A 230,686-nucleotide genomic window follows, 5' to 3' on the forward strand; every position below is an offset into this window, starting at 1 on the left:
CCTGCGCCTACCGTTTGTTGGCGGAAGGTAAGCCCTTGCCGACGTGGCATCCGCTGCTGACTGGATCGAAAGCTGCTATGCATGGCGAGCGAATTTCTGTCCGTCATATCGCGGTTAAAGAATCTGAAGTACGGGACTGGCAGGATCATATTTTAAATAAACCGTCGTGGGCAGAATAAGTCTTCGGCAAAACGGCTGATTGTTTACAATTCTTTAATTTACGCTGGGCGGCCCCTGAAGCCAGGAATTGCGTGCAAATTCCGTCACCTGGCGTTATCACTGCCTTCTCTTCTTCCCTGACGCGCCTTGTCGCTGCGCTCGCGCACGTATGGCGGCGACTCTATACTTTCAAAGCAGTATATCGCTGCCTATCCTGAGGAGTTACCCCATGAATAACCAACCGTTGCGCGTTTCAAAGGATCAGCCCAGGAAGCCTGATAAGACACCCGAAGACGAAGGAAAAAATCCAAAGAAAAACCAAAAGTAGTGCTGTAGGGTATCTTTAATAACTATGGTTCGTTGGAGGCTTTATGTCTGAACGTCCTGATTTAGTCGATCCATTACCAGAGGATGAGCCGCTTCCTGGTGAAAATATTCCGGATACACCAGAGGGAGACGATCCTCTCGACCCGGATACCAAGAATGAGGTTGAAGATCCTCGTAGATAGCGTCTTGTGCTATTAACCAACCGCCTGATGCACCGTCTGTGCCAGGCGGTTTTTTACATCTTCTAAAGCGAAACATCCTGATAATCCTCAGAAAGATAGCCTATAATTTTTTGTACGTTAAAATAGTAGCGCGTCCATGACGACACTGTCTTATTGCGCTTAGCCGTTTGCGAGTTCAAAGGAGGAAATCAATGAACAGCGAAGAGTTGACACATAAAGCAGAAGAGGAAATCGCGGCACTCATTAGCAAAAAGGTCGCCGAACTACGGAAGAAAACCGGGCAAGAGGTTTCCGAAATAGAGTTCGCGCCGCGAGAAACGATGAAAGGGCTTGAGGGATACCACGTTAAAATTAAACTACTCTAGCGTTTAATTAGCGCCATTAATCACCTGGCTACTGGGCGGGACGCCGCCCAGTGGTGACTGGTTTACCGATGTCAGGCTTTTTTCTGTTGATACATTTCCTCGCCCTGATGGTCTTCCTCTACCCAAAAATGAATGTTGAACCGCGCATCATCGCTCAGCTCTACCCGATGCCAGTATTGCGGCGGACTGGTGGCGAATTGCCCGGCATTAATCACCACTTTCACTTCGGGTTCTGTCGCGGTTTCATTCGCAAAGCCATAGTAGGTCACGGTGCCTTCCATCACGCAGAGTTGTCCGAAAACGCCTGCCGCTGTGTTGTGATGAGAGAGCAGTGCCGCCGGAACATTCTCTTTGGTGAAAAAGGGGGTAGAGCGTTTAACTTTCCAGTTTGCCGGGATGCGTAAGTGGGACATAAGACATCTCCCTGATGTGGTGATTAAAAGATGTATTTAATATACACCTTTTAATTACTGGCAAACAACGCTTCGGGCAAAAAAAACGCTCCCGAAGGAGCGTGTGTATCAACGACCGAACAGGTCGCGTTTTTTAGGCTTAAATGCCTGGGCTATGACGACGGCTATCGCCACCACAAGGTAAGCGGCAAAGATCCCCAACAGCCATTGCGGCATCTCCAGCGTTAAAAACGACCACTGGCGTTCGGCGCAATCACCGGATGCCACAAACACCTGCGGCAGCCATTTACCCAACGGCAACCAGTCTGGAAAGCGCGCCATAAAGTCACAGGTCATGAACGGCGAGGGATGCAACTGAATCATCGTATGTTCATACGCCAGTTGTAGACCCCGCCATGCGCTGTAAATCCAGATAACCATGGCCACGTATCGCAGCGGTGTTTTCGGCGCTATAGCGCCGACCAGACCCGCGCCCATCACGCCAAACAGGGCGCAACGTTCGTAAATACATAGCACGCAAGGTTTAAGTAACATGACGTGCTGGAACCACAGCGCCACCATTTCCAGCGCCAGGGCGGTAAACGCCATCAGTAACCATGCGCCCCGACCCCGTGAGCACTGGTTTAAAAATCGCAACATAATAATTTCCCTGCAACATGCGTAGAGACCGCAGTGTAAACCAATTCAATTCGTGCGCCACTAGCGGGAAATGAAATAATGTGTAATTGGATAATTATCAGGCAAAAATCGGAGCCGGGCGGTGTATTGCCCGGCCAAACGTTACGAAAGCGTTGCTAACCATCCTGCCTGAGTCATCCATTCGGTGGCCGGCGCAAGAGTGAATTCGACGCACAGTAGCCCTATCAGGGTCAGTACGATAGTGTACGGTAACGCCATCCAGACCATACGGCCATAGGAGAGACGGATTAACGGCGCCAGCGCGGAGGTCAGCAGGAATAAGAATGCCGCCTGACCATTTGGCGTCGCTACCGATGGCAGGTTAGTACCGGTATTGATGGCCACGGCTAGCAGCTCAAACTGTTTTAAGCTGATTGCGCCGTTTTCCATTGCCGCCTTCGCTTCGTTGATATAAATGGTGCCGACAAAGACGTTATCTGAGATGGAAGACAACAGGCCGTTAAAGAGATAGAACAGCGTTAGCTGCGCGTGTTCAGAGGCTTGCAAGACGAACTGAATAATCGGCGCGAAAAGATGTTGATCGATAATAACCGCCACAATGGAGAAGAAAACGGTTAACAGCGCAGTAAACGGCAGCGACTCGGTAAACGCTTTGCCGATGGCGTGTTCATCGGTTACACCCGTTAACGCGGTGGCCAGAATAATGACCGACAGACCAATCAGTCCCACCTCCGCGAGATGGAGGGCGAGGGCGGTAACCAGCCAGACGCCAATAACCGCCTGGACTATTAGTTTAATTTTATCCTGGCGGGTGCGCTTCTTACGGCTTTGATCGTCGAATTGCTGTAAAACATCGCGGACTTTTTCGGGCAACGTTTCGCCATAGCCAAACCAGCGCATTTTCTCGACCAGCATACAGGTTAACAGTCCACATACCAGTACCGGGACGGTGACAGGCGACATCCGCAAAAAGAAGTCGCCGAAATGCCAGCCAGCCGCTTTAGCGATGATCAGGTTTTGCGGCTCCCCGACCATGGTCATGACGCCGCCCAGCGCCGTCCCCACGCCTGCATGCATCATCAGACTACGCAAGAATCCGCGGAATTGCTCCAGCACCGTTTTGTAATGCGGATCGATATGGCTGTCGTCCAGCATATCGTTCTCTTCGCCGCGCGATGAGGCCACACGATGGTAAATCCCGTAAAAACCGACGGCGACGCTGATCACCACCGCAACGACGGTAAGCGCGTCAAGGAAAGCCGACAAGAACGCGGCGGCGACGCAAAAGGCCAGCGACAGAACCATCTTCGAGCGGATACTGAGTAACAGACGGGTAAAAATAAACAGCAATAACTGCTTCATAAAGTAGATGCCTGCCACCATAAACATCAGCAGCAGCAAGACTTCCAGGTTGGCGGCAACCTCTTCACGTACATGGGCGGCGCTGGTCATACCGATGATAACGGCTTCAATGGCCAGTAACCCGCCGGGCAGCAGGGGGTAACACTTTAACGCCATCGCCAGAGTGAAGATAAACTCTGCCACCAGCAGCCAACCGGCAATAAAGGGATTAGCTAAGAAAATGAATGGGTTAACAATTAAAAAGACAAGTAGTGCCAGTTTGTACCAGTCGGGCGACTGGCCTAAAAAGTTGCGCCACATGGCGCGACCCCATGAGATCTCCATGAAATTTTTCCTTACCTAGAAAAATGAAATAGCGTTTTTATGTTTAAACACAGAGAGTAGCGAGCGCGACGAATGCAAGCAAGTCCTTAACGATATTGGCAGGCGATATCAGAAATGGTGCCTTGATCCCCTTTTTCTTCATTGCGTCCGCTATCAGGTGTTACGCCCGTCTGGTATGATGAGTGCAACTATGTTTTGCTGTGTAATGGAAATCTCACTATGGTCATTAAGGCGCAGAGCCCGGCGGGTTTCGCGGAAGAGTATATTATTGAAAGTATCTGGAATAACCGCTTTCCTCCTGGCACGATCTTACCGGCAGAACGAGAACTCTCCGAACTGATCGGCGTGACGCGCACGACATTACGCGAGGTGTTACAGCGGCTGGCGCGAGATGGCTGGCTGACCATTCAGCATGGCAAACCGACAAAGGTTAATAATTTTTGGGAAACGTCAGGGCTGAATATCCTTGAAACGCTGGCCCGCCTTGATCATGAAAGCGTTCCGCAACTGATCGACAATTTGTTGTCGGTGCGTACCAATATTTCTACTATCTTTATTCGTACCGCGTTGCGTCAACACCCGGATAAGGCGCAGGAAGTGCTGGCCACTGCCCACGAAGTGGCCGACCATGCCGATGCATTCGCCGATCTGGACTATAACATCTTTCGTGGTCTGGCATTCGCCTCCGGCAATCCTATTTACGGCTTGATCCTGAACGGCATGAAAGGGTTATACACCCGCATTGGTCGCCACTATTTCGCCAATCCGGAAGCGCGCAGTCTGGCACTGGGTTTCTATCATAAATTATCGTCGTTATGCGAGCAGGGCGCGCACGACCAGGTGTATGAAACGGTGCGACGTTACGGGCATGACAGCGGCGAGATTTGGCATCGGATGCAGAAAAATCTGCCCGGCGATTTAGCGATTCAGGGACGATAATCCCGCGATGCCCGGTAGGCGCAAACACTACCGGGCAGCATCTCGATTACAGCGTGTTCATGCGCGGCGGACAACGCTCCAGCAGTTCTACGCTGCCATCCTCATTTTGTTGCTCCAGCATCACATCAAAGCCCCATAACCGATGCACATGTTTCAGCACCTCTTTGCGGCCTTTATCCAGCGGTGCGCGGTTATGCGGGATATAACGCAACGTCAGCGATCTGTCGCCGCGTAAATCCACATTCCAGACCTGAATATTCGGCTCCAGGTTGCTCAGGTTATACTGTGACGACAGTTTTGATCGAATCTCCCGATAACCTTCTTCGTTATGAATGGCGGAGATCTCCAGATAATTATGCCTGTCATCATCAAGTACCGTGAAGAAACGGAAATCACGCATCACTTTTGGCGACAGGAACTGGCTGATAAAGCTTTCATCTTTAAAATCGCGCATGGCGAAGTGCAGCGTTTCCAGCCAGTCGGAACCGGCAATATCCGGAAACCAGTATTTATCTTCATCCGTGGGCGACTGACAAATACGTTTGATATCCTGGAACATGGCAAAGCCGAGCGCATAGGGGTTAATTCCGCTATACCAGGGGCTATTATAGGGCGGCTGAAATACGACATTGGTATGGCTGTGTAAAAACTCCAGCATAAAGCGTTCCGTCACTTTGCCTTCATCATACAGATGGTTCAGGATGGTGTAGTGCCAGAAGGTCGCCCAGCCCTCGTTCATGACCTGCGTCTGTTTCTGCGGATAAAAATACTGGCTGACTTTACGCACGATGCGCAGAATTTCGCGCTGCCACGGCTCGAGCAACGGGGCGTTTTTCTCCATAAAATAGAGCAGGTTTTCCTGCGGTTCAGCGGGAAAGCGGCGTGCTTCGGCGACAGTTTTTTCTTCCTCGCGTTTTGGCAGCGTGCGCCACAGCATATTCACCTGGCTTTGTAGATACTCTTCCCGGCTTTTTTGTCGCGCTTTCTCTTCCTGCAACGAGATTTTCTGCGGGCGCTTATAGCGATCGACGCCGTAATTCATCAGCGCGTGGCAGGAGTCGAGCAGTTTTTCTACTTCATCCACTCCGTAGCGTTCTTCACAGCGGGTAATGTAATTCCGGGCGAAAATCAGGTAGTCGACGATAGAGCTGGCATCCGTCCAGCTCCGGAAGAGATAATTATTTTTAAAAAAGGAGTTGTGGCCGTAACAGGCGTGCGCCATGACCAGCGCTTGCATGGTGATGGTGTTCTCTTCCATCAGGTAGGCAATGCAGGGATTAGAGTTGATCACAATTTCATAAGCCAGTCCTTGTTGACCATGCTTATACAGACGTTCCGTCTCAATGAACTTTTTGCCAAACGACCAGTGCGGATAGTTGATCGGCATCCCGACGCTGGAGTAGGCGTCCATCATCTGTTCGGAAGTGATGACTTCAATTTGGTGCGGGTAAGTATCCAGTTGGTAGAGCTTCGCCACGCGGTCTATCTCTGCCAGATAGACATCCAGCAGATCAAATGTCCAGTCGGGTCCATCGCTCAAACGTGTGGTGTCCTTGTTCATGGAATCAATCATTGCCATTCGCGCACCCTCATTGTTGGCGACGCTCTCTGTATGGAGCGCCTCCTTTCAAGCATAGAACACCATGTTAAAAAACGACTTGATCGTGAAAACTTTTCTTTGCGATTTCCTCCACATTGAACGGCAAAAAATCGGGTATTGGCATCATTTTATGCTGTATAGCCATGCCGCGTAGCAGGAGATCCCAAACCAGTGGGATCGCTTGTCTTTAGGGTATATGTGAAGCACGTCACCATAAAAAAGTCATGTGTTGAATAATATTTTCATCTGGGTTATCAAGATGTAATCAGAAGATTGTTCTTTTACTATTAACGGAGTGGCTATGCGAGTTGTCATCCTGGGGAGTGGCGTAGTTGGCGTGACCAGCGCCTGGTACTTGAGTCAGGCGGGGCATGATGTCACCGTCATCGATCGCGAATCCGGCCCGGCGCAAGAAACCAGCGCGGCGAATGCCGGACAAATTTCACCGGGATATGCGGCGCCCTGGGCGGCCCCTGGCGTACCGCTGAAGGCGATAAAATGGATGTTCCAGCGCCATGCGCCGCTGGCGGTGCGTCTGGATGGCACCCCATTTCAACTGAAGTGGATGTGGCAAATGCTGCGTAACTGCGATACCCGGCATTATATGGAAAATAAAGGCCGCATGGTGCGCCTGGCGGAATATAGTCGCGACTGTCTGAAAACGCTACGCGCCGCGACCGGTATCGAATATGAAGGCCGCCAGGGGGGAACGCTACAACTCTTCCGCACCGCGCAACAGTATGAGAACGCCACCCGTGATATCGCCGTGCTGGAAGATGCCGGGGTGCCGTATCAGCTCCTGGAATCCAGCCGACTGGCGGAGGTTGAACCCGCTCTGGCTGAGGTTGCGCATAAATTAACCGGCGGACTGCGCTTACCGAATGATGAAACCGGGGACTGTCAGCTCTTTACCCAGCGTCTGGCGCGCATGGCGGAGCAGGCGGGCGTAACCTTTCGCTTTAATACTCCCGTGGAAAAATTACTGTACGAAAATGATCAGATTTACGGCGTGAAATGCGCCGATGAGATCATTAAAGCAGATGCGTATGTTATGGCGTTTGGATCGTATTCGACGGCGATGCTTAAAGGCATTGTTGATATCCCGGTGTATCCGCTGAAAGGCTATTCATTAACCATCCCAATCGTCGAGCCAGACGGCGCGCCGGTATCGACGATTCTTGATGAAACCTACAAAATCGCTATTACGCGTTTTGATAAGCGTATTCGCGTGGGGGGAATGGCGGAAATCGTGGGCTTTAATACCGACTTACTGCAACCGCGCCGCGAGACGCTGGAGATGGTTGTGCGCGATCTCTTTCCGCGCGGCGGTCATATTGAGCAGGCCACATTCTGGACCGGCCTGCGCCCCATGACGCCGGACGGCACGCCGGTAGTAGGACGCACCCGTTATAAAAATCTGTGGCTTAATACTGGACACGGCACCTTAGGCTGGACGATGGCCTGCGGTTCAGGCCAGTTGTTAAGCGATATCTTGTCGGGTCGCACGCCAGCGATACCCTACGACGATCTGAGCGTGGCGCGATACCGTTCCGATTTTACGCCCACCCCCCCGCAACGTTTGCATAGCGCGCATAACTGATAAAGGAAGTGAAATGACCCGCCCTATACAGGCCAGCCTTGATTTACAGGTAATGAAACAAAATTTGGCTATTGTGCGCCGGGCGGCCCCAGAGGCGCGCGTCTGGTCGGTAGTGAAAGCCAACGCCTACGGCCACGGTATTGAACGCGTCTGGAGCGCGCTGGGCGCCACAGATGGTTTCGCTATGCTCAACCTTGAAGAGGCGATTACCCTGCGTGAGCGCGGGTGGAAAGGGCCGATATTGATGCTGGAGGGGTTTTTCCATGCGCAAGACCTGGAGGCGTATGACACTTATCGGCTGACCACCTGCATCCACAGTAACTGGCAGTTGAAAGCGCTGCAAAATGCGCGGCTTAACGCGCCGCTGGATATCTATGTCAAAGTCAACAGCGGCATGAACCGACTCGGTTTTCAGCCTGAGCGGGCGCAGACCGTCTGGCAGCAATTGCGGGTAATGCGCAATGTCGGTGAAATGACCCTGATGTCACATTTTGCTCAGGCCGATCATCCGGAAGGTATCGGGGAGGCGATGAGGCGTATTGCGCTGGCGACAGAAGGCCTTCAATGTTCATACTCGTTATCAAATTCGGCAGCGACGCTGTGGCATCCCCAGGCGCATTATGACTGGGTCAGGCCGGGCATTATTTTGTACGGCGCGTCGCCGTCAGGACAGTGGCGGGATATTGCCGATACCGGACTAAAACCCGTGATGACGCTGAGTAGCGAAATTATTGGCGTGCAGACGCTGAACTCGGGTGAAAGGGTAGGCTATGGCGGAGGGTATTCTGTGACTCAGGAACAACGCATTGGCATCGTCGCGGCGGGTTATGCCGATGGCTATCCACGCCATGCGCCGACCGGGACGCCTGTGCTGGTGGACGGTATCCGTACCAGAACAGTAGGCACCGTTTCAATGGATATGCTGGCGGTGGATTTGACGCCGTGTCCGCAGGCGGGAATCGGCACGCCGGTTGAATTATGGGGCAAAGAAATTAAGGTCGATGATGTCGCCTCTGCGGCAGGCACGCTGGGCTATGAGCTACTGTGCGCCGTAGCGCCGCGCGTGCCATTTGTGACAACGTAACCTAACTCAGACTAAGGCGTCGACCGGTCCACCTGGGGGCGGGTCGACGTTGCCAGGCGACCTTATTCTGCTTCGTCTTCGGCGACGCGTACCCCAATCTTGCGTACCACGTTATCTTCTTTTTCAGCTACCGTCCAAATCATGCCGCCAAACTCCACCTGATCGCCGACGACCGGCGCAGCGCCCAGCAGCTGCTGTATGATTTCACCCAGAGTTTGTTGTTTATCCCGGTATTCCGTTCCTTCTTCCAGCCCGTAGATAAGCGCCACGTCGGCGAATTTCGCATTCGCTTCGAGGATAAAATCGCCAAAGAAACGCTGATCTAACGAAACCGGCGGCGACTGGCTAAACAATTTGCCCAGCGCTGGCAGATCGCGCTCCCGGCCAATCACGCAGAGTACGTCGCCTTCCTGCAGGCGAGTGCTACCCGTGGGGTGAAACAGTTCATTATTGCGAAATAGCGCGGCAATGCGGGTTTCGTTCGGCATATGCAGGTCGCGCAACGCCGCGCCGACGCACCATTTGTCGGCGCTCAACTGATAAATGAATTGCTCCCACGGATTATCAGGATGGATGTCAAGCCCCACGCGCGATACTGGCCAGCCAACCGGAGGCACAACCACTTTAGCTCTCTTCGCCGCCCATGACAGCGATGTTCCCTGCAGGAGCAGCGACACCAGTACCACAAAGAAAGCGACATTAAAGAACAGGCGAGCGTTTTCAAGCCCGGCCATCATCGGGAAAACGGCGAGAATAATCGGCACCGCGCCGCGCAGTCCGACCCAACTGATGAAAATGCGCTCCCGAAGATTGAAGCCGCGAAATGGCAGCAGGCCGGTAAACACCGACAGTGGGCGGGCGAAGAAAATCATCCAGATGGAGAGAATAAGCGCAGGGACGGCAATCGGCCACAGATCGGAAGGCGTCACCAACAGCCCCAGGACCAGGAACATCGCGATCTGCGCCAGCCAGGCCAGTCCGTCAAAGTTTTGCAGGATGCCGTAACGGTTGCGAATCGGGCGGTTTCCTAACAGGAATCCGCACAAATAGACCGCGAGAATGCCGCTGCCTTCAAGCGCGGTCGTCAAAGCAAAAATCAGAATACCGCCGCTGAGCGCCAGCATCGGATACAAGCCGCTGGGCAGAGAAATACGGTTGATCATCTGCTGTAGCAGGTAACCGCCGCCCAGGCCAAAAACAATACCGAGACCGAACTGTTGGATAATATGGACGGCAAACATCCAGTCCAGGCCGGTTTCATGCTTCTGGATCATCTCAATTAATGTAATGGTCAGAAAAACGGCCATCGGGTCGTTACTTCCCGATTCGATCTCCAGCGTGGAGCCTACACGTTCGTTTAGCCCTTTGCCGCCAAGCAGAGAAAAGACCGCTGCGGCGTCAGTGGAACCGACTATCGCGCCGATAAGCAGACCTTCGATAAGATCCAGATGAAACAGCCAGGCGGCCATCATACCTGTTAACCCCGACGTGATTAGTACGCCGAGCGTCGCCAGCGACAGCGCGGGGCCCAGCGCTACCCGGAAAGAGCTGGCCTGGGTGCGCATGCCGCCATCGAGTAAAATAATCGCCAGCGCCAGGTTACTGACCATATAAGCGAAAGGATAATTATCGAAAGGAATACCGCCAATGCCATCCACACCCGCTAACATCCCAATGGCGAGAAAAATGACCAGAATCGGGATACCCAGTCGCGATGAGAATGAACTTAACAGGATACTGCTGGTTACAAGGATGGAACCTAAAATAAATAGACTAATAATTGTTGCAGCATCCAACGTTTTATATCTCCTGACTCACACGACTTCGTATTATTTAACATTAACATAATAACGGCCAGGGCAGCGTTTTACTTAGCCTGTCGGGGACTTTTTTTACAATTGCAGCGTAGGATGACCAGATAAAGTGAGTTGAGTCCCCTGGCGCGTATTTTTAAGCGTCGCGTTTGCCCCGATAGGGAGCGTTACCGTACGCTGTTCATGCCCGAAGTCGAGACCGGTAATCAGCGGAACGGACAGACGGGAACGTAAAAACGCGTAGACGCTCTCCAGAGAATAGCCGGCGTCATACTCGTTGGGCGCCGCGCCGCTAAAGCTGCCGAGAACGATGGCGCTCTGGCGGTTTAAAATTCCGGCGTACTCCAGTTGCAAAAGCATACGCTCCACCCGGAAAGGATGCTCATTGACATCTTCCAGCACTAAAATTCCTTTATCGATAGTCGGCATCCAGGGCGTACCGATAAGGGAAATCAACATCGCCAGATTTCCGCCCCATAAGGTGCCCTGTACGTCGCACTGAGGGCCGTCGCCTTGCCACTCTACGGTAAATTGCGCCTTGCGTAGCGCCAGCCAGAAATGTTGCTCGGTGAACGTATTCAGCGTTTCGGCGCCAAAATTTGCCGCCAGCATAGGACCGCTAAAGGTGATGACATTGGCCTGCGCCAGGAGTCCAGCCTGAATCGCCGTAAAATCGCTATGACCGCAAATCAGTAAGGGATCGCGCTGTTGCCGGGAGGCGAGCGCCTGCCAGTCGATACGATCCAACAAGCGGCTGGCGCCATAGCCGCCGCGAACCGGCATGACGATTGTATCCGGCGACGTTAGCGAGGCCAGCGAATTAACATCGGCCAGCCGTTCCGCGTCCGTACCGGCAAAACGCTGAAAGCGGCGACGAATCACCTCGTCATTCTCCACCTGATGACCCGCGTCAGTCAGGCGCTGAACGCCGCGTAACGCGGCCTGTTGGTTAATACAGTAGCCCGACGGGGCGATTAAATGAAACAGAGACATGGTAATTCCTTGCTGACAATAGAATGCAAATGTATATCATGCCGCATATATTAGGCGATGTCCCTCGTTGTGCGACGTTTCTGGATGCGCACCAGGGAGGCAACCTAAGTGCCTGGCCGGGGCGGTATGACCTCTTCGGCAGATAAGTTACGGCTATAAGGATAGATGACGTGAAATTAAGATGGTTTGCTTTTTTGGTAGTAATACTCGCTGGCTGTAGCTCAAAACAGGATTACAGGAATCCGCCGTGGAATGCCGAAGTGCCTGTAAAGCGTGCGATGCAGTGGATGCCCATCAGTGAAAAAGCCGGGGCGGCATGGGGGGTTGATCCGCATTTAATCACCGCGATTATCGCCATTGAATCCGGCGGCAACCCTAGCGCGGTTAGTAAGTCCAATGCGATTGGCCTGATGCAGTTAAAGGCGTCGACCTCCGGGCGCGACGTTTACCGTCGTATGGGCTGGCGTGGCGAACCGACCACCAGCGAGCTGAAAAACCCTGAGCGTAACATCTCAATGGGCGCGGCGTATCTGAGCATTCTGGAAAATGGGCCGCTGGCCGGCATCAAAGATCCGCAGGTGATGCAATATGCGCTGGTCGTCTCTTATGCTAACGGCGCAGGCGCGTTATTGCGTACTTTTTCATCCGACAGGAAGAAGGCGATAGAAAAAATTAACGATCTGGATGCGGACGAGTTTTTTGAACATGTTGTTGATAATCATCCCGCGCCGCAGGCGCCGCGCTATATCTGGAAGCTTCAGCAGGCGCTGGACGCCATGTAGTTTAGCGTGAAGATTATTCTCGCACTTTATTCGCTCTTTCTCGGGCCTCGCGCTCAAGCGAAAAAATAATCCGCTGCAACTCCCGCTCTACCGCCGGGCTGACGTTAAGGAAACGAAAGCTCAGGCGGGGAGTGGTGATCGTTTCATTTTTCCCATCAATCACCTTACGCTCGCTGATGGCGATAAGCTGGGCGTCAACGTGAAAAATACCCCATGGCCCCATGTTCAGTTCAACCTGCGAAAAGCGCGCGCCTTCGATTAGTCCGTCGGGGATGGCGGATTCCAGTAGCGCGCCCATGCCGCCCAGGGAAAGATCAAACAGGCGAAAACGTAACGTACGGGTGTCCGGTAGCGTGGTGACGCCGTAATAAGGCGGATACAGCGGCGCGCCAATACGAAAATACTCCCGGCGCTGGACAAACCACAGTGACGACGGCAGGGGCGTGATAAAGGCCGGCAGCCGCTGATATTCGCCTGTAACGAGTTGCGGCAACGTGAACTCGACTTTTGCGCCCTGTGTTTCTGCGATAATGGCTACCTGCCCGGCACGTAATACGGCGCTATTTTCATATTCCTGGCTGCCGTAATCCACGATGAGTTTTTCCGGGTCTACCGCCAAAATTTTACTAATGAATTGACCATGCGCCCATGAAATACGCAGTGGAACCTGATTTTTATTTAAATCCCGTAGCACGCCTAATATCGCTAATGGATTTTTTTTCAGGAACTGCTCATTGTAACCACTCACACGAAATAACCCCTGATACGCAGACTATCGTTGGGTTATCGGCATCGGTAGAAAGAACTTAATAGCGATAAATAAATTTTTATGTCCGCGAGATAAATCAGTGTTCAGAAATGCGACGCTCGACTTTGCCTATACTTAAAACGTTTTTACTGGAAAGAGGGTTCGCAAATGGGAATTATCGCCTGGATTGTTTTTGGTTTGATTGCCGGCGTTATCGCCAAATTGCTTATGCCGGGGCGCGATGGCGGGGGATTTATCCTGACCTGTATTCTCGGTATTGTCGGGGCGGTCGTTGGCGGATGGCTGGCGACGATGTTTGGTATTGGCGGCAGTATCAGCGGCTTTAATCTGCACAGTTTCCTGGTCGCCGTGGTGGGCGCGATTATGGTGCTGGTGATTTTCCGCCTTCTGCGACGCGGCTAACCGCTGCAGAACGTGTAAGCGTTGACCCGGTCAGCGCCGGGTCAACCTACTATAAACACGCGTTACTGCGTCGCTGCAGACGGCGTTTTTGTCGGCGTTGCGCTTAACGATGCCGGACGAGTAGACGGTACGCTATCGCACGGTTTTTCCTGCGGACAAATCAGATCGAGCATTTTCAGCGTCACGCCGTTGGCCCAGCCAAAGCCGTCCTGAAGTGGATATTCGCCGCCGCCACCGCCGGTTCCGGTGCTGCTGACGTCATATTTTTCGACCAGTTTTTTCTCGCGATCGTAGGTGTGCTGCACATTGGTTAAAAAGCGCCAGGTGACTTCCATTGCCACGTCATCCTGCCCATAATTTTGCAATCCTTCGGCAGCGACCCATTGTAACGGCGCCCAGCCGTTTGGCGCATCCCATTGCTGTCCGCTTTTAACCGAGGTGGTAGCCAGCCCGCCAGGCTGTAGCAGATGCGCCTGGGCCGCCGCCGCCACTTTCGCGGCGCGATCTTTCGCGGCGGCGTTTACATAGAGCGGGAACAGCGCGGCAGCGGTGAGTTGGTCACGGATTTTATTGTTCTTCAGATCGTAGTCGGCATACCAACCCTCTTTGTTATTCCACAGATGCATTTCAATGGCTTTTTGCCGCGCGTTGGCCAGCGCGTCATAGTGCGAGGCTTTGGCCCGATCGCCCGCCGCAGCGCTGGCGCGGGCGAGGGTTTTCTCCAGCTGATACAGCAGAGCGTTAAGATCGACAGGGACAATAGTGGTGGTACGAATGGTACTGAGCTGCTGCGGATTATCCATCCAGCGGGAGCTGAAATCCCAGCCGGAGGCGGCAGCAGAACGGAGGTCCCGATAGATCTCCGTTGCCGGGCGGTTGGGGTTGCTTTTGACGGTAGCGATATCTTCAACCCAGGATTCAGGGCGGGGCGTATCCCGATCGTCCCAGTAGCGGTTGAGAACGCTACCGTCTTCCAGTTTGACGACGCGTTGGTTTTGTTGCCCTGGCTGCAATGTCTCAACGCCCTCCATCCAGTAGGCGTACTCTTTTTGCAGTTGCGGCAGGTATTCTTTCAGCGCATCGTCACCTTCATGTTGCGCCAGTAACTCAACCATAAACGCAAAGAAAGGCGGCTGCGAACGACTCAGGTAGTAGGTACGGTTGCCGTTAGGAATATGCCCCCAGGCGTCAATTTCGTAACCAAAGTTCGCTACCATATCCGCCACCTTATCCCAGTGCCCGCTTTCCGCCAGCCCCAGCATCGTAAAATAGCTGTCCCAGTAGTAAATCTCTCTGAATCGCCCACCCGGTACGACATAGGATTCAGGCAACGGCAAGAGCGAGTCCCACTTTTCGACGTTTTTAGTTGAACGGGTCAGCACCGGCCACAGGCCATCAATATGTTCACGCAATGACTGCCCGGCAGGCGGGACATATTTTTCACCCGCTTTCGGCAGGGTGAAGTTAACATCAACAAAATGACGCAAATCGAAGCCGGACTGGTTCCGCTGCATACGATAATCCGCAAGAATCATGAGCGGATCGCTATTAGGTATGGCGTCAGCAAAGGTTTTCTGATCGGGGAAGAGTTTTGCATTCTGGACATCATTAAAGAGCGGGCCAAGCAAAATATCCGGCGGCTGCGGAGTTTCAGTGTCGGAAGACGGGTCTGCGGCAGTCGCCGAAAACGATGCAAACGTCAGCAGCGTCCCTGCCAGCGCCAGTTTTATGGCTTTCTGTAGTAGAACAGAACGGCGAATCTCTGGGGGTATCATCAAGTTATCTCCTTAGCGGTGAGCCAAAGCCAACGGCATTTACCATGACAAAACCTTAGTCTACGATGACCAGATACGCGTGATTGAACCGCTATTTTGCGAACAAACAGACATTTTATTGAGACAGAATTTATCGGCGCGCGCGTGGAAAACGGGGGATACAGACAAAAAATCCACGCCGGGACGTGGATTTTAGCGCAATAACTTGTAGCCTTAACCCGGATAGATACCGCGATCTTTACGGGCCAACAGAATGCGCTCACAGGCGACAATATAGGCTGCGGTGCGCAGAGAACAGGATTTCTCAGCCGCTTTCTCCCAGACATGGACGATCGCGTCGGTCATGATTTTGTCCATGCGCGCGTTGATCTCTTCTTCGCTCCAGAAGAAGCTGGCCATATCTTGTACCCATTCGAAGTAGCTGACGGTTACGCCGCCTGCGTTACAGACCACGTCAGGCACCACAAGGATACCACGGCTGGCCAGAACATCATCAGCATCCGGATAGGTCGGGCCGTTAGCCCCTTCCAGCACCAGCTTACACGTCAGGGCTTCCGCGCGCTGACGAGTTATCTGACCTTCAAGCGCCGCCGGGATCAGAATATCCATCTCCAGACGCCAGAACGCATCGCTGGCGATAGTTTCCGCGCCCGGGAAACCGGCTATCTGTTTGTGTTCTGTCTGCCATGCCGTGAGCGCCTTCATGTCAATACCGGTGGCGTTAAACAGGGTCGCGGTATGATCCTGAATCGCCACGACACGGGCGCCAGCGCCTGCAAACAGACGCGCGGCTTCGCTGCCGACGTTACCAAAACCCTGAACCGCAACGCGAGCGCCTTCAACAGCAATATTCGCCCGACGTGCTGCTTCCAGCCCGCTGACAAAAACGCCGCGCCCCGTCGCTTTTTCACGGCCCAGCGAACCGCCAAGATGGATAGGCTTACCGGTGACGACGCCAGTGACCGTCGTGCCATGATTCATGGAATACGTATCCATCATCCAGGCCATCACTTTACCGTTGGTGCCGACATCCGGCGCAGGAATATCTTTCTGCGGCCCGATGATAATGCCGATCTCGCTGGTATAGCGGCGGGTCAAACGCTCCAGTTCACCTTCCGACAGCGAGAACGGATCGACGCGGATACCGCCTTTAGCGCCGCCGTATGGCAGGTTCAGCGCGGCACATTTGATGGTCATCCATGCTGACAGGGCCATCACTTCATTGAGATCAACGTCAGGATGGTAGCGAACACCGCCTTTACCCGGACCTCGGGAGAGGTTGTGCTGCACGCGATATCCTTCGAAATGACGAATAGTGCCATCATCCATTTGTACCGGAATATCGACGATCAGAGCGCGTTTTGGGTGGCGCAGAGTATCCACCCAGGGGGATAACTCGCCCAGATAAGGGGCCACACGCTCGATTTGTTGCAGGTAGGTATTCCAGGCAGATGTGCTGCTATCTGAAGCGTAAGATAACTTATCCATGATAAACCTTAGTGATAAAAGTAATATGTTCTTTAATTGACCGTGGTACATAGTAGATCACACCATGTAGCGATAAATTTAACACTTTTTTAAACAATTAACTCAGATCAAAAATGGCAGGCAGTTGGATTTTCGTTATGATTTTGGATGGGAAGTGGTTAACTATCCGCTATAAGAGGTGATATATTGCTAATTATGCAATTAATTGCTTAAATATGCGAAATGTGTGCAAGGTGGCTATTTGTCATAATTATGACGCACCTCTAAAAGTAAACATTATGATAACGACATGTATCAATGTTATGTCGTTCTGTCGGCGGGGAAACGTCTTCGCCAGGCGCGTATAAAGATAAAAATAACCGGAGTCAGACGGCGCTGGCCCCGGTTTACCTCTTTATTGTTGACGCGACTCAAGCCATACCAGCGCCAGTGTCGACAGTGAGCACATCAGCAGAATGCCGACAAACCACAGTAAATACCACATCGCTCCCGCTCCCTAATAAAGTTCATGATCGTTGCGGCGGAGGGTCTCCAGGTTGATACGCCCCAACATTTTGTAATAGCTCCACAGCGTATAGAGCAGTACGATTGGCAGAAAAATCAGCACAATCACCAGCATGATTTCGAGCGTCATCTGGCTGGAGGTGCTGTCCCACACCGTCAGGCTGGAGAGAGGACTAACACTCGACGGCATCACAAAAGGAAATAGCGTTATGCCGGCGGTAAAGATGACGCAGGCCTGGGTCAGGGAAGCGAACAGAAATCCACGAATAGTCTGACCGCGAAGGCAGGCATAGAAAGCCAGAATCGGCAGGATCATACCGAGCAACGGGATGATGAGCAGTAGCGGCGAGCGTATAAAGTGGTTCATCCATGCGCCAGGGAGTATCGCCACGCCTTTTAAGAGCGGATTGGAAGGGCCGTTGGCATCCTGCGTGAGCAAGACAAAGCCATCAACGCCGGCCCACAGCCAGTAACCGGCCAGCAGGAAGCAGATCACGATCAGCAGCGCGCTGTGGCGGGTGGCCGACAGAGCCCGTTGACGAATAACGCCCTCCGTTTTCAACTGTAACCAGACGCCTCCTTGCATAATCACCAACGACAGGCTCAATAATCCACACAGTAGGGCAAAGGGCGAGAGTAACTGCCAGAAGGTGCCAAAATAGTCAACATGAAGCTGCGGCGTGAAGGCAAACGGCACGCCTAAAAACAGGTTGCCGAACGCGATGCCGAATACGACTGGGGGAACCAGGCTGCCGATAACCAGACCGGTATCCCACAGCGCGCGCCAGCGGGCATTGGCGATTTTACCCCGATAATCAAAGGCCAGCGGGCGAAAGAAGAGGGCACACAGCACCAGGATCATCGCCACATAAAAACCGGAAAACGCGGCGGCATAGACCCGTGGCCAGGCGGCGAATAATGCCCCGCCCGCGAGAATCAACCATACCTGGTTTCCTTCCCAGTGGGCGCCCACGCTATTGATCAATACCCGGCGTTCGTCATCGTTGCGCGCTATCAGCGGGAGCAGGCAACCGACACCCATATCAAACCCGTCAGTTACCATAAATGCCACCAGGATGACGCCGATCAGCAGCCACCAAATGAACCGCAACGTTTCATAATCCAACATGATTGTCTCCTTTATCCCTGTTGTTGCGCTTGTTGTTGATGTTGCATGGCGCTCGGCCCAAGACGCGCGTACTTCTGCATCAGATAGACTTCCGCGATTAAAAACAGGGTGTAAAGTCCGAGGATAAGCCCCATTGAGAAGGCCAACTGGCCCGGCGTCAGCGCGGAGTGAGCGTACCAGGTCGGCAGAATGTCCTGAATCGCCCAGGGCTGACGGCCAAACTCCGTCATAAACCAACCGGCTTCAATGGCAATCCACGGTAACGGCAGGCTCCACAGCGTCATACGCAATACCCAGCGATGCTGGTCGATACGCATTCGCAGCGTCTGTATCAACGCAATCAACATCACCACTAACAGCAGCGAACCGCAGCCGACCATAATACGGAAACTCCAGAACACCGGCGCCACCTGAGGAATAGCGCCACGCTGGGCCGCACGATACTGCTCCGGCGTCACATGGTTCATATCCGGGGCATATTTCGCCAGCAGAATGCCGTACCCCAGATCGCCCTCAACGGCGTGAAACGCATTCAGTACCTGTGGCGAGCGATTGCCTTGCGCTATCTCCTGCATGAGCAGCCAGGCCTCCCGGCCACGCTTCAGGCGCGGCAGAGCGTCGTCCATCAGGTTTTTTAACCCCGGAACTGGCGTATCCAGCGAATGGGTGGCCAGAATACCCAGCAGAGCAGGGATCTTCACGGCAAATGCATTACGCTCCTGTTCCTGCTGCGGCCAGGCAATCAGATGAAACGGCGCGGGCGCGGGTTCGGTTTGCCATTCGCCTTCCATCGCCGCCAGTTTCACCGGCTGAATTTGGGCGACCTCGTAGGCCGAACTGTCGCCCAGTTGCAGGGTTCCCAGAATGGCCAGGGTGCCGAATACTGAGCCGATAGCAAACGAGCGCAAGGCCACCTCACGCTCGCGGCCACGTAGCAGATACCAGGCGCTGATAGACATAATAAACATGGCGCCGGTGACATAACCGGACATGACGGTATGGACGAATTTCACCTGGCTCACCGGGTTAAAGACCAGATCGCTGAAGCTGCTCATTTCCATCCGTAACGTATCGATGTTGAAATGAGCGCCGGTAGGATACTGCATCCAGCCATTGGCATTCAGAATCCATAATGCTGAAATATTGGAGCCGAAGGCCACCAGCCAGGTGACCAGCAGGTGTTGGTATTTATTCAGCCGCTGCCAGCCGAAAAAGAACAGGCCGACAAAAGTGGATTCGAGAAAGAAGGCCAGTAACGCTTCCATCGCCAGCGGCGCGCCGAAAATATCGCCCACATAGTTCGAATAGAGCGACCAGTTAGTCCCGAACTGAAACTCCATGGTCAGGCCGGTAGCCACACCGAGAGCAAAATTGATCCCGAAGAGCTTGCCCCAGAAACGCGTCATATCGCGGTAGACGGTTTTCCCCGTCACCACATAGATCGTCTCCATGACGGCCAGCAAAAAAATCAGCCCAAGCGTAAGAGGAACAAATAAAAAGTGATACAGCGCGGTCAGCGCAAACTGCCAGCGCGATAAGTCAATGACATCCCACATGCTAACTCCTGTAGGCAGAAAGAGAGTAAAAAGCTAATCAGTACCGGACACCGGTGACGTTCCTGTTGAGAGCGTTAGCGCGTCTCCAGCCATCGGCAGACTTCATCCAGGCGCTGGCGCGAATCGGCCAGATCTTCCGGGGCCGCCAGTACCAGCTCCGGCAAAAGACAAATCTCATAGCTATCGAGCAATGGCCCTTTAAGGGCGTCCAGACAGCGCACATGCCAGAGATGGCGCAATGCTGTGGCGTTGATTTGGCTTTCGCCATACCCGGAGATGCGAATCTGGATGTTCCCGTGTCCGCATAAACGCGCCAGAAAAAGGCGATCGGCCTCGCTGAGCGGCAGTTGGGTCAAATTGATGCTGTGAGGTTGCAACGCCGGATCGCGTACGTGCGCCAATAATTCATGGGCCAGCGGCAGTCCATTCATCAGGCCAGCGACAGGCGGAGGCAGTAGAGAGTCGTCAGGCAGCGTATCGGCGGTAGCCGCTTGCCATAATGTCAGGGGCGCGCTACCCGCTTCCAGACGATCCGTCAGCAGACGTCGGTTATGCAGATGGCGTACCCGCCACAGGCCGCAGAAGATGGTCTCCTGGATCTCGCTTTCACTCCCGTCCGGATGCTGAATGCGTACCGAGACTTCGCCTTCGCCCAATAGCGTATTGAGGAATGAGAGATCATCGGCATTCAGGGGAGATAACTCCCATCCCAGCACGTCGCCGACTTCCGGGATGCGCCGGGCAAGCTGACCTCGCAGATCGGTCAACAATGCCATCACCGCCGGGCTGTGAGCGCAGCGCTCCAGCGCCGCCATACTTGGGTCGCCATTGACCTGACAGGTGAGCGGTAAGGGATTCATCGAGAAACTAGCGTCATCAGGCTGCGTACCTGGCCCCAGCAGATGAAAAAAGGCGTTGCTCATTGTACTGTCTCCTGCGCTGCGGGAGTGTCAACCATCGAACGCATCAGCGTGAGCAGTTCAGCCCAGGGATGAATGCCGCTGAGCGCGCCGCGTAGCTCGCCGTCTGTAAAAACCAACGTCGCCGGAAACCGACGTACATTAAAGCGATCGCCGATAGCTTCGCTTTGTTCAAGGTCGGCCACCGCCACCTGCCAGTCAAACTGCGGGAACTCACGCAGGAGTTCGGCAATCATCACCGGGTTATCGCTGACTTCCGGCGTACGCCGCGGATCGCTACTTAACAGGATGACGCCATCTCCAACCCGTTTGATCCAGTCGTCTACCGTAGAAGCCTCTACCGGTTGCCATCCACGGGTTAACAGGCGTTGCCATAGCGCAGAGAACGGGGTGTCATTCGCCACTTCTTTTGCCCTCCAGACGTGTCTGATACTGACGTATGCGCACTCCCTCATAATTTTCCATCGACAGGCATTTATTGTTCAGGCAGCGTGCGACCTCGTTTGCCTGCGGTACGATCCCCCAGGCGGCCAGTTGCGCCAGGGCGGCCTGTTCCGCCGCCGGTAGCTGGCCGCGAGCTATTTCGCTCAGGCTACCGCCGTAGTCGTCCAGGTGCGCCGGTTGCAGACCGACCAGCGCAATGTGACAGGGCAGATGCCCGCGGATGTCGGCCAGCGCCAGAACTTCGGAAAAACTGTTTTGATGCAGGCTCATTTTTTTGGCGCTGAGATACGCGGGGATTTTCTCGCCGGCATAGGTTCGCAGGCTGCCCGGCGCCAGGCCGTAATCGATCGCGTCAAGGAGCAGGAGATGGCTGGCTTGCTCAACATAACCTAACAGGTTTAGCCCTTGCGTACCGCCGTCCACAATTTCTACCTCTTCAGGCCAGTGATATCGGGCATACAAACGCTCCGCGACCCGGATACCGAATCCTTCATCGGCCCACAGCAGGTTTCCTAACCCCATCACCACTACGCGTTGCGCATTCATGAGGGCTCCTTGTCGTGCGGTTTGGGGAATTTGTGGCTGCGATAGCCATTGATCATGGTGGAGATCACCGTATCGTCGGACATAATGTCTTCCCGGATAGCGAGGTAAACGTGCCCGACGATGAAGGCGGCGATCAGCCACATACCCAGTCGGTGCCAGCTGTGAATATCGATGGAGTTGCCGCCGGTCCAGTAGAAAAATTCAACCACATAGCGGAACGGCGCAAAGATGGCGTACTGGCTATGCTCGCCAAACAGAGCGAAACCGGTGAGGATCATAAATACCGACAACAGGAAATAGCCGAACATCGCGGCCTGCGCGACAGGGTTATGTCCGATGTCGCTCCCCGGTTTTTTCTCCAGAAACAGATACCAGCGGACCACGGAGAAAGCGCCTTGCCACCAACTGCGACGCCAGACCGGGACGATAAACAGCTCTCGCGAATAGCGGTTGCCGACACAGGCCCAATAAATTCGCCCCAGCAGTAACACGGTAAAGATCATCGCGGCGGCAAAGTGGATCAGCCGGATATAGCCCATGTAAAACAGATAGGTCGCCTCGCCACTCACCGACGGCAAGGGCCGGCCAATGAAGTAGCCTGTTACCATCAGTACCAACATGCAGGCCACCGTTAGCCAGTGCCACAGGCGTACCGGCGCTTCAAACACATAGTGGTTGACGGCAGTATCACGCGCCTCCCCGACGCGTGGAGATAGCTTTCCAGTCATCGTTCTTTTCCTTAACGCTTAGCGTACCTGGACGGCAATCAGTTCGCTGCCGTCGTCGCCGAGCACGTGGGTTGAACAGGCGAGGCAGGGGTCGAAGCTGTGCAGCGTCCTCAGGATTTCTAACGGTTGGTCGGGAATCGCCATTTGCGTTCCCATCAATGCCGCTTCATAGGCGCCGATCTGTTTTTTAGGATCGCGCGGGCTGGCGTTCCAGGTGGTGGGGACCACGCACTGATAGAGTTCAATCTTCTGATCGCGTATTGACGCCCAGTGTCCCAACGCTCCACGAGGCGCTTCGGTAAAACCGATGCCGCGGCAGTGCTGCGGCCAACTGGCCGGTTCCCATTTCTCGGTATTGGCGGTGGCCAGGTCGCCGTTTTTCAGGTTGGTCATAAGCCTGTCGAAAAAATACTGCAGCTTACCGACGGCCCATTGCGCTTCGTGCGCGCGGCATAAAATACGGCCAAGCGTAGACTGGATACCGGAGAGCGGCAGTTTAAGGGCAGACATCATGCGATCTACCGACTCTATGGTGGCGGCATCCCCTTTGTGGTACGCGATAAGCGTTCGGGCAAGCGGGCCGACTTCCATGGCATGACCCCGCCAGCGCGGCGCTTTAATCCAGGAGTAACGTTCCTGCTCGTTGAGCTGCTGGATATGCGTATCGCTGCCTTTGACATCACCCGGGTTGTACCAGGGATCGGTAATGCCGTCAAAAGGATGACGCCCCAGCCGATCGTCCGGATAGCGGTACCAGGCGTGATCCACAAACTCCTGTATCTGCTGCGGATCGGCCAAATCTACCGGCATGACATTTTTAAAATCGCCATTGACCACCGCGCCGCCCGGCATTAACAGGCTTTGCTGGCTGAAGTCGTTGGCAATGTCCGGAAATGCGCCGTAGCTCAGCACGCATTTATCCGACAGACCGGTGCCAATTTGACTCCATGCTTTATTGAACTGGCCGATAGCCAGCGCGTCCGGAACCATCACGTTGTTAATGAAGTCGGCGGTGCGGGTGATGATCGACTGCACCAGGTTGAGGCGCTCCATATTGATAGCCCCGACCGCGCCGCTTTGATCGAGATTGATCGCGCACGGCATTCCGCCGACGATCCAGTTAGGATGGGGGTTCTTACCGCCAAATATGGTATGGATTTTGACGATCTCGCGCTGGAAGTCGAGGGCTTCAAGATAGTGGGCAAAGCCCATCAGATTAGCCTCTGGCGACAGTTTGTACTGTGGATGTCCCCAATAGCCGTTACGGAATATCCCAAGCTGGCCGCCATCGACAAATTTCTTTAATCGATTTTGTACGTCAAAGAAGTAGCCCGGCGATGACATCGGCCAGGCGGAAAGGCTTTGCGCCAACTGCGAGGTGGCGCGCGGATCGGCTTTCAGCGCATTCAGAACATCAATCCAGTCCATACCGGCTAACTGATAAAAATGGACCAGATGATCGTGACACCACAACGTAGCCAGCATGATGTTACGTATAATATTGGCGTTATCCGGCACCTGGATACCAATCGCATCTTCGATAGCGTACACCGATGCCAGAGCATGTACCCCGGTACATACACCACAAATACGTTCAACAAACGCCCAGGCGTCACGCGGGTCACGGCCTTGCAGAATGATCTCCAGCCCGCGGAACATTGTGCCGCAGGAAACGGCATTGGTAATGACGTTTTGCTCATCAATGTTCACTTCGCAGCGCATATGCCCTTCGATGCGGGTAATCGGGTCCACGATCAGACGACGGCCGGCGTCGTTAACGATATAACCCTGGGTTTGATACTGGTTACTCATGCCTGTTTATCCTCATTGTCCGGCTGTTGTTCGGCTTGCGCTAACTGTTGTTTGTGGCGTTTACGTTGGTTGAGCGCGCTGGCGACAGCGTGACCGCCAACGCCCGCCGCGACCACGCCCAGCGCGGTCAGCCCCACCGTATCGGCGGTTGAATGGGTACCCATCTGGGGAATATCCACCACGCGGCTATAAAACGAGCCGCGATCCCAGAAACCATTTTCTGAACATCCCAGACATCCGTGACCGGACTGGATAGGAAAGGAGACGCCGTCATTCCAGCGTGTGGAGGAGCAGGCGTTATAGGTGGTTGGCCCTTTACAGCCCATCTTGTACAGACAGTATCCCTTGCGGGCGGCGTCATCATCCCAGCTCTCGACAAATTCACCGGCGTCAAAATGGGCGCGGCGGTAGCATTTATCGTGGATACGCTGACCGTAGAACATCAGTGGACGGCCCATGCGATCGAGTTCCGGCAGACGATCAAACGTCACCATATAGGTGATAATGGCGCTCATGACATCCGGGATTGGCGGACATCCAGGGACTTTCACGATCGGCTTGTCGGTGATCACTTTATCGATAGGCGTTGCCTGGGTCGGATTGGGGCGGGCGGCCTGGACGCAACCCCAGGAGGCGCAGTTTCCCCAGGCGATAATAGCGCTGGCGCCCGCGGCGGCTTTCTTCAGTTTTTCAATAAACGGGCGGCCGCCGCTGATACAGAACATTCCTTGCTCTCCTAACGGCGGATTGCCTTCCACCGCCAGAATGTATTTCCCGGCGTAGCGAGTGGTAATATCGTCAAAGACTTCTTCGGCCTGTGCGCCGGCGGCGGCCATCAGGGTGTCGTCATAATCGAGGGAAATCAGCGAGAGGATCACATCTTTGGCTAGCGGGTGCGAGGAACGGATAAAGGATTCGGTACAGCAGGTGCATTCCAGTCCATGAATCCAGACCACCGGAATCCGCGGTTTATTCTCCAGCGCCCAGGCGATCTTTGGCGTCATTCCGGCGCCCAGCCCCAGCGATGTGGCAGCAAGGCTACAGAATTTGAGAAAGCTGCGTCGGGTCACTCCCTTACGACGCATGGCTTGATACAAGGTCTCCTCGTTATTCATAACGCGTATTTTTTCTCCTTTTTGCACCACGCTCCGCCAGGGGCATAAGGCGCTTTTGCGGGTCCGTTGACGTTCCGCCAGCAAGGTAAATCATTGGGTTACGCGCGAGCGCGGAAACGAGCCCGATTCACTTTGCACCGGCGTATATCGCCAGAAATAATGTAAAAAAAGCGTATCGGATTAACGATAAGAAACAATGTGAAGTGTGTGGGTATAGCTTATAGCGGTATATTTATACCCATTATCGGTTTTTCGGCGAAAGGGCCGCGGCGGGGAAGGACGGTTGAGCTTGTTCCGGGATGAGGTTTTTAGCGAGTGACCCTGGCCTAATATCAGAGCCAGGCTTAAGAGTTTGCGGGTATGTTGCGTGATCACGATGCAGTCACGCATCCCCCGGATCTTGACGGGCGTAAAGTGAATAAACCTGGCCTGTTGTCAGTTTTACGTTCTTCGTGGTGTGCTCTGACGATAATGTAGTCCACCGACCATATAAATTCTCCTCGCTCACCGCCTGGCCCGATCTCTGACGAAAACTCTGAATCTTCGATGTTTCCAATTATGAATTTCTACACCAGTCTTTAAGCATCAATGCATTGTACCTGGTGCGCTGCTATAACTGTGTAAGAGGGATTGACGCTTAGAGCCTATCCCATTAGGGCTATTTTACTTGCCATTTTGGTCCTGGGCAGTGCTCGCCAAAACGCGTTAGCGTTTTGAACGCCGCTTGCGGCGGCCCGAAGGGCGAGCGTAGCGAGTCAAACCTCACGTACAACGTGTACGCTCCGGTTTTTGCGCGCTGTCCGTGTCCAAACAGGCTGCGCCAATAACGCCTGGTGGGATAGGCTCTTAGTGTTAATGTACACCAAAGGTCGATGTGTTTACCGCACTTGTGGCTTGGTATGCAGTATGTATAATTATTGCGTGAATGTTTTCATAAATTGATTTGTCTCTTCTTTGGCCTTTTCTATTGATTTATGTTTATATATTTTTGATTGGTATGTGTATTTTTCTAACGCAGGTAAGTACTTAGAGACGTCGTTACCTTTTTTGAAATCTATAGGCATATGAATACTCGCATATAATATATTTATCCTCTGCGATGGCGTTAGCTCAGAATAATTTATACCTTGTTCATAATAAGAAAGCATCACATCATTGCAGATCCTGTCTTTATACGACTGCCCTATGTATGCGATGATAAGTCCATATATAAGTAGCAATCCAAAAGCGACACCTGCTTTGTGGCTATGAAGAAAATTATATTGTAGCCCAACAAAAAACACTTTTCTAATTAAAACAAGAATAAATGGTAAGAAAAATAAAAAACAACCGAAGTACATAATCACTTCGCCTGAATTCTGAAACATTTTATACCTTCCTGATAAATACTGGGTTAATTATCTGGTTAATATTCGTTGTCTATTATTTCTTTTATAAAAATAGACGATTCATTGAAATTTTTTTTGAAACTGGAGTAATTGCTAAGTGTTTTCGGTATGCAAAAGATGACTCGCCCATTTTTTACTATGGCATAATATCTTGGATACATTAGTGCTTCTTCTTTTGTGTTTGGAACACCGTCATAGTCTATTTTTTCATCAATAGAGTCAAGTTGGCTAAATAAAAAGACTCTTTTCCTTAGCAAAGTATTATGAACAATAGCATTTTCATATATATCAAGTGACATTGTAAGACTCAATGCAGCAAATGAAAGTAATGCTATGATGGAAATTGTTAATATTGCTAATGACAAGCCTTCCTGGCAATATAAAACAAGAAAAAAGAGTGGGATTGCAGGGAGGTAAGTGACCAACGGGTAAAAACGATCGATTTTTAAATGTGATATGATATTCTGAGGAGATGTGACATGGTCCTGAACGCCCTTGTTAAAGATAATGCTGTAAAGCGTCAAACTATTGTCAATTTTATCTATTGCTTTAGCTTTTATCCTTTGTGTGAATATAAAAAACGTTATCAAAAAGGCAATAAATAAGAAAATGATTAAATTATAAATAAAACTATCCACGGCATCATCCTGTATATTTACCGAAATTTCTATGGTCACTATTCTACTATTATTAATGAATGTCAATCTAAAATTGATGATGGTGCGTCCAGCCGGTTGGATTTGATCTAAAATAAAACTTTCGGTATTTCTCTATAGTCACAGAGCAAACAGGGTTGATTCTTTGTTAAAAAAACATCTCAATATTTTAATATGAATTCCTTCACGCGATTCTGGAGTATTACAGTCTACGATTTTAATGATTTTTTATTCATTCATTATGCGTATTAAATTAATGGCAGTGCAATCGCAAATTATAATTAGTTTCAGAATTGCAAAATGATTATAATTTTGTAGTTCATGCCGTTGCCCTAAGAGCCCCGGTGGTGAGTGTAGGGGGGAACACCTGAACAAGATCTGAGGCTATGTACGATACTGTGATATGAGTTAACCCAAACAGGCTATACGGTATCTATACCTTTCTAAAAAGCTTTTCGCTGGTATAGAGTCAAAACCTTAGACGAAACAACATTCACACTATGGCCCTGGCAGTGCGGCATTGCGTATCGGTGAGCATAACGGGGCCTTGTTTATTTATTATACCGTTCTTGTACTTACTTAAAATGAAGATGGAAGAATGTTGTACTCATTTTTGACAGCATTGTTACGAGATGAGTTGAGACATTATGAAATGAAAAATCCACGCCATTGCGTGGATTTTATAGAGTTTTACCGCTGTCATGAGGTTCAATGAAACCTCATAAGACAACAAATGTTATTTAGACGTTGAACAGGAAGTTCATTATATCGCCATCTTTAACGATGTAATCTTTGCCTTCCGCTCGCATCTTACCGGCTTCTTTCGCGCCTTGTTCACCTTTATAGGTAATAAAGTCGTCAAAGGCGATAGTTTGGGCGCGGATAAAGCCTTTTTCGAAGTCGGTATGGATTTTACCTGCTGCCTGCGGCGCGGTTGCGCCAACCGGAATGGTCCATGCGCGAACTTCTTTCACTCCGGCGGTAAAGTAGGTCTGGAGGTTCAGCAGGCGATAACCTGCGCGAATAACGCGGTTCAGCCCCGGCTCTTCCAGACCCAGTTCAGCCATAAATTCGTCGCGCTCGTCATCATCCAGCTCAGCAATATCAGCTTCGACGGCGGCACACACCGGAACCACGACCGAACCTTCTTTCGCGGCGATTTCGCGAACCTGGTCCAGATACGGGTTATTTTCAAAACCGTCTTCATTGACGTTAGCGATATACATTGTCGGCTTCAGCGTCAGGAAGCTTAAATAACGGATAGCCGCTTTATCTTCGTCCGTCAGGTCCAGCGAACGCAGCATCCCCGCTTCGGCCAGGTGCGGCAGGCATTTTTCCAGCGCGGCCAGTTCCGCTTTGGCGTCTTTATCGCCGCCTTTGGCTTTCTTCTGTACGCGATGGATAGCGCGCTCGCAGGTATCGAGGTCAGCCAGCGCCAGTTCGGTATTGATAACATCAATATCTTCTGCCGGGTTTACTTTACCCGCCACATGGATGATATTGTCGTTCTCAAAGCAGCGAACCACGTGACCGATAGCTTCAGTTTCACGGATATTGGTCAGGAACTGGTTACCCAACCCTTCGCCTTTGGACGCGCCTTTTACCAGACCGGCGATATCCACGAACTCCATCGTGGTTGGTAGAATGCGTTGCGGTTTAACAATCTCAGCCAACTGGTCCAGACGCGGATCGGGCATCGGCACGACACCGGTATTCGGTTCGATAGTGCAGAACGGAAAGTTTGCCGCTTCAATACCGGCTTTTGTCAGCGCGTTGAACAGGGTGGATTTCCCGACGTTGGGCAGACCGACGATACCGCATTTGAATCCCATGATTTAACTCACCTTAATATCTTAATAATCAACCTGTTATAGAAAACAGATTGCAGAAATGGAAATAACTTCGCCTATTATACACGGCGTGCGGCAAAAATGCCGCACATCACTGGTTATTGCGCCTTAAAGGTATGCAAACGGCTTGTTGCTTTGGCCAGACCCTCTTTGAACCACAATTCCGTACAGCGTGCCGCTTCGTCAATGGCCTCATCAATTAATTTTTGTTCAGAAACAGGGGGTTTACCCAGCACGAAACCAACAACTTTATTTTTATCGCCTGGATGACCAATTCCAACGCGTAAGCGGTGAAAGTTGGGATTATTGCCCAGCTTGCTGATGATGTCTTTCAGACCATTGTGGCCGCCGTGGCCGCCGCCAAGTTTAAATTTCGCGACGCCCGGCGGGAGATCCAGCTCGTCGTGAGCGACCAGAATTTCGTCCGGCTGAATACGGTAAAAACTGGCCATTGTGCCAACTGCTTTACCACTGAGGTTCATGAACGTGGTGGGTACCAGCAGGCGAACATCTTCCCCTTCCAGCGTGATGCGTGAGGTATAGCCAAAGAATTTAGGCTCTTCACGCAACGGCGCGCGCAGGCGCTCCGCCAGTAAATCGACGTACCATGCGCCTGCATTGTGTCGCGTCGCGGCATATTCCGCGCCGGGATTCGCCAGACCAACAATCAATTTAATTGCCACGTTTTTTGTCCTGAGTAGATCCATAACTGGCGCGTAGTTTACTGTCTGTCTGCCCGCTTGACAAAACACAGCGGCACTCTGAAGTAAATTAAATAATTGCCAGCATTGATTATTAAAAATGTAAACTGTTCAGAGTGTTATTTGTAAAGTTTTGTTAAATGAAACTTTACATTTGTGATCGCACCCGCACTTACAAACGAAAGTGTTGTCTATACTTTACACATAAAGTTTAGGGGGATTTCCTAAAAACAACCCAAAAGTTCCGGAGGTGACATATGAAACGCAAAAACGCTTCGTTATTCGGTAACGTGCTGATGGGGTTGGGGCTGGTCGTGATGGTTGTCGGCGTGGGTTACTCTATTTTAAACCAACTGCCGCAGTTTAATTTGCCGCAATTTTTTGCGCATGGCGCAATACTGAGTATTTTTGTCGGGGCGGTTCTTTGGCTGGCAGGGGCTCGTGTAGGGGGGCATGAGCAGGTGAGCGACAAATATTGGTGGGTACGTCACTATGACAAACGTTGCCGCCGTAACGACAATCGTCGTCATAGCTAACCGGTTCAGGCCCGGTAAGCGTTATCGCCACCGGGCATTGTCCATTAACTTAGTAAATCCGCTAACGCCTCCGTCCTGTTTGGGAAGAAGGTCAGACGCCCAGGAATAGGTTTGATACCGGCACGCGCCATTGTGCGCAGCGGTTGGAACTCCAGATTACTGATACGCAATTCGCAACCCTCCGGCAGACGCTTCACAAAACGCTGAAAAGCATCAAGCCCGCCTGCATCCAGCACTGGTACTGCGTCCCATTTCAGAACGACGATACGTTTGCCCTTAATACGTGACTCAAGGTCGGTAAACAGCCCTTCCGCCGCGGCGAAAAAGAGCGGACCGATAACACGCAGCACCAGCACATCTTCAGGTACATCAACATTGACCGGCGCAAGTCGAGTCATTCGCGCAATACGGCGCATAAACAGCAGGGAAGCAAGGACAATCCCCACGCTGATGGCGATGACCATATCAAACAGAACCGTTAATGACATGCACAGCAGCATAACGATAATGTCGTCTTTCGGCGCATGGCGTAACAGATCCACCACTTTATGGGCTTCACTCATATTCCATGCCACCATCAGCAGTAGCGCCGCCATCGCGGAAAGCGGCAGCCAGGAGAGTAGCGGGGCCAAGACCAGTAGCGCCAGAATGACCAGGATAGCGTGAATTACCGCCGAGATGGGAGAGGTCGCGCCAGCGCGGACGTTGGCGGCAGAGCGGGCAATCGCGGCGGTGGCGGTGATGCCGCCAAAGAACGGCGCGACCATATTCCCCAGCCCCTGGCCGATAAGTTCGCTGTTAGCTTTATGTTTGGTGCCGGTCATGCCGTCCAGCACGACGGCGCAGAGCAATGATTCGATTGCCCCCAGCATTGCAATCGAGAAGGCCGCTGGCAGCAGCGCGCGCAGTGAATCCCAGCTTAGCGTGAAATCGGAGCTAGGAAGACTCCACGGCAGCATCAGTTGCGGCAGGAGCTGCGGGATGCCGTTGCCCTGAGTGCCGTCAGCCAGAACGTAATGGAACTGTGAGCCGATAGTCGCCACATTGCCGCCCAGCAGATTAACAATCCCCATTACGGCGCAACCGGCCAGCAGCGCGGGAAGATGTCCTGGCAGACGAATACCGAGACGCGGCCAGAAAATCAACGTTCCCAGCGTTACCACGCCAATGGCGGCATCGCCAATATTGACGGTGGGCAACGCCATAAACAGCGCGCCGACTTTCTGCAAATAGTGCTCTGGCACATGGGCCATCTGCAGACCAAGAAAATCTTTAATCTGCATGGTACCGATGGTAATACCAATCCCTGAGGTAAAACCCAACGTGACCGACACCGGGATATATTCAATCAATCGCCCCAGTCTCGCCAGGCCGAAAAGGATCAGGAAGAAGCCCGACATCAGCGTGGCGACCAGTAGGCCCGCCAGACCAAACTGTTGCGATACCGGATACAAAATCACCACAAACGCGGCGGTAGGGCCGGAAACGCTAAAGCGCGAGCCGCCGGTTAGCGCGATCACGATCCCGGCGACAGCGGAGGTATAGAGGCCATACTGCGGCGCAACGCCACTGCCAATTGCCAGCGCCATCGCCAGCGGGATAGCAATAATCCCGACGGTGATCCCGGCTATCACATCGCGGGTGAACCGGGAGGCGGTATATTTTTCTTTCCAGCAAGCATCGATGAGAGCGCGGAAAGGCATCACATGTGAGGAAAATAATTTGTTCACAATAATGTTTCATCCATGAGCGCATCATCTGTCAACTAAATGGCAGGTGAAGGAGGCATAAGTCATACAAAAGGGTGTTACAGACAAAAAAACCCGCCGCAGCGGGTTTCAGATCCGGGTTCGATCAATGCTCGAACATGGCGGAAATCGATTCTTCGTTGCTGATACGGCGAATCGCTTCGGCCAGCATACCTGACAGGGTCAAGGTACGCACGTTCGGCAGCGCTTTGATTTCGTCGGTCAGCGGAATGGTGTCGCAGACAACGACTTCATCAATGACGGAGTTGCGCAGGTTGTTTGCCGCATTGCCTGAGAAGATCGGGTGCGTCGCGTAGGCAAACACGCGTTTAGCGCCACGTTCTTTCAATGCTTCTGCTGCTTTGCACAGAGTACCGCCGGTATCGATCATATCATCAACCAGCACGCAGTCACGGCCAGCGACGTCGCCGATGATGTGCATCACCTGAGAAACGTTCGCGCGCGGACGACGTTTATCAATGATAGCCATATCGGTATCGTTCAGCAGCTTAGCGATAGCGCGGGCACGAACCACGCCGCCAATATCCGGGGAAACCACGATCGGGTTATCCAGATTCAGTTGCAGCATATCTTCGAGCAGGATTGGGCTACCGAACACGTTATCAACCGGAACGTCAAAGAAGCCCTGGATCTGTTCAGCATGCAGATCTACGGTGAGAACGCGGTCAACGCCGACGCTGGACAGGAAGTCAGCGACAACTTTTGCGGTAATCGGCACACGGGCGGAACGTACGCGACGGTCCTGACGTGCATAGCCAAAGTAGGGGATAACGGCGGTGATACGACCTGCGGAAGCACGACGCAGGGCATCAACCATAACGACCAATTCCATCAGGTTGTCGTTGGTTGGGGCACAAGTGGACTGGATGATGAAAATATCACCACCGCGTACATTTTCGTTGATTTGTACGCTGACTTCGCCGTCGCTAAAGCGACCTACGGCGGCGTCGCCGAGAGAAGTGTACAGGCGGTTGGCAATACGTTGTGCTAGTTCCGGGGTGGCGTTACCAGCAAAAAGCTTCATATCAGGCACGAGAAGAACCTCAGGCATGCGTCCATTGGTGGAAAGAATCTGCCGAAAACTGTGCGGGCCAGGCAAAATCCTATCCAGGCGGTGTATTAAAGAGCGCGATGCAACGTCTGGAACAAGGTGACGTTGTCACCGAAGCTCAGCTTGCCCGGCTTACTCGTCTTCATTCACGTTTCATGTGCGCTGGTATCAATGCCTCACACCGGTCAAATACGGCATATATGACCGGCGACTCGTCATTTCGCCATCTTCCTGAAACCCGAATGCGTTAGAGTAACTCTCGATGCAATGGGGAAAGGTTGACACCCTTCGCCACAAAAGCATTGAGCCATTCCGGGGCTTGCTCAAGCACCTGGCGAGCACAAGACTCTGTATCGAATTCAGCAAAGACACAGGCCCCTGTCCCAGTCAGGCGCGACGGCGCGTATTCTAACAGCCAGGAAAGCGCCGCATCAACCTCGCGAAAACGTTTTCTTGCGATAACCTCGCAATCATTGCTGAATTCACATTTTAGTAACGTATCTATTGACCTTTTTGGCGTATTACGCGGCAATTGAGGATCTTTAAAGATAACCGGCGTCGGAATGCTTACGCCAGGGTGCGCGACCAGATACCATTTTTCCGGCGGATTCACCGGCGTTAATATTTCGCCTACGCCTTCGGCAAACGCGGCGTGGCCACGAACAAAGACCGGGACGTCGGCGCCGAGCGTCAGGCCGAGCGTCGCCAGTTCATCAATGGAAAGCCCGCATTGCCAAAGATGATTGAGCGCCACCAGAACGGTCGCGGCGTTAGACGAGCCGCCGCCCAGACCGCCGCCCATGGGAAGGCGCTTCTCAATGCTGATATCCGCGCCGCTTCCGGCGGGCAGGCGTCCACTCTCCGAGGCGACTTTCATCAACAGCCGCGCGGCGCGGACGATCAGGTTGTCTTCATTTTCAACGCCGGTTACCGGCGTTAATAAATGGATTTCGCCATCGCGACGCGGTTCGATGTGGAGTGTGTCGCCATAATCCAGAAACTGAAACAGCGTCTGCAGCGTGTGGTAGCCGTCTGCACGCTGTCCGGTGATATATAAAAACAGATTTAATTTTGCCGGAGAAGGCCAATGGGTCATCATTTCACAATCCAGTTATCCATTTTCAGCTTAATGCGCTGACTGCCGTCGGAAAGCTCCATATTGGCAGGCATGGCAGGCTGCGTTTTGCTGTCATAGCCACCGTAAACCACTTTCCAGTTTTTACCATCCTGGCGATAGTTCACTTCGCTCAGGCGGTACTGGTCGTCCAGTTTGTAGTCAGTGGCATCGCCAGGCAGACCGAGGATCCACTGCCGCAGGCTGTTTAACGGAATCGGCATCCCGGTGAGTTTGCCGATCATCTCTTCGGCGTCATCGGCGGTATAACGCTGGCCTTTGTTATCCACCAACTGGACGTTGCCCGGCTGGGCGTTAAGCTCCAGCTCGGTGCTGCCCAGCGGGTTGGTAAGCAGCAGGCGGTAGCGATCCTGTCCGGTCTGTTGCCAGAAGAAGCGCGCATAGACTTTCTGATCATCTGAGATGTAAGCAAAGGCGCCGCGCGTCTGGTATTGATTCAGATGACGCACCTCTTGCTGATGCTGGCGCCACTGAGGGGAATCCGGGCTCTTGCCCGGGCCTTTATGCCCAGGAAGCGTACAGGCGGTGAGAACCAGGCTTGCTAACGGCAGTAGACGAATCAGGCGAAAATCGGGCAGGGTCATAGTGATGACGAATCCTTGTGATACGGTGCAATAATTGCCTGATGGCGTTACGCTTATCAGGCCTGAAAACTGAACCTGCAGGCTGTAAAAACGTTCGCGCCGCGATTCGGCAAATTTTTGCTATCGGTTACAGTTATAGCCTTTAATGCTAGCGCCGCCTGGTGACATCGTCTACTTTCAAGTTGTCTTAAATCATCAAATTAGCGAGCGCTGCCAATTACTCCAAAAGGGGGCTCTCTCTTTTATTGACCACGCGCATCCTGTATGATGCAAGCAGACTAACCATATCAACGCTGGTACTACTCCCGCAGACATGACCCTTTTAGCGCTCGGTATTAACCATAAAACGGCACCTGTATCGCTGCGAGAACGCGTAACGTTTTCGCCGGACACGCTTGATCAGGCGCTGGACAGCCTGCTTGCGCAGCCAATGGTGCAGGGCGGGGTCGTGCTGTCAACCTGTAACCGTACAGAGCTGTATCTGAGCGTGGAAGAGCAGGATAACCTGCAAGAAGCGCTGATCCGCTGGTTATGCGATTACCATAACCTGAACGAGGACGATCTGCGCAACAGTCTGTACTGGCATCAGGACAATGACGCCGTCAGCCACCTGATGCGCGTCGCCAGCGGTCTGGATTCACTGGTGCTGGGCGAACCGCAAATCCTCGGTCAGGTGAAAAAAGCGTTTGCGGATTCGCAAAAAGGCCACCTTAACGCCAGCGCGCTGGAGCGAATGTTTCAGAAGTCTTTTTCCGTCGCCAAGCGAGTGCGGACTGAAACCGATATCGGCGCCAGCGCCGTCTCCGTCGCGTTTGCCGCCTGTACGCTCGCCCGCCAAATCTTTGAATCGCTGTCGACGGTCACCGTACTGTTAGTTGGCGCGGGCGAAACCATTGAACTGGTGGCGCGTCACCTGCGCGAGCATAAAGTACAAAAGATGATTATCGCCAACCGAACCCGCGAGCGCGCGCAAGCCCTGGCGGATGAGGTAGGCGCTGAGGTTATCTCGCTCAGCGATATCGACGCCCGCTTGCAGGATGCCGATATTATCATCAGTTCGACCGCCAGCCCGCTGCCGATTATCGGTAAAGGCATGGTGGAGCGCGCATTAAAAAGCCGTCGCAACCAGCCGATGCTGCTGGTGGATATCGCCGTACCGCGCGACGTTGAGCCGGAAGTCGGCAAACTGGCGAACGCTTATCTTTATAGCGTCGATGATTTACAGAGCATCATTTCGCATAATCTGGCGCAGCGTCAGGCTGCGGCGGTGGAAGCGGAAACGATTGTTGAGCAGGAAGCCAGCGAGTTTATGGCCTGGCTACGCGCCCAAGGGGCCAGCGAGACCATTCGGGAATACCGTAGTCAGTCGGAGCAGATTCGTGACGAACTGACTACCAAAGCGCTGTCGGCCCTTCAACAGGGCGGTGATGCGCAAGCCATCTTGCAGGATCTGGCATGGAAACTGACCAACCGCCTGATTCATGCGCCAACGAAATCACTTCAACAGGCTGCCCGTGACGGGGATGACGAACGCCTGAATATTCTGCGCGACAGCCTCGGGCTGGAGTAGCAGCACACACCACACTTTTTTACAGGGTGAATTTACGCCTATGAAGCCTTCTATCGTTGCCAAACTGGAAGCCCTGCACGAACGCCATGAGGAAGTTCAGGCGTTGCTGGGCGATGCGGGAATTATTGCCGACCAGGACCGCTTTCGCGCATTGTCGCGCGAATATGCGCAATTAAGCGACGTTTCTCGCTGTTTTACGGACTGGCAACAGGTTCAGGACGATATCGAGACGGCTCAGATGATGCTCGACGATCCTGAAATGCGAGAAATGGCGCAGGAAGAACTGCGCGAAGCGAAAGAAAAAAGCGAACAACTGGAGCAACAGTTACAGGTACTGCTGCTGCCGAAAGATCCGGACGATGAACGAAACGCGTTCCTTGAGGTTCGCGCCGGTACCGGCGGCGACGAAGCCGCGCTGTTTGCCGGCGATCTGTTCCGCATGTACAGCCGTTATGCCGAAGCGCGCCGCTGGCGCGTGGAGATCATGAGCATGAGCGAAGGCGAGCATGGCGGTTATAAAGAGATCATCGCCAAAATCAGCGGCGACGGGGTGTATGGCCGACTGAAGTTTGAGTCCGGCGGACACCGCGTACAGCGTGTTCCGGCGACCGAGTCGCAGGGGCGTATCCATACCTCCGCCTGTACCGTCGCCGTGATGCCGGAGCTGCCGGAAGCCGAGCTGCCGGATATTAACCCGGCGGATCTGCGCATTGATACGTTTCGTTCTTCCGGCGCGGGCGGTCAGCACGTTAACACCACCGACTCCGCTATCCGTATTACCCACTTGCCGACCGGCATCGTGGTGGAATGCCAGGACGAGCGTTCGCAGCATAAAAACAAAGCGAAAGCGCTCTCGGTGCTCGGGGCGCGCATTCACGCCGCCGAAACGGCAAAACGCCAGCAGGCCGAGGCGTCAACGCGCCGCAACCTGCTTGGCAGCGGCGATCGCAGCGATCGTAACCGGACCTATAATTTCCCGCAGGGGCGCGTGACCGATCATCGTATTAATCTGACGTTATATCGCCTTGATGAAACGATGGAAGGTAAGCTGGATATGCTGATTGAGCCGATTGTTCAGGAACACCAGGCTGACCTGTTAGCCGCCTTATCCGAGCAGGAATAATGGATTTTCAGCACTGGCTGCATGAGGCGGTAAACCAGCTCCGGGACAGCGACAGCCCCCGGCGCGACGCCGAGATCCTGCTAGAGTACGTTACGGGCAAGGGGCGGACGTATATCATGGCCTTTGGCGAAACGCCGCTTACCGACGTCCAGCAACAACAGCTCGCGGACCTGCTGCAGCGGCGTAAACAGGGCGAACCTATTGCGTACCTGACGGGCTTACGCGAATTCTGGTCGCTGCCGCTCTTCGTTTCTCCCGCCACGCTAATCCCGCGCCCGGATACCGAATGTCTGGTTGAACAGGCGTTGGCGCGATTGCCGGTAAAAACCTGTCGTATTCTGGATTTAGGCACCGGAACCGGCGCGATTGCGCTGGCGCTGGCCTGCGAGCGACCGGATTGCGAGGTGACTGCGGTCGATCGTATGCCTGATGCGGTTGCGCTGGCGATACGCAACGCGGAACATTTGGCTATCCGGAATGTGCGTATACTGCAAAGTTGTTGGTTCAGCGCGCTATCGGGGCAGCAGTTCGACATGATTGTCAGCAATCCGCCCTACATTGACGCGCAGGACCCGCACCTTAGCGAAGGCGATGTACGCTTTGAACCGCGCTCGGCGTTGGTGGCGGACGAAAACGGTATGGCGGATCTTACGCATATTATCGATAACGCCCGCCAGATGTTAACGCCCGGCGGCTTCCTGCTGCTGGAACACGGTTGGCAGCAGGGCGAAGCGGTAAGAGCGGTTTTCAGGCGGTCTGGTTACTCGGATGTAGAAACGTGTCGTGATTATGGCGGTAATGAACGCGTGACCTGCGGACGTTTTACGCCATGACAATTGCAATGTTGCTCACGCTTCATCTTATCTGTGTTGCGCTCTCCGTCAGTTTGTTTGTCGCTCGTTACTGGTGGCGCTATTGCGGCCATGCGTTGGCCGCCGCGCGCTGGACACGAATCGTGCCTCCCGTCATAGATACCCTGTTACTGCTTAGCGGTATTGGGTTAATCGTTAAAACGCACATCCTGCCATTCACGGAGTCGGGCTCATGGCTGACTGAAAAACTGTTTGGCGTTATCATCTACATCGTTTTGGGTTTTATTGCGCTTGATTATCGTCAGGCGCGCAGCCAGCAGGCGCGTTTTATCGCTTTCCCGCTGGCGCTGGTGGTGCTGTACATCATCATTAAACTCGCCACCACAAAAATACCGTTACTGGGGTAAGTCATGAGGTCGTTAGCTGATTTCGAATTTAACAATGCGCCGCTGTGTGATGGCATGATCCTGGCATCAGAGATGATTCGCCTGGATTTTCCCACGCAGTTTGTCTACGACGAACTGGAACGTCTGGTCAGTCTGGCGCAGGAAGAAATTAGCCAGCTCCTGTCTCAGGATGAGCAACTGGAAAAATTGCTGGCACTTTTTTACGGCGAGTGGGGGTTCACGGACTCCCGCGGCGTCTACCGTCTTTCTGATGCTTTATGGCTCGATAAAGTCCTGAAAAAACGCCAGGGTAGCGCGGTATCGTTGGGCGCTATTTTATTATGGATAGCAAACCGTCTTGATTTGCCGTTGGTGCCCGTTATCTTCCCAACGCAGTTGATTTTGCGTATTGAATCGCTGGAAGGGGAAATGTGGCTGATTAACCCGTTCAACGGTGAAACGCTTGATGAACATACCCTCGAAGTCTGGTTAAAAGGCAATATTAGTCCGGTCGCCGAGTTGTTTAACGAAGATTTGGACGAGGCGGATAACGCCGAAGTGATTCGTAAGCTACTGGATACGCTGAAATCCTCGCTGATGGAGGAACGGCAAATGGAGCTGGCGCTACGCGTTAGCGAAGCATTGTTGCAATTTAACCCGGAAGATCCTTACGAAATCCGTGACCGCGGGTTGATCTACGCGCAGCTTGAGTGTGAACACGTTGCGCTGACTGATTTAAGCTACTTCGTTGAACAGTGTCCGGAAGACCCGATCAGCGAAATGATTCGTGCGCAGATCAACACCATTGCGCACAAGCAAATTGTTCTACATTAATTAACCGACATTTTACCTATAAGTGTAAGGCGATCCTATGAAACAAAAAGTGGTTAACATTGGTGACATTAAGGTGGCAAATGACCTGCCGTTTGTGCTGTTTGGCGGTATGAACGTGCTGGAGTCACGCGATCTGGCAATGCGCATTTGTGAGCACTACGTAACCGTTACCCAGAAGCTGGGTATTCCTTACGTGTTCAAGGCCTCTTTTGATAAAGCCAACCGTTCCTCTATTCACTCTTACCGTGGGCCGGGCCTGGAAGAAGGGATGAAAATCTTCCAGGAACTCAAACAGACATTTGGCGTAAAAGTGATCACTGACGTCCATGAAGCCAGCCAGGCGCAGCCTGTGGCTGATGTGGTTGACGTGATTCAGCTCCCGGCGTTTCTGGCGCGCCAGACCGACCTGGTGGAAGCGATGGCGAAAACCGGCGCTGTGATTAACGTGAAAAAGCCGCAGTTCGTAAGCCCGGGTCAGATGGGCAATATCGTGGATAAGTTCCATGAGGGCGGTAACGATAAGGTGATTCTGTGCGACCGCGGCGCGAACTTCGGTTATGACAACCTGGTGGTGGATATGCTGGGCTTTAGCGTGATGAAAAAGGTCTCCGGCAACTCGCCGGTGATTTTCGACGTTACCCATGCGCTGCAATGCCGCGACCCATTTGGCGCTGCCTCGGGCGGTCGTCGTGGTCAGGTGACCGAGCTGGCGCGCGCCGGTATGGCTGTCGGTCTGGCGGGCCTGTTCCTGGAGTCGCATCCGGACCCGGCTAACGCGAAGTGCGACGGTCCTTCCGCGCTGCCGCTGGCGAAACTGGAGCAGTTCCTGACCCAGATAAAAGCGATTGATGATTTGGTGAAAAGCTTCGACGAGCTGGATACCGAGAACTGATTGCGGTTTTTAGCTTGTGTAGGCCGGATAAGATACTATCCGGCTTTTTTATATCAGGCAAAAATCGTCATCAGATAGGCGGCAAATAAAGCCAGATGCGCCGCGCCGTTTAGCACGTTGGTGCGTCCGGTAGAGAACGAAATATGGCACAGCACTAACGAGGCCACCATCACTACCATTTCCGGCGCGCCTAAACCAAACACCAGATCATTACCTGTCGCCCAGGCGATGAGCGTGACGACCGGCACGGTTAATGAAATCGTCGCCAACACCGATCCGAAGAACAGATTCATTGCCCGCTGAACCTGATTATTCAGTACCGCCTTCAGCGCGCCCAGTCCTTCCGGCGAGAGAATTAACAGCGCGACCAGGAAACCGGTAAAGGCGACCGGGGCGTTCATGCTGGTCAGCAACGCCTCCAGCGGGCTGGCATTCATTTTGGTAACGGCAATGACCGCAATTAAATGAATGAGTAACCAGACCGTATGCCAGCCGCTACTGTGCGCGGAGGGTTTACCGTGGTGTGGATTGTCATCATCGCCTTCATCTTCATGTTCATAGATAAATAAGCTCTGGTGCGTTTTGGTTTGAATCAACAAAAATACGCCGTACATCGCGGCGGAAATTAACGCGACCAATAATGCCTGACTGGTAGAGAAATTGGCTTGCGGCAATGCCATGGGAAAAACCAGCACAATAATCGCCAGCGGAAATAGCGCAATAAGATACTGCTTAATCCCAAATAAATTCATATATTGCGTTGCGAATTTACGCCCGCCCAACAACAACGAGAAACCGACCAGTCCCCCGGTGACAATCATAATAATAGAGTAGAGCGTATCGCGCATAAGCGTTGGCGTAGCATCGCCGGTAGCCATCAGCGCGGAAATTAAACTCACCTCAAGAATAACGACGGACAAGCTTAAAATAAGCGATCCATAGGGTTCGCCGAGTCGGTGCGCTAATACATCGGCATGACGGACCACGCTAAATGCGCTGCTTAAAATACCAATAAGTGCAAGGATATTGATGCCAATAACCACTGGTAGTGACTGGCTGCTTCCCCAAAGGAACAGCACTACCAGCGCAAGAACCGGGAAAATAAGCGAAGTCTCCTTATGGCGGGTTTTCACCGCCTCACAGGCATGTGTCATGAGGGTCTCCCTTGTGCAGGTGTTAATATTTTGGAAAGAGTAAAGAAGGTAAAAATAGCAGAAATTTGTATTTTTTTAGTGGTTTTTTACGTAGTTTTACGGCGTAGACGATTTTTTTCTTTCAAGGTCAGTAAAACAACGATCTTGTTTTAACAGTGTTTAAATAACAAAAAGTTAATTTCCGTAAAAAGCAAAAATCCTCCTCGACTGGCGTAATAACGCATTGTTTACCACACTTAATGTTTTCCCTGAAGACGGAGGCGCTGATGCCGTATAAAGCCAAAAGTGATTTACCCGATAATGTGCGGAATGTTCTTCCAACCCATGCCCAGGACATTTACAAAGAAGCCTTTAATAGCGCCTGGGAGCAATATAAAGATAAAGCCGATCGTCGTGATGACGCCAGCCGCGAGGAAACCGCACACAAAGTCGCCTGGGCGGCGGTTAAAAACGATTATGAAAAAGGCGAGAATGATAAATGGCATAAGAAAAAATAAACGCGGTATTACTCACGTGTTAGCCTGATTTTCTTGCCGGAAGTCTATCCTGACGCGGGAGCTTTTCCCGCGTACAGATTCAAAATGTCAGCACTTTGTCCGCCGCCAGCGTCCATTGCGCCAGCTCGACCAGCGTTCCGATTTCCACACCGTCAATCAGCGGCAGGGGAGTGATACCACGTCCGTCCGCACAGGTTTTGCATAATTTTACCGGTACGTTTTGCGCGGTCAGAATTTCCAGCATTTGCTGAATATTGTAGCCTTCGGCTGGTTTTTGACCGCGTAACCCTGCGGTTACGGCATCTGACATCAAAAACAGGCGTAAATCGAGATGGCTTTCCTGCTCGCGCAGCGCAATGGCCAGACGCAGGCTATTAAATAATGATTCGCTGCCGTAGGCGGCGCCGTTAGCGATAATGACGATATTTTGCATGGATAACCCTTCTCCTTGAGAAATTTTGTCGGCAATGGCGTTATGTTACCTCGGGAACCGGGTACCGCCAAATGCGTGGATAAAATCCCGGGACGCTCTGCGGAAAAAATAAGGATATTCCTGGAAGCACGAGAAAAGGCTGCAAAACCTGTCCGGACACGTTATGGTTTACTCTGATGCCATTCCTCTTATCTTTTGTTGTAGAAGTTGCCGACACGTTGAGCCGTATTGTTTTTCGTTCATTCTCACTCTCGCTTCTCTTGCTGGCTGCCAGCGGTACGATCCGTGCGCAGGCGCAAGACCCTTTCACGCAAAACCGTCTGCCGGATTTAGGCATGATGCCGGAATCCCACGAAGGGGAAAAGCATTTTGCCGAGATGGCCAAAGCGTTTGGCGAAGCCAGCATGAAAAATAACGATCTGGATACTGGTGAACAGGCGCGGCAATTCGCTTTCGGACAGGTACGCGATGTGGTCAGCGAGCAGGTTAACCAGCAGCTTGAAAGCTGGCTATCAGCCTGGGGCAGCGCCAGCGTGGATATTAACGTCGATAACGAAGGTCATTTTAACGGCAGTCACGGAAGCTGGTTTATCCCTTTACAGGATAAACAGCGCTATCTGACCTGGAGCCAGCTTGGTCTTACGCAACAGACTGATGGACTGGTAAGCAACGTTGGCATAGGACAGCGCTGGGCGCAGGATGGCTGGCTTCTTGGCTATAATACCTTTTACGATAATCTGCTGGATGAAAATCTGCAGCGCGCCGGCTTTGGCGCGGAGGCGTGGGGAGAATATTTGCGTTTATCCGCCAACTATTATCAGCCTTTTGCCGACTGGCAGACGCATACGGCGACCTTAGAACAGCGAATGGCGCGCGGGTATGATATCAACGCGCAAATGCGGCTGCCGTTTTACCAGCATATCAATACCAGCGTTAGTCTGGAGCAGTACTTTGGCGATAGCGTGGATCTGTTTGACTCCGGAACGGGGTATCACAATCCTGTCGCGTTAAAACTGGGTCTCAACTATACGCCAGTACCTTTGCTTACCATGACCGCCCAGCACAAACAGGGCGAGAGCGGGGTCAGTCAAAATAACCTGGGGCTGACGCTTAACTACCGCTTCGGCGTGCCGCTCAAAAAGCAGCTTGCCGCCAGTGAAGTGGCGCAAAGCCAGTCATTACGCGGTAGCCGCTATGATACGCCGCAACGTAACTCGCTGCCGACAATGGAGTATCGGCAGCGTAAAACGTTAACGGTTTTTCTGGCGACGCCGCCCTGGGATCTTACGCCTGGTGAGACGGTTGCGTTAAAATTGCAGGTGCGCAGCGTGCACGGTATTCGTCATTTGAGCTGGCAGGGCGATACACAGGCATTAAGTTTGACGGCAGGAACGGACACCCGTAGTACCGAGGGCTGGACAATCATTATGCCGGCCTGGGATCACCGCGAAGGCGCGGCAAATCGCTGGCGTTTATCGGTGGTGGTTGAGGATGAAAAAGATCAGCGTGTCTCTTCCAATGAGATCACGCTCGCGCTGACTGAACCGTTTATCACGATGCCGGACGATAATCCGCATTGGCAACCGTTCCAGGAGCAATAATTAAAAGATGCGTTCCTGATGTACCCAGACGGCGGCCTCCACGCGCGATTTCAGCTTCATTTTCTTGAGCATATGTTTCACGTGCACTTTGACCGTACTTTCGGTGATATCCAGACGCCGGGCAATCATCTTATTCGGCAATCCCTGCGCGATGAGCTTCAGAATATCGCGCTCACGCGGGGTGAGTTGCGTTACATCGCGATCGGTGGTGGCGCGGTTGGCCCGCAGGCTGGCCGCCAGTACCGGCGTTAACGCTTCACTTAATACCATTTCGCCGGCGGCGGCCTGTTGTAACGCTTTGAGCAAGTCCTCCGGCTCCATGTCTTTCAACAGGTAACCGTCCGCGCCGCGCTTTAGCGCCGTGACGACATCTTCTTCATGGTTGGATACGCTGAAAACGACAATACGTCCTGACAGCGCTTTTTCGCGTAATTTATCCAGCGTTTCGAGGCCATTCATTCCCGGCATATTCAAATCAAGGAGGATCAGATCGGGATCGAGCGATTCCGCCAGGTCAATACCCTGCTCACCGTTGCTGGCTTCTCCGACCACGCTGATATCGGGCGCCATACTCACAAGCTGCTTTACACCCGTGCGTAGCATCGGATGGTCGTCGATTAACAGGATGGTTGCCGGTTCCTGATTATTCATGGGTATCTCCCTGGGTTTCTGTGAAGTTTGTTTCTGGAATAAAAGTAACAGTGACCTCTGTTCCGCCAGTCTCGCGTCGGCGTACCTGGCAATCGCCGCGCAAACTTTGCGCCCGATCGCGCATGATAATCATGCCGTAGTGATTACTGCGTTCGGCGTTTTCCGGGACGCCGCAGCCATTATCCTGTACTTTTAGTTTGACCTGTTTGCCACATTGCGTCACTGTCACCACCACATCGTCGGCATGAGAGTGTTTAAGGGCGTTGCTGAGGGCTTCCCTGGCAATTTGCAACAGGTGTATCGCCTGGTGTGAAGGCACCAGGCGGGGGGGAAGCTGATAATCCAGTTTTACCGTAAAGCCAAACCGGGCGCTGAACTCCTGGCAGCTTGCTTCCAGCGCCGGACGTAGCCCGGGTTCCGTCAACTGTAAGCGGAAAGTGGTTAACAGTTCGCGCAGTTGCGCCCAGGAGCAGTTCAGCTCATTGCGAATTTGGCTGAGTAACTCACGGCTGCTTTCCGGTAACACGTCGCCCTGCATTTGCAGGCAGCTCACCTGCATCTTCATACAAGAGAGCGACTGGGCAATAGAATCATGCAGTTCGCGGGCAATGGTGGCACGCTCTTCCATGACAATCAACTGCTGCTGGCGCTCCTGATGCCTGTCGAGCGCCAGAGTCGCGGTAAGCTGTTCAACCAGCGTGTCCACCAACTGTTGCTGATCGTGGCTGAGATGGCGTCCATAGGGCAGCGTCGCCAGCAAAATACCGTATTGGGTGTGAGAGTCGGTGAGCCGCCATTTTAAGGTGGTGCCGCCGTTAATCATCGGCAGGGCGCTACGTGGGCAAAGGTGGCAGCCTTTATCATCGCAACTGATGTCCGACTGACAGGTAAATTCCTGGTGATTATCTTCATCTTCCAGGTCATAGACTCGCAGCTCAATATCATGCAACTGGGTTAAATTTTGCAGGCCATTCAGTACCGGAGAAAGACGCTCACATAGCGGAGCCTGTGAATGCAGTCGGCGGTTGGCTTGCCACAAAAACGAGAGAATCTGGTTTTTATGTTCCAGACCGGCTGTTTTTTCCTGTACGCGCTGTTCCAGTACCGCATAACTTTCGGCCAGTTCTTCAGACATATTATTGAGCGCAGAACCCAACGCGGCCATCTCATTGCGTCCACTGATATTGGCACGTTGGGTAAAGTCGCGCTGACTGACGGCGCGCGCCATTGATAACAACTGTTTCCAGGGCTGCAAAAGGCGAACACGTAGCCAGATAATCGTAAATACCAGCAATAGCGCCATAAAGATCGCCATTACCCGGTGAACTAATACCACGCGTTCGATACGCAATTCAGTAGTATGGTCGAACGACGTCACCAGGCGATCCAGGCCCGCCACAAAGCGCGTGACATCTTCTGCGACCGCGTGCGCGTTTTGCGCGTGCTGTAGCCCTGGCGAGAGTTCGTTATGCCAGTAATCCTGCAACGCTTTAAGCTGCTTTTGCTGCCCGTCTCGCTCAGCGGCGCGGGTCAGTTCCGGGCTGAATGCCGTTTGCTCCATCTCATCCAGCAGCTTTTGATCTTTAGCATCCAGCGGGACAGCGGCCAGTAGTCGATAGCTTTGCATACGCAATGAGCCCGCTTTATTAATCGCATGAGCGCTACCCTGCACGCCCTGAACCAGCCAGCCGGAAACCGCCATCCCCGCCACGCCGATAGCGGTAGAGAGCATGACAATCAGCGCCAGTTGGTTAACCAGCGTAAGAGGAGAGAAGCACCGTTTAAACATGTTACCTTCTTTCTTCGGGGTAATGTCGCCGAAAAAACGTAGCAAAAAAGAGGGGCGTCAATCGGCTGTGCCGCTATTCTCAACGATACAGCGGAGTATACCCATACCTATAACGAGTTACTCCTTAATTGCCGCCGTAGAGAGGTATCTGCGACGGGAAGGAGTAGACAGACACAGCATGGTGAAAAACCACAGCTTTTTTACCAAAATAGCCTACTCATTAAGGGTAATAACGCTTTTTAGTCGCCGGTGATGACGACTTTTCCTTTGATTTATATCAACTTACCTTCGGCAGTAAACCCTAATGTGGCAGACATCAAATCAAGAATCAGAGGTGTCTATGAGTCACTCATCCGCCCCGGAAAGGGCAACTGGCGCTGTTATCACGGAATGGCGTCCGGAAGATCCGGCATTCTGGCAGCAGCACGGCCATCGTGTCGCCAGCCGTAATTTGTGGATTTCTGTCCCGTGTTTACTGCTGGCGTTTTGCGTCTGGATGCTATTCAGCGCAGTGGCGGTGAACCTGCCGAAAGTGGGATTTAATTTTACGACCGATCAGCTCTTTATGTTGACTGCGCTGCCATCTGTTTCCGGCGCGCTGCTACGGGTGCCTTACTCCTTTATGGTGCCGCTATTTGGCGGACGTCGCTGGACAGCGTTCAGTACCGGTATCCTCATCGTGCCCTGCGTATGGTTAGGCTTTGCCGTTCAGGATACCAGTACGCCATTTAGCACTTTCATTATTATTTCCTTGCTGTGTGGTTTTGCCGGCGCGAACTTTGCCTCCAGTATGGCGAACATCAGCTTTTTCTTTCCTAAACAAAAGCAGGGCGGCGCGCTGGGTCTGAACGGTGGTCTGGGCAATATGGGCGTGAGTGTGATGCAGCTGGTTGCGCCGCTGGTGGTTTCGCTCTCTATCTTTGCCGCCTTTGGCAGCCACGGTGTAGAGCAGCCGGACGGTTCTCAGCTCTATCTGGCGAACGCAGCCTGGATTTGGGTGCCTTTCCTGGCCATTTTTACGCTGGCGGCGTGGTTCGGCATGAACGAACTGGCGACGTCTAAGGCCTCGCTAAAAGAGCAACTGCCGGTGCTCAAACGTGGTCATCTGTGGATCATGAGTCTGCTGTATCTGGCGACCTTCGGATCGTTTATCGGTTTCTCCGCGGGGTTCGCTATGCTGTCTAAAACACAATTCCCGGATGTGCAGATCCTGCATTATGCGTTTTTCGGTCCGTTTATCGGCGCGCTGGCGCGTTCGGCAGGCGGCGCAATTTCTGACCGTCTGGGGGGGACTCGCGTCACGCTTATCAACTTTGTCCTGATGGCGATTTTCAGCGGTCTGCTGTTCCTGACATTACCTACTGGCGGCGTTGGAGGTAGCTTTATCGCGTTCTACGGGGTATTTCTGGCGCTATTTCTGACGGCGGGGTTGGGGAGTGGCTCTACCTTCCAGATGATCTCCGTTATCTTCCGTAAACTGACGATGGGCCGGGTTAAAGCGGAAGGCGGGTCGGACGAAAGAGCCATGCGTGAAGCGGCGACCGATACGGCGGCGGCGCTGGGCTTTATTTCCGCGATTGGCGCGATTGGCGGCTTTTTTATTCCGAAAGCGTTTGGTTCATCTTTAGCATTAACTGGTTCTCCAGTCGGCGCGATGAAAGTCTTTCTTATTTTCTATATCGCCTGCGTCGTTATTACCTGGGCGGTATATGGACGTCATTCTAAAAATAAAAAGTAATTTTTGATTATCCTTTGCGCGGCGTTAGACCGCGCTTTTTTTTACCTGTATTTAGTTACAACATACTTATAGTCAAGAAGAGAGGCGCGACAGGGCTGACCACGCACATTTTTATCGGTCATCCAGGGGGATACCCCTTAATACCCACTTGTTGAAAATTTAACATTCAATTTGTGCGTAAATTTAATTTTATGCAATTAAATCAGTAATATATATAAATAAAACTCCTCCTCCAAAAGGAGTATGCAGGAGGTTTGCGCGCCATTTGCATCCCTGTCCGCCTTGATCGTTATCAATTCTCACGCCCATTCAGCGCGTTACCTTCGCCCTTAGTTAAGCAATGTCGATTTATCAGAGAGCCGTAAGGTTCCACACAGGAGAAACCCGATGAGTAAATTCCTGGACCGGTTTCGCTACTTCAAGCAGAAGGGCGAAACCTTTGCCGATGGGCACGGCCAGCTTCTCGAAACAAACCGGGACTGGGAGGACGGATACCGCCAACGTTGGCAGCATGACAAAATTGTGCGCTCAACCCATGGGGTGAACTGCACCGGTTCTTGTAGCTGGAAAATTTATGTCAAAAATGGTCTGGTGACCTGGGAAACACAGCAAACCGATTACCCACGCACCCGTCCCGATATGCCAAACCATGAACCTCGCGGCTGCCCGCGCGGCGCAAGCTACTCCTGGTATCTCTACAGCGCTAACCGACTGAAATATCCGCTGATGCGCAAACGTCTGATGAAGATGTGGCGCGAGGCGAAAAAACTGCATCGCGATCCGGTAGAGGCATGGGCCTCCATCATTGAAGATGCCGATAAAGCCAAAAGCTTCAAACAGGCGCGTGGTCGTGGCGGCTTTGTTCGCTCCTCATGGCAGGAAGTGAACGAACTGATCGCCGCTTCCAACGTGTACACCGTGAAAACCTATGGCCCTGACCGCGTCGCGGGCTTCTCACCCATCCCGGCGATGTCGATGGTTTCCTACGCTTCCGGCGCACGTTATCTTTCACTGATTGGCGGTACCTGCCTGAGCTTCTACGACTGGTACTGCGATCTGCCGCCAGCCTCCCCGCAAACCTGGGGCGAGCAGACCGACGTGCCGGAATCCGCTGACTGGTACAACTCCAGCTATATTATCGCCTGGGGCTCTAACGTGCCGCAAACCCGTACGCCGGATGCCCACTTCTTTACCGAAGTACGTTACAAAGGCACTAAAACCGTCGCGGTGACGCCGGACTATGCTGAAATCGCCAAACTGTGCGATCTGTGGCTGGCGCCGAAGCAGGGGACCGATGCGGCGATGGCGCTGGCGATGGGCCACGTCATGCTGCGCGAGTTCCACCTCGACAACCCGCGCCAGTACTTCACCGATTATGTCCGTCGCTATACCGACATGCCAATGCTGGTGATGCTTGAAGAGCGTGATGGTTATTATGCCGCAGGTCGTATGCTGCGCGCTGCCGATCTCGTTGATTCGCTGGGGCAGGAAAATAACCCGGAATGGAAAACCGTCGCTATCAACAGCAACGGTGAAATGGTGGCGCCAAACGGTTCAATTGGTTTCCGCTGGGGCGAAAAAGGCAGATGGAACCTCGAACAGCGCGACGGGACTACCGGTGCAGAAACTGAATTGCAGCTCAGCTTGCTGGGCAGCCAGGATGAGATTGCTGACGTGGGCTTCCCGTATTTCGGCGGCGAGGGTTCAGAGTACTTTAATCATGTGGCGCTGGATAACGTCCTGCTGCATAAACTGCCGGCAAAACGTCTGCAACTGGCCGATGGTTCTTCAGCGTTAGTCACCACCGTGTATGACCTGACCATGGCGAACTATGGTCTGGAACGCGGCCTGAACGATGAAAATTGTGCCGCCAGTTATGATGATACCAAAGCGTATACGCCAGCATGGGCCGAGCAGATCACCGGCGTGCCGCGGGCGCAGATCATCCGTATCGCACGGGAGTTCGCCGATAACGCGGACAAAACGCACGGGCGTTCAATGATTATCGTTGGCGCCGGTCTGAACCACTGGTATCACCTCGATATGAACTATCGCGGGCTGATCAATATGTTGGTGTTCTGTGGTTGCGTTGGTCAGAGCGGCGGCGGTTGGGCGCACTACGTCGGCCAGGAAAAACTGCGTCCGCAGACCGGCTGGCAGCCGCTGGCGTTTGCCCTTGACTGGCAGCGTCCGGCGCGTCACATGAATAGCACCTCTTACTTCTATAACCACTCCAGCCAGTGGCGCTACGAGACGGTGACCGCCGAGGAATTACTGTCGCCGATGGCGGACAAATCCCGCTATAGCGGCCATCTGATTGACTTCAATGTGCGCGCCGAGCGTATGGGCTGGTTGCCGTCGGCACCGCAGTTAGGTACCAACCCGCTGTATATTGCGCGTGAAGCGGAAAAAGCCGGTATGACGCCGGTAGATTATACCGTCAAATCCCTGAAAGAGGGTTCGATTCGCTTTGCCGCCGAGCAGCCGGAAAACGGTAAAAACCACCCGCGTAACCTGTTCATCTGGCGTTCAAACCTGCTTGGGTCTTCCGGTAAAGGTCACGAGTATATGCTGAAATATCTGCTGGGTACTGAGCATGGTATTCAGGGGCTGGATCTGGGTAAACAGGGCGGTGTGAAGCCGGAAGAAGTGGAGTGGCGTGACAATGGCCTGGACGGCAAACTGGATCTGGTGGTGACGCTGGACTTCCGCCTGTCGAGCACCTGCCTGTACTCCGATATCGTACTGCCGACCGCCACCTGGTATGAAAAAGACGATATGAATACCTCGGATATGCATCCGTTTATTCATCCGCTGTCTGCCGCCGTAGATCCGGCCTGGGAATCGAAAAGCGACTGGGAAATCTACAAAGGCATTGCGAAGAAATTCTCCGAAGTCTGTGTAGGTCACCTGGGTAAAGAGACTGACGTCGTGACGCTGCCGATCCAGCACGATTCTGCCGCTGAACTGGCGCAGCCGCTGGACGTGAAAGACTGGAAAAAAGGCGAATGCGATCTGATTCCAGGGAAAACCGCGCCGCACATCATGACCGTTGAGCGCGATTACCCGGCGACTTACGAACGCTTTACCTCTATCGGCCCGCTGATGGAGAAAATCGGCAACGGCGGGAAAGGGATTGCCTGGAACACGCAGAGCGAAATGGACTTGCTGCGTAAGCTCAATTACACCAAAGCGGACGGTCCGGCGAAAGGCCAGCCGATGCTCAACACGGCGATTGACGCGGCAGAGATGATCCTGACGTTAGCGCCGGAAACCAACGGTCAGGTGGCGGTGAAAGCCTGGGCGGCGCTGAGCGAGTTTACCGGTCGCGACCATACGCATCTGGCAACCAATAAAGAAGAAGAGAAAATCCGCTTCCGCGATATTCAGGCCCAGCCGCGCAAAATTATCTCCAGCCCGACCTGGTCTGGTCTGGAAGATGAGCATGTTTCTTATAACGCCGGTTATACCAACGTTCACGAGCTGATCCCGTGGCGTACGCTGTCTGGTCGTCAACAGTTGTATCAGGATCACCAGTGGATGCGCGACTTCGGCGAAAGTCTGCTGGTGTATCGCCCACCGATCGACACCCGCTCGGTGAAAGCGGTGATGGGGCGTAAATCCAACGGTAATCCGGAGAAGGCGCTCAACTTCCTGACGCCGCACCAGAAATGGGGTATCCACTCGACCTACAGCGATAACCTGTTGATGCTGACCTTGTCGCGTGGCGGCCCGATTGTATGGATGAGCGAAACCGACGCCAAAGATCTGGGCATTGAAGATAACGACTGGATCGAAGTCTTCAACAGCAACGGCGCATTGACCGCACGCGCAGTGGTCAGCCAGCGTGTACCGACGGGCATGACCATGATGTACCACGCGCAGGAACGTATCGTAAACCTGCCGGGGTCGGAAATTACCCAGCAGCGCGGCGGTATTCATAACTCGGTGACGCGCATTACGCCGAAACCGACCCATATGATCGGCGGCTATGCGCAGTTAGCCTACGGCTTTAACTACTACGGTACCGTCGGCTCCAACCGCGATGAGTTTGTGGTGGTACGTAAGATGAAGAACATTAACTGGTTGGATGGCGAAGGCAATGACCAGGTACAGGAGAGCGTAAAATGAAAATTCGTTCACAAGTCGGCATGGTGCTGAATCTCGATAAGTGCATCGGCTGTCATACCTGTTCAGTCACCTGTAAAAACGTCTGGACCAGTCGCGAAGGTATGGAATACGCGTGGTTCAACAACGTAGAAAGTAAGCCTGGCGTTGGTTTTCCGAATGACTGGGAAAATCAGGAAAAATGGAAAGGCGGCTGGATCCGCAAAATCAACGGCAAACTACAGCCGCGCATGGGCAACCGGGCGCTGCTGCTGGGTAAAATCTTCGCTAACCCGCATCTGCCGGGCATCGACGACTACTACGAGCCGTTTGATTACGACTACCAGAACCTGCATACCGCGCCGGAAGGCAGCAAACATCAGCCGATCGCGCGTCCGCGCTCGCTGATTACCGGCCAGCGGATGGACAAAATTACCAGCGGGCCAAACTGGGAAGAGATTCTGGGCGGCGAGTTCGAAAAACGCGCCAAAGACCAGAACTTCGAAAACATGCAGAAGGCGATGTACGGCCAGTTCGAAAACACCTTCATGATGTACTTGCCGCGCCTGTGCGAGCACTGCCTCAATCCGGCGTGCGTGGCGACCTGCCCAAGCGGTGCCATCTACAAGCGTGAAGAAGACGGCATTGTGCTGATCGACCAGGACAAGTGCCGCGGCTGGCGGATGTGTATTACCGGCTGCCCGTACAAGAAGATCTACTTCAACTGGAAGAGCGGCAAATCTGAAAAATGCATCTTCTGCTATCCGCGTATTGAAGCGGGTCAGCCGACTGTTTGCTCGGAAACCTGCGTGGGCCGTATCCGTTATCTTGGCGTACTGCTGTATGACGCCGATGCCATTGAAAGCGCCGCCAGTACGGAAAACGAAAAAGATCTGTACCAGCGTCAACTGGACGTGTTCCTCGATCCGAACGATCCGGCTGTCATTGAGCAGGCGCTGAAGGACGGCGTGCCGCAGAGCGTGATCGATGCGGCGCAGCAATCGCCAGTATACAAAATGGCGATGGACTGGAAGCTGGCGCTGCCGCTGCATCCGGAATACCGCACGCTGCCGATGGTCTGGTACGTGCCGCCTTTGTCACCGATTCAGTCTGCCGCCGACGCGGGTGAACTGGGCAGCAACGGTATTCTGCCGGATGTAGACAGTCTGCGTATCCCGGTGCAGTACCTGGCGAATTTGTTGACCGCTGGCGACACTCAGCCGGTACTGTTGGCGCTGAAACGGATGCTGGCGATGCGTCACTACAAACGTGCGGAAACCGTAGACGGTAAAGTGGATACCCGCGCGCTGGAAGAGGTGGGTTTAAGCGAAGCCCAGGCGCAGGAAATGTATCGTTACCTGGCAATTGCTAATTATGAAGATCGCTTTGTGGTGCCGAGCAGCCATCGTGAACTGGCGCGTGACGCATTCCCGGAGAAAAGCGGTTGTGGCTTTACCTTCGGCGATGGTTGCCACGGGTCTGATACCAAATTCAATCTGTTCAACAGCCGCCGCATCGACGCTGTTGATGTGACCAGCAAAACGGAGCCGCACGCATGATTGAACTCGTCATTGTTTCGCGTCTGCTCGAGTACCCGGATGCTGCCCTGTGGCAGCATCAGCAGGAGTTGTTCGATGCGCTCGCGTCATCTGAGAACCTGGAGAAAGAGGATGCCCAGACTCTGGGCGTTTTCCTGCGCGATTTAACCGCGCAGGACCTGCTGGATGTACAGGCCGCTTATAGCGAACTGTTTGACCGTGGTCGCGCCACATCGCTGCTGCTGTTTGAACATGTACACGGGGAATCCCGCGATCGCGGTCAGGCGATGGTTGACCTGATGGCACAGTATGAGCAGCACGGTTTGCAGCTCGACAGTCGCGAACTTCCCGATCATCTGCCGCTGTATCTGGAATACCTTGCGCAATTGCCGAAAAGCGAAGCGTTAGGGGGTTTACAGGATATCGCGCCGATTCTGGCGCTGCTCAGCGCACGTTTGCAACAGCGTGACAGCCGTTATGCGGTGCTGTTCGATCTGCTGTTAAAACTGGCGAATACCGTTATCGACAGCGATAAAGTGGCTGAAAAAATTGCGAATGAAGCACGTGATGATACCCCGCAGGCGTTGGATGCGGTCTGGGAAGAAGAGCAGGTGAAATTCTTCGCCGATCAAGGGTGTGGTGAGTCGGAAATCTCCGCTCACCAGCGTCGTTTTGCCGGGGCCGTGGCACCGCAATATCTGAATATCACCACCGGAGGACAGCACTAATGCACTTCCTGAATATGTTCTTCTTTGATATCTACCCGTACATTGCCGGATCGGTATTTCTGATCGGTAGCTGGTTACGTTACGACTACGGCCAGTACACCTGGCGGGCGGCTTCCAGTCAGATGCTGGATCGCAAAGGAATGAACCTGGCGTCAAACCTGTTCCACATTGGGATTCTGGGTATTTTCGCCGGTCACTTCCTGGGCATGTTAACGCCGCACTGGATGTATGAAGCTTTTCTGCCGGTCGACGTGAAGCAGAAGATGGCGATGATTGCCGGCGGCGCCTGCGGCGTGCTGACACTGGTTGGCGGTATTTTACTGCTCAAGCGTCGTCTGTTTAGCCCACGTGTCCGCGCCACCACTACCGGCGCAGATATTTTGATTCTCTCGCTGCTGGTGATTCAGTGCGCGCTGGGCCTGCTGACCATTCCGTTTTCCGCCCAGCATATGGACGGGAGTGAAATGATGAAGCTGGTCGGGTGGGCGCAGTCAGTTGTGACCTTCCACGGTGGCGCATCCGCACATCTGGACGGTGTGGCCTTTATCTTCCGTATGCACCTGGTACTGGGGATGACGCTGTTCCTGTTATTCCCATTCTCGCGCCTGGTGCATATCTGGAGCGTGCCGGTCGAGTACCTGACCCGCAAATACCAGATTGTTCGTGCACGTCACTGATTTTCTCTCGATGCCCTAAACTCCGCTTCGGCGGAGTTTTTTTATGGCTGTTTGCCGGAGTGCGGCATAAATGCCTTATCGACCGCCGCCTTGTTTCGTTTACAGCGGATCTGCCATGTCTGGCATCTGAATCCGGACTCTTTGTTTCTGAGTTTATTCAGCATCTGTGCGAGTTTTTTGTAAGCAGAAAAAGGATGATGCAGCATATAATCACGCCATAAACGACAATAAGGATAGTTGTATGCGTTTTTCATCAATTTTCAAAATAATAATATTAAATATATTTATTTCAAAAATGGCTCACTCTGCTGTCTGCGAGGAGCGCTATCCCCCCGACTCAGAAGAATGCCAGTACGTTCAGGAATTAGAGCAAAAAGCGGAACAAGGAGATGAAAGCGCGCAGTTCGCGCTTGGAAGCTGGTATGCGGAGGGGCGATATGTTAAGCCTGATTATAAACTAGCCATAAAATGGCTGGAGAAAGCGGGTAAACAAGGTTCTGATTTTTCCTATTTCATCCTTGGCTATCATTACAACTATGGTGAAAATTTTCCACTTAGTCGACAAAAAGCGCTGGAGTGGTATCGCAAGGCGGCAGAGCTAGGGGATAGTAGTACGCAAGAAATCCTCGGTGACGCCTATATGTATGGCGATGGGTTTCCCCAAAATACCCAGCTAGCGCTGGAGTGGTATCGAAAAGCCGCCTCTCCAACCAATGATGCGGGCGTTGTCCGCGGCCAGGGTTCAGCTTCGTCAGCACAATTTAAGCTTGGAGTAATGTACGCCCACGGTCAGGGCGTCCCTCAGGATTATCAGCAAACGGCGATCTTGATGCGTAAAGCGGCGGAAAATATGTACTACCCCGCGCAACTTTATCTCGGTGTTGCCTATTTTTATGGTGAAGGCGTGCCTCAGGATTATCGTCAGGCAGTTTACTGGCTTAATGAAGGTATACCAAGCAGCTATACGCCAGGCCACATTCCGCTGAATGCGCTCTATGATAAAGCGCATCCCGCTGACCAGGTTCACTCTCAGACGTGGTATCGAAAAACAGCGCAACGCGTGATGGCAAAGGTACAGTACAATTTTGGCGTATGGTATTACAACGGTTATCACTTATTGAAAGATCACAACCTGGCGCTGGAGTGGTATCGCAGAGCCGCAGCGCAAGGATTGGCCGAGGCGCAGGATGCGATCGGCGTGATGTTTATGCAGGGTGAGGGCGTATCTCAGGACTACCAACAGGCGCTGGCGTGGTATCGCAAAGCCGCACGCCAGGGACTGCCTGCTGCGCAAACGCATCTGGGCATCATGTCTGCTTTTGGTCGCGGCGTCGCGCAAAGCGACAGACAGGCTATCGCATGGTATCGAAAAGCAGCAAAACAGGATTTTGCGAAAGCGCAATATCAGCTTGGCGTAGCATATAGCACGGGAAGAGGCGTGCCTGAAAATAGCCGGAATGCGCTGAAGTGGTACCTTAAAGCGGCAGAGCAGGGGTTTACTCCGGCACAATTAGCGCTTGGGGAAATTTATGCTCATGGGCGCCAGGGGGTGCCTAAAGATAATAAGCAGGCCTATATTTGGTATTACATGGCAAGTATATATACGGAAAAATCTAAGGATGATTGTTCAGCGCTCATTGCCGAAAGAAACCGACTCAAGGGAACGCTTACCCCAGATCAACTTAGCGAGACATATGCCGCCTTTGATCTCATCAGGCGAAAAATCAACCAGTCAAAGGAGGCGAAAAAGATTGCCAGGAAGAAGTATTGATAAGATAGCCAATAAGCTATGGCGCCATGGTGTGAAGTCTGCCTGTGGGGTAAGGATACGGGGCAGTGCTGATTGATTTGAAATTGGTGCCTTATGAAGTCATGGTGGTGGGGGAAGGATGACTCAGCGCTGCGCGTTTCGCCCTTCGGGTCGTTGCCTGCGGCAACGCTTTCTCGCTTTCGCTCGAATCGAACCTTAGTCGAAGCTTCTCATCCTTCCCGTACAGAGAGATATGAGACACTATGCTTAACGGGGATAAGATACGCGACGGGAGTGATGGTGGTGGGGGAAGGATGACTCAGCGCTGCGCGCTTCGCCCTTCGGGTCGTTGCCTGCGGCAACGCTTTCTCGCTGCGCTCGAATCGAACCTTAATCGAAGCTTCTCATCCTTCCCGTACGGAGAGATATGAGACACTGTGCTTAACGGGGATAAGATACGCGACGGAAGTGATGGTGGTGGGGGAAGGATGACTCAGCGCTGCGCGCTTCGCCCTTCGGGTCGTTGCCTGCGGCAACGCTTTCTCGCTGACGCTCGAATCGAACCTTAGTCGAAGCTTCTCATCCTTCCCGTACAGAGAGATATAAGGCACTGTGCTTAGCGGGGATAAGATACGCGACGGGAGTGATGGTGGTGGGGGAAGGATTCGAACCTTCGAAGTCGATGACGGCAGATTTACAGTCTGCTCCCTTTGGCCGCTCGGGAACCCCACCAGGGGTAATTCAAATTGTAGGTAAAGCTTGAAGATGGTGGTGGGGGAAGGATTATTCGTCGCTTCGCTCCTCACCCTACGGGCCTTTGCCGTTGGCAACGTTCTCTCGCTTTCGCTCGAGTCGAACCTTAATCGAGGGTTCTCACCCTTCCCCGACAAGTGCAGACTTCTGCATTGCTCATCGAGTTAACTACATCGCTGTAGTGAATAATGGTGGTGGGGGAAGGATTCGAACCTTCGAAGTCGATGACGGCAGATTTACAGTCTGCTCCCTTTGGCCGCTCGGGAACCCCACCACGGGATAAATTCATTATGCTGCTTGCATTCTATAGCGGGAAGGATTATTCGGAGCTAAAGCTCCTCACCCTTCGGGCCGTTGCCTGCGGCAACGTTCTCTCACTATTGCTCGAGTCGAACCTTGAAGTCGATGACGGCAGATTTGTAGTCAGCTCCCTTATGATCGCTCGGGAACCCCACCACGGGGTAATGCTTAATACTGGCCCGCTTCCTTTTGGGAAGCGGGGCGCATCATATCAAATGACACGCCGCTGTAAAGCATTCCTTTGCCTGAAATGAACTGTTTGCGTACTTTTCATCCGTAACGGATTAAAGCTAATCAATTCATATTACTGACGATTAAAGAATAATCGTCCGATTGCCGTAAACAAAGACTCGCTGTGCCAGAACCTGATACAGCGCGCGGCTTAATACGTTTTTCTCAACGTCGCGCCCGGCACGCATCATATCTTCTGCGGTGTAGGTGTGATCGACGTGAATCACGTCCTGCATAATGATTGGGCCTTCATCCAGATTATCATTCACATAGTGCGCGGTAGCGCCGATGATTTTCACGCCGCGCTCATAGGCCTGATGATAAGGACGCGCGCCGATAAACGCCGGCAGGAATGAGTGGTGGATATTGATAATTTTGTTCGGGAAGCGCGCCACAAAACCTGGCGTCAAAACACGCATATACTTGGCCAGCACTACATAGTCCGGTTGATGGGCATCAATGGCGTCCGCCATCTTCGTGTCATGCTCTTCACGCGTTAATCCCTCATGGCTGACCAGTTCGAAAGGGATCTCAAAACGTTCAACCAGCGAGCGTAACGTTTCATGGTTGCCAATGACCGCGGCGATTTCAACATCCAGCCCGCCATAGTTGGCTTTCATCAGCAGGTCGCCCAGACAATGCGCCTCTTTGGTAACCAGAATCACTACCCGACGGCGTCCGGCGGGATTGAGTTCACGAACAGAGCCTTCCGGTAAGGCGCTATCCAGATCGGCCAGGAGAGTGGAATCATTGAAGATGCCTTCCAGCTCGGTCCGCATAAAAAAGCGTCCGGTGCGATGGTCCACAAATTCATTGTTTTGCACAATATTAAGCTCGTGCTTATAGCAAATGTTGGTAATCCGCGCGATAAGGCCTTTTTGATCGGGACAAATAGTACGCAGAACTTTACGTTGTAGTGATTGCATTGCCGGAGAAATCCTGTTGAGAGTGTTTGCTGTATCGATACTGTCAGGCGTCACTGGCCGCAGCACTTTTTAAATTTTTTGCCTGAACCGCACGGGCAGGGATCATTTCGACCCAACTGCGGGCGGGTACCGTCAATATAATACCACTGACCGTTTTCTTTGATAAAACGAGAACGTTCGATAATCGCCCCGGTTTTCCCTTGTTCGGAAAAACGCGCGATAAAACTAACATACCCTGTATTTTCTGCTTCTGACCAGGTATGTTCAAAAATAGTCAGGCCGAGCCACCTGGTATTGGCAAATCCGGCGATGATATCATCACGAAACGCGGCCGCATTGCAGGTTGGATGCCAGCTCTTAATTAAGTAATCTGCGTCTTTCATCACAAAAGCGCAGTAACGAGAGCGCATGAGATGTGACGGATCGGGTGCTACTCGTTCTCCGGACACAATACGACCACAACATAGGCTATACTCGTCAGCGCTACCACAGGGACAAGGCTGAGACACAATAATCTCCCTGAATATAAAAAACGGCGTTGAACGCCAGGGTGGCATTATGTTAACTGAGCAGTGGCGATGTTGCTACGTCTTGAAGCCAGGGGAAGTCGTTAAGTACGATGAGAAAAATGAAAATAGGGCTGGCGCTGGGATCTGGCGCAGCGAGAGGATGGTCTCATATTGGGGTCATCAAAGCCCTCAAGCAAACAGGCATTGATATTGATATCGTTGCAGGATGCTCAATAGGTTCGCTGGTCGGCGCCGCGTATGCCTGTAATAAATTATCGGCGCTTGAACAGTGGGTATGTTCATTCCGCTACTGGGATGTTTTACGCCTGATGGATGTATCCTGGGGCAGAGGAGGGTTGCTTCGCGGCGAACGCGTATTTAATCACTATCGGGATATTATGCCCGTCACGGATTTTGACCACTGTTCAAGACGTTTTGGCGCGGTCGCGACGAATCTTAGCACGGGACGAGAGCTATGGTTTACTGAAGGCGATCTACACCTTGCTGTACGCGCGTCGTGCAGTATGCCAGGGCTGATGTCTCCGGTTGAGCATAACGGTTACTGGCTGGTAGATGGCGCAGTCGTTAATCCGGTACCTGTTTCGTTAACCAGGGCGCTGGGGGCTGATATCGTTATTGCGGTAGACCTGCAACATGATGCCCACCTCATGCAGCAAGATTTGCTCTCTGTAAATGTCGGGAATATCAATGAAGAGAGCGATGATGCGCTGCCCTGGCATAAGCGTTTAAAAGAACGTTTCAGTAGCCTGACTTCACGCCGTGGCGTGAGTTCGCCTGGGGCAATGGAAATCATGACAACCTCCATCCAGGTGTTGGAAAATCGTCTTAAACGTAACCGTATGGCTGGCGATCCGCCTGATATTCTCATTCAACCATTCTGTCCGCAAATCTCAACGCTGGATTTTCATCGCGCCCATGCCGCTATTGCGGCGGGTCAGTTAGCCGTAGAGAAAAAGATGGACGAACTTATACCCTTGGTGCGTACCGACGTTTAATGTACCTTTTACGATCACTTAAGCAAATTCTGACAGGCGCAAGCGGCAATACCATGCCACTATTGATTAAAGCCAGTCAGGGGAGAGAACATGACGCAGCCATTGGTCGGAAAACAGATTCTTATTGTTGAAGACGAGCCTGTATTTCGCTCGCTTCTGGATTCGTGGTTTTCCTCTTTGGGAGCGACAACGGCATTGGCAGGCGACGGGGTAGATGCCCTGGAGTTGATGGGGCGTTTTACCCCTGATCTCATGATATGTGATATCGCTATGCCGAGAATGAACGGTCTCAAACTGGTAGAAAACTTACGTAATCGCGGAGACCAGACGCCTATTCTGGTTATTTCCGCAACAGAAAATATGGCGGATATCGCCAAAGCGTTACGCCTTGGGGTTGAAGATGTCTTGCTGAAGCCGGTAAAAGATCTCAACCGCTTGCGGGAAAGCGTATTCGCTTGCTTGTACCCTAATATGTTTAACTCGCGGGTTGAAGAAGAAGAACGCCTGTTTCGTGACTGGGATGCAATGGTGAGTAATCCGACCGCCGCAGCGCAATTGTTGCAGGAATTGCAGCCCCCGGTACAGCAGGTGATTTCTCATTGCCGCATTAATTACCGGCAGCTCGTCTCCGCCGATCAGCCTGGACTGGTGCTGGATATTGCGCCGCTATCTGATAACGAACTGGCATTTTATTGCCTGGATGTCACCCGGGCGGGCGATAACGGCGTGTTAGCCGCATTGTTGCTGCGGGCGCTATTTAACGGCTTATTGCAGGATCAGCTCGGCCAACAAAAGCACCGTTTACCGGAGTTAGGCGCGCTATTAAAACAGGTAAATCATCTGCTCAGACAAGCCAATTTACCTGGGCAATTCCCGCTATTTGTCGGCTACTATCACAGTGAGCTCAAAAATTTGATTCTCGTCTCCGCCGGATTGAACGCCACCTTAAATACGGGCGCTCATCAGGTTCAAATTAGCAGCGGCGTGCCGCTAGGAACATTGGGTAACGCCTACCTTAACCAATTAAGCCAGCGTTGCGACTCGTGGCAGTGTCAAATATGGGGCGCAGGAGGGCGTCTGCGATTGATGTTGTCTGCGGAATGACCAAACGGAAGAGTGAGCGGAAATTGCTTTACCGGCCTTTCCCGACGAGTGTTACTATCTGCGGCAGATTTATAAGTATTTGTCTTAATTATACCAATATAAGTCCTTTTTGGACCTGAGGCTTGTTCTGGTACTGATATACTGGAACACGATACAGATTAATGAACACGTTCAATACATGAACAGTCCAGGAGAATTTTAAATGGCTGCCCTTAATTCGAAAGTCAAAAAAGCCGTTATCCCGGTCGCGGGATTGGGAACCAGGATGCTGCCAGCGACCAAAGCTATCCCGAAAGAGATGCTGCCGCTGGTTGATAAGCCATTAATTCAGTACGTCGTGAACGAATGTATCGCTGCTGGCATTACTGAAATCGTGCTTGTTACGCACTCGTCTAAAAACTCTATTGAAAACCACTTTGATACCAGTTTTGAGCTGGAAGCGATGCTGGAAAAACGCGTTAAGCGTCAGCTTCTGGAGGAGGTTCAGTCTATTTGCCCTCCGCATGTCACTATTATGCAGGTACGTCAAGGGCTGGCAAAAGGCCTGGGCCATGCCGTATTGTGCGCGCATCCCGTTGTCGGAAACGAACCTGTCGCTGTTATTCTGCCAGACGTTATTCTTGACGAATATGAGTCCGACCTGTCTCAGGATAACTTGGCTGAAATGATCCGCCGTTTCGATGAAACCGGCAATAGCCAGATTATGGTTGAGCCAGTAGAAGATGTGACTGCATACGGCGTGGTCGATTGTAAAGGCGTTGAGCTGGCACCGGGCGAAAGTGTGCCGATGGTTGGCGTGGTTGAAAAACCAAAAGCGGATGTCGCGCCGTCTAACCTTGCGATTGTCGGGCGTTATGTGTTGAGCGCGGATATCTGGGCGTTGCTGGCGAAAACCCCTCCGGGCGCCGGGGATGAAATTCAGTTGACCGATGCTATCGATATGCTGATCGAAAAAGAAACGGTTGAAGCCTACCACATGAAGGGTAAAAGCCATGACTGTGGTAATAAGTTAGGATATATGCAGGCATTCGTTGAATATGGCATCCGTCATAATTCGCTGGGTGCTGAATTTAAAGCCTGGCTTGAAGAAGAAATGGGTATTAAGAAGTAACGATACGTTATAAATTTTTTAACAGAAGCGCTGGTAAATCCGGCGCTTTTTTTATGCCTGGGGTCGTCAGCGGAGAACTCAGGCAAAAAAAATCCCGCCAGCGGCGGGATTTTAAGCATCCAGGAAGTAAATTATTCCTTGATCAGGAAATCTTCCAGTTGCTTACCTTGTTCTTCCATTGCTTTTTTGATTACAGCCGGTGTACGACCCTGGCCAGTCCAGGTTTTAGTTTCACCGTTTTCGTCAACATAGCTATATTTAGCCGGACGAGCTGCGCGTTTAGCTTTGGTACCGGATTTAGCGGCAGCCATGCTATTCAGCAGTTCATTCGGGTCAATGCCGTCGGCAATTAACATTTCACGATACTGTTGCAGTTTACGAGTGCGTTCTTCCACTTCAGCAGCAGCAGCGCTTTCTTCTTCACGACGCTCATTAACGACAACTTCTAATTTTTCCAGCATTTCTTCAAGCGTTTCCAGAGTACATTCTCTTGCCTGCGCACGAAGAGTACGGATGTTGTTCAGAATTTTAAGTGCTTCGCTCATTGTAGTAATCTCAAACTTATATTGGGGTGGTTTGTTGAGCTAATAATAGAGCGATAAATTCAGTTGTGCAATAGCCAGGAATGTAAGGAATTCAAAATTACGCTTTATTAAGCACACGTTTTAATTATCTCAACTTAAATTTTCCTTGAGGCGCCGCACAAAAAAGAGCTTATTGGCAGGGGGGATACTCACCGTCTGTCGCTAAAAATTTAGGAGTCAGGTCACATTTTATCATGATGAAATACGATCTCATTGCTGAGATATCAATCTCTTGTATTAGATTTCCTTACAAGAAAACCCTATTACTTTGCACCGGGTATGAGTAACGGTAACAATAAGTACAAGGTTTTCATATTGGCGGGTGATGATAAGCATTGTTGATGAATTTTAACGGCATAATTTGTGAAGGAATGTGTATATACCCTTCATACTTCAAGTTGCTTATGCGTTGGCTACGCTCGCTCACTCCAGTCACATAGTTATCTATGCTCCTAGGGACTCACTCCCTTGCCGCCTTTAAGCAACGCGAATTATTTTGGGTATAGTGAGCGATGTTTGTACAATTCTTAATACTCACCGGAGCGCGAGCCGCGCCGTCGCGTCGGTAAATTATGGTACAATCCCGCCAATCTTTATTTCACTCAGGTGAGGTCCTGCGACCAATGGCACAGCTATATTTCTACTATTCGGCAATGAATGCGGGTAAGTCGACTGCACTGCTGCAATCTTCATACAATTATCAGGAACGCGGGATGCGTACCGTCGTATATACGGCGGAAATCGACGATCGTTTCGGCGCAGGCAAAGTCAGCTCTCGTATCGGTTTGTCGTCGCCGGCAAAATTGTTTAACCAAAATACATCCTTGTTTGAAGAGATTCGTGCCGAGAGCGCGCGGCAGACAATACATTGCGTGTTAGTCGACGAAAGCCAGTTTTTGACTCGCCAGCAGGTTTATCAATTATCCGAGGTTGTCGACAAATTAGATATTCCAGTACTTTGCTATGGGCTACGAACAGACTTTCGTGGGGAGCTCTTTGTCGGCAGCCAATACTTGCTGGCATGGTCAGATAAGCTGGTGGAATTAAAAACTATCTGTTTCTGCGGTCGTAAAGCCAGTATGGTTCTGCGCCTTGATCAGGACGGCAGGCCTTATAACGAAGGCGAACAGGTGGTTATTGGCGGGAATGAACGCTACGTTTCAGTTTGCCGTAAGCATTATAAGGACGCGCTGGAGGAGGACTCACTGACGGCGATTCAGGAGCGTCATCGGCACATATGATACCTGAGGTAAAGATCGGCTTATAAAACGCCCTGTAGCGCTTTGGAGGTCATTATTCAGGCCTCCTGACGAAGGGCGTGCCGTGAGCACGTAGGCCAGATGATCAGCATAGCGCCTTCAGGCATCAGATAAACAGGTAAAACAAAAAAACGGCCTCAATTGAGGCCGTTATTGTCATGCTAAAACAGATAACGAATTAAGCGGATTTTTTCGCTTTTTTCTCTGCTTTCGGTGCGGCAACGACGTCTTTCTTCGCTGCAACTTCACCTTCGGTGAAATCACGACCGTAGTAGGTATCCAGCAGAATCTGTTTCAGTTCGGAGATCAGTGGATAACGCGGGTTAGCGCCGGTGCACTGGTCATCGAAGGCATCTTCAGACAGTTTGTCAACGTGTGCCAGGAAGTCAGCTTCCTGCACGCCTGCTTCACGGATAGACTTAGGAATACCCAGCTCAGCTTTAATGCTTTCCAGCCACGCCAGCAGTTTTTCAATCTTAGCGGCGGTACGGTCGCCCGGCGCGCTCAGGCCCAGGTGGTCAGCAATTTCAGCGTAACGACGGCGTGCCTGCGGACGATCGTACTGGCTGAAAGCGGTCTGCTTGGTCGGGTTGTCATTCGCGTTGTAGCGGATAACGTTACAAATCAGCAGGGCGTTCGCCAGACCGTGCGGAATGTGGAACTGAGAGCCCAGTTTGTGCGCCATGGAGTGACATACACCGAGGAAGGCGTTGGCAAACGCGATACCGGCGATAGTCGCTGCACTGTGAACACGTTCACGCGCAACCGGGTTTTTAGACCCTTCGTGGTAAGACGCCGGCAGGTTTTCTTTCAGCAGTTTCAGAGCCTGAAGAGCCTGACCGTCAGAGAACTCAGAAGCCAGTACGGAAACGTAAGCTTCCAGGGCGTGAGTTACCGCATCCAGACCACCGAACGCACACAGGGACTTCGGCATATCCATCACCAGGTTGGCGTCGACAATCGCCATATCCGGGGTCAGGGCGTAGTCAGCCAGCGGATATTTCTGACCGGTTGCATCGTCGGTCACAACCGCAAACGGTGTGACTTCAGAACCGGTACCGGAAGTGGTGGTGACGGCGATCATTTTCGCTTTCACGCCCATTTTCGGGAACTTGTAGATACGTTTACGGATGTCCATAAAGCGCAGCGCCAGCTCTTCGAAGTGAGTTTCCGGATGTTCGTACATGACCCACATGATTTTCGCGGCGTCCATCGGGGAACCGCCGCCCAGCGCGATGATCACGTCTGGTTTGAAGGAGTTCGCCAGCTCAGCGCCTTTGCGCACAACGCTCAGAGTCGGGTCGGCTTCAACTTCGAAGAAGACTTCGGTTTCAACGCCAGCCGCTTTCAGCACAGAGGTGATCTGGTCTGCATAGCCGTTGTTGAACAGGAAGCGGTCAGTCACGATGAGCGCACGTTTGTGGCCATCAGTAATCACTTCATCCAGCGCGATGGGCAGAGAGCCACGGCGGAAGTAGATAGATTTCGGAAGTTTGTGCCACAACATGTTTTCAGCTCGCTTAGCAACGGTTTTCTTGTTGATCAGGTGTTTCGGACCAACGTTTTCAGAGATGGAGTTACCACCCCAGGAACCACAACCCAACGTCAGGGAAGGTGCGAGTTTGAAGTTGTACAGGTCACCGATACCACCCTGAGAGGCCGGGGTGTTGATCAGGATACGCGCGGTTTTCATCATCTGACCGAAGTAAGCAACGCGTTCTGGCTGGTTATCCTGGTCAGTGTACAGGCAGGAGGTGTGACCGATACCGCCCATAGCGACCAGTTTTTCTGCTTTTTCTACCGCTTCTTCGAAATCTTTCGCACGGTACATCGCCAGAGTCGGAGACAGTTTTTCGTGTGCGAACGGTTCGCTTTCATCAACGACCGTAACTTCACCGATCAGAATCTTGGTGGTTTCTGGTACGGAGAAGCCTGCCAGTTCAGCAATTTTGTAGGCTGGCTGACCGACGATAGCGGCGTTCAGAGCGCCATTTTTCAGGATAACGTTTTGAACCGCTTTCAGCTCCTGGCCCTGCAGCATGTAGCCGCCGTGGCTGGCGAAACGTTCGCGAACGGCATCATAGACGGAATCAACAACGACAACAGACTGTTCAGAAGCACAGATTACGCCGTTATCAAAGGTTTTAGACATCAGAACAGACGCCACAGCGCGTTTGATATCCGCAGTTTCATCAATGACAACCGGAGTGTTGCCTGCGCCTACGCCGATAGCCGGTTTACCGGAGCTGTATGCAGCTTTAACCATGCCTGGACCGCCAGTGGCGAGGATCAGGTTAATATCCGGGTGGTGCATCAACGCGTTAGACAGTTCTACGGAAGGTTGATCGATCCAGCCAATCAGATCTTTCGGCGCGCCGGCAGCGATAGCCGCTTGCAGAACGATGTCTGCCGCTTTGTTGGTTGCTTCTTTAGCACGCGGATGCGGAGAAAAGATGATGGCGTTACGGGTCTTCAGGCTAATCAGCGATTTGAAGATCGCGGTAGAGGTCGGGTTAGTGGTTGGAACGATACCGCAAATAATGCCGATAGGTTCGGCAATGGTGATGGTCCCGAAGGTGTCGTCTTCAGACAGCACACCGCAGGTTTTTTCATCTTTATAAGCATTGTAAATATATTCAGAAGCGAAGTGGTTTTTAATCACTTTGTCTTCCACGATGCCCATACCGGATTCGGCGACGGCCATTTTGGCCAGCGGAATGCGGGCATCAGCGGCTGCCAGAGCGGCGGCGCGGAAGATTTTGTCGACCTGTTCTTGAGTGAAACTGGCATATTCACGCTGGGCTTTTTTTACACGCTCTACGAGTGCGTTAAGTTCAGCGACATTAGTAACAGCCATAATGCTCTCCTGATAATGTTAAACTTTTTTAGTAAATCATCTGCGCGATACGTGAGTATAGACAGATCGACGATACTTTGTATAAATGCCTGAAATTCAGGTGGTTACTTAACGTCCGTTTCGCTCTGATTTACTAAAAGAGCTTCTGCGTTAGTATCATTTAACTCTAACGCGTTACGTCCAGGTGGCGTAAGCAAGATTACTCACTTCTGAGTAGCGATTGTGTGATCTAAATCAAGATTACGCAAAGCTGACACCTTTCAGCAGGCCATTTTAGCCTTTTATGTAAATTGTTAAGAAATCGTTGTCATGAAGAGTAAGTGGATTAGCATAACGAGTACATATAAATAACAGCGATGAATGGATGAAATTAGGTGTAGATAAGAGGTGAACTATGCGAATAAAAGGCGTATCTTCTGCGCGTTTTGATCATTAACGAACATTGACTTCATCCGGCTAACGCTTCGGAGCTAACCGTGATTCAACCGCTTTTTGATTTTCCTGTTTACTTTAAGTTCTTTATCGGGCTCTTTGCGCTGGTTAACCCGGTGGGGATTATCCCCGTTTTCATCAGCATGACCAGCTACCAGACGGCCACGGCGCGTAATAAAACTAACCTCACCGCGAATCTGTCGGTTGCGATTATCTTGTGGAGTTCCTTATTCCTCGGCGATGGCATCCTGCAGCTGTTTGGTATTTCTATTGACTCGTTCAGAATTGCGGGCGGTATCCTGGTTGTCACCATTGCAATGTCGATGATCAGCGGGAAGCTGGGGGAAGATAAACAAAACAAGCAAGAAAAGTCAGAGACGGCCATACGCGAGAGCATTGGCGTTGTGCCGTTAGCGCTGCCGTTAATGGCGGGGCCAGGGGCGATCAGCTCCACTATCGTCTGGGGGACGCGTTATCACAGCATCGCGCATTTGCTTGGTTTTTCAGTTGCCATTGCGCTTTTTGCGCTTTGCTGCTGGGGCGTGTTCCGTATGGCGCCGTGGCTGGTTCGTTTGCTGGGGCAAACCGGTATCAACGTTATTACCCGAATCATGGGGTTGTTGTTAATGGCGCTCGGCATCGAATTTATTGTCACAGGAATAAAAGGCATTTTCCCCGGCTTGCTCAACTAAACTCCCACCTGCTGATTTACAGGCGGCGCCCTAAGGGGCCGCCTTGTGACATTCCCACGTAACACTTCTTACTTTGATAAGCATTCAGCGTTTAAATGATAAAAATACTAATATAATCTAACGCTATTTATTTTTATTAATCAAACTATTATCAACATTACTGAGACCGTGAGAAGCGGTAGGTCTGTTATTTTATTCACACCATACTCTGGGGCTTGATGAAGGATTATTGAAATGTTATTAGTTGTTTCAGCTCCATCGTAGATGAATGTGCTAAATAATGAGCATTTGTTAAATTTGTGTGTGTTTTCTGGCGCAGGCATAACCTACGATGCGATAGAGAGATATTTTTCTTTCAACTTATTGATTATAAAGAATAAATCAAAGATTTTTAACATTGTTTAACTATTTTTTTGGGCAGGGATTTTTCCATAAAAGAGAATTGGTTAACAAAATTGTAAAATGAATTGGCGGTTCAGAAACGCATTTGATACTTTTCGGCCAAACATTTTTGTAGAAGATTTCACATTGTTGATAACTATTTTCATTTAGATGGTTGTCAGAAATAACGTGCGACGTGGGCAGGTACGTCGTATACCGAATCGACGAAAGGCGATCGAACGAATCGTCAGAATAAATAAAGTCGGTGATAGCAAAAGCAGTGACAGACCTGGCAGTACACCACCAGTGCTGTACAGGAACCCTGACGGGATTAAACAGGCTGGTAAAAACCAGTAATTATAATGAGTGGAGTACAAACACAATGTCTAACATCACGAAAAAAAGTTTAATTGCAGTGGGAATACTCACTGCGCTCATCGCCGCCAGCGCCGCGACTGCGGCAGACGTGCCCGCCGGTGTTCAGTTAGCCGACAAGCAAACGTTGGTACGTAATAATGGATCAGAAGTGCAGTCTCTCGACCCGCATAAAATTGAAGGCGTGCCGGAATCGAACGTTAGCCGTGATCTCTTTGAAGGCTTATTAATTAGTGATGTCGAGGGGCATCCTTCACCGGGCGTCGCGGAAAAATGGGAGAATAAAGATTTTAAAGTCTGGACATTCCATCTACGTGAAAATGCGAAATGGTCAGATGGTACGCCCGTCACTGCCCATGATTTCGTTTATAGCTGGCAACGCCTGGCCGATCCTAATACGGCATCGCCGTACGCCAGCTATCTGCAATACGGTCATATCGCTAATATCGATGACATTATCGCCGGTAAAAAACCCGCCACCGATCTGGGGGTAAAAGCGCTTGATGATCACACCTTTGAAGTGACCTTAAGTGAGCCGGTGCCTTATTTCTACAAATTGTTGGTCCACCCTTCAGTGTCTCCTGTACCGAAATCAGCGGTCGAAAAATTTGGCGATAAGTGGACACAACCGGCCAATATTGTCACTAACGGCGCTTATAAGTTAAAAAACTGGGTGGTGAACGAACGTATCGTGCTGGAGCGTAACCCGCAATACTGGGATAACGACAAAACCATCATCAATCAGGTAACTTATTTGCCTATCTCTTCGGAGGTGACGGATGTCAACCGCTACCGCAGCGGCGAGATCGATATGACTTATAACAATATGCCGATCGAATTATTCCAGAAACTGAAAAAAGAGATCCCGAATGAAGTCCGCGTAGACCCTTATTTGTGTACCTATTATTACGAAATTAATAATCAAAAAGCGCCGTTTAACGATGTCCGCGTGCGTACCGCGCTGAAACTGGCGTTAGATCGCGACATTATTGTTAATAAGGTTAAAAATCAGGGCGATTTACCCGCTTATAGCTACACGCCGCCGTATACCGATGGCGCAAAACTGGTAGAGCCTGAGTGGTTCAAATGGTCCCAGCAAAAGCGTAATGAAGAAGCGAAGAAATTGTTGGCTGAAGCCGGCCTTACGGCGGATAAGCCCTTAACATTCGACCTGCTGTATAACACCTCCGATCTGCATAAAAAACTGGCCATTGCCGTGGCGTCTATCTGGAAGAAAAATCTGGGCGTCAATGTGAATCTGGAGAATCAGGAATGGAAAACCTTCCTGGATACCCGTCATCAGGGCACCTTTGATGTTGCCAGAGCCGGGTGGTGCGCAGATTATAATGAACCGACCTCATTCCTGAATACTATGTTGTCCGACAGTTCAAATAACACCGCGCATTATAATAGCCCGGCGTTTGATAAGCTGATTGCTGACACGCTGAAAGTGGCGGACGATACGCAGCGCAGCGAACTCTACGCTAAAGCGGAGCAGCAGTTAGATAAAGACTCGGCTATTGTGCCGGTGTATTACTACGTTAACGCGCGCCTGGTGAAACCTTGGGTGGGCGGGTATACCGGTAAAGACCCGCTGGATAATATTTATGTGAAAAACTTATATATTATCAAACATTAATGGCAAGACATGGGACAACTGCGGTTGTCCCATGGTGTCTTTTTTCATCGCACTATAACTTTCCCTGGCGGATCTTTTGTCACGTCCGGGAAGTAAAGGCACAGGCCAGAAGGTACGGGCAATGTTGAAATTTATTTTACGCCGCTGTCTGGAAGCGATTCCGACGCTGTTTATTCTTATTACCATCTCTTTCTTTATGATGCGCCTCGCGCCGGGTAGCCCTTTTACTGGCGAGCGCGCATTGCCGCCGGAAGTGCTGGCCAATATTGAAGCAAAATATCATCTGAACGATCCCATCATGACGCAGTACTTCAGCTACCTGAAGCAGCTGGCGCATGGCGATTTTGGACCATCGTTTAAATACAAAGATTACACGGTCAACGATCTGGTTGCCGCCAGCTTCCCCGTTTCGGCGAAACTTGGCGCTGCCGCTTTTTTGCTGGCGGTCATTATTGGTGTCAGTGCTGGCGTGATTGCCGCGCTAAAGCAAAATACGCGATGGGATTATACGGTGATGGGATTTGCCATGACCGGCGTCGTTATCCCCAGTTTTGTGGTAGCGCCGCTACTGGTGATGGTCTTTGCAATAACCTTGCAATGGCTGCCTGGCGGCGGCTGGAACGGCGGGGCGTTAAAATTTATGATCCTGCCGATGGTCGCGCTTTCACTGGCCTATATTGCCAGCATCGCTCGTATTACGCGCGGCTCAATGATTGAAGTTCTGCATTCGAACTTTATTCGTACCGCGCGGGCAAAAGGATTACCGATGCGCAGAATCATCTTCCGCCATGCGTTAAAACCTGCGCTGCTGCCGGTTTTATCCTATATGGGGCCAGCCTTTGTCGGCATTATTACCGGCTCAATGGTGATTGAAACTATTTATGGCTTACCGGGCATTGGGCAGCTTTTCGTTAATGGCGCGCTCAACCGCGATTACTCGCTGGTGTTAAGTTTGACCATTCTGGTCGGGGCGCTGACCATATTATTTAACGCCATTGTCGATGTGCTCTATGCCGTTATCGACCCGAAAATTCGCTATTGATACTGGAGCTCGCGATGATGTTAAGTAAGAAAAACAGCGAGACGCTGGAAAATTTCAGTGAAAAGCTGGAGGTGGAAGGTCGCAGCCTTTGGCAAGATGCCCGTCGGCGCTTTATGCATAACCGTGCGGCGGTGGCCAGTCTTATTGTCCTGTTTCTGATAGCCCTGTTCGTGACAGTGGCGCCTATGCTGTCGCAATTTACCTATTTCGATACCGACTGGGGCATGATGTCCAGTGCGCCGGATATGGCGTCCGGTCACTATTTCGGCACTGACTCTTCCGGGCGCGATCTGTTGGTGCGCGTTGCCATCGGCGGGCGTATCTCATTAATGGTCGGGATTGCCGCCGCGCTGGTGGCGGTCATTGTCGGAACGCTGTATGGCTCGCTGTCCGGCTATCTGGGCGGCAAAATTGATTCTGTGATGATGCGTTTGTTGGAGATCCTCAACTCGTTCCCGTTTATGTTCTTTGTGATTTTGCTGGTGACGTTTTTTGGGCAGAACATTCTGTTGATTTTCGTCGCCATCGGCATGGTCTCCTGGCTTGATATGGCGCGTATCGTGCGTGGCCAAACCCTAAGTCTTAAACGTAAAGAATTCATCGAAGCCGCGCAGGTGGGTGGTGTGTCGACTGCCAGCATTGTGATCCGCCATATTGTGCCTAACGTCCTGGGCGTAGTGGTAGTGTATGCATCGTTGCTGGTGCCCAGCATGATTCTGTTTGAGTCTTTCCTCAGTTTCCTGGGGCTTGGGACGCAGGAACCGTTAAGCAGTTGGGGAGCGTTATTGAGCGATGGCGCAAATTCAATGGAAGTCTCACCGTGGCTGCTGCTGTTTCCGGCTGGCTTTCTCGTGGTGACGTTATTCTGTTTTAACTTTATTGGCGATGGCCTGCGTGATGCCCTCGACCCGAAAGATCGTTAAGGAGTACAGCCATGAGCTTATCAGAAACCGCAACTCAGGCGCCGCAACCGGCGAATGTACTGCTGGAGGTAAACGATCTTCGTGTTACGTTCGCTACGCCTGATGGCGATGTGACGGCGGTCAACGATCTGAACTTTACGCTTCGCGCTGGAGAAACGTTAGGTATTGTTGGCGAGTCTGGATCGGGGAAATCGCAAACGGCGTTCGCATTAATGGGACTGCTGGCGACGAATGGTCGAATCGGCGGTTCTGCGACCTTCAACGGACGTGAAATTCTTAATCTACCTGAGCGCGAACTGAATACGCTGCGCGCAGAACAGATTTCGATGATTTTTCAGGACCCGATGACCTCGCTAAATCCTTATATGCGCGTTGGGGAGCAGTTAATGGAAGTCCTGATGCTGCATAAAGGGATGAGCAAAGCGGAAGCTTTTGAAGAGTCCGTCAGAATGCTGGATGCCGTAAAAATGCTGGAAGCGCGCAAACGGATGAAAATGTACCCGCACGAATTTTCCGGCGGAATGCGTCAACGTGTGATGATTGCGATGGCGCTGTTGTGCAGGCCGAAACTGCTTATTGCCGATGAGCCTACCACCGCGCTTGATGTTACCGTGCAGGCGCAGATTATGACCTTGCTTAATGAGCTAAAGCGCGAATTTAATACCGCCATTATCATGATTACCCACGATCTGGGCGTGGTCGCGGGTATTTGCGATAAGGTCCTGGTAATGTATGCCGGGCGTACCATGGAATACGGTAAGGCGCGCGATGTCTTTTATCAGCCCGTTCATCCGTATTCGATAGGCTTGCTTAATGCGGTGCCGCGTCTGGATAGCGAGGGGGCGGAAATGTTGACGATTCCGGGCAATCCTCCCAATTTATTGCGTTTGCCTAAAGGTTGTCCGTTCCAGCCGCGTTGTCCTCATGCGATGGAGATCTGCAATAATGCGCCGCCACTTGAAGCGTTTAGTCCTGGTCGCTTGCGCGCCTGTTTTAAACCGGTGGAGGAACTGCTATGAATGCTGTGATTGAACAACGTAAAGTTCTCCTCGAAATCGCCGATCTGAAAGTACATTTTGATATCAAAGAAGGGAAGCAGTGGTTCTGGCAACCGCCGAAAACTCTGAAAGCGGTGGACGGCGTTACGCTACGCCTGTATGAAGGCGAAACGCTTGGCGTGGTGGGTGAATCCGGCTGCGGCAAGTCGACGTTTGCGCGCGCCATTATTGGTCTGGTGAAGGCGACAGACGGTAAAGTCGCCTGGCTGGGAAAAGATCTGTTGGGCATGAAAGCGGATGAGTGGCGCGAAGTGCGCAGCGATATCCAGATGATTTTCCAGGACCCGCTGGCGTCACTCAACCCGCGAATGACGATTGGCGAAATTATCGCGGAACCGCTGCGCACTTATCATCCTAAACTTTCGCGCCAGGACGTGCGTGACCGCGTGAAAGCCATGATGCTGAAAGTGGGGCTGCTGCCGAATCTCATCAACCGTTATCCTCATGAATTTTCCGGGGGGCAGTGCCAGCGCATCGGTATCGCCCGGGCGTTGATCCTGGAACCTAAGCTCATTATTTGCGATGAGCCGGTGTCGGCGCTGGACGTTTCTATTCAGGCGCAGGTGGTGAATTTGCTCCAGCAGTTACAGCGAGAGATGGGGCTGTCGTTGATTTTTATTGCGCACGACCTGGCGGTCGTAAAGCACATATCCGATCGTGTCCTGGTGATGTATCTCGGTCATGCAGTAGAATTGGGCACCTATGATGAGGTGTACCATAATCCACTGCATCCTTATACCAAAGCGCTGATGTCGGCGGTACCGATTCCCGATCCCGATCTGGAGCGAAATAAGAAGATACAATTGCTGGAGGGCGAATTACCTTCGCCCATTAACCCGCCTTCCGGCTGCGTGTTCCGTACACGCTGTCCGCTAGCCGGGCCAGAATGCGCGCAAACGCGACCGGTGCTGGAAGGAAGTTTTCGCCATGCCGTTTCCTGCCTTAAAGTAGACCCGTTATAATCGCAAGGGCTGACAATTCGTCAGCCCTTCTTTTAGGTGAGGTTACCGTGTCACTTTCTTTGTCGTCGGTTCGCCGTCGTCTTTATCATAATCTGTTCGATTTGACTACGCGCTCAGGTCGCCGTTTTGAAGGGTTATGCGCGCTGTTTGCGCTGCTTAGCGTACTGGTCATTTTTGTTGAATCAGGCGTAGGAACGGAATATCACCTGACATTTGATGAATGGCATATTTTTGTCTGGCTGGAGCTCTGCGTTACCCTGATATTTACCGGTGAATACTTGCTCAGACTGTTTAGCTGGCCCGAACCGGCAAAATACGTTTTTAGTTTCTGGGGATTTATTGATCTGGTGACGATTTTGCCGCTGTACGTCATGTGGCTGTGGCCGGAAATTAGCCTGAACTATATGTTTGCCTGGCGTGCTATGCGAGCGATTCGCGTGCTGCGTATTCTTAAACTGCTACGCTTTATGCCATCCCTGCGCGTATTCTGGAGCGCCATTATTAGCGCGCGTCATCAGCTTATTCTGTTCTATTCATTTATTGCGATCGTGATGATTATTTTCGGTGCCCTGATGTATCTTATTGAAGGACCGAAATATGGCTTCACGACGCTTAATGCCTCGGTGTATTGGGCGATAGTGACAGTCACAACCGTGGGGTATGGTGATATTACGCCGCATACGCCGCTGGGACGTATTGTCGCGTCGGTGCTTATTTTGATTGGTTATTCGGTGATTGCGATTCCTACAGGACTGATTACCACGCACATGAGCAGCGCGTTTCAAAAACGTCACTGGCAGCGAAAATGTCCGCAGTGCCAGCAAAGCCAGCATGAACATAGCGCGCAATATTGTAACCGATGCGGCAGTAAGCTACCGGATTAAACAGGCTTGCCGGAGGGCGCAATCAGACGCCATCCGGCCTGAACCGCTTATTCGCGCCAGAGAATATGGCACAGCTTGTGGTCCTTTTCCCGGCACAGCAGAACGCGGGCGAAAATGTCGTTAATTTCGCCGTCTTCGGTATCCGCTAGGCCAATCACTACCTCGGCAAAAAAGTCTGGATTCAGGTCAAAATCGACGTGCTCTTGCCAGTCTTCAGCGGGATCAAACAACTCCGCGCCGCCGCGCTCCTCGAATTGCAAATTGAACAGAATGATATCAGCCGGATCAAGATTATCCGCCGCCAGCTCAAGAAAAATATCGTAAGCCTGCTCAAGCGTTTCGTCTTCAGTCAGGCGATTGTTCAGATCCATTTCCATAGTGACTACCTGTTTACTCATGTTGGTCACGTTTTACAGCAATGGACTAAAGAAGTAAAACAATCGCTCGGTAATACGCTGCCATAACGGACGTTTTACCCACAAACGCGCATCTAAGAGACGGGAGCGCGAAATATAATCGTCCTGTACCGCAGCCAGATCGGCGCCGAAACCCGTATCATCAATGACCAGCGTAATCTCGAAATTAAGCCACAGGCTACGCATGTCGAGATTCACGGTACCGACCAGGCTCAGTTCGCCATCGACCAGCACGCTTTTAGTATGCAACAGCCCGCCTTCGAACTGATAGATTTTCACGCCCGCCGCCAGTAACTCGCTGAAAAAGGCGCGACTGGCCCAGCCGACGAGCAGTGAATCATTTTTACGGGGCAGGATAATACTGACATCCACGCCGCGCTGCGCAGCGGTACAAATGGCGTGCAGCAGATCGTCGCTGGGGACGAAATATGGCGTGGTCATAATTAAATATTCGCGCGCAGCATAGGTGGCGGTTAATAGTGCCTGGTGAATGAGATCTTCCGGAAAACCAGGACCGGAAGCAATGGTATGAATGGTATGCCCGCTGGCCTGCTCAAACGGCATAATATTCACATCCGGCGGGGGAGGCAGAATGCGTTTACCCGTCTCGATTTCCCAATCGCAGGAGTAAACAATCCCCATTGCTGTCGCCACGGGGCCTTCCATCCGCGCCATCAAATCGACCCATTGTCCAACGCCGGCATCCTGTTTGAAAAAACGCGGGTCCACCATATTCATACTGCCGGTATAGGCGATGTAATTGTCAATCATCACCATTTTACGGTGCTGGCGAAGATCCATACGGCGTAAAAAGACGCGCATCAGATTCACCTTCAGCGCCTCTACGACTTCAATGCCAGCGTTACGCATCATGGCCGCCCAGGGGCTGCGGAAGAAAGCGACGCTACCCGCGGAATCCAGCATAAGCCGGCAATGGATGCCGCGGCGGGCGGCGGCCATTAGCGATTCAGCGACCTGATCCGCCATGCCGCCTGGCTGCCAGATGTAAAACACCATTTCGATATTATGCCGCGCCAGTTGGATATCGCGAATAAGCGCCTGCATGACATCATCGGAGTCGGTAAGTAATTGCAACTGGTTGCCTTTGACGCCCGCAATCCCCTGACGTCGTTCGCACAGCTTAAACAAGGACGATGCGACGCTACTGTTTTCTTGCGCGAAAATGTGTTTGCAGGCTTTGAGGTCATTCAACCATTTGGCGGTAGATGGCCACATGGCGCGGGCACGCTCGGCGCGACGTTTGCCTAAATGCAATTCGCCCACGGACAAATAGGCGATGATCCCGACCAGCGGAAGGATATAGATGATTAACAACCAGGCCATTGCGGAGGGAACTGCGCGCCGTTTCATTAGAATACGTAATGTGACGCCGGCAATGAGAACCCAGTATCCCAAAATGACCAGCCAACTCACCACGGTGTAGAAGGTTGTCATAACTTTAAAAATCCTTTAGAAAGCGTGTTGTTAAGAGTTTACGCGTCAGGATTCACATGGCAAATAAAAACACGGGAAAAGCGCTGGTCTGCATCCGGCGAGGGGGTATAATGGCGCTTCTGTTACAGTGAGAGTCGTAAACATGAAGCGTAGTAGAACGGAAGTGGGGCGCTGGCGAATGCTACGTCAGGCGAGCCGCCGTAAAGCGCGTTGGCTTGAAGGGCAATCACGCCGTAATATGCGTATCCATACTATCAGGAAATGCATCTTTAATCGTCAGCGTAATTCATTACTCTTTGCGATTCACGGTGTGTGAGCCAGAAAGGGCACCGTATGCGGTGCCCAACAGGCCATCCTTTTCAAAAGATCTTCTTATACGGTTTGACCGAAACCTGCGCATAGACGCCCGCTGCGACGTAGGGATCCGCATCAGCCCAGGATTGCGCTGCTTCTAAAGATTCAAATTCAGCAATCACCGTTGACCCGGTAAATCCGGCTACCCCAGGATCGTTACTGTCCACTGCGGGCATCGGCCCGGCAGTTAATAATCGCCCTTCATCATGCAGAAGTTGCAGGCGCGCCAGATGCGCGGGCCGTACCGAGAGGCGTTTTTCAAGCGAGTTGGCATTATCCTGAGCGTAAATAACATACAGCACGGGTAGAGCTCCTTAATCGGTAAAAGTTGCTGATTACGTTATTGGAAAGGGCATTTAACTGCAATGTAAAGATACCGACTTTGTTAAACATGCACATTTTGTGTGGTATTTTTGTGCAATATCATCTTTTAAATGCCGCTATCGGCAATGCCTTATTGAATATGATTGCTATTTGCATTTAAAATTCAGCTCTGGTTTTTCAACTGAAACGATTATGACTTCAATGACCCTTGATTTACCTCGTCGCTTTCCCTGGCCGACACTCCTTTCCGTAGGCATTCATGGTGCTGTAGTGGCAGGTTTGCTCTATACCTCGGTACATCAGGTTATTGAATTGCCTGCGCCAGCGCAGCCTATCACGGTGACAATGGTTTCACCCGCTGACCTGGAGCCGCCCCAGGCGGTTCAGCCGCCGCCGGAGCCGGTGGTTGAACCCGAACCGGAGCCAGAGCCGATCCCTGAACCGCCTAAAGAAGCGCCCGTGGTGATGGAGAAACCCAAACCTAAGCCAAAACCCAAGCCAAAACCGAAACCGGAACCGGTGAAAAAGGTTGAAGAGCAGCCGAAGCGCGAAGTCAAACCAGCCGCGCCGCGTCCTGCCTCACCGTTTGAAAATAGCGCCCCGATGCGGCCAACAAGCAGCACCGCATCGGCGACCAGCAAGCCGGCGGTGAGCGTGCCCACTGGACCTCGAGCTCTGAGCCGTAACCAGCCGCAGTATCCGGCGCGAGCACAGGCGTTACGTATTGAAGGCCGCGTAAAGGTGAAGTTTGATGTGACCTCTGCTGGGCGAGTGGAAAATGTACAGATTCTGTCCGCGCAGCCAGCCAATATGTTTGAGCGTGAAGTTAAGAATGCGATGCGCAAATGGCGCTATGAAGCAGGCAAGCCGGGTTCCGGGCTGGTGGTCAATATTATCTTCCGTCTGAACGGTACGGCGCAGATTGAGTAATCTCTGGCGCCGCCAGCCAGGAATATACCATCACCTGCTGGCGGCGTAAGCGGGAATACTTAACCCTGAACCGGGAGCGGGCGGGGTTTACCGTCTGGATCGACGGCAACATAAATAAACAGCGCCTCGGTGGCCTTGTAGCGCTGTCCAATCGGTTCTGATGCGACTTTTTTCACCCAGACTTCAATATTGATGCTAATAGACGTCGTACCGCGTTTAACGCAGCGCGCGTAGCAGCATACGACATCGCCAACCGCGACGGGGCGCAGAAATGTCATTCCTTCCACGCGTACGGTTACAACCCGACCGTGCGCGATCTCTTTGGCCAGTATCGCGCCGCCAATATCCATTTGCGACATCAGCCAGCCGCCAAAAATATCGCCGTTCGCATTGGTATCGGCAGGCATGGCCAATGTACGTAAAACCAGCTCGCCCTGAGGAGTATTATCCATTGTTGTCATTGTAAAACCGACTATCAGAAAAAATTACAGCCGCGATGCTACTATGAATTTTGTGTGGAGAATAGTGGGAATAAAGGTACTGACGGGAAAGCGCAGGGCGTAAAGGCGAAGAAAATATCGCCAGGCGTTCGCAGTCTGGCGATGATAAGTCACGGGAGGGTTATGATTTATCTTCCTGTGGCAGATGCCGGTAGATATAGACGCCGCTCAGCAGGGTAAAAATGAGCGTCAGCGCCGTGAGTCCGAAGACCTTAAAGTTGACCCAGATATTTTGCGGCAACCAGAAGGCGATATAAATGTTAGCCAGACCGCACACAATAAAAAACAGCGCCCACGCCAGGTTCAGCTTTGACCAGACCTGCTGCGGCAACGCCAGTTCTTTACCTAACATACGTTGGATTAACGGTTTTTTCATCACCCACTGGCTTATTAACAGCGCGCCGGCGAACAGCGCATAAATAACTGTCACCTTCCATTTAATAAATTCATCGTTATGGAAGAAGAGCGTCAGACCGCCGAAGACGGCAACCAGAACAAAGGTAATCAGCGCCATCTTCTCTATTTTCCGATAGCGCACCCAGCTATAAATCAGCACGATTGCCGTCGCGACAATCAGTGCGGAGGTCGCCGCATAGATGTCATAAAGTTTATAAAACGCAAAAAAGACAACCAGCGGTAAAAAATCCAGAAACTGCTTCATTCTTCGATTCCATCATCAACGAGCGTCGAATGCGCCGCGTAACGGCGCATTGCGGATTATTGGCGAATCAACATATACAGGCGGAATAAGTAGATAAGCAATACTGCGGAAATCAGATTGCTCAACGTATTCGCCAGTACAGCGCCTACATTTGGGGTCAGTACAGCGAAGCTGGGCGCGAACAGCAATAGCAATGTTTTAGCCAGTAACCAGCCTATCACCGCAGGCGCGACCAGTCTCATGTTAGCCCAGGCTAAACGCATACTGCTGCGCATTGCGGCAAACACGCCCATTTTCTCTTCAACCAACATCACTGGCGCAAGCGCCAGCACAATGGCCATAATAATCCCCGGAACGACAATCAGCATTATACCGATTTGCACTAACAGGGTAGTCAGAAAAATGAGAATAAACAGTTTAGGCAATGCAGGGGCGCTGGCGCCGATAGCGCGCAGCGCGCTAACCCGATGTCCCGCTGAAACTAACTGAATCATCAGGATGATACCGCCGGCCAGAATAGCGTTGCCGATAAGCCCGGAAAACGTCGAGGCGGCAGAGGCGCGCAACAGGATCTGCTGCTGCTCCGGCGTCATATTTTGTACCAGCTCAAACAGGCCAGCGCTGCCTGCCAGATGTTCTCCTTCACTGAGTTGCGCGATTTGCGCATCGCTGGGTGAAAAGGCATGACCTAAGACCACCGTGATAAATGCGCACAGCAACGAAACCAGCAAGATAGTAATAAATTGATTTCGGAAAAAATTTCCGGCGTCACGGTAAACGGACTTCGCCGTGATAGACATGCACTCTCCTTGAGTTTTGCAGGTGTTAATTTGCGGGCAATTGTACCCTGGATAACTCTACAGTGGCAGCATCAGCAGTTGTATGGAAAAGCATATCTTTGTAAAGCGGCGGTAATCCGTATCGCGCGCGGGCGCGATTACACGCCTCATTCACTTCGCCTCCTTCGCCCGATATCGAAAATTCGCGACAGGTTGAAGGGCGGTTTTCATAAATAGCGCAACTGACGTTTTCACCCGGCGTGCCAATTAGCGCTTTACAGTGCGGCTGTTTTTGGTTGGTACCGGCCATACAACGTAAAAAAGGGGTAACAGGCTCGGTTAATGACGCCGGAACGCGTCCGCTGGCATCGTCGCCTTCAGCCCAATAAAAGGAGACACGAAAATAGGCACAACAGGCACCGCATGTCATGCATGGGTTAAGAACGCTCATGATTCACCTGCAAAAAACTCACGTATCAATAGATTACAACGGAAATTAATCTGTCCCGCAGTGTTCGCGAATCTTACCGCCACGCGCCATTGCGGGACATTGATTACCTTAGCCAGCCTTTATCGCCAGGGCAACAGGAGCAGACAAATATTTGCATAGCGTGAATATGTCAAAATTGATCTGAACTCCTATAACCAGGATTTTCAATACAAGTTCTAAATTAATCTGGATCAATAAATGTTAAATTATAAGAACAAATGTGATCTGTGTTAGATCACTTATTACTTCATTGTGGGTATATTCATCACGCTTTTATAACCATAACGATGGAGCGGGTATGAAAAAATTTACAGTGGCGGCACTGGCGTTAACAACTCTTCTCTCAGGCAGCGCTTTCGCGCACGAAGCCGGAGAATTCTTTATGCGTGCAGGTCCGGCAACCGTCAGACCTACAGAAGGGGCGGGTGGTACGCTGGGGCATTTAAACGGGTTTGATGTGAGTAATAACACGCAACTCGGCCTGACATTCACTTACATGGCGACGGACAATATCGGGGTTGAATTGCTGGCGGCCACGCCGTTCCGCCATAAGGTGGGTACGGGCGCGACGGGAGATATCGCCACGGTTCACCTGTTACCGCCAACGTTAATGGCGCAGTGGTACTTCGGCGATTCCAGCAGCAAAGTGCGTCCTTATGTCGGCGTGGGGGTGAACTACACCACCTTCTTCGATAACGACTTTAACGATAATGGTAAAAATGCCGGGCTGTCCGATCTGAGCTTTAAGGATTCCTGGGGCGCGGCAGGGCAAGTTGGGGTAGATTACCTGATTAACCGCGACTGGTTAATTGGCGCCTCTGTCTGGTACATGGATATTGATACTACCGCCAATTATAAAATGGGCGGCGTTCAGCATCATGACAGCGTGCGTCTGGACCCATGGGTATTTATGTTCTCGGCAGGCTATCGTTTCTAATCGCGTGATGTTGTGACGAAAAAAGACCCCGCCAGGCGGGGTCAAAAAAGGACATGACACACGGATTTTACTTGTCGGAACTCACTTGTCTTCTTTCGGTTCGCCGCAGCCTAGTTCTGCGCCAGTGAGAGGATCAACGGTGGGGTCCGATTTCGTTCTTTCTGCCATCGCTTTGAGCAGCGCCATCTGCTCGCGCGGCAATTTCACTGTCGCCAGGCCATCGCCGCCATCAACAGCAGGCATCGGTTCTGCGACATAGTTGAAGTTCTCATCGCTATTCCAGCTACCTCGCGGATCGTCGCCTTGCGACATGTTGTAGTACACGTCGGTATACTGTTCTACCGGCGGTAATTTACCCGGCGGGAAGTTGTTACGAATCGAATACAGCGCCTTTTCAAAAGAGAGCTGGTGCGCGACTTCACGGGTCATTAAGAAACTGAGCGTGTCTTTTACGCCGGGATCGTCGGTCAGATTAATCAGGCGTTCATAAATGATCTTCGCTCGCGCCTCTGCCGCGATGTTTGAGCGTAGATCGGCTGTGACTTCGCCGATAGTATCAATATAAGCCGCGGTCCACGGTACGCCGCCGGAGTTCGTCAACGCCGGGCCGCCGCCATACAGCAGAGAGGTGATATGGCTGTCATTACCATTCTGCGTCAGCGAGCGATAAAGTTCCGCTTCGTTTTCGGTACCTTCCGCCAGCTCGCCTTTAGCGCCTTTATTAAGCATTCCTACCAGTGAGCCGATAATTTCCAGATGACTCAGCTCCTCGGTGGCGATGTCCATTAACATTTCTCTACGACCGGCATCATCATCGCTTAAACCTTGCGTGAAGTAGCGGCAGGCGGCCGCCAGTTCGCCCTGCGGGCCGCCAAACTGTTCCAGCAGCAGGTTCGCTAATCCAGGATTAGGTTCGCTCACTCGCACAGTATATTGAAGTTGTTTTACGTGTCGAAACATATTGCCTCCTGCTTATTATTTATTTTTTGGCTTCAACGCCATCTGCTTCAGATCGCAGTAAAAATTGTTCCGTTGTCTGCGGAATATGTTTGATCAGCCAGTCAGCCATTTGCATTTCTTCTTTCAGAATGGCTTCAATCGTCGGAATTGAGGCAGTGTCGCCAGCTTTTTTTGCCGCCGCCAGCAGGGAGGTATAACAAGCAATTTCGAACTGCTCGAAAACATAACCGCTAATTGAGCCTTTGACAATTTCATCGGAAGGGAACATGCCACCGATAGATTGCCCCATTGCTGCCATTTTACTCATGGAGTCTTTCAACACCGAACGAGAAATGCCATTACGGTCCAATACTTCTTCGAGCATGGTAATTTGATGTTTGGTTTCACTAATATGTTGTTCAATTCTGGCTTTTATATCAGGATAATTTTCAATACGGCTGGCCATAGATTCAAGCATCGATTCTGCCTGTTTTTCCATGGCATGGGCGTCACGAAGCCAGTCATGATAATGTTCAGTATAATTCATTTTACATTCCTCAATGCGTGATAATCTGCTCCGATAATAAAATCGGAATCATGCAAGCTGATAATTAAAAATATTATTTCGATTTGCGTTCAGCACTTTTATTAACATTGCTGACTGCTAAATCGGTAAGTTTTAAATCAGTTTGTTTTTCCTCGTCGAGGGTTTCTTTGAGCAGTTTTAATGCCTTGCTATAGCCGAGCTGCTCGGCCAGGGTGGCTAGCGTGCCGTAGCTGGCGATTTCGTAATGCTCGACTTTTTGCGCCGCGGCGATAAGCGCTGCATCGCGTACTTCGTTTTTCTCCGTACTTTCGATGACTTCATTGGCTTCTTCGATCAGCCCTTCCATAGCGACGCATTTCATTCTTTTCAGTTTAATGCCAGATTCAGATTCGACGATCTGATCAATACGTTCAATCTGACCCCGGGTTTCTTCAAGATGAGATTGAAAGGCCTGGCTTAATTTTTCATTGGACGTGGCTCTGGCTAGTTTAGAAAGAGCCTTGGTTAATTGTTTTTCTGCACTATAGGTATCTGAAAGTAGATGGATAAAAAGGTCTTCAACGGTTTTGATATTCATAAATCTAATTCTCCTGGGCAAAATATTGCGAGCCAGAAGACTCGCAGATTGCTTGATAAAAGCATGTGTTGTATTTACATTACAGTAAATCAGGAATTATCGGATTTACGTCCGCCGTGACTATTCTGACCACCTTTTTTACCGGCTTCAGAAGCTCGTTGCGGATCGTTTTTGAAATTCCCGCCGCTATGCTGACCGCCTTTGCGGCCCGCTTCAGATGCTTTTTCACGATTCTCGGCGAAATTTCCTGAACCACCACGATGTTCGGCCATATTATTTCTCCTGTCTCGTTGCTTGCTGAAAAAATCGGTTTTAACCGTGTCGACACCCTATTAAAATTAGTTGGTTAAACCGATTAGTCAAATTGACGGAAATAGTTGTGATTTACCGCGTAAATAACGCACAAAAAATGGTTTAGAGATAATATATTCTATATTTTCTTTTAGAATAAGCGATTTAACAGAAAATGCTTTGCATTGTTATTAATAACAAGCGTCACTATCTGCAGCCATAGAAACGTTAATGCATTGTTTGTTGACATTTCTTTACATAAAGGCGGGGGAAATTGACGTGAAAACGCTAAATTTTTCGGCGTGATTAGGAGTTTTCTTAGCAAAAATTGACTTCAGACTTTTTGAAAGCTGGACGGGGAATAACACCAAAAAGATTGATGATGTACATCTGAATCGTGATTCTGGTTCGGCGCCAGCCACTCATTAAGCCGCCAGCGTTATGCTGACGGCTTAACTCGTTATGCGCGGCTGGCGGCTTTCATGGCTGAGACAAAGGACCTGAGCTCCGCCAACATCTGTTCGGGAGACGCGAGGTTTTTCTCGATAATCTTGACAATGGCTGAGCCGGAGATAGCGCCAGCCGCCCCGGCACGCACGGCCGCAGACACCTGTTCCGGCGAGGAGATACCGAAGCCCTGTAACGCAGGCGCGGCATGGTACTCTTTAAGCTTCTCAATGAGATGATGCAACGGCAATGCGCCACGGTTTTCCGCGCCGGTGACGCCCGAACGCGAAAGCAGGTAGGTGTAACCGCGGCCGTAAGATGCGACCTGGCGCAGAAGATCGTCATCCGCATTTGGCGGGCAGATGAAGATCGGCGCGATATTATGCCGTAACGCCGCCTGGCGGAAGGGGGCCGACTCTTCAACCGGGACATCTGCGACCAGCACGGAATCTACGCCAACCTGTTCACAACGGGCATAGAACGCATCTATGCCGTTATTGAACACCAGATTCGCGTACATTAGCAGGCCAATCGGAATGGTCGGGTGTTTTTCACGAATCAGCGCCAGCATTTCAAAACACTGAGCCGGCGTGACGCCAGCGGCGAAGGCGCGTAAGTTCGCATTCTGGATGGTAGGGCCATCGGCCAGCGGATCGGAGAAGGGAACCCCCAGTTCCAGAGCGTCGGCGCCAGCGTCAATCAGTGTGTCGATAATTTTCAGTGACTGTTCAATGCCAGGGTCGCCCAGGGTCACGAAGGGGACAAAAGCGCCTTCCCGGCGATCGTTGAGCTGTGCAAATAAATTTTCGTAGCGTTCCATCAGATTTCCCCTCGCGCTTTCAGGATATCGTGTACGGTAAAGATGTCTTTATCTCCGCGGCCAGAGAGATTGACCACCAGCAGTTGCTCTTTTTCCGGCTGCTCGCGCATCATTTTCAGAGCGTGCGCCAACGCGTGGGAGGATTCCAGCGCCGGGATAATTCCCTCATGGCGGCACAACGTTTTGAAGGCTTCCAGCGCCTCATCATCGGTAATGGAGACATAATCCGCGCGTCCGATGCTGTTCAGGTACGCATGTTGCGGCCCAACGGATGGGAAATCGAGCCCGGCGGAAATGGAATAGGACTCTTCAATTTGCCCGTCCGCTGTTTGCATCATCGGCGCTTTCATCCCGAAATAGATGCCAACGCGACCATGTTTAAGCGGCGCGCCATGCTCGCCGGTTTCAATACCGTGACCGCCAGGTTCAACGCCTATTAGCCCGACGCTGGTATCATTAATAAAATCCGCAAACATCCCGATAGCGTTTGAGCCGCCGCCGACGCAAGCGATAACGGCATCTGGCAGACGGCCCTCTTTGTCGAGGATTTGCGCTTTCGTCTCTTCGCCAATCATGCGTTGGAACTCGCGAACGATGGTGGGATAGGGATGCGGTCCTGCCGCCGTGCCGAGCATATAGTGCGCGGTTTCGTAACTACCGGACCAGTCGCGCAGCGCCTCGTTACAGGCATCTTTTAGCGTAGCGGAGCCGCTATGAACCGGGATAACCTCAGCGCCCATCAGACGCATACGGAAGACGTTCGGCGACTGGCGCTCAACGTCTTTGGCACCCATATAGATACGGCATTTCAGACCCAGCAGGGCGCTGGCGAGCGCAGAGGCGACGCCGTGCTGACCGGCGCCGGTTTCAGCGATAATCTCGCTTTTACCCATCCGTTTGGCCAGCAGCGCCTGACCCAGTACCTGATTGGTTTTGTGTGCGCCGCCGTGCAGTAAATCTTCGCGCTTTAAATACAACGTGGTACGCGTACCGGCGGTAATGTTCTGGCATTTCGTCAGCGCGGTGGGGCGTCCCGCGTAGTTTTTTAGCAGATCGGCGAATTGCGCCTGAAATTCAGGATCTTTTTGCGCGCTGACGAAGGCCTCTTCAAGCTGGTTCAGCGCAGGCATCAGGATCTGCGGCACATACATGCCGCCGAATTCACCAAAGTAGGGGTTGAGAAGTGTTGTCATGTTTTTTCCTTAATATGCGCGCAGTGTCTGAAAAACCGAGGCCAGAAGACGAGCATCTTTGATGCCCGGCTGTGACTCCACACCTGAATTAAAATCGAGACCGGCACAGCCGACTTGCGCCGCCTGGACGCAGTTATCGGCCGCCAGCCCGCCCGCCAGTAACACATCATCCAGCGGTTGCCCCTGTAGCAGTGACCAGTCGAAGCGCTGCCCGCTGCCGCCTTGCCCATTGTCGAAAATGTATTTATCGACATGGTGATAATCGCGTGCGGGAAGGGCATTGCTAACGCTCAGCGCCTTCCAGATTTGCACATTGCGCGGCAACGCCTCGCGCAGCGCGTTGACATACGCCTGGTCTTCGCTGCCATGTAGCTGTACGGCAGAAAGCGACAGGACGGCGGCTTTCTGGCAAACATCGGCGATATCAGCGTTCTGGAAAACGCCGACATACTGCAATGGCGCGCCGCTTATCACTTCTCGCGCCTGCTCAACGCTCACCGCGCGTGGAGATGAGGGCACAAAAATCAACCCGCCATATATTGCGCCAGCGTCACAGGCCGCTTTAGCGTCCTGGGCGCGGGTCAGGCCGCAGACTTTATTTTCGCCAAGCAGCACGCGACGGACGGCGGCGTTAAGATCGTCATGCGCCATTAACGCCGAGCCAATTAAAAAACCGTTGGCGAAGTGGCTCAGTTCGCGTACCTGACCATAGGTGTTAATCCCGGACTCGCTGATGACAGTCACGCCGTGGCCCAGTTTTGGCGCCAGCTGGCGGGTGCGATTCAAATCAATCGACAGATCGCGCAGATCGCGATTGTTGATACCTACCACTTTTGCGCCTAACGCTATCGCGCGCTCCCGTTCTTCGTCATTACTGACTTCCGTGAGCACGCCCATTTTCAGACTGTGCGCGACGGCGGAGAGTTGGCGATACTGTTCGTCATCCAGAACCGAGAGCATCAGTAAACAGGCATCGGCCTGATAGTAACGGGCAAGGTAGATCTGATAGGGATCGATAATAAAATCCTTACACAGAATCGGCTGCGGTGCGCTTTGGCTAACGACCGGCAGAAAATCGAAGCTACCCTGAAAATATTTTTCGTCGGTGAGCACCGAGATTGCCGAGGCGTAATGTTGATAAATATTGGCAATACGCGCCGGATCGAAATCATCGCGAATCACGCCTTTTGATGGCGATGCTTTCTTACACTCCAGAATAAAGGCGGTACGCGCGCCCTGGAGCGCATCATAAAAATGGCGTGTACTTGGCTGGATCTCATTTTGAAAGCTGGCCAGCGGCTGTTGCTGTTTGCGGGCTTCTACCCAAATCGCCTTGTCTGCGACGATTTTCGCTAAAACGGTTTGCATTATTTACCCTCTTGCCGCCAGTGCGGTGACTCTGTCATATGCGGTGCCGTTGCGCAGAACATCAAGCACGGTTTGCGCGTTGGCTTTGAGATCTTCCTGACCATGCAGACGCATCAGCATCGCCACGTTGGCGGCGACGGCGGCCTCATGCGCGGCATCGCCTTTACCTTGTAATAACCGCGTCAGAATGTCACGGTTTTCTTCCGGCGTGCCGCCAGCCAACTGATCCTGATGGTAAGGCGTCAGGCCAAAATCCTCCGCCGTAAGTTGATAGCTTTTAATTTCGCCGTCATGCAGCTCCGCGACAATCGTCGGCGCATGGAGCGAAACCTCATCCATGCCGCCGCTATGTACCACCGCCGCGCGCTGATAGCCCAGTACCCGTAAGGTTTCCGCAATCGGCAGCACCAGTTCCGGGCTATAGACGCCAATCAATGCCAGCGGCGGATGCGCCGGGTTGATCAGCGGGCCGAGTACGTTGAACAGGGTTCGCGTTTTTAACTGTTGGCGAACCGGCATCGCGTGACGGAATCCGGCGTGATATTTCGGCGCGAACAGGAAACAGACGCCCAGTTCATCTAACGCCTGACGTGATTTATCGGCGTTCATATCCAGATTAATACCGAACGCCGCCAGCAGATCGGATGACCCCGATTTGCTGGACACGCTACGGTTGCCGTGTTTCGCCACTTTCAGTCCACAGGCCGCTGCGACAAAGGCGCTGGCGGTAGAGATATTGATACTGTTACTGCCATCGCCGCCGGTACCAACGATATCCGCAAACAGGTAGTCCGGGCGCGGGAACGGGGCGGCATTTTCCAGCAACGCAGTGGCGGCGCCGGCAATTTCATTGGGATGCTCGCCGCGAATTTTCATGCTCACCAGCGCGGCGGCGAGCTGTTCAGGTTTAAGTTCGCCGCGGACGACCGCCGAAAACAACTGATGGCTCTCTTGTTGCGTCAGAGTTTGCGCCTGATAGAGTTTCTCCAGAATTGGCTGTAGGGTGTTGGTCGGTTCCAGCTTTTGCTGCGCCCAGGCTAATGTTTGCTCCAGTAGACGCGCACCCTGTGTCGTCAGGATGGACTCAGGATGAAATTGAAAACCGCAAACGCGATCCGCATCATGACGTACCGCCATCACCATGCCGTTGAAATGGGCGTTAATGGTTAGCCCGGCAGGAACATTACTGCCGACCAGCGAATGATAACGCGCGACCGGTAGCGGATTCGCCAGCCCGGCGAACATCGCCTGACCGTCATGCTCAATGCTGGAGGCTTTGCCATGCAGGATTTCTCCCGCCTGACCGACATAACCGCCGTAAGCTTCGACAATCGCCTGATGCCCCAGACAAATGCCGATGATCGGTAACTTGCCGCGTAGTCGGGTCAGCAGCTCCGGCATACAGCCTGCCTCGCTGGGAACGCCCGGACCGGGGGAGAGCATTAGCACCGGATTTTTCATTGTTGCCAGGCGATCGATAAGCGTCTGCGCCGGAATATGGTTACGGTAAATCACCACGTTATGACCGTTGGTCCGTAGCTGATCTGCCAGGTTCCAGGTAAACGAGTCGATGTTATCGAGCAGCAGAATATCAGCCATCAGAAGGTCTCCTGTGCATGATGCGCGGTGGCGATAGCACGCAATACGGCGCGCGCTTTATTACGGGTTTCATCGGCTTCAGACTGCGGAACAGAGTCCAGCACGATTCCGGCGCCCGCCTGTACGGTGGCGATACCGTTCTCCACCAGCGCGGAGCGGATAACAATACAGGTGTCCAGATCGCCGTGGGCGGTGAAGTAACCGACCGCGCCGCCATAGCTGCCGCGGCGCTGTCCTTCCGCATCGGCAATCAACTGCATGGCGCGTACTTTCGGCGCGCCGCTCAGGGTGCCCATGTTCATGCAGGCGCGATAGGCGTGCAGCGCGTCGAGATCGTGACGCAGTTCGCCCACTACCCGGGAAACCAGATGCATCACGTACGAATAGCGGTCAACTTTGGTCAGATCGGCAACGTAGCGACTGCCCGGCGTACAGATGCGCGCCAGGTCATTGCGCGCCAGATCGACCAGCATCAGATGTTCGGAAAGCTCTTTATGGTCGGTACGCATGTCCAGCTCAATACGGCTGTCGAGATCTCTGTCCAGCGTACCATCGGCGCGGCGACCGCGTGGACGGGTACCCGCGATGGGGTAAATCTCAATCTGACGACTGGCGGCGTCATATTTCAGCGAGCTTTCCGGCGACGCGCCGAAAAGCGTGAAATCATTATCCTGCATAAAGAACATATACGGGCTGGGGTTGCTCTTTTTCAGCACGTAGTAGGCAGCCAACGGCGACGGGCAGGGCAGTGAAAAGCGGCGCGACGGCACCACCTGAAATATCTCCCCCGCGCGGATGGCTTTTTGCAACTGGCGTACCACCGCGCCGAACGCGTCATCGCTCTGATTGCATTCGCAGCGCATGTCCGGCACCGGCGTGACCGGCAACGGCGGCGCAGGCTGGGTTAACTGTTGGCTAAGGTAAGCCAGGCGGGCGTTCAGGCGCTGTTTTTCCCGGTCGCTTGCGGTGAACAGACTGGCCTGAATACGGGTGCTTTTTTTCTGATGATCTATGACCATCAGCGTTTCCGCTAAATAAAAGCAGTAGTCCGGGCAGTTATTGCCAGCCTCAAGGTGTGGCAGCGCTTCAAAGCCAGCGACCAGGTCGTAGGCAAACAGACCGCCGAAAAACATAGCCTCCCGCTCTTGCGTCGGTATGTTCACCACTCCCTGTAACAGACGGAACGCATCAAATACCGACAGAGAGCATAAACGGGCGTCTTCATCTAATAATGGGCTGACGGGCGGGAAGCGTAGAACGCGACCGGCAGGCAGGACTTCGTTCTCCACGCCAGCGGGCAGGGCGGTATCCAGTAGCGGCAATAACGAGGCGCCATTATCAGATAACGCCTGAATGGTGACAGTGTCACCTAAAGCGGTAATGCGCAGCGCGCTATCTACCAGCAGCAGGCTTTTTAAATCATCTTTACTGTCGATATCCGCGGATTCCAGCAGCAGCGTTGCCGGGCGATCGCCGCAGACCTGGTGAAAAAGCGCCGTTGGGTTTTCCCGATAGGCGGCATCGCAGGTCAACAGTTCGAGCGTGGGTTTTGGTGTTTGCATGGTTATTCTCATTATTTTGTTCAAAAAAAAGCCCGCTTAACAGGCGGGCCGGGTATCGTTTGGCTGATTACAGCTGTTCATACACCGCCCGCTATCAGGAAGTGCGCCACCAACCGTGTAATGCAAATGTCGCTGCCATTTTAGATACCCTCTTCATGTGAACTTTCGTACTAGTTAACTAGTTCGATGGAATAATGTCAACACCTATTTCAGTATATTTGCCGGAACCGTTATGATGTACATGACATAACTTTATCTCTATGGGAGCCGCCTTGAGCGACACGAATTACGCAGTGATTTACGATCTGCACAGTCATACCACGGCGTCCGATGGACTGTTGACGCCAGAAACATTAGTACACCGTGCGGTAGAGATGCGAGTCGGCACGCTGGCGATTACCGATCATGACACCACAGCCGCGATTCCTGCGGCAAGAGAAGAAATTTCACGTTCCGGGCTGGCCCTGAATCTTATTCCCGGCGTGGAGATTTCAACGGTCTGGGAGAATCATGAGATTCACATTGTGGGTCTGAATATTGATATTGCGCATCCGGCAATGCGCGATTTTCTGGCGCAGCAGACACAGCGGCGTCAGGCGCGTGGTCGGCTCATTGCGGAGCGTCTGGAAAAAGCCCATATTCCCGGCGCGTGGGAAGGGGCATTGAGACTGGCCAATGGCGGCGCGGTGACGCGCGGCCACTTCGCCCGCTTTCTGGTGGAGTGCGGCAAAGCCGCGACCATGGCGGATGTTTTTAAAAAATATCTCGCGCGTGGGAAAACCGGTTACGTTCCGCCGCAGTGGTGTACAATAGAACAAGCTATTGATGTCATTCATCATTCTGGCGGTAAGGCGGTGTTGGCCCACCCGGGACGCTACGACCTTAGCGCTAAGTGGCTGAAAAGATTAGTGGCGCATTTTGCCGACCATCACGGCGACGCGATGGAAGTGGCGCAGTGCCAACAATCACCCAATGAACGCACCCAACTGGCGACGCTTGCGTGTCAGCATCATTTATGGGCATCGCTTGGATCTGATTTCCATCAGCCCTGCCCGTGGATTGAGTTGGGGCGTAAACTCTGGCTGCCCGCTGGCGTTGAAGGCGTATGGCAGGCATGGGAACAGCCGCAAATATCACAGTGAGGGAAGTATGAGCCAGTTTTTTTATATCCATCCGGATAACCCACAGCAACGGCTGATTAATCAGGCCGTCGACATTGTGCGTAAAGGCGGTGTTATTGTTTATCCAACCGATTCCGGCTATGCCCTTGGTTGTAAAATTGAAGACAAAGGCGCAATGGAGCGCATTTGCCGCATCCGTCATCTGCCGGACGGCCACAACTTCACGCTGATGTGCCGCGATTTGTCCGAGTTGTCGACCTACTCCTACGTCGACAACGTGGCATTTCGTCTGATGAAAAACAATACGCCGGGTAATTACACCTTTATCCTGAAGGGGACAAAAGAGGTGCCGCGCCGTCTGTTGCAGGAAAAGCGTAAAACTATCGGCCTGCGCGTACCGTCAAACCCGATTGCGCTGGCGTTATTGGATACGCTGGGCGAACCGATGCTCTCGACGTCGTTGATGCTGCCTGGCAGCGATTTTACCGAGTCGGACCCGGAGGAGATTAAAGATCGGCTGGAGAAGCAGGTGGATCTGATCATCCACGGTGGTTACCTCGGTCAACAGCCTACCACGGTAATCGATTTGACCAATGACTCCCCGGTGGTGCTGCGCGAAGGCGTCGGCGACGTTACACCTTTCTTATAAGGGCGTAAGCCTGTATACTACGCGGCCTTAAAATGGCGCGGCAACGCGCCGTTCATTCTCCTGTTCGACGCCTGTGAAGGCGACACCTGAAGGAAGCTCTATGAGCGAAAAGTTACAAAAAGTGCTGGCGCGCGCTGGCCACGGCTCTCGCCGTGAAATCGAATCCATTATTGAAGCGGGACGTGTCAGCGTTGACGGTAAAATCGCCACGCTTGGCGATCGTGTTGAAGTCACTCCCGGTTTGAAAATCCGTATCGACGGTCACCTGATTTCGGTGAAAGAGTCGGCGGAACAAATTTGCCGCGTTCTGGCCTATTACAAACCAGAAGGTGAACTGTGTACCCGCAATGACCCTGAAGGGCGGCCAACCGTTTTTGATCGCTTACCGAAATTGCGCGGCGCGCGGTGGATTGCGGTAGGACGTCTGGATGTCAACACCTGCGGGCTATTGTTGTTTACCACCGACGGTGAACTGGCGAACCGCCTGATGCACCCTAGTCGTGAAGTTGAACGTGAATATGCCGTGCGCGTGTTCGGTCAGGTGGATGAATCGAAACTGCGTGATTTAAGCCGTGGCGTACAGTTGGAAGATGGTCCGGCGGCATTTAAGACCATTAAATTCAGCGGCGGCGAAGGCATTAACCAGTGGTACAACGTGACGCTGACGGAAGGGCGCAACCGCGAAGTTCGCCGACTGTGGGAAGCGGTAGGCGTTCAGGTCAGCCGTCTGATCCGCGTTCGTTACGGCGATATCCCGCTGCCGAAAGGCCTGCCGCGCGGCGGCTGGACTGAGCTCGACCTCGCGCAAACGAACTATCTGCGTGGTCTGGTAGAGCTCCCGCCGGAAACCTCGTCGAAGGTTGCCGTCGAAAAAGACCGCCGTCGTATGAAAGCGAACCAGATCCGTCGGGCGGTAAAACGCCACAGCCAGATCGCTGGCGGACGCCGCTCCGGTGGGCGTAATAACAACGGGTAATCTCTACCGCGGTCTATAGGCCGAGAATCATCAGACAAGAGGGTTTGTGCCGGATGGCGGCGCAAACGCCTTAATCCGGCCTACGGTTAATAATCAATTCCCATCTGGGCTTTTACGCCCGCGTCAAAAGCATGTTTAACCGGACGCAGTTCGCTGACGGTATCCGCAAGATCAAGAATATCCCGGTGACAGCCGCGACCTGTAATAATCACCGTCTGGTGACCAGGGCGCGCGTTTAGCGCGCTTATGACCTCTTCCAGCGGCAAATAGTCATACGCCACCATATAGGTCAGCTCATCCAGGACCACCATATCAAGCAGCGGATCGGCCAGCATCCGTTTCCCATGCTGCCAAACGGCCATACATGCTGCGGTGTCTGCCTCGCGATTTTGCGTCTCCCAGGTAAATCCCGTTGCCATCACCTGAAATTCGACGCCATGCGGTTCCAGCAGATTACGCTCGCCGTTGGGCCAGGTGCCTTTAATAAATTGCACCACGCCTACGTTTTTACCGTGTCCTACGGCGCGGGCGGCAGTTCCGAAAGCCGCCGTGGTTTTGCCCTTACCATTGCCAGTAAACACGATAATAATACCGCGCTCTTCCTGTGCCTGGGCGACACGGGCGTCAACCCGATCTTTTACCTTCTGCTGGCGCTGCTGATAACGTTCATCACTCATTGGGCGATTCCTGGTTTACGGCCCGGTTGGGCGTCAAAGGTCATACCGGTTTTACGGCGACTGTCGTCGCCCATAAGCCACAGGTAAAGCGGCATAATATCGGCAGGCGTTTTTAATTTCTGTGGATCTTCCGTCGGAAAGGCGCTGGCGCGCATACTGGTGCGCGTGCCGCCCGGGTTAATGCAGTTAACACGCAGAGAACGATTCTGGTATTCGTCCGCCAGCACCTGCATCATTCCTTCAGTAGCAAACTTCGAGGTGGCATAGGCGCCCCAGTTGGCGCGTCCCTGACGGCCAACGCTTGATGACGTAAAGACCAGCGAGCCGGCATCGGACTTCAGCAATAACGGTAACAGCGCCTGGGTGAGCATAAAGGTGGCGTTAACGTTTACCTGCATGACATCCTGCCAGATCTGCGGATCTTGTTCGCTCATTGGACCGATTTCCCCCAGTAACCCGGCATTGTGCAGGACGCCATCCAGGCGGGGATAGTGCGCGGCGATGCGGTCGGCCACTTGCCGGCACTCTTCAGCGGTGCAGGTCAGCAGATCGAGCGTAAACCACTGTGGTTGAACATGTTGCTCGTCAGCAATGTGCTGCGCGACCCGACGCAGTTTCTCTTCGTTGCGTCCCAGCAGAATCACCGTTGCGCCGTAACGCGCATACGTAAGCGCGGCTTCCCGCCCAATGCCATCGCTGGCGCCAGTGACCAGAATAATGCGGTTTTGCAATAGATCTTGTTTCGGTTGGTAATGCATGGCTACTCCTCAACGGTGTGGTGCACCGTCCTGCCAGGTTGTCTTATCTTCGCGTTAACTTTTCGGGTTTATGCCTGAAAGCGCCTTTTTTTTCAATCAGACAGGGGCGATAACGCCGTAAAATGAACGTCTTGTCATACTTTTTCTTCCTCAACAGGCATACGGATGAAGAGAGACTGACTTCGATGCCTGTTGTACACTGAGCGCAAGTCGCGTTATTTAATCAAGGTGGGAGTCGTGGAATTGTTGTCTGAATATGGCTTATTTTTGGCAAAAATCGTCACCGTTGTGGTGGCCATTGCCGTCATTGTGCTGCTGATCGTGAATGCTACGCAACGCAAACGTCAGCGCGGCGAGCTGCGCGTGACCAATTTGAGCGAGCAGTATCAGGAGATGAAGGATGACCTTGCTGCGGCGTTGATGGATGGCCATCAGCAAAAACTGTGGCATAAAGCGCAGAAAAAAAAGCATAAGCAGGAGGCGAAAGCCGCCAAAGCGAAAGCGAAGCTGGGGGACATTGCGACATCGGACAAACCGCGCGTATGGGTGATAGATTTCAAAGGCAGTATGGACGCTCACGAAGTTAATGCGTTACGCGAAGAGGTCACGGCGGTGCTGGCAGTGGCGAAACCCGGCGATCGGGCGGTTGTGCGTCTGGAAAGCCCCGGTGGCGTTGTGCACGGCTATGGCCTGGCGGCATCGCAATTGCAGCGCCTGCGCGATAAAAATATTCCGCTGACCGTGACGGTGGATAAAGTCGCGGCAAGCGGAGGCTACATGATGGCCTGCGTGGCGGAAAAAATTATCGCGGCGCCGTTCGCTATTGTGGGGTCAATTGGTGTTGTCGCGCAAATCCCGAACTTTAACCGCTTTCTCAAAAGTAAAGACATTGATATTGAACTGCATACCGCAGGGCAGTACAAACGTACCCTGACTTTGTTAGGCGAGAATACGGAAGAAGGGCGGCAGAAGTTTCGTGAAGATCTCAACGAAACGCACCATCTGTTCAAAGAGTTTGTGCAGCGGATGCGTCCGGCTCTGGACATTGAACAGGTCGCCACGGGCGAACACTGGTACGGTCAGCAGGCGCTGGAGAAGGGACTGGTTGATGAGATTAACACCAGCGATGAGGTTATCCTCGGCCTGATGGAAGGGCGCGAGGTGCTGAATGTGCGCTATATGCAGCGTAAAAAACTGATCGATCGTGTTACCGGCAGCGCGGCGGAAAGCGCGGATCGGCTGCTGCTGCGCTGGTGGCAGCGTGGACAAAAGCCGTTGATGTAAACCGCTATTGCCGGATGGCATTCAGCGCCATCCGGCATGGATTAATCAACCAGGTGATACTTCTCAGACAGCACATGCGCCAGGTGTTTAAACATGTTAAACACCGCGGTGCTTTTAGGGGTCGGTAACCCTTGCTCGTCTAAAAAGTAATCGCCGCTGAAAACCAGCACGCCATTTCTCTGCGTTACGCCGGTGGCGACAATACCTGCCATCGTGTCTTCATGTTCCCGAATAATTTTGTTGGCTTCAAGCAACAGTGTTTCGCGATCGATAGGTTGCGTCTCTTTATGCATTTTTTACTCCTTAAACAAGGAGATTAGTCTACGCTGAGCACTTCTGATGGGCAAATATTCTCACAGGAAATTGATGGATTTGTCATGTTGCGTTCACTGGCAAGATTTGTTTTTGCATGCTAATAAAGTTGCGTATCGAATTTTATCAGGTACAGTGTGACGCTTTCGTCAATCTGGCAACAGAATTGCTTGACATTCGACCAAAATTCCGTCGTGCTATAGCGCGTGTGTGCAAAAAAGCCTGTTAACTCAGTCACCTGAGGGTTACATTTCGTACACAAAGCCAGTACAAGGGGTTGATATCCGCAGACGCAGAGACCATATATCGTTGTCTCGTCGCCAGTGGAAGGTGAATCAACGTGCGACGCATTCCTGGAAGAATCAACTTAGGTAAAGGTGAATATGGGTAAAGCTCTTGTCATCGTTGAGTCCCCGGCAAAAGCCAAAACGATCAACAAGTATCTGGGTAATGACTACGTGGTGAAATCCAGCGTGGGTCATATCCGTGATTTGCCGACCAGTGGCTCAGCAGCTAAAAAGAGCGCCGACTCTACCTCCACCAAAACGGCTAAAAAGCCCAAAAAGGATGAACGTGGCGCTCTCGTCAACCGTATGGGGGTTGACCCGTGGCACAACTGGGATGCGCACTATGAAGTGCTGCCCGGTAAAGAGAAGGTCGTCTCTGAACTGAAACAGTTGGCGGAAAAAGCCGACCACATCTATCTCGCAACCGACCTTGACCGCGAAGGGGAAGCCATTGCATGGCACCTGCGGGAAGTGATCGGCGGCGATGACGCGCGCTACAGTCGCGTAGTCTTTAACGAAATAACCAAAAATGCCATTCGCCAGGCGTTTGAACAGCCGGGCGAGCTGAACATTAACAGGGTCAACGCCCAGCAAGCGCGCCGCTTTATGGATCGCGTGGTAGGCTATATGGTCTCGCCGCTGCTGTGGAAAAAGATCGCCCGTGGTTTGTCGGCAGGTCGCGTTCAGTCTGTCGCGGTCCGTCTGGTCGTTGAACGCGAGCGCGAGATTAAAGCGTTTGTTCCGGAAGAGTTCTGGGAAATTGACGCTAATACGACGACGCCGTCTGGCGAGGCGCTACCGCTACAGGTCACGCATCAGAACGACAAGCCATTCCGGCCGGTAAATCGCGAGCAGACGCTTGCTGCGGTGAGCCTGCTGGAAAAAGCCAGCTATAGCGTGCTGGAGCGAGAAGACAAGCCGACCAGCAGCAAGCCAGGCGCGCCGTTTATCACCTCCACGCTACAACAGGCGGCCAGCACCCGGCTGGGCTTTGGCGTGAAGAAAACCATGATGATGGCGCAGCGTCTGTATGAGGCGGGCTACATCACCTATATGCGTACAGACTCCACCAACCTGAGTCAGGATGCGGTCAACATGGTGCGCGGCTATATTGGCGATAATTTCGGCAAGAAATACCTGCCGGATAACCCGAACCAGTACGCCAGCAAAGAAAACTCTCAGGAAGCGCACGAAGCGATCCGTCCTTCCGACGTTGCGGTCATGGCGGAGTCGCTGAAAGACATGGAGGCTGACGCGCAGAAGTTGTATCAGCTAATTTGGCGTCAGTTTGTCGCCTGTCAGATGACGCCAGCACAATATGACTCCACTACGCTTACCGTTGGTGCAGGCGAGTTCCGTCTGAAAGCGCGTGGGCGTATTTTGCGCTTTGACGGCTGGACAAAAGTGATGCCGGCGCTGCGTAAAGGCGATGAAGATCGCACATTGCCTGCCGTGAATAAGGGCGATGCGCTGACGCTACTTGAATTGACGCCTGCTCAGCACTTTACTAAACCGCCAGCCCGTTTCAGCGAGGCTTCTCTGGTTAAAGAGCTTGAGAAGCGCGGTATTGGTCGTCCGTCTACCTATGCGTCGATTATCTCGACCATTCAGGATCGCGGCTATGTTCGCGTTGAAAACCGTCGCTTCTATGCGGAAAAAATGGGTGAAATCGTCACCGATCGGCTGGAAGAAAACTTCCGCGAATTGATGAACTACGATTTTACTGCGCAGATGGAAGATAGTCTGGATCAGGTTGCGAATCACCAGGCCGAGTGGAAAGCGGTACTGGATAACTTCTTCAGCGATTTTACTCAGCAGCTCGATAAAGCCGAGAAAGATCCGGAAGAAGGGGGGATGCGTCCTAACCAGATGGTGCTGACCAGCATCGACTGTCCAACCTGTGGCCGTAAAATGGGAATTCGTACTGCCAGTACGGGCGTTTTCCTTGGATGTTCAGGTTATGCGCTTTCGCCGAAAGAGCGTTGTAAAACGACCATTAACCTGGTGCCGGAAAATGAAGTTCTGAACGTGCTGGAAGGCGACGACGCCGAAACCAACGCCCTGCGCGCCAAGCGTCGCTGCCAGAAGTGCGGTACGGCGATGGACAGCTATCTGATCGATCCGAAGCGTAAATTGCATGTGTGTGGTAATAACCCGACCTGTGACGGCTACGAGATTGAAGAAGGCGAGTTCCGCATCAAAGGGTATGACGGCCCGATCGTTGAGTGTGAGAAATGTGGTTCCGAAATGCACCTTAAAATGGGGCGTTTTGGTAAGTACATGGCCTGTACTAACGACGAATGTAAAAATACCCGTAAGATCTTGCGTAACGGCGAAGTTGCGCCGCCGAAGGAAGATCCTGTTCCATTACCGGAACTGCCGTGTGAAAAATCGGACGCGTACTTTGTGCTGCGCGATGGCGCCGCAGGGATATTCCTGGCGGCCAATACGTTCCCGAAATCACGCGAAACGCGCGCGCCATTAGTCGAGGAGCTTTACCGGTTCCGCGATCGCCTGCCGGAAAAACTGCGGTATCTGGCGGATGCGCCGCAGCAGGATCCGGAAGGTAATAAAACCGTTGTTCGCTTTAGCCGCAAAACAAAACAGCAGTACGTTGCGGCGGAAAAAGACGGGAAGGCGACGGGATGGTCAGCGTTCTTCGTCGACGGCAAGTGGGTTGAAGGTAAGAAATAACCCCGGCCTGTCGCCACTGTAGTCAAGCGGGCCGCGTAAGCGGCCCTTTTTTATATCCCCTTCATACTTCAAGTGGCTTATGTGTTGGCTACGGATTACTCGGCCCATCTATGGCCTCGCCCTGACGGGCCGTCGCACGCGACGTTCAAATCTGCTCCCGGCAGATTTGTCGCTCACCCCAGTCATATAGTTATCTATGCTCCTGGGAACTCACTCCCTTGCCGCCTTTAAGCAACTCGAATTATTTTAGGTATAGCGGTCTTATTATTTTATCGCGCTGGCTATACAGTTCAGATATAAATGATATAGTGGTTATAGTTAACACCTTTTTTATTATTAAATCGTATTAGCAGCCCGATTAAGTCTGCAGATAAACGATGGCCTGATGGCGCTAATCTGGATGATGTATTATGAAATTGCAGCAGCTTCGTTACATTGTTGAAGTGGTTAATCATAACCTTAACGTCTCCTCTACCGCTGAGGGGTTGTATACTTCCCAGCCGGGGATCAGCAAGCAGGTTAGGATGCTGGAAGATGAGCTTGGCATCCAGATTTTCGCCCGCAGTGGTAAGCATCTGACTCAGGTGACGCCCGCAGGTCAGGAGATTATTCGTATTGCGCGTGAGGTGCTTTTCAAAGTCGATGCCATTAAGTCGGTCGCCGGCGAGCACACCTGGCCGGATAAAGGCTCGCTCTATATTGCCACTACCCATACTCAGGCGCGTTACGCATTGCCAGGCGTGATTAAAGGCTTCATCGAGCGTTACCCGCGCGTTTCGCTGCATATGCACCAGGGGTCGCCAACGCAGATTGCGGAAGCGGTATCGAAAGGGAACGCCGATTTCGCGATTGCCACGGAAGCGCTGCATTTATATGACGATCTGGTGATGTTGCCATGCTATCACTGGAACCGTTCGATAGTGGTGACGCCGGATCATCCATTGGCGGCAACGTCTTCCGTAACGATCGAAGCGTTGGCGCAGTATCCGCTGGTGACGTATACCTTCGGCTTTACCGGGCGTTCCGAACTGGATACCGCTTTTAATCGCGCAGGATTAACGCCGCGGATCGTCTTTACTGCAACCGATGCGGATGTGATTAAAACGTATGTCAGGTTGGGACTGGGCGTTGGCGTCATTGCCAGCATGGCGGTCGATCCGCTTGCCGATCCTGATTTAGTGCGGATTGACGCGCACGATATTTTTAGCCACAGCACCACAAAAATTGGTTTTCGCCGTAGTACTTTTTTACGCAGCTATATGTATGATTTTATCCAGCGTTTTGCGCCACATCTGACGCGTGATGTGGTGGATACGGCGGTGGCGTTGCGTTCTAATGAAGAAATTGAAGCGATGTTTCAGGATATAAAGCTGCCTGAAAAGTAATATCACCGTCGGTTTGTGTCGTAGTGGCATGGCAGACAAAGCCGCCTTTTGCAATATCCCTCGAAGTATTACGGGTAATGATCAGCAAAATAGTGTTGAATTACCCGTCCCGCCAGTTTCTTTTTCCAAATAGTTATCTTGAGTCAAAAGATTGATTTATTCACTGGCAACGATTCGTAAATTGACTGGATTTTTGACTAAAGTTTATTTAGGATTTGTCTCATCTGATGATTAATTGTACCGATTGTTTGGTGCTGAAATGATAAGTGATACCGATAGCATGAGGTTAGTAATGCCTTCTGAAAACCAGGAACCGCGCCGCGACCCTGAGCTCAAACGTAAAGCATGGCTGGCGGTTTTTGTGGGTTCTGCGTTGTTCTGGGTAGTGGTAGCGCTTGTTATCTGGCATTGGTGGGGCTAAGTGAGCATTATGTCGGAACGCGAGCGCGTGGTCGCGCCCCCGATTCAATCTGGTGACGATGATAACACCCCGGATACGACCGTTTTTCGGTCTGTTCCGCAACACTGGACGCTCACACCGCAGCAGCGGGCATTTATTGATGCTTTTGCTGACGAGGTGTCACAAAAATAATATTCGTCTTTTTATTGGCGTTACTGTTTTATTAACGCTGTCTTATTACACCGCAGCAACCGTGTGCTGAGCGCTTCTCAGTATTGATTAAACACAGTTGGTGTCGCCTATGTTAACGTCAAATATAAAGTATTGGTCATGGACTGGCGCGTTTATATTATCGCTACTGTTCTGGGCCGAGTTAATCTGGATTGCCGTCTAATCTCGTCAAAGCCCGATAATGCGTTATTTATCGGGCTTTTTCATCTTCGTTCCTCGCCTGTTAGGTTTCTCCTCTTTTAGCAATTTGGGTTGTTATCAAAACGTTACATTTTGTTTGTGTTATCTTTAATACAACCCTGTGGAGAATCAGGGTAACGCAACCCTGTCATTTAAGGAGGAGCTATGTCGTCAACCCTACGAGAAGCCAGTAAGGATACATTGCAGGCCAAAGATAAAACGTATCATTACTACAGTCTGCCGCTGGCTGCCAAATCCCTGGGCGATATCGCCCGTTTGCCCAAATCACTTAAAGTGTTACTGGAAAACCTGTTGCGCTGGCAGGACGGCGAATCTGTGACTGATGAAGATATTCAGGCGCTGGCCGGTTGGCTTAAAAATGCCCATGCCGATCGTGAAATTGCCTGGCGGCCCGCCCGTGTCCTGATGCAGGACTTTACCGGCGTGCCTGCCGTTGTCGACCTGGCGGCGATGCGTGAAGCCGTTAAACGCCTCGGCGGCGATACGTCGAAAGTGAACCCGTTATCGCCGGTTGATCTGGTTATTGACCACTCTGTGACGGTCGATCATTTTGGCGATGACGATGCGTTTGAAGAAAACGTGCGGCTGGAAATGGAACGTAACCATGAGCGTTATATGTTCCTGAAATGGGGAAAGCAGGCATTCAGCCGTTTCAGCGTGGTGCCGCCCGGCACCGGCATTTGCCATCAGGTTAACCTGGAATACCTGGGTAAAGCCGTCTGGAGCGAATTACAGGACGGGGAGTGGATTGCTTACCCGGACTCGCTGGTGGGGACTGACTCCCATACGACCATGATTAATGGTCTGGGCGTATTGGGGTGGGGCGTGGGCGGTATCGAAGCGGAAGCGGCGATGCTTGGTCAGCCCGTGTCGATGCTTATCCCGGATGTTGTCGGCTTTAAGTTAACCGGTAAGCTTCGGGAGGGGATCACCGCTACTGACCTGGTGCTAACCGTCACGCAAATGCTGCGTAAGCATGGCGTCGTGGGTAAATTTGTTGAATTTTATGGTGATGGTCTGGATTCGCTGCCGTTGGCGGATCGCGCGACCATCGCTAATATGTCGCCGGAATATGGCGCCACCTGTGGTTTCTTCCCTATTGACGCCATCACCCTGGAATATATGCGATTAAGCGGACGTAGCGACGATCTGGTCGAGCTGGTTGAAGCCTACGCGAAGGCGCAGGGAATGTGGCGTAATCCCGGAGACGAACCGGTATTTACCAGTACGCTGGAACTGGATATGGGCGATGTCGAGGCCAGCCTGGCCGGGCCGAAACGCCCGCAGGATCGCGTGGCGTTAGGCGATGTGCCGAAAGCCTTTGCCGCCAGCGCCGAGCTGGAGCTGAATACCGCGCAAAGAGATCGCCAGCCGGTTGACTATACGATGAACGGACAGCCATATCAGCTTCCGGATGGCGCTGTCGTCATTGCCGCCATCACCTCCTGCACGAATACCTCGAATCCCAGCGTGCTGATGGCGGCGGGATTACTGGCGAAAAAAGCAGTAACGCTGGGGTTGAAGCGTCAACCGTGGGTCAAGGCTTCTCTGGCGCCGGGGTCAAAAGTGGTATCTGACTATCTGGCGCAGGCCAAACTTACGCCTTATCTGGATGAGCTCGGTTTTAACCTGGTCGGTTATGGCTGTACGACCTGTATCGGGAACTCTGGTCCGTTGCCGGAGCCTATTGAGACCGCGATTAAAAAAGGCGATCTGACGGTAGGGGCCGTGCTTTCCGGTAACCGAAATTTTGAAGGGCGTATCCATCCGCTGGTGAAAACGAACTGGCTGGCGTCGCCGCCGCTGGTGGTCGCGTATGCGTTGGCCGGAAACATGAATATTAACCTCGCGACAGACCCGCTGGGGTACGATCGTAAAGGCGATCCGGTATACCTGAAGGATATCTGGCCTTCGGCGCAGGAAATTGCCCGCGCCGTTGAACTGGTATCATCAGATATGTTCCGTAAAGAGTATGCGGAAGTGTTTGAGGGCACGGAAGAATGGAAATCGATTCAGGTTGAATCGTCCGATACCTACGGCTGGCAGTCGGATTCAACCTATATTCGCCTGTCGCCTTTCTTTGATGAAATGCAGGCCCAGCCTGCGCCAGTCAAAGATATCCACGGCGCGCGTATCCTGGCGATGCTGGGGGATTCGGTAACGACCGACCATATTTCTCCGGCCGGCAGTATCAAGCCGGACAGTCCCGCCGGACGCTATCTGCAAAACCACGGCGTTGAGCGGAAGGATTTTAACTCCTATGGATCACGGCGCGGCAACCATGAAGTGATGATGCGCGGTACGTTCGCCAATATTCGTATTCGCAACGAAATGCTGCCCGGCGTCGAAGGTGGGATGACGCGGCATTTGCCGGGTACGGAAGCGATGTCGATTTATGATGCTGCGATGCTCTACCAGCAGGAAAAAACGCCGCTGGCGGTAATTGCCGGGAAAGAGTATGGGTCGGGATCGAGCCGTGACTGGGCGGCAAAAGGTCCGCGGCTGTTAGGTATCCGCGTGGTGATCGCCGAGTCGTTCGAACGTATCCACCGCTCAAACCTGATTGGGATGGGGATCCTGCCGCTGGAGTTTCCACAGGGCGTAACGCGTAAAACGCTGGGACTGACCGGGGAAGAGGTGATTGATATCGCGGATCTGCAAAACCTGCGCCCTGGCGCGACCATTCCGGTGACGTTAACGAGATCGGACGGCAGCAAAGAAACGGTGCCTTGCCGCTGTCGCATTGATACCGCCACCGAGCTGACTTACTACCAGAATGACGGCATATTGCACTATGTCATTAGAAATATGCTGAACTAAAGCCGTTTATCGGGCCTGCCGTAAACAGGCAGGCCCGCGCTTTAATACCGGTGGCTTACTTGCTTAGTAGGTGGCCCATTTTGGCCGCTTTAGTATCGAGATAATGCTCATTATTTGGATTACGACCCACAATGAGCGGAACGCGTTCGACGATATTAATTCCCGCCTCGGTCAGTATTTCGACTTTCTTCGGATTATTGGTCAGCAGGCGAACTTCATCTACGCCCAGTAATTTGAACATATCCGCGCACAGGGTGAAATCACGCTCATCGGCGGCAAAGCCGAGCTGATGATTGGCCTCCACCGTGTCATAGCCTTGATCCTGTAACGCATAAGCGCGAATTTTATTAAGCAGGCCGATATTGCGGCCTTCCTGACGGTGGTAAATCAGAATACCGCGTCCTTCTTCCGCAATATGCGTCAGCGCGGCTTCCAGTTGAAAACCACAATCACAGCGCAGACTAAAAAGCGCGTCCCCGGTAAGACATTCGGAATGAACGCGAGCCAAGACCGGCGTTTTACCTGAAATATCGCCAAAAACCAGCGCGGCATGGTCGTGTCCGGTTGCCAGTTCTTCAAATCCCACCATCAGAAAGTCACCCAATGGGGTTGGCAGTTTGGCTTCTGCCACACGTTTAAGCTGCATGTATTTCTCCAGATTATGCTGACGCCTGCGGTGTCGTCGCCTGTTGGATTGTATCCCGCTATTTTGCCATAAGGCGGCGGTCATCACCTAATCACTACCACGTAATTGCTCAGGAATGGCACAAATTTGTCAATTTTCCAGTCCGGCGAGAATTTTCAGTTATGATTGTGATACTTACTTATAAAAGGAGCATCCATGCTTTCAATTGCGAGGCGCACCGCGGCAGGCGCCGCCCTGTTGCTTATCATGCCGCTTGCCGTATGGGTATCAGGCTGGCAGTGGCAGCCAGGACATCAGGTCTGGTGGCTAAAAACGCTATTCTGGATAACGGAAACCGTGACCAAACCCTGGGGCGTTATCACGCATGTGATTCTTTGTGGATGGTTCTTATGGTGCCTGCGATTTCGCCTGCGCGCCGCCATTATGCTGTTTGCGATCCTCGGCGGGGCGATTATCGTCGGGCAGGGTGTGAAGTCATGGGTAAAGGAGCGCGTACAGGAGCCGCGGCCATTTGTGGTCTGGCTTGAAAAAACGCACCATATTCCCATCGATGAGTTCTACACTTTAAAGCGTACAGAACGCGGACATTTAGTGAAAGAGCAGTTGGCCGGGCAACAGAACATCCCCGTTTTCCTGCGTCAGCACTGGCAAAAAGAGACGGGCTTTGCGTTTCCCTCCGGACACACCATGTTTGCAGCGAGCTGGGCGCTTTTGGCCGTGGGTCTGTTATGGCCGCGCAGACGGACTTTCACCATCGCGTTTTTGTTAGTCTGGGCGACCGGCGTAATGGGCAGCCGTTTGCTTCTGGGAATGCACTGGCCGCGAGATTTAGTGGTCGCCACGCTCATCTCCTGGCTATTAGTTACCCTGGCGACCTGGCTGGCGCAGCGAATTTGCGGGCCGCTTATGCCGCCTCGCGAAGAAGCGCAAGAAATTGCTGAACGCGAGCAGGAAAGCTGACAACGGTTGATTTTCTGACTATTGCCCTTAAATCATCTGATGGTGGGCGCATTTCCATTTCGCGCGAGGCGGGAAAATGGTAATTTAGAAGGCTGGATGCGGTAAGTTGGACACGATTTATTCGCGCAAACCACATAACGGGAAGTAATGTGAAATATTTACTCATTTTCTTACTGGTATTGGCGATTTTTGTTATTTCGGTGACGCTGGGCGCGCAGAATGATCAACAGGTGACGTTTAACTACCTGCTGGCGCAAGGGGAGTATCGTATCTCCACGTTGCTTGCTGTGTTGTTCGCCGTCGGTTTTGCGATTGGCTGGCTGATTTGCGGCCTGTTCTGGCTGCGGGTCCGCGTTTCCCTTGCCCGTGCTGAACGTAAAATTAAACGACTGGAAAACAAGCTCTCGCCAGCAACCGACGTTGCGGTCCCTGCCGACTCGTCGGTTGTAAAGGAATAATCATTTATGTTGGAGTTGTTATTTCTGCTGTTGCCTGTAGCCGCTGCCTATGGGTGGTATATGGGTCGCAGAAGTGCGCAACAAACAAAACAGGATGAAGCTAACCGCCTGTCGCGCGATTATGTCGCAGGGGTTAACTTCCTGCTGAGTAACCAACAAGATAAAGCGGTGGATCTGTTCCTCGATATGCTTAAAGAGGATACGGGCACCGTTGAGGCTCATCTCACTCTCGGTAATCTGTTTCGCTCTCGCGGCGAAGTCGATCGCGCCATTCGTATTCATCAAACGCTCATGGAAAGCGCTTCATTGACCTATGAACAGCGTTTACTGGCTGTTCAGCAACTGGGGCGCGACTATATGGCCGCCGGTTTATATGACCGCGCGGAAGATATGTTTAACCAACTTACCGACGAAACGGAATTTCGCGTAGGCGCGTTACAGCAGCTCTTGCAAATCTATCAGCTAACCAGCGACTGGCAAAAGGCGATCGAAGTAGCAGAACGGCTGGTGAAGCTGGGCAAAGATAAACAACGTATCGAAATCGCCCATTTTTACTGTGAGTTAGCGTTACAGCAGATGGGCAACGACGACATGGATCGCGCGATGGCGTTGCTGAAAAAAGGTGCCGCCGCAGATAAAAATAGCGCCCGGGTGTCTATCATGATGGGGCGCGTTTATATGGCGAGAGGGGATTACGCCAAAGCGGTCGAAAGCCTGCAACGTGTGATCGTTCAGGATAAAGAGCTGGTCAGCGAAACGCTGGAGGTGCTGCAAACCTGTTATCAACAGCTCGGTAAAAATGCCGAGTGGGCGGAGTTTTTACGTCGCGCCGTTGAGGAGAATACCGGTGCTGGCGCTGAGTTAATGCTTGCCGATATTCTGGAAGCGCGTGAAGGTAGTGACGCAGCTCAAGTCTATATCACGCGTCAGCTACAGCGACATCCTACCATGCGGGTGTTCCATAAGCTGATGGATTACCATCTCAACGAGGCGGAAGAAGGGCGAGCGAAAGAAAGCCTGATGGTACTGCGTGATATGGTTGGCGAGCAGGTGCGCAGTAAACCGCGGTATCGTTGTCAGAAATGCGGTTTTACCGCCTATACCTTGTACTGGCACTGTCCGTCCTGCCGGGCATGGTCGACCATTAAACCTATTCGCGGACTTGATGGGCAGTAGTATATAAAAAAAGCTTCAATTTAGTTACAACATACTTGATGACGTAAAGCTAGAAACGACGCTGGCATCGGCGGCCAGGGCTTATCAGGTTGTCAATCGAACCTGTTAATTTCCCTGCGCCGCAGGTAGAATGCACGCCGTTTATCCAATTTGCGCCACTTCCGGTGCCCATCATCAAGAAGGTCTGGTCATGACGTTTACTGCTTCATCTTCTTCCTGCGCTATTACTGAATCGCCTGTCGTTGTGGCGTTGGATTACCATGAACGCGATAAAGCCCTGGCGTTTGTCGACAAAATCGATCCTCGCGATTGTCGCTTAAAAGTGGGCAAAGAGATGTTCACGCTGTTTGGTCCACAACTCGTTCGGGATCTCCAGCAACGTGGGTTTGATGTCTTTCTTGATCTAAAATTTCATGATATTCCCAACACCACGGCCCGGGCAGTCGCCGCAGCGGCAGACCTGGGCGTCTGGATGGTAAACGTTCACGCGTCTGGTGGGGCGAGAATGATGGCCGCAGCGCGCGACGCGCTGGCGCCATTCGGTAAAGATGCGCCGTTGCTCATTGCCGTGACCGTGTTGACCAGTATGGAAACCAGCGATCTACACGATCTGGGCGTGACGTTGTCACCGGCGGAACATGCGGAGCGGCTGGCGCGCCTGACGCAGCAATGCGGGCTGGATGGCGTGGTCTGTTCCGCTCAGGAAGCTGTCAGATTTAAACAGGCCTTTGGCGCTGCATTTAAGCTGGTGACGCCGGGCATTCGGCCCGCAGGCAGCGAGGCAGGCGACCAGCGACGCATTATGACGCCCGAACAGGCATTATCCGCTGGCGTCGACTATATGGTGATTGGCCGCCCGGTTACGCAATCGGTAGATCCGGCGCAAACGCTGAAGGATATTAACGCGTCACTGAAACGGGAGGCATAATGAGCGATTCCAATAGTCGTCTGGTTTATTCAACACAGACGGGGCGCATTGAAGAACCTAAAACGGCGCCGGTTCGTCCCAAAGGGGATGGTATCGTTCGCATTCAGCGTCAAACCAGTGGCCGTAAGGGTAAAGGCGTATGTTTGATTACCGGTATCGAGATGAATGATGCGGAATTAACCAAACTGGCGGCTGAACTGAAGAAAAAATGCGGCTGTGGCGGGGCAGTAAAAGAAGGGATTATTGAAATTCAGGGTGATAAACGCGACTTGATAAAATCATTGCTGGAAGCTAAAGGAATGAAAGTAAAATTAGCTGGCGGCTAATGAAAACGCCACGGTTGTAAATTACCGTGGCGTAAAAGTCAACTTTGTCTATTTTTGTAATCCAGACCTGAAAAGAATAAACGTATTATTTTGAGCCGTTCAATATTTAAACGTCTGGATTATTTTCCAACCTGGTGACCAATCACGCCGCCGACCGCCGCGCCGCCCAGGGTGCCTAATGTACTGCCGTCCGTTAACACTGCGCCGCCTAACGCCCCCGCACCTGCGCCAATAGCCGTGTTGCGATCGCGCTTGGACCAGTTTGAGCAGGCGCTCAGAGACATTGCTACGGTGATTGCCAGCACAGCAGCGGCCATTTTTTTGCTCGTCATAAACATAATACTCTCTCCTGAATTAACGATTCACGGAATTAAGCTCACTATAACTATAGTTAAAATAAAACCTGTTAAGAGATTTTCCGTAAAACCTGATTGCGCAGGGGTATATCACGCAGGTGATAGTCACTTCCTGTTATTTCGCTAATATTAATTTTACGACGTTACGCTCGTTACAACAGGTAAATAGTCTTAATTGGGATGTCAGAAAAGTCTTAGAGAGAGGATGATTTGCCATAGGGCAAACCATCGGGAAATATTTTAAACGGATGAGCCAATAACATTGACTAGCAGCCCCGCATGTTCTAACTGCATTTGATCGCTGGCGGAAATTTTGGAATCCGTAATGACACGATGGAAGCGAGAGAGCGGGCCCAGGGGATAGGGATGCACACAGCCAAATTTGGAGCTGTCGGTGAGGACAATCGCTTCTGAGCCTTTTTCCAGAACAGCGTTAACCACATCCGATCGCATCATGTCGCGTCCGGTAAAACCGGTATCAGCCTGCCAGCCATCAATACCGATAAATGCTTTGCTGAAATGCACTTGATGGATAAACTGTCGCGTCAACGGCCCTACCATGCTTTCACTTTTTTTCTGATAGATTCCACCGAGGAGAATGACTTCGCAAGGGGTCTCTTTGAGCAGGTGCGCGATATAACTGCTCACGGTGATGATCGTGACATCTTTTTGTTCCGCCAGCGTCCGGGCCAATAGCGCATTGCTGCTGCCATTTTCAATAAAAACGGATTCCCCTGGACTGACCAGCGAGGCGGCGAACTCCGCCAGTCGGCGTTTTAGCGTGTAGTTCGTCATCATGCGAGTCTCTACGTCATCGCTCTCAAGCGAAACGGCGAAACCGTGCGCACGGCGTAAATAGCTCTGCTTTTCCAGGGTATTCAGATCCTGACGAATCGTGACTTCAGATACGCCGGTAATTTTCGCCAGTTCAGCAACGCTCATCTGGCCTTTATCAACCACCATTTGCAAAATTGATTGTTGTCGGGAGTTCATAGTATTAATTTTATTCGTTAAGAGGAGTCAACAGACAGTCAGAGAGCCGGGAAGGGCTAACGGCCATCCCGGACAAATAATCGCTATCAGATTTCCCAGGGCGACCCGGGAGCCTGGGATGGCGAGATACCGTCTTTAACCTGATCTAACAGCTCTGCTCTCAATATTTCAAGGTTATTGATGGCCGAGTGGTAATCGCCAGCAACAAGGATATCCAGCACGGTATCAATGCGTGCGGCAATTCGTTGTGCTTCGATATCAGACATGTTTGTCATCCTTAATGTCAGAAAAGGTTTCAATTCATGATGCAGAAATTAATCTGAAAAGAGAAGGGAAAAATAGGGCTATGCCTGTCTGCACAGGCTGTTCTCCCTATTATCGCCGCCATTAACGCATTTTTTTCGTCTGATAACGTTTGTACCAGCGTTCAAAAGAAACGGCGGGCATAGGTTTGGCGAATAAAAAGCCCTGTCGTTCATTGACGCCGTTTTTTGTCAGGAAGGCATCTTCTTTAGCATTTTCTACGCCTTCGGCAATCACTTGTAAATTTAGCGCCTGAGCCACCGCGACAATCGCCCGAACCAGAGATTGCGACAGCGGTTGCTTATGGATATCTCTGACGAAAGCCTGATCCAGTTTAACGGCATCAATAGGGAACCGGGCGAGTTGAGAAAGCGAAGAATACCCGGTGCCAAAATCATCCAGATGAATCTGGGCGCCGAGCTGACTAAATTGCTGGATAACCGATAGCGCCAGCGTGTCGTTTTCGATCAGGCAGCTTTCCGTTAGCTCGACATCGATCGGGCAATACTCAAAATTCAGATCGTACAAAGCCTGTTTAAGCGCAGTAAAAAGCGTCTGGTCGGCCAGTTGTCGCGCCGAAAAGTTAACGGCTACGCGCAAGTTAATCCCCTTATCGCGCCATCTCGCAATCTGGCGAACCACATCCAGAATCACCCAGCGGCCCAGCGGGACGATGAGTCCTGACTCTTCGGCGTATGAGATGAACTCCAGCGGCGGAATTAATCCGCGTTCCGGCGATTGCCAGCGTACCAGCGCTTCCAGGCTACGTACTTCGCCGCGCCAGGTAATTTTGGGCTGATAGTGAATAAGTAACTGGTCGTTTTCCAGCGCTTTTCGCAGGTTTGTATCCAGCCAGTGATAGTCAAATACGCGCTGATTCATTTCCGGCGAAAAAACGCAGAACTGACCGCGGCCGCCTTCTTTGGCGTTATACATTGCGGTGTCGGCAGTGCGAATGAGACTGTCGCTGTCCTGTCCGTGCCGGGGGGCCAACGAAATGCCAATGGCGCATCCCGTGTAAACTTCAATGAGTCCAATACGAAACGGTTGCCGCAGACGGGTAAGGATTCGTGAGGCTACTGCTTCCAGCGCGGCCTGAGACGTATGGGCAGCGAGGACAATGAATTCATCTCCCCCCAGTCTGGCCAGCAATTGATCTTCCTCCAGACAACTCAACAGCGCCAGCGAAACGGCCTGTAAGAGCTGATCGCCAAACATATGCCCATAGGCGTCATTAATTTTCTTGAAGTTATCCAGATCGAGATAAACGATACCCACTTGCGACTCGCCAGCCGAGGCAATAGCATGATTAATAAATTCATGGATAGCATTGCGATTGGGCAGGCCGGTGACGGTGTCTGTATTCGCCAGTATGCGTAAACGCTCCTGAGCCCGCCTTTCTTCGGTGATATCCGTGCCTGCGCAGATCAGGAAAATTTCGTTTTTTCCGCTACCGTTATGGACAAATTTATTACGAAATAAGAACAGGCGTTGGCCTTTACGGGTCTTTATCCAGCGTTCGATTTCATAGGCATTGCCATTGCGAAAAAAATTCTCAATGTAGTGCCGGGAGGCAACCGCCTCCCGGCGACTCATAAATAATTTAAAGACGCTTTGACCAATTACATCTCGCTCTTTTAAGCCCGTGTACTCTTCGCATAACCGATTAAATCGACAGATTTTTCCCCGACTATCCAGTATCGCAATGACTGAGTTGGCTTCTGATACGATTTGCTCGGCAAAAGAGAGCTCCTGCGCCTGCGTTGGCGCGACGGCAGGCGTATCAGGCCAGGTTGCCAGGCTGCCAGCCCATTCACGGTTATTAATCTTACGGCCTACCAGGTGCACAGCGGTAACCTGTTTTTCTATCAACAACGTTATCAGCAGACTGGACGTAATCGCCGTTATTTCCCGGATACGCCCGGCTTGCTCCGGCGATAGCTCGACCGTTTTTTCTGTATCCGTTTCACCTGTCGGGGAGAGATACAGCACGTTGCGGTCATCAGCCAGACGCCAGTGAGAGTGAAGGGGATTTAGCGCCGTTTGTTCCTGAATCTGTTTCATCATGCGTACCATCCCATTTAAGCGCCAGGTGCCCGAAAAGAAAGGTTAGCCATGTTATACATAAGGGTAATTATGGCTGAACGTATTGTTTTATCTATGTATTCATATGTAATCCAGATTCTGGAAAAAGCATAGTCGCCAGCTAAAAATAACAAGAAATGGGGCGCTTGAATAAGATTAAACTTAGAGCATGACGGAAGGGAGAAGAAGAAAAGAAACGGCCTTTGCCTTCTCAGCAAAGGCCGTTGAGCGAGCTAAGCATGGTTACGCTGCCGGTCGGGCAATAATGCTGCGGGTTTCCATGCGAACTTCCGCAATAGTGACATCAATGACATCCGTCACTTTATAAACCGTCTCACCTTTAATCTGTACCGTACCGTTTTCCTGGCTGCATACCAGTTCATCGCGAACGGCGTGCAGGAACGGGGCAGGGATAAAGGCGATAGCGCCGTTATCGACCAGTCGCACACGCATACCACCGCGGCTGACGTCAATAATTTCTGCCGCGAAACGGGTATTTGTCCCCGCCTTATCGTTAAGGAAGCGTGCATATAACCAGTCGCCGACATCGCGCTCCGCCATGCGGTTCAGGCGACGGCGTTCCGCCATTTGCTGGGTGATATCTTCCTGCGGACGCGCAATAGCCTCCCCCTTGATGACCGCTTTCAGCAGGCGATGGTTAATCATATCGCCATACTTACGGATAGGAGAGGTCCAGGTGGCGTAAGCCTCAAGACCAAGACCGAAATGCGGCCCCGGCTCGGTGCTGATTTCCGCAAAAGACTGGAAGCGACGAATGCGGCTGTCAAGGAAACCGGAGGGCTGCGCATCCAGTTCGCGACGCAGTTTACAGAAGCCTTCCAGCGTCAGCACCTCTTCGGCATCGACATGCAGACCATGCGTTTTCAGCAGCGCGGCCAGCGCGTCGGCATTCGCGGGATCGAAGCCCGTATGTACGTTGTAAATACCGAAACCGAGCTTATCGCGCAGTACGCGCGCGGCGCAAAGGTTAGCGGCGATCATCGACTCTTCTACGATACGGTTAGCGATACGGCGCGGTTCCGCCACAATATCCAGTACTTCGCCTTTTTCGCCAAGCACAAAGCGGTAATCCGGGCGGTCTTTAAAGACTAACGCATGATGATGACGCCACTCACTGCGGCTTAGGCAAATACGGTGCAACAGACGAATCTGCTGGGCAATGCCTTCGTTATCCGGCTGCCAGGTGCCGTTATTTTCCAGCCAGTCGGAGACATTGTCGTACGCCAGCTTGGCCTTCGATTCGATGGTGGCCGCAAAAAAGGCGATATCATCGTCAATGGTGCCGTCCGCGGAGATTATCATGCGACAGGCGAGCGCCGGACGCACTTCGTTGGCGCGCAGTGAGCACAGATCGTCAGACAGCTCACGTGGCAGCATAGGAATATTGAAGCCCGGCAGGTAGTTGGTGAAGGCGCGAATTTTCGCGGCGTTATCCAGCTTACTGCCTTCGGCAATCCAGGCGGTAGGATCGGCGATAGCCACCGTAAGCTGGAGTCTGCCGTCCGCTAATTCCTCAGCATATAGCGCGTCATCCATATCTTCAGTGCTGGCGCTATCGATAGTGACGAAATTCAGCGCGGTCAGATCCTGACGCTCCAGCCCTTCGTCCAGCATCTCCGTCGCTACGCCGTTCGGCGCTTCTTTTTCCAGGTTATGGCGGGCAAGCGTAACCCACCAGGGAACAAAGTGATCGTCGGCAAAGGTGATGTACTGCGTTAAATCGGCGTAAAACGAACGGTCGCCTTTAAGCGGATGGCGGCGCATTTCGGCAACCGCCCAGTCACCTTCTTTGAACTCATGCTGAACGCCGCGCGCGGCGCGGCAGGGAATCGCGTCTTTCAGCAACGGATGATCCGGCACGATGGACAGGCGGTCATTTTTACCCTGAACTTTTCCCACAAAACGCGTCAGGAACGGTTCGATCAGTTCTTCCGGCTCGGCAGACTCACGTTCTTTTTCCGTGTGGATGACCGCGACGATACGATCGCCATGCATCACTTTTTTCATCTGCGGCGGAGGAATGAAATAGCTTTTTTGCGCGTCAACCTCAAGGAAGCCAAAGCCTTTTTCCGTGGCTTTTACGACCCCTTCAGCGCGCGGCGTCTGGGAATGCAGTTGCTGTTTAAGCTGCGCTAGCAGCGGGTTGTCCTGAAACATATTCGTCTATTTTCGTAGCCAAAAGAGCGGCTGACAGTTTTACGCGATTCTGCCTGGCGCAGCAAGCGCTCTTTCAGTAATGGATGAGTTAATAGGTTTCGCCCAACGCGATTTTTAAACGATTTAACCATCCGCACACGCCGCACCAGCCTAACATATTAATGGCCTGCTCCGATGAAACTCCCCTGGTGAGTAGCGGGAAAAAATGCGCGGCGCTAAAGCGATCGGGCGCTCTGGTGAGCCATTGTATCGCCTGTGTCAGCGCAGGCTCAAGTTCCCAACGAGCGATGTCGTCGTCTTCCTGGCGTAACGTGATGACAGCGCGACGCCACGCGCCAGGTTGGGTTGCCTGTTCGTTAAAGCAGGCGGCGCTGCCGTTGATACGTGATGTGAGGAGCGTGATAAGTGGAAGTAAAGAAGGGGGCGATGCAGTGTGTAATGTGCTGGTCAGTATGCGTTCGAGTAACGCGAATGAAGACGGATCGCGCATGAGTACCGGCGCCATCATTTGGCATTGTGAAGACGAATATTGCCGCCGAACTTTGGTATGGGCTGGAGGATATTCTACCAGACTGGCGGCGGGCCGCCATATCGTCTGGGGGTTTTGAAACCGCGCGGCCCTGGCAAAGCGCTGCATCTCCTGGCCGGGCAGTTCGCGCACGGGCAGACGGCAAAACGCCTGAAATATCGCCGCTACCCGCGCCTGAAAACCGATAAACCCAATGATCTGATTGATGAGTACGGTATCCCGGGCGGTTAATCCCACCTCTGCAAGCTGTTCGCGGGCTCGCGTATTGATAACGGAGGGGGAGCCGGCAAGCTGACGAGCGTATTGCGTAATTTGCGCCAGCCGTTGATTGCTCTCTCTTGAGGCATCAGGGCCAGGTAGCGGCGCCAGACGCGCGGCATAATAGCGGCACAAACGCTGAACCCCAAATACCTGAGCGGCGGTCAGCGCGGTGCTCATACGTTCATAGGTGCTAAACGTATGAAGCCGGTCGTTGAGAACCGTGCGGGGAAATAAGACATCCGCCAACTGGTGAGCGGGCTTTAACCATGACTCAAAAGGCGTCAACGCGGTTTCTGATACCGTTAAATCCAGTAAAAAACGATCGTTAACATACGCGGCTTCCGGCATCAGCGAAAGCGGGGGTTGTGACGACATAGTGGATTGTGTTTCATGATACCAGTGGCTTTTACCCGCTTTTCGGCATTGTTCCATAGGGTTTCCCGAGGATGAAATGGCGATCGATAATGATTCGGCGTCGGATCGTTTATGCTGGATTATCCTGGCGTATGCGGGAAAGGGATGAAAGATTGTTAGGTGATAACAAATATCAGAACGCTATATAACGAGATGAGCGGTGAGTGAGGGGAATGGGGCAGCACAGCCGTGCCGCCCGCTAATAAACTTAATGCGCTTACTTCAGTTCCAGTTCATTCATTGCCGCAATGCTGAACCCGCCGTCAACATGGACGACTTCGCCAGAAATGCCTGCCGAGAGATCGGAACACAGAAACGCCGCTGAGTTACCCACATCTTCAATGGTCACGGTGCGACGAATTGGCGTAACGGCTTCACAATGCGCCAGCATTTTACGGAAGTCTTTAATACCGGACGCCGCCAGCGTGCGGATTGGACCCGCAGAGATGGCGTTGACGCGAACGCCTTCCGGCCCCATTGCATTTGCCATATAACGCACGTTGGCTTCCAGAGAGGCTTTCGCCAGACCCATGACATTGTAGTTCGGGATGGCGCGCTCCGCTCCCAGATAAGACAAGGTCAACAGCGCAGAACCCGGATTCAGCATGGTGCGGCAGGCTTTCGCCATGGCAACAAAGCTGTAAGAGCTAATATCGTGAGCGATTTTAAAGCCTTCGCGGGTAACCGCATTAACATAATCGCCGTCCAGCTGATCGCCAGGCGCGAAACCGATCGAGTGTACAAAACCGTCAAATTTCGGCCAAACGTTACCCAGCTCCGCAAACATAGCGTCAATGCTGGCATCTTCAGCGACATCACACGGTAAAACGATGCTGGAACCCAGCTGGGCAGCAAATTCTTCTACGCGGCCTTTCAGTTTGTCGTTCTGGTAGGTGAACGCCAGTTCAGCTCCTTCGCGGTGCATCGCCTGTGCGATACCGTAGGCGATGGACAGTTTACTGGCCACGCCAGTGACCAGAATGCGCTTACCGGAAAGAAAACCCATAGCTTTAATCCTTATAGTCATTGCTTATTTTTTGCTTTTACGAACAATGGTTAACAGCAACTTTTCAACATTATTCGAAATTAGTCTGAAATTATATCCCACTCCTGGCCCCGTGTGTCACGCTATTTTTCCGCCGCTATCTCCGGCAGGTGACGTTCTAAAACCACACGGTAACGAAGCCCCTGAGGATTTTGAGCACTCCCAGGGCCAAACTGGCAAATCAAAGAGTCTAATGGGACAGGCCCTAGGGTGCAGTATACCAGCTGGTGTAAGGTTCGCCTCATCCAACCAGAGACACCGGGACGGATAGCAAGTACGATAGCGATGCGCTTTCCACCAGACAAATAAAGGTTCTGTAGGAAGCCTGAATATTCATCCAAATGGTTTACCTCACCTATTAGCGATGTTATGGACATGTAATTTTAACCAGCAAATGCTTAACAAAAATAATTTCTTTTTTAAGCGCTGAAGGTTTTCTCTATTTATTGATGCAGAGTAATACTGAATATGAAAAATTTTGGAAATCAGGTGATTACAGTAGTTACAAACCAGGTTTTTATATGTCTGCATGTGTATTATAATAAATTTTCAGAGGATGAGACATATGCCGTTTACATTTCATATCGGAAATCATAGTTGCCAGATATCAGAAAGGTATTTAAGAGATATCATCGATAATAAAAGAGAACATGTTTTTTCAACGTGTGAGAAATTTATAGATTTTTTCAGGAATATATTTACCAGGCGAAGTTTAATTTCTGATTATAGAGAAATCTATAATCTACTGTGCCAAAAAAAAGAGCATCCCGATATTAAAGGGCCTTTCTCTCCAGGACCATTTTCGAAGCGAGATGAAGACTGTACACGATGGCGCCCCCTTCTTGGATATATTAAACTTATTGATGCCTCCAGACCTGAAACAATAGATAAATACACTGTAGAGGTATTAGCACATCAAGAAAATATGTTACTACTACAGATGTTTTACGATGGAGTATTAGTGACCGAGACGGAGTGTGCTGAACGTTGCGTCGATTTTTTAAAAGAAACGATGTTTAATTATAATAACGGGGAAATTACGCTTGCCGCTTTGGGTAATGATAATCTACCGCCGAGCGAGGCAGGTAGTAATGGAATCTATGAGGCTTTTGAGCAACGTTTGATAGACTTCCTGACCACGCCCGCCACGGCGTCTGGTGATGAGAGCGGCGCTATTGATCAGACGGATGCATCACAACCAGCGGCAATAGAGGCGTTTATTAACTCGCCGGAGTTTCAGAAAAATATTCGCATGCGTGATATTGAAAAAAATAAAATAGGTAGCGGAAGTTATGGGACAGTCTATCGGTTACATGATGACTTTGTTGTTAAGATTCCAATTAATGAGCGGGGAATAAAAGTGGATGTTAACTCTCAGGAACATCGTAATTGTCATCCTGAGCGTGTCAGTAAGTATTTGAATATGGCCAATGGCGACAAGAATTTTTCTCGTTCGGCCATCATGAATATTAATGGTAAAGACGTTACGGTTTTAGTTTCAAAATATATTCAAGGTCAGGAGTTCGATGTTGAAGATGAAGATAACTATCGAATGGCGGAGGCGCTTCTTAAATCCCGGGGGGTTTATATGCATGATATAAATATCTTAGGTAATATTCTGGTTAAAGAGGGGGTTCTTTTCTTTGTGGATGGCGATCAAATCGTGTTATCACAAGAATCACGGCAACAGCGAAGCGTTTCTCTTGCAACAAGGCAACTGGAAGAGCAAATTAAGGCCCATCACATGATAAAATTAAAGCGGGCCGAGACCGAAGGAAATACTGAAGATGTTGAATATTATAAGTCACTTATTACGGATCTTGATGCGTTAATCGGAGAGGAAGAACAGACACCTGCGCCAGGAAGACGTTTTAAACTAGCCGCGCCGGAGGAAGGGACTCTTGTGGCTAAGGTATTAAAGGATGAATTAAAAAAATAGCATTTAGTTCCGTTCTTTTCTGCGAATCGCCGGGGGCACATTCGCTACAGATTTACCGATCAATTATTGAGAGTTGCTATTCGCTTAAAGGTCGTTCGGGGGATCTGGACAGCCTGTAGCGGAGATGCAACTCGCCACTAGGGTTGGCGATGCCGCGCTGCCATAGTGGGTGAAATGCCTCGCAATGGTGTAACAACATTAACTCGCCTTGATTTTTCCCCTCTGCCTGACAAGAAAAACCTGGCTTTACGGATGGTCTCATGCCGTCGTATTAGCGTTGTTCGGCGTAGTATGTAAATTTCCTTATAGCAATAGAAGAACATTCTCAAAACATAAAATTAGCAAGTTATCATGAAGTTAACATATATTGTTTTTTTCGATCATTTTTTATATATTGATCGTTTTTATTGATTGATTTGCGTTAAAAGCGCATTATCAGGGAGTTAAGATCAAGTGGAGTGGTCACATGCGCTATTTTTTTATGGCAGAGCCGATAAGGGCAATGGAGGGGGATTTACTGGGTGTCGAAATCACTACCCATTTTGCATCGTCGCCCGCTCGTCCGCTACACCCTGAGTTTGTTATCTCGTCATGGGACAATTCGCAGAAGCGCCGTTTTCTGCTTGATCTGTTGCGGACAATCGCGGCCAAACATGGCTGGTTTCTACGCCACGGCCTATTCTGTATCGTAAATATTGATCGGGGTATGGCGCAGCTTGTCCTTCAGGATAAAGATATTCGCGCATTACTACACGCCATGCTATTTGTGGAGCTGCAGGTCGCTGAACATTTTTCATGTCAAGATAACGCCTTAATCGATCCTTTAATACACGCGCTTCATAAGCAACCTAATCCATTATGGCTGGGCGACCTGGGCGTAGGGAATGCAACTGCTGCGCCATTAGTTTGCGGGTGTTTTAGCGGCGTAAAACTTGATCGCAGCTTTTTTGTCTCACAAATTGAAAAAATGACGTTTCCGCTGCTTGTCAAACATATCCGGCGTTATTGTGACAAGATCGTGGTGGGGGGCCAGGAAAACACACGCTATTTGCCGGTGTTAAAAACGGCAGGCATTTGGGCAACCCAGGGCACGTTATTTCCTTCCGTTGCGTTAGAAGAGGTTGAAACATTGCTGTTGGGCAGTCGCATGAACACCCTCAGAGAATCGAACTGAGGGTATTTGTTTCGCTTAGCGATCCTTTCGCCATGCGTCAGCGGTCAGCGCCTCGCCAAAATGGCCTGCGATTAAACGGCGGGTAAGCTCATGTAGCGGAGAGGCGAGCACATCGGCGGTGCTGCCGCGTTCAACCACTTCCCCCTGATGCATCACTAATACCTGATCGCTAATATGCTTCATCATGCCGATATGCTGCGTGACATAGATATAGGAGATGCCTTGCTTTTCCTGCAATTCAAGCATCAGATTGATGAGCTGCGAGCGCATGGACATATCAAGCGAAGCCAGCGCTTCGTCCGCGATAATGACTTTAGGGCGTAAAATCAGCGCGCGGGCCAGGCCCAGACGCTGTTTCTGCCCCGGCGCTAGCATATGCGGGTAGTAGCTCACGTGATCGGGCAATAGCCCCACCATACGCATCGTCTCGACAATCTGTTTGCGCCGCTGTTCCGGCTCCAGATCGGTATTAAGGCGCAGGGGGAAGTCAAGGATCTGCGAAATACGTTGACGTGGATTCAGTGACGTTGAGGGGTCCTGAAAAATCATTCGAATACGTTGGCTTCGAAACGAATAGTCGCCGTAATGCAGGGGATGATCGTCAATAAGAAGCTCGCCGCTGGTGGGTTCAATCATGCCGGCCAGCATCTTTGCCAGCGTGGATTTGCCGGAACCGTTTTCGCCGATAATGGCCAGGGTCTGACGCTCACGAAGCGTAAAGCTTAATGGTTTCACGGCGTCGACGGTCTGGCGGCGAAACCATCCTGTCCGGTAGCGAAAGGTTTTACTCAGGTTGCGCACTTCAAGCAGAGTTTCCACCATATCACTCTCTCTCCATATTCAGCGGAAAATGACAGGCATAGAGATGATTTTTCGCGCCGGTTAAGCGTGGCGTGATAATGCATTCTCGTTGCGCGTAAGGGCAGCGCGGCCCCAGACGACAACCTATCGGTAACTGCTCCAGTAGCGGGATCGCGCCCGGCAGCGTATTGAGACGGCTTTTATGCGGCATCGCGCTGCCAAAATCCGGAATCGCACGGATAAGCGCCTGCGTATAAGGATGATGTGGCGTCGTCACCAGATCTTTACTTGGCGCGGTTTCTACCGTCTGGCCGCAGTATAAAACGTTGATTTTGTCAGCCCACTGACTCAGCATTTGCAGGTCGTGGCTAATCAACAGAATGGTGGTATTACTGTTTTGATTCAGTCGCGTCAACAGGCGAAAAATTTGCGCCTGCGTCGTCGGTTCCATTGAGTTAGTGGGTTCATCAGCGATCAGGAGTCGCGGTTGATTCGCCAGCGCGATAGCGATCATAACTTTCTGACACTCGCCATCGGTCAGTTCATAGGGAAAACTGCGCATCGCGTCTTTATGATCTTTAATTCCCACCCGGTGCAGTAATTCAATTGCACGCCGTTTACGCCAGCCTAAACGCTGCCACCAGCGGCCTTTATAGGTCCAGGCGGGAATATTTTGCATTAACTGGCGGCCGACGCGTTCGGAAGGATCAAGGCACGACTGCGGCTCCTGGAAGATCATCGACACATTATGTCCGACCAGCTTACGCCGTTCACGTGAGGAGAGGCGCAGCAGATTGATATCATCAAAACGCATACGGTCGGCAGTGACTCGCCAGTTGTCTTTCGCGACGCCGCAAATAGCTTTAGCAATCAAGCTCTTTCCGGAACCCGATTCACCTACCAGGCCGCGAATTTCACCTTCGCTTAATGTCATACTGACGCGATCGACCGCTTTTACCCAACCTTCGCTGGTTTTAAATTCAATGGTGAGATTGCGGATATCCAGTAACGGCATTATTCCACCCCCGCAATAATCGCACGACGAATCCCATCTCCGAGCAGGTTTACCAGTAAAACACTGAGCGTTATCGCCGCGCCGGGTAGCATAACGGTCCACGGCGCGACATAGATTAGCTCCAGCGCATCCCCCAACATGGCGCCCCATTCAGGAGAGGGAAGCTGCGCGCCGAGATCTAAAAATCCCAGCGCGGCGATGTCCAGAATCGCCATCGACAGCGCCCGGGTAATTTCGGTGACCAGACCGGCGGTAATATTCGGTAAAATGGCGAACCACAGAATATTCAGCGTTGTCGCGCCATCCAGACGGGCGGCAATGACGTACTCTTTTTCCAGTTCATCATGCACCATGCTGTAGACGGAACGTACCATTCGCGGCAACAGGGCCAGCCAGACGGCAAACATCGCGTGTGACAGATGTGGGCCGGCAAATGCCACGACGATAATCGCCAGCAAGAGCGAAGGGATGGAAAGCAGCGTGTCCAGAATATGGTTCAGCATGGCAGAGCGTAAACCGTGCGTCGCGCCTGCCACTACGCCGAGGACTAATCCACATAGCGTAGCCGCCAGCGTTACGATAAACGCGCCGCCGACCGTGGGCGCCGCGCCGCTTAACAGGCGGCTCAGCACATCGCGCCCCAGATCGTCAGTCCCCAGAAAAAAGGAGACTTCGCCATAGCGTGACCAGGAGGGTGGCAGTAGCTGATAGCCCAGAAATTGCTGATCGATACCATAGGGCGCGATCCAGCCGCCAAAAATACACAGCAACGCCAGACCGGCGCATCCATACAGACCCACCATCGCAGGCGCGTCGCTATAAAATTTACGCCAGGCAGTGCGCAGGGTGCCTGGCGGGCGCTTTTCGCTGTATACGCTATCGTAAGGCATACCATTCCTTATGTTTCAGAGGGTTAGCCATAGCACCCAAAATATCGGAAATCACATTGACCACAATAACCAGCGACCCAATGACCATCACGCCAGCGGAAATAGCGGCATAGTCCTGCTGACGAATGGCGTGAATTAACCATCGTCCCAGCCCAGGCCAGCTGAAAACCATTTCGGTAATCATCGCCAGCGTTAACATGGTTGAAAACTGCAGACCAAGACGGGGAATGACCGGCGGCAGCGCATTATGCAACACGTGACGGCGTAAAATCGTAAAGCGCGATAAGCCGCGCGTGGCCGCCGCTTTAACGTAGTTCTGATCGTAGACCTCAATAGTGCTGATTCGCATCAGGCGGATCACTTCTGTGGTCGGCGCGACGGAGAGCGTGAGCACCGGTAAAACCATATGCCGTATGGCGCTCATCACCATTTCATCACGCCATGGCGAATCTGAAATCCAGGCGTCAATGATGGCGAAACCGGTAACCGGTTTAACTTCATAAAGCAGGTCAAATCGCCCGGATACCGGCAGCCACCCCAGCGTGAGCGAAAAGAACAGTGTGAGCAGAAGCGCCAGCCAGAAAACCGGAATTGAGAAACCTAATAGCGCCAGCGCGCTGATAAAACGATCCGGCCATTTGCTACGCGTCACGCCAGCCAGCATCCCGACCGGGATGCCGACCATCAGCGCAAAACCAAAGGCGAGAATGCACAGCTCCATCGTGGCGGGAAACACCTCTTTAAGCTGTTCGGAGATCAGCTGGCCGTTAATGCTGGACACGCCAAAGTCCCAGTGCAGCAGACCGTTGAACCAGAAAACCCAGGCATTCCATAATGATGCGCCTTGTAGCGGCGCGTGCGGCGTAAAATAGCTCAGGCTAAAGCCGATAAAGGTCAGGAAGAATAGCGTCACCAGCAACAGCAATAACCGACGCAGGGTGAAGATAATCATGGTTTTTTCACCTCTTCGTGTTTTTCGCGGGAGACGCCGGCAAAAGACGCATTGCCGAACGGGCTTAACACCAGCCCTTTAATATCGTAGCGGTAAGCCTGCAGGCGTAGTGATGATGCCAGCGGCAGTATCGGCAGCTCTTTCTCCAGGATATTCTGCGCTTCCTCATATGCTTCTATGCGCGAAGCCAACTGCTGCGACGACAGTGCTTTACGCAGCACGCTGTCAAATTCAGGGTTACACCAGTGGGCGAAATTGGTTTGCGAATTGATGGCCGCACAGCTTAACAGTGGTCTGAAAAAGCTATCCGGATCGTTGCTGTCCGTGGCCCAGCCGGATAAGGTCAGATCGTGATTCATATCCATCAGGCGCGCCTCCTGAAAACGACCTTCAACCGGCACAATGACCACTTTTACGCCAACCTGCGCCATATCCGCCTGAATAAGCTCCGCCGTTTTTAGCGGACTTGGGTTCCAGGCCTGAGAACTGGTCGGCACCCAGAGATGCAGCGTAAGATTCTCAATGCCCAGCGCTTTTAGCTGTTCGCGCGATTTTTCCGGATTGTACTCCGTAATTTTGGCATCGTTATCGTAAGCCCATGAGGCTCTCGGTAAAATGGAGGCTGCGGTTTCCGCCGTGCCGTAATAAATCGACTGCATCAGACGCTGGTTGTTGATCGATAAGGCCAGCGCATGGCGCACTGCGGGATTATTCAACGGCGGCTTATCGGTGTTAAAGGCCAGATAGGCGATATTCATCCCCGGGCGCAACGTCAGACGTAAACGCGGATCGTCGCGTAAAATAGTTAGCTGGCTGGCGGCGGGCCAGGCCAGAACATCGCATTCACCGGTCAGTAATTTCGATAAACGCCCGGTACCGCCGGAGCCTAAATCCACTACCACTTGCGGCATCAGCGGTTTGCCGCGCCAAAACCCATCGTGGCGCTGGAGACGAATAAACTGTCCGGCACGGTACTCCGAAAGCTGGAAAGGCCCGGTGCCGACCGGTTGGCGGTCTAGCAGTTCCTGACGATCTTTTCGGCTAAGCTGCGCGGCGTACTCAGCGGACATGACGGAAGCGTAGTGTGTAGCCAGATGCCATAAAAAGGAGGCGTCTGGCTGCGTCAGGCGAAACTCAACGGTGTTATTGTCCAGCTTACGCACGCTTTTTACATTGTCGGCGAACTGTAGGCTATCAAAGTAGGGGAAGCTACTGCCGTTGATGTTATGCCACGGATGCCGACGATCAAAAATCCGCTGAAAGGTAAAGACGACATCATCAGCATTGAGTTTTCGGGTCGGCGTAAACCAGGCGGTTTTTTGAAAGGAAACGTCGCGGCGCAGGTGAAAACGGTACGTTGCCCCGTTATCCAGCACTTCCCAGCTTTCTGCCAGCTCTGGGACTAAACGATAAGTATAGGGATCGACATCCAACAGGCGGTCATATAACTGGGCTGCCAGGGTATCGACGATGAGGCCGCTGCTCGCTTTTTGCGGATTAAAGGTGTTGACCTGCCCGCTGACACAATACACAAAGCCGCTATCGCGAATATCTGCACTCGCAGTTTGTTCGGGCGCAGCCGCAGCCGTAGCCTGACTACTCAGTAGACCCGCTATCACGATCAGAGACGATAAAACCAGGCGCATAATAGTTAAGTTTTTGAAGTTCAATTTGCAAAGTGTATCGCACTTCGGCCCGCCACGTAAAAATGTCGGTGGATAACTGGCGTAAATGTCGTCAATTAGCCGGAGAAATAGCTAAAGCTGATGCTTTTTAAGCAAGGCGCGAAACTGGTGGTAGGTGAGTGCCAGCAAATCGGCGGCTCGTTTCTGGTTAAATTTCGCCTGTTGTAAGCTACGTTGCAGCAGCGCTTTTTCCTGTTGCAGTTGAAACTCCCGCAACTTGAGCGGCAGGTCAGGCGTGGCGGATGCCGCTGGCAGGGCGGGCGTGGGCGGTTCGGCGGAATGGCGTTGAAAAGGATCGATAACAATTTCATCCAAAGGATGTTCACTGCTGCCGTGGCGATACACTGAACGTTCGACTACGTTTTTCAGCTCGCGGACATTACCCGGCCAGGCGTAATGCAACAACGTTTCTTTTGCCCGATCGGTAAAACCGGGAAATAAGGGCAGACGTAGCTCACGACACATCTGAATAGCAAAATGCTCGGCCATCAGCATAATATCGCTTTGACGTTCGCGCAGCGGCGGCAGTTGTACAACGTCAAAAGCCAGCCTGTCGAGCAGATCGGCACGAAATGTTCCTTCCTTTACCATGGCGGGTAAATCGGCATTGGTGGCGCATACTAATCGCACATTAACCTGTAACGGCTGGCTGCCGCCGACGCGCTCTAGCTCGCCATATTCAATCACCCGCAGTAGCTTTTCCTGTACCAGCATTGGCGCTGTCGCCAGTTCATCCAAAAACAGCGTGCCGCCATCGGCGCGTTCAAAGCGACCGGGATGGCGTTTTTGCGCCCCGGTAAAAGCACCCGCTTCATGACCAAACAGTTCGGAGTCCAGCAGATTTTCGTTAAGCGCTGCGCAGTTAAGCGAGATAAGCGGCCCCTGCCAGCGTGAAGAGAGATAGTGCAGGCGATTGGCGATGAGTTCTTTACCCGTACCGCGTTCGCCAATAATCAGCACTGGCTTATCCAGCGGCGCGAGCCGGGAGACTTGTTCCAGTACTTCAAGAAAACGGTTTGCCTCACCGAGCAGGTTATCTTTAAATTCAGCCATGATGAAAATCGCCACTTGTTAGTGTTTTTCACCACTTTATCCTTTTTTGCTGGCGAGGTAAAACGAAATAATTCCTTTACTATCAGTGGTATAAAAAGTTGGCACGCAAATTGTATTAACCATGTAGCAGGGCATCGCCCGTTATCAGAACATTATGTGAGGATTGAATTATGGGTATTTTTTCTCGTTTTGCCGACATCGTGAACGCCAATATCAATGCGTTGTTGGAAAAAGCGGAAGATCCGCAGAAGCTGGTGCGCCTGATGATTCAGGAGATGGAAGATACGCTGGTGGAGGTTCGCTCGAACTCCGCGCGTGCTTTAGCGGAAAAGAAACAGTTATCCCGTCGCATTGAACAGGCTACGGTTCAGCAGACCGAGTGGCAGGAAAAAGCGGAACTGGCTCTGCGCAAAGATAAAGACGATCTGGCGCGCGCCGCATTGATTGAAAAACAAAAGCTGACCGATTTAATTGCTACGCTTGAACAGGAAGTCACGCTGGTGGATGACACGCTGGCGCGCATGAAGAAAGAGATTGGCGAGCTGGAAAACAAACTCAGCGAAACACGCGCTCGCCAGCAGGCGCTGATGCTGCGTCATCAGGCGGCGAGTTCTTCCCGCGATGTCCGTCGTCAGCTTGACAGCGGCAAACTGGATGAAGCCATGGCGCGGTTTGAATCCTTTGAACGTCGTATCGATCAAATGGAAGCGGAAGCGGAAAGCCATCGTTTTGGTAAGCAGCAATCGCTGGACCAACAGTTTGCCAACCTGAAAGCCGATGATGAAATCAGCGAGCAGCTGGCGCAGTTGAAAGCCAAAATGAAGCAAGATAATCAATAATGACAATGGCGGCGCCGATACGCGCCGTCGCTCATCAGCTTTAGGTGTAAGGAGAACGCATGAGCGCGCTATTTTTGGCCATCCCGTTAACCATTTTTGTGTTGTTTGTGTTACCGATTTGGCTGTGGCTGCATTACAGCAACCGCGCCGGTCGGGGAGAACTGTCGCAAAGCGAGCAGCAACGCTTACTGCAACTCACAGACGATGCGCAACGTATGCGCGAGCGCATTCAGGCGCTGGAAGACATTCTTGATGCAGAGCATCCGAACTGGAGAGAGCGCTAATGGGTGGAATCAATCTGAATAAAAAACTATGGCGTATGCCGCAAAAGGGCATGGTGCGTGGCGTTTGCGCCGGGATCGCCGACTACCTTGATGTACCGGTAAAACTGGTGCGTATTCTGGTCGTGCTGTCGATTTTCTTTGGGCTGGCGTTTTTTACCGTAGTGGCCTATATCGTTCTGTCTTTTGTACTGGACCCTATGCCGGATAATCTGGCCGCAGGCAAACCGCAGCCGACCAGCGGCGAACTGCTGGATACCGTAGACAGAGAGCTTGCCGCAGGCGAAAAGCGTTTGCGAGAAATGGAACGCTACGTCACGTCAGATACGTTCACACTGCGTAGTCGTTTCCGTCAACTTTAAGTGTTATATCGGGAAGGTGAAGATGAATACTCGCTGGCAACGCGTCGGGCAGAAGGTGAAGCCCGGCTTCAAAATAGCAGGTAAGCTGGTTCTGTTGACCGCGTTACGCTACGGGCCTGCCGGCGTGGCGGGATGGGCGGTAAAATCCGTCGCCCGTCGTCCGCTAAAAATGTTGCTGGCGTTTGCGCTGGAGCCAGTACTTCGTAAGGCGGCGAATAAAATTTCGCAGCGTTACAAATAGCGAGTCTGGTCATAATATTTCGTTAAGCTCTGGCGTATAGTGTGTGCGAAATACATTACGTGTCAGGACGGAAGTATGTTGAAAAAAGGAATATTTGCGTTAGCGTTATTCGTAGCCATGCCGCTTTATGCCGCAGAATACTGGATAGATGTCCGCATTCCGGAACAATATCAGCGTGAGCATATTCAGGGCGCGATTAATATCCCATTGAAGGAGATTAAATCTCATATCGAAACGGTAGTTCCAGACAGGAACGATACGGTAAAGTTATATTGCAACTCCGGACGACAGTCGGGCATGGCAAAACAAATGTTGCTTGATATGGGGTATACGCACGCGATGAATATGGGCGGCATCAGTCGTCTTGATATGCCGAAAGTAAAAAAATAGATAATCTATTGCTCAATACTCATACTAACCGCGGCGCTTAATGCGCCGTTGTTGATCTCTCCGGGTAGTTGATAATAACGTTTTTGCACATATCTATAACGCAGGCTCGTTATTATTTTTTCTTCTCTTCAGGCTCAACAGGATGTCAATGAAGCGACTTAAAACTGAACTCAACGCGCTGGTCAATCGTGGGGTAGACAGGCATTTGCGTCTTGCCGTAACCGGGTTGAGCCGCAGCGGTAAAACAGCGTTTATCACGGCGATGGTTAACCAGTTGCTTAATGTCCACGCGGGCGCGCGCTTACCGTTGCTCAGCGCGGTACGCGAAGAACGCCTGCTTGGCGTAAAGCGCGTGCCTCAACGTGATTTTGGTATTCCCCGTTTTACCTACGATGAGGGGATACTTCAGCTTTATGGCAATCCTCCCGCATGGCCCACACCGACGCGCGGCGTCAGTGAGATTCGGCTGGCGTTGCGCTATCGCTCCAACGACTCGCTGCTGCGCCATTTTAAAGATACCTCGACATTGTATCTGGAGATTGTGGACTATCCAGGGGAATGGTTACTCGATCTGCCCATGCTGGCTCAGGATTATTTAAGCTGGTCCCGTCAGATGAACGGCTTGTTACAAGGACAACGCGCTGAGTGGGCCGCAAAATGGCGGCAACTTTGCGACGGGCTCGATCCGCTGGCACCCGCCGATGAAAACCGGCTGGCGGAGATTGCCGCCGCCTGGACGGATTATTTGCATCAGTGTAAATCGCAGGGATTGCATTTTATTCAACCTGGACGGTTTGTTTTGCCGGGCGATATGGCGGGTGCGCCAGCGTTGCAGTTTTTCCCGTGGCCGGATGTGGACGCCTTCGGCGAGTCAAAACTGGCGCAGGCGGATAAACAGACCAACGCTGGAATGCTGCGCGAACGCTTTAACTACTATTGCGAAAAAGTGGTCAAAGGGTTCTATAAAAATCATTTTCTACGCTTTGATCGCCAGATTGTACTGGTCGACTGTCTGCAACCGCTTAATAGCGGGCCGCAGGCGTTTAATGATATGCGTCTCGCCTTAACGCAGTTGATGCAAAGTTTTCACTATGGCCAGCGGACTCTGTTTCGCCGCTTGTTTTCGCCGGTGATTGATAAATTGCTGTTCGCCGCGACGAAAGCCGACCATGTCACCCTCGACCAACATGCCAATATGGTGGCCTTGCTCCAGCAGCTTATTCAGGATGCCTGGCAAAATGCCGCGTTTGAAGGCATTAGTATGGATTGCCTGGGGCTGGCGTCGGTACAGGCGACCACCAGCGGCGTGATTGAGGTCAACGGTGAAAAAATCCCGGCTTTACGTGGAAACCGTTTGAGTGACGGCGCGCCGTTAACCGTGTACCCCGGCGAAGTGCCTTCGCGTTTGCCGGGACAAGCGTTTTGGGATAGTCAGGGTTTTCAGTTCGAAGCCTTTCGTCCGCAGGTGATGGATGTTGATAAACCGTTACCACATATTCGTCTGGACGCTGCGCTGGAGTTTTTAATAGGAGATAAGCTGCGATGAGCGAACCGTTAAAACCGCGTATTGATTTTGCAGAACCGCTAAAGGAGGAACCTACGTCGGCCTTCAAAGCGCAGCAAACTTTTAGCGAAGCGGAGTCGCGTACATTTGCGCCTGCAGCTATCGATGAGCGCCCGGAAGACGAAGGCGTGGCAGAAGCGGCGGTCGATGCCGCGCTGCGCCCCAAACGCAGTCTGTGGCGTAAAATGGTGATGGGAGGGCTGGCGCTGTTTGGCGCGAGCGTGGTCGGGCAAGGCGTACAGTGGACAATGAATGCCTGGCAAACTCAGGACTGGGTCGCTTTAGGCGGCTGTGCCGCAGGCGCGCTGATCATTGGCGCTGGCGTGGGATCGGTGGTCACGGAGTGGCGGCGATTATGGCGCTTGCGCCAGCGGGCGCATGAGCGCGATGAGGCGCGTGAACTGTTACATAGCCATAGCGTCGGGAAAGGTCGCGCATTTTGCGAAAAACTGGCGCAGCAGGCGGGGATTGATCAATCACATCCGGCATTACAACGTTGGTATGCCGCTATTCACGAAACGCAAAACGACAGGGAAATCGTCGGTTTGTATGCGCATCTGGTACAGCCGGTACTTGACGCGCAGGCGCGACGTGAGATTAGCCGTTTCGCCGCGGAATCGACTCTGATGATCGCCGTCAGCCCGTTAGCGTTGGTGGATATGGCGTTTATTGCCTGGCGTAATTTACGCCTGATTAACCGCATCACAACGCTGTATGGCATTGAACTTGGTTATTACAGCCGCCTTCGTCTGTTCCGTCTGGTGTTGCTGAATATCGCGTTTGCGGGAGCCAGTGAGCTGGTGCGTGAAGTCGGTATGGACTGGATGTCTCAGGATCTGGCCGCACGCTTGTCCACGCGTGCGGCGCAGGGGATTGGCGCAGGTCTCCTTACCGCTCGACTGGGAATAAAAGCGATGGAGCTATGTCGACCATTGCCGTGGATCGATAACGATAAACCACGTCTCGGTGATTTTCGTCGTCAGCTTATCGGTCAGCTAAAAGAGACGCTGCAAAAGAGTAAGTCGTCGCCTGAGAAATGACCTTTCACATGGCGCTGACGGCCTGGCTTTACGCCGCAGCGCCCGTTTTTCCGCCATGCTGTCAATATTTGTTGACAGAATCCTTCCTGCCAGCCGAATAGTGGCTTATCATCTACTTAATGGTTCATTATTCAGGTGAAGGTTCCCATGCGTCTGGAAGTCTTTTGTGAAGACCGACTTGGTCTGACCCGCGAATTACTTGATTTACTGGTGTTACGTAGCATTGATTTACGCGGAATCGAGATTGATCCCATTGGGCGAATTTATCTTAATTTTGCTGAGCTGGAATTCACCGACTTTAGCAGCCTGATGGCAGAAATCCGCCGTATTTCCGGCGTAACGGATGTCCGTACCGTTCCCTGGATGCCGTCCGAACGTGAACATCTGGCCCTGAGCGCGCTGCTTGAGGCGTTGCCGGAGCCGGTGCTCTCATTGGATATGAAGAGTAAAGTGGAGATGGCGAACCCGGCGAGTTGTCAACTTTTTGCCCAGAGCCAGGAGCGAATGCGGCACCATACCGCCGCACAATTAATCAACGGCTTCAATTTTCAGCGCTGGCTGGACGGTAACCCGCAAAGCTCCCATAACGAACATGTCGTGATCAACGGGCAAAACTTCCTGATGGAGATTACGCCGGTACATTTACAAAACGAAAATGACGAATACGTGTTGACCGGGGCGGTCGTGATGTTGCGTTCCACGATTCGTATGGGGCAGCTGCTACAGAATTTGTCCACGCAGGATCTGAGCGCGTTTAGTCAGATTATTGCCGTGAGCGCAAAGATGAAGCACGTCGTTGAGCAGGCGCGCAAACTGGCGATGCTCAGCGCGCCGCTGCTGATTACCGGCGATACGGGAACCGGCAAAGATCTTTTCGCCTATGCCTGTCATCAGGCAAGCCCTCGTTCAGCGAAGCCGTATCTGGCGCTCAACTGCGCTTCAATCCCGGAAGATGCGGTAGAAAGCGAACTATTTGGCCATGCGCCGGAAGGTAAAAAAGGCTTTTTTGAACAGGCGAATGGCGGTTCGGTGCTGCTGGATGAAATTGGCGAAATGTCGCCGCGTATGCAGGCGAAGCTGCTGCGTTTTCTCAACGATGGTACGTTCCGTCGCGTCGGCGAAGATCACGAAATTCATGTTGATGTCCGCGTTATCTGCGCCACGCAGAAAAATCTGGTGGAGCTGGTGCAAAAAGGACTGTTCCGCGAAGATCTCTATTATCGACTTAACGTTCTGACGCTTAATTTGCCGCCGTTGCGCGATTGCCCGCAGGATATTATGCCGTTGGCCGAACTATTCGTGGCGCGTTTTGCCGACGAACAGGGCGTTCCGCGACCGAAACTGTCTGCCGATCTGAGTACGGTCCTCACTCGTTACGGCTGGCCGGGTAACGTTCGCCAGCTTAAAAATGCGATTTACCGGGCGCTGACGCAACTGGAAGGGTATGAGCTGCGTCCGCAGGATATCCTGCTGCCTGACTACGATGCCGCGACGGTGGCAGTCGGCGAGGATGCGATGGAAGGCTCGCTGGATGACATTACCAGTCGTTTTGAACGTTCTGTCCTGACCCAGCTTTATCGTAGCTATCCGAGTACGCGTAAACTGGCGAAACGGTTGGGGGTATCGCATACCGCGATTGCCAATAAGCTGCGTGAATATGGTCTGAGCCAGAAGAAGGGTGAAGAGTAGAAAAAAAGAAGGCCTCCGGATAGAGGCCTTCTTGTGACAAAAGAGCACCGCCTGTAGTACTGACAAACGTAGCGCCAGCCGGCGCTGGCTTATGCCTTCAGGACATTAAGCGCGGCGTCGTAATCCGGCTCGTGGGTGATTTCATCCACCAACTGGCTGAAAATAACGTTGTCGTTTTCGTCAAGCACGATGACTGCGCGCGCCGCCAAACCTTTCAGCGGGCCGTCAACGATTTCGACGCCGTAGTTTTTCAGAAACTCGTTATTACGCAGAGTGGAAAGCGTAATAACGTTGCTCAGGCCTTCCGCGCCGCAAAAACGCGACTGTGCAAAAGGCAGGTCAGCAGAAACGCACAATACGACGGTATTCTCCACTTCTGTGGCCAGTTGATTAAACTTACGAACTGATGCGGCGCATACGCCAGTATCAATGCTTGGGAAAATATTCAGCACTTTGCGTTTGCCTGCATATTGGCTGAGGGAAACGTCAGACAAATCTTTTGCGACAAGAGTAAAAGCCTGTGCTTTGCTACCAGCCTGCGGAATAACGTTGGCAACGGTGACCGGGTTACCCTGGAAATGTACAGTCTGTGACATAATTATGTTCCTATTTACTTATAGTTAACGTCGAAATCCAGTTTAAGTCATTATTCATTAACACGGCAAATACTATTTGTAGCAAGCCGCGTCCGGCGCTATCAGAGGGGAAGAGATGAGATCTGTTAAGGTATATGAGGAAACCTGGCCGTTACATACGCCTTTTGTTATTGCGCGTGGTAGCCGAAGCGAAGCGCATGTTGTCGTTGTCGAACTGGAAGAAGAGGGCGTAAAAGGCATCGGGGAATGTACGCCATATCCACGTTATGGTGAAAGTGATGCCTCGGTCATGGCGCAAATCATGAGTATTGTGCCTCAGTTGGAAAACGGGCTGACTCGCGAAGCATTGCAGAAACTGTTGCCGGCAGGCGCGGCGCGCAACGCGGTGGATAGCGCCTTATGGGATTTGCAGGCCCGCCAGCAGCAGCAAAGCCTTGCCGGGCTGCTCGGCGTGACGCTGGCCCCGGTTTTTACTACCGCGCAAACGGTAGTGATAGGCACGCCGGAACAGATGGCAGCCAGTGCGGCGGCACTATGGGAAAAAGGGGCGACGTTGCTGAAAATTAAACTCGATGCTCGTCTGATTAGCGAACGTATGGTGGCGATCCGCTCGGCGGTGCCGGAGGCGACGCTCATTGTGGACGCCAATGAATCGTGGCGTCCGGAGGGGCTGGCGGCGCGTTGCCAGTTACTGGCGGATCTGAATGTCGCGATGCTGGAGCAACCGCTGCCCGCGCAGGATGACGCCGCCCTGGAAAATTTTATTCATCCGTTGCCCATCTGTGCAGATGAGAGCTGCCATACTCGTAGTAGTCTGAAAGCCCTGACGGGGCGCTACGATATGATCAACATTAAGCTGGATAAAACCGGCGGTCTGACTGAGGCGCTGGCGCTGGCAACGGAGGCGCGGGAGCAAGGATTCGGCCTGATGCTGGGCTGTATGCTCTGTACATCAAGAGCGATTAGCGCCGCGCTGCCGCTTATGCCGCAGGTGAGCTTCGCCGATCTTGATGGCCCAACATGGCTGGCGGTTGATGTTGAGCCCGCGCTACGCTTTACGACGGGTCAACTCCATCTTTAGGATGCCAGCGGAGCAGATTCGACATAGCCAGCAAGTATTTTTCGCTGGCTTCATCGGCAGAAACAGGGGGAAACTCGGCGGTAATGCAGTGCAGGTTGAGGTCGGCGCACCAGCTGCCAAACGAACCGGGCGTTTCGTAACCTACGCTGGTTACCAGCGGCAACGCAAACGCATCGGCCAGCCACTCGCCTAGCTCGCTGCGACGTGGATCTTCAATGCAGGCTAGCGGATCGTGAAAAGAGACGACCCAGGCGGGTTGGAGTCGATGAATTAACTGGCAAAGCGCCTGGGTTTCCGGTTCTGAGCCGGGATGGTCGCCGGTTAGCAGCACGACATCACGCTCTTGCGCGCGGCTATTCCAGCGATAAACTGTCTCACCCGCTTTCCAGTTGGCGGCGGGAAAGTTACGGTTTAGATCAATGCCATTCGCATTTGCCCTTAACCCCAGTTGACAGCCATCAGGATTAACGGCAAGTACGACATGATGACGGCGAAGGGTTGGATTTAAGGTGCGTAACGCACAGGAGAGCGTCACCACGGATGAGGTTTCATCCCCGTGGGTGCCAGCCAGTATCAGGCCGCTTTCGCGATCGGCGGCAGGCGCCGGAAACCAGATTAGCGGCGCGCCAAGTAGCGAACGTCCATAATGTTCAGTGCCTGGCGGAAATGCGCCGCGCTCGGCACGGGGGCGGGTGACAGTCATACGCGTTTCCCGAAGCTGAGACCAGTAGGGTAATCATCGTAGTGTTGTGTAAAACCCGTCGATTATCAAATGGTTTCTATTTACCCTCTTGTATGGCGCGATATCAACTTTCTGGCGGAAGATAATTGCATTTCTTTCTGCTGAAACAAATAATTACGTTGTCATTTAACTCATCTTTGAGGAACTTCTATGAGGCATTCTGTTTCAGTAACCTGTTGTGCGCTGTTGGTTAGCAGCTTTTCCCTGGCATATGCTGCGGATGTTCCCGGCGGAACGGTACTGGCAGAAAAACAAGAACTGGTGCGTCATATCAAAGATGAGCCCGCTTCGTTAGATCCAGCGAAAGCCGTTGGGCTGCCTGAAATTCAGGTGATCCGCGATCTGTTTGAAGGGCTGGTTAACCAGAACGAAAAGGGTGAAATTATCCCTGGCGTCGCCAGCCAGTGGAAGAGCAATGATAATCGTATCTGGACGTTTACGTTGCGGGATAATGCGCAATGGGCCGATGGAACGCCGGTGACCGCCCAGGATTTTGTCTATAGCTGGCAACGTCTCGTTGATCCCAAAACGCTTTCCCCCTTCGCCTGGTTTGCCGCGCTGGCTGGCATCACTAATGCGCAAGCCATTATCGACGGTAAAGTCACGCCGGATCAGCTTGGCGTCAGTGCCGTGGACGCGCACACTTTGCGTGTTCAGCTTGACAAGCCGTTGCCCTGGTTTGCCAGTCTGACCGCCAGTTTTGCCTTTTATCCGGTCCAAAAAGCGAATGTCGAAAGCGGCAAAGACTGGATGAAGCCGGGAAAACTGATTGGCAATGGCGCGTATGTGCTTAAAGAGCGCGTGGTAAATGAAAAACTGGTGGTCGTGCCTAATACGCATTACTGGGATAACGCGAAAACGGTACTGCAAAAAGTAACATTTTTACCCATTAACCAAGAATCGGCTGCGACGAAACGTTACCTTGCCGGTGATATTGATATCACCGAATCTTTCCCTAAAAATATGTACCAGAAATTATTGAAGGATATTCCAGGGCAAGTTTATACGCCGCCGCAATTAGGGACTTATTATTATGCGTTTAATACGCAGAAAGGGCCGACGGCGGATTCCCGCGTTCGTCTGGCGCTAAGTATGACCATTGATCGCCGTTTGATGGCGGAAAAAGTCTTAGGTACCGGTGAAAAACCGGCCTGGCATTTTACACCGGATGTCACGGCAGGATTTAAGCCCGATCCTTCACCGTTTGAACAAATGAGCCAGGAAGAACTTAACGCCCAGGCGAAAACATTGCTGCGTGCAGCAGGCTACGGATCGCAGAAGCCGCTTAAATTAACTCTGCTTTACAATACCTCAGAAAACCATCAGAAAATCGCGATTGCGGTGGCGTCAATGTGGAAGAAAAATCTGGGGGTGGATGTGAAATTGCAAAACCAGGAGTGGAAAACGTATATCGACAGCCGGAATACAGGTAATTTTGATGTTATTCGCGCCTCCTGGGTGGGTGATTACAACGAACCGTCGACTTTCTTATCCTTATTAACGTCCACGCATACGGGGAATATTTCACGCTTTACTAATCCGACTTATGACAAAATCCTGACGCAAGCGACGATGGAAAATACCGCCGAAGCGCGTAACGCGGATTACAATGCAGCGGAGAAAATTTTAACGGAACAAGCGCCTATAGCGCCTATTTATCAGTATACCAATGGCCGGTTAATTAAACCGTGGGTAAAGGGATACCCCATTACTAACCCGGAAGATGTGGCCTATAGCCGTACAATGTATATCGTGAAGCACTGATGCGTACTGGTTTCTTGTTAACTCAAGGTAGCCAAGCCCGCCGCCTGATGCTGGCAGAAGGCATGGGGATTAAGCGAGCGCCTGATGCCGCCGTTCTCATTGCTGTGTTTTCAGCCAGGCGGCAATATCCTGTGTCGGCAGATGATGTTGTGCATTCCAGGTGTCACTCATCGGCCACCACATACCGTCACCACGCGCGAAGGCGACGCGATAGCGCAGCATTGGGTCATGCGGATGTAAACGGAGCTGCTCCTGTAAGTCAGGTAGCGTCAATACGCCTCGGGTAAAAGTTTGCTGCGTCACGCGTTCGACCGTTTCCGCCAGTTTTGCATAAGAGGTTGTTTCCCCCGCGACAAAGACGACTTCGTTAGTGATACGCGGCTGATGCAGATAAATTTCAGTGGTCAGGCGACCAATATCCGTAGGCGACGTGACGGTGACCTGCATTTCCCATCCGCCGAGGGCATTGATGGTTTTTTGGGCTAAGTTGACCACACCAAAGGCCGGTTCGAAGAGAAAAGAGGTAAATATACCGGTTGAAACAATCACCCACTCCGTGACGTTTTGCTCGCGCAAAAGCGTCCTGACGTCATACTGTTCGTCCCACACCGGCTGGCCACTACCTTTGCCGACCACATCGTAATTCACGCCAAACTGCCAGGGGAAATAGCGCTTAACGCCCGCCTCCAGTACCGCGCGGGTGATTTTTATCTGGGTACCCGCACCGGCGACAAACCCCATACAATTGATGATCGTATCAAAACCGTGGAATTGATCTTTTAACGCTGCAACCGAACTGCCTGCGATGTCGACCGGGATAAACCGCGCACCGGCATCCGCCAGTTGTTGATGAATGCTGGAACGTCGTTTGCTCTGTTTATCCCTGGATCGCCCTGACACAATAACGCAAACGGAACCATTACGCTGTGTGACCGCCGGAACCAACGACGCCAGCACTGACGCCCCCAGTTGTCCCGCGCCCAGCACCAATACTTTTTCACCCACCTGATTATTGGATTGTTTCATTTGCACCTCTCTGTGTTGATTCACCTGTAGATAGAGATTACGTCAGGGATCTGCGTTCGATAAGACGCCGAAGACGGGTTAGACTGTTCTGATAAATGGGATAATTGGCGGGGGGAAAATGGACAAGCTGGAAGCGATGCAGGTCTATGTTTGCGTAGTGGATACCCATAGTTTTATCAGAGCCGCCGAAGTGCTTGGCGTGCCGCGCTCAACGGTATCGCGAGTGGTTAAAGAACTGGAATCCTGGCTTAAGATTCAACTTTTGCAACGTACAACCCGCAAACTTAGCGTGACCGCAGAGGGGCGGCGTTACTACGAAGAGTGCAAAAGAGTGCTGGCAGATATCGCGGCCATGGAGTCGTCATTTCCCGGCCGGGCGGCACAACCCAAAGGGCGTTTTAAAGTGGGGATGCCGCAATCTCTCGCCCGGCATTGCATTATTCCTACGCTCCCGGCCTTTTTGTGCCAGTATCCGGAGCTGGAGCTGATACTTTGTTCCAGCGATAGCGTGGAGGATATTATCCTTCAAGGGTATGACTGCGTGATTCGGGCCGGCAGAATCGATGATTCCACCACGCTGGTTGCCCGTCCACTTGCCAGCTTTAACTGGGTGATAGCAGCATCGCCCACTTACATTGAGCGTTACGGTAGCCCTGAAAATTTAGATGATCTGCAAAAACACCATGCGGTCGGCTACCTGAACCACCGCACCGGGCGTACCACCGACTGGTTTTTTACGCGTGAGGGGGAGGATTACGCGATGCGGGTGCAGGAGACGCTGGTTGTCGATGATACGGACGCTTATATTCAGGCCGGAATACAGGGGCTGGGGTTAATTCGCGTCGCCAGCTATCTGGTTGCGCCGTATCTGCACAGCGGGGCGCTGGTGACCTGCATGGACAACCATTTTTATGATTTGCCGCTTGCGCTGGTCTATCCGCAAAACAGGTTTCTGCCGCCTGCGGTACGCGCTTTTTATGACTGGTGCAAAACGGCGCTGAGCCAGCCGGAGCCTCTTCGCTAAAAATATTATTCCGGATATCGCATTGCCTGTTCAGAAAACTTTTTCACAGACGGTCAAAATGACGGTACTGGTTTTTGACGCATAAGTAAAAGGCATTATCAAACAGGTGCTACACGGCGAGGATATAGCAAGCACGGAACGTTTGGATGCAATAAAAAATCTGTACAACTGTTATTAATGAACTTTTTGTATAAATATAATCGGATTTAACAATACTCATTGTACCTGTATTTTGCTCTTATCATGGCGTCTTTACGACGAAAGGGTGCTTTAGCGTGGAATATTCAATATTAAGTAACAACCTTAAAATGCCTATGGTGGGTTTTGGCGTTTTTAAGGTAACCGACAAAGAAGAATGTCAGCAGTCAGTGTTAAGCGCTATTCGCAGCGGTTATCGTCTTATCGATACCGCTGCGGTATACGGCAATGAAGATGCCGTTGGTGACGCTGTTCGTAAAGCTATCGCGACAGGTCTGTGTACCCGTGAGGAGTTATTTATTACTTCTAAACTGTGGGTGCAAGATATGGCTAACTACGATCTGGCCAAAGCAGGTATTGAAGCGTCGCTGAAAAAATCCGGGTTAGATTATTTTGATCTCTATTTATTGCATCAGGCAATGGGCGATTATTTTAGTGCGTGGCGCGCGCTGGAAGACGCTTATGAAGCCGGTAAACTAAAAGCCATTGGCGTGTCCAACTTCTATGCGCATGTGTTAGCCAACTTCTGTGAAACCGTCAGAATTACGCCAATGGTAAACCAGGTCGAATTGCATCCATACTTTGCACAACCCGCCGCGCTGGAAACCATGAAGCATTATAACGTTCAGCCTGAAGCGTGGGCGCCGTTAGGCGGCGGGAGACATAAACCGTATGAAAATGTCATGCTTCAAAGGATTGCCGATGCCCATCAAAAAACCATCGCGCAGGTTGTCCTGCGTTGGAACGTGCAGCGTGGCGTCACGGTTATTCCTAAATCCACTCGACAGGAACGCATTGAAGAGAACTTTGCCATCTGGGATTTCTCACTAACGGATAATGAAATGGCTCAAATCAACGCCCTTGATTTAGGCTACGTTGGCGAAGCGGTGAAGCATTTTAATCCTGAATTTGTTCGCGGTTGTCTTGGCGTTAAAATCTACGATTGATCCCGGCGCTTGCGGATGTTTTCTCGCATGAACAGCTTCTAACACGGTTGCCGGAGCGTAGACGGCAACCGTGTGATATTCGCCTGGCCGTCAGGCGCCGAAGGCACCATCGATGGTGTGCATCGCGCCGGTGACGAAAGAGGCTTCCGGGCCGGCAAGCCATGCCACCATTCCAGCCACTTCTTCAGGTCTTCCGTGTCGTTTGATTGCCATGAAACTGTGCATCAGCTCTTTCATGGGGCCATCTTCCGGATTGATGTCGGTATCAATGGGGCCTGGCTGCACCACATTTATCGTAATCCCGCGGGGGCCAAAATCACGGGCCAGGCCGCGCGCCAGCCCTTGCAGGGCTGATTTACTGGCGGCGTACGCGGCCATTCCCGGTACGGGCATCCGATCGCCATTCACGGAACCGATAATAATAATGCGTCCACCTTCCGGCATGTTGCGGGCTGCTTCGACTGACGCATGGTAAGGCGCATGGATATTAATACGGAACAAACGATCTATCGCATCGCTATCTTGTTCCAGCGCATCGCCGAAGAGAGCCACGCCCGCATTGACGACCAGAATATCCAGTGGTCCGTACTCACGCACGAGGCTGATGACGGCATCCCGATCGGCGCTATCCGTCTGGATGGCGGTGCTTCCGGTTTCCGCTGCCAGTTTTTCGGCGGCTTCACGCGATCCGGCGTAGCTGAAAACGACCGATGCGCCGTCAGCGCTAAAGCGTCGTACAATAGCCGCGCCGATACCACGACTTCCCCCTAAAACCAGTACAGATTTGTTGCGAAATAGCATCATCAGGATGTCCTTTATGATATTGTAGTAGCCACTACAATATGCGTAATGAAATCATGCCGTCAAGGAGTTATGTAGTAATGACTACAAAACATAGCCGAACGCCGGGTCGCCCTCGCCAGTTCGATCCGGAGCAAGCCATTGAAACCGCTCAACACTTATTTCATTCGCGCGGATACGACGCGGTGAGCGTAGCGGATCTGACAAAAGCGTTCGGGATCAATCCTCCCAGTTTCTATGCGGCGTTTGGCAGCAAGCTGGGGCTGTATACTCGCGTATTAAAGCGTTACAGGATGACCGACGCGATTCCGCTCGGGGCGCTTCTGCGTCACGATCGCCCGACCGCGAAGTGCCTTATCGATGTGCTGATGGAAGCGGCAAGACGTTACGCTGCCGATCCTGATGCCACTGGATGTCTGGTTCTGGAGGGCGCTCATTGTAACGATAAACCGGCACGAGAGGCCGCCTGCGAGTTTTACATCGCTGCTGAAAACCTGATTCGCACTTATGTCGCCATGCGGTATCCGCAAGAGGCTGACCGGACGACGGACTTTATGGGGACGCTAATGGCGGGGCTTTCCGCCAAGGCGCGAGCGGGGTATAGCCTGGAGCGTCTTCAGGAGAGCGTGCTTCTGGCTGGGGATGTGCTGGAGCGATTACTGCCGGATTAACGCAGCGCATCAAAAAACCTGAGCCAGTCAGATACGGACAAACAGGGAGCAATAGCCCTAATCATCCATCTTGCCGTTGCGGTATTCGGTAAAGTACATCAAAAATAGAGGTGTCAGGGAAACAAGAAATGCAAAAGTGTAGTCTTATTACGGTACTTAGCTTATCAGTGTTGATGCTAGCCGGATGTACAACGACCTATACCATGACGACCCGGACGGGAGAGATTATTGAAACGCAGGGTAAGCCGGAGGTTGACTCCGCAACCGGAATGACGAAATACGCTGATGTTTATGGTTATCATCGCGTTATTAAAACCAGTGAAATAGTGCAGACAACAGAAGGCGCATCGAAGCTGGACTGGTAATGCGCTAAAGCAGTTGGGAGGCCGTGTCCAGTATGGGTACCGGACGGTTTCTGGGCCTGAATTGAATAGAGCGCCTGTATAGCCGAATTCCGGGTATCGGCTTGATTTGTGTTGTCAGTTATTTGGTTGTTCCCTGTATAGTGAAGATAAACAGTACTCATGGCTAACGGTCTGTTTTGGATTGCTAACTATCCCGGATTCTGCGCGTTTTATTTAGTCACAACCGTGGTTAAGAATATTTTGGGTCAGACTTACACGCCGGGTATTAAGATAATCCGTCGCATAGAGAGCTTGATCGGCATCATTCGGTTCAAGAAGAAACGGCGTGACTTTAGGTATGAGATCAGCAAAGAGGTTATATTGATCCACAGAGGCAAAATGCTGGGTAGCGCTGGCCCAGGGCATTCGCATCAGCTCTGCGTAAGGAGGGGATAGTTGAACAGGCAAATCAAATTCTTTCAGATTAGCAAGCATCTCCTTACTCATATAAAATGTGACCCTGTTTCGCGAAAAGGTGTTAAGCACTGCCTTCAGTCGTTTAACTTTTGCTTCTTTACTCATGCTATTATCAAAAAAACGTGGTGAAAGCATAATAGCAATCGATGCATTTGATGAAATAACATTATGTAGTGGTTTCAGGGCTACAACAATCTGATCGTTTGTGAAGATACGCTGCGTACCAGAGGAGGTAGTATAGTTTCCACCCAGCCAGATCACATAATCTGTTGTTTTGAGGGGAAGCGTTTTTTCCGGTATATTACCCCTGTCAGGTGCCACTGTTTCAATTGCTAGTGAGTCTTGTCCCCAGACATTATTTACTTTAGAACTCAAAAAATTATATTCTGAAATGTTCCTTAGTTTTAGTAGAGTTATCTGTGAGCGGGTAAAAAAGAGATTGAATCTCACTTTGTTCTGCAATTGCCGAAGTAATCTGAGCGTGTTCTGATCGATCAGATGAGTGTAAAGACCAACAGTTTTTCCGGAAAGTATTGCTGAGGCATTGTTCGCAAGAAGCATCTCTTTTATAGCTCCTTGCCCAATAATCAGTACGCAACGGTATTTTTCTGGTCTGATTTTATCTATGGGGATATCGGTAAGATTGACCAGGTCAGGAGTGCCATGCCGCCAATTATCATGAATGACTGTGGCTCCGGAGGCGTCTCCTCCGGCTCCCCTGGTGATAATAAGAGGAGGGTGGGTACTGGCATGTGCGATATACGAAAAACACGCTACCATTGCTAGCGTTGTGTTTCTGATGGTTGTATACATATCGTCTGCCCTGATTTCGAAAATATGAATAATGTCTCCTCTTATAATGTACATCAAAAAGAGAGCATTTTAATTAAACGTTATCTCAACGAGATAAAAGGTTAGCACAGTAAAGTATAGAGAGAATGTAATCATACCAACATTATAGATGTGGGAGCATGAAGGCCCCGCAAGCCGCCCGGCCAGCATACTCCCATTAATAGTTAAAGTATGGACTTTGCTTTTACCGTAAACTGTAGCCAATATTACCTGATCACTACACCGTACAGTACTGTCAGAAATCTGTCCCCGGTGTCGCGTGCACGCAAGTTATTTTTTTTCAATTCTTTCAAAACATTAACTATATTAATAGTCACTTATTTTATCAGAATCAATACTGAGGGTTTTATTACCGCTCTGAAAAGAGAAGGCTTTTCAGATGAAATGCGTGGATGGTACGAAGTCATTACAGTACAGGGATGTAATAATAAAGATCGACAATGGATTCATTACTCTGTTGCTTTTGGACGGATGCCAAATGGAAGTATTCAATATCTTCTCCTTCTCTCCTGATAAGATTCAGTTTTGGCAATATACACATATATATTGTATTGGTAAATTGTTGATATTGTTCTTTATGACCAACGAAATGGAATTTTGCATATTTACCACATTTTATTACCCTCGACATGGGTATTTTGCCTCCATCGACGGAATTATGTTCCATACCAAAAAAACTGCTTACGGCGATGACCTGGTCTTTGGTATTATCCGGCTTAAAAGACGAGAGACAATACACATTTTCGCCCCACGTTCTGAGCGTCTCATGAATGATTTTCCATTTTATAGGCGACGCTTTTTTAGGAAGGTCATTTGTTGCGATCTGATGAGACGTTTGAAATCCGAAAATTTCTTTTGACGTAAGCTGACAAATTTCGAACTGATAATGCTCATCACAGTCAAGCCAGTAGGGAAGCCGTAGGTTTCTGAGATCCCAGAAATCAGCCTTGCGATAGTTATTGGGATTGACGCCAAATGTTTTTTTGAACTCTCGACTATAGGACTGCACTGAATCAAACCCCATTCTGAACGCGATATCTGTGACCGACTGAGAGGTCAGCTTTAGCAGAGTGGCGCTTCTGCTCAACTTGCGTTGTCTGATATATTTTCCGATTGAGACGCCACACTTTTCTTTAAAAAAATCCTGCAAACTCCTTCGCGAATAACCTGTTATAACAACCAGCTTTTCAATATCAATCCTCTCTTCAAGATTTTTTTCTATTTGCTCTAATACTGAGATTATTATGGCTTTTTTCATCATCATTCCTCTCTATTGAAGCCGAAAATATAAAAATTTAAGGTGTTTGACATACTGTGTTATTAAACTGGTGGGGGGTTGTTAGCTTTTCTGGCAAAACAAGAAAGATTTAAATTGCTTGACGTTTCTGAATAAACTTTACACTTGGAGATCGGCTTTTGCCAGTAAAGCTAAGTAATTGGCATGGCGAAGGGCATAATTTCACAGGCGGTTAAAATGATTGAATAACCCTGAATTTTTAGCTCGTGAGATTATAAATCTCATAATTATTTCTAATGATTTAATAAAAGGGAATTGTTTTGTACTTCAAAAGATCTTTATTAGCGTTAGCAATTTGTGCATCCGTGGTCTCAGTAGAGACGGTGGCGAATACCAGAGCCAATGATATGGCTTCTTCTGCTACACCTGCTTCTGTTGGTCACCGTCCTGTGGCAACTACTAATGCAAAAAAAATAGAAGTGTCTGGGGAACTGACGACCGGTTCAACCCTCCAGATAGCGGATGTTTTTATTAGGGATGAGGATGGGGATCCCTTATCGCTGGATAAAATGAATAATGCCGACGATATTAAATGGTATCTGGTGGATAATGAGGCCGCCGATCCTTCTGGAACCCCGGCGGCAACCGGGACGGCTTTTACCATTCCTGCTGATGCAGGCGGTAAAAAAATTAAAATCGTTTACCGGATTAAGACGGCAACGGGGACGCCGGATAGTGCATTCTTGCCTGCCACTGTCTTATTAACTTCTGCATCTTCTGGGGTGAGCGGCGACTCCGCCGCAGACGGTACAATTTCTAATAAGCTACGTTCTGTCACTATCAATGTGGTGAATGAAAGTGGTAAACCGACTGATGAACTCAACGGTACCAATGACGCCAACACTCCAGTGGTAGGCGGCACCCTTGAAGCGGTACTGGAATGTGCCGCCACAGCGGCGGCTGAGTGTGAGGTCAGTAATTATAACTTTACCTGGCAGATGGCGGATGCCGGGACACCAGATAAGTTCACCGATCTGAATAATACCAACGCTGAAAAGCATAAATATATTATTAAGGGAACTGAGCAGAATAAACTGTTCCGTGTCCACGTTACGCCTAAAACGACGAAAGCCACGCCGGAGAATAAACGCGCTATCCGTCGCTGATGGTTATCGCCAAATAAACATCTTATTTAAATACTCCCTCTGCCAGGCAGGGGGATATAGCAGGAGACAATAAAGTGGTTTTTTCTAAAAAACCCATTACTAAATATATAACCTGGGCCATTGTTACCAGTCAGATTCCACTGCCGGTCATTGCTGATAGCGATAATGAAATTCAGTCGTGGATTGCGGGGACGGCATCGTCTATTTCTCCGCATCTGCAGGAGGGGACGCTGGAGGATTATGCCAAAGGAAAAATAAAGGCGTTACCAGGGCAGGCCGCTAATCATCTGGTGAACGAGGGGATAAAGAGCGCTTTTCCGGAGATTATTTTCCGTGGTGGCGTCAATCTTGAAGATGGCGCGAAATATCGCTCATCAGAGTTCGATATGTTTATTCCCGTCCAGGAAACAACATCGTCTTTACTCTTTGGTCAGCTTGGCTTTCGCGACCACGACAACAGCAGTTTCGATGGCCGCACCTATGTTAACGTTGGTATGGGTTACCGCCAGGAGGTCAATGGATGGCTGCTCGGCGTCAATACGTTTCTGGATGCCGACATCCGTTATTCCCACTTACGTGGCGGCATTGGCGGGGAAGTTTATAAAGACAGTCTGGCCTTTTCCGGCAACTATTATTTCCCTCTCACCGGCTGGAAAACGTCAGCAGCGCATGAATTACATGATGAGCGTCCGGCATATGGCTTTGATCTGCGAACAAAAGGCACGCTTCCCGATTTTCCCTGGTTCAGTGGCGAGCTCACATATGAACAGTATTACGGGGATAAAGTTGATCTATTGGGTAACGGTACATTAAGCCGGAATCCCCGCGCCGCAGGTGCGGATCTGGTCTGGAATCCTGTCCCCTTGCTTGAGGTCAGAGCAGGATATCGGGACGCCGGTAACGGCGGCTCGCAGGCAGAGGGCGGTCTGAGAGTCAACTATTCCTTCGGTACGCCGTTACATGAACAGCTTGATTACCGCAACGTTGGTGCGCCGTCAAATACGACTAATCGGCGTGCCTTTGTCGATCGTAATTACGATATCGTCATGGCGTATCGGGAGCAGGCCAGTAAAATCCGCATTACGGCAATGCCGGTTTCAGGCCTGTCCGGGACGCTGGTGACATTAATGGCGACGGTAGATAGCCGTTACCCGATTGAGAAGGTTGAGTGGTCGGGTGATGCGGAACTTCTCGCCGGACTCCAGCTTCAGGGGAGTTTGGGCAGCGGCCTTATCCTTCCACAACTTCCGCTGACGGTGACCGACGGTCAGGAGTATAGCCTTTATTTAACGGTGACTGACAGCCGGGGTACTCGCGTGACCTCCGAGCGTATCCCGGTAAGGGTGACACAGGATGAGACCAGTTTCCGTTCATGGATAAATGTTATCAATGACGATGTTCAGGTTGAGGACGGCAACTTTGTTATCAGTACGCCGCTTCCTGCCGGCGAAGAGGGGAAGGTTATTGAGTGGCACTACGTGCGCGAGCGCTCTGAAGAGGAGTGGGCGTCGCTCAAACCACGTCATATTAAGTATCAATCAGATATGCCGGGTCTGGCATTTAAAGCGCTCGGTGGCACAGAGCGTGACGGCCATTGGGTTGAACGGGTTCTGGTGACCCATATCGGCGATGATACCCGCTCGCTCAAATTACATATTGAAGCAAGCGGACCAGACGATAAACATCCGGTGAAGGGGACCGTACTGCTGCAAGCGCAGCCAGACAGCATTGCGCAGAAGGTCACTTCTGTGGAGGTGCTTTTTACGCCGGGTACTGAAGAAGCCAACGGAAGCGTTACTGCGCCAGTCGTCGGAACAGAAATGCGAGCCAGAACGCTTTGTGTAAATAACACGGACTGTACTGATGCGTTTAATTATCAGTGGGAAATCTCGGATGAAATGAAATCCTGGCAATCCGTACCGGGGGCGACAAAGGCCACCTGGCTTATCCCTTATAGCCTTAATGGGGAATCGCTACAGAATAAATATATCCGCGTCAGAATTATTTCTGATAAAGAAAATGCCAAGAGTTCTACCGCAGCATCTGATGCGAATTAATGTTTTAAAAAGGATCAACAGTGTGTATGTCGAAACATAATCTTATTATCTATAGCCTGCTTCTGGCGGCTGCGCCGATAAGCGTCTTGGCGGATTCGTCGACAACTTCCGCGGCAACCGTCGGGATGTTTTCTCCTCCTACGGCGCCGAGCGTTGGGCACAGGCCTGGAACACCTCGCGATGGCTACGAATTGAAGTTTAATGGACTTGACTTTTCTATTGAAAAGTATACACCTTTTCCGGGAATGACTATTGAGAGGTATGCCAGAAATGTAGGCATCAGAGATCCGGATAATAACTATCAGTCTGCGGAAACTTTTACTACAGTATGTACGTATTATCAGATAAATAAAGATAACTCTCAGCATATACTTAAACGTGAAAAGCCATGTGAGCATAAATTTAATATCCAAAAGGAACATCGGGGTTCAAAGATTAAACTAGAAATTTATAATGAAACGGATATGGCTTCAGCGTCAGGGTACACGCCTGCGCCATCGGTATCTGAATTTCAGTATATTGAAACAGAAACTATATCTAATACGCCAAGTCGAGATTTAACAGTTATGAGTATAGATAAGTCTGTATTATCGCCGGGTGAAAGTGCCACCATCACAACTATTGTTAAGGATATCGACGGGAATCCTATAAATGAAGTTTACATTAATAAGTCTGTAGCGTGTGAAATTTTAGAGTGCTTATGGGATTATGGTCCTCTTAAGAAAGAAAATGCTCCAGGTAAATATACACAAGTTATAACCTATCGTGGGCATAGTAATGAGCGTATTGACATATCTTTTAAATATTCAGAGGCTTTTACGAAAACAATTTCCATCAGAGGAAGACCATAAAACTATATTAATCATTATGGGTAATGTAATTCTTTTTATCACCATCATCTTATTATGGATGTTTACCTGGTTTTTTAGCGGATTGCTAAATAATTATTATGGCTAAAAGAATACAAACGTTAAAAGGAGAGGTTTTTATGACACCAGCAACAACACAAGATTATATTTCATTGGGTCAGGAACACGCTGTCACCTTTGGCAAAACGCAACTGACCCTCAAACCCGGTATACTGGCTGAAGGCGAACCATTACCCTGCACAAAGGGGCTGGTGAGCCATAATTTATTACCGGGTTACTGTATCCCGGGGATAAAAAAGCGGATTATTGTCGTCCCGTCACTGGATACGCCGGTTTGTGAATGGCAGGTAAAAGACTATAGTAACCGCCTTAAATCAGCGGGTAGCCACTCAAACCGGGCGGTATATGTGCTGAGTATGGATACGCCATTTGCTCAGGCCCGTTTTATTCGGGAACATGATATTCATCCCGGCATAACCTTTGTTTCTGACTACGCTTGCCGCCAGTTTTTGGATAATTCCGGGCTGAAAATTAATGAGCTCAGTATTTTTGCCAGAGCGTTGATAGAGTGCGATGAAAATAATGTGGTTACGCGTGTTATTGTACCACGAGATATCACTCATCTTCCTGTTTACTAATCACTTATATCAGCACCGTCCCTGCACAGAGAACCGAATAATCGGCAATGCAGGGGCGCAGGCATCCTCCTGTAGTGCCCCCATATTTAACACATATACTATTGCATCACGCATAAGGAACTGAAAATGATGCCAGCGGATGGGGCAGGTTAACGTTATGGCACCCCTGAATTTCTGCAATAATCGTCTGGTAACCGGAAAGCCACTTATGACTTTGTGATTTGGCCTGCTGGTGCTGTAAATTATTTATCAATAGCTCCATTGATTCGCGGGTCTGCCAGTAATAATTATTAACCATTCTTCCGCTGGCGGCATCGGTATAGCTTTCCATCCCAATATAGCCATCAATAGTCTGTGTATAGCGCTCAATCCAGCCATCCAGTTGATAAAACTCTTCGTCGTACTCTTTTTTTTCGAAAATAAAACTTGTCAGAAACAGCGACATGGTATTTCTCCTGTTACGCAATATCAATCAAACACCCATCAACGTGGATTCAAAACGTAAACCTGGCATCATTTTTTCAAGGCCGTCAGTCAGCATGTTTCCTGCCGCGTACAATTCATCAACCGGCATTTCCGGCAAGCTTTCAAGGATAAACCACATCGCTTTATCTGAAGCGCTTAGTCGGGTACGCACTCCCTGACGCCAGTTCCAGCGCCGACAGGTGACGCCTCTGTCATCGCGCCAGATAACTTCGCCCGGTTCTGGCGACTCGGTGACGGGTTGTCCTTCTTTCAGGGTATCAAATGTTTCACTTCCGTCTGCGAAAACCAGCCGCGGCGATCCACAATAAGCCGCGCTATTTTCGCCGCCTACCGGTACGGCATAGCGCAGGCTCACGGCGTTATAAAGGTCAACAACCGGGTCCAGCGACGCCATTGTTCCATCCTTCAACACGCGTTTTCGTAGCGCTTCAGCCGAGCAGGGGGTGCGCTTTGGTTTTGCGCCGAATGCTTTAAACACTGCATTCCAGGCGTCTATATGCGCCTGTGCCCACGCCGATTGTCCGTTGATTACGGCCTGACAGGCCTCTTTTAACGCGATTTCTCCGACCTGCGCATCGCGAACCGGAGCGGCAATAACATTAATACTTAATGCACGAAAGCCGGGAGCGATACGGGCCAGTTCCGGGCTGATTGACGGTAACATAGAAGACATCGCATAATCCTGTAATGACTATTTTCTTCTATGATATCGACCAATGACCAAAAAAGTCAACTTATCGACCACGGCGGGCGCCGACGTCAGCACGATAAATGAAGCTGTTTCCCAACGTATCAAACAATTTCGTAGCCAAAAAAAGATGTCGCTGGATGAGCTTGCGCGGCGTTCCGGCGTCAGTAAAGGAATGCTGGTGGAAATTGAAGGCTGTAAAGCCAATCCAAGCATTGCGCTATTATGTAAGATCGCGGCGGCAATGGGAGTGTCCGTGGCGGATTTTGTCAACGTCGCCAGCGAGCCGATGGTCCATCTTATCGACCGGGATGCTATTCCGGTGTTGTGGCGCGGCGAGAAAGGCGGCAGCGCAAAACTGATGGCGGGAACCAGCGGGCCGGATATGCTGGAACTCTGGCAATGGATAATGCATCCTGGTGAACAGTTTGAATCGGCAGGGCATCCAGCAGACACCTGTGAATTACTGTTTGTTAATCAGGGAACACTGACATTAACAGTCAACGGTAGACGCTTTATTATTCGGGAGGGCTGCTCCGCTGTAGCCAGAACCGACATGCCTCATGCCTACGTTAACGACACTAATGAGGTGCTTGAATTTACCATGACGGTGAATGAAAAGAGCCGTTGATCACCGTGAGGAAGGCGCTAACAACCCGTCATCCGGACAGAGAAGCCTCGGTGCCCGATAAGCGTTATCGGGCACCGGCTATCTTTTATTTTGTCGCAGGCGCGGTCTCCGGGTCATCGATATAGAGCGTCTGGCTTGGGAAGGCGAAGTCAGCGCCGTTTTCCTGGACAATCGCAATAATTTTCAGGTAAACATCCTGCTGTACGGCAAGCCATTCCTGCCATACTGTTGTTTTGGTAAAGCAATACACCATAATATTCAGCGAAGAGTCGGCGAATTCATTAAAATAGACCAACAGCGTCTGTTTCTGATCGATATCTCTGTGCGCCTGCAACATGTTTCTGATAGCGTCAACAATGAGGCCAATTTTGTCGGCATCTTCGTAACGTAATCCAATAACCGTTTTTATTCGACGGTTGGTCATCCGTCCCGGATTCTCAACGCTAATGGATGAAAAGACGGAATTAGGCACGTACAACGGGCGGTGGTCGAATGTGTTAATTCGCGTAATTCGCCAGCCGATTTCGGCGACCGTACCTTCGATATTTCTGTCAGGAGAACGAATCCAGTCTCCGATACTGAAGGGGCGATCGAAATAGAGCATAATACCGGAGAAAAAATTGCTCAGGACATCTTTGCCCGCCATACCAACAGCGATACCGCCGATACCGCCAAAGGTCAGCAGACCGGACAGACTCATGCCAAAATGTTCGCCATACAATAAGACAATCGCGACAATAATGGTTATTTTTATGACCCGTGCCAGAATACGGGTACTGGTGACATCTCTACCTTTATTGACCTGTGCTTTTTCAAATTGGTTAATAATCAGGAAAAGTTTTATCGTCAGAATAAGCGCAATGAGCGAGGTGCAGATAAAATCAATGACCCCGGAAGAGATAAAACGCAAATTATAATCTTCAATAGCATTATTCAGGATGCTCCCGATGGTCCCAATAATAATCGCGTAAATAAAAAACTGTGCCGCATGGAACGTGAATCCTTTCTTCCACTGTACGTTACGGCTGAGCCAAAATCTCACGACCAGCAACGCCATGCCGCAACTGAAAAGTATCGCCAGATTAAATGCGTTTTTGAGAAAAAATTCAGTGAACATTATTGTTTTCCGCTCCTTCCTACGATAACAGCTCAGAATGACCTGATTAACAGGTATTTTACCCAGGATAAACGCGTAGATCATCGATAAGTAAAAAGAAGAAATAGTGCTATCAGCTTTAATCTCAGTGGTTTACTTTTTATGTAAATACAATGTCACGTTTTATAGGGCAGACATCGCGTGATTGTCATGATATTGTTGCTATCAGGTAACAAAGCCATCTGTAAAGGACAATACTATGATCATGATGAAGCTGAAATCGGCGAAGGGGAAAAAATTTCTGTTATGCCTGCTGGCAGTGTTTATCGTTGCGGCATCGGTGGTAACGCGCGCGACTATCGGCGGTGTGATTGAGCAATATCATATTCCACTGTCCGAGTGGACAAGCTCTATGTATGCCATTCAGTCGGCAATGATTTTCGTTTACAGTCTGGTGTTCACTATTCTGCTGGCGATTCCTTTGGGGATCTATTTCCTCGGCGGAGATGAGTAACAGGAATAGGGTATTGGCCGGATGGCAGTGCCATCCGGCAGGACAGAAGAGGGATTAATCGTCCTCGTCGTCCAGTTCAACCGGTGTTTGATACTCATCAGGCTTAATGACTAACAGGTCGCAGCGCAGATGGTCAATGACCTGTTCGGCCGTGTTCCCCAGAAACGCGGCTGAGAGTCCGGTACGTCCAACGGTGCCAAGCACAACGATCCCCGCCTGGAGATGTTCGGCAAGATCCGGGATAACTTCTTCCGGCAAACCTTTTTCTACATGCGTAACTTTTTCATCGATGCTGAATTTCTGGCGCAGCGCTTTCATCGCCAGTAAATGCTGGCCTCTGATGGCGTCGTTATACACGCTGGGATCAAATTCCGGCAGCTCAATGGCAATATTGATTGGCGTAACGGGGTAGGCGCCGACCAGGTGTACTTCGGTATGATTAACCTGCTCCGCCAATTGTAAGGTCTCTTTTACCAGCTTTTCGTTGAGAGCATTGTGATAGGGCTCTTCGCTTGCCAGGTTCACGGCGACCAAGGCTTTGCCGCCTTCTGGCCACGGCTGATCTTTGACCATCCACACGGGGCTTGGGCATTTACGCAGCAAATGCCAGTCGGTAGGGGTAAAAATGACCGCTTCCAGTCGATCGTGCTGATGCGCCATTTTCAACACCAGATCGTGACTGCCGGCGATAACCTCCTGGATGATGGCCTCAAAGGGACGATTGTGCCAGACCACTTTAATTTCAATGGGGACACCGGCTTCAAGATAATATTTCGCCTGCTCACGTATCCAGGCTGTGCGTTGACTTATTACGCCCTGACGCATTGCGGTGCGTTCGTCAGGAGAAAGCAGGGTGGTCATCTCATACGAGAAATCGTAAATAGGCAGGAAAGCTTTAATTTTGCCGCCAATCCGTTGATGCAAATAAACTGCTCGCCGTAATGCGGGTTGGTCGTCCTGATTGGAATCGATGACCACCAGCATATTTTGATACATAGCCATACAGGGTCTCCTTACAACTGTCATCGCAGTTTGTAACTAAAGAGTAACTCAAATATGGTGAATGAAACAGAGGAAGCGCTTCTGCCAGATCAATAAATGAGAAAAATTTAACGATATGGCAGAAGATAACATCAATGGTTTAGCTGACATTTAAGCGACGTTGCGGGTATGACCGGCGAGGGCCGCCAGCGCATCGCTGTTTTCAATAGTAATATACTTACCTTTCACCGCCAGCATACCGCTTTTCTGGAAACGCCCCAGCAGACGGCTAATGGTTTCGACCGTTAAGCCCAGATAGTTGCCGATATCGCCACGGGTCATTGTCAGGCGGAATTCACGCGGTGAGAAACCACGCTGCGCAAAGCGGCGGGACAGGTTGTAAATAAACGCGGCCAGACGTTCTTCGGCGTTTTTCTTCGACAATAACAGGATCATATCCTGATCGCCTTTAATTTCACCGCTCATCAGACGCATCATTTGCTGACGCAGGTTAGGCATTTTGCCGGACAGGTCATCCAGTGTCTCAAAGGGTATTTCACATACCATTGAGGTTTCCAGCGCCTGTGCAAAGCTCGGATGATGACCGCTGCCAATGGCGTCAAAACCCACCAGGTCGCCTGCTAAATGGAATCCAGTAATCTGCTCATCGCCTTGCTCGGTAATGGTGTAGCTCTTAATCGTTCCGGAGCGGATAGCATAGAGCGATTTCAATTCATCACCTGCTTTAAACAGAGTTTGCCCTTTCTGAATGGGCTTTTTGCGCTCGATGATATTATCAAGCTGATCAAGCTCATGCTCGTTAAGTGTGAACGGGATGCAAAGCTGGCTGATACTGCAATCCTGGCAATGGATAGCACAACCGCCAGACTGAATGCGCCGTATAATTCGCTTTTCCGGGATCATAGGTCTGCTCAAGCCGTAATTGATATTTGTCAATTTTAACATCTTTTTGGTGAGCGCGTAAGTCTGAGCTATCCCGGAGAAGGAATAATTCAAGTATAAGTTTGATGAATACTTTTATCTATTTGAAAATACGTAATTTATTTGTTGTTGCTTTACATAAAAGTGTGACCGATAAGGCACTTTTTGCCTGTATATTCATAATAAAAGATAGCCTTCATGGCGTAATAGCCACTCTTTTCGCTGCACGCCGCCTGCGTATCCGGTCAGCGTGCCGTTACGCCCGATGACGCGATGGCAGGGAACAACAATACTGATGGGGTTAGCACCATTCGCAGCACCGACTGCGCGTGCGGCGCCCGGTCGTCCCAGTTGCGCCGCCAGTTGACCATAGTGCATCACCTGCCCGCAGGGGATAGCACGCAACGCCTGCCATACTTCCCGTTGAAAAGGCGTGCCCCCCGTGGCGGTTTCCAGGGTATCAATTACGGCGAGATTGCCTGCAAAATAATCTGCAAGCTTATCGCTGAGTCCACCGGGGTTAGTCGCGGAAACGCGTTCATAGCCTTCGTGACGGTAGTGGATATTTAGCAGTTGCTCCATACGATCGCGGTACTGTTCCCACTCAATGGCCCGCAGTCGAAACTGCTCATCGCAAACTACCCATAACGGACCTAATGGCGTGGCTATCTTCTCTTCAAGTAATCTCAGCATCCGTTCTCTCACATCGTCTTAGCCTAACGTAAGAGACAAGATATCATGCCAGGAATACCCGCAACCATACTCCTTAAAAGATAGTCAGGGATAACACATTTAGCGCCAGTAATATCGTTGGCGGAGAAAAAGGGAGCAGGGTGAGGCGGTTAATTGCCTGACATTGTCGCTGTTATTGGAAATAACTGTAAACCGTTGTCGGTATAACTGGGCACGGTTATGATAACGGCAGTCGCAAAAACGCTGGAGGATGAACCATGAACCTTGACGATAAAGCGCTGTTTCTTGACGCCATGGAGGATGTCCAGCCGCTGAAACGCCATACTGATGTACACTGGCAGCCAACGCGTAATCTTAAAACGCCCCAGCGTATCGACACGCTTCAGCTTGATAATTTCCTGACGACGGGCTTTCTGGATATTCTGCCGCTGAATGAACCGCTGGAATTTCGTCGGGAAGGATTGCAGCAGGGTGTCATCGACAAGTTACGCAGTGGGAAATACCCTCAGCAGGCCAGCCTCAATTTGTTACGCCAGCCGGTCGAAACGTGCCGAAAAATGCTGTTTCGTTTTATCCTGGAGGCGCAGAAAGAGGGGTTGCGTAATGTCCTGATCATTCATGGTAAAGGGCGAGAGGCGAAGTCGCATGCCAATATCGTCCGAAGCTATGTGGCCCGTTGGTTGACAGAGTTTGAAGATGTACAGGCTTATTGTTCGGCGCTGCCGCACCATGGCGGCGGCGGGGCATGTTATGTCGCGTTACGTAAAACAGTGCAGGCTAAACAGGATAACTGGGAGCGCCATGCGAAGCGTAGTCGGTAAATCGTTGCCGCTGGCGGACAGGACCGCCAGCGCAAGCTCGCGCGAACCCGATTTTATGCCTGATATAACGCCTCATCCAAACGCTCAGGATTCTGCAAGAGAACGGGCGATAACGCTGTCCGCGGTAATAACACGGAGAAACAGTCATTCGCTTATTTAAGCGTCTATTAAAATATACTGGCTTTCGACTTAACTATTAAGCAGAAAATGGTGATAAGTACATCACTTGTCAATATGGATGGATGAATATCCTGGCATAGCGAATATAGGTGATTTTATCTGTTGCACTAAGGGAAATGGCGATGGTCTGGTATTGAATATGGAGAATGTCAAAGAAACGAATGGCAATAGGTATCTGAAATGCTATAAAAATAAAACCTGTCTCCTATCCTGGTTGTAGGCCGTCAAAAATGTTGAGAAATATCAGCGTCAGGACATGCATTATTCTATTCATGGTATGTACGTTTCTTTTGGTGGATACTTTACAAATAGCTTTTCTGCACGAGCTCCCTATTTTAATTACGTGTAATATCATTTATCTGATCTCGACATTACTGCTTTGGTGGTATATGACCTGCTATCTGGTAGTGCCAATTAATACCGTGAAGAAAAGTATTGAAGAGGTCGCAGCAGGAAACTTGTCTATTCATATCTCCGAATTTGGCAATAATTGCGCCGGGCGACTCATCCCCGGGATTAATAGTCTGTCGGATAATATTTCCGCGCTGGTACGTGAAATCAGATCCTCTTCGCAAACGGCAATGACCCTTTCCGAACAACTGGCGGCGCGCAGTATGTCGCTATCCGTAAAGACGGAACAGCAGTCGGCCTCGTTAATTCAAACTGCCGCCAGTATGGATGAAATGGCGGCGAGTACCAAAAACAATGCGGATAATACCCGAATGGCGAGCATACAGGCGGATTGTGCAACCCAATGCGCCCGTAAAGGCGGTGAATTAATGGTGCGGGTTACAGAAAATATGCGTTCTATTACCGACTGTGCCTCGCAGATGACGGAGATTATTTCATTGATTGACGGTATCGCATTCCAGACTAATATTCTGGCGCTTAACGCGGCGGTAGAGGCTGCGCGGGCGGGCGATCATGGAAAAGGTTTCTCCGTGGTGGCCGGGGAAGTGCGTAATCTGGCGCATCGTAGCGCTGAGGCGGCAAAAAATATCAAGGCGCTGATCGACGTTACGCATGACAATGTGCGGCAGGGGGCCGCCATAGTGCAGGAGGCTGAAAAAAATATGCAGGAGATTGTTGGCGGCTCCGGGCAATTAAACGTGCTGATGAGTGAAATTTCCACCACCACGCGGGAGCAGGAAAAAGGCATTAACCAGATAACCCTGGCGTTGAGCGATCTGGAAAGCGCAACCCATAGCAATGTCTTAATGGTTGAAGCGCTATCTGCTTCTTCGGATGTTTTAAAGGCGCAGGTGATCGAGTTACAGACTAAAACCGACAAATTTCGTTTAAGCCAGCCGGGTTACAGTGAACATGCGCTGTCACGCTCTCATGTATCACCTCTTTCGACCATCACCAGGCGCGGCCAGGCCTGATAATACATGTTTGGTAAGCGCCTGTTGCTAAGGCGCTTTTTTCGCACGTTCCCGTCATTCTTTTTGCGCAATGAGAAAATGAGAGATTGCTTAACCTTTCCCGAAAGCTAGACTAACGGCATGAGAGTTGTAACGTGGAGGCGCTGTGGAAGCCATTAAGGGATCGGATGTGAACGTGCCGGATGCCGTTTTCGCATGGCTACTGGATGGTCGTGGTGGAGTAAAACCGCTCGAAGATAATGATGTGATCGATAGTCAGCATCCCTGTTGGCTACATCTTAATTATACCCACCCGGACAGCGCCCGCTGGTTGGCTTCAACGCCTTTACTCCCCAATAACGTGCGTGATGCGCTGGCTGGTGAAAGCTCGCGCCCGCGCGTAAGTCGTATGGGGGAAGGGACGCTCATTACGCTGCGCTGTATTAATGGCAGTACTGACGAACGCCCGGATCAATTAGTAGCAATGCGTTTATATATGGACGAGCGATTCATTGTGTCTACCCGTCAGCGAAAGGTTCTGGCGCTGGACGATGTGGTCAGTGATTTGCAGGAGGGCACCGGGCCCGTAGATTGCGGCAGCTGGTTAGTAGATGTGTGCGATGCGTTAACCGATCACGCCAGTGAATTTATTGAAGAGCTACACGATAAAATTATCGATCTGGAAGATAATCTTCTCGACCAGCAAATCCCACCGCGCGGTTTCCTCGCATTGCTACGTAAACAGCTAATTGTTATGCGCCGCTATATGGCGCCGCAGCGCGACGTCTATGCCCGGCTTGCGAGTGAACGGCTGCCGTGGATGAGCGACGATCACCGGCGAAGAATGCAGGATATCGCCGACAGGCTGGGAAGGGGGTTGGATGAAATTGACGCTTGTATCGCGCGTACTGGCATCATGGCGGATGAAATTGCCCAGGTAATGCAGGAGTCTCTGGCGCGCAGAACTTATACCATGTCGCTTATGGCGATGGTTTTTCTGCCCAGCACCTTTTTAACAGGGTTATTTGGCGTTAACCTGGGCGGTATTCCTGGCGGCGGATGGCGGTTCGGCTTTTCTCTGTTTTGTATTCTGTTAGTTGTCCTGATCGGTGGTGTTACTTTATGGTTGCATCGCAGTAAATGGTTGTAACAAAAGCGCTTTTCAGACCATTTCGAATGAAAAAACGCCGAGAAATTTGAGCGAAGTCAATAAACCATCTACCTATTCGGGGCAATATCTCTCTCGCAGGTGAATGCAACGTCAAGCGATGGGCGTTGCGCTCCATATTGTCTTACTTCCTTTTTTGAATTACTGCATAGCACAATTGATTCGTACGACGCCGACTTAGATTAGTCGGCTTTTTTTTGCCTGTAGACTATCTGCGTCTACCCTTTAAGAGTCTGAATGACATTCTGGAGGGTAATATGAGCTGTCTTTTGACCTTATTATATCTACACTCGTCCTTGTCGGACCCGATTCCCACTGACCCTGTTCCCATTCCTGAGCCGCTTCCCCGTCCTCAGCCGATGCCCGACCCGCCGCCGGACGAAGAACCGATTAAAATGTCGCATCAAACGCCCGGATCTGCGAGGATACGCGCCTGCTGACTATGAGTCGTTACCGCGAGAGTAAATTGTGACCGCTTTTTCAACCCTGAATGTTTTGCCCGCCGCCCAGCTCAATAACCTTACTGAGCTGGGCTATCTTGAGATGACGCCTGTACAGGCCGCAGCATTACCCGTCATTCTGGCGGGAAATGATGTGCGTGTGCAGGCCAGGACCGGTAGCGGCAAAACGGCGGCGTTTGGTCTTGGGCTCTTGCATCGAATTGACGTCAGTCTGTTCCAGACACAGGCGTTAGTGCTGTGCCCGACGCGGGAGCTGGCGGATCAGGTTGCCGGAGAGTTACGTCGCCTGGCCCGTTTTCTGCCAAATACCAAAATTCTGACCTTGTGTGGCGGGCAACCCTTTGGCGCACAGCGCGACTCGCTTCAGCACGCTCCGCATATCATTGTCGCGACGCCGGGGCGCCTGCTGGATCATTTACAAAAAGAAACCGTATCGCTGGATGCGCTGCATATTCTGGTAATGGATGAAGCAGACCGAATGCTGGACATGGGATTCAGTGACGCCATTGATGAGGTGATCCGCTTTGCGCCTGCGACGCGCCAGACGTTATTGTTTTCAGCAACCTGGCCTGAGGCCATCGCGGCGATTAGCGGTCGTGTACAGCAGCAGCCAATACGTATTGAAATCGATACGGTAGATGCGCTACCGGCTATCGAACAACAGTTCTTCGAAACGTCTGCGCATGAAAAAATTTCGCTGCTACAAACGTTGCTTAGCCAGCATCAGCCAGCGTCCTGCGTGGTATTTTGCAATACCAAAAAAGATTGTCAGGCCGTTTGTGATGCGCTTAATGCGGTAGGACAAAGCGCGTTGGCGCTCCACGGCGATCTGGAACAACGCGACCGCGACCAGACGTTGGTGCGTTTTGCAAACGGTAGCGCGCGCATTCTGGTTGCCACCGACGTTGCCGCGCGAGGATTAGACATTAAATCGCTCGAACTGGTGGTTAACTATGAACTGGCCTGGGACCCGGAGGTGCATGTCCATCGTATTGGCCGTACGGCGCGCGCGGGAAGCAGCGGCCTGGCGATCAGTTTCTGCGCGCCGGAAGAGGCGCAGCGGGCGAATATTCTTTCAGAAATGCTGCAACTCAAGCTGAACTGGCTGAATGCGCCCGCCCGGCAGCCGTCACTCCCTCTGGCCGCAGAGATGGCTACCCTATGCATTGACGGCGGCAAAAAAGCGAAAATGCGTCCGGGAGATATTTTGGGCGCGCTGACCGGCGATATTGGATTAGACGGGGCGGATATTGGCAAAATTAACGTGCATCCAATGCACGTTTACGTCGCCGTACGTCAAGCAGTAGCGCAAAAAGCCTGGAAGCAGTTGCAAAACGGGAAGATCAAAGGCAAGTCATGCCGGGTACGGCTATTAAAATGATCGATAGCATGGCGTCTCAGCGGAGTGCTGAGACGCCTGCAGATTATTTCACTTCGATAACATCAAGCCGCAACGCCTCTAAGGCGGTGTCATCTTCTTCCGGCTGCCAGCCAGCGGGCTGCAAGGGAATCTCTTCACGATCGAACGCTAAATCGCCGCCGTCGACGACCTCGGAACCGTGAGTGATTCCTTTGAAATCGAACAGGTTAGTGTCACAAAGGTGAGACGGCACGACATTCTGCATGGCGCTAAACATCGTCTCGATCCGTCCAGGATAGCGCTTATCCCAGTCGCGTAGCATGTCGGCAATCACCTGGCGTTGCAGGTTTGGTTGCGAACCGCACAGATTACAAGGAATGATAGGGAAGGCTTTGGCCTCAGCAAAACGGACAATATCTTTCTCGCGGCAGTAAGCCAGCGGGCGGATCACGATATGTTTGCCGTCATCGCTCATCAGTTTCGGCGGCATCCCTTTCATTTTTCCGCCATAGAACATATTCAGAAACAGGGTTTGCAGAATATCGTCGCGATGGTGGCCCAGGGCGATTTTGGTCGCGCCCAGTTCAGTCGCCGTACGATACAGGATACCCCGACGCAAACGCGAGCACAGCGAGCAGGTGGTTTTTCCTTCCGGAATCTTTTCTTTCACAATGCCGTAGGTGTTTTCTTCGACGATTTTATATTCTACGCCCAGCTGCTCAAGGTAGGCTGGCAGGATATGTTCCGGAAAACCTGGCTGCTTTTGATCGAGGTTGACGGCGACCAGTGAAAAATTGATCGGGGCGCTTTGCTGCAAATTACGTAAAATTTCCAGCATCGTATAGCTATCTTTGCCGCCAGAAAGGCAAACCATAATGCGATCGCCTTCTTCAATCATATTAAAATCGGCAATCGCTTCGCCAACGTTACGGCGCAGGCGCTTTTGCAACTTGTTGAGGTTGTATTGCTCTTTCTTTGTATTCTTTTGAATTTCTTGCATTATTTCAGTTCTCTGGTACTAAATGGGGCAAATTGGGGGCAAACTTTGCAATTACGATAACCGCGCATTCAACATCGCTACTTGTTCGTCGTTCATGTCATCAATCCACATACCGTAAATTTCATACACCATCTGCGCAGTTTCATGCCCCATTTGGCTGGCGATAAATGCCGGGTTCGCTCCTGCCGTCAACAGCCAGCAGGCAAAAGTATGTCGCGTATGGTACGGATTACGGCGACGAATGCCAGCACGTTTTTATGGCAAGATACGCAATGGTTCAAAAGCGTCTTTATTCTGTCATCCGTATTACTTAAGATATCATCACGACCCGAAAAATATTGGAACGAAGAGATGTATGACTAAAGAAGCTGTAATCTTTCTATTTATCGCCATCGTGGTAGAAGTTATCGCCACGATCTCATTAAAATTATCAGATAGTTTTACGCGTCTGGTACCGAGCCTCGTTACTATCATCGGATATTGTATTGCGTTCTGGTGTCTTACCATCCCAATGCGAACCATCCCTGCGGGTATCATTTATGCTATTTGGTCTGGGGTAGGGATTGTTCTTATTGGATTGATAGGATGGTTATTTCTCGGCCAAAAACTGGATATGCCGGCTATTATTGGCATGTTGCTTATCATCTGCGGCGTAATCGTAATCAATCTGTTTTCAAAAAGTGTCAGTCACTAGGCGATGATGATTGATTTGAGCCCGCACTCTCTTATGCGGGCTCGGGTATTTAGCGTACCACCAGTACGGAGCATTCCGCATGACGCACAACGGCTGCGGCGTTGGAACCCAACAGATAGGTAGTAATATCCGGGCGATGCGAGGCGATAATCACCATATCGGCCGGTAATTTTTTTGCCATTTCCAGAATCTTATCTTTAGGAGAGCCTTCTGCAACGTGAGCCTGCACGCGGTCCGCAGGAAGGTTGAATTTCTTGATAATCGCTTCCAGTTGAGATTTGGCTTCGGCTTTCAAATCGTCCATTGCGGGAAGCTCTGCTGAATAAGCCAGTCCCAGTGAAGCGTAATAGGGCAAAGACGGGATTACAGTCAAAAAGTGCACTTTAGCGTCGTCAATCTTTGCTTCAGCTTCAACATGCGAAATTACGCGTTGAGTTAATTCTGAATCTGAAATATCGATGGGTACAAGAATCGTTCTGTTCATAAAACCTCCTGTTTAAGTATCCACTGAAATTCTACTCCCTAAAGGCACTTTATGTACAATGACATACGTCACATTTTAGGTGCTGCTCCACGATACTCTGCGGGGACTGCCTACAGGGGAGGGCGACGTAATATTACGCGTATTCCACGTAAATAATCAGCGAGTTGACGTTAAAACGTTATTTCTGCCTTGTCAGGAAAGACCTAAAAAGAGATGTTACCGTTTAATTCAATAATTAATGAAATAATTCGCAGTGAAATAGATATAATTTATACGAATGCTTTTGGGGGTATTATACGAAATAAAAATTATACAATATCATTCGGTTACGATATTCTACGCCTGTTATATGCCTTTATTGTCACATATTCATTTTGTCGCTGGGCCATTGCGTTAACCTTTGCTTTCCAGCGTATAAATTGACAAGCCCGAACGGATGTTCGGGCTTTTTTTGTTTCCAGGTTAATCCTTAGAATATTTTTTAATCTGCGCCGGGTTTTTCCGCTTTTCCTGCCAGCAAGGCAAGAAAGTCATAGCGTTTTTGCAAATCCAATGCGGCATCTCGCCATAATTGTTCAGCTACTTCAGGCTGTTGCGCATTCAGGCGACGGAAACGCTGTTCATTAAGCAACGTTTCCGCCAGGGCATCAGACGGTGGCCGAGAGTCCAGAGCCAGCGGCGGCTTGCCTTCATCCGCACGGCGGGGATCAAAGCGGTATAACGGCCAGAAACCGGTCGCCGTTAACTGGCGCATCTGGTCATGGCTTAGCGCCAGATCGTAACCATGTTCCTCACAGGGGCTATAGGCAATGATCAGCGACGGTCCTGGCCAGGCTTCGGCCTCCTGGATGGCTTTCACCGTCTGGTTTAACTGCGCGCCCAGCGAAATTTGCGCGACATAAACATGACCATACATCATCATGCTGACGCCAAGATCTTTACGGGCTTTACGCTTGCCATGTTCGCCAAACTTAGTGACGGCGCCAAGCGGCGTCGCCTTCGACGCCTGGCCGCCAGTATTGGAATAACACTGCGTATCCAGAACCAGAATATTGACATTCTCCGTCAGGCTTAACACATGGTCTAAACCGCCAAAGCCGATGTCGTATGCCCAACCATCGCCGCCAATCAGCCAGATTGATTTTTCTACCAGCGCATCAGCATCCTTTAACAGTTCCTCTGCGCCCGCAACCGATTTCAGATGTTGGCGTAATGCGGCGACCTGTTCACGCCGAACGTCAGGCGTTGCTTCGGCATGCAGCGCATCGTTTAATTCCGCCGGAATGCGATCGGCGAATTGCGCCAGTAAACGCATGACGCGCGCCCGGTGCTGATCCACACTCAGACGGAAACCGAGGCCAAATTCCGCGTTATCTTCAAATAGCGAATTCGCCCACGCCGGGCCGCGTCCGTTGGCATCGGTGGTATAAGGCGTAGAGGGTAAGTTACCGCCGTAAATAGAGGAACACCCCGTGGCGTTAGCGATTAACATTCTGTCGCCATATAACTGAGTCAGCAGTTTAATATACGGCGTTTCACCGCAGCCGGAACAGGCGCCGGAATATTCAAACAGCGGCGTAATAAGCTGCGATGTGCGGATATCAATTCGTTCCAGTTTGCTGCGATCGATTTCCGGTAAGTCGAGGAAAAAGTCATAATTCACTTTCTCTTCTTCCACATGCTCCAGGCGCGACATCATGTTAATAGCCTTGATCTGTGGATTTTGCCGATCTTTAGCCGGGCAGACCTCTACGCATAAATTACAGCCAGTACAGTCTTCCGGCGCGACCTGCAGCACATATTTCTGGCCGCGCATATCGCGGGACTTCACGTCCAGCGAATGCAGACTGGCTGGCGCGTTCTCCATCGCCTGCGGGGAAACGACTTTTGCACGAATCGCCGAGTGAGGGCAGGCGGCGACGCAGTGATTACATTGTGTACACAGTTCCTCTTTCCAGACAGGAATCTCTTCGGCGATATTGCGTTTTTCCCAGCGGGTGGTGCCCATTGGCCATGTTCCGTCCGGCGGCAGGGCGGAAACAGGCAGTGCGTCGCCGAGGCCCGCCAACATGGCGGCGGTAACGGTTTTCACGAAATCCGGCGCGGCGTCGGAGACGACCGGCGGGCGATGCGCGCTATGCGGATTAACCGCCTGCAACGGCACTTCCGCCAGCGATTCCTGCGCCAGAGCCAATGCCTGCCAGTTACGCTCAACCAGATCCTGTCCTTTGCTGCTATAGCTTTTGGCAATCGCGCCCTGCAGCTCAACCAGGGCGCTATCGCCCGGAAGAATATGCGTCAGGTGGAAGAAAGCCATTTGCATGACGGTATTGATGCGGGCGCCAAGTCCACATTCGCGGGCGATTTTCGCCGCGTTAACCACGTAAAAACGCGCCTTTTTCTGATTCAACACCGCCTGAACTTCTTGCGGCAGACGCGACCAGACCTCGTCGGCGCTGTACGGCGTATTAAGCAGAAAGATACCGCCGGGCTTCAGACGCTCCGCCATCTGATATTTATCGATAAACTGTAATTGATGGCAGCCGACAAAATCCGCCTGAGCAATTAAGTAAGCGGAACGAATGGGTTTTTCGCTGACGCGCAGGTGCGATACCGTGAGCCCGCCAGCTTTTTTAGAGTCATAAACGAAATAACCTTGCGCATACCACGGCGTAGAATTACCGATAATTTTAATATTATTTTTCGTGGCGGATACGCTGCCGTCGCTTCCCAGACCGTAAAATAACGCTTCAAGTTTAGCGCTGCCGGGCAGGGTATTTTCCGGTAATGGCAGCGAGAGGTTAGTAACGTCATCATAAATGCCCACCGTAAACCGTGGCTTGGGTTTCGCACGGCTGAGTTCATTAAAGACCGCCAGTACGCACGCCGGGCCGAACTCTTTGGATGATAGCCCATAACGGCCGCCAATGGTGCGCGGCAACGTTTCGCGCTCGCCATTATTAAAGGCCTCCGCCAGTGCGGTCATCACGTCCAGATAAAGCGGCTCGGCCTGGGCGCCAGGCTCTTTGGTGCGATCCAGCACGGCGATAGCGCGAACGGTTTCCGGTAATGCCTGTAACAAATGTTTGGCGGAGAAGGGGCGGAACAGACGGACTTTCAGAACGCCGACCTTTTCTCCGCGTATCAGTAGCTCGTCCACGACCTCTTCGCAGGTGCCGAGGGCGGTGCCCATCATTATGATGACGCGTTCAGCCTGGGGATGGCCATAATATTCAAATGGCTGGTACTGACGGCCCGTAGCGTCGCCAAATGCCTTCATCGCCTCTTCAACATGATCATAAACGGCGTTGTACCACGGGTTGGTCGCTTCGCGAGACTGGAAGTAGGTGTCCGGATTCGCTGAAGTTCCACGAATCACCGGATGTTCCGGATTCAGCGCGCGGGCGCGGTGAGCGTCGATCTCCGCCTGCGGCATCAGGTTCAGAATGGTTTCATTCGTTAGCGGTATAATTTTGTTGATTTCATGCGATGTACGGAAGCCATCAAAAAAATGAATAAACGGAACGCGGCTTTTCAGCGTAGCCCTGTGTGCGATCAGCGCAAAATCCTGCGCTTCCTGAACGCTGGCGGCGCATAACATCGCGCAGCCTGTCTGGCGGACCGCCATCACATCGGAATGGTCGCCAAAAATAGAAAGCGCGTGTGTGGCGACAGTGCGCGCGGCAACGTGCAGTACAAACGGCGTGAGCTGCCCCGCCAGTTTATACAGCGTTGGAATCATCAGCAGCAGCCCCTGCGATGATGTAAATGACGTAGAAAGCGAACCGGTTTGTAACGCACCGTGAACGGCGGCGATCGCGCCGCCTTCCGACTGCATCTCTACCACACGCGGCGTATCGCCCCAGACATTTTTAAGCCCATTGCCGGCCCAGGCATCCGCTTGTTCAGCCATTGTTGAACTGGGCGTAATCGGGTAAATGGCGATAACCTCGCTGGTACGGAACGCCACCGACGCTACTGCGCCATTACCGTCAATTGTTTGCATATGACACCCTTACATTGCGCAAAAAAGAGGGACACGCATAATCGTGAGCGCATCCTGTAGTTATCCTTTTATTTTAGCAAAGCCCTTCAAGCCCCATTTTCGCTTTTGTGTCCCTGGCGGGAGGAGAATGGCGATTTCTTGCCGAAAAGACGTAAAAAATTGCCAATAAATGTTAATGAAGCGCATAAATGCGCGCTTTGCCTCTCGACGCGTCAGTTTCTGCTGCCTATTATTTAGGGCGGTGTCGTTTGGATGAATAAACAGAGGGGAGAGAAATGCGCGCAGCGTTTTGGGTGGGATGTGCCGCGTTATTATTGTCGGCTTGCAGTAGCGAACCTGTTCAGCAGGCAACCGCGGCACATGTTTCGCCAGGGATGAAAGCGGCGATGTCCAGCGCCGGCGAAGCGAATTGCGCTATGATTGGCGGTTCGCTTTCAGCGGCCCGGCAGCTTGATGGTTCAGTAATTGGTATGTGCGCGCTACCCAACGGCAAACGTTGTAGCGAACAGTCGCTTGCCGCCGGAAGCTGCGGGAGTTATTAAGCGCGGCGTTTCGCCTGACGCGTATAACTTTTCACTTAATGGCTTAGTGCGCTAAATCCGCCAGTTTATACATTAGCGTTGTTTCTGCCGTCGCCAGCGTTAATTGGTTCGCGGTTAAATCGACCTGTGCGCCCTTGCTGAAGAGCTCGCTGAGGGGGCCGTCCAGCGCGTTAAGCTGTGGATCGGCGCACATCATTCGGGTCATCGCTAAATTTTTCACTTTTAATTCGCCGTCCGACAGTTTTCCTTCGCCGGTGAATTGATTGCACATTTTGCCGGATACCGTCATGTCCTCGCCAAAGCTGAGCTCCGGGCCGGTGACCGTTTTACCGTTTACGCTTTCCAGAACAAAGCGGTGGTGCTCCAGTTGCTCGCGTTTGACGGACACTTTTCCACTGCTCACACACCCTGTCATTATGATGCTCAGGGCGACCAGCGTGACGCTTTTCTTCATTGATATTCTCTGTAATCTGATAGTTAACACTGACTATAGTAATGATATGACCGGATAGATCTTCAGGGGTTATCCGAAAATGCTCCCCTGAGCGCAGGGGAGCGACAGGATTAGAACAGCGCGTTCGGGCAGGCTTCGCCCTTCTCAAGCTGGCTTAAGTTTTGTAACGTGGTTTCAGAGATGCTGATCAGCGCTTCTGCGGTCAGGAATGCCTGGTGCCCCGTAAACAGTACGTTATGGCAGGCCGACAGACGGCGGAAAACATCATCCTGGATAACATCGTTTGACTTATCTTCAAAGAACAGGTCGCGTTCGTTTTCATACACATCCATCCCCAGCGAGCCGATTTTCTGATTCTTCAGAGCTTCGATAGCCGCCTGGGAATCAATCAGCGCGCCACGACTGGTATTAATGACCATAACGCCATTTTTCATTTGGTCGAATGCCGCATGGTTCAGTAAATGGTAGTTTTCCGGCGTGAGCGGGCAGTGCAGGGAAATGACATCCGATTCGGCAAACAACGTTTGCAGATCCACATACTCGACGCCGAGATCAAGCGCGGCGGTGCTGGGATAGGGATCAAACGCCAGTAAACGCATTCCAAAGCCTTTCAGGATACGCAGCGCGGCGACGCCGATTTTACCGGTACCAATGACGCCAGCGGTTTTTCCGTGCATGGTAAAGCCGGTCAGTCCCTCAAGGGAAAAGTTAGCGTCGCGGGTGCGTTGATAAGCGCGGTGAATACGGCGGTTCAATGTCATCATCATGCCAATCGCATGTTCAGCGACGGCTTCCGGAGAATAAGCCGGTACGCGCACCACCTGCAAACCGAGCTCTTTTGCGGCATCCAGGTCGACATTATTAAATCCGGCGCAACGCAGCGCGATGTATTTCACGCCGTGTTTTTTCAGCTCTTCCAGTACCGGTCGGCTCCCGTCGTCATTCACGAAGATACAAACTGCTTCACATCCATTGGCGGTTTTCGCCGTTTTCTCGGTTAGCAGAAAATCAAAAAACTCCAGTTCAAAACCGAACGCTTCGTTCACTTGCTGTAGATATTTCTTGTCATACTGTTTGGTACTATAGACGGCGAGTTTCATATGACCTTCTCCAGTGATGTTTGAATCACACAAATATGCTTAAAATTATCTTACAAAAAATCAAAAATAATTGATAGTCATACATATAATGAATAATTTTAGGTTATCATTCTCCACAACGCCTCAAATAGCCGGAGGGCGCCCCTGCAACATGAACTATTAGGCTATGTGCGGGCAATCATGCCAAAATAAAGAGATAGCCGACTGAATTTTTCGTTAAATCAGGAAATTAATGGCCCATGAAGGGTAAATATAAAGCCGCCCTTGCGCTACTGTTACTGCTGATTCTTATCCCTCTGACGCTACTGATGACCCTCGGGCTGTGGGTTCCCACTCTGGCGGGAATTTGGCTACCCGTCGGTACCCGTATCGCTCTGGAACAAAGTCCACGCCTGACACGTCATGGGTTAGTGATTCCCGATCTTCGCTATCTGGTCAATGATTGTTCGTTAGCGCATATTACCCAGGCGGAACTGACGCATCCCAGCCGTTGGTTGCTGAATATTAAAAGCCTTAAACTGGATGCCGCATGCCTGGCGAAACTGCCCGCTACGGAAGCTTCTCCCGCCGCGCCGCGTACGCTGGCGCAGTGGCAGTCAATGCTGCCCAATACCTGGATTAACATCGATAATGTCATTCTCGCGCCCTGGCCGGAATGGCAGGGCAAGCTGGCGATCTCCATGACGCCGGTCATTCAGCAGATACGTTATCAGGGCGAAAAAGTAAAATTTCAAGGGCAGCTACGCGGTCAGGCATTGACGGTGAGCCAACTGGAGATCGCCGCGCTGGCCAACCAGCCTCCCGTTAGCCTGGCGGGGGAATTTGTGTTGCCGCTGGTACCGGATGGCCTGCCGGTCAGCGGTCATGCGGCAGCGACCTTGCGTCTGCCGCAGGAACCGTCGCTGGTGGATGCGGAACTGGAGTGGCGTGATAACGCCGGACAGCTCATCGTGATGGCGCGAGGTAATCCTGACCCGATTCTCGATCTCCCCTGGGCGGTAACGCGTCAGCGGCTTACCATCAGCGATGGCCGCTGGAACTGGCCATATCAGGGATTCCCCTTGAGCGGACGTCTGGCTTTTAATATCGATAACTGGCAAGCCGGGCCGGATAATGCGCAAGTCAGCGGACGCCTGAATATTCTGACCCAGGGCGATGCCGGTAAAGCGAACGCTGTACTGACTATCGGCCCGGGAAAACTCAGCATGGATAGCAGTGAGATGCCTCTACAGCTTACCGGCGAGGCTAAACAGAAGGATTTAATCTTTTATGCCGTATTGCCCGCTATGTTCCGCGGCAGTCTGGCCGATCCGCAGCTCACCTTTGCACCTGGCGCATTGCTACGCTCGCGCGGGCGGGTGATTGATGCGTTAGATATTGATGAAATTCGTTGGCCGCTGGCGGGCGTTAAGGTGACGCCGCGCGGCGTTGATGGCCGATTACAGGCTATTTTACGGGCGCACGAAAATGAGATGGGCGATTTCGTTCTTCATCTTGATGGCCTGGCCAATGATTTTCTCCCTGATGCTGGTCGCTGGCGGTGGCGCTATTGGGGGCAAGGAAGCTTTACGCCAATGCGCGCCCACTGGGATATTGCCGGACAGGGCGAATGGCATGATAACACCATCAGGTTGACCAGTTTGTCCACCGGTTTTGATCAGTTGCACTATGGCGCAATGACTGTCACATCGCCAAGACTGGCGCTGAATAAACCTATTGTCTGGGTTCGCGACGCCACAACGCCGTCGCTACAGGGCGCGCTGTCTCTGGTGGCGGGGAAAACCGTATTTACCAGTGGGAGCGTGCTGCCGCCTTCTACCCTTAATTTTAGCGTTGAAGGGCGAGAGCCAACCCTGTTCCAGTTTAAAGGCGACCTTCGGGCGGGGGCGATAGGGCCGGTACGGCTGAATGGGCGCTGGGATGGCGAACGCCTTCGTGGACAGGCCTGGTGGCCGAAGCAGTCGCTTATCGTTTTCCAGCCGTTGCTTCCACCGGACTGGAAAATGACGCTGCGCGAAGGCTCACTGTATGCGCAGGTGGCTTTTTCCGCCGCACAGGGGCAGGGGTTTGAAGCAGGTGGACACGGCGTGTTAAAAGGCGGCAGCGCCTGGATGCCGGATAACAAAATCAACGGCGTCGATTTCATTCTGCCATTTCGCTTCCACAACGGCGCGTGGCAATTGGGGACGCGCGGGCCCATCTCGCTGCGTATCGCCGGGATAGTTAACCAGGTCACGGCGAAAAATATCACCGCTGATTTACAGGGCGGTTATCCCTGGAGCGAGTCGAATCCATTACTGCTAAGCGATGTCAGCGTAGACGTGCTGGGCGGTCAAATCATTATGAAACAGTTGCGAATGCCGCAGCACGACCCGGCGCTTTTGCGGGTGCAAAATATTTCATCCAGCGAATTGATTAGCGCCATAAATCCAAAGCAATTCGCCATGTCTGGTCCGGTCAGCGGCGCGCTGCCGCTGTGGCTGAACAATGAAAAATGGATAATCAAAGATGGCTGGCTTACGAATCCTGGGCCAATGACGTTGCGTATCGATAAAGATACTGCGGATGCGGTGGTGAAGGATAATGTCACGGCAGGCTCGGCGATCAACTGGCTACGTTATATGGAGATTACGCATTCGTGGACGAAAATTAACGTTGATAACCTGGGCGTACTAACGATGCAGGCGGCTATTACCGGCAAAAGCCGGGTAGATGGTAAAACCGCGATCGTTAACTTGAACTATACCCATGAAGAAAATGTGTTTACGCTGTGGCGCAGTTTGCGTTTTGGCGACAATTTACAGGCATGGCTTGAACAAAATACAGCGTTGCCGCAACCTTCTTGCCGGAAAGACAAGGACTGTGAGGATAAATAATGAAAATGAGTATTGCCATGCTGTCAGCGCTTGCGTCATTTATCGTGGTGGGCTGCACGCCACGTATTGAAGTCGCCGCGCCGGAACAGCCGATTACCATCAACATGAATGTAAAGATCGAGCATGAAATACATATCAAAGTCGATAAAGATGTTGAAGAACTCCTGAAATCACGCAGCGATCTATTCTGAGGCCATAATGAAAAAGTATTTAATGCTATGGGTGCTGACGCTGAGCTTGCTCACACCTTCTGTGTGGGTCTTAACCCTGGACGAAGCGCGCACGCAGGGCCGGGTCGGGGAAACGCTGAATGGCTATCTGGTGGCCTTAAAGAATGATGCCGAAACCCAGAAACTGGTGCTTGATATTAATCATGCCCGCCGCGCCAGTTATCAGCAGTTAGCGGATAGCAATCATCTTCCCGTGGACGAGGTGGCGAAGATGGCAGGGCAAAAACTGGTTGAGCGCGCCAGGCCGGGAGAATATGTCCAGGGAATTAATGGCAAATGGATGCGTAAATAACCGCTTCCCGACAATTTTTTTACCGCAAAATGCATTTTTATATTGGTAATTTTTGAATACGGAGGTCGTATTTACATTAGGCGAACCGGAAGGCTATTTCTATACTGTCGACTGGTATCACTATTCGCGAGAGTAACCAGGTATGACGTCTGAAAAATTATCTGCTGCTTGCCATTGTGGCAGCGTCGTGTTTACCGTTCAACTTAGCGATGGCTTTCATACCGCCAGGCGCTGCAACTGTTCGTTTTGCCGGATGCGCGGAGCGGTGGCAGTGTCTGCGCCGCTATCGGGTATTAAAGTGCTAAAAGGGCAGGATAAGCTTACCGAATATCGCTTCAATACGGGCAAGGCGGTGCATTTTTTCTGTTCGGTATGCGGGATATATACTTTTCATCAGCGCCGATCCAATCCCGATCAATATGGGGTCAATGTGGCGTGCATCGAAAATGTGTCGCCTTTTGATTTCGCCTGCGTTGAAGTCAATGATGGGGTAACGCATCCCAGCGATGGCGGCAGTAGCGGCGTGGTAGGATATTTGCGCTACGAACCGGAGACGTTGCCTCCCGTCGAAACGGGAGGCAAAAATATTTAAGCGGCCACGACGCTGTCAATCGCGGCTTTTGCATCGGCCTGAGCTTTAGCCGCCACTTCCGGCCCGTAGGCGATGCCTTCGGCAAAGACAAAATTCACGTCGGTGATACCGATAAAACCAAGGAACACTTTCAGGTAAGGCGCAATCAAATCCGTCGGGGTGTCTTTATGGATACCGCCGCGGCTGGAGAGAACCACCGCGCGTTTACCGGTTACCAGACCTTCCGGGCCTTTTTCGGTATAGCGGAAAGTGATACCGGCGCGGGCAATCAGATCAAAGTAGTTTTTCAGCTGCGTCGGGATATTGAAATTGTACATCGGCGCCGCAATAACGATGACGTCGTGGGCTTTCAGTTCAGCAATGAGTTCATCAGACAGCGCCAGAGCGTCCTGCTGACGTGGCGTTAAAGGCGCATCGCCCGGACGCATCGCGCCCACCAGCTCGCCATCCAGCACCGGAACAGGGTTGGCCGCCAGATCGCGGACAGTAATTTCATCTGCGACGTGTTTTTCGCGCCATTGTTCAATAAAATAGTCAGTCAACTGACCAGACTGAGAGTACCCTGCCAGAATACTGGATTTAAGAACTAATACCTTGCTCATGGGTGTTTCCTTTTATGTGTTTGAAGGGGCGTGCCCCGTTGCTTGTTGACACTTTATTCACAAATATGTCGCAGGGATAGCGCAATATATCGAACCCTTTGTTCGAAATTATTGAACAACACAAAAAAAGCCCCAATGTGGTACTCTATACCTATCATTTAAAACGATTTTAAACAGGCAGAATGCTGCCCAAGAGCTTTATGACTGAACAATCTACGTTGACGCTTCAGGTGTTACAGCAGCGGCTGGATGCACTGATGCTGCGCGACAAACAGCGCTTTGCGCGCCGCCTGCATGGCGTAAAGAAAGTAAAAAATCCTGATGCGCAACAGGCCATTTTCCAGACGATGGCGAAAGAAATTGAACAGGCTGTGGCGCAAGTCGCCCTCCGTGAAGCGGCGCGCCCCTCAATCACTTATCCGCAAAATCTGCCTGTTAGCCAGAAGAAACAGGACATTCTGGAAGCGGTCCGCGATCATCAGGTAGTGATCGTAGCAGGGGAAACCGGTTCCGGTAAAACCACCCAGTTGCCGAAAATTTGTATGGAACTGGGACGTGGAATTAAAGGACTTATTGGTCATACTCAGCCGCGTCGCCTGGCGGCGCGCACCGTCGCTAACCGCATTGCCGAAGAGTTGCAAACGGAGCCAGGCGGCTGCATCGGCTATAAAGTTCGTTTCAGCGATCATGTCAGTAGCAACACCATGGTCAAACTGATGACGGACGGTATCCTGCTGGCGGAAATCCAGCAGGACAGACTATTGATGCAGTATGACACCATCATTATTGATGAAGCGCATGAACGCAGCCTGAATATTGACTTCTTGCTCGGCTATCTGAAAGAGCTTCTGCCGCGTCGCCCCGATCTGAAAGTGATTATTACCTCTGCGACCATCGACCCGGAACGCTTCTCGCGCCACTTTAATAACGCGCCGATTATCGAAGTCTCTGGCCGAACGTATCCCGTAGAAGTTCGTTATCGCCCCATCGTGGAAGAGGCTGACGACACTGAACGCGATCAGCTACAGGCAATTTTCGACGCTGTTGATGAACTGGGGCGTGAAAGTCCCGGCGATATCCTGATTTTTATGAGCGGAGAGCGGGAAATCCGCGATACCGCCGATGCCCTGAACAAGCTGAACTTACGGCATACCGAAGTGTTGCCGCTGTATGCACGCTTGTCGAACAGCGAACAGAACCGCGTTTTCCAGTCGCACAGCGGACGCCGTATCGTGCTGGCGACTAACGTGGCGGAAACCTCGCTGACGGTGCCGGGTATCAAGTATGTGATCGATCCTGGCACTGCGCGCATCAGCCGCTACAGCTACCGCACTAAAGTGCAGCGCCTGCCGATTGAACCGATCTCACAGGCTTCCGCCAATCAGCGTAAAGGGCGTTGCGGACGCGTATCGGAAGGGATTTGCATTCGTCTGTATTCGGAAGATGACTTTTTGTCACGTCCGGAATTTACCGACCCGGAAATTCTACGTACCAACCTGGCGTCGGTTATTTTGCAGATGACCGCACTGGGGCTGGGTGACATCGCCGCCTTCCCGTTTGTTGAAGCGCCGGATAAGCGCAATATTCAGGATGGCGTGCGTTTGTTGGAAGAGCTGGGGGCGATTACCGCCGACGAACAGCAAACGGCATATAAGCTGACGCCGCTGGGCCGACAATTATCCCAGTTGCCGGTCGACCCGCGCCTGGCGCGTATGGTTCTGGAAGCGCAAAAGCATGGCTGTGTGCGCGAAGCGATGATCATTACTTCCGCACTCTCTATTCAGGATCCGCGCGAGCGCCCAGTGGATAAGCAGCAGGCTTCCGATGAGAAACACCGGCGCTTTCATGATAAGGAATCCGATTTTCTGGCGTTTGTTAACCTGTGGAATTACCTCGGCGAGCAACAAAAGGCCCTGTCGTCGAATCAATTCCGCCGTCTGTGTCGCACCGACTATCTGAACTATTTACGCGTGCGTGAGTGGCAGGATATCTATACCCAACTGCGTCAGGTGGTAAAAGAGCTGGGGATTCCGGTAAACAGCGAACCCGCAGAGTACCGGGAAATTCACGTTGCGTTGTTAACGGGGCTGTTGTCGCATATCGGGATGAAAGATGCCGATAAACAAGAGTACACCGGAGCGCGTAACGCCCGATTCTCTATTTTCCCCGGATCCGGTTTATTCAAAAAACCGCCGAAATGGACAATGGTCGCAGAACTGGTGGAGACCAGCCGTTTGTGGGGGCGCATCGCTGCCCGCATTGAGCCAGAATGGGTGGAACCGGTAGCCCAGCACCTGATTAAACGTTCATATAGCGAACCGCACTGGGAGCGGGCGCAAGGCGCGGTGATGGCGACGGAAAAGGTTACTGTCTACGGTCTGCCGATTGTCGCCGCGCGCAAGGTGAATTACAGCCAGATTGACCCGGCGTTGTGTCGTGAGTTGTTTATCCGCCATGCGCTGGTGGAGGGGGACTGGCAAACCCGTCATGCCTTCTTCCGTGAGAATCTGAAATTGCGTGCGGAAGTCGAGGAACTTGAGCACAAATCTCGCCGCCGCGATATCCTGGTGGATGACGATACCCTGTTTGAGTTTTATGACCAGCGTATTAGCCATGACGTTATTTCCGCCCGCCACTTTGATAGTTGGTGGAAAAAAATCAGCCGCGAGACGCCGGATCTGCTCAACTTTGAAAAAAGTATGCTGATTAAAGAAGGCGCGGAAAAAATCAGCAAACTGGATTACCCGAATTTCTGGCACCAGGGCAATCTCAAGCTGCGTTTGAGCTATCAGTTTGAACCGGGCGCGGATGCTGACGGCGTGACCGTCCATATTCCGTTGCCGCTACTTAACCAGGTTGACGAGAGCGGTTTTGAATGGCAGATCCCGGGGCTGCGCCGTGAATTAGTGATTGCGCTGATTAAATCGTTGCCAAAACCGGTACGTCGCAACTTTGTTCCGGCGCCAAACTATGCTGAAGCGTTTTTGGGTCGCGTAACGCCGCTGGAGCTGCCGCTGCTGGACGCTCTGGAGCGTGAACTGCGCCGGATGACCGGCGTCACGGTCGACCGGGAAGACTGGCATTGGGATCAGGTGCCCGGGCATCTGAAAATCACGTTTCGCGTGGTGAATGACAAAAACAAGAAACTGCAGGAAGGGCGTTCGCTCGCCGAGCTTAAAAATGCGCTGAAAGGCAAAGTGCAGGAGACGCTCTCGGCGGTGGCGGATGACGGCATCGAGCAGAGCGGGCTGCATATCTGGAGTTTCGGCGAGCTGCCGGAAAGCTACGAACAGAAACGCGGTAATTATAAAGTGAAGGCGTGGCCAGCGTTAGTGGATGAGCGTGACAGCGTCGCTATCAAATTGTTTGATAATCCGCTGGAACAACAACAGGCGATGTGGTGCGGTTTACGCCGTCTGCTGTTGCTCAATATTCCTTCACCGATTAAGTATCTGCATGAGAAATTGCCGAATAAAGCCAAGCTGGGGCTGTACTTTAACCCGTACGGCAAAGTACTGGAGTTGATTGATGACTGTATCGCCTGCGGGGTAGATAAGCTGATAGATGCCAACGGCGGGCCGGTTTGGAGCGAAGCAGGTTTCACCGCGCTGCACGAAAAGGTACGCGCCGAGCTGAATGATACTGTGGTGGATATCGCGAAGCAGGTTGAGCGGATCCTGACGACCGTATTCAATATCAATAAGCGTCTGAAAGGGCGGGTGGATATGAGCATGGCGTTGGGGCTTTCCGATATCAAGGCGCAGATGAGCGGTCTGGTATACCGTGGTTTTGTGACTGGCAACGGCTTTAAACGTCTCGGCGATACGCTGCGTTATCTGCAGGCAATTGAAAAGCGGCTGGAGAAACTGGCTGTCGATCCGCACCGCGATCGGGCGCAAATGCTGAAAGTCGAAAGCGTCCAGCAGGCGTGGCAACAATGGATAAATAAATTGCCTCCAGCGCGTCGCGAAGATGATGATGTTAAAGAGATCCGTTGGATGATTGAAGAACTGCGTGTCAGTTATTTCGCCCAACAGCTCGGTACGCCTTATCCTATTTCCGATAAGCGTATTTTACAGGCCATGGATCAGATTACGGCCTAAAAAGCCAGGAGACGACGTCTTTCAAAGCGATCCGGTACAAGTTCGGAACAAAAAGGAGGAATTATGAATACAACGCCATTTCCGGCGCTCTCTGCGGAAACATTGCTGGCGGTGAATACCGTCGGACAGTGGCTGGCGCAAAATGATTTTTCCGGCGAACAACCTTATTCGTCGGATTGCGTCGTCCTGGCGGGCAATGCGGTGATCCCCACTATCGACGCGGCCTGTCGCATCGCCAAAGCGCAAGGCGTTCCTTTACTGATTAGCGGCGGTATAGGTCATTCGACGCCGTTTTTGTACGCCGTGATTGCCCGGCATCCGCGCTACCACACTATTCGCACAACCGGACGCGCTGAAGCCGCGATCCTCGCGGATATCGCGAACCAGTTCTGGCATATTCCGGCTGAGAAAATTTGGCTGGAAGATCGGTCAACTAATTGCGGCGAAAATGCCCGTTTCTCTTGCGCACTGATCCGTCAGGCGAAAGAAAACATTAACACGGCTATCGTTGTGCAAGACCCCACCATGCAGCGGCGCACTATCGCGGCATTCCGGCGCGTGACAAACGACGACACCGATGCGCCGCGCTGGCTGAGTTTTCCTGGTTTTGTTCCGGTACTGCGCCACCTTAACGGCGGTACACGTTTTGCCAACGTTGAAGAGGGCATCTGGACGGTGGAGCGTTATCTGTCTCTGATTGCCGGCGAGCTGCCACGTTTGCGTGACGATGAAACAGGGTATGGACCGCGCGGTAAAGATTTTATCATTCACGTTGATATCCCACGCGATATTGAAAACGCATGGCAGGTATTGCAGGCAGATACGACGCTGCGCAGTGCGTTAGAACAGAGAGCGTTACGCTAAAAATCGCCCGTTTGCGAGGGTGAACGGGCAAGTGCGACCACCATCTCATAAATTTGATGAATTATTTATAAAAGCTGGTTATGTTGTCGCTTTACGGTTTTCATTCAGGACGCGCTATGGGCAATAAGTATTCCGGCCTGCAAATTGGTATTCACTGGTTAGTCTTTTTTCTGGTTATTGTGGCTTACGCCGCGATGGAACTGCGCGGTTTTGCGCCGCGTAGTTATCGGCCCTGGTTTAATATGACGCATGTTTCATGTGGTATCACTATTTTGCTTTTAATGGTGGCGCGCTTGATTATTCGGCTGAAATATCCCACGCCGCCCATTGTTCCTCGTCCAAAACCGATGATGACCGGAATGGCGCATTTAGGACATCTGGTGATTTACCTGTTATTTATCGTGCTGCCTGTTATTGGTCTGGTCATGATGTATAACCGCGGCAATCCCTGGGTCGCATTTGGCATTACTATGCCGCATGCCGCCGAAGCTAACTTTGAACGCGTAGATATGCTGAAATCCTGGCACGTCACGCTGGCGAATCTGGGCTATTTTGTTATTGGACTTCATGCCATCGCTGCTTTGATGCATCACTATTTCTGGAAAGACAATACGCTGTTACGGATGATGCCGCGTAAGCGTAACTGACCGTCCTGTATGACGTTTGCTACAGGCGGGGTTAACTGCTTTAGGCAAACAAGGCATCTATCAGAGGGGATGGCGTATTCCATACAGAAAACGCCTGCGTCTAACCAGGACCCGTGACGCAGGCGAAGGAGGACGGGTCTACATCGGAAGCGGGTATTATACTTATTTGTATGACAAATAAAATAAACAATTACTATTCCGTAATCCAATGTTTAATCAACGGGTTAAACCCACATGATCGCGCTGCCGACCGCCCGGAAGTGCCTACACTTACAATGAACGTGGCATAGTGGCGGAAAATAGCGCAACGGCGCCATGTTGCTCCAAAGTCACCTTAGCGAAATGTTCGTCCAACACGCTGCGTAACGTATCGGCTGAATCATTGGTATTACTGAATATTCCTTTCTTGTTATAAACAGCCATTAATTTCTTACCAAAAGCATTGTGAGGAACCTCTTTGCCCAGAATCGTGGCGCCAAAAAGTGTGCCGCCGGGTTTAAGCGCCATACCGGCATTTTTAATTGCCTTCGCTTTTGTTGTCATCTCACCGGGTAAGCAGTGCAGAAGATAGTACATCGAAACGGAATCGAAGCGCCCGTGCCAGTCCGCCGGGAACGTGTCGAAAACATCGTGTTGTAGTGTGGCGCGGATTTTCGTATTACCCACTCGGCTGGCGGCTATTTTCAGGCTATCCGGATTTAAATCCATCAGCGAAATGGCATGAGTCGCAGGTGCATGTTTCAGGTAATAACCTGTACCTACGCCAATATCCAGGTGAGTCTCGCCCATGTGATGCAGGAAGAAAGGAAGTAGTCGCGTATCAGTAGGACACTTCCATGCATATTTGTTTGAGATATTGAGTACCCACCAGTCATATAAGCTAAGCGTGAATGGGTTATAGACTTTTGCGCCTGATTGTTGTGTATGCTTCATTGTTCTCTCACTAAATAATTTCGCGCTGGAATTAAAACAACGAAGCAATCGTTAGGCAAGCATTAATCAGGTGAGTGAGTAATTTAATGCGATGAATAAAGGAGATATTATGAATTAAGCGGCTATCTTAAAGAATATAGAGGATAATAATAGCTGATAAATGAATTGAACAGTCATATTATTATAAGCTGATAATTAATAATCGTTGATGTACGCGTATTAAGCCCTTTGATAATAACAATGCAATTAAATGCAGGAAGAACAATATTTATTCAAACACATAAAGCGATTATTGCACATTAATTGATATTTTAAATGTTACGCTGAGATAGCCATCTTTATTTAATATCACCTACCTGGAGGCGATATGATTGAGGTTTTTGAAGCGTTTGGCTGGACCTTACTTTTAGGCGGTCTGGCAGTGGCAGTACTGTTTATCACTGCACTGGATAAAAAACGGTAATCATTGCATTTGACGCGCCTGTTGAGTCGGTATTACAAATAACTGTACCTGAAATCTACCACTTCTGAAGTTTGCGATATTTTGCCATTCTGACGGCAAGGGATAATCCTGACTAAAGTTACCGCCGCTTACCAACCAGACACGATGGTAACTTTTTGAAAGCGTTGTCAGAGTATCAATATATGTCTGATCGGCTTGCGCATAAAACAGTGAACCAAAGCCATAGGCATTCGGTCTGCCTGATGTTCCATGAGCGTTAGGCGGTGTATAAAGAAACGTACGATAATCTCGCTTATTACAATACACATAACTTAAATAATCGAACATTTTACTGACTACCACGGCATCATTAGGCTGGTGACGGGTATTAATATAGTTTACCAGTGGTTTAAACTCGTCTATGTGCTCAGGGTTATTATGATATGAACCATAGCCGAATAATAAGGTGAATAAGATAAACCAGAAGCCACAAACCGCTTTTTTTGCGCGGGTAAGTAATACCGCGAGCAGGGGAGGAATGCTCAGCGATGAGAAGAAGAAATAACGATCGATAAATAACGGCATCCACCAGGAAATGATTAAGACCAGCATTACAGGGATGACCAGATTACAAAATAATATCAGCTGATATCTTTCATATTCTCCGTTGCATAAAGATATTCGCCCCACAGTACCGATAAAACCTCCCACAGCCAGCCACAGAATGAACGACGGAAAACCCTGTCCGTTGTTTCCGGTAAAAAAATGCCAATACATCGCAGGCAGGTCACGCCATGTTACGGGGGGAATCCAACCGATATTATTACCGGCTCTCAACTGCGCCAGATGAGTCAGTAAATTAAACAATACGGGCAACCAGGGGAGATAAGCGACAGCAATCGCCAGGTTAGCAAACCACCAGCCAGGAAGTTTAAGGTAGCAGGCCGTTTTATGGCTTTGGCAGGATAATATTGTTACTGCGATCCAGTGGGCAATAAGTGTAAATAGGGTGAAATAATGGGTGTAAAAGCTGAACGTCATAAGTAAAGCATACGCGATAAGATAGCGATTATGGGTGGGTGTTTTTATCCACATCATCAATGCTAACGCGGCAGCGAGCGTTAGCATTCCCATTAACGCGTACATGCGCGTTTCTTGACTGTAATGAACTGCCATCGGCATCAGGGCGGCGAACCATCCCGCCAATAAGGCTGTACGTTCATTTGCCAGCCATCGCGTAAGCGCGATAACCAGCACAACTGTCAGGATCCCAAAGAGTAGACTGAGAGAGCGTACCGCTGCAATGCTATCACCCAATAATATGATCCAGTCATGCAGTAACAGATAATAAAGCGGGGGATGCACGTCAAAAGCGGTATGGAATAGCAGATTATCTACGCTATGTCGACTAATCAGCACGCTGGACGCTTCGTCACACCAAAGGTAGCGGTCAGTTAAAAACAGCAACCGTATAAGGACGGAGAATATGACAATGAGACAAACATGATATTTATACTTTATTTTTCTTAACCCATCGCCGGGCTGCCATATTGATAGTTGTGGTAGCGCCATAATATCCTCAATGGAGTAAGACTTAGACCAGAATGGACACCTAACGCAATAATGAAGGTTAAAATCTTAACCAACACTAAATAAAAATAACTTTGATAATGTCAGTGGTGAATTAATCAGAATAGTGCAGTGCAACTCAGTAACCCTGACCGTAATGGCGAAGCAGTCTATGCTCTAAAAACCGGGTCAAACCGACGATAAAGGTAACGCCAATAAGATACACTATGGCGGCAAAAAGGTAAGCATGGAAGAATTTAAAGCTGGTTGCAGCAACCTCCTGAATTCGCGCGAAAAACTCAGTATATTGGATAAGAAAAACGATGGTGCTGTCTTTAAGGTTATTAATCACCTGATTCGTTAAGGCTGGAATGGAAGACAGCAATACCTGAGGCAGTATAATCCACAAAAAGACCTGCCGTTTGTTCAACCCCTGAACGACTGCTGCCTCCGTTTCATACTTATTCAATGCGTTATAGGCCGTTGTCATGTACGCGGCATTATATGCGCCGACATTCAAGGTAAAACCTGTAACCGCCACGGTAAAAGAGGACAGGTGAATGCCAGATTGAGGTAAACCATAATAGATAACAAATAGAATAAGAATGAGTGGCGTACCGATAAAGAAATCCATGTACAGTCGAGTTATGGCTTTTACCACGGGGCGATGGCTCAGGCTCAGAAAGAAAATAATAATTCCCCACAAAAAACCGGTGATGGAAACAATCAGCGCAAGTTTACAGGTTTCTTTAATACCGTCCACAACAAGTGGCAGTTGTTCAGTCAGGTCATTAAAGAAGAGAGACCAGCCAGCGATCATCGTTGTGCCTCGCTAAAAAAACAGTGGATATCTGGATCCGTTTCTCGTAAGGCAAGATCGGTAAAAGCGCCTTCTGCACGAATCTTGCCATGATTAAGAAACGTTACGTTATCGCTTAGTAATCTGGCGAGGCGAATATCATGAGTGACGCATAATATAGTGACGCCATTGTCGTGAAGTTGCTTGATCAACATTCCGACTTCACGAGTCATGAGCGGATCAAGCGCAGACGTCGGCTCATCAAAAATAATGAGTTCTGGGTCGGTGACCATTGTACGGGCCAGGGCGACGCGCTGTTGCTGGCCGCCCGATAATTGCGAAGGGTATTTCGCGCTATGCGAGGCCATATCAAGTTTTTGTAGCTCATGTAAGGCTTTCTCCCGGGCTAGTTGTCCCGGCATGCCAAACACTTTACATAGGGCAAGGGTAATATTATCCATGACGTTAAGATGGCGATACAAAGCGTAATTCTGGAAGACACAACCAACTTTTTTTCTGAACTCAAGAATAGTAAATTCTTTGTCGTAAATATTTTTCCCGTGAAAATAAATATTGCCATAATCAGGTTCTTCTAATCGAAGCAGACAGCGTAAAAGCGTCGTTTTTCCACAACCTGATGGCCCCATGACTACTTTCATGTCTCCCGATTGAATTTTCAGACTAACCGTATCAAGAACCTTTTTTCCTGAATATTCCTTACTTATCTCTTTTAGTTTCAGTAAAGCCATGAGTATCACCTCTATTTTTATGGTTCAACTGATGCGATATTTTTTCTCAAACACTCCGGCCAGAAGAGTAAAAACTTTATAAATAATGAAATATAATACCCCGGCAAGAGTATAGATCTGTAACCCGTTCAGCGTGATGGCTGTCAGTGACATTGCCTGCTTCGTTATTTCAGCGATACCTACAGTATAAGCAAAGGGCGTCGCTTTTAATACAGAAGAAAACTCATTGATAATACCGGGCACAGAAAATCGCAACATCTGTGGCAGTTCAATATTTATTATAACCTGTAATTGACGCATTCCTGCTACTTTCGCTACCGTAATTTCGTATGGCTCAACTAATTTAAGCGCCCCTCTGAACACCTCGGCAAGATAGCTCCCACTGATTAAGCCGACGCTGAGGTTCATGGCCACCAGAGGTGAAACATATATGCCAATCGATGGCAATCCAAAATAAACAAGAAAAACAGCAATAAGTATTGGAATTCCCCGAAGAATAAAGACCAGTACGTCGAGTATCTTCTGTAGTGGAAGGGGGGATAGTCGCCGTAATACGGCGACTGTAAGCCCGAACAAAAACGCTGAGAGAAAACAGGTAAATGTTACAAGCAGCGTATTACCAATCCCTTCCAATAGGAAATAAAAGATAGCCAGCATATTACCTGATGACATAGCTTACTATTTCATCCAGCTATCGACAATGCCAGATATTTTTTGTGGCCCTTGCTCTTTAAGCCATAAGTTGAAATCATCGCGCACGGGAGAGCCTTTCTTAAAGGCAATGCCAAGCTGATCAACATTCTTGAAAACATAACGGCTTTCTATCGGCATCTTTTTCTTATTTTTGAAGGTAAAATAAACCGGCTCTTCTATAAAAGCCAGATCAAGATTGCCATTTTTTAGATCAGCCATCGTCTCATTATAGGTTGGATACAATTTTACTTTACTTAACGAGTAGTATCCTTTGGGCTCCAGATCGTTTTTGATAAGGTCGGAGTAAGCCATTCCTCGAGGATATCCAATAGAATATTGATTTAATTCATTGAGGTTATTGAGCGTTATTTTATGATTGGCCATACTGACCAGATAAAAAGAGTTGATGTAATAAGGTTCAGAGAAATCAATAACTTTCTTACGTTTATCTGTGATTGAAATTCCCGAAAATGCTACATCTGCCTGACCACTCGCCACTGCGCCAAGCATTCCATCCTAGGCATATTCGGTGATGTTTAGCTTACAATGCCGTGACTGACAGTAAGACGAAAAAAGCTCCAGATCTATCCCCTGCAATTTGCCATCAGCACTTTTAAATAACATAGGGGGAGAGGCTGGTGATACTGCGACATTGAGTGTTCTCCCTTCAACGATGCTATCAGCAAACGCTGAAGACGACATTATTCCCAACACTATCATCGATAAGCCAAATTTTTTGGATAACATGCTATCTATTTCCTGTAGTAAGGTAATGCGTATTATAAATTAAGCATTAGGGCGTGAGCCTGACATTTGCAGGCGTAAAGTACTTAACGTTATGTATTCCATCGCTGTTAACTAATTTAATCAGGAGGTTTGACAGGAATCATCAAAGGGAATGGATTGAATATACCATGAGATATCAACTGGATATGAGTGCAGCGACACCATGAAAGGTGAAAATGTAAAGATACCATAGACATTAGTATACTGGACATAGTTTATGCTCCATTTACGCATACATATTTACATGATAAGCAGATAAATGCTTCAATGACGGTGCCTTTCATGTCTCTAATTATCATCTTACCACTCTATCCAGGGCCAATATAAAGACTTATCTTTTCTTGTCAAATACATTTTTTGAGCTAAGTTGATTTGCGTGCTATCTATATTTGCAAGCATATAAATTATTTGTCTCATGAACAAACGACAACAAATCAGGATTTCTGACGATGTTGTTATGTTTATCAAAACGTTAACTTGTTTTAATCGATGATAATCTTAATTCAGAAATATCTGAATATATACGGTTGTTGAGATAAAATTCTCAAATTAACATCGTACATCTTATGTAATAAATATAAATACGATTAATAAATCCAAAACTGAGACTGCCAACCGGATAACAAACAGCAATAAAGAGGGTTCTTCATTAAGTTATCCTGGCAACGGTTAAGGTGGTAACATTTTCGGTGGCTTTACCCATTTTAATCGTGTTCACAGCCGTTAATTACCTTATGATTACCATGGTAATTAAAAATGAATCCTTAATGACTCGTTGGCTGAGTGAAAAAAATTCTACATCACATAGGCGCATGTATCGCGTATAATGGGCTCCGATGCCCCTAATTATTGCTATGACATAATGATATGTATCTTAACCGCTTTTGTTATTTACTCCGGATCTTCGCTGCGGTCGGAAGCATTTTTACATCGCATCCCGTCGCGATGTGGTTCCTGCTCGCCAATGTGCTAACGCTGGCGATCTACGGTATAGACAAAACGGCGGCACGTAAAACCTGGCGCAGAGTGCCGGAATCCACTTTGTTGGTGTTTGGGGTTGTCGGTGGGTGGCCTGGGGCGATTGTTGGTCAACAACTCTTCCGTCATAAAACGCAAAAGCAGCCATTCAAAACATACTTTATCGTCAGTGTGATAGTGAGTATTGTAGTTACGGTGGCGATTTATCGACTCTATCCATTTTTGTCTTACTGAACATAGACTATGTATCACTTATTGACCAATCGGCAGCAAAGATAGCATCATATTTTCATGCCACCGGCACTATGATATTGAGTTGTGTTTTGCTCAAGGCGTACCGCAGCCGATGGAACTTTATTCAGTGGAATAATGATGAGCTATAAAACTTTCTAACATTATGGCAAAACAATGATGGACTTCCTGGGTTGGATGGACAAGGTCGTTGAAGACGTATTGCGGACATATATCTAGCTGAGGGTCTTTAGCCCCGGGAACATGTACATAGCCGTGGTGAGTATAAGGGTTTTCCGTATCATAACCAATATTACTGGCCGCCTCCATTATCACCTTAAATGCATCGGCAGTCTCGTAATAGCATATTTTATGCTGGGGGTATTTTTCTTTTAATTCTTCAACATTAGTTTTTAACAGGGCATTGTGAGCGATGCTTTCATCCTTAAGCTTTCTTTTTTCATCAGAATGTTTGCCATAAGGTGTTAAAGACAAATCGGGAATCCCCATGACCAGAACATTATTAACTCCACCGGAAATTATTTTTTCAATATCATCAATTTGTTGCTCAACGACCATTATTACATTATCTTTGTGTAGTGTCATATAGTCATTAGCCCCCAATAAAAATATCGCCAGGTCCTGGTGAGAAGGGGTGTAAGATGCGACTTGTCTGTCCGTATTTGATACAAAGTCACCGATGCAATTAAAGCAGGAATAGCTTGCCGATGTACTTCCCCCTTCAGCAAAATTAAGCATCTCTTTACCTAAGAAGTGTGGAGATGATAAAAACTCAGTCCAGGTAAATCCATTAGTAAACCTTCCGCCAAAGTATTGACCATAGGAGGGTAAGATATGATGTGTTTTTTCAAACATACGCCCTAAGGAGTCAGACAAGCTGTCGCCAAAAAATACCAGTCTGGTAATATCACCCAAAGAAATATTTTTGGGCTTGGGATGTGATTTATTGATTTCTTTGGCAAGACCAAAAGCTTCCGGATGACATTCAACCTCAATAGATAAAATATTGTCACCATTATCATCTTTAATAATCAACTTATCGGCGTGTTCCTGTGATTCTATAATAAACTGTTCTTTACATCCCTGAGACGCTAAGGCTCGAAGTTTGATGTAGGCTCCGCGAACCTGTACCGGTGTTAGATTCAGTTCCTGATGGTGGTAAAGATTAAAGATACATTCGAGCGCCTCTGCATGGTGGGTGGTAAAGAAATATGCTTTGATTTTCTCCCATAAACTTAATTCCGGAAGGCGTGCGCTTTCTTTTATCGCATTAAATTTTTCAGAACTGATAGATGATGTGAAATAACCCTGTCCAACACTCAATGGCATAGTGTCCTCCTTACTTTATTAAACACGCTTTAGCAAATAATTAATTAGCAAATATTAGCAAGAAAAGTAATCAGGTAAATGGTGTATATGGAATTACGCTTCTTTAACAGTTTTTCGTCGCCAATAAAATACATACAATGTTTATTGTTTTTCAACGAAGTAAATATATCATCAACAACGTGAGGTTAATACCTGGTACATATTATCTGACTGCTATCATTATTGAGTGTGCGCCTGGCTAAGGCAAAGATCTAAAAAAGAAGCCACTCCTGATTTTAGTGTGCTGGCGTGAGTATGAGCTGGCTTGATACTCAGGAAAAACAGACAAACTTATCATCCGACTATTATTGCTAAAGTGCTAGTGTTTTATGTGACATTTTGATTTCTATTTTCATATTAAATATTTCTTAAGTGAGTTAACTATAATGAATGATGATTCAATTATTAAAAACTCTTCGATGCTTTTGGCCTATTTAGGTGGTTTGGGATGGGGAAGCGCCTATTTTTATGGCTGGGGCGTCTCCGCGTACTATGGTTTCCCGTGGTGGTATGTAGGCGTCGGCCCTGACAACATTGCCCGAAGTCTATTCCATGCGATTAGCCTGATGGCTATATTCATAATAGCGTGGGGAGTGGGTATTCTATTATTTTTTCTAGTAAAGCAAAAAGCACGTATCCACGACCTTAGCTTTTTACGTCTTTTTTTGGCAGCGGTTTTGTTCTTTATTCCAATTGTTATCGAGTTTTCTCTCTTAACAGAATCGTTTTTGTGGGAGCTTTTTTTATCATTTTACTGGTGGCTTTATGCTTATCGGTGGGGATGCGTTTTTATAGTAAATTGATGCCAGTGATTTGTTTTACGCAACTCAGTTGGGTGCGAAGGCATTGTTTCACTATAGTTATGCTTGGTTTTATTATATATTTTTTTATATTTTCTTTTTTTGTTGGAATCTATAAACCACAATTAAAGAAAGAATACGAAATGATATTGTATGATGGAGGCTGGTACTACGTCCTGGCCAGATATCATGATAGTTTTATTTTGTCGAAATCCTTTACTAAAAATAACAATAGATTTATTATTTTTAGACCAGAAGATGGGCACTCTTATGAAATTACTCTGGTAAAAGTCAGGCTTTAATAAAATGCTGGTTGGCAAGAGCGTGAAATGACGGCAGAACTTCCCATAGCAACGATTGAGGAAAGAACTGAGCGCCCATATCTGTAGGCTGTGGAATAGCAATGCCGGGAAGGACATGGCATGACACTTTATCTGACATTACCATTTGAGTGACAGGTTAGCAGATGTTTCAGGCCAAACCCAAGTTGAACTGGAGCGCTCAGAAGCCGATTACCTACATAACAAATATTGGCCGCAAGCTTATGCTGTGGCCGGAATATACGACCGCTATTATCCAGACTGGCTGTTAACTTATTTATTTTCCCATAGTAACCTATAACAGGCCTCCCTGAGGCATTGGCTAGCATCTGTGCATTGGAAAAACAGGCTCCATTTGCACTATAGCAACTTATAAATTTTATTTCCTCATGAGAGTTGCTAATATGGCGGATTGATTTTGAAAGTGATGATGACTGACTTGCACCGGAACCGTACCGATTTTCATGTTGAACAACAAAAGGAGCACCATGTTTACAAATCGAAATAGGCATGGATTATTACCTGAGATTGATTTCAAATTAACAATAATGATGACGCTTTTGGGTATTAAAAATCTTTCAAATAACGCTCATTTGATTTTTTGTCCACATTGACTAAGCCTGGAAAGACACAGGGTTGAGATATTTTCGCTACCCGTCGGCGGTGTATCGCAGTTGTGATGTTACGTTCTTACAAGACTGACATCTTCATATCATAACCTTTATTCATTACCACCTGGTGAGTAAATAAAAACTATTAAGCAAATATTTACTTCTGGGTAATGGGACTGGATTTACCGGCATTACCTCTGTGCCCCAGTCGGGCAGAACATTGCAGCTTAGAAAGAAAGCTTTGGTGTTTATTGTCTGTGGCCTGAAAAAGTTCCCATGAGCTGAATATGTTGAATGTGAACTGATTCTTGATGGTCTATGCCGGAAATCTATAAGCTATTGATTTTTATATTGTGTGTAATTTTACAATTACATAAACATAAAATTCTGATAGTATACCCCCCTATAGTATATGGAGGTCGAATGCCGCATTCACCTGAAGATAAAAAACGTATCCTTACCCGTGTTCGTCGCATACGCGGGCAGGTCGAAGCGCTGGAGCGGGCGCTTGAGTCTGGCGAACCTTGTCTGGCGATTCTGCAACAGATTGCCGCCGTGCGCGGCGCGTCTAATGGCCTGATGAGTGAAATGGTTGAAATCCATCTGAAAGATGAGCTGGTCAGCGGGGAGACTACGCCAGATCAGCGCGCGGTTCGGATGGCGGAAATCGGCCATCTTCTTCGCGCTTATCTAAAATAACAATTTCCCTCACCGTAACAGGAAGAGATATATGAAATCACGTGCAGCAGTTGCTTTTGGTCCCGGTCAGCCGTTAAAAATTGTCGAGATTGACGTTGCGCCGCCGAAAAAAGGCGAAGTTCTGGTCAAAATCACTCATACCGGCGTTTGCCATACCGATGCTTTTACCCTTTCCGGCGATGATCCGGAAGGCGTATTCCCGGCAGTCCTGGGTCACGAAGGCGGCGGCGTGGTAGTCGAGGTCGGCGAGGGGGTCACCAGCCTGAAACCCGGCGATCATGTTATTCCACTGTATACGGCGGAATGCGGCGAGTGTAAGTTCTGTAAGTCCGGTAAAACTAACCTTTGTCAGGCCGTACGCGCCACTCAGGGAAAAGGGCTGATGCCGGATGGCACTACCCGCTTTTCTTATAACGGCGAACCCGTTTATCACTATATGGGAACCAGCACGTTCAGCGAATATACCGTTTGCTCGGAAATTTCTCTGGCGAAAGTGAACCCGCAGGCGCCGCTGGATAAAGTGTGTCTGTTGGGCTGCGGCGTGACGACTGGTATTGGCGCCGTCCATAACACCGCTAAAGTGAAAGCGGGCGACACCGTTGCCGTTTTTGGTTTAGGCGGTATTGGGCTGGCGGTTATTCAGGGCGCGGTTCAGGCTAAAGCCGGGCGTATTTTAGCTGTCGACACGAATCCGGAAAAATTTACGCTGGCGGGCGAAATGGGGGCCACGGACTTTATTAATCCGAATGATTACGACAAACCGATCCAGGACGTTATTGTTGAGCTTACTGATGGCGGCGTAGATTTCAGTTTTGAATGTATCGGCAACGTTAACGTGATGCGAGCAGCGCTGGAATGTTGTCATAAAGGCTGGGGCGAAAGCATTATTATTGGCGTAGCGGGGGCAGGGCAGGAAATCAAAACCCGTCCCTTCCAGCTAGTGACCGGTCGCGTCTGGCGTGGCTCCGCCTTTGGCGGCGTGAAAGGGCGCACGCAGCTGCCAGGGATGGTCGAAGATGCGATGAACGGTAAAATCCGTTTAGATCCTTTTATTACTCACCGCCTGCCGCTGGAGCAGATTAACGATGCCTTTGAACTGATGCATCAGGGTAAATCCATCCGTACTGTTATCCACTTTGGCGATAACTGATTCATCCGCCAGCGGATTTTCCGCTGGCGCTTTTCTGAATTTTCTGGAATGAATGTTGTGAAAATGTGACGAAGGCGATGCTTTTCGCGATAAGCAAACGTCACGAAGTGCCGATGACTATCTAACGGGCGTGTTTTACGCATAAAACCTACAAGAGAGTCGACGGTCATGGGCAACACATTCTCGATGCAAGCCTCGCATAAACTGGGCTTCCTGCATCATATTCGGCTGGTTCCGCTGTTTTCCTCCATTCTCGGTGGCATCCTTCTTCTTTTTGCTTTGAGCGCCGGGCTGGCAGGCTATTTTCTGTTACAGGCCGATCGCGATCAGCGTGATGTCACGGACGAGATTCAGGTACGGATGGGATTATCCAACAGCGCTAACCACTTACGTACCGCACGTATCAATATGATCCACGCTGGCGCGGCGAGCCGGATTGCTGAAATGGATGAAATGAAAGCCAATATTGCCGCTGCGGAAACGCGGATCAAGCAGTCTCAGGACGGCTTTAACGCTTATATGTCCAGAGCGGTGAAAACACCCGCAGATGACGCGTTAGATAACGAGTTAAACGCCCGCTACACCGCCTATATCAACGGCCTGCAACCGATGCTGAAATTTGCCAAAAATGGCATGTTCGAAGCGATCATTAATCATGAAAACGAGCAGGCAAAACAACTGGATGCAGCATATAACCATGTCCTGTTGAAAGCGATTGAACTGCGCACCGAGCGGGCAAGACTACTTAGCGAGCAGGCTTACCAACGTACCAGGCTCGGTATGATGTTTATGATTGGCGCATTTACGTTGGCGCTGGTATTGACGTTAATGACCTTCATGGTACTGCGTCGCACGGTGATACAACCCTTGCAGCAGTCTGCGTCACGTATCGAACGCATTGCGGCGGGCGATCTGACCATGGCTGACGAGCCCACAGGACGCAGTGAAATTGGTCGCCTGAGCCATCATCTTCAGCAGATGCAGCATGCGTTGCAACAAACGGTAGGGGCGGTGCGTCAGGGGGCGGAGGAAATTTATCGAGGCACCAGCGAAATTACCGCTGGTAATACGGATTTATCTTCTCGTACTGAACAGCAGGCTGCCGCCATTGAACAGACCGCGGCCAGTATGGAACAGTTGACGGCAACCGTTAAGCAGAATGCGGATAATGCGCATCACGCCAGCAAACTGGCGGAAGATGCTTCCGGTAAAGCCAGCCGCGGAGGCCAGATGGTTTCCGGGGTCGTACAAACGATGGGGAATATTTCCACCAGCTCGAAAAAAATCTCGGAAATTACCGCCGTCATTAACAGTATCGCTTTCCAGACCAACATTCTGGCGCTGAACGCGGCGGTCGAGGCGGCACGCGCCGGGGAACAAGGACGCGGTTTTGCGGTGGTCGCCAGTGAGGTTCGTACCCTCGCCAGTCGCAGCGCGCAGGCGGCAAAAGAGATTGAAGGCTTGATCGGCGCATCGGTCAGCCTGATTGAACAAGGATCTGAAGAGGTTATCGCTGCGGGGAGCACCATGAATGAGATTGTGGATGCCGTCAAACGCGTCACCGATATTATGCTCGACATCGCGGCAGCCTCTGATGAGCAAAGTCGCGGTATTGTTCAGGTCAGTCAGGCGATTTCTGAGATGGACAGGGTTACGCAACAAAACGCGTCGCTGGTCGAAGAGGCGTCCGCGGCGGCCGCTTCGCTTGAAGAACAGGCCGCCCGCTTGACGCAAGCCGTTGATGCGTTTCATTTACAGGATACTGGCGCGACGATGCGATCATCCTTCCTTTAATAAGCGTCGCGCCAGCGGGCTATTTTAGCCGCGGGCGCGGTTAATGTCCGACAGCCGCTATCACAGCGGCATCGATTTACGGATCGCCGCAATCAGCATTTGCGCCCCGGTTGAGAGCGGGATATCAACTCGCGTAAGAATACCTATCGGTTCGCCTGCGCTCTGGGTCGGCACGGGTAATGAGACCAGCGTCGCCTGGCGAAGATCTTCTTTAACCGCGCCAGAGGGGACGAACCAGACGTAATCGTAATCTACGGTCAGTTGTCGTGATAACGATGCGGATAGCGTTTCGATACATCCGGCAGGCATTTTACACCCCTGGCTTTGCAACAGGGCTTCCGCATTCTGGCGCGGTACCGTGCCTTTTGGCGAGACGACTACCGGCCACTCCATAACCCGACTGAGCGTGATCGTCTCCTGTAACAGGGGATGACCGGGGCGTACCACTAATTTAAGCGATTCTAAAAACAGCAGTTCGTAATTTAAACCGCCCATTAATTCCGGGTCTGACATGCGGCCAATACCCAGATCGATCTCGCCTGATTTCAGACCTGCAAGCAACATCGTATTGTTCATGGTCGCGACCTGTAACGAGGTCGATTTTTGCTGTTGATGGAACCGCCCAATAGCCGCCGGGAGTATACCCAGCGCAGCGGTGGGGAGCGCGCCAACACGCACCACATCGGCGCTGGCGTCCTCTTTGCGATTCAGCGCCTGCCCGGCGGTATTCAATGCATCTAATACTTTTACCGCATGAGTCAAAAATTGTTCGCCAGGAACCGTTAATTGCGCGCCCAGTCGCCCGCGTTCAAACAGACGGGTTCCGGTGAGTTGTTCCAGTTCGTTCAGCGTTTTAGAAAGCGCTGGCTGGCTCAGGTTAAGAGTTTCAGCCGCGCGCCCCAGAGTTCCCTGTTGCGCAACGGCTACAAATGTATGAAGGTGGCGCAACCGAATGCGCTGACTAAACAGACCATTTTTTTCCATAAGCGATGTTAAAAACAGAGCCGTGCGGGTGACAAGTAAAGTTGTTTGTTTTTGATAACCTGATAGCAAAATATTATTAACATTTTACCATTTCAAGTTACAACTGTTTTATTTTACTGATGATTCAACTGCCGTTAAGCGTGTTAAGCCGCGATCTGGTCGGGGATATGCCAGCTCATGTCAATCCGTTCTGCATAATGAATTCAGGTCGGATCACAGTTTGTAAATTCTTCTCCCCGGAATGGATGAGGTTTTCTACACTCCAGGTAACATTCACTGGAGGCATGACATTATGGCGAACACCATCACGGCAGATGAGATTCGGGAACACTTTTCGCAGGCAATGTCGGCAATGTACCAGCAGGAAGTTCCGCAGTACGGTACGTTACTGGAACTTGTGGCTGACGTGAATCTGGCGGTGCTGGAAAATAATCCCAAACTGCATGAGCAGTTGGCTAATGCCGATGAACTGGCGCGATTGAACGTGGAACGACATGGCGCCATTCGTGTTGGCACCGCAGAAGAACTTTCTACCTTGCGTCGGATATTCGCCATCATGGGGATGTACCCAGTAAGTTATTACGATCTCTCTCAGGCGGGCGTGCCTGTGCACTCCACGGCATTTCGTCCCATTGACGAGGCTTCGCTCTCGCGTAATCCCTTTCGCATGTTCACTTCGCTATTACGCCTGGAGCTCATTGAAAACGCGGCATTACGCCAGCGGGCGGCGGAAATCTTATCGCAGCGTGATATTTTTACATCGCGCTGCCGACAATTGCTGGATGAGTACGACGAGCAGGGCGGTTTTAGTGCTGCTCAGGCCGAAGAGTTCGTCCGTGAAACGCTGGAGACTTTTCGCTGGCATCGTCAGGCTACCGTTGATGAAGAAACGTACCGCAGCCTGCATCGTGAGCATCGTTTAATTGCCGACGTGGTCTGTTTTCCGGGATGCCACATTAACCATCTGACGCCGCGTACTCTGGATATCGACCGGGTACAGGCCATGATGCCGGAGTGCGGCATTACGCCTAAAATTCTTATCGAAGGTCCGCCTCGCCGCGAAGTGCCTATTCTGTTGCGGCAAACCAGTTTCAAAGCTCTGGAAGAGCAGGTGCTCTTCGTTGATGAAAAGCAGGGTACGCACACGGCGCGCTTCGGCGAAATTGAGCAACGTGGCGTCGCGCTGACGCCAAAAGGTCGTCGATTATATGACGAACTGTTGCACAAGGCGGGAACGGGTAAGGACAACTTCACGCATCAACTCCATTTGCGGGAGGTCTTTAACACCTTTCCGGATAGCGAATTTCTGCTTCGCCAGCAGGGGCTTGCTTGGTTCCGTTATCGCTTAACGCCTTCCGGCGAGGCGCATCGTCAGGCGATCCATCCTGGCGACGATCCGCAGCCGCTTATTGAGCGCGGTTGGGTGATCGCGCAGCCGATTACCTATGAAGATTTTCTTCCGGTCAGCGCAGCCGGCATTTTTCAGTCGAATTTGGGAAATGAAACGCTGGCCAGAAGCCACGGCAATGCCAGCCGCGACGCCTTTGAACAGGCGCTGGGATGTGCTGTACGGGATGAATTTTCGTTATATCAGGAAGCGGAAGAACGCAGTAAACGCCGTTGCGGTCTGCTTTAAAAGCGGTAAGCTTCACAGGCTGTGAGGATACTGTAAAAGGAAGGCGTTATGTTGAATCCCTCCATCCCGCTGGTGGCGACGCGTCACGGTAAAATCGTGGGCGTCGTACAGGAAGAAATCCATATCTGGCGCGGTATACCTTATGCCGCGCCGCCAACAGGGGAGCTACGCTGGCGTGCGCCGCAGCCTGTTACGCCCTGGCAGGATGTGCGCCAGGCGGATTGTTTCTCCTGCGCCAGTTGGCAGGATATTACCTGGTGTCGCGAACTCGGCGGCGGCGATCCGGGAAATTTTTCCGAAGACTGTCTCTACCTGAACGTCTGGGCTCCCGCCGTACGTCATGAACCGTTGCCGGTCATGGTCTGGCTACACGGCGGCGGTTACACTATTGGCGCGGGAAGTTTGCCGCCCTATGACGGTCAAGCGCTGGCGAAGCGCGGCGCGATCGTGGTGACGGTCAATTATCGGCTTGGCCATCTGGGCTTTTTCGCGCATCCGGCGCTGGAAGGCGAAGAGGCGGAGTGTATTCATAATTTCGCTTTACTCGATCAAATCGCTGCGCTGCGTTGGGTGCAGGACAATATTGCCGCATTTGGCGGCGATACGCAGAATGTGACGTTATTTGGCGAATCCGCCGGCGCCCGCAGCGTGCTGTCGTTGATGGCTTCGCCGTTGGCGAAGGGGCTTTTTCATAAAGCGATTATTCAGAGTGGTTATACGCTGCCGGATACGCCCCGCGAGGTGGCGCTAAAAAAAGGCGTTGCGCTGGCAGAACATCTTGGCTTAGCCCATGCCACTGCCGAACAGCTACGCGCTTTACCGGCAGAGACGTTTTGGCCGCTGGACGCGCCTTTTAAAATTGCGCCGACGCCGATTTCCGGCGACGTCGTGCTGCCGCATCCGATGCTGGAAACCTTCTTTGCGGCGAAACAGCATCCAATACCGGTGATGATCGGCTCGAATAGCGATGAAGCCAGCGTATTGGCAGTTTTTGGCGTCGATATTGCCGGTCAAATTCAAAAAATGCGCCGTGAGCGGCGTGTTGGCCTGGGGTTAATCCGGCTGCTTTATCCTGGAGTGAAAGGCGACGAAGCACTAGGGCGGCAGGTCTGTCGGGATATGGTATTTACCACGTTGGGTTATGTCGTCATGCAAGCGCAGCAGCGGATCGGCGAACCGTGCTGGCGTTACTGGTTTGATTATGTCGCCGAAGCGGAGCATAACACCTACGCGAATGGCGCCTGTCATGGCAATGAAATACCGTATGTATTCGATACGTTAACGCGGGCTGAGCCCACATGCCATTATGTGAATGAGAATGACCTGGCCTTTGCCTCGCAGGTGGCGGATTACTGGGTGAATTTCGCTCGTCATGCCAGCCGCACGCGCGACGTGCTGCACGGCCCGGTTCGCTGGCCCGCCAGCATTCGGGGGCGAGATCGTCTGTTGCGGATTGGGCTGAACAAACTTGCCGGTTTTAAAGTGGAAAACCGCTTTATGCGTGCGCGTCTGGCGCTGTTTAAACGAGTCATGAAACATCACGTTAGTCTGGAATAAACTTTTCATAACCTGAAGAATGCTGCGTGAGGTTTACATCCGATTAGGTCGGTTCTTATCGACATAAAATATTTACGCTTTTGCACAGTTTCCAGGCGACCAACAATTGGATTATTAATGAATTTTGTCTAGAGTGAGCGGTCAGAAACGGGCACATTCTTGCTGCTGAAAAAACCAGCGCGGGACCATTCACAAGACCAGAAGGACTCATTTTCAGGTATGAATCGTAGACGATTTATTAAAGGTTCAATGGCAATGGCCGCCGTGTGCGGTTCCAGCGGTATTGCTTCCCTCTTTTCTCAGGCGGCGTTTGCCGCGGAATCCGATATTGCGGATGGTAAAATTGTCCGTTTTGATTTTGCTGGTCTGCAATCAATGGCCCAGGCGTTAGCGAAAAAGCCCTGGGGTGGCGCGCCGGGACCCTTGCCGGATACGCTCGCCAATCTGACGCCGCAGGCCTATAACAGCATTCAGTATGACGCGGCGCATTCACTCTGGAACGGTGTTGCCAACCGGCAGCTCGATATTCAGTTTTTCCACGTAGGGATGGGCTTTCGTCGTCGCGTACGCATGTTTTCCGTTGATACGACGACGCATCTTGCTCGCGAGATTCATTTTCGCCCGGAACTGTTTAAATACAACGATGCCGGCGTCGATACGACGCAACTGGAAGGGCAGAGCGATCTCGGTTTCGCCGGTTTCCGTGTCTTTAAAGCGCCGGAACTGGCGCGGCGCGATGTCGTCTCCTTCCTGGGCGCCAGTTATTTCCGGGCGGTAGATGATACTTATCAGTATGGCCTGTCGGCTCGCGGGCTGGCGATAGATACCTATACTGACGGCCAGGAAGAGTTCCCTGACTTCACCGCATTCTGGTTTGACACCGCGAAGCCGGGCGATACTACGTTTACCGTTTACGCTCTGCTGGACAGCGCCAGCGTGACGGGCGCGTATAAATTTGTGATCCATTGCGAAAAAACGCAGGTGATCATGGATGTAGAAAACCATCTCTACGCCCGTAAAGATATAAAGCAACTTGGCATTGCGCCGATGACCAGTATGTTTAGCTGTGGGAATAATGAACGTCGGGTATGCGACACCATTCACCCGCAAATTCACGACTCCGATCGGCTGGCGATGTGGCGGGGTAACGGCGAGTGGATTTGCCGCCCGCTGAATAATCCGCAGAAATTGCAGTTCAATGCATATATGGACGATAACCCAAAAGGGTTCGGCCTGCTGCAACTCGATCGCGATTTCTCGCATTATCAGGATGTGATGGGCTGGTACAACAAACGTCCGAGCCTGTGGGTGGAGCCGCGCAGTAAGTGGGGGAAAGGCGCGGTTAGCCTGATGGAGATCCCAACCACTGGTGAAACTCTGGATAATGTGGTCTGTTTCTGGCAGCCGGAAAAAGCGATCAAAGCCGGGGATACGCTGGCGTTTAATTATCGTTTGTACTGGAGCGCGCAGCCGCCGGTACAATCTCCGCTTGCGCGGGTCATGGCGACCCGTACAGGGATGGGCGGCTTTCCCGAAGGTTGGGCGCCGGGCGAACATTACTCAGATAAATGGGCGCGCCGTTTTGCTATTGATTTTGTCGGCGGCGATCTGAAAGCGGCCGCGCCAAAAGGCATTGAGCCGGTAATTACGCTCTCCAGCGGTGAGGCGAAGCAGATTGAGATCCTCTACGTTGAGCCTTTCGACGGTTATCGTATCCAGTTTGACTGGTATCCGACCTCGGATTCTACGGCACCGGTGGATATGCGTATGTTCCTGCGCTGCCAGAGGGAGGCTATCAGCGAAACCTGGCTGTATCAGTATTTCCCGCCCGCGCCGGATAAGCGCCGTTATGTCGACGATCGTATCATGCGTTAGTCAGTTTGCCTTCTGTACCGCCACAAAGGCGGTACAGGTTCCGGAAATAGCCCTGACATAAACTCATTCGTGAGCCGCTGTTTTTGTGACATGGCCTTTCCATCGTTCTATTTTTGCAACAGTCCTTCCTGTTTATCCCTCTCGATCCTGCGGACAGGGAACATTAAGATAACTTCGCCTTATTTAAGATATAAAGTGAATATAATGAAAAAGAATTTTCTTGGTGCTGTCCTGTCTCTGGGTTTATTAAGTGCTGCTCATGCAGATGTATATAAATTTGATAATACGCATACCAATGCGGTATTTAATATCGATCATTTCCAGACCTCAACCAATCATGGCGGGTTTTATGCTATTAGCGGCGAACTGAAATATCAGCCGGAAAAGCAAGATGCAGAGATGCGCGTGACGATTCCCGTAAGCGCCTTAAATACCGGGGTGGATACGTTTGATAACCATATCCGCAGTAGCGATATTCTGGATGCGGAAAAATATCCAGAAATGGTATTTAAATCAACAAAATGGCATTTTGAAGATAATAAACCGGTTTCTATTGACGGTTTGCTAACAATGAAGGGAGTAACTAAGCCCGTTACCTTAACCACCACCAAGTTTGGCTGCTATATGAGCCCGATATTCAAGGCGCAGGTTTGCGGTGGTGATTTTGTCACGCAAATAGATCGCACCCAGTGGGGGGTAGATTATCTGGTCGATATGGGGATGACGAAAGTTGTCGATATAAAAATCCAGGCAGAAGCGGTTAAGCAATAAAGGGAATAATGATGAAAACTCATCACCTCATTCGGGTAGTGGTCTCGCTGGTAATGTTGGCAACATCAGGCCTGGCTTATGCTGAAGAGTACAAAGCCAGCACGGACGAAAAAGCAATAAAAATGACGAACGTAGCCTCTCTGGAAGCACGCGTTCAGGCCAGAATGGAGAAAGGGGCATTTGGTTATATTCGCGGTGGAGCCGAAGATGAGAATAACCTTCGCAGCAACACCGAAAGCTTTGACAAAAAATATATTATGCCGCGCGTATTACAGGGCATTGAGTTAAAAGAGATCGATTTATCAACGCAGCTACTGGGTATTCCGCTTAAAACGCCTATAATCCAGGCACCGATGGCGGCGCAGGGCCTGGCCCACGCCTCCGGAGAGTTGGCGACGGCGAAAGGCATGGCGCAGGTCGGTTCGATTTTCTCGTTGAGCACCTATGGCAACAAGACCATCGAAGAGGTGGCTAACGTTTCCGGGAAAAATCCGTTCTTCTTCCAGCTTTATATGAGCAAGAATAATCAATTTAACGAATTTATTCTTGCACAAGCGGTAAAACATGGCGCTAAAGCGATTATTCTGACCGTAGATTCGCCTGTCGGCGGTTATCGGGAAGAAGATATTAAAAATAACTTCCAGTTCCCGCTGGGTTTTGCAAACCTGGAAATGTTCGCCAGAAAAAATGACGATGGTTCAAAAACTGGCAAAGGAGCAGGGATAAGTGAAATTTACGCGCAGGCTAAACAAGCCTTTACGCCGGAGGATGCTGAAATTGCTATCCAGGCCGGGGCCGCAGGAATATGGGTTTCTAACCATGGTGGCCGTCAATTAGACAGCGGGCCGTCCTCATTCGATATGCTTCCTGCGATTGCAAAAGTCGTCAACAAGCGAGTGCCTGTTATTTTTGACAGTGGAGTACGCCGTGGTTCGCACATATTCAAAGCGTTAGCCAGCGGGGCGGATATTGTGGCGGTTGGCCGGCCTGTATTATACGGTCTTAATCTTGGCGGCGCTCAGGGTGTGGCATCAGTGATTGAACAGCTAAACAAAGAGCTGACAATTAACATGATGTTGGGTGGCGCCAGAAATATTGAACAAGTGAAAACGACACGCTTGTTAACTGAAAAAGATCTGCCCCAGTAATATAAAGGTCGGGTACTATACCCGACCTTTTCCTGTATGATTTCCCTCAACAACGCTTTCGGTAGAAAATGACGCGCTCTGTTTCCTCAAATCCTAACGCCTGGTGAACTTTCTGGGAAATTGTATTTTCCGGCGAGGTATCGGAGGCCATTTCCCGACACCCTTTATTCGTTCCCCATCGTTGCACCGCTGCAATCAATTGTTTCGCTACGCCGCGTTGACGGAATGAGGGGAGAACAAAAATACCTTCAAGGAAAGCCACGGGCGAACTGTCACAGCCATTGACATAATCGTGGCGGATTGAGGCATCCGCAAAGCCAATCGCCACCCCGTCTGCCATCGCAATAAATGATGCCAGATGATCGGTTTGCAGAATTTCTTCGCCGTCCGCCAGATGGGCGTCATCCGGGTGACCAGGCCAGAGCTGTTTTCGCAATCCGCGCCAGAGCTCCAGATGGGTTTTGTTCATTTGCCTGATGTCCATTAGCGCGCTCCTGATGAGGGGTCTGACATGATGAGACGGCATCCCGCCTGCTGATAACGTCGGGCGATAGCAGACGGGAGCGCACTGTCGCTAAGAATGGTAGTAATACAGGACAGCGTCGCCACCGCATGGGGTTCTACAGTATCAAACTTTGAGTGATCGGCCATCAATATGACCTCGCGTGAGCGCTGAATAATGCGCGTTTTGACGCCTACTTCAAACATGGTAGCGTTGGTGATGCCCGTTTCAATCGACAGCGCATCGCAGGAGATAAAGGCGCGTTCAACGGCAAAGGCGTTAATCATCTCCAGCGCCAGACTCTCGCCCACCGAAAAGTAACCGGGGCGAATCAGTCCGCCAATAATGTAGCTCTCTACGTGTGGGAAGCCACCCAGTTCGTTAGCGATTTTGATGTCATTGCAAATGACTTTTACTTTGGCGTCGACCAGACATTTTGCCAGTTCCAGACAGGTGGAGCCGGAGTCGAGAAAAAAGCAGTCTCCATCCTTGATGAACGTGCGGGCGAGGGCGGCGATTTCGCGTTTCGCCTCGCTTTGTAACGTTCGCTTAACGTCGAAAACATATTCTTTATCTTCCGTACTGTCGTCGAAGTCAATACAACCATGGCCGCGAACCATACCGGGATAACGGCTGGCAATATAGTGAAAATCCCGGCGCACGGTTGCCTCTGCATAGCCAAAAAGCTCAATAGCTTGTTGTGTTGAGAGGTGCCTGTGTTGCCAAAGGTAATGCAACATCTGTTTGATACGGTCGGGGCGCTGTTGGCTCATCAGCATATGACTCCTTTATAGCGCGGTGAATTGTGACAACGTCACATCATAGTTCGCCGTCGTGAACAACGCTCGGCCAATCACCAGATGCTGTGCGCCTGCGGCGGTAAGCAGCCGTGCGGCGCGAAGTGTAATACCGCCGTCCGCCCAGCATTCCGCAGCAGGGAAATGCTCTCTGCTCTGGCTCACTTTTTCACACATCGCGGCGATAAATTGCTGTCCGCGCCCGTCGGGTTCGCTGGTCATGATCATCAGCGCATCCAGTTGCAATGCCAGATAACGATAAGGCAATAGCGGCGTTGTCGGGTTAAGCGCCAGTCCTGCTTTCGCCCCGATAGCGCGAATATCCGCCAGAATCTCCGAGGGGTTTTGCACGCTTTCGGCATGAATGAAAATCCAGCCGGGGCGGATAGCTGCAAGCCAGGGTAACCAGCGTTGCGGCGATGAGACCATCAGGTGAAATGAGAGCGGATGGCGAGTGTATTGTGCGACTGCCTGAATGGTTTTCATACCGAAGGTAATATTGTTGATGAAACTGGTATCTTCGATATCCAGATGCAGCGAGCCGAGGGGCGCATCGTGTAAAGCGGTCAACGCCTCGGCATAGCGCAGCGGATCGGCGGAGGCCAGTGAAGGGTGCAGGATCATCGAAACCTCCATCAGCGCAATGCGGTTAATTGCGCGAAAAGCGCGGCATCATTTGGCGCATCTTGCAGCATCGCGACGCTTTCCGGCGAGTCGAGCCACTGGCTGATGCGTTGAATGGTGCGAATATGTGCTTCGGCATCCGTGGCGCTGGCGCAAAGCAACAGCCAGATGGGATCGCAATCCGCATTACCGAAAGCGACCGGCGTTGCTAACGTAGTGACGCTGATTTGATTATGGTTAGCGCCTTGCTCTGGTCTGGCATGGGGCAGCGCAATCCCCGGCGCGATAAGATAATATGGCCCCCATTTAAGGGTGTTCTCAATAATACCGTCCAGGTAGCAGGGGGCCGCCGCGCCGAACGTAATCAGCGGACGAACGGCGATATCCAGCGCGTGTCGCCAGTCGCTGGCATGGCGTTGCGCCTGAACCCACTTAACATCATTAATCATCGATCGTTGACTCCTTGCCGGTTCGGGTTACTCTGGAACCGATCCCCGGCGTGTCTTTTGGCGAAGGCGACGGAGATCGGCAGAAGAGTTATCGCTCTCTGCAGGGGATAAGCGTTTTGCTTATCCCCATTTTATTGTCGGATATGGCGTACTTTCTCCATAAACTTCGCCACGCGCGCCTGGTCGACAAAGTTGGCGAAGACGCCGTCTTTTTTAAACGTGGTTGCCGTTACGCATCCGTCGGCAATGCAGAGCTGCTCCTCGACGTTTTCCAGACACACCCCGGTATTCGCCAGCACGACCGTGTCGGGGACGGTCTCTTTTACTCGCTTCAGTATGGCGCTATCCGTGCGAGCGCCCGCCGTCAGCCCCGAGACGCACAGGGCATCGGGGTTATTGTTAAATACGGTCGATTTCGCAATTGAACAGACATCGCGGTTTCCCAGATACACCGCCGCTTCCGGAACGATGTTAAACAACGTTTTCACGTGGCCTGCGCCGATGCGATGCTGATGGCGAATGGTTTCGCCGACATTCGTATCCCAGACGCCAAAATCGCTGGCGTAAGCGCCGGTAAAAATTTCGCGAATAAATTTTGCGTCGGTCGCCATTGCCAAATCAAACGAGGCCACAGGGTCCCACAACACGTTTACCCCAAACGGTACGCGAATTTCACTCATTAACTGACCGATGATTCTTGCCATCGCGGTGGTCGTTTCCGGTCTGACTTTCGTTAAATAAGGCAGACTAAATTCGTTGGAGAACATCACCGCATCCACGCCGCCATTTTGTAGCGCCATTAAATCGTCATGGGCGCGGTCAATTACCCAGTTCATGCCTTTCCTGGTATCGAACCCGGGATCGCCCGGCAACGCCCGTAAATGGCACATGGCGATAACGGCTTTTTCCGTTCCTATTACCTCTTTTAGCCAACTCATTCTGGGTTGCTCCTTATTCCGGTAGTTCACGTTTACGTAAGACAAGTATGATGCTGGCGACAATGCCGACCACAATAACCACGCCAATCATGCCCAGCGACATCAATTCAGATATTGACCAGCCAAACATATTTCCCACCGACAGCGCGGTAATTTGCGCGTTTTCAGCGGCGAAGCTAAAGCCGCCTTTGAGCGCCATATCGGTAAAGTACGGTGCGAACTGGGTGGCGATCAGCAGAACGGTAATCATGACAATGATGCCGCTGAGCAGAGTACGAATCAGATCGCCGCGATGAATAACCGTGGCCATGCAGATAAAAAACGGCGCAACCGGTAAATCAGCCAGCGGCAGGACTTTATTGCCCGGCAGTATGCTCGCCAGAATTAACATGATGGGAATTAACAGCAGTCCAACCGCGATGGTGGTCGGGTGGCCTAACGTCACTGCGGTATCCAGACCGATAAAGACTTCGCGCCCTTTAAAGTGTTTCTGGAAGAACTTACGTGCGCCGTCGGAAATGGGCATTAATCCCTCAACGATAAGGCGAATCATGCGCGGAAACAGCACCATAATCGCCGCCACGGTAATCATTAAGGTTGCGCACCCTTTAAAGCCTTCGCCTGCGGCAAGTCCGAAGATCAGCCCGAGAACAACGCCAATGATCACCGGGTCGCCAACCATCCCATACCGTTTTTGGATCTCCTGAGCATCAATATTGCGTCCTTTCATAAACGGTATTTTTTCGTATATCGCATCCAGCAATACGAACAACGGCACGGAGCTGGAGCCATACCCTTGCGGAATAGAAATCCCTTCCAGACCCACAATGTTCTGTACCCGTTTCGCCGTCCAGTCGGCCATTTTCAACGACAAGGCGGCGTGGCAAATCGCGCCCAGTACGCCATAAATCAGACTGCCGGTCATCAACTGGACGACCGTTCCGGTAATGGCGTAGTGCCAGTAGTTATAAATATCAACGTTCATGGTTTTGGTCAGACGAGTCACCAGCATACCGACGTTGAGCAGAAAGATAACGGGAATGATCATCGCGCCGATGGCCGTCGCATAGCCGACGCCGGATGCGGGCCCGGCGCCGACGTCAAACACATGCAGCGTCAGGCCAAAACGCTCAATCATCACTTTAATCGGCGGACTGAGACTGTCGATCGCCATGACGATCACCAACCCCATGCCGACAAAACCGATGCCGACCGTCACCCCGGCTTTCACCGCCTGCAGCCAGGGAATACGAAAGATTAAGCCGATGATAATCATAATGATGGGCACAAAAACGGTGCCGCCGAGAGACAGGATGTAATCAAACATAATGCCCCCTTTATTGTGTTAACAGCGCCTTGATTTCTTGTTTTAATGCGTCGTCGTTGATGCCTGTCAGCAGGGCGGCGCCGTTGAGCGTCGGGATGCCATAGTCACTGTGCGTACGCATGGACGTTACGATGAGATCCATACCGTTACAGTTCAACGGGATCTCATTCAGACAACATTGCGCCGTGGTTGCCGCAATGCCTTGCTCCGCGAGAAAGTCCTGCAGTTTTTGTGCAATCATGGTTGATGTCGACATGCCGCTACCACATGCCACAAGGATCTTTTTCATCATGGTCGTGCCTCTTGTGTAGCGCCTGTTTCAGGCTCAATGGGAAACTGTTCTGGCGACATGTTGGCCAGCGCAGTCAGTAAACGGATACAATCAGCCAGGTCGCGCAGGCTGGCGACTTCGGCTGGCGAGTGGGTATAGCGGCAGGGAATAGAAAGACTGGCGCAGGGAATACCGTCCAGTTCAACCTGAATGTAGCCGGTTTCGGTGATGACGCCTGGCGCGACTTCTCGCTGTACGGGAATATTATTTTCGTGCGCGGTGGTCTCCAGCATCCGCAGCAAACGCGGCGGCGTAATCAGTCCCGCCAACGTACCGCGTCCGTGATAGTTCAGACAGGTGATGCCGACGCCGTGGTTGACCCGCACATCCGAGTAATCCTGCAGGTCAGGCGTGTCGCAGGATGGGGTGATATCAATACCAATCGCCAGGTCGGGGCGCACGCGTCGTAAAACGGGAACAATCCCGCGAATATTGAACTCTTCCTGTACCGACGCGACCAGGAACACCGCGATATCGAGCGGTGTGGAGGCGAGAGCCTCGGCGACGCCCAGTAGCGCCGTACACCCCAGTCTGTCATCCAGCGCCTTACTGCATACCAGGTCGTTGCCCAGACAGTGCGGCGGGTTGTAAAGGGTTACTGGCGTCCCCACCTGAATACCCATTCGTTCGGCATCCGCTTTATCTTTTGCGCCGATATCAATCCAGAGTTTATCGAGCGCGGGAGGCTGGGTGCGCTCGTCACCCTTCGCGAAGTGATATGCTTTAATACCGATACAGCCCATGATATCGCCTGAACGTCCGGCAAGCGTCACGACCGAACCGGGCATAGTAATTTGCGCCGGGCCGCCCACGCGTTCAAAACGTAAAAAGCCGGAGGGTTCGATCTTGCGTACCATAAAACCGACTTCATCCATATGCGCAAAAATCATCAGGCGAAGCGCGTCGGATTTGTCGCTGCCATAACGGGCGACGACATTGCCTAAGCGATCCCGCCAGACGTCTTTGGCCTGCTGTTCAAACGCGTGCTGCATAACGTTTGCAATACTGCTTTCATGTCCTGAAATCCCGTTTAGCCGCAGTAAAGAAAAAAGCGTTTCCTGCACAGAAAAGGTCATTGGCGTCTCCGTGGTGATAAAACAATCAGTCGTTGAGCGTTTTATAGGCGGAGAATGGTTGGATAAGTGTGAAATGTGTCACGCGGAAATACGCTAAATATGGCCAATAAAAAATAATGTGATGGCGATACAATAAAAACGCTCATATCACCTGCGGGTTATCGGTAAACCAGGCTATTTATGTGATTACGACCAACAACGAAGAAGGGCAACGCGATGGTGGAAATTATTCCTGTTAGCACGACGCTGGAACTGCGAGCGGCAGATGAAAGTCATGTTCCGGCGCTGCACCAACTGGTACTCAAAAACAAAGCGTGGCTACAACAGTCGCTCGACTGGCCGCAATATGTCACGTCGCAGGAGGAAACGCGTAAGCATGTGCAGGGTAATATACTGTTGCACCAGCGTGGTTACGCCAAAATGTACCTGATTTTCTGCCAGAATGAGATGGCGGGCGTACTCTCATTTAATGCTATCGAACCGGTAAACAAAGCCGCCTATATCGGTTACTGGCTGGATGAGTCCCTCCAGGGACAAGGGATAATGTCGCAATCATTACAGGCGCTGATGACACATTATGCCCGGCGCGGCGATATTCGGCGCTTCGTCATTAAATGCCGCGTTGATAATCAGGCCAGTAACGCAGTCGCACGGCGCAACCATTTTACGCTGGAGGGCTGTATGAAGCAGGCGGAGTATCTTAACGGCGACTATCACGACGTTAATATGTATGCCCGCATTATTGATGCGGATTAAAGGGAACCGACTAAGGGGGTACGCGTAATACGATCCTCGCCATTGATCACTTTTGGGCCGCGCAGGTGAATAGTATTGCCGTCAAAGGCTATCACCGCCGCCCGTCCGCTAATCTCGACCTGGTGCTCAATCAGAATTTCGCCCTGTATACAGGCCTGGCCTTCAATCAGCACGCGGTCGTCCAGTAAAATCGGGCCTCCGCGTACCTCAGCATGTCCGCCTACCAGCACATGATGTTTTAACACACAGTTGCCTTCGATTAACGCATGTTCCGCTACCTGCGAGCTGTAGCGAAGGGTAGGGATAGCATCTTCCTCTGTGCCGGCGATAACCCGCGCATGGTCATAGACTTTGGCGCAGTCACAGATCCAGACATTATTGTCTTTGTTGCCTTCGATGAGCGCGAAATCAAAGACCTCCGCCCGGTGCTCAATAAAAGCGTGTGTGATAGTGGCGTCGCCATAAAGCTGTACCTGATGGACAATCCGCGAATGGTTCACGGTGGCGCGATCGTAAATTTGTAAAATCTGCGCATGTTCATGCGTTAGTCCCTGAACGGCGAGAATTTCTGACTGGTTTAACACGCGGGCATCGCCATAAATCGCACACTCTCCGCGCACGGAAGAGGACTGAATGGTGACGTTGTCACTTATCCGCGCGCCATCGCTGATATCAGCGCGATCAATCCAGACGTTATCGCCTATTCGCACGTTATTGTAGAGCGTGCACGGCTGCGTGATACGCGCGTTACCCGTAATTTCCGTGCCCGCAAAGGCCATCGCGTTTTCATCATAAATCCAGCAATCCCCCTGTTGTGACAGCACATTATCGGCATCAACCCAGCCGCCGGAGGTTCCGGCTTTAACATCGTTAAAATCCGTTACGGCAATAACTTGTCGTAATAAGACGCTTTTCTTCTCACCGTCTACCTGATAAGTAAAAGCACGAGGTTCTTCACTCAGTCGATATTTGATCATAGGGAAATTCCGTGTGAACGATTAAGATAACCGTAGCAAAGGTACTGGCGAAACAACCAGAAATTCCATAAAATGCATTTCAAATATACTTTATAAATTAAACAAAATGCGTAATCACAAGCAGAGCGATCGCGTGCTCAATCTGCCTGCGGGCTATTTTGGCATCGTCCTTGGCACTATCGGTATGGGATTCGCCTGGCGTTATGCCAGTCAGATATGGGCAATAAGCCACTGGCCCGGCGACATCATGGTGATCCTGGCGATGATTATTTGGGCACTCTTGACCCTGGCGTTCCTTAGCCGTCTGGTGCGCTTTCCCCATAGCGTGATGGCTGAAGTGCGACATCCGGTAATGAGCAGTTTTGTCAGCCTGTTTCCCGCCACCACGATGCTGGTCGCGATCGGTTTCGTTCCCTGGTATCGCCCGTTGGCCGTTGCGCTATTCAGCGTGGGGGTCGTCATACAACTGGCGTATGCTGCCTGGCAGACGGCGGGACTTTGGCGCGGAGCGCATCCGGAAGAAGCGACAACCCCGGGGCTTTATCTGCCCACGGTAGCGAATAATTTTATCAGCGCTATGGCCTGTGGAGCGCTCGGTTACAATGATGCCGGACTGGTGTTTTTAGGCGCAGGCGTCTTTTCGTGGTTAAGTCTGGAGCCGGTTATTTTGCAGCGACTGCGTAGCTGCGGCGAATTACCGGCGGTGCTGCGTACGTCGCTGGGTATCCAACTGGCGCCCGCGCTGGTCGCCTGTAGCGCCTGGCTGAGCGTCAATGGCGGGGAGGGCGACACGCTGGCGAAAATGCTATTCGGCTACGGTCTGTTACAGCTTTTATTTATGCTGCGATTAATGCCCTGGTATTTATCACAACCGTTTAATGCTTCCTTCTGGAGTTTTTCGTTCGGCGTTTCCGCGCTGGCGACCACGGGGTTACATCTTGGTCACGGTAGTGAATCAGGGCTTTTCCATATTCTGGCCGTCCCGCTGTTTATTTTCACTAACGCTATTATCGCTTTATTGCTGGTTCGTACATTTCTATTGCTGGTGCAGGGGACGTTGCTTATTCGCACTGAGCGCGCTGCACTGTTGAAAACGGAGGAAAAAAATGACCGTTCGTGACGAAAATTACTTTACTGAGAAATACGGTTTAACCCGCACGCATTCGGATGTGCTGGCGGCGGCAAAGGTTGTCGCGCCAGGCCGAACGCTGGATTTGGGATGTGGCAATGGCCGTAATAGTCTGTATCTGGCCGCGAACGGTTATGACGTTACCGCGTGGGATAAAAATCCGGCCAGTATGGCTAACCTTGAGCGTATTAAAGCGGCAGAAGGGCTGGATAATCTGCAAACCGACCTTGTCGATCTGAATACATTGACCTTTGACGGCGAATACGATTTTATTCTCTCGACGGTGGTTATGATGTTTCTTGAGGCGCAAACCATTCCCGGTTTAATTGCCAATATGCAACGCTGCACAAAACCCGGCGGGTATAATTTGATTGTTGCGGCAATGGATACGCCGGACTTTCCCTGTACGGTGGGATTCCCGTTTGCTTTTAAAGAAGGCGAATTACGCCGCTATTACGAAGGATGGGACATGCTGAAATACAACGAAGATGTCGGCGAGCTTCACCGCACGGACGAAAACGGCAACCGTATCAAACTGCGCTTTGCTACGATGCTGGCGAGAAAAACGGCCTGAGCGATGCAAGTTCTGTAAGTCTCGCAGCGTTCGGCATTTTTTTGTCGGGCGCCGCGTTCAAATTGTGCTGTCGTTACCATTTTTAGTGCATCCAGAATGATTTCGTTTTGCTATTATTTCCTTTGCATCATTGCGAAGACTAAAGGGATCGTTTCATGCGTACTCATACTTTATTTAAAGTTGCAGTGCTTACTGGCTTGCTGGCGTTATCCGGCTGTGCGTCTAAAGTCACACAGCCGGATAAGTATTCTGGATTCTTAAAAAATTATTCGGACCTGCAGGAAACTACCTCCGCCACGGGAAAACCGATGTTGCGCTGGGTAGATCCACATTTCAATGACTCTAACTATGATAGTATTGTTTACAATCCGATAACATATTATCCCGTCCCCAAACCAACGACCCAGGTCGGGCAGCAAGTTCTTGATAAACTGCTGGCTTATACGAACACTAAAGTAAAATCAGCAATTGAACAGCGCAAACCGCTGGTCACGACGCCAGGGCCGCGCAGTTTGATTTTCCGCGGGGCGATTACGGGCGTGGATACCAGCAAAGAAGGGCTGCAATTCTATGAGGTGATCCCTGTAGCGCTGATTGTGGCGGGCACGCAAATGGCGACAGGCCACCGGACCATGGATACCCACCTCTATTTTGAGGGTGAGCTGATAGATGCCGCGACCAACAAGCCGGTCGTCAAGGTAGTACGTCAGGGTGAAGGTAAAGACCTGAGCAATTCCAGTACGCCAATGGCGTTTGAGACGTTGAAACAGGTCGTGGATGATATGGCGACGGATACCTCTATGTTTGACGTTAACAAAAAATAATTCTGCGGCGCCATCGCAAGATGGCGCAAACCCCGGCAGATTAGCGGCCACCATCAGCCAGACAACGATGGGCGGCGCGTTCTCGTTAATACTGCGTAGCCTATTCCGCCAGCGATCAACCCCCAGAATGCCGATCCGATGCCCATCAGCGTTAGCCCGCTGGCGGTGACGAGAAATGCGATAACTGCCGCGTCACGCTCACTTTCGTGAGTAAGCGCCTGATACAGGCTACCGCTAATCGTACTTAACAATGCCAGACCAGCCAGCATTTGCACCCAGCTAACCGGCAGGGCGACCATCAGCGCGGTTATCGAACCGCCAAACCACCCGGCAAGTAAATAAAAAACGCCTGCGGCGGCGGCCGCTAACCAGCGACGCGTTGGATCGGGGTGTGCGTCCGGGCTTTGACAAATGGCGGCTGTAATGGCGGCAATGCAGATAGAATAAACGCCAAATGGCGAAAGCAGCAGCGCCAGCAACCCGGTAAAAATCATTAACGGAGAGACAGGAAGCTGATAGCCAGACGCCTTCATTGTGGCGACGCCGGGGGCGTTTTGCGATGCCATCGTCACCAGGAAGAGCGGTACCGCGACGCTCAGGCTTTGAGCGAATGAAAAGTGGGGGGGAACGAAGGTGGGCCACACCGGCGCGAAATGAATACCGCTCATCGCCACCTTACCCTGGATGAGCGCCACCGTTATTCCCATCACCATGGCAGCAATAACGGCATAGCGGGGCGCGAATACTTTAAAGAGTAGCCACGCCAATAGCATACCGCCGCACATGACAAACTCTCCGTTGAGCGTCCCGAACGCCTGCAGGCCGAAGCGTAGCAGTATTCCCGCCAGCATTGCGGCGGCAAGAGAATGGGGGATTATCCGCATCAAACGCGCAAACAATCCCGTGACGCCGCACAGCACAATCAGGGCATTGGCGACAATGAATATGCCCACGGCGTCTGGCAACGATAATCCCTGAAGCCCTGTTACCAACAGAGCGGCGTCAGGCGTTGACCAGGCGGTTAAAACCGGCGCACGATACCACAAAGTTAACGTTAGTGTGCTTATACCCATGGCTCCAGACCAGATAATACAGTAGGTAACGGCAGTGATAACAGACGCATGATCGCCTCTTGTGCGTTATAACGGTCAGTCAATGTAGCATTGTGCGTTATAGCGTACAAGTGATACGCTATGGTCTTACAGGGGGGGAAAATGGATAACCTGACACACTATCTGGCGACCACGTTAAGAATGTTACGCCATCAGCGAGGCTGGAGTTTATCGCGTCTGGCGGAGATCTCCGGCGTCTCAAAAGCCATGTTGGGGCAGATAGAGCGTAATGAATCCAGCCCGACAGTCGCAACGCTGTGGAAAATTGCGACGGGCCTGAACGTTCCATTCTCAATGTTTATTTCGCCGCCGCAGGCCGAATTTCCGCCAACCTTCGATCCCCAGCAGCAAGCGATGGTAATCACACCGCTGTTTCCGTGGGACCCTGAACTCTGTTTTGACTATTTTTCTCTATTGCTGGCGCCTGGCACGGTCAGCGAATCAACGCCGCATAAAGCCGGCGTTATCGAACATGTGGTGGTGATTCAGGGTCGGCTGGACATGTGTACTGGTGGGGTATGGCAAACCATAGACGCCGGTAAAGGATTGCGTTTTGCCGGCGATACGGCGCATACCTATCGCAACAGCAGTGACCAGACGGTTCATTTTCACTCGCTGATCCATTACCCACGTGATTAAGCGGGAAAACTATTTCGTTAGTTTGCGCTTCTGACTACAATAGCCGCCATTTCGCTTCTATTGGATAAGAACGACTGTATGCGCCAGCAACCTCACTATCTCGAATTGTTAAGTCCGGCCCGTGACGCCGCAATTGCTCGCGAAGCGATTTTGCATGGCGCAGATGCTGTCTACATCGGCGGACCCGGTTTTGGCGCACGTCATAACGCCAGTAACAGTCTGCGCGATATCGCCGATCTGGTTCCGTTTGCTCACCGTTACGGCGCCAGGATTTTTGTCACGCTGAATACTATTCTGCATGATGATGAGCTGGAGCCCGCGCAGCGGTTAATCACCGATTTGTACAACACCGGGGTGGATGCGCTGATTGTGCAGGATATGGGCATTCTGGAACTGGATATCCCGCCGATTGAGCTTCACGCCAGTACACAGTGTGATATTCGCAGCGTGGAAAAAGCGAAGTTTCTTGCCGATGTCGGTTTTTCACAGATTGTACTGGCGCGCGAGCTTAATTTGAGTCAGATAGCGGCTATTCATCAGGCTACTGACGCCACGATTGAGTTCTTCATTCATGGCGCGCTGTGTGTCGCTTATTCTGGGCAGTGTTATATCTCTCATGCACAAACCGGGCGCAGCGCCAATCGGGGCGACTGTTCGCAAGCCTGTCGCTTACCGTATACGTTAAAAGACGATCAGGGGCGGGTGGTCTCTTACGAAAAACATTTGCTATCGATGAAAGATAACGACCAAACGGCTAACCTCGGCGCGTTGATCGATGCAGGCGTACGTTCCTTCAAGATTGAAGGGCGCTATAAAGACATGAGCTATGTCAAAAACATCACCGCGCATTATCGTCAGATGCTGGACGCGATTATCGAGCAACGTGGCGATCTGGCGCGTGCATCGGTTGGTCGGACCGAGCATTTTTTTGTTCCCTCCACGGAAAAAACCTTCCATCGCGGCAGCACCGACTATTTTGTTAACGCGCGTAAAGGTGATATTGGCGCATTTGATTCACCAAAATTTATTGGCTTGCCGGTAGGCGAAGTGCTGAATGTGGCGAAGGATTATCTCGATGTAGAAGCGACGGAGCCGTTGGCGAATGGCGATGGTCTGAACGTGTTGATTAAGCGTGAAGTGGTAGGTTTTCGCGCCAATACGGTGGAGAAAACCGGTCATAACCGCTACCGCGTTTGGCCAAATGATATGCCTGCCGACCTGCATAAAGTCCGTCCGCATCATCCGTTGAATCGTAATCTGGATCATAACTGGCAGCAAGCGCTGACAAAAACCTCCAGTGAGCGCCGTGTGGCGGTTGATATCATGCTGGGCGGCTGGCAGGAACAGCTTATTCTGACGCTGACCAGTGAAGACGGTGTCTGCATCACGCATACGCTTGACGGGGTATTTGAGGAAGCCAACAACTCTGAAAAAGCGTTGAATAACCTAAAAGCCGGACTGGCGAAGCTGGGACAGACGCCTTACTACGTGCGTGATATGCAGGTGACATTACCGGCGGCGTTGTTCGTGCCAAATAGCCTGCTCAATCAGTTCCGTCGGGAGGCGATTGATATGCTTGACGCGGCGCGGCTGGCCCATTATCAACGAGGTCGTCGGAAACCCGTGGCGCAGCCTGCGCCGGTCTACCCGCAAACGCATCTCAGCTTTCTCGCTAATGTCTACAACCACAAAGCGCGGGAATTTTATCACCGTTACGGCGTACAATTGATTGATGCGGCCTATGAGGCGCATCAGGAGAAGGGCGAGGTACCGGTCATGATCACCAAACACTGCCTGCGTTTTGCGTTCAACCTTTGTCCAAAGCAGGCGAAAGGAAATATTAAGAGCTGGAAAGCCACGCCGATGCAGTTGGTGCATGGCGATGAGGTACTGACGCTAAAATTCGACTGCCGCCCTTGCGAAATGCATGTCATTGGCAAAATTAAAAACCACATCTTAAAAATGCCCCAGCCCGGCAGCGTTGTCGCTTCAGTGAGCCCTGAAGCGCTGATGAAAACGCTGCCGAAGCGCAGGGGCGTTTAATTAACGAAAATAGCTTTCTGGTTTGCGCGATTTCTGCCAGTTGTGGTGCTCGCGCAAGCCTTCCGCGGATTCTTCCGCTGCCGCCCGTAATTCATCGCTGTCGGCTTCGTGTCTAAGCTGGTGCCCTCCCGTCGCAAACCATACGAATGCGTGGTCTTGCTGTTTCGCCAGTAACTGGCCTGAAAACAGCGCACAGGTCAGTAAAACTACTGATAACGTTTTTGTAAGCATCATGCCACCTTCCAGTTACGTCGTGAGGCTATGATGCCAATAATTTCTTTGAGTTATTATTCCACACTTCAAATTAGCGAAAACGGTTTGTCAATAAGTGCGATAAGTTGTATGAGAAAATATACTTATACTCAGTATGTCAATTATAAAAATAACGAGCCAATTCGTTCCATAGTAAATCCATTATTCCCTGGGAGTATATATTTAAAGTTATTGTATTAGAGGGTTTTGGTATTGCTAGGGGATTGTAAATCCATACTATTTATGGTGTGATCAACTCTGGTGATGAGCCTCATTTTTTGTTGTTTCAACGAGTGAAGATAAATCTTCAGAAAAAAGGCTGTTATGAACTTGTAGCGCTACATATTCAGTAAGCTCGTTTAAACATAGCAGGCCATGAGAGGAACTTTCTTCCAGCATATTCATTAGTATCTCATTCTTAAACAAACATGAATAAACAATTTGAGTAACTGAGCTTTGTGCATAATTTGGTTCAAACGCTGCATTCTTTAAGTTAGTATTCTCAATAACCTTTGCGGCTATTTTGTTTTTGATAGCGTCGTCAATAGCTGTTACACCTGCCTGGGCGATGCCCAGATTAATCCTGGAGGAGATGGCGGCTTTTCTTTCCTGTTCCTTCCAGTCACATAAATTCCCCTTTTCTGCCATGGCGATAAGCGTCTCTTCTATATTTTTTAGGTCAACGGAAAATGTTATACCGCCGGATAGCGAGAGTTGTAACCGCTCAGGGAACAAGCAACATAGCGGTTCACAAACATAAGTGCTAGCTTTTATATTAATATCAGAATATCTTTTCAGGTGGGCAGACTGAGTATCAACACAGAGCACTGTTCTATTCATTATCTCATAATAGTAGTGATCCTGACGTATCATAATGCATAACGGAATATCTTCGCCATCTTTAATACAGAGATTTGTATACTGACACTCAGCATCTTTATAGTGCTGAAAATGGAAATTTCCTCTGCATGATGGTGATGATAATTCATATAACGCGCAAAATAAATCAAATAAACGTTGCGCGTCAGGCGGAGAGGCAACATCACACAATTCCTTTATATATTGATCGGCAGTGGATCTTTGCGTGTCACAAAAAAAATCTTTAATCTTTTCCCATAGTAACGTAAAGAAGGAGCGTTGAGAGATGGCACTTTGGGAAAACATCTCACTTTTTAGAAACCCTCTCCCGAGAGTAATTGGCATAATGTAGACCACAAGTGATTATATGATACTTCATTACTGGAATAGGTGGTATTCGAAATATTATCCCATGTTGCCCATCGGTTTGCCTATCGGTGAAACACCTGATTTTTGCTTTGTCCTGAACCGTCAACATTATTGTTAAAATCGACCCGTGGCTTTAGTCAGTCCACGCCTCCTGGCCATGAAGTATGTCAGGTAAAACGAATGAAAGTAAAATGGTTTTCTTAATTCTCACATCATCATATACCATGAGTAATGTTTAATTACACGCTATATTATTTTTAGAGAAAGTAAATTGTTGCTCAACCGTGTACAAATTGTCTTATAAGAAGTTAAACTGAAAGTATTATTAGGCTAACAACAATGAGATATTTAGCGGCAGGGCAGGAGGCCTATGCTGATAGTACTTATGATATAAATGCCTTTACTCTTTAGTTTTTGTCTTAATTATATTTGTTGTAACGATTAGCTGACGGGTTTATTTCCAGTTAGGTGATAAAATTATAAAAACCTGCGAGGAGGCTCAAAATGAAGAAATCAGATGGTGAAATTCACGAAAAGACAGCATCCTGGGGCATTTTGCAGTCAGAATGGCTAAGAAAATGTGGACGGCTATTATTGCTGTTACTTTACCGTTTCGTTATCGGATGGGCTTTTTTCCAGTTACTTGCCATGATCGTGGCAGGGATATTTTTGTTAGGCGTCTTATTATTTCATCCCATAATATTTGTACAGACTATCGCAATTACTGAGAAGTTAAATCATGCTTCGCTTGATTTATGGCATATCCTTAAGTTATGCCTGTGGCATTACGGTATCATCGCAGGGTTTATTTTTATGGCGGAGTGTACGTTAAGTAAAAGTATACGGCAGGTTCAGCGCTTGTCCAAAAAATTTGGGGCACAGGATTTTTCTTCACGCCCGTGATCCGCCGCTGCAACCTGCGGTCTTACTGAATAATGGCTATGACCAGCAGACCGAATTATCTCGGTTCGAGGGGGATTCTATGTGTTTGCACAACTGCAGTGAATCGTAATTTCAGTGCATTATCGCCGACAATCGACGTGTTCCTCACTAATTGCCTTCCTGACTATATAGTGGTCTTATCTTTGGCGAAACAATGTTATTTAGTTATGGAAGGCGACAACAACTGTACTACTGATTATCAAATGACCTTTCTGGTCAGGTAGACTCGCCTTTGTGAAAACACATCGTTATCTGTGCTCCTGAGACTCGCTCCCTTGCCGCCTTTAAGCAACTCGAATTATTTTGGGTATAGAACAGGCGGCGTAATGGTCATATAAGCAAAATATAACCTCTCCGTTTGTGATAAGGCACAGATTACAGGGGGAATGATGTTTATTTTAACCATCTGTTTAAGCGGTGTCCGCTAATCTTTACCTGCTCAAATACATAATCACCCCTGTGACTCTCGCGAGGTGTAACATATGGTAAAATGCGTATCTTCTTTCCTCCTGTTCAGCCTGTTGTCCGTTCAGGCAATGTCAGCTGAAAACCATATTGATCTCCACCAGCCAAAAGACTTTGTCGATATTACTACGGTCGCCCCCGACGTACAGGTAGACATGCGATACTTCAGTTCCCATAACTTTATTGGTCGCCCCATTAAAGGCTATAACGCGCCTGTTTGCCTGTTAACACGACCAGCCGCGAACGCAGTGAAGCAGGTCGCCGATCGTTTACGCCCCTTCGGACTTACCTTAAAAATATATGATTGCTACCGTCCGCAAAGCGCAGTGAACGACTTTATCGCGTGGGCCAAAGATCCTTCTCAAAACCAAATGAAAAACGAATTTTATCCGCAGGTAGAGAAAAATCGTCTGTTTGAGGAAGGTTATGTTGCCGCCAGATCCGGCCACAGTCGGGGAAGTACGCTTGATCTAACGATTGTTCCACTTGACAGTAAAATACCAATATACGATCCCGGACGACCACTGGTGAATTGTACTGCGTCCGCGGCGCAACGCTCGCCAGATAATAGTCTGGATTTTGGTACCGGCTTTGACTGTTTTAGTCCGTTATCCCATCCCGATAATGTCATACTTACCGCTCAGCAACGCGCAAATAGGTTGTTATTACAAACATTGATGCGTGATGCGGGTTTTACGCCACTGGATACTGAATGGTGGCACTTCTCTCTTACTCATGAACCATACCCGAACACTTGGTTTGACTTTCCCGTTAAGCAGAGACCCTGAAACGGCGTTTTGTTGCGAAATCTAATCATTACGCCTGTTGGAAAGCACCATAACAGTTAGCAAATCATTGTTAATTTTAAAAACTGATATACACTGCGGTTGCCACCTGCAAGCAGCGCTCAATGAGATCGAATAATGAAAAAATATCAACGTCTGGCGGAGCAAATTAGAGAACAAATCGCCTCTGGCGTTTGGCAACCCGGCGATCGATTACCCTCGCTGAGGGAGCAGGTCGCCAGTAGCGGCATGAGTTTTATGACTGTCGGTCATGCGTACCAGTTGCTGGAAAGTCAGGGACGGATTATCGCCCGTCCGCAATCTGGTTATTATGTCGCGCCGCATCCGGTTTGTCGGTCAGTCGCGACGGCAGCGCACGTTATTCGGGATGAAGCCGTAGATATCAATACCTATATTTTTGAGATGCTGCAGGCGAGCCGTGATACCTCTGTGGTGCCCTTTGCCTCAGCGTTTCCCGATCCGCGTCTGTTTCCCTTGCCGCAATTGAACCGCTCTCTGGCGCAGGTCAGTAAAACCGCGACGGCAATGAGCGTCATCGAAAACTTGCCGCCAGGTAATGCAGAATTGCGCTATGCGATAGCACGCCGTTACGCGCAGCAGGGGATTACCGTTTCTCCTGACGAGATTGTCATTACCGCCGGCGCGCTGGAAGCGTTGAATCTTAGTTTACAGGCGGTGACGGCGCCGGGAGACTGGGTGGTGGTGGAGAACCCCTGTTTCTACGGTGCGCTACAGGCCCTGGAGCGATTGCGCCTGAAAGCGTTGTCGATACCTACCGATGTTAAAGAAGGTATCGATCTTATGGCGCTGGAACAGGCGTTACAGGAATATCCGGTGAAAGCGTGCTGGTTAATGACCAACAGCCAGAATCCGTTAGGGTTCACGCTGAGTGCTGAGAAAAAAGCGCGGCTGGTCGCGTTACTCACGCACCATAACGTGACGCTAATTGAAGACGATGTTTATAGCGAACTCTACTTTGGCCGCGAGAAACCTCTGCCTGCCAAAGCATGGGATCGCGACGATACCGTGTTGCATTGTTCATCTTTTTCCAAATGTCTGGTTCCCGGTTTTCGCATTGGCTGGGTTGCGGGAGGAAGCCATGCCAGACAAATTCAGCGTTTGCAGTTAATGAGCACATTATCCACCAGTTCCCCCATGCAATTGGCGTTAGTGGATTATCTCTCGACACGTCGATATGACGCGCATCTGCGCCGATTGCGAAGGCAGCTTGCCGAACGTAAACAGCAAGCCTGGCAAACCCTTTTGCGCCATCTCCCGGCGGAAGTAAAAATTCACCATAACGATAGCGGTTATTTTCTTTGGCTGGAGCTACCTGAGCAGCTTGATGCCGGTGAACTTAGCGCCAAAGCGCTTGAACACCTTATCAGTATCGCGCCGGGGAAAATGTTTTCAACGTCCGGCGCCTGGACGCGTTTCTTTCGTTTTAACACTGCATGGCATTGGGGAGAACGGGAAGAACAGGCTGTAAAACAGCTTGGCAGCCTGATTCGCGAGATGCTGCGCGCTAAAAGCCTTGTGTGAGGTGGAATGCGTGTCAGCTCACAACCTGACTAAATTTCCCGAGTGTGCCGGGTGAGCATCTGGCGCGCCGTCTATTTTTAGGAAAGCGGCGGCTCGTTCGCCGGAAATCGATTAATGACGATATGGGAAAATGCTATGCAATATCAATTACTGATTAATGGCGTGCTGGTGGACGGCGAGGGAGAAAGGCAGTCTGTTTATAACCCGGCGACAGGCGAGGTCATACTTGAGATTGCGGAAGCGTCGCCCGCGCAGGTTGACGCCGCAGTGCTGGCCGCCGATAGCGCGTTTGCCGAATGGGGGCAGACCACACCCAAAGCACGGGCGGAATGTCTGTTAAAACTGGCGGACAGCATCGAGCAAAACGCCCTTGAGTTCGCCCGGCTTGAATCGCAAAACTGCGGTAAGCCTTTGCACTGCGTAATTAATGATGAAATTCCGGCAATCGTGGATGTCTTTCGCTTTTTGGCCGGCGCGGCCCGTTGTTTGAGTGGGCTGGCGACGGGCGAATATCTGGAAGGACATACGTCGATGATCCGCCGGGATCCGATTGGCGTGGTTGCCTCTATCGCGCCGTGGAATTATCCGCTCATGATGGCGGCCTGGAAGCTGGCGCCAGCGCTGGCGGCAGGTAACTGCGTGGTGATTAAGCCTTCTGAAATCACGCCGCTGACGGCGCTTAAACTTGCCGCGCTGGCGAAGGATATCTTTCCGCCTGGGGTGCTCAATGTCCTGTTCGGACGAGGGCAAACTGTTGGCGATGTATTGACCGGCCATGAAAAAGTACGCATGGTCTCTTTAACCGGTTCTATCGCGACCGGGGAGCATATTCTGCGCCATACTGCGCCAGCGATAAAACGTACGCATATGGAACTCGGTGGTAAAGCCCCGGTGATTGTTTTTGATGACGCCGATCTGGATGCGGTGGCGCAGGGCGTCCGGACTTTTGGTTTCTATAATGCCGGACAGGATTGTACTGCGGCGTGTCGTATATACGCGCAGCGCGGTATCTATGATGCACTGGTCGAAAAGCTAGGGAACGCGGTGAGCAGCCTGAAAATGGGCGCGCCGGAGGATGAGTCGACAGAGCTGGGGCCGTTAAGTTCGCTGGCGCACCTGAAGCGCGTCACAGCGGCAGTAGAGGAGGCGAAGGCCCTCAGCCATATCCGAGTGATTACTGGCGGAAGTCAAACGGAAGGTAAAGGTTACTATTTCGCTCCGACGTTGCTGGCAGACGCAAAACAGGAAGATGCCATCGTGCAACGCGAGGTCTTCGGCCCGGTGGTCAGTATAACCGTCTTTGATGATGAAGATCAGGTTCTGAGGTGGGCCAACGATTCTCGCTATGGTCTGGCATCCTCCGTCTGGACTCAGGACGTTGGGCGGGCGCACCGGCTTAGCGCCAGATTGCAGTATGGCTGTACCTGGATTAATACCCATTTCATGTTGGTTAGCGAGATGCCGCATGGAGGGCAAAAACAGTCGGGATACGGCAAAGATATGTCATTGTATGGTCTGGAAGACTACACACTTGTCCGTCACATCATGGTTAAGCATTAAGGATCATTTACTGTTCAGAAAAATCATGAAAAAATAGGCGGGTGTCGGCGGAGAGGGGGACCTCCCCGCCAACATGCGCAGCAAGTACTCAAAGGTTGAACACCTCAAGCAAACCAGCCGAATCTCAACGAGATCAGACCCAAAAGTCCTGCAGCAGCAAAGACATTAATCAGCACGACGGTTTTACTGGAAACATTCATTTTCGCCACCTTTCATCATAACCCCTATGGGTATAGTACGGGTTGGCGAGATCCGCAATAATACGTAAACAGGATATTCTGTGAGCGGAGCCGTGCATTGAGAACGTTTTGCTGTTAAGGCTGATAAACCTTGATGTGTGTCAAATAAAAAGAGCATATTGCGCGCGTTTTTTCCTCTGGTTGGCGCGGATGCCTGATATGACCCTCTTTCAAAAGATATTAATTTTTTACGCCGTCATGGCGGTGATATCATCCCTGATCACCTGGTTTTTGACTCATGACAAAAAACGAATTCGTTTCCTGAGCGCTTTTTTGGTTGGCGCGACATGGCCGATAAGTTTCCCCGTCGCATTGCTGTTTTCGCTTTTCTGACCTCAAGCCCGATACAGGTTACCGGGCATGGTTTTTCCGCCAGGTCAGGCTATCAGGGCAATTAATTGCGCTCTGTCTACGTCGGTAACGTCCTGCGGATGCCGATATCCTGCGTTCTCATTGGCCAGGGTATACAGCGCAACAAGCCAGTCATAGACATAGCGGCTGGCGGCGTGAACGGGCTGTTCGTCAAGCTTTGTTAGACGCAACATTGTCGAACGCGGCGTTGCGGCGAAAATGGCTGCGCCTTTCTGAACGCGGCTGGCCGGGCGTTGGGCCTCCTCGATATTGGCGTAGCCGAGCCAGGCGATGAAGTTACCAATGATGGCATGAAGCTGCGCGCCGCTAACCTCCTCGCGCTGCATGGTTTTCTGTAACTGCTGAGGTAAACCGAGGCGATAGCTGGCGGTAATTAAAATCTCCGCCACGGCGTTGAGCATCTGCGGTTCCAGCCCCAGACGCTGCGCATTATCCCGGCAGTGGGCCCACTGGCGCAGATGGTTGATCCACATTTTATGCGCCTGGTAGCCTGTTTCATGACCTTCTGACGCTGAAGCGTGCGTTGGTTCGTCGGCAAAGAGATCGATCGCGTCATTAAATAAACCGCTGACCTGTTCTTCTCGCGACTGTCGGGTGCGCAGCAACGCTTCGAAGTTCTGTACCGGCGGTAACAGCCCGGCCAGCAGGTCGCCATGTCTGGCGGCCTGGGCCTGAAGACGCCGGATCACGGTTTCAACCGGTAGCCGCGCGTCATCAAACATCGGTAACAGATCGCGCACGCGGCCTCGTAGTTGTTCGCGTAACGCCTGTAAGCGCGCCTGTCGCTGTGGTGCCGATGTCGCCTGCGATAACCACTCCACCAAACGCTGCATACTGTGTTTATCCAGCGCCTGCAACGTTCCCCAATGCACGCCAGGTTTACCCATCAACTGCTGGACGGCCTCATCCAGATTTTGCTGGGTGGCAAAACGGGCATCCTGTGGAGTAATAGCCCAGACGACGCCGGGTAACGCTGATTCATGCTGCGGCTGCGTGGCGTTAACCCACTCCAGTAAGTGACGGGCGGCAGTGGACGTTTGCGAGCGAGATGCCAGAGCATTGCAAATCACCAGAACATCGGGCTGTACCTGTTGGCGGTAATGGGCCAGCATCCAGCCTAATTTCGCCCGCCATAACGGATGAGGATGACTATCTGGCGCGACCGGAATATCCAGTAAATCAACGTTATCCAGTACGCTGTTTTCAACGCTTAGCACCAGTTCACGGGTAAGCAGCGCCAGAGAATCAAGCGAAAGGCTGACCGCATTGAGCAGTCGGCCTTCCTTAACCGGATGCACCACCACATCGCTTTGCGTATCGCTGGCGGTTAGCGCCATTTGCGTCAGGAAGTTTTCCGCCGGTAAGCCAAAATGATCGACCAGCAGGCTGAGCGGCGCCGCCAGTTCCCCGGCATGGCCGGTTTGTTGCAACATATGCGCCAGCGCCAGCCATTGCTGGGTGATCTCCGGTTGCTCTCCCCACAGTAATGCCCAGGCGTGCGCCCGTGTCGTGAGATCCAGCGCAGGCAAGAGCGAGGCAAAGTGTTGCCATGTCGCATCATCAATATGTTGTCTGGCGGACGGAAGACAAGAGCGCCAGAAACTCGCGATGGTCGCTACCTCTTCAGCGGTAACGCCGGGGACGGGCTGCGGTTGGCGAAGCGATTGCCATTTCTCCAGGCGTGATGTGATAATGGATTTTTCGACCTGGCGACAAACGGGGGACGCGCTGGTCCAGGCAATAAAGATCTGCACCAGTTCGGCTTCACTGATCAAGCGCAGGCGCAACGGCCAGCCGCTCTCGTTTGAAAAAATGTCGCGCGTAAAGCGAATAGCCATATTCGCTGGCGCATGACCCGGATTGATGTGGCTGAAATAATCATAGTCACGGTCCGGCGTGATAATTTCCAGCTTGCCATTCTCGTTACCGCATAGCGTCGTTAACAGATGCGCTTTTGCGGATTGCGCATACCCGTACAGACCGACGCAGCCATGTGATGCGCAGGCGGCGTTGAGCGCTGACTCATCCGCTGCGGCAAGCGTAAGTTGCGCCAGCAGAGCGTCGGCTTCATCATCCAGCCGCGTTGCGTAACGGCGCGTGTTGTTAACCCACTCGATAACAGCCTGGGTGGCGTTTAACGGTTTTGTCATTTCAGGTATACACTCCCGCTATCTATCCAGTAGTGGCTGCCGCTGTGGCGACGGTCAGCCAGCGTATTCAATTTAAATGTCAGCGCATCGGCGGCGACCGGCGTCCCGTCCTGGAGCCAGGCATCACTTAATATGAACGATTCCGGGGCGCTATCTTTGCTACTGCCGCGTAATTTCAGTCGCACATTCAGTACGCCGTCGCCAGCGATGGTTTTCGCCAGTTCGGCGGAATTAATGCTCAGGCAATAGAGTGGGGTTGCCGGCCAGCGACTATTCGCCAGTTGACGAAAGCCCAACGTCACGTTGCCGCGTAGCGGAAAATGCAGGCGTGCGTCCAGCGTTGCGCCGGGTTTATCCAAATCGATCTCGTGATACCAGATGTTTTCATCGCGAAGCGTATTAACGGTATTATCCAGTACGCCGAGATAACGCACAGTCGAATACGCGCCGATATCAGCCGCTTTAAAATTGAAACGCGGCAGACGTAAGTCCAGCGCCAGGCTGCATAACATCGCGCCCACCGCGGCAGTGGATTTTGGATTGCCGATACGCCCTTGTTGACTGAAGGGATACCATTCATGTACCTGATACTTATCCATCCACACAATGCGATTAACCGGCACCGGTTGTAAGTGCCGGATGAGCGCCTGTACGCCGGGTAAACAGGTCGGTCTCCCCGTCACCAGCAAGATATCGCAGTGATAGTGGGATATCGCTTCGCAGACCGCATGAAGCGGCGTTGTCAGCGTAAACTGACCGGCCAGCAGAGCCTCCTGAAGCTGGCTAAACTGGATTTGCAACGGCACATTGAATATATCAAATGTCGGCGAACCAGACGGTAAGGCATGATCGATCGCCTGCTGGATATAGTTCATCACGTTGCTCGTTGGGCGGCGGATCAGCAGATCGCCAAATGTCGCATGTAAACCGGCAAACGGATCGTTAATGTCGCTTTGCTCCCAGGCGGAAAGTACCGCATGGCCCAGCGGCATAAATAATTGCAGCGCCGTTTGCTGGCGCAAAATGGCCTGAGTATCAATTCGTCCCGAATCGCCAAATAAGGTCGCCAGCAGGGCGGCGGCATCCGTAACGCCTGCCCGTTGCAACGCCGTTTGCAGGGAAGGGAGTACGCAGCGCTGAATGATATCCAATAGCAGATCGTCCCCGGCGACTTTAAAACCTTCGCGAAACAGGAGATGAGGCGTAATTTTTACATTGGCCCCCACGCCGTCATCTAACTGATAGTGAACGATCGCCATATCCGTCGTGCCGCCGCCGATATCAATCGATGCCACGCGCAACGCGCGCCCGGGGACGACGCCGGGTTCAGGCTGGCGATCCGGTCTGGCGAGTGCATTAAAAAAGGATTCGGTACGCCCGGCGTAATGCGAAATGGCTTCGTTATAAAGCCATACCAGTTGGCCGCAACTTGCTTCGTCCCATTCCATCTGTATTTCTGGTACCGGCACCACGCTTTTTTCACGCTGCTTAGGCGTGGTGAAATCCTCATCCTGCGGATGCCAGCCCATGGCTTTCCAGACCAGCGCCAGCGCTTCAAACATTCGCTGGCGGAAAATTTCTCGCTCCTGTTTCGGCATGGCGGAAGGCAGCGTTAAAATCAGGGTGCGTAGCTGGCGCGGCGAGGCGGGAAAGCCGAGCCGCAGCCGGGTGGCGACGCTGTTAATTTGCCCCAGCGCCTGAGCCAGAATTTCGCACAACATATGCGTCATCAAGGTGCTACGGCTGTATTGCGGCGAAAAAACCGGTAGCCTTTCTTCATGCGGCAGGCGGAATAACGGCTGTCCGTCGTCGTTCATCAGATTCATCAGCGGAAACGCGGTGGCAAGCGGTTCGCGCTGCGTTTTACCGTGGATCTGGCTAAAACGCCAGTCCTGCAAGGCGGGGGTTTCATCCCACAGGTAGCGGCGCGGGCTGGAGATGCCGCTGCTGCCTTCGGTGCCCACACGCTGCATAGCAAGGGCGCGAGCCTCGTCGCCCACACGCACAATGGAAGGCCAGACAAAGGCGTCGTCTCGTCCGCTTTCGACAGAAAAGTGTTGCTTGCCAAAGCGTGCTTCCGAGAATTCTACCCGGCTGGTAAATAAAGGATCGTTCAGATACTGCGGCTCGCTTAAAGAACGCACCTGAAGCTCTGCCGTCTGGCGTAAGCCGTCATTCGCGTCGCCATGATCCTCGATCAAGACGCCGCAGGTATGCGTATTGCCGACATCCAGAATCAGATCGACCGGGATTGCGGGCGTGCTTAACGTATGTGTCACAAACTTTACTTCCGGCACCGTAAGCTGTTCGCCTAACAGCGTCAGTAAATTCAACCAGTGCGCCTGATACTCAAAGCTACGCAGCGCTTGTTGAATGGCCTGTTCCGGACGGTTTTCTACCTGTGAGGCATACTGAAGAAACGACTCGCGCAGCCAGCCGTCAATCCATGTCTGGTCAAGAAAATCGGCAACTTCTTCATCGCGCCAGGCGAGCGCAAAACGTGTGCCATTGAGCAGATCGTTTTCGCAAGGCGCCAACGCCGCAGGCATATTTTTTGCCAGCTGACTGTCGAAGGCGAGGGTGATGCGGTGTGTGTTTCCGGCGCTATCTGGCTCGCTGAGTTTACGTACCTGAATGCGCGCCCAGTTATCCGGCCCGTCAATAAAGGTACGCGGCGGATTAAAACGCAGGAACGGCAGGGGGAGCCAGATCCCGTCGAGTACATCCAGAGAATAGTGCAGCGTCTGAGTGCTTTCCGGTTTCACGACTTCGGGTTGGCCGCCAGCACGTCCAGGCAACGTGTAGCGCCCGCTGGTCAGATCAAAATCGAGGCGCAGTAGCGGGCCGTTTGCCGTTTTGCGCACAAAACGTCCGTAGTGGGCCGACTCTTGCGGCGTTAAGCCAAAATCAAGAAACTGGACGCCACTGTTTGCAATGAGCGTGACGCTCTGTTTGTAATCACACAGATTGACCAACATAAAATCAGGCACCTATCTTTTTAAACGTCAACGGAATTGCCGCGTGGTCGCCATAACGGGCGGTACAGGTTGCGACGTCATTGACGCCTGCTTTACAGGTAATTTCCGGCATCGGATAACGTGAACCGTCGGTGCAGCGCGCATTGCCGCGACTTTTAATCATCAGCTCGCCCGTTTGATGCAGACCAGAGAAAATTTCCGCCCGACAAACCACGTTATCGCCATGTACTACGCGCGCGATACCTTTGTTATTTTGGATCTGATAACGCAGAGAGGGCGGCTTGCCGGTAATCGGATCTTTGACATCCACGCTGACCCGCCAGCTACCGTTTAAAAAGCGCGTGGTTCCAAGCTTCATCTGCGTACTGTCCATCACCAGCGCGTCTTTGGGAATAGCGGCAATGATAACAGGCGCTTCCGGCAGCGGCGCCGATTTGGGGGCGGGCGTCACCTCAGCGCGATGC

General features: G+C 51.2%; 219 protein-coding genes, 2 tRNA genes, 5 other RNA genes, 7 pseudogenes and 1 other annotated feature (2 of these 234 running past the window's edge). Of the genes and pseudogenes, 110 read left to right on the plus strand and 123 right to left on the minus strand.

All coding sequences use genetic code 11. The annotated features are described in order from the left end of the window. The 3 genes from N7E69_RS19125 to N7E69_RS19135 form a co-directional block, all read left to right on the plus strand. A protein-coding gene (locus tag N7E69_RS19125) for a YcgN family cysteine cluster protein (RefSeq protein ID WP_001285703.1) crosses the window boundary here: on the plus strand, window positions 1–179 show its 3' end. Its footprint begins 268 nt before the window's first position; only the last 179 of its 447 coding nucleotides appear in the window; its start codon lies off the left edge, out of view; the stop codon is at window positions 177–179. A gap of 351 nt (window positions 180–530) precedes the next feature. Next, window positions 531–668, plus strand: a complete 138-nt coding sequence (locus N7E69_RS19130) for a hypothetical protein (protein ID WP_001574247.1) — start codon at window positions 531–533, stop codon at window positions 666–668. A gap of 191 nt (window positions 669–859) precedes the next feature. Further along, entirely contained in the window at window positions 860–1,033 is a 174-nt protein-coding gene (locus tag N7E69_RS19135; RefSeq protein WP_001083582.1) for a GnsA/GnsB family addiction module toxin, read from the plus strand. Between the two features lie 71 nt (window positions 1,034–1,104). Here N7E69_RS19135 and N7E69_RS19140 read toward each other — a convergent pair whose 3' ends face one another. The 3 genes from N7E69_RS19140 to nhaB all read right to left on the minus strand — a co-directional run bounded on the left by N7E69_RS19140 (window position 1,105) and on the right by nhaB (window position 3,771). Continuing rightward, a complete protein-coding gene (locus tag N7E69_RS19140) occupies window positions 1,105–1,446 on the minus strand; it encodes a DUF1971 domain-containing protein (RefSeq protein ID WP_000018967.1) in 342 nt (113 codons plus the stop codon). Window positions 1,447–1,554: 108 nt separating this feature from the next. Further along, window positions 1,555–2,085 (minus strand): disulfide bond formation protein DsbB, encoded by a 531-nt coding sequence (dsbB, locus tag N7E69_RS19145; protein ID WP_000943475.1) that lies wholly within the window; start codon window positions 2,083–2,085, stop codon window positions 1,555–1,557. 141 nt (window positions 2,086–2,226) lie between these two features. Further along, window positions 2,227–3,771, minus strand: coding sequence for a Na(+)/H(+) antiporter NhaB (gene nhaB, locus N7E69_RS19150; protein ID WP_000406438.1), 1,545 nt, complete (start codon window positions 3,769–3,771; stop codon window positions 2,227–2,229). A gap of 219 nt (window positions 3,772–3,990) precedes the next feature. On the opposite strand from nhaB, the gene fadR reads away from it, so the two are divergent. After that, on the plus strand, window positions 3,991–4,710 hold the full coding sequence (gene fadR / locus N7E69_RS19155) for a fatty acid metabolism transcriptional regulator FadR (RefSeq protein ID WP_000234826.1): 720 nt from the start codon (window positions 3,991–3,993) through the stop codon (window positions 4,708–4,710). Between the two features lie 46 nt (window positions 4,711–4,756). Here fadR and N7E69_RS19160 read toward each other — a convergent pair whose 3' ends face one another. After that, window positions 4,757–6,289 (minus strand): SpoVR family protein, encoded by a 1,533-nt coding sequence (locus N7E69_RS19160; RefSeq protein WP_001240763.1) that lies wholly within the window; start codon window positions 6,287–6,289, stop codon window positions 4,757–4,759. Between the two features lie 322 nt (window positions 6,290–6,611). Here N7E69_RS19160 and N7E69_RS19165 point away from each other — a divergent pair, with 322 nt between their 5' ends. Then, entirely contained in the window at window positions 6,612–7,910 is a 1,299-nt protein-coding gene (locus N7E69_RS19165) for a D-amino acid dehydrogenase (RefSeq protein WP_001266937.1), read from the plus strand. 13 nt (window positions 7,911–7,923) lie between these two features. Next, on the plus strand, window positions 7,924–8,994 hold the full coding sequence (dadX, locus tag N7E69_RS19170) for a catabolic alanine racemase DadX (protein WP_000197910.1): 1,071 nt from the start codon (window positions 7,924–7,926) through the stop codon (window positions 8,992–8,994). A 62-nt stretch (window positions 8,995–9,056) separates the two neighbouring features. Here the strand turns inward: dadX and N7E69_RS19175 are convergent, their stop codons facing one another. Both N7E69_RS19175 and ldcA read right to left on the minus strand, forming a co-directional pair. Further along, the gene (locus tag N7E69_RS19175) at window positions 9,057–10,790 is read right to left on the minus strand and encodes a potassium/proton antiporter (RefSeq protein ID WP_000338376.1); all 1,734 of its coding nucleotides are present in this window, start codon (window positions 10,788–10,790) and stop codon (window positions 9,057–9,059) included. A 96-nt stretch (window positions 10,791–10,886) separates the two neighbouring features. Continuing rightward, on the minus strand, window positions 10,887–11,801 hold the full coding sequence (gene ldcA, locus N7E69_RS19180) for a muramoyltetrapeptide carboxypeptidase (protein WP_000051603.1): 915 nt from the start codon (window positions 11,799–11,801) through the stop codon (window positions 10,887–10,889). 170 nt (window positions 11,802–11,971) lie between these two features. On the opposite strand from ldcA, the gene emtA reads away from it, so the two are divergent. Then, a complete protein-coding gene (emtA, locus tag N7E69_RS19185) occupies window positions 11,972–12,583 on the plus strand; it encodes a membrane-bound lytic murein transglycosylase EmtA (RefSeq protein ID WP_024139213.1) in 612 nt (203 codons plus the stop codon). Window positions 12,584–12,596: 13 nt separating this feature from the next. Here emtA and ycgR read toward each other — a convergent pair whose 3' ends face one another. Beyond that, on the minus strand, window positions 12,597–13,331 hold the full coding sequence (gene ycgR, locus N7E69_RS19190) for a flagellar brake protein YcgR (protein WP_000017414.1): 735 nt from the start codon (window positions 13,329–13,331) through the stop codon (window positions 12,597–12,599). A 168-nt stretch (window positions 13,332–13,499) separates the two neighbouring features. Between ycgR and N7E69_RS19195 the strand changes: the two genes are divergently transcribed. Further along, complete coding sequence (locus tag N7E69_RS19195) at window positions 13,500–13,754, plus strand: GlsB/YeaQ/YmgE family stress response membrane protein (protein ID WP_000511321.1); 255 nt, start codon at window positions 13,500–13,502, stop codon at window positions 13,752–13,754. A 62-nt stretch (window positions 13,755–13,816) separates the two neighbouring features. Here the strand turns inward: N7E69_RS19195 and N7E69_RS19200 are convergent, their stop codons facing one another. The 16 genes and pseudogenes from N7E69_RS19200 to pth all read right to left on the minus strand — a co-directional run bounded on the left by N7E69_RS19200 (window position 13,817) and on the right by pth (window position 30,348). After that, on the minus strand, window positions 13,817–15,529 hold the full coding sequence (locus N7E69_RS19200) for an alpha,alpha-trehalase (protein ID WP_000612837.1): 1,713 nt from the start codon (window positions 15,527–15,529) through the stop codon (window positions 13,817–13,819). A gap of 213 nt (window positions 15,530–15,742) precedes the next feature. Next, window positions 15,743–17,017: a Glu/Leu/Phe/Val family dehydrogenase gene (locus tag N7E69_RS19205; RefSeq protein ID WP_001526439.1), complete on the minus strand. Its 1,275-nt coding sequence runs from the start codon at window positions 17,015–17,017 to the stop codon at window positions 15,743–15,745. A 394-nt stretch (window positions 17,018–17,411) separates the two neighbouring features. After that, window positions 17,412–17,501 carry a cytochrome bd-II oxidase subunit CbdX gene (gene cbdX / locus N7E69_RS19210; protein ID WP_000270301.1) on the minus strand — a complete coding sequence of 30 codons (90 nt, stop codon included), beginning with the start codon at window positions 17,499–17,501 and terminating at the stop codon, window positions 17,412–17,414. A gap of 12 nt (window positions 17,502–17,513) precedes the next feature. After that, window positions 17,514–18,650 carry a cytochrome d ubiquinol oxidase subunit II gene (gene appB / locus N7E69_RS19215; protein WP_000888110.1) on the minus strand — a complete coding sequence of 379 codons (1,137 nt, stop codon included), beginning with the start codon at window positions 18,648–18,650 and terminating at the stop codon, window positions 17,514–17,516. Window positions 18,651–18,661: 11 nt separating this feature from the next. Next, complete coding sequence (gene appC / locus N7E69_RS19220) at window positions 18,662–20,206, minus strand: cytochrome bd-II oxidase subunit 1 (RefSeq protein ID WP_000263613.1); 1,545 nt, start codon at window positions 20,204–20,206, stop codon at window positions 18,662–18,664. 74 nt (window positions 20,207–20,280) lie between these two features. Further along, on the minus strand, window positions 20,281–21,129 hold the full coding sequence (locus tag N7E69_RS19225) for a hydrogenase expression/formation protein (RefSeq protein ID WP_000063376.1): 849 nt from the start codon (window positions 21,127–21,129) through the stop codon (window positions 20,281–20,283). Further along, a complete protein-coding gene (gene hyaE, locus N7E69_RS19230; RefSeq protein ID WP_001262580.1) occupies window positions 21,126–21,530 on the minus strand; it encodes a hydrogenase-1 operon protein HyaE in 405 nt (134 codons plus the stop codon). The genes N7E69_RS19225 and hyaE overlap by 4 nt, the downstream gene beginning before the upstream one ends. Then, window positions 21,520–22,116, minus strand: a complete 597-nt coding sequence (hyaD, locus tag N7E69_RS19235; protein ID WP_000993798.1) for a hydrogenase 1 maturation protease — start codon at window positions 22,114–22,116, stop codon at window positions 21,520–21,522. Before hyaD ends, hyaE begins: the two co-directional genes overlap by 11 nt. After that, window positions 22,113–22,844: a Ni/Fe-hydrogenase b-type cytochrome subunit gene (gene hyaC, locus N7E69_RS19240; RefSeq protein WP_000147027.1), complete on the minus strand. Its 732-nt coding sequence runs from the start codon at window positions 22,842–22,844 to the stop codon at window positions 22,113–22,115. The genes hyaD and hyaC overlap by 4 nt, the downstream gene beginning before the upstream one ends. Before the next feature lie 18 nt (window positions 22,845–22,862). After that, window positions 22,863–24,656: a Ni/Fe-hydrogenase large subunit gene (hyaB, locus tag N7E69_RS19245; protein ID WP_000070976.1), complete on the minus strand. Its 1,794-nt coding sequence runs from the start codon at window positions 24,654–24,656 to the stop codon at window positions 22,863–22,865. Further along, window positions 24,653–25,771 carry a hydrogenase 1 small subunit gene (hyaA, locus tag N7E69_RS19250; protein ID WP_001752445.1) on the minus strand — a complete coding sequence of 373 codons (1,119 nt, stop codon included), beginning with the start codon at window positions 25,769–25,771 and terminating at the stop codon, window positions 24,653–24,655. Before hyaA ends, hyaB begins: the two co-directional genes overlap by 4 nt. A 348-nt stretch (window positions 25,772–26,119) precedes the next feature. Continuing rightward, window positions 26,120–26,191 (minus strand): annotated as a pseudogene (locus N7E69_RS24620) (hypothetical protein); the annotation flags it as partial. A gap of 494 nt (window positions 26,192–26,685) precedes the next feature. Beyond that, a complete protein-coding gene (locus N7E69_RS19255) occupies window positions 26,686–27,138 on the minus strand; it encodes a hypothetical protein (protein WP_000487330.1) in 453 nt (150 codons plus the stop codon). 38 nt (window positions 27,139–27,176) lie between these two features. Next, on the minus strand, window positions 27,177–27,797 hold the full coding sequence (locus N7E69_RS19260) for a hypothetical protein (protein ID WP_000376824.1): 621 nt from the start codon (window positions 27,795–27,797) through the stop codon (window positions 27,177–27,179). Between the two features lie 758 nt (window positions 27,798–28,555). Next, on the minus strand, window positions 28,556–29,647 hold the full coding sequence (ychF, locus tag N7E69_RS19265; protein ID WP_000505850.1) for a redox-regulated ATPase YchF: 1,092 nt from the start codon (window positions 29,645–29,647) through the stop codon (window positions 28,556–28,558). 116 nt (window positions 29,648–29,763) lie between these two features. Next, on the minus strand, window positions 29,764–30,348 hold the full coding sequence (gene pth / locus N7E69_RS19270) for an aminoacyl-tRNA hydrolase (protein ID WP_001675521.1): 585 nt from the start codon (window positions 30,346–30,348) through the stop codon (window positions 29,764–29,766). Window positions 30,349–30,623: 275 nt separating this feature from the next. On the opposite strand from pth, the gene ychH reads away from it, so the two are divergent. Continuing rightward, entirely contained in the window at window positions 30,624–30,902 is a 279-nt protein-coding gene (gene ychH / locus N7E69_RS19275) for a stress-induced protein YchH (protein ID WP_000823878.1), read from the plus strand. A 44-nt stretch (window positions 30,903–30,946) separates the two neighbouring features. Here the strand turns inward: ychH and dauA are convergent, their stop codons facing one another. From dauA to lolB, 4 genes are all read right to left on the minus strand, one after another. After that, window positions 30,947–32,632, minus strand: a complete 1,686-nt coding sequence (gene dauA, locus N7E69_RS19280) for a C4-dicarboxylic acid transporter DauA (RefSeq protein ID WP_001037190.1) — start codon at window positions 32,630–32,632, stop codon at window positions 30,947–30,949. A gap of 124 nt (window positions 32,633–32,756) precedes the next feature. Beyond that, a complete protein-coding gene (prs, locus tag N7E69_RS19285; protein ID WP_001518537.1) occupies window positions 32,757–33,704 on the minus strand; it encodes a ribose-phosphate diphosphokinase in 948 nt (315 codons plus the stop codon). 265 nt (window positions 33,705–33,969) lie between these two features. Beyond that, on the minus strand, window positions 33,970–34,821 hold the full coding sequence (ispE, locus tag N7E69_RS19290; RefSeq protein ID WP_000988260.1) for a 4-(cytidine 5'-diphospho)-2-C-methyl-D-erythritol kinase: 852 nt from the start codon (window positions 34,819–34,821) through the stop codon (window positions 33,970–33,972). After that, window positions 34,818–35,441 carry a lipoprotein insertase outer membrane protein LolB gene (gene lolB / locus N7E69_RS19295; RefSeq protein WP_000174484.1) on the minus strand — a complete coding sequence of 208 codons (624 nt, stop codon included), beginning with the start codon at window positions 35,439–35,441 and terminating at the stop codon, window positions 34,818–34,820. Before lolB ends, ispE begins: the two co-directional genes overlap by 4 nt. 313 nt (window positions 35,442–35,754) lie before the next feature. Here lolB and hemA point away from each other — a divergent pair, with 313 nt between their 5' ends. From hemA to kdsA, 6 genes are read left to right on the plus strand one after another with little or no spacing between them, the layout of a single operon-like run. Next, window positions 35,755–37,011, plus strand: coding sequence for a glutamyl-tRNA reductase (hemA, locus tag N7E69_RS19300; protein WP_000173208.1), 1,257 nt, complete (start codon window positions 35,755–35,757; stop codon window positions 37,009–37,011). A gap of 40 nt (window positions 37,012–37,051) precedes the next feature. Continuing rightward, window positions 37,052–38,134 carry a peptide chain release factor 1 gene (gene prfA, locus N7E69_RS19305; protein ID WP_000804703.1) on the plus strand — a complete coding sequence of 361 codons (1,083 nt, stop codon included), beginning with the start codon at window positions 37,052–37,054 and terminating at the stop codon, window positions 38,132–38,134. Continuing rightward, window positions 38,134–38,967 (plus strand): peptide chain release factor N(5)-glutamine methyltransferase, encoded by an 834-nt coding sequence (gene prmC, locus N7E69_RS19310; protein WP_000347310.1) that lies wholly within the window; start codon window positions 38,134–38,136, stop codon window positions 38,965–38,967. The genes prfA and prmC overlap by 1 nt, the downstream gene beginning before the upstream one ends. Continuing rightward, complete coding sequence (sirB2, locus tag N7E69_RS19315) at window positions 38,964–39,353, plus strand: invasion regulator SirB2 (protein WP_000150667.1); 390 nt, start codon at window positions 38,964–38,966, stop codon at window positions 39,351–39,353. Before prmC ends, sirB2 begins: the two co-directional genes overlap by 4 nt. A gap of 3 nt (window positions 39,354–39,356) precedes the next feature. Next, window positions 39,357–40,166, plus strand: a complete 810-nt coding sequence (gene sirB1, locus N7E69_RS19320; protein WP_001257065.1) for an invasion regulator SirB1 — start codon at window positions 39,357–39,359, stop codon at window positions 40,164–40,166. Between the two features lie 37 nt (window positions 40,167–40,203). Continuing rightward, window positions 40,204–41,058 (plus strand): 3-deoxy-8-phosphooctulonate synthase, encoded by an 855-nt coding sequence (gene kdsA, locus N7E69_RS19325; RefSeq protein ID WP_000811046.1) that lies wholly within the window; start codon window positions 40,204–40,206, stop codon window positions 41,056–41,058. A 53-nt stretch (window positions 41,059–41,111) separates the two neighbouring features. On the opposite strand, the gene chaA is transcribed toward kdsA, so the two are convergent. Continuing rightward, window positions 41,112–42,212, minus strand: coding sequence for a sodium-potassium/proton antiporter ChaA (chaA, locus tag N7E69_RS19330; protein WP_000148425.1), 1,101 nt, complete (start codon window positions 42,210–42,212; stop codon window positions 41,112–41,114). A gap of 266 nt (window positions 42,213–42,478) precedes the next feature. On the opposite strand from chaA, the gene chaB reads away from it, so the two are divergent. Then, a complete protein-coding gene (chaB, locus tag N7E69_RS19335) occupies window positions 42,479–42,709 on the plus strand; it encodes a putative cation transport regulator ChaB (protein WP_001674919.1) in 231 nt (76 codons plus the stop codon). Between the two features lie 79 nt (window positions 42,710–42,788). On the opposite strand, the gene N7E69_RS19340 is transcribed toward chaB, so the two are convergent. Further along, a complete protein-coding gene (locus N7E69_RS19340; protein WP_001179794.1) occupies window positions 42,789–43,142 on the minus strand; it encodes a DsrE/DsrF/TusD sulfur relay family protein in 354 nt (117 codons plus the stop codon). 176 nt (window positions 43,143–43,318) lie between these two features. Between N7E69_RS19340 and N7E69_RS19345 the strand changes: the two genes are divergently transcribed. Next, the gene (locus N7E69_RS19345; RefSeq protein ID WP_001116349.1) at window positions 43,319–44,743 is read left to right on the plus strand and encodes a YchO/YchP family invasin; all 1,425 of its coding nucleotides are present in this window, start codon (window positions 43,319–43,321) and stop codon (window positions 44,741–44,743) included. Here N7E69_RS19345 and narL read toward each other — a convergent pair whose 3' ends face one another. Together narL and narX are read right to left on the minus strand one after the other, a co-directional pair. Continuing rightward, window positions 44,744–45,394 (minus strand): two-component system response regulator NarL, encoded by a 651-nt coding sequence (gene narL / locus N7E69_RS19350; RefSeq protein WP_001064598.1) that lies wholly within the window; start codon window positions 45,392–45,394, stop codon window positions 44,744–44,746. After that, window positions 45,387–47,183: a nitrate/nitrite two-component system sensor histidine kinase NarX gene (gene narX / locus N7E69_RS19355; protein WP_000476244.1), complete on the minus strand. Its 1,797-nt coding sequence runs from the start codon at window positions 47,181–47,183 to the stop codon at window positions 45,387–45,389. The genes narL and narX overlap by 8 nt, the downstream gene beginning before the upstream one ends. 340 nt (window positions 47,184–47,523) lie before the next feature. Between narX and narK the strand changes: the two genes are divergently transcribed. From narK to N7E69_RS19385, 6 genes are all read left to right on the plus strand, one after another. Then, entirely contained in the window at window positions 47,524–48,921 is a 1,398-nt protein-coding gene (gene narK, locus N7E69_RS19360) for a nitrate transporter NarK (protein ID WP_108610899.1), read from the plus strand. 387 nt (window positions 48,922–49,308) lie between these two features. Beyond that, window positions 49,309–53,052, plus strand: a complete 3,744-nt coding sequence (locus N7E69_RS19365; RefSeq protein ID WP_000032897.1) for a nitrate reductase subunit alpha — start codon at window positions 49,309–49,311, stop codon at window positions 53,050–53,052. Then, window positions 53,049–54,587 (plus strand): nitrate reductase subunit beta, encoded by a 1,539-nt coding sequence (gene narH, locus N7E69_RS19370; protein WP_000702615.1) that lies wholly within the window; start codon window positions 53,049–53,051, stop codon window positions 54,585–54,587. The genes N7E69_RS19365 and narH overlap by 4 nt, the downstream gene beginning before the upstream one ends. After that, window positions 54,584–55,294 carry a nitrate reductase molybdenum cofactor assembly chaperone gene (gene narJ / locus N7E69_RS19375; protein ID WP_000571673.1) on the plus strand — a complete coding sequence of 237 codons (711 nt, stop codon included), beginning with the start codon at window positions 54,584–54,586 and terminating at the stop codon, window positions 55,292–55,294. Before narH ends, narJ begins: the two co-directional genes overlap by 4 nt. Then, window positions 55,294–55,971 carry a respiratory nitrate reductase subunit gamma gene (gene narI / locus N7E69_RS19380; RefSeq protein WP_000545594.1) on the plus strand — a complete coding sequence of 226 codons (678 nt, stop codon included), beginning with the start codon at window positions 55,294–55,296 and terminating at the stop codon, window positions 55,969–55,971. Before narJ ends, narI begins: the two co-directional genes overlap by 1 nt. 241 nt (window positions 55,972–56,212) lie before the next feature. Further along, the gene (locus N7E69_RS19385) at window positions 56,213–57,742 is read left to right on the plus strand and encodes a tetratricopeptide repeat protein (protein ID WP_001212720.1); all 1,530 of its coding nucleotides are present in this window, start codon (window positions 56,213–56,215) and stop codon (window positions 57,740–57,742) included. Between the two features lie 102 nt (window positions 57,743–57,844). On the opposite strand, the gene N7E69_RS19390 is transcribed toward N7E69_RS19385, so the two are convergent. The 9 genes from N7E69_RS19390 to N7E69_RS19430 form a co-directional block, all read right to left on the minus strand. Beyond that, window positions 57,845–57,976, minus strand: a non-coding RNA gene (locus N7E69_RS19390) — RtT sRNA. A gap of 43 nt (window positions 57,977–58,019) precedes the next feature. Continuing rightward, a non-coding RNA gene (locus N7E69_RS19395) (RtT sRNA) lies at window positions 58,020–58,150 on the minus strand. A gap of 43 nt (window positions 58,151–58,193) precedes the next feature. Beyond that, window positions 58,194–58,325: non-coding RNA, RtT sRNA (locus tag N7E69_RS19400), on the minus strand. Between the two features lie 43 nt (window positions 58,326–58,368). Further along, window positions 58,369–58,453: transfer RNA gene (locus tag N7E69_RS19405), tRNA-Tyr, on the minus strand. 34 nt (window positions 58,454–58,487) lie between these two features. Continuing rightward, window positions 58,488–58,619: non-coding RNA, RtT sRNA (locus N7E69_RS19410), on the minus strand. Between the two features lie 44 nt (window positions 58,620–58,663). Continuing rightward, a tRNA-Tyr gene (locus tag N7E69_RS19415) sits at window positions 58,664–58,748 on the minus strand. 30 nt (window positions 58,749–58,778) lie between these two features. Beyond that, a non-coding RNA gene (locus tag N7E69_RS19420) (RtT sRNA) lies at window positions 58,779–58,919 on the minus strand. Between the two features lie 169 nt (window positions 58,920–59,088). After that, window positions 59,089–59,931: a formyltetrahydrofolate deformylase gene (gene purU / locus N7E69_RS19425; RefSeq protein WP_001191156.1), complete on the minus strand. Its 843-nt coding sequence runs from the start codon at window positions 59,929–59,931 to the stop codon at window positions 59,089–59,091. Window positions 59,932–59,981: 50 nt separating this feature from the next. Further along, on the minus strand, window positions 59,982–60,440 hold the full coding sequence (locus N7E69_RS19430) for a YchJ family protein (RefSeq protein WP_001540172.1): 459 nt from the start codon (window positions 60,438–60,440) through the stop codon (window positions 59,982–59,984). 110 nt (window positions 60,441–60,550) lie between these two features. Here N7E69_RS19430 and rssA point away from each other — a divergent pair, with 110 nt between their 5' ends. The 3 genes from rssA (at window position 60,551) to galU (ending at window position 63,671) form a co-directional block, all read left to right on the plus strand. Beyond that, the gene (gene rssA / locus N7E69_RS19435) at window positions 60,551–61,456 is read left to right on the plus strand and encodes a patatin-like phospholipase RssA (RefSeq protein WP_001230575.1); all 906 of its coding nucleotides are present in this window, start codon (window positions 60,551–60,553) and stop codon (window positions 61,454–61,456) included. 90 nt (window positions 61,457–61,546) lie between these two features. Further along, window positions 61,547–62,560 carry a two-component system response regulator RssB gene (gene rssB / locus N7E69_RS19440; RefSeq protein WP_000193429.1) on the plus strand — a complete coding sequence of 338 codons (1,014 nt, stop codon included), beginning with the start codon at window positions 61,547–61,549 and terminating at the stop codon, window positions 62,558–62,560. Between the two features lie 202 nt (window positions 62,561–62,762). Beyond that, window positions 62,763–63,671, plus strand: coding sequence for a UTP--glucose-1-phosphate uridylyltransferase GalU (gene galU / locus N7E69_RS19445; RefSeq protein ID WP_000729450.1), 909 nt, complete (start codon window positions 62,763–62,765; stop codon window positions 63,669–63,671). A 131-nt stretch (window positions 63,672–63,802) separates the two neighbouring features. On the opposite strand, the gene hns is transcribed toward galU, so the two are convergent. Beyond that, window positions 63,803–64,216, minus strand: coding sequence for a histone-like nucleoid-structuring protein H-NS (hns, locus tag N7E69_RS19450; RefSeq protein ID WP_001287383.1), 414 nt, complete (start codon window positions 64,214–64,216; stop codon window positions 63,803–63,805). A 662-nt stretch (window positions 64,217–64,878) separates the two neighbouring features. Here hns and tdk point away from each other — a divergent pair. Continuing rightward, window positions 64,879–65,496, plus strand: coding sequence for a thymidine kinase (gene tdk, locus N7E69_RS19455; RefSeq protein ID WP_000068095.1), 618 nt, complete (start codon window positions 64,879–64,881; stop codon window positions 65,494–65,496). A 196-nt stretch (window positions 65,497–65,692) separates the two neighbouring features. Here tdk and adhE read toward each other — a convergent pair whose 3' ends face one another. Next, window positions 65,693–68,371: a bifunctional acetaldehyde-CoA/alcohol dehydrogenase gene (gene adhE, locus N7E69_RS19460; protein WP_000301678.1), complete on the minus strand. Its 2,679-nt coding sequence runs from the start codon at window positions 68,369–68,371 to the stop codon at window positions 65,693–65,695. 476 nt (window positions 68,372–68,847) lie between these two features. Between adhE and N7E69_RS19465 the strand changes: the two genes are divergently transcribed. From N7E69_RS19465 to N7E69_RS19495, 7 genes are all read left to right on the plus strand, one after another. After that, window positions 68,848–69,495 carry a YchE family NAAT transporter gene (locus N7E69_RS19465; protein WP_000615840.1) on the plus strand — a complete coding sequence of 216 codons (648 nt, stop codon included), beginning with the start codon at window positions 68,848–68,850 and terminating at the stop codon, window positions 69,493–69,495. A gap of 763 nt (window positions 69,496–70,258) precedes the next feature. After that, complete coding sequence (gene oppA / locus N7E69_RS19470) at window positions 70,259–71,890, plus strand: oligopeptide ABC transporter substrate-binding protein OppA (protein WP_001675662.1); 1,632 nt, start codon at window positions 70,259–70,261, stop codon at window positions 71,888–71,890. Between the two features lie 121 nt (window positions 71,891–72,011). Next, a complete protein-coding gene (gene oppB / locus N7E69_RS19475; RefSeq protein ID WP_000911097.1) occupies window positions 72,012–72,932 on the plus strand; it encodes an oligopeptide ABC transporter permease OppB in 921 nt (306 codons plus the stop codon). A gap of 14 nt (window positions 72,933–72,946) precedes the next feature. Beyond that, complete coding sequence (gene oppC, locus N7E69_RS19480) at window positions 72,947–73,855, plus strand: oligopeptide ABC transporter permease OppC (protein WP_000979653.1); 909 nt, start codon at window positions 72,947–72,949, stop codon at window positions 73,853–73,855. 11 nt (window positions 73,856–73,866) lie between these two features. Beyond that, window positions 73,867–74,874: an ABC transporter ATP-binding protein gene (locus N7E69_RS19485; RefSeq protein ID WP_000058854.1), complete on the plus strand. Its 1,008-nt coding sequence runs from the start codon at window positions 73,867–73,869 to the stop codon at window positions 74,872–74,874. Beyond that, on the plus strand, window positions 74,871–75,875 hold the full coding sequence (oppF, locus tag N7E69_RS19490) for a murein tripeptide/oligopeptide ABC transporter ATP-binding protein OppF (RefSeq protein ID WP_000994698.1): 1,005 nt from the start codon (window positions 74,871–74,873) through the stop codon (window positions 75,873–75,875). The genes N7E69_RS19485 and oppF overlap by 4 nt, the downstream gene beginning before the upstream one ends. A gap of 47 nt (window positions 75,876–75,922) precedes the next feature. Continuing rightward, the gene (locus tag N7E69_RS19495) at window positions 75,923–76,759 is read left to right on the plus strand and encodes an ion transporter (RefSeq protein ID WP_000059074.1); all 837 of its coding nucleotides are present in this window, start codon (window positions 75,923–75,925) and stop codon (window positions 76,757–76,759) included. A gap of 47 nt (window positions 76,760–76,806) precedes the next feature. On the opposite strand, the gene N7E69_RS19500 is transcribed toward N7E69_RS19495, so the two are convergent. Then, a complete protein-coding gene (locus N7E69_RS19500; RefSeq protein WP_000425070.1) occupies window positions 76,807–77,136 on the minus strand; it encodes an HI1450 family dsDNA-mimic protein in 330 nt (109 codons plus the stop codon). Between the two features lie 33 nt (window positions 77,137–77,169). Beyond that, entirely contained in the window at window positions 77,170–78,630 is a 1,461-nt protein-coding gene (cls, locus tag N7E69_RS19505) for a cardiolipin synthase (RefSeq protein ID WP_000206886.1), read from the minus strand. A 142-nt stretch (window positions 78,631–78,772) separates the two neighbouring features. On the opposite strand from cls, the gene N7E69_RS19510 reads away from it, so the two are divergent. Continuing rightward, window positions 78,773–78,946: a YciY family protein gene (locus tag N7E69_RS19510; RefSeq protein ID WP_001531561.1), complete on the plus strand. Its 174-nt coding sequence runs from the start codon at window positions 78,773–78,775 to the stop codon at window positions 78,944–78,946. A 43-nt stretch (window positions 78,947–78,989) separates the two neighbouring features. Here the strand turns inward: N7E69_RS19510 and N7E69_RS19515 are convergent, their stop codons facing one another. After that, window positions 78,990–79,286 (minus strand): YciI family protein, encoded by a 297-nt coding sequence (locus N7E69_RS19515; protein ID WP_000967605.1) that lies wholly within the window; start codon window positions 79,284–79,286, stop codon window positions 78,990–78,992. Window positions 79,287–79,509: 223 nt separating this feature from the next. On the opposite strand from N7E69_RS19515, the gene tonB reads away from it, so the two are divergent. Beyond that, window positions 79,510–80,238, plus strand: a complete 729-nt coding sequence (tonB, locus tag N7E69_RS19520; protein WP_001675661.1) for a TonB system transport protein TonB — start codon at window positions 79,510–79,512, stop codon at window positions 80,236–80,238. A 59-nt stretch (window positions 80,239–80,297) separates the two neighbouring features. Here the strand turns inward: tonB and yciA are convergent, their stop codons facing one another. From yciA to N7E69_RS19540, 4 genes are all read right to left on the minus strand, one after another. After that, window positions 80,298–80,699 (minus strand): acyl-CoA thioester hydrolase YciA, encoded by a 402-nt coding sequence (gene yciA / locus N7E69_RS19525; protein ID WP_000210317.1) that lies wholly within the window; start codon window positions 80,697–80,699, stop codon window positions 80,298–80,300. Window positions 80,700–80,859: 160 nt separating this feature from the next. Further along, window positions 80,860–81,399 (minus strand): septation protein A, encoded by a 540-nt coding sequence (locus N7E69_RS19530; RefSeq protein ID WP_000808683.1) that lies wholly within the window; start codon window positions 81,397–81,399, stop codon window positions 80,860–80,862. 56 nt (window positions 81,400–81,455) lie between these two features. After that, window positions 81,456–82,199, minus strand: coding sequence for a YciC family protein (locus N7E69_RS19535; RefSeq protein ID WP_000028507.1), 744 nt, complete (start codon window positions 82,197–82,199; stop codon window positions 81,456–81,458). A gap of 25 nt (window positions 82,200–82,224) precedes the next feature. After that, window positions 82,225–82,629: a YkgJ family cysteine cluster protein gene (locus N7E69_RS19540; protein ID WP_000114955.1), complete on the minus strand. Its 405-nt coding sequence runs from the start codon at window positions 82,627–82,629 to the stop codon at window positions 82,225–82,227. Window positions 82,630–82,966: 337 nt separating this feature from the next. Between N7E69_RS19540 and ompW the strand changes: the two genes are divergently transcribed. After that, complete coding sequence (ompW, locus tag N7E69_RS19545) at window positions 82,967–83,605, plus strand: outer membrane protein OmpW (protein WP_000714799.1); 639 nt, start codon at window positions 82,967–82,969, stop codon at window positions 83,603–83,605. 81 nt (window positions 83,606–83,686) lie between these two features. Here the strand turns inward: ompW and N7E69_RS19550 are convergent, their stop codons facing one another. The 10 genes from N7E69_RS19550 to trpL all read right to left on the minus strand — a co-directional run bounded on the left by N7E69_RS19550 (window position 83,687) and on the right by trpL (window position 93,087). Next, entirely contained in the window at window positions 83,687–84,565 is an 879-nt protein-coding gene (locus N7E69_RS19550; protein ID WP_000488349.1) for a manganese catalase family protein, read from the minus strand. Between the two features lie 19 nt (window positions 84,566–84,584). After that, window positions 84,585–85,091: a ferritin-like domain-containing protein gene (locus N7E69_RS19555; RefSeq protein ID WP_001109977.1), complete on the minus strand. Its 507-nt coding sequence runs from the start codon at window positions 85,089–85,091 to the stop codon at window positions 84,585–84,587. Between the two features lie 73 nt (window positions 85,092–85,164). Further along, entirely contained in the window at window positions 85,165–85,668 is a 504-nt protein-coding gene (locus N7E69_RS19560) for a ferritin-like domain-containing protein (RefSeq protein WP_108610898.1), read from the minus strand. Window positions 85,669–85,757: 89 nt separating this feature from the next. Next, window positions 85,758–85,940 (minus strand): general stress protein, encoded by a 183-nt coding sequence (locus tag N7E69_RS19565; RefSeq protein WP_000807657.1) that lies wholly within the window; start codon window positions 85,938–85,940, stop codon window positions 85,758–85,760. Window positions 85,941–86,419: 479 nt separating this feature from the next. Then, window positions 86,420–87,226, minus strand: coding sequence for a tryptophan synthase subunit alpha (gene trpA, locus N7E69_RS19570; protein WP_000443029.1), 807 nt, complete (start codon window positions 87,224–87,226; stop codon window positions 86,420–86,422). Then, window positions 87,226–88,419: a tryptophan synthase subunit beta gene (gene trpB, locus N7E69_RS19575; RefSeq protein ID WP_000209485.1), complete on the minus strand. Its 1,194-nt coding sequence runs from the start codon at window positions 88,417–88,419 to the stop codon at window positions 87,226–87,228. Before trpB ends, trpA begins: the two co-directional genes overlap by 1 nt. Before the next feature lie 9 nt (window positions 88,420–88,428). Beyond that, the gene (trpCF, locus tag N7E69_RS19580; protein WP_001195280.1) at window positions 88,429–89,787 is read right to left on the minus strand and encodes a bifunctional indole-3-glycerol-phosphate synthase TrpC/phosphoribosylanthranilate isomerase TrpF; all 1,359 of its coding nucleotides are present in this window, start codon (window positions 89,785–89,787) and stop codon (window positions 88,429–88,431) included. Between the two features lie 3 nt (window positions 89,788–89,790). Beyond that, window positions 89,791–91,386: a bifunctional anthranilate synthase glutamate amidotransferase component TrpG/anthranilate phosphoribosyltransferase TrpD gene (trpD, locus tag N7E69_RS19585; protein WP_000763488.1), complete on the minus strand. Its 1,596-nt coding sequence runs from the start codon at window positions 91,384–91,386 to the stop codon at window positions 89,791–89,793. After that, window positions 91,386–92,948 (minus strand): anthranilate synthase component 1, encoded by a 1,563-nt coding sequence (locus N7E69_RS19590; RefSeq protein WP_001194386.1) that lies wholly within the window; start codon window positions 92,946–92,948, stop codon window positions 91,386–91,388. The genes trpD and N7E69_RS19590 overlap by 1 nt, the downstream gene beginning before the upstream one ends. 22 nt (window positions 92,949–92,970) lie before the next feature. Continuing rightward, window positions 92,971–93,066, minus strand: a sequence feature (Trp leader region). Then, window positions 93,043–93,087, minus strand: a complete 45-nt coding sequence (gene trpL / locus N7E69_RS19595) for a trp operon leader peptide (protein WP_010989026.1) — start codon at window positions 93,085–93,087, stop codon at window positions 93,043–93,045. Its footprint overlaps the feature before it by 24 nt. Before the next feature lie 121 nt (window positions 93,088–93,208). Between trpL and rnm the strand changes: the two genes are divergently transcribed. From rnm to rluB, 3 genes are all read left to right on the plus strand, one after another. Then, on the plus strand, window positions 93,209–94,090 hold the full coding sequence (gene rnm, locus N7E69_RS19600; RefSeq protein ID WP_000500446.1) for an RNase RNM: 882 nt from the start codon (window positions 93,209–93,211) through the stop codon (window positions 94,088–94,090). A 7-nt stretch (window positions 94,091–94,097) separates the two neighbouring features. Beyond that, complete coding sequence (locus N7E69_RS19605; RefSeq protein ID WP_000077250.1) at window positions 94,098–94,718, plus strand: L-threonylcarbamoyladenylate synthase; 621 nt, start codon at window positions 94,098–94,100, stop codon at window positions 94,716–94,718. Window positions 94,719–94,818: 100 nt separating this feature from the next. Continuing rightward, the gene (gene rluB, locus N7E69_RS19610) at window positions 94,819–95,694 is read left to right on the plus strand and encodes a 23S rRNA pseudouridine(2605) synthase RluB (RefSeq protein ID WP_001291233.1); all 876 of its coding nucleotides are present in this window, start codon (window positions 94,819–94,821) and stop codon (window positions 95,692–95,694) included. A gap of 86 nt (window positions 95,695–95,780) precedes the next feature. Here the strand turns inward: rluB and cobO are convergent, their stop codons facing one another. After that, the gene (cobO, locus tag N7E69_RS19615; RefSeq protein WP_001278856.1) at window positions 95,781–96,371 is read right to left on the minus strand and encodes a cob(I)yrinic acid a,c-diamide adenosyltransferase; all 591 of its coding nucleotides are present in this window, start codon (window positions 96,369–96,371) and stop codon (window positions 95,781–95,783) included. Further along, complete coding sequence (locus N7E69_RS19620) at window positions 96,368–97,129, minus strand: YciK family oxidoreductase (protein ID WP_000559310.1); 762 nt, start codon at window positions 97,127–97,129, stop codon at window positions 96,368–96,370. The genes cobO and N7E69_RS19620 overlap by 4 nt, the downstream gene beginning before the upstream one ends. A 237-nt stretch (window positions 97,130–97,366) precedes the next feature. Between N7E69_RS19620 and sohB the strand changes: the two genes are divergently transcribed. After that, window positions 97,367–98,413: a protease SohB gene (sohB, locus tag N7E69_RS19625; protein ID WP_000422082.1), complete on the plus strand. Its 1,047-nt coding sequence runs from the start codon at window positions 97,367–97,369 to the stop codon at window positions 98,411–98,413. Between the two features lie 41 nt (window positions 98,414–98,454). Here the strand turns inward: sohB and N7E69_RS19630 are convergent, their stop codons facing one another. Next, window positions 98,455–98,706, minus strand: coding sequence for a YciN family protein (locus N7E69_RS19630; protein WP_000548616.1), 252 nt, complete (start codon window positions 98,704–98,706; stop codon window positions 98,455–98,457). 402 nt (window positions 98,707–99,108) lie between these two features. Here N7E69_RS19630 and topA point away from each other — a divergent pair, with 402 nt between their 5' ends. From topA to acnA, 6 genes are all read left to right on the plus strand, one after another. Further along, the gene (topA, locus tag N7E69_RS19635; RefSeq protein ID WP_000513597.1) at window positions 99,109–101,706 is read left to right on the plus strand and encodes a type I DNA topoisomerase; all 2,598 of its coding nucleotides are present in this window, start codon (window positions 99,109–99,111) and stop codon (window positions 101,704–101,706) included. A gap of 410 nt (window positions 101,707–102,116) precedes the next feature. Beyond that, window positions 102,117–103,091, plus strand: coding sequence for an HTH-type transcriptional regulator CysB (gene cysB / locus N7E69_RS19640; RefSeq protein ID WP_000776225.1), 975 nt, complete (start codon window positions 102,117–102,119; stop codon window positions 103,089–103,091). 280 nt (window positions 103,092–103,371) lie between these two features. Then, window positions 103,372–103,512: a YmiA family putative membrane protein gene (locus N7E69_RS19645; RefSeq protein ID WP_213083417.1), complete on the plus strand. Its 141-nt coding sequence runs from the start codon at window positions 103,372–103,374 to the stop codon at window positions 103,510–103,512. Next, window positions 103,513–103,683, plus strand: coding sequence for a hypothetical protein (locus tag N7E69_RS19650; RefSeq protein WP_000026198.1), 171 nt, complete (start codon window positions 103,513–103,515; stop codon window positions 103,681–103,683). It begins immediately after the preceding gene. A 109-nt stretch (window positions 103,684–103,792) separates the two neighbouring features. Then, complete coding sequence (gene ymiC / locus N7E69_RS19655) at window positions 103,793–103,885, plus strand: small membrane protein YmiC (RefSeq protein ID WP_223148964.1); 93 nt, start codon at window positions 103,793–103,795, stop codon at window positions 103,883–103,885. A 182-nt stretch (window positions 103,886–104,067) separates the two neighbouring features. Further along, window positions 104,068–106,743, plus strand: coding sequence for an aconitate hydratase AcnA (gene acnA, locus N7E69_RS19660; protein ID WP_000099470.1), 2,676 nt, complete (start codon window positions 104,068–104,070; stop codon window positions 106,741–106,743). 55 nt (window positions 106,744–106,798) lie between these two features. On the opposite strand, the gene ribA is transcribed toward acnA, so the two are convergent. Continuing rightward, on the minus strand, window positions 106,799–107,389 hold the full coding sequence (ribA, locus tag N7E69_RS19665; protein ID WP_001176284.1) for a GTP cyclohydrolase II: 591 nt from the start codon (window positions 107,387–107,389) through the stop codon (window positions 106,799–106,801). A gap of 195 nt (window positions 107,390–107,584) precedes the next feature. On the opposite strand from ribA, the gene pgpB reads away from it, so the two are divergent. The 5 genes from pgpB to yciH all read left to right on the plus strand — a co-directional run bounded on the left by pgpB (window position 107,585) and on the right by yciH (window position 111,237). Then, a complete protein-coding gene (gene pgpB / locus N7E69_RS19670; protein ID WP_261743147.1) occupies window positions 107,585–108,349 on the plus strand; it encodes a phosphatidylglycerophosphatase B in 765 nt (254 codons plus the stop codon). Window positions 108,350–108,498: 149 nt separating this feature from the next. Further along, window positions 108,499–108,807 (plus strand): LapA family protein, encoded by a 309-nt coding sequence (locus tag N7E69_RS19675; RefSeq protein WP_000876301.1) that lies wholly within the window; start codon window positions 108,499–108,501, stop codon window positions 108,805–108,807. Between the two features lie 6 nt (window positions 108,808–108,813). Continuing rightward, window positions 108,814–109,983 (plus strand): lipopolysaccharide assembly protein LapB, encoded by a 1,170-nt coding sequence (gene lapB, locus N7E69_RS19680; protein ID WP_108610897.1) that lies wholly within the window; start codon window positions 108,814–108,816, stop codon window positions 109,981–109,983. A 190-nt stretch (window positions 109,984–110,173) separates the two neighbouring features. Continuing rightward, window positions 110,174–110,911, plus strand: a complete 738-nt coding sequence (pyrF, locus tag N7E69_RS19685) for an orotidine-5'-phosphate decarboxylase (protein WP_001675160.1) — start codon at window positions 110,174–110,176, stop codon at window positions 110,909–110,911. Then, window positions 110,911–111,237 (plus strand): stress response translation initiation inhibitor YciH, encoded by a 327-nt coding sequence (yciH, locus tag N7E69_RS19690; protein WP_001285199.1) that lies wholly within the window; start codon window positions 110,911–110,913, stop codon window positions 111,235–111,237. Before pyrF ends, yciH begins: the two co-directional genes overlap by 1 nt. A 119-nt stretch (window positions 111,238–111,356) precedes the next feature. Here yciH and osmB read toward each other — a convergent pair whose 3' ends face one another. The 9 genes and pseudogenes from osmB to N7E69_RS19735 form a co-directional block, all read right to left on the minus strand. Then, window positions 111,357–111,575, minus strand: a complete 219-nt coding sequence (gene osmB, locus N7E69_RS19695; RefSeq protein WP_000481166.1) for an osmotically-inducible lipoprotein OsmB — start codon at window positions 111,573–111,575, stop codon at window positions 111,357–111,359. A gap of 258 nt (window positions 111,576–111,833) precedes the next feature. Then, the gene (locus tag N7E69_RS19700; protein ID WP_001088593.1) at window positions 111,834–112,586 is read right to left on the minus strand and encodes a DNA-binding transcriptional regulator YciT; all 753 of its coding nucleotides are present in this window, start codon (window positions 112,584–112,586) and stop codon (window positions 111,834–111,836) included. A gap of 86 nt (window positions 112,587–112,672) precedes the next feature. Beyond that, window positions 112,673–112,852, minus strand: a complete 180-nt coding sequence (locus N7E69_RS19705) for a hypothetical protein (RefSeq protein ID WP_001279854.1) — start codon at window positions 112,850–112,852, stop codon at window positions 112,673–112,675. 121 nt (window positions 112,853–112,973) lie between these two features. Continuing rightward, a complete protein-coding gene (gene pdeR, locus N7E69_RS19710) occupies window positions 112,974–114,956 on the minus strand; it encodes a cyclic di-GMP phosphodiesterase (protein ID WP_001675620.1) in 1,983 nt (660 codons plus the stop codon). Window positions 114,957–115,217: 261 nt separating this feature from the next. Next, window positions 115,218–117,152 carry an exoribonuclease II gene (locus N7E69_RS19715; protein WP_000485050.1) on the minus strand — a complete coding sequence of 645 codons (1,935 nt, stop codon included), beginning with the start codon at window positions 117,150–117,152 and terminating at the stop codon, window positions 115,218–115,220. A 244-nt stretch (window positions 117,153–117,396) separates the two neighbouring features. Then, window positions 117,397–118,374: pseudogene (locus tag N7E69_RS19720) on the minus strand (CMD domain-containing protein); the annotation flags it as partial. A 199-nt stretch (window positions 118,375–118,573) separates the two neighbouring features. Next, window positions 118,574–119,362, minus strand: coding sequence for an enoyl-ACP reductase FabI (fabI, locus tag N7E69_RS19725; RefSeq protein ID WP_000506501.1), 789 nt, complete (start codon window positions 119,360–119,362; stop codon window positions 118,574–118,576). 117 nt (window positions 119,363–119,479) lie between these two features. Beyond that, window positions 119,480–119,778: pseudogene (locus N7E69_RS19730) on the minus strand (hypothetical protein). Next, a complete protein-coding gene (locus N7E69_RS19735; protein WP_001535215.1) occupies window positions 119,753–119,932 on the minus strand; it encodes a hypothetical protein in 180 nt (59 codons plus the stop codon). Before N7E69_RS19735 ends, N7E69_RS19730 begins: the two are co-directional and overlap by 26 nt. Window positions 119,933–119,966: 34 nt before the next feature. Between N7E69_RS19735 and steC the strand changes: the two genes are divergently transcribed. After that, the gene (steC, locus tag N7E69_RS19740; protein ID WP_001116908.1) at window positions 119,967–121,340 is read left to right on the plus strand and encodes an SPI-2 type III secretion system effector kinase SteC; all 1,374 of its coding nucleotides are present in this window, start codon (window positions 119,967–119,969) and stop codon (window positions 121,338–121,340) included. Between the two features lie 466 nt (window positions 121,341–121,806). Then, complete coding sequence (locus tag N7E69_RS19745) at window positions 121,807–122,514, plus strand: EAL domain-containing protein (RefSeq protein ID WP_001268403.1); 708 nt, start codon at window positions 121,807–121,809, stop codon at window positions 122,512–122,514. A 15-nt stretch (window positions 122,515–122,529) separates the two neighbouring features. Here N7E69_RS19745 and sapF read toward each other — a convergent pair whose 3' ends face one another. The 6 genes from sapF to pspF form a co-directional block, all read right to left on the minus strand. Continuing rightward, window positions 122,530–123,336 carry a peptide ABC transporter ATP-binding protein SapF gene (gene sapF / locus N7E69_RS19750; RefSeq protein WP_000230462.1) on the minus strand — a complete coding sequence of 269 codons (807 nt, stop codon included), beginning with the start codon at window positions 123,334–123,336 and terminating at the stop codon, window positions 122,530–122,532. Window position 123,337: 1 nt separating this feature from the next. Continuing rightward, window positions 123,338–124,330 carry a peptide ABC transporter ATP-binding protein SapD gene (gene sapD, locus N7E69_RS19755; protein ID WP_001128871.1) on the minus strand — a complete coding sequence of 331 codons (993 nt, stop codon included), beginning with the start codon at window positions 124,328–124,330 and terminating at the stop codon, window positions 123,338–123,340. Next, entirely contained in the window at window positions 124,330–125,220 is an 891-nt protein-coding gene (sapC, locus tag N7E69_RS19760; RefSeq protein ID WP_001146149.1) for a peptide ABC transporter permease SapC, read from the minus strand. The genes sapD and sapC overlap by 1 nt, the downstream gene beginning before the upstream one ends. Further along, complete coding sequence (sapB, locus tag N7E69_RS19765; protein WP_000583298.1) at window positions 125,207–126,172, minus strand: peptide ABC transporter permease SapB; 966 nt, start codon at window positions 126,170–126,172, stop codon at window positions 125,207–125,209. Before sapB ends, sapC begins: the two co-directional genes overlap by 14 nt. Then, entirely contained in the window at window positions 126,169–127,818 is a 1,650-nt protein-coding gene (sapA, locus tag N7E69_RS19770) for a peptide ABC transporter substrate-binding protein SapA (protein ID WP_001241620.1), read from the minus strand. The genes sapB and sapA overlap by 4 nt, the downstream gene beginning before the upstream one ends. Before the next feature lie 111 nt (window positions 127,819–127,929). Beyond that, window positions 127,930–128,910: a phage shock protein operon transcriptional activator gene (gene pspF, locus N7E69_RS19775; RefSeq protein ID WP_001675625.1), complete on the minus strand. Its 981-nt coding sequence runs from the start codon at window positions 128,908–128,910 to the stop codon at window positions 127,930–127,932. A gap of 170 nt (window positions 128,911–129,080) precedes the next feature. Between pspF and pspA the strand changes: the two genes are divergently transcribed. From pspA to tyrR, 8 genes are all read left to right on the plus strand, one after another. Further along, window positions 129,081–129,749, plus strand: coding sequence for a phage shock protein PspA (gene pspA, locus N7E69_RS19780; protein ID WP_000511010.1), 669 nt, complete (start codon window positions 129,081–129,083; stop codon window positions 129,747–129,749). Between the two features lie 59 nt (window positions 129,750–129,808). Further along, window positions 129,809–130,033 (plus strand): envelope stress response membrane protein PspB, encoded by a 225-nt coding sequence (gene pspB / locus N7E69_RS19785; RefSeq protein ID WP_001274953.1) that lies wholly within the window; start codon window positions 129,809–129,811, stop codon window positions 130,031–130,033. Beyond that, a complete protein-coding gene (gene pspC / locus N7E69_RS19790) occupies window positions 130,033–130,392 on the plus strand; it encodes an envelope stress response membrane protein PspC (protein WP_000508938.1) in 360 nt (119 codons plus the stop codon). Before pspB ends, pspC begins: the two co-directional genes overlap by 1 nt. Before the next feature lie 22 nt (window positions 130,393–130,414). Beyond that, complete coding sequence (gene pspD / locus N7E69_RS19795) at window positions 130,415–130,633, plus strand: phage shock protein PspD (protein ID WP_001097610.1); 219 nt, start codon at window positions 130,415–130,417, stop codon at window positions 130,631–130,633. Between the two features lie 75 nt (window positions 130,634–130,708). Then, entirely contained in the window at window positions 130,709–131,023 is a 315-nt protein-coding gene (gene pspE, locus N7E69_RS19800) for a thiosulfate sulfurtransferase PspE (protein ID WP_000913432.1), read from the plus strand. 148 nt (window positions 131,024–131,171) lie between these two features. Further along, window positions 131,172–132,569 (plus strand): YcjX family protein, encoded by a 1,398-nt coding sequence (locus N7E69_RS19805; protein ID WP_000825860.1) that lies wholly within the window; start codon window positions 131,172–131,174, stop codon window positions 132,567–132,569. Then, entirely contained in the window at window positions 132,566–133,627 is a 1,062-nt protein-coding gene (locus N7E69_RS19810) for a YcjF family protein (RefSeq protein WP_001294464.1), read from the plus strand. Before N7E69_RS19805 ends, N7E69_RS19810 begins: the two co-directional genes overlap by 4 nt. Window positions 133,628–133,774: 147 nt before the next feature. Further along, a complete protein-coding gene (tyrR, locus tag N7E69_RS19815; RefSeq protein WP_108610896.1) occupies window positions 133,775–135,316 on the plus strand; it encodes a transcriptional regulator TyrR in 1,542 nt (513 codons plus the stop codon). Window positions 135,317–135,405: 89 nt separating this feature from the next. Here the strand turns inward: tyrR and tpx are convergent, their stop codons facing one another. After that, window positions 135,406–135,912 (minus strand): thiol peroxidase, encoded by a 507-nt coding sequence (gene tpx, locus N7E69_RS19820; protein WP_000084401.1) that lies wholly within the window; start codon window positions 135,910–135,912, stop codon window positions 135,406–135,408. 115 nt (window positions 135,913–136,027) lie between these two features. Here tpx and ycjG point away from each other — a divergent pair, with 115 nt between their 5' ends. Further along, window positions 136,028–136,993 carry an L-Ala-D/L-Glu epimerase gene (gene ycjG, locus N7E69_RS19825; protein WP_001258067.1) on the plus strand — a complete coding sequence of 322 codons (966 nt, stop codon included), beginning with the start codon at window positions 136,028–136,030 and terminating at the stop codon, window positions 136,991–136,993. Here ycjG and mpaA read toward each other — a convergent pair. Continuing rightward, window positions 136,968–137,696: a murein tripeptide amidase MpaA gene (gene mpaA, locus N7E69_RS19830; protein WP_000219106.1), complete on the minus strand. Its 729-nt coding sequence runs from the start codon at window positions 137,694–137,696 to the stop codon at window positions 136,968–136,970. The genes ycjG and mpaA overlap by 26 nt on opposite strands. 189 nt (window positions 137,697–137,885) lie before the next feature. Here mpaA and N7E69_RS19835 point away from each other — a divergent pair, with 189 nt between their 5' ends. Then, window positions 137,886–139,499, plus strand: coding sequence for an ABC transporter substrate-binding protein (locus N7E69_RS19835; RefSeq protein WP_001216563.1), 1,614 nt, complete (start codon window positions 137,886–137,888; stop codon window positions 139,497–139,499). Between the two features lie 96 nt (window positions 139,500–139,595). Here N7E69_RS19835 and N7E69_RS19840 read toward each other — a convergent pair whose 3' ends face one another. Then, the gene (locus N7E69_RS19840) at window positions 139,596–140,525 is read right to left on the minus strand and encodes an aromatic alcohol reductase (RefSeq protein ID WP_000814354.1); all 930 of its coding nucleotides are present in this window, start codon (window positions 140,523–140,525) and stop codon (window positions 139,596–139,598) included. 118 nt (window positions 140,526–140,643) lie between these two features. Here N7E69_RS19840 and N7E69_RS19845 point away from each other — a divergent pair, with 118 nt between their 5' ends. After that, the gene (locus N7E69_RS19845; protein WP_000359196.1) at window positions 140,644–141,549 is read left to right on the plus strand and encodes a LysR family transcriptional regulator; all 906 of its coding nucleotides are present in this window, start codon (window positions 140,644–140,646) and stop codon (window positions 141,547–141,549) included. Window positions 141,550–141,824: 275 nt separating this feature from the next. After that, window positions 141,825–142,694, plus strand: coding sequence for an aldo/keto reductase (locus N7E69_RS19850; protein ID WP_000456781.1), 870 nt, complete (start codon window positions 141,825–141,827; stop codon window positions 142,692–142,694). Between the two features lie 90 nt (window positions 142,695–142,784). Here the strand turns inward: N7E69_RS19850 and bdcA are convergent, their stop codons facing one another. Then, window positions 142,785–143,498 carry an SDR family oxidoreductase gene (bdcA, locus tag N7E69_RS19855; RefSeq protein ID WP_000979084.1) on the minus strand — a complete coding sequence of 238 codons (714 nt, stop codon included), beginning with the start codon at window positions 143,496–143,498 and terminating at the stop codon, window positions 142,785–142,787. 77 nt (window positions 143,499–143,575) lie between these two features. Here bdcA and N7E69_RS19860 point away from each other — a divergent pair, with 77 nt between their 5' ends. Further along, entirely contained in the window at window positions 143,576–144,166 is a 591-nt protein-coding gene (locus tag N7E69_RS19860) for a TetR/AcrR family transcriptional regulator (protein ID WP_000208474.1), read from the plus strand. A 128-nt stretch (window positions 144,167–144,294) separates the two neighbouring features. Then, window positions 144,295–144,531 carry a YgdI/YgdR family lipoprotein gene (locus N7E69_RS19865; protein WP_001168014.1) on the plus strand — a complete coding sequence of 79 codons (237 nt, stop codon included), beginning with the start codon at window positions 144,295–144,297 and terminating at the stop codon, window positions 144,529–144,531. Between the two features lie 213 nt (window positions 144,532–144,744). Here N7E69_RS19865 and N7E69_RS19870 read toward each other — a convergent pair whose 3' ends face one another. Both N7E69_RS19870 and N7E69_RS19875 read right to left on the minus strand, forming a co-directional pair. Continuing rightward, complete coding sequence (locus N7E69_RS19870; protein ID WP_000275516.1) at window positions 144,745–145,854, minus strand: hypothetical protein; 1,110 nt, start codon at window positions 145,852–145,854, stop codon at window positions 144,745–144,747. A gap of 391 nt (window positions 145,855–146,245) precedes the next feature. Next, window positions 146,246–147,103, minus strand: a complete 858-nt coding sequence (locus tag N7E69_RS19875; protein ID WP_001574283.1) for a GyrI-like domain-containing protein — start codon at window positions 147,101–147,103, stop codon at window positions 146,246–146,248. Window positions 147,104–147,396: 293 nt separating this feature from the next. Here N7E69_RS19875 and zirU point away from each other — a divergent pair, with 293 nt between their 5' ends. From zirU to N7E69_RS19895, 4 genes are all read left to right on the plus strand, one after another. Next, window positions 147,397–148,242: a two-partner-like secretion system exoprotein ZirU gene (zirU, locus tag N7E69_RS19880; protein ID WP_000273691.1), complete on the plus strand. Its 846-nt coding sequence runs from the start codon at window positions 147,397–147,399 to the stop codon at window positions 148,240–148,242. 74 nt (window positions 148,243–148,316) lie between these two features. Further along, window positions 148,317–150,299, plus strand: a complete 1,983-nt coding sequence (gene zirT / locus N7E69_RS19885) for a two-partner secretion translocator ZirT (protein WP_000232034.1) — start codon at window positions 148,317–148,319, stop codon at window positions 150,297–150,299. A gap of 26 nt (window positions 150,300–150,325) precedes the next feature. Then, complete coding sequence (gene zirS / locus N7E69_RS19890; RefSeq protein ID WP_000033766.1) at window positions 150,326–151,150, plus strand: two-partner-like secretion system exoprotein ZirS; 825 nt, start codon at window positions 150,326–150,328, stop codon at window positions 151,148–151,150. Between the two features lie 98 nt (window positions 151,151–151,248). Then, window positions 151,249–151,806, plus strand: a complete 558-nt coding sequence (locus tag N7E69_RS19895; RefSeq protein WP_001119109.1) for a redoxin family protein — start codon at window positions 151,249–151,251, stop codon at window positions 151,804–151,806. A gap of 106 nt (window positions 151,807–151,912) precedes the next feature. On the opposite strand, the gene N7E69_RS19900 is transcribed toward N7E69_RS19895, so the two are convergent. After that, the gene (locus N7E69_RS19900) at window positions 151,913–152,251 is read right to left on the minus strand and encodes an antibiotic biosynthesis monooxygenase family protein (protein ID WP_000051816.1); all 339 of its coding nucleotides are present in this window, start codon (window positions 152,249–152,251) and stop codon (window positions 151,913–151,915) included. A gap of 27 nt (window positions 152,252–152,278) precedes the next feature. Then, window positions 152,279–152,965 (minus strand): B3/4 domain-containing protein, encoded by a 687-nt coding sequence (locus N7E69_RS19905; RefSeq protein ID WP_000097269.1) that lies wholly within the window; start codon window positions 152,963–152,965, stop codon window positions 152,279–152,281. Window positions 152,966–153,008: 43 nt separating this feature from the next. Here N7E69_RS19905 and N7E69_RS19910 point away from each other — a divergent pair, with 43 nt between their 5' ends. Beyond that, the gene (locus tag N7E69_RS19910; RefSeq protein WP_000163368.1) at window positions 153,009–153,611 is read left to right on the plus strand and encodes a helix-turn-helix domain-containing protein; all 603 of its coding nucleotides are present in this window, start codon (window positions 153,009–153,011) and stop codon (window positions 153,609–153,611) included. An 85-nt stretch (window positions 153,612–153,696) separates the two neighbouring features. Here the strand turns inward: N7E69_RS19910 and N7E69_RS19915 are convergent, their stop codons facing one another. After that, window positions 153,697–154,728 (minus strand): mechanosensitive ion channel family protein, encoded by a 1,032-nt coding sequence (locus N7E69_RS19915; protein ID WP_000493666.1) that lies wholly within the window; start codon window positions 154,726–154,728, stop codon window positions 153,697–153,699. Between the two features lie 238 nt (window positions 154,729–154,966). Here N7E69_RS19915 and N7E69_RS19920 point away from each other — a divergent pair, with 238 nt between their 5' ends. Beyond that, on the plus strand, window positions 154,967–155,221 hold the full coding sequence (locus N7E69_RS19920; protein ID WP_000605645.1) for a DUF2534 family protein: 255 nt from the start codon (window positions 154,967–154,969) through the stop codon (window positions 155,219–155,221). A gap of 54 nt (window positions 155,222–155,275) precedes the next feature. On the opposite strand, the gene uspE is transcribed toward N7E69_RS19920, so the two are convergent. The 3 genes from uspE to ogt form a co-directional block, all read right to left on the minus strand. Further along, entirely contained in the window at window positions 155,276–156,223 is a 948-nt protein-coding gene (uspE, locus tag N7E69_RS19925; protein WP_001262150.1) for a universal stress protein UspE, read from the minus strand. Between the two features lie 150 nt (window positions 156,224–156,373). After that, entirely contained in the window at window positions 156,374–157,126 is a 753-nt protein-coding gene (gene fnr, locus N7E69_RS19930) for a fumarate/nitrate reduction transcriptional regulator Fnr (RefSeq protein WP_000611914.1), read from the minus strand. A gap of 195 nt (window positions 157,127–157,321) precedes the next feature. Next, on the minus strand, window positions 157,322–157,837 hold the full coding sequence (gene ogt / locus N7E69_RS19935) for a methylated-DNA--[protein]-cysteine S-methyltransferase (RefSeq protein ID WP_000945036.1): 516 nt from the start codon (window positions 157,835–157,837) through the stop codon (window positions 157,322–157,324). A gap of 257 nt (window positions 157,838–158,094) precedes the next feature. On the opposite strand from ogt, the gene smrA reads away from it, so the two are divergent. The 4 genes from smrA (at window position 158,095) to dbpA (ending at window position 163,212) form a co-directional block, all read left to right on the plus strand. Then, entirely contained in the window at window positions 158,095–158,658 is a 564-nt protein-coding gene (smrA, locus tag N7E69_RS19940) for a DNA endonuclease SmrA (RefSeq protein ID WP_001046799.1), read from the plus strand. Window positions 158,659–159,068: 410 nt separating this feature from the next. After that, a complete protein-coding gene (locus N7E69_RS19945; RefSeq protein ID WP_000945627.1) occupies window positions 159,069–160,223 on the plus strand; it encodes a methyl-accepting chemotaxis protein in 1,155 nt (384 codons plus the stop codon). Between the two features lie 145 nt (window positions 160,224–160,368). Next, entirely contained in the window at window positions 160,369–161,352 is a 984-nt protein-coding gene (zntB, locus tag N7E69_RS19950; protein ID WP_000387374.1) for a zinc transporter ZntB, read from the plus strand. 486 nt (window positions 161,353–161,838) lie between these two features. Further along, entirely contained in the window at window positions 161,839–163,212 is a 1,374-nt protein-coding gene (dbpA, locus tag N7E69_RS19955) for an ATP-dependent RNA helicase DbpA (RefSeq protein WP_000123677.1), read from the plus strand. Between the two features lie 43 nt (window positions 163,213–163,255). Here dbpA and ttcA read toward each other — a convergent pair whose 3' ends face one another. Together ttcA and N7E69_RS19965 are read right to left on the minus strand one after the other, a co-directional pair. Further along, a complete protein-coding gene (gene ttcA, locus N7E69_RS19960; RefSeq protein WP_001156217.1) occupies window positions 163,256–164,191 on the minus strand; it encodes a tRNA 2-thiocytidine(32) synthetase TtcA in 936 nt (311 codons plus the stop codon). A gap of 51 nt (window positions 164,192–164,242) precedes the next feature. Continuing rightward, window positions 164,243–164,446: pseudogene (locus tag N7E69_RS19965) on the minus strand (tyrosine-type recombinase/integrase); the annotation flags it as partial. On the opposite strand from N7E69_RS19965, the gene N7E69_RS24490 reads away from it, so the two are divergent. Continuing rightward, window positions 164,402–164,554 (plus strand): hypothetical protein, encoded by a 153-nt coding sequence (locus tag N7E69_RS24490; RefSeq protein WP_000089155.1) that lies wholly within the window; start codon window positions 164,402–164,404, stop codon window positions 164,552–164,554. The pseudogene N7E69_RS19965 and the gene N7E69_RS24490 overlap by 45 nt on opposite strands. After that, on the plus strand, window positions 164,547–164,885 hold the full coding sequence (locus tag N7E69_RS19970) for an SMR family transporter (protein WP_000159240.1): 339 nt from the start codon (window positions 164,547–164,549) through the stop codon (window positions 164,883–164,885). The genes N7E69_RS24490 and N7E69_RS19970 overlap by 8 nt, the downstream gene beginning before the upstream one ends. Window positions 164,886–164,934: 49 nt before the next feature. Here N7E69_RS19970 and uspF read toward each other — a convergent pair whose 3' ends face one another. From uspF to N7E69_RS19985, 3 genes are all read right to left on the minus strand, one after another. Next, entirely contained in the window at window positions 164,935–165,369 is a 435-nt protein-coding gene (gene uspF / locus N7E69_RS19975; RefSeq protein WP_001082296.1) for a universal stress protein UspF, read from the minus strand. Window positions 165,370–165,850: 481 nt separating this feature from the next. Continuing rightward, complete coding sequence (gene nifJ / locus N7E69_RS19980) at window positions 165,851–169,375, minus strand: pyruvate:ferredoxin (flavodoxin) oxidoreductase (protein ID WP_001193267.1); 3,525 nt, start codon at window positions 169,373–169,375, stop codon at window positions 165,851–165,853. Window positions 169,376–169,435: 60 nt separating this feature from the next. Beyond that, a complete protein-coding gene (locus N7E69_RS19985; RefSeq protein WP_001137722.1) occupies window positions 169,436–169,735 on the minus strand; it encodes a hypothetical protein in 300 nt (99 codons plus the stop codon). Here N7E69_RS19985 and N7E69_RS19990 point away from each other — a divergent pair. Then, window positions 169,651–169,917, plus strand: coding sequence for a DUF333 domain-containing protein (locus N7E69_RS19990; protein WP_001200680.1), 267 nt, complete (start codon window positions 169,651–169,653; stop codon window positions 169,915–169,917). The genes N7E69_RS19985 and N7E69_RS19990 overlap by 85 nt on opposite strands. A gap of 43 nt (window positions 169,918–169,960) precedes the next feature. Here N7E69_RS19990 and hslJ read toward each other — a convergent pair whose 3' ends face one another. Together hslJ and ldhA are read right to left on the minus strand one after the other, a co-directional pair. Then, window positions 169,961–170,371, minus strand: coding sequence for a heat shock protein HslJ (hslJ, locus tag N7E69_RS19995; RefSeq protein WP_000750315.1), 411 nt, complete (start codon window positions 170,369–170,371; stop codon window positions 169,961–169,963). A 110-nt stretch (window positions 170,372–170,481) separates the two neighbouring features. Beyond that, window positions 170,482–171,471 (minus strand): D-lactate dehydrogenase, encoded by a 990-nt coding sequence (gene ldhA / locus N7E69_RS20000; protein ID WP_000762206.1) that lies wholly within the window; start codon window positions 171,469–171,471, stop codon window positions 170,482–170,484. A gap of 239 nt (window positions 171,472–171,710) precedes the next feature. On the opposite strand from ldhA, the gene N7E69_RS20005 reads away from it, so the two are divergent. The 4 genes from N7E69_RS20005 to N7E69_RS20020 all read left to right on the plus strand — a co-directional run bounded on the left by N7E69_RS20005 (window position 171,711) and on the right by N7E69_RS20020 (window position 175,461). Further along, window positions 171,711–174,347: a YdbH family protein gene (locus tag N7E69_RS20005; protein ID WP_000677013.1), complete on the plus strand. Its 2,637-nt coding sequence runs from the start codon at window positions 171,711–171,713 to the stop codon at window positions 174,345–174,347. After that, on the plus strand, window positions 174,347–174,538 hold the full coding sequence (locus N7E69_RS20010) for a YnbE family lipoprotein (protein ID WP_000784063.1): 192 nt from the start codon (window positions 174,347–174,349) through the stop codon (window positions 174,536–174,538). The genes N7E69_RS20005 and N7E69_RS20010 overlap by 1 nt, the downstream gene beginning before the upstream one ends. A 7-nt stretch (window positions 174,539–174,545) precedes the next feature. Further along, complete coding sequence (locus N7E69_RS20015) at window positions 174,546–174,869, plus strand: YdbL family protein (RefSeq protein ID WP_108610895.1); 324 nt, start codon at window positions 174,546–174,548, stop codon at window positions 174,867–174,869. Window positions 174,870–175,011: 142 nt separating this feature from the next. Continuing rightward, the gene (locus tag N7E69_RS20020) at window positions 175,012–175,461 is read left to right on the plus strand and encodes a GFA family protein (RefSeq protein ID WP_001531579.1); all 450 of its coding nucleotides are present in this window, start codon (window positions 175,012–175,014) and stop codon (window positions 175,459–175,461) included. On the opposite strand, the gene azoR is transcribed toward N7E69_RS20020, so the two are convergent. Continuing rightward, a complete protein-coding gene (azoR, locus tag N7E69_RS20025; RefSeq protein WP_000048924.1) occupies window positions 175,458–176,063 on the minus strand; it encodes an FMN-dependent NADH-azoreductase in 606 nt (201 codons plus the stop codon). The genes N7E69_RS20020 and azoR overlap by 4 nt on opposite strands. A 200-nt stretch (window positions 176,064–176,263) precedes the next feature. Here azoR and hrpA point away from each other — a divergent pair, with 200 nt between their 5' ends. From hrpA to cybB, 3 genes are all read left to right on the plus strand, one after another. Further along, complete coding sequence (hrpA, locus tag N7E69_RS20030; protein ID WP_001574290.1) at window positions 176,264–180,166, plus strand: ATP-dependent RNA helicase HrpA; 3,903 nt, start codon at window positions 176,264–176,266, stop codon at window positions 180,164–180,166. 63 nt (window positions 180,167–180,229) lie between these two features. Next, window positions 180,230–181,030 carry a YdcF family protein gene (locus N7E69_RS20035; protein ID WP_001098507.1) on the plus strand — a complete coding sequence of 267 codons (801 nt, stop codon included), beginning with the start codon at window positions 180,230–180,232 and terminating at the stop codon, window positions 181,028–181,030. Between the two features lie 116 nt (window positions 181,031–181,146). Further along, entirely contained in the window at window positions 181,147–181,677 is a 531-nt protein-coding gene (gene cybB / locus N7E69_RS20040; protein ID WP_000527280.1) for a cytochrome b561, read from the plus strand. Window positions 181,678–181,947: 270 nt separating this feature from the next. On the opposite strand, the gene N7E69_RS20045 is transcribed toward cybB, so the two are convergent. From N7E69_RS20045 to N7E69_RS20070, 6 genes and pseudogenes are all read right to left on the minus strand, one after another. Next, window positions 181,948–182,610 (minus strand): class I SAM-dependent methyltransferase, encoded by a 663-nt coding sequence (locus N7E69_RS20045; RefSeq protein ID WP_000683309.1) that lies wholly within the window; start codon window positions 182,608–182,610, stop codon window positions 181,948–181,950. A 463-nt stretch (window positions 182,611–183,073) separates the two neighbouring features. Continuing rightward, entirely contained in the window at window positions 183,074–184,624 is a 1,551-nt protein-coding gene (locus N7E69_RS20050) for a glycosyltransferase family 39 protein (protein ID WP_001574292.1), read from the minus strand. Window positions 184,625–184,760: 136 nt separating this feature from the next. Next, on the minus strand, window positions 184,761–185,441 hold the full coding sequence (locus N7E69_RS20055) for an amino acid ABC transporter permease (protein WP_000560166.1): 681 nt from the start codon (window positions 185,439–185,441) through the stop codon (window positions 184,761–184,763). Next, window positions 185,438–186,169, minus strand: a complete 732-nt coding sequence (locus tag N7E69_RS20060) for an amino acid ABC transporter ATP-binding protein (protein WP_001196340.1) — start codon at window positions 186,167–186,169, stop codon at window positions 185,438–185,440. Before N7E69_RS20060 ends, N7E69_RS20055 begins: the two co-directional genes overlap by 4 nt. Window positions 186,170–186,193: 24 nt before the next feature. Next, window positions 186,194–186,841 (minus strand): amino acid ABC transporter permease, encoded by a 648-nt coding sequence (locus tag N7E69_RS20065; protein WP_000094446.1) that lies wholly within the window; start codon window positions 186,839–186,841, stop codon window positions 186,194–186,196. 6 nt (window positions 186,842–186,847) lie between these two features. After that, a pseudogene (locus N7E69_RS20070) lies at window positions 186,848–187,609 on the minus strand (transporter substrate-binding domain-containing protein). A 906-nt stretch (window positions 187,610–188,515) separates the two neighbouring features. Between N7E69_RS20070 and N7E69_RS20075 the strand changes: the two are divergent. Next, on the plus strand, window positions 188,516–188,860 hold the full coding sequence (locus N7E69_RS20075; protein WP_000281195.1) for a DUF1294 domain-containing protein: 345 nt from the start codon (window positions 188,516–188,518) through the stop codon (window positions 188,858–188,860). Window positions 188,861–188,980: 120 nt separating this feature from the next. Here N7E69_RS20075 and sseJ read toward each other — a convergent pair whose 3' ends face one another. Beyond that, window positions 188,981–190,207, minus strand: a complete 1,227-nt coding sequence (gene sseJ / locus N7E69_RS20080; RefSeq protein ID WP_001131425.1) for an SPI-2 type III secretion system effector SseJ — start codon at window positions 190,205–190,207, stop codon at window positions 188,981–188,983. A 425-nt stretch (window positions 190,208–190,632) separates the two neighbouring features. Between sseJ and N7E69_RS20085 the strand changes: the two are divergent. Next, window positions 190,633–191,348: pseudogene (locus tag N7E69_RS20085) on the plus strand (hypothetical protein). 128 nt (window positions 191,349–191,476) lie between these two features. On the opposite strand, the gene steB reads toward N7E69_RS20085, so the two are convergent. Continuing rightward, window positions 191,477–191,878: a type III secretion system effector SteB gene (gene steB / locus N7E69_RS20090; protein ID WP_001540100.1), complete on the minus strand. Its 402-nt coding sequence runs from the start codon at window positions 191,876–191,878 to the stop codon at window positions 191,477–191,479. Window positions 191,879–192,400: 522 nt separating this feature from the next. Here steB and N7E69_RS20095 point away from each other — a divergent pair. The 3 genes from N7E69_RS20095 (at window position 192,401) to N7E69_RS20105 (ending at window position 195,620) form a co-directional block, all read left to right on the plus strand. Next, window positions 192,401–192,676 carry a metal/formaldehyde-sensitive transcriptional repressor gene (locus N7E69_RS20095; RefSeq protein WP_001120770.1) on the plus strand — a complete coding sequence of 92 codons (276 nt, stop codon included), beginning with the start codon at window positions 192,401–192,403 and terminating at the stop codon, window positions 192,674–192,676. A 31-nt stretch (window positions 192,677–192,707) separates the two neighbouring features. Further along, window positions 192,708–193,826 carry an S-(hydroxymethyl)glutathione dehydrogenase/class III alcohol dehydrogenase gene (locus tag N7E69_RS20100; protein ID WP_000842143.1) on the plus strand — a complete coding sequence of 373 codons (1,119 nt, stop codon included), beginning with the start codon at window positions 192,708–192,710 and terminating at the stop codon, window positions 193,824–193,826. 168 nt (window positions 193,827–193,994) lie between these two features. Then, entirely contained in the window at window positions 193,995–195,620 is a 1,626-nt protein-coding gene (locus tag N7E69_RS20105) for a methyl-accepting chemotaxis protein (RefSeq protein WP_000528483.1), read from the plus strand. Between the two features lie 60 nt (window positions 195,621–195,680). Here the strand turns inward: N7E69_RS20105 and N7E69_RS20110 are convergent, their stop codons facing one another. Continuing rightward, window positions 195,681–196,604, minus strand: a complete 924-nt coding sequence (locus N7E69_RS20110; RefSeq protein ID WP_000414259.1) for a LysR substrate-binding domain-containing protein — start codon at window positions 196,602–196,604, stop codon at window positions 195,681–195,683. Between the two features lie 292 nt (window positions 196,605–196,896). Here N7E69_RS20110 and N7E69_RS20115 point away from each other — a divergent pair, with 292 nt between their 5' ends. The 5 genes from N7E69_RS20115 to N7E69_RS20135 all read left to right on the plus strand — a co-directional run bounded on the left by N7E69_RS20115 (window position 196,897) and on the right by N7E69_RS20135 (window position 203,591). Next, window positions 196,897–198,240: a VOC family protein gene (locus N7E69_RS20115; RefSeq protein WP_000024096.1), complete on the plus strand. Its 1,344-nt coding sequence runs from the start codon at window positions 196,897–196,899 to the stop codon at window positions 198,238–198,240. A gap of 48 nt (window positions 198,241–198,288) precedes the next feature. Then, the gene (locus tag N7E69_RS20120; protein ID WP_000933978.1) at window positions 198,289–199,797 is read left to right on the plus strand and encodes a carboxylesterase/lipase family protein; all 1,509 of its coding nucleotides are present in this window, start codon (window positions 198,289–198,291) and stop codon (window positions 199,795–199,797) included. Window positions 199,798–200,016: 219 nt separating this feature from the next. After that, window positions 200,017–201,672 carry a glucan biosynthesis protein D gene (locus tag N7E69_RS20125; RefSeq protein ID WP_001081957.1) on the plus strand — a complete coding sequence of 552 codons (1,656 nt, stop codon included), beginning with the start codon at window positions 200,017–200,019 and terminating at the stop codon, window positions 201,670–201,672. A 195-nt stretch (window positions 201,673–201,867) separates the two neighbouring features. Next, window positions 201,868–202,443 (plus strand): YceI family protein, encoded by a 576-nt coding sequence (locus tag N7E69_RS20130; protein ID WP_001024305.1) that lies wholly within the window; start codon window positions 201,868–201,870, stop codon window positions 202,441–202,443. Window positions 202,444–202,454: 11 nt separating this feature from the next. Beyond that, window positions 202,455–203,591 carry a lactate oxidase gene (locus N7E69_RS20135; RefSeq protein ID WP_000848094.1) on the plus strand — a complete coding sequence of 379 codons (1,137 nt, stop codon included), beginning with the start codon at window positions 202,455–202,457 and terminating at the stop codon, window positions 203,589–203,591. A 46-nt stretch (window positions 203,592–203,637) separates the two neighbouring features. Here the strand turns inward: N7E69_RS20135 and aac(6') are convergent, their stop codons facing one another. The 8 genes from aac(6') to N7E69_RS20175 form a co-directional block, all read right to left on the minus strand. Continuing rightward, entirely contained in the window at window positions 203,638–204,075 is a 438-nt protein-coding gene (gene aac(6'), locus N7E69_RS20140; RefSeq protein ID WP_000354860.1) for a cryptic aminoglycoside N-acetyltransferase AAC(6')-Iy/Iaa, read from the minus strand. Beyond that, window positions 204,075–204,866 carry a DeoR/GlpR family DNA-binding transcription regulator gene (locus N7E69_RS20145; RefSeq protein ID WP_001670738.1) on the minus strand — a complete coding sequence of 264 codons (792 nt, stop codon included), beginning with the start codon at window positions 204,864–204,866 and terminating at the stop codon, window positions 204,075–204,077. The genes aac(6') and N7E69_RS20145 overlap by 1 nt, the downstream gene beginning before the upstream one ends. Window positions 204,867–204,881: 15 nt before the next feature. Then, on the minus strand, window positions 204,882–205,514 hold the full coding sequence (locus N7E69_RS20150) for a ribulose-phosphate 3 epimerase family protein (RefSeq protein WP_000600619.1): 633 nt from the start codon (window positions 205,512–205,514) through the stop codon (window positions 204,882–204,884). A gap of 11 nt (window positions 205,515–205,525) precedes the next feature. Then, the gene (gene sgcA, locus N7E69_RS20155) at window positions 205,526–205,963 is read right to left on the minus strand and encodes an SgcA family PTS sugar transporter subunit IIA (RefSeq protein WP_000606454.1); all 438 of its coding nucleotides are present in this window, start codon (window positions 205,961–205,963) and stop codon (window positions 205,526–205,528) included. Between the two features lie 131 nt (window positions 205,964–206,094). Further along, window positions 206,095–206,901: a BtpA family protein SgcQ gene (sgcQ, locus tag N7E69_RS20160; RefSeq protein ID WP_000118619.1), complete on the minus strand. Its 807-nt coding sequence runs from the start codon at window positions 206,899–206,901 to the stop codon at window positions 206,095–206,097. A gap of 13 nt (window positions 206,902–206,914) precedes the next feature. Next, on the minus strand, window positions 206,915–208,228 hold the full coding sequence (sgcC, locus tag N7E69_RS20165) for a PTS sugar transporter subunit IIC SgcC (RefSeq protein WP_000460835.1): 1,314 nt from the start codon (window positions 208,226–208,228) through the stop codon (window positions 206,915–206,917). Window positions 208,229–208,238: 10 nt separating this feature from the next. Next, on the minus strand, window positions 208,239–208,520 hold the full coding sequence (gene sgcB, locus N7E69_RS20170; RefSeq protein WP_000976131.1) for a PTS sugar transporter subunit IIB SgcB: 282 nt from the start codon (window positions 208,518–208,520) through the stop codon (window positions 208,239–208,241). Next, window positions 208,517–209,635, minus strand: coding sequence for a M42 family metallopeptidase (locus N7E69_RS20175; RefSeq protein ID WP_000144629.1), 1,119 nt, complete (start codon window positions 209,633–209,635; stop codon window positions 208,517–208,519). The genes sgcB and N7E69_RS20175 overlap by 4 nt, the downstream gene beginning before the upstream one ends. 216 nt (window positions 209,636–209,851) lie before the next feature. Here N7E69_RS20175 and rimL point away from each other — a divergent pair, with 216 nt between their 5' ends. Further along, window positions 209,852–210,391 carry a 50S ribosomal protein L7/L12-serine acetyltransferase gene (rimL, locus tag N7E69_RS20180; protein WP_000229306.1) on the plus strand — a complete coding sequence of 180 codons (540 nt, stop codon included), beginning with the start codon at window positions 209,852–209,854 and terminating at the stop codon, window positions 210,389–210,391. Here rimL and ydcK read toward each other — a convergent pair. Further along, window positions 210,388–211,368, minus strand: a complete 981-nt coding sequence (gene ydcK / locus N7E69_RS20185) for a YdcK family protein (RefSeq protein WP_000599086.1) — start codon at window positions 211,366–211,368, stop codon at window positions 210,388–210,390. The genes rimL and ydcK overlap by 4 nt on opposite strands. A gap of 106 nt (window positions 211,369–211,474) precedes the next feature. Here ydcK and tehA point away from each other — a divergent pair, with 106 nt between their 5' ends. The 3 genes from tehA to N7E69_RS20200 all read left to right on the plus strand — a co-directional run bounded on the left by tehA (window position 211,475) and on the right by N7E69_RS20200 (window position 213,895). Then, entirely contained in the window at window positions 211,475–212,488 is a 1,014-nt protein-coding gene (tehA, locus tag N7E69_RS20190) for a dicarboxylate transporter/tellurite-resistance protein TehA (RefSeq protein WP_001243996.1), read from the plus strand. Beyond that, on the plus strand, window positions 212,475–213,071 hold the full coding sequence (gene tehB, locus N7E69_RS20195; RefSeq protein ID WP_000218280.1) for a tellurite resistance methyltransferase TehB: 597 nt from the start codon (window positions 212,475–212,477) through the stop codon (window positions 213,069–213,071). Before tehA ends, tehB begins: the two co-directional genes overlap by 14 nt. 155 nt (window positions 213,072–213,226) lie before the next feature. Next, on the plus strand, window positions 213,227–213,895 hold the full coding sequence (locus tag N7E69_RS20200) for a DUF3313 domain-containing protein (protein ID WP_001259020.1): 669 nt from the start codon (window positions 213,227–213,229) through the stop codon (window positions 213,893–213,895). A gap of 53 nt (window positions 213,896–213,948) precedes the next feature. Here N7E69_RS20200 and N7E69_RS20205 read toward each other — a convergent pair. Continuing rightward, window positions 213,949–215,018: pseudogene (locus tag N7E69_RS20205) on the minus strand (benzoate/H(+) symporter BenE family transporter). A gap of 91 nt (window positions 215,019–215,109) precedes the next feature. On the opposite strand from N7E69_RS20205, the gene N7E69_RS20210 reads away from it, so the two are divergent. Together N7E69_RS20210 and N7E69_RS20215 are read left to right on the plus strand one after the other, a co-directional pair. Continuing rightward, window positions 215,110–215,646, plus strand: a complete 537-nt coding sequence (locus N7E69_RS20210; protein WP_000369537.1) for a helix-turn-helix domain-containing protein — start codon at window positions 215,110–215,112, stop codon at window positions 215,644–215,646. A gap of 78 nt (window positions 215,647–215,724) precedes the next feature. Further along, the gene (locus tag N7E69_RS20215; RefSeq protein ID WP_001249756.1) at window positions 215,725–217,689 is read left to right on the plus strand and encodes a peptidase U32 family protein; all 1,965 of its coding nucleotides are present in this window, start codon (window positions 215,725–215,727) and stop codon (window positions 217,687–217,689) included. Here the strand turns inward: N7E69_RS20215 and N7E69_RS20220 are convergent, their stop codons facing one another. Then, the gene (locus N7E69_RS20220; RefSeq protein ID WP_000956438.1) at window positions 217,690–217,920 is read right to left on the minus strand and encodes a DUF2554 family protein; all 231 of its coding nucleotides are present in this window, start codon (window positions 217,918–217,920) and stop codon (window positions 217,690–217,692) included. 273 nt (window positions 217,921–218,193) lie between these two features. Continuing rightward, window positions 218,194–219,144 carry an SPI-2 type III secretion system effector SifB gene (sifB, locus tag N7E69_RS20225; RefSeq protein WP_001752528.1) on the minus strand — a complete coding sequence of 317 codons (951 nt, stop codon included), beginning with the start codon at window positions 219,142–219,144 and terminating at the stop codon, window positions 218,194–218,196. A 528-nt stretch (window positions 219,145–219,672) separates the two neighbouring features. Here sifB and N7E69_RS20230 point away from each other — a divergent pair. The 5 genes from N7E69_RS20230 (at window position 219,673) to patD (ending at window position 224,483) form a co-directional block, all read left to right on the plus strand. After that, on the plus strand, window positions 219,673–220,071 hold the full coding sequence (locus N7E69_RS20230; protein ID WP_000747901.1) for a hypothetical protein: 399 nt from the start codon (window positions 219,673–219,675) through the stop codon (window positions 220,069–220,071). Between the two features lie 32 nt (window positions 220,072–220,103). Further along, complete coding sequence (locus N7E69_RS20235) at window positions 220,104–220,334, plus strand: hypothetical protein (protein ID WP_001597849.1); 231 nt, start codon at window positions 220,104–220,106, stop codon at window positions 220,332–220,334. A gap of 258 nt (window positions 220,335–220,592) precedes the next feature. Continuing rightward, window positions 220,593–221,363, plus strand: coding sequence for a M15 family metallopeptidase (locus N7E69_RS20240; protein WP_000237718.1), 771 nt, complete (start codon window positions 220,593–220,595; stop codon window positions 221,361–221,363). 135 nt (window positions 221,364–221,498) lie between these two features. Further along, on the plus strand, window positions 221,499–222,923 hold the full coding sequence (ycdR, locus tag N7E69_RS20245; RefSeq protein ID WP_000760691.1) for a GntR family transcriptional regulator YdcR: 1,425 nt from the start codon (window positions 221,499–221,501) through the stop codon (window positions 222,921–222,923). A 114-nt stretch (window positions 222,924–223,037) separates the two neighbouring features. Then, window positions 223,038–224,483 carry an aminobutyraldehyde dehydrogenase gene (gene patD, locus N7E69_RS20250; RefSeq protein WP_000158100.1) on the plus strand — a complete coding sequence of 482 codons (1,446 nt, stop codon included), beginning with the start codon at window positions 223,038–223,040 and terminating at the stop codon, window positions 224,481–224,483. A 104-nt stretch (window positions 224,484–224,587) separates the two neighbouring features. On the opposite strand, the gene yncL is transcribed toward patD, so the two are convergent. Beyond that, window positions 224,588–224,683 (minus strand): stress response membrane protein YncL, encoded by a 96-nt coding sequence (gene yncL / locus N7E69_RS20255; protein WP_001103198.1) that lies wholly within the window; start codon window positions 224,681–224,683, stop codon window positions 224,588–224,590. Between the two features lie 198 nt (window positions 224,684–224,881). Between yncL and N7E69_RS20260 the strand changes: the two genes are divergently transcribed. After that, on the plus strand, window positions 224,882–225,055 hold the full coding sequence (locus N7E69_RS20260; RefSeq protein WP_000171943.1) for a GhoT/OrtT family toxin: 174 nt from the start codon (window positions 224,882–224,884) through the stop codon (window positions 225,053–225,055). Between the two features lie 44 nt (window positions 225,056–225,099). Here the strand turns inward: N7E69_RS20260 and srfC are convergent, their stop codons facing one another. The 3 genes in view from srfC to srfA are tightly spaced (at most 4 nt apart) and all read right to left on the minus strand, a layout consistent with a single transcriptional unit that may run on beyond the window. Next, complete coding sequence (gene srfC, locus N7E69_RS20265) at window positions 225,100–227,244, minus strand: virulence-associated effector SrfC (protein WP_000165629.1); 2,145 nt, start codon at window positions 227,242–227,244, stop codon at window positions 225,100–225,102. Then, on the minus strand, window positions 227,241–230,222 hold the full coding sequence (locus tag N7E69_RS20270) for a virulence factor SrfB (RefSeq protein ID WP_001752138.1): 2,982 nt from the start codon (window positions 230,220–230,222) through the stop codon (window positions 227,241–227,243). Before N7E69_RS20270 ends, srfC begins: the two co-directional genes overlap by 4 nt. 4 nt (window positions 230,223–230,226) lie before the next feature. Beyond that, window positions 230,227–230,686, minus strand: the 3' portion of a protein-coding gene (gene srfA, locus N7E69_RS20275; RefSeq protein WP_001129966.1) for a virulence-associated effector SrfA. 869 nt of this gene lie beyond the right edge of the window; the window shows 460 of its 1,329 coding nt (coding positions 870–1,329); its start codon lies off the right edge, out of view — the gene reads right to left on this strand; it ends in the stop codon at window positions 230,227–230,229.

It is taken from the genome of Salmonella sp. 3C, assembly GCF_025426275.1.
Lineage (GTDB): Bacteria > Pseudomonadota > Gammaproteobacteria > Enterobacterales > Enterobacteriaceae > Salmonella > Salmonella enterica.

Coding starts and splice junctions, on each gene's coding strand:
- N7E69_RS19130 (WP_001574247.1), top strand. CDS start 531: ATGTCTGAACGTCCTGATTTAGTCGATCCATTACCAGAGGATGAGCCG.
- N7E69_RS19135 (WP_001083582.1), top strand. CDS start 860: ATGAACAGCGAAGAGTTGACACATAAAGCAGAAGAGGAAATCGCGGCA.
- N7E69_RS19140 (WP_000018967.1), bottom strand. CDS start 1,446: ATGTCCCACTTACGCATCCCGGCAAACTGGAAAGTTAAACGCTCTACC.
- dsbB (WP_000943475.1), bottom strand. CDS start 2,085: ATGTTGCGATTTTTAAACCAGTGCTCACGGGGTCGGGGCGCATGGTTA.
- nhaB (WP_000406438.1), bottom strand. CDS start 3,771: ATGGAGATCTCATGGGGTCGCGCCATGTGGCGCAACTTTTTAGGCCAG.
- fadR (WP_000234826.1), top strand. CDS start 3,991: ATGGTCATTAAGGCGCAGAGCCCGGCGGGTTTCGCGGAAGAGTATATT.
- N7E69_RS19160 (WP_001240763.1), bottom strand. CDS start 6,289: ATGGCAATGATTGATTCCATGAACAAGGACACCACACGTTTGAGCGAT.
- N7E69_RS19165 (WP_001266937.1), top strand. CDS start 6,612: ATGCGAGTTGTCATCCTGGGGAGTGGCGTAGTTGGCGTGACCAGCGCC.
- dadX (WP_000197910.1), top strand. CDS start 7,924: ATGACCCGCCCTATACAGGCCAGCCTTGATTTACAGGTAATGAAACAA.
- ldcA (WP_000051603.1), bottom strand. CDS start 11,801: ATGTCTCTGTTTCATTTAATCGCCCCGTCGGGCTACTGTATTAACCAA.
- N7E69_RS19195 (WP_000511321.1), top strand. CDS start 13,500: ATGGGAATTATCGCCTGGATTGTTTTTGGTTTGATTGCCGGCGTTATC.
- N7E69_RS19200 (WP_000612837.1), bottom strand. CDS start 15,529: ATGATACCCCCAGAGATTCGCCGTTCTGTTCTACTACAGAAAGCCATA.
- N7E69_RS19205 (WP_001526439.1), bottom strand. CDS start 17,017: ATGGATAAGTTATCTTACGCTTCAGATAGCAGCACATCTGCCTGGAAT.
- cbdX (WP_000270301.1), bottom strand. CDS start 17,501: ATGTGGTATTTACTGTGGTTTGTCGGCATTCTGCTGATGTGCTCACTG.
- appB (WP_000888110.1), bottom strand. CDS start 18,650: ATGTTGGATTATGAAACGTTGCGGTTCATTTGGTGGCTGCTGATCGGC.
- appC (WP_000263613.1), bottom strand. CDS start 20,206: ATGTGGGATGTCATTGACTTATCGCGCTGGCAGTTTGCGCTGACCGCG.
- N7E69_RS19225 (WP_000063376.1), bottom strand. CDS start 21,129: ATGAGCAACGCCTTTTTTCATCTGCTGGGGCCAGGTACGCAGCCTGAT.
- hyaD (WP_000993798.1), bottom strand. CDS start 22,116: ATGAATGCGCAACGCGTAGTGGTGATGGGGTTAGGAAACCTGCTGTGG.
- hyaC (WP_000147027.1), bottom strand. CDS start 22,844: ATGACTGGAAAGCTATCTCCACGCGTCGGGGAGGCGCGTGATACTGCC.
- hyaB (WP_000070976.1), bottom strand. CDS start 24,656: ATGAGTAACCAGTATCAAACCCAGGGTTATATCGTTAACGACGCCGGC.
- hyaA (WP_001752445.1), bottom strand. CDS start 25,771: ATGAATAACGAGGAGACCTTGTATCAAGCCATGCGTCGTAAGGGAGTG.
- N7E69_RS19255 (WP_000487330.1), bottom strand. CDS start 27,138: ATGTTTCAGAATTCAGGCGAAGTGATTATGTACTTCGGTTGTTTTTTA.
- ychF (WP_000505850.1), bottom strand. CDS start 29,647: ATGGGATTCAAATGCGGTATCGTCGGTCTGCCCAACGTCGGGAAATCC.
- ychH (WP_000823878.1), top strand. CDS start 30,624: ATGAAACGCAAAAACGCTTCGTTATTCGGTAACGTGCTGATGGGGTTG.
- ispE (WP_000988260.1), bottom strand. CDS start 34,821: ATGATGACCCATTGGCCTTCTCCGGCAAAATTAAATCTGTTTTTATAT.
- lolB (WP_000174484.1), bottom strand. CDS start 35,441: ATGACCCTGCCCGATTTTCGCCTGATTCGTCTACTGCCGTTAGCAAGC.
- hemA (WP_000173208.1), top strand. CDS start 35,755: ATGACCCTTTTAGCGCTCGGTATTAACCATAAAACGGCACCTGTATCG.
- prfA (WP_000804703.1), top strand. CDS start 37,052: ATGAAGCCTTCTATCGTTGCCAAACTGGAAGCCCTGCACGAACGCCAT.
- prmC (WP_000347310.1), top strand. CDS start 38,134: ATGGATTTTCAGCACTGGCTGCATGAGGCGGTAAACCAGCTCCGGGAC.
- sirB2 (WP_000150667.1), top strand. CDS start 38,964: ATGACAATTGCAATGTTGCTCACGCTTCATCTTATCTGTGTTGCGCTC.
- sirB1 (WP_001257065.1), top strand. CDS start 39,357: ATGAGGTCGTTAGCTGATTTCGAATTTAACAATGCGCCGCTGTGTGAT.
- kdsA (WP_000811046.1), top strand. CDS start 40,204: ATGAAACAAAAAGTGGTTAACATTGGTGACATTAAGGTGGCAAATGAC.
- chaA (WP_000148425.1), bottom strand. CDS start 42,212: ATGACACATGCCTGTGAGGCGGTGAAAACCCGCCATAAGGAGACTTCG.
- chaB (WP_001674919.1), top strand. CDS start 42,479: ATGCCGTATAAAGCCAAAAGTGATTTACCCGATAATGTGCGGAATGTT.
- N7E69_RS19340 (WP_001179794.1), bottom strand. CDS start 43,142: ATGCAAAATATCGTCATTATCGCTAACGGCGCCGCCTACGGCAGCGAA.
- N7E69_RS19345 (WP_001116349.1), top strand. CDS start 43,319: ATGCCATTCCTCTTATCTTTTGTTGTAGAAGTTGCCGACACGTTGAGC.
- narL (WP_001064598.1), bottom strand. CDS start 45,394: ATGAATAATCAGGAACCGGCAACCATCCTGTTAATCGACGACCATCCG.
- narX (WP_000476244.1), bottom strand. CDS start 47,183: ATGTTTAAACGGTGCTTCTCTCCTCTTACGCTGGTTAACCAACTGGCG.
- narK (WP_108610899.1), top strand. CDS start 47,524: ATGAGTCACTCATCCGCCCCGGAAAGGGCAACTGGCGCTGTTATCACG.
- N7E69_RS19365 (WP_000032897.1), top strand. CDS start 49,309: ATGAGTAAATTCCTGGACCGGTTTCGCTACTTCAAGCAGAAGGGCGAA.
- narH (WP_000702615.1), top strand. CDS start 53,049: ATGAAAATTCGTTCACAAGTCGGCATGGTGCTGAATCTCGATAAGTGC.
- narJ (WP_000571673.1), top strand. CDS start 54,584: ATGATTGAACTCGTCATTGTTTCGCGTCTGCTCGAGTACCCGGATGCT.
- narI (WP_000545594.1), top strand. CDS start 55,294: ATGCACTTCCTGAATATGTTCTTCTTTGATATCTACCCGTACATTGCC.
- N7E69_RS19385 (WP_001212720.1), top strand. CDS start 56,213: ATGCGTTTTTCATCAATTTTCAAAATAATAATATTAAATATATTTATT.
- purU (WP_001191156.1), bottom strand. CDS start 59,931: ATGCAATCACTACAACGTAAAGTTCTGCGTACTATTTGTCCCGATCAA.
- rssA (WP_001230575.1), top strand. CDS start 60,551: ATGAGAAAAATGAAAATAGGGCTGGCGCTGGGATCTGGCGCAGCGAGA.
- rssB (WP_000193429.1), top strand. CDS start 61,547: ATGACGCAGCCATTGGTCGGAAAACAGATTCTTATTGTTGAAGACGAG.
- galU (WP_000729450.1), top strand. CDS start 62,763: ATGGCTGCCCTTAATTCGAAAGTCAAAAAAGCCGTTATCCCGGTCGCG.
- hns (WP_001287383.1), bottom strand. CDS start 64,216: ATGAGCGAAGCACTTAAAATTCTGAACAACATCCGTACTCTTCGTGCG.
- tdk (WP_000068095.1), top strand. CDS start 64,879: ATGGCACAGCTATATTTCTACTATTCGGCAATGAATGCGGGTAAGTCG.
- adhE (WP_000301678.1), bottom strand. CDS start 68,371: ATGGCTGTTACTAATGTCGCTGAACTTAACGCACTCGTAGAGCGTGTA.
- oppA (WP_001675662.1), top strand. CDS start 70,259: ATGTCTAACATCACGAAAAAAAGTTTAATTGCAGTGGGAATACTCACT.
- oppB (WP_000911097.1), top strand. CDS start 72,012: ATGTTGAAATTTATTTTACGCCGCTGTCTGGAAGCGATTCCGACGCTG.
- oppC (WP_000979653.1), top strand. CDS start 72,947: ATGATGTTAAGTAAGAAAAACAGCGAGACGCTGGAAAATTTCAGTGAA.
- N7E69_RS19485 (WP_000058854.1), top strand. CDS start 73,867: ATGAGCTTATCAGAAACCGCAACTCAGGCGCCGCAACCGGCGAATGTA.
- oppF (WP_000994698.1), top strand. CDS start 74,871: ATGAATGCTGTGATTGAACAACGTAAAGTTCTCCTCGAAATCGCCGAT.
- N7E69_RS19500 (WP_000425070.1), bottom strand. CDS start 77,136: ATGGAAATGGATCTGAACAATCGCCTGACTGAAGACGAAACGCTTGAG.
- cls (WP_000206886.1), bottom strand. CDS start 78,630: ATGACAACCTTCTACACCGTGGTGAGTTGGCTGGTCATTTTGGGATAC.
- N7E69_RS19510 (WP_001531561.1), top strand. CDS start 78,773: ATGAAGCGTAGTAGAACGGAAGTGGGGCGCTGGCGAATGCTACGTCAG.
- tonB (WP_001675661.1), top strand. CDS start 79,510: ATGACCCTTGATTTACCTCGTCGCTTTCCCTGGCCGACACTCCTTTCC.
- yciA (WP_000210317.1), bottom strand. CDS start 80,699: ATGACAACAATGGATAATACTCCTCAGGGCGAGCTGGTTTTACGTACA.
- N7E69_RS19530 (WP_000808683.1), bottom strand. CDS start 81,399: ATGAAGCAGTTTCTGGATTTTTTACCGCTGGTTGTCTTTTTTGCGTTT.
- N7E69_RS19535 (WP_000028507.1), bottom strand. CDS start 82,199: ATGTCTATCACGGCGAAGTCCGTTTACCGTGACGCCGGAAATTTTTTC.
- N7E69_RS19540 (WP_000114955.1), bottom strand. CDS start 82,629: ATGAGCGTTCTTAACCCATGCATGACATGCGGTGCCTGTTGTGCCTAT.
- ompW (WP_000714799.1), top strand. CDS start 82,967: ATGAAAAAATTTACAGTGGCGGCACTGGCGTTAACAACTCTTCTCTCA.
- N7E69_RS19550 (WP_000488349.1), bottom strand. CDS start 84,565: ATGTTTCGACACGTAAAACAACTTCAATATACTGTGCGAGTGAGCGAA.
- N7E69_RS19555 (WP_001109977.1), bottom strand. CDS start 85,091: ATGAATTATACTGAACATTATCATGACTGGCTTCGTGACGCCCATGCC.
- N7E69_RS19560 (WP_108610898.1), bottom strand. CDS start 85,668: ATGAATATCAAAACCGTTGAAGACCTTTTTATCCATCTACTTTCAGAT.
- N7E69_RS19565 (WP_000807657.1), bottom strand. CDS start 85,940: ATGGCCGAACATCGTGGTGGTTCAGGAAATTTCGCCGAGAATCGTGAA.
- trpA (WP_000443029.1), bottom strand. CDS start 87,226: ATGGAACGCTACGAAAATTTATTTGCACAGCTCAACGATCGCCGGGAA.
- trpB (WP_000209485.1), bottom strand. CDS start 88,419: ATGACAACACTTCTCAACCCCTACTTTGGTGAATTCGGCGGCATGTAT.
- trpCF (WP_001195280.1), bottom strand. CDS start 89,787: ATGCAAACCGTTTTAGCGAAAATCGTCGCAGACAAGGCGATTTGGGTA.
- trpD (WP_000763488.1), bottom strand. CDS start 91,386: ATGGCTGATATTCTGCTGCTCGATAACATCGACTCGTTTACCTGGAAC.
- N7E69_RS19590 (WP_001194386.1), bottom strand. CDS start 92,948: ATGCAAACACCAAAACCCACGCTCGAACTGTTGACCTGCGATGCCGCC.
- rnm (WP_000500446.1), top strand. CDS start 93,209: ATGGGAGCCGCCTTGAGCGACACGAATTACGCAGTGATTTACGATCTG.
- N7E69_RS19605 (WP_000077250.1), top strand. CDS start 94,098: ATGAGCCAGTTTTTTTATATCCATCCGGATAACCCACAGCAACGGCTG.
- rluB (WP_001291233.1), top strand. CDS start 94,819: ATGAGCGAAAAGTTACAAAAAGTGCTGGCGCGCGCTGGCCACGGCTCT.
- cobO (WP_001278856.1), bottom strand. CDS start 96,371: ATGAGTGATGAACGTTATCAGCAGCGCCAGCAGAAGGTAAAAGATCGG.
- N7E69_RS19620 (WP_000559310.1), bottom strand. CDS start 97,129: ATGCATTACCAACCGAAACAAGATCTATTGCAAAACCGCATTATTCTG.
- N7E69_RS19630 (WP_000548616.1), bottom strand. CDS start 98,706: ATGCATAAAGAGACGCAACCTATCGATCGCGAAACACTGTTGCTTGAA.
- topA (WP_000513597.1), top strand. CDS start 99,109: ATGGGTAAAGCTCTTGTCATCGTTGAGTCCCCGGCAAAAGCCAAAACG.
- cysB (WP_000776225.1), top strand. CDS start 102,117: ATGAAATTGCAGCAGCTTCGTTACATTGTTGAAGTGGTTAATCATAAC.
- N7E69_RS19645 (WP_213083417.1), top strand. CDS start 103,372: ATGAGGTTAGTAATGCCTTCTGAAAACCAGGAACCGCGCCGCGACCCT.
- ymiC (WP_223148964.1), top strand. CDS start 103,793: ATGTTAACGTCAAATATAAAGTATTGGTCATGGACTGGCGCGTTTATA.
- acnA (WP_000099470.1), top strand. CDS start 104,068: ATGTCGTCAACCCTACGAGAAGCCAGTAAGGATACATTGCAGGCCAAA.
- ribA (WP_001176284.1), bottom strand. CDS start 107,389: ATGCAGCTTAAACGTGTGGCAGAAGCCAAACTGCCAACCCCATTGGGT.
- pgpB (WP_261743147.1), top strand. CDS start 107,585: ATGCTTTCAATTGCGAGGCGCACCGCGGCAGGCGCCGCCCTGTTGCTT.
- lapB (WP_108610897.1), top strand. CDS start 108,814: ATGTTGGAGTTGTTATTTCTGCTGTTGCCTGTAGCCGCTGCCTATGGG.
- pyrF (WP_001675160.1), top strand. CDS start 110,174: ATGACGTTTACTGCTTCATCTTCTTCCTGCGCTATTACTGAATCGCCT.
- yciH (WP_001285199.1), top strand. CDS start 110,911: ATGAGCGATTCCAATAGTCGTCTGGTTTATTCAACACAGACGGGGCGC.
- osmB (WP_000481166.1), bottom strand. CDS start 111,575: ATGTTTATGACGAGCAAAAAAATGGCCGCTGCTGTGCTGGCAATCACC.
- N7E69_RS19700 (WP_001088593.1), bottom strand. CDS start 112,586: ATGAACTCCCGACAACAATCAATTTTGCAAATGGTGGTTGATAAAGGC.
- N7E69_RS19705 (WP_001279854.1), bottom strand. CDS start 112,852: ATGTCTGATATCGAAGCACAACGAATTGCCGCACGCATTGATACCGTG.
- pdeR (WP_001675620.1), bottom strand. CDS start 114,956: ATGATGAAACAGATTCAGGAACAAACGGCGCTAAATCCCCTTCACTCT.
- N7E69_RS19715 (WP_000485050.1), bottom strand. CDS start 117,152: ATGTTTCAGGACAACCCGCTGCTAGCGCAGCTTAAACAGCAACTGCAT.
- fabI (WP_000506501.1), bottom strand. CDS start 119,362: ATGGGTTTTCTTTCCGGTAAGCGCATTCTGGTCACTGGCGTGGCCAGT.
- N7E69_RS19735 (WP_001535215.1), bottom strand. CDS start 119,932: ATGCAGACATATAAAAACCTGGTTTGTAACTACTGTAATCACCTGATT.
- steC (WP_001116908.1), top strand. CDS start 119,967: ATGCCGTTTACATTTCATATCGGAAATCATAGTTGCCAGATATCAGAA.
- N7E69_RS19745 (WP_001268403.1), top strand. CDS start 121,807: ATGCGCTATTTTTTTATGGCAGAGCCGATAAGGGCAATGGAGGGGGAT.
- sapF (WP_000230462.1), bottom strand. CDS start 123,336: ATGGTGGAAACTCTGCTTGAAGTGCGCAACCTGAGTAAAACCTTTCGC.
- sapD (WP_001128871.1), bottom strand. CDS start 124,330: ATGCCGTTACTGGATATCCGCAATCTCACCATTGAATTTAAAACCAGC.
- sapC (WP_001146149.1), bottom strand. CDS start 125,220: ATGCCTTACGATAGCGTATACAGCGAAAAGCGCCCGCCAGGCACCCTG.
- sapB (WP_000583298.1), bottom strand. CDS start 126,172: ATGATTATCTTCACCCTGCGTCGGTTATTGCTGTTGCTGGTGACGCTA.
- sapA (WP_001241620.1), bottom strand. CDS start 127,818: ATGCGCCTGGTTTTATCGTCTCTGATCGTGATAGCGGGTCTACTGAGT.
- pspF (WP_001675625.1), bottom strand. CDS start 128,910: ATGGCTGAATTTAAAGATAACCTGCTCGGTGAGGCAAACCGTTTTCTT.
- pspA (WP_000511010.1), top strand. CDS start 129,081: ATGGGTATTTTTTCTCGTTTTGCCGACATCGTGAACGCCAATATCAAT.
- pspB (WP_001274953.1), top strand. CDS start 129,809: ATGAGCGCGCTATTTTTGGCCATCCCGTTAACCATTTTTGTGTTGTTT.
- pspC (WP_000508938.1), top strand. CDS start 130,033: ATGGGTGGAATCAATCTGAATAAAAAACTATGGCGTATGCCGCAAAAG.
- pspD (WP_001097610.1), top strand. CDS start 130,415: ATGAATACTCGCTGGCAACGCGTCGGGCAGAAGGTGAAGCCCGGCTTC.
- pspE (WP_000913432.1), top strand. CDS start 130,709: ATGTTGAAAAAAGGAATATTTGCGTTAGCGTTATTCGTAGCCATGCCG.
- N7E69_RS19805 (WP_000825860.1), top strand. CDS start 131,172: ATGAAGCGACTTAAAACTGAACTCAACGCGCTGGTCAATCGTGGGGTA.
- N7E69_RS19810 (WP_001294464.1), top strand. CDS start 132,566: ATGAGCGAACCGTTAAAACCGCGTATTGATTTTGCAGAACCGCTAAAG.
- tyrR (WP_108610896.1), top strand. CDS start 133,775: ATGCGTCTGGAAGTCTTTTGTGAAGACCGACTTGGTCTGACCCGCGAA.
- tpx (WP_000084401.1), bottom strand. CDS start 135,912: ATGTCACAGACTGTACATTTCCAGGGTAACCCGGTCACCGTTGCCAAC.
- ycjG (WP_001258067.1), top strand. CDS start 136,028: ATGAGATCTGTTAAGGTATATGAGGAAACCTGGCCGTTACATACGCCT.
- mpaA (WP_000219106.1), bottom strand. CDS start 137,696: ATGACTGTCACCCGCCCCCGTGCCGAGCGCGGCGCATTTCCGCCAGGC.
- N7E69_RS19835 (WP_001216563.1), top strand. CDS start 137,886: ATGAGGCATTCTGTTTCAGTAACCTGTTGTGCGCTGTTGGTTAGCAGC.
- N7E69_RS19840 (WP_000814354.1), bottom strand. CDS start 140,525: ATGAAACAATCCAATAATCAGGTGGGTGAAAAAGTATTGGTGCTGGGC.
- N7E69_RS19845 (WP_000359196.1), top strand. CDS start 140,644: ATGGACAAGCTGGAAGCGATGCAGGTCTATGTTTGCGTAGTGGATACC.
- bdcA (WP_000979084.1), bottom strand. CDS start 143,498: ATGATGCTATTTCGCAACAAATCTGTACTGGTTTTAGGGGGAAGTCGT.
- N7E69_RS19860 (WP_000208474.1), top strand. CDS start 143,576: ATGACTACAAAACATAGCCGAACGCCGGGTCGCCCTCGCCAGTTCGAT.
- N7E69_RS19865 (WP_001168014.1), top strand. CDS start 144,295: ATGCAAAAGTGTAGTCTTATTACGGTACTTAGCTTATCAGTGTTGATG.
- N7E69_RS19870 (WP_000275516.1), bottom strand. CDS start 145,854: ATGTACATTATAAGAGGAGACATTATTCATATTTTCGAAATCAGGGCA.
- N7E69_RS19875 (WP_001574283.1), bottom strand. CDS start 147,103: ATGATGATGAAAAAAGCCATAATAATCTCAGTATTAGAGCAAATAGAA.
- zirS (WP_000033766.1), top strand. CDS start 150,326: ATGTCGAAACATAATCTTATTATCTATAGCCTGCTTCTGGCGGCTGCG.
- N7E69_RS19895 (WP_001119109.1), top strand. CDS start 151,249: ATGGCTAAAAGAATACAAACGTTAAAAGGAGAGGTTTTTATGACACCA.
- N7E69_RS19900 (WP_000051816.1), bottom strand. CDS start 152,251: ATGTCGCTGTTTCTGACAAGTTTTATTTTCGAAAAAAAAGAGTACGAC.
- N7E69_RS19905 (WP_000097269.1), bottom strand. CDS start 152,965: ATGTCTTCTATGTTACCGTCAATCAGCCCGGAACTGGCCCGTATCGCT.
- N7E69_RS19910 (WP_000163368.1), top strand. CDS start 153,009: ATGACCAAAAAAGTCAACTTATCGACCACGGCGGGCGCCGACGTCAGC.
- N7E69_RS19915 (WP_000493666.1), bottom strand. CDS start 154,728: ATGTTCACTGAATTTTTTCTCAAAAACGCATTTAATCTGGCGATACTT.
- N7E69_RS19920 (WP_000605645.1), top strand. CDS start 154,967: ATGATCATGATGAAGCTGAAATCGGCGAAGGGGAAAAAATTTCTGTTA.
- uspE (WP_001262150.1), bottom strand. CDS start 156,223: ATGGCTATGTATCAAAATATGCTGGTGGTCATCGATTCCAATCAGGAC.
- fnr (WP_000611914.1), bottom strand. CDS start 157,126: ATGATCCCGGAAAAGCGAATTATACGGCGCATTCAGTCTGGCGGTTGT.
- ogt (WP_000945036.1), bottom strand. CDS start 157,837: ATGCTGAGATTACTTGAAGAGAAGATAGCCACGCCATTAGGTCCGTTA.
- smrA (WP_001046799.1), top strand. CDS start 158,095: ATGAACCTTGACGATAAAGCGCTGTTTCTTGACGCCATGGAGGATGTC.
- N7E69_RS19945 (WP_000945627.1), top strand. CDS start 159,069: ATGTTGAGAAATATCAGCGTCAGGACATGCATTATTCTATTCATGGTA.
- ttcA (WP_001156217.1), bottom strand. CDS start 164,191: ATGCAAGAAATTCAAAAGAATACAAAGAAAGAGCAATACAACCTCAAC.
- N7E69_RS24490 (WP_000089155.1), top strand. CDS start 164,402: ATGTCGCGTATGGTACGGATTACGGCGACGAATGCCAGCACGTTTTTA.
- N7E69_RS19970 (WP_000159240.1), top strand. CDS start 164,547: ATGACTAAAGAAGCTGTAATCTTTCTATTTATCGCCATCGTGGTAGAA.
- uspF (WP_001082296.1), bottom strand. CDS start 165,369: ATGAACAGAACGATTCTTGTACCCATCGATATTTCAGATTCAGAATTA.
- nifJ (WP_001193267.1), bottom strand. CDS start 169,375: ATGCAAACAATTGACGGTAATGGCGCAGTAGCGTCGGTGGCGTTCCGT.
- N7E69_RS19990 (WP_001200680.1), top strand. CDS start 169,651: ATGCGCGCAGCGTTTTGGGTGGGATGTGCCGCGTTATTATTGTCGGCT.
- hslJ (WP_000750315.1), bottom strand. CDS start 170,371: ATGAAGAAAAGCGTCACGCTGGTCGCCCTGAGCATCATAATGACAGGG.
- ldhA (WP_000762206.1), bottom strand. CDS start 171,471: ATGAAACTCGCCGTCTATAGTACCAAACAGTATGACAAGAAATATCTA.
- N7E69_RS20005 (WP_000677013.1), top strand. CDS start 171,711: ATGAAGGGTAAATATAAAGCCGCCCTTGCGCTACTGTTACTGCTGATT.
- N7E69_RS20010 (WP_000784063.1), top strand. CDS start 174,347: ATGAAAATGAGTATTGCCATGCTGTCAGCGCTTGCGTCATTTATCGTG.
- N7E69_RS20015 (WP_108610895.1), top strand. CDS start 174,546: ATGAAAAAGTATTTAATGCTATGGGTGCTGACGCTGAGCTTGCTCACA.
- N7E69_RS20020 (WP_001531579.1), top strand. CDS start 175,012: ATGACGTCTGAAAAATTATCTGCTGCTTGCCATTGTGGCAGCGTCGTG.
- azoR (WP_000048924.1), bottom strand. CDS start 176,063: ATGAGCAAGGTATTAGTTCTTAAATCCAGTATTCTGGCAGGGTACTCT.
- hrpA (WP_001574290.1), top strand. CDS start 176,264: ATGACTGAACAATCTACGTTGACGCTTCAGGTGTTACAGCAGCGGCTG.
- N7E69_RS20035 (WP_001098507.1), top strand. CDS start 180,230: ATGAATACAACGCCATTTCCGGCGCTCTCTGCGGAAACATTGCTGGCG.
- cybB (WP_000527280.1), top strand. CDS start 181,147: ATGGGCAATAAGTATTCCGGCCTGCAAATTGGTATTCACTGGTTAGTC.
- N7E69_RS20045 (WP_000683309.1), bottom strand. CDS start 182,610: ATGAAGCATACACAACAATCAGGCGCAAAAGTCTATAACCCATTCACG.
- N7E69_RS20050 (WP_001574292.1), bottom strand. CDS start 184,624: ATGGCGCTACCACAACTATCAATATGGCAGCCCGGCGATGGGTTAAGA.
- N7E69_RS20055 (WP_000560166.1), bottom strand. CDS start 185,441: ATGATCGCTGGCTGGTCTCTCTTCTTTAATGACCTGACTGAACAACTG.
- N7E69_RS20060 (WP_001196340.1), bottom strand. CDS start 186,169: ATGGCTTTACTGAAACTAAAAGAGATAAGTAAGGAATATTCAGGAAAA.
- N7E69_RS20065 (WP_000094446.1), bottom strand. CDS start 186,841: ATGTCATCAGGTAATATGCTGGCTATCTTTTATTTCCTATTGGAAGGG.
- N7E69_RS20075 (WP_000281195.1), top strand. CDS start 188,516: ATGTATCTTAACCGCTTTTGTTATTTACTCCGGATCTTCGCTGCGGTC.
- sseJ (WP_001131425.1), bottom strand. CDS start 190,207: ATGCCATTGAGTGTTGGACAGGGTTATTTCACATCATCTATCAGTTCT.
- steB (WP_001540100.1), bottom strand. CDS start 191,878: ATGCCTATTTCGATTTGTAAACATGGTGCTCCTTTTGTTGTTCAACAT.
- N7E69_RS20095 (WP_001120770.1), top strand. CDS start 192,401: ATGCCGCATTCACCTGAAGATAAAAAACGTATCCTTACCCGTGTTCGT.
- N7E69_RS20100 (WP_000842143.1), top strand. CDS start 192,708: ATGAAATCACGTGCAGCAGTTGCTTTTGGTCCCGGTCAGCCGTTAAAA.
- N7E69_RS20105 (WP_000528483.1), top strand. CDS start 193,995: ATGGGCAACACATTCTCGATGCAAGCCTCGCATAAACTGGGCTTCCTG.
- N7E69_RS20110 (WP_000414259.1), bottom strand. CDS start 196,604: ATGGAAAAAAATGGTCTGTTTAGTCAGCGCATTCGGTTGCGCCACCTT.
- N7E69_RS20115 (WP_000024096.1), top strand. CDS start 196,897: ATGGCGAACACCATCACGGCAGATGAGATTCGGGAACACTTTTCGCAG.
- N7E69_RS20120 (WP_000933978.1), top strand. CDS start 198,289: ATGTTGAATCCCTCCATCCCGCTGGTGGCGACGCGTCACGGTAAAATC.
- N7E69_RS20125 (WP_001081957.1), top strand. CDS start 200,017: ATGAATCGTAGACGATTTATTAAAGGTTCAATGGCAATGGCCGCCGTG.
- N7E69_RS20135 (WP_000848094.1), top strand. CDS start 202,455: ATGAAAACTCATCACCTCATTCGGGTAGTGGTCTCGCTGGTAATGTTG.
- N7E69_RS20145 (WP_001670738.1), bottom strand. CDS start 204,866: ATGAGCCAACAGCGCCCCGACCGTATCAAACAGATGTTGCATTACCTT.
- N7E69_RS20150 (WP_000600619.1), bottom strand. CDS start 205,514: ATGATCCTGCACCCTTCACTGGCCTCCGCCGATCCGCTGCGCTATGCC.
- sgcA (WP_000606454.1), bottom strand. CDS start 205,963: ATGATTAATGATGTTAAGTGGGTTCAGGCGCAACGCCATGCCAGCGAC.
- sgcQ (WP_000118619.1), bottom strand. CDS start 206,901: ATGAGTTGGCTAAAAGAGGTAATAGGAACGGAAAAAGCCGTTATCGCC.
- sgcC (WP_000460835.1), bottom strand. CDS start 208,228: ATGTTTGATTACATCCTGTCTCTCGGCGGCACCGTTTTTGTGCCCATC.
- sgcB (WP_000976131.1), bottom strand. CDS start 208,520: ATGATGAAAAAGATCCTTGTGGCATGTGGTAGCGGCATGTCGACATCA.
- N7E69_RS20175 (WP_000144629.1), bottom strand. CDS start 209,635: ATGACCTTTTCTGTGCAGGAAACGCTTTTTTCTTTACTGCGGCTAAAC.
- rimL (WP_000229306.1), top strand. CDS start 209,852: ATGGTGGAAATTATTCCTGTTAGCACGACGCTGGAACTGCGAGCGGCA.
- ydcK (WP_000599086.1), bottom strand. CDS start 211,368: ATGATCAAATATCGACTGAGTGAAGAACCTCGTGCTTTTACTTATCAG.
- tehA (WP_001243996.1), top strand. CDS start 211,475: ATGCGTAATCACAAGCAGAGCGATCGCGTGCTCAATCTGCCTGCGGGC.
- tehB (WP_000218280.1), top strand. CDS start 212,475: ATGACCGTTCGTGACGAAAATTACTTTACTGAGAAATACGGTTTAACC.
- N7E69_RS20200 (WP_001259020.1), top strand. CDS start 213,227: ATGCGTACTCATACTTTATTTAAAGTTGCAGTGCTTACTGGCTTGCTG.
- N7E69_RS20210 (WP_000369537.1), top strand. CDS start 215,110: ATGGATAACCTGACACACTATCTGGCGACCACGTTAAGAATGTTACGC.
- N7E69_RS20215 (WP_001249756.1), top strand. CDS start 215,725: ATGCGCCAGCAACCTCACTATCTCGAATTGTTAAGTCCGGCCCGTGAC.
- N7E69_RS20220 (WP_000956438.1), bottom strand. CDS start 217,920: ATGCTTACAAAAACGTTATCAGTAGTTTTACTGACCTGTGCGCTGTTT.
- sifB (WP_001752528.1), bottom strand. CDS start 219,144: ATGCCAATTACTCTCGGGAGAGGGTTTCTAAAAAGTGAGATGTTTTCC.
- N7E69_RS20230 (WP_000747901.1), top strand. CDS start 219,673: ATGAAGAAATCAGATGGTGAAATTCACGAAAAGACAGCATCCTGGGGC.
- N7E69_RS20235 (WP_001597849.1), top strand. CDS start 220,104: ATGGCTATGACCAGCAGACCGAATTATCTCGGTTCGAGGGGGATTCTA.
- N7E69_RS20240 (WP_000237718.1), top strand. CDS start 220,593: ATGGTAAAATGCGTATCTTCTTTCCTCCTGTTCAGCCTGTTGTCCGTT.
- ycdR (WP_000760691.1), top strand. CDS start 221,499: ATGAAAAAATATCAACGTCTGGCGGAGCAAATTAGAGAACAAATCGCC.
- patD (WP_000158100.1), top strand. CDS start 223,038: ATGACGATATGGGAAAATGCTATGCAATATCAATTACTGATTAATGGC.
- yncL (WP_001103198.1), bottom strand. CDS start 224,683: ATGAATGTTTCCAGTAAAACCGTCGTGCTGATTAATGTCTTTGCTGCT.
- N7E69_RS20260 (WP_000171943.1), top strand. CDS start 224,882: ATGACCCTCTTTCAAAAGATATTAATTTTTTACGCCGTCATGGCGGTG.
- srfC (WP_000165629.1), bottom strand. CDS start 227,244: ATGACAAAACCGTTAAACGCCACCCAGGCTGTTATCGAGTGGGTTAAC.
- N7E69_RS20270 (WP_001752138.1), bottom strand. CDS start 230,222: ATGTTGGTCAATCTGTGTGATTACAAACAGAGCGTCACGCTCATTGCA.